General features: G+C 61.4%; 144 protein-coding genes, 3 pseudogenes and 1 riboswitch. Of the genes and pseudogenes, 76 read left to right on the forward strand and 71 right to left on the reverse strand.

What is annotated here, in order from left to right:
* Positions 1–304: 304 nt before the first annotated feature.
* Together CER19_RS08915 and CER19_RS08920 are read left to right on the forward strand one after the other, a co-directional pair.
* On the forward strand, positions 305–559 hold the full coding sequence (locus tag CER19_RS08915) for a hypothetical protein (RefSeq protein ID WP_116666152.1): 255 nt from the start codon (positions 305–307) through the stop codon (positions 557–559).
* A gap of 30 nt (positions 560–589) precedes the next feature.
* Positions 590–1,159, forward strand: coding sequence for a lipocalin family protein (locus CER19_RS08920; protein ID WP_116666153.1), 570 nt, complete (start codon positions 590–592; stop codon positions 1,157–1,159).
* A 126-nt stretch (positions 1,160–1,285) separates the two neighbouring features.
* Here the strand turns inward: CER19_RS08920 and CER19_RS08925 are convergent, their stop codons facing one another.
* Positions 1,286–2,650 carry a formimidoylglutamate deiminase gene (locus CER19_RS08925; RefSeq protein ID WP_116666154.1) on the reverse strand — a complete coding sequence of 455 codons (1,365 nt, stop codon included), beginning with the start codon at positions 2,648–2,650 and terminating at the stop codon, positions 1,286–1,288.
* Between the two features lie 147 nt (positions 2,651–2,797).
* Here CER19_RS08925 and hutC point away from each other — a divergent pair, with 147 nt between their 5' ends.
* The 22 genes and pseudogenes from hutC (at position 2,798) to CER19_RS09035 (ending at position 29,250) form a co-directional block, all read left to right on the forward strand.
* Positions 2,798–3,508 carry a histidine utilization repressor gene (hutC, locus tag CER19_RS08930; protein WP_224796965.1) on the forward strand — a complete coding sequence of 237 codons (711 nt, stop codon included), beginning with the start codon at positions 2,798–2,800 and terminating at the stop codon, positions 3,506–3,508.
* On the forward strand, positions 3,505–4,065 hold the full coding sequence (locus tag CER19_RS08935; protein WP_116666155.1) for a HutD family protein: 561 nt from the start codon (positions 3,505–3,507) through the stop codon (positions 4,063–4,065). Before hutC ends, CER19_RS08935 begins: the two co-directional genes overlap by 4 nt.
* Before the next feature lie 340 nt (positions 4,066–4,405).
* Complete coding sequence (gene hutU / locus CER19_RS08940) at positions 4,406–6,079, forward strand: urocanate hydratase (protein WP_116666156.1); 1,674 nt, start codon at positions 4,406–4,408, stop codon at positions 6,077–6,079.
* A gap of 130 nt (positions 6,080–6,209) precedes the next feature.
* The gene (locus CER19_RS08945) at positions 6,210–7,655 is read left to right on the forward strand and encodes a cytosine permease (RefSeq protein WP_116666157.1); all 1,446 of its coding nucleotides are present in this window, start codon (positions 6,210–6,212) and stop codon (positions 7,653–7,655) included.
* Positions 7,656–7,724: 69 nt separating this feature from the next.
* The gene (locus CER19_RS08950) at positions 7,725–8,690 is read left to right on the forward strand and encodes an ABC transporter substrate-binding protein (RefSeq protein ID WP_116666158.1); all 966 of its coding nucleotides are present in this window, start codon (positions 7,725–7,727) and stop codon (positions 8,688–8,690) included.
* Positions 8,691–8,761: 71 nt separating this feature from the next.
* The gene (locus tag CER19_RS08955; RefSeq protein WP_116666159.1) at positions 8,762–9,613 is read left to right on the forward strand and encodes a proline/glycine betaine ABC transporter permease; all 852 of its coding nucleotides are present in this window, start codon (positions 8,762–8,764) and stop codon (positions 9,611–9,613) included.
* Complete coding sequence (locus CER19_RS08960; protein WP_116666160.1) at positions 9,610–10,434, forward strand: glycine betaine/L-proline ABC transporter ATP-binding protein; 825 nt, start codon at positions 9,610–9,612, stop codon at positions 10,432–10,434. Before CER19_RS08955 ends, CER19_RS08960 begins: the two co-directional genes overlap by 4 nt.
* 121 nt (positions 10,435–10,555) lie before the next feature.
* Positions 10,556–12,064 (forward strand): histidine ammonia-lyase, encoded by a 1,509-nt coding sequence (hutH, locus tag CER19_RS08965; RefSeq protein ID WP_116666161.1) that lies wholly within the window; start codon positions 10,556–10,558, stop codon positions 12,062–12,064.
* A 26-nt stretch (positions 12,065–12,090) separates the two neighbouring features.
* Positions 12,091–13,629, forward strand: a complete 1,539-nt coding sequence (hutH, locus tag CER19_RS08970) for a histidine ammonia-lyase (RefSeq protein ID WP_116666162.1) — start codon at positions 12,091–12,093, stop codon at positions 13,627–13,629.
* A gap of 162 nt (positions 13,630–13,791) precedes the next feature.
* The gene (locus CER19_RS08975) at positions 13,792–15,201 is read left to right on the forward strand and encodes an amino acid permease (RefSeq protein WP_116666163.1); all 1,410 of its coding nucleotides are present in this window, start codon (positions 13,792–13,794) and stop codon (positions 15,199–15,201) included.
* Positions 15,202–15,216: 15 nt separating this feature from the next.
* The gene (gene hutI / locus CER19_RS08980) at positions 15,217–16,422 is read left to right on the forward strand and encodes an imidazolonepropionase (RefSeq protein WP_116666164.1); all 1,206 of its coding nucleotides are present in this window, start codon (positions 15,217–15,219) and stop codon (positions 16,420–16,422) included.
* A gap of 12 nt (positions 16,423–16,434) precedes the next feature.
* The gene (gene hutG / locus CER19_RS08985) at positions 16,435–17,235 is read left to right on the forward strand and encodes an N-formylglutamate deformylase (protein ID WP_116666165.1); all 801 of its coding nucleotides are present in this window, start codon (positions 16,435–16,437) and stop codon (positions 17,233–17,235) included.
* Between the two features lie 216 nt (positions 17,236–17,451).
* Positions 17,452–18,387: a choline ABC transporter substrate-binding protein gene (gene choX, locus CER19_RS08990; RefSeq protein ID WP_116666166.1), complete on the forward strand. Its 936-nt coding sequence runs from the start codon at positions 17,452–17,454 to the stop codon at positions 18,385–18,387.
* 35 nt (positions 18,388–18,422) lie between these two features.
* Positions 18,423–19,352 (forward strand): alpha/beta hydrolase, encoded by a 930-nt coding sequence (locus CER19_RS08995; protein ID WP_116666167.1) that lies wholly within the window; start codon positions 18,423–18,425, stop codon positions 19,350–19,352.
* Between the two features lie 103 nt (positions 19,353–19,455).
* The gene (pip, locus tag CER19_RS09000; RefSeq protein ID WP_034125552.1) at positions 19,456–20,427 is read left to right on the forward strand and encodes a prolyl aminopeptidase; all 972 of its coding nucleotides are present in this window, start codon (positions 19,456–19,458) and stop codon (positions 20,425–20,427) included.
* Positions 20,424–20,861, forward strand: coding sequence for a D-aminoacyl-tRNA deacylase (gene dtd / locus CER19_RS09005; protein ID WP_060764872.1), 438 nt, complete (start codon positions 20,424–20,426; stop codon positions 20,859–20,861). The genes pip and dtd overlap by 4 nt, the downstream gene beginning before the upstream one ends.
* 267 nt (positions 20,862–21,128) lie before the next feature.
* On the forward strand, positions 21,129–22,865 hold the full coding sequence (locus CER19_RS09010; protein ID WP_003187856.1) for a glucan biosynthesis protein G: 1,737 nt from the start codon (positions 21,129–21,131) through the stop codon (positions 22,863–22,865).
* Positions 22,858–25,436 (forward strand): annotated as a pseudogene (gene mdoH / locus CER19_RS09015) (glucans biosynthesis glucosyltransferase MdoH); the annotation flags it as partial. The gene CER19_RS09010 and the pseudogene mdoH, both read left to right, overlap by 8 nt.
* Before the next feature lie 179 nt (positions 25,437–25,615).
* The gene (locus CER19_RS09020) at positions 25,616–26,416 is read left to right on the forward strand and encodes a transporter substrate-binding domain-containing protein (RefSeq protein WP_116666168.1); all 801 of its coding nucleotides are present in this window, start codon (positions 25,616–25,618) and stop codon (positions 26,414–26,416) included.
* Between the two features lie 219 nt (positions 26,417–26,635).
* Positions 26,636–27,433 carry a transporter substrate-binding domain-containing protein gene (locus CER19_RS09025; RefSeq protein WP_116666254.1) on the forward strand — a complete coding sequence of 266 codons (798 nt, stop codon included), beginning with the start codon at positions 26,636–26,638 and terminating at the stop codon, positions 27,431–27,433.
* 130 nt (positions 27,434–27,563) lie between these two features.
* Positions 27,564–28,523: an amino acid ABC transporter permease gene (locus tag CER19_RS09030; protein WP_032893984.1), complete on the forward strand. Its 960-nt coding sequence runs from the start codon at positions 27,564–27,566 to the stop codon at positions 28,521–28,523.
* Positions 28,516–29,250, forward strand: a complete 735-nt coding sequence (locus tag CER19_RS09035; protein ID WP_116666169.1) for an amino acid ABC transporter ATP-binding protein — start codon at positions 28,516–28,518, stop codon at positions 29,248–29,250. Before CER19_RS09030 ends, CER19_RS09035 begins: the two co-directional genes overlap by 8 nt.
* A 113-nt stretch (positions 29,251–29,363) precedes the next feature.
* On the opposite strand, the gene CER19_RS09040 is transcribed toward CER19_RS09035, so the two are convergent.
* The 12 genes and pseudogenes from CER19_RS09040 to ubiE all read right to left on the reverse strand — a co-directional run bounded on the left by CER19_RS09040 (position 29,364) and on the right by ubiE (position 39,528).
* Positions 29,364–31,271 (reverse strand): methyl-accepting chemotaxis protein, encoded by a 1,908-nt coding sequence (locus CER19_RS09040; RefSeq protein ID WP_116666170.1) that lies wholly within the window; start codon positions 31,269–31,271, stop codon positions 29,364–29,366.
* A 135-nt stretch (positions 31,272–31,406) separates the two neighbouring features.
* Entirely contained in the window at positions 31,407–32,279 is an 873-nt protein-coding gene (locus CER19_RS29385) for a methyl-accepting chemotaxis protein (RefSeq protein WP_370694792.1), read from the reverse strand.
* Positions 32,265–33,323 (reverse strand): annotated as a pseudogene (locus CER19_RS29390) (methyl-accepting chemotaxis protein); the annotation flags it as partial. The gene CER19_RS29385 and the pseudogene CER19_RS29390, both read right to left, overlap by 15 nt.
* A gap of 226 nt (positions 33,324–33,549) precedes the next feature.
* On the reverse strand, positions 33,550–34,257 hold the full coding sequence (locus CER19_RS09050) for a 16S rRNA (uracil(1498)-N(3))-methyltransferase (protein WP_116666172.1): 708 nt from the start codon (positions 34,255–34,257) through the stop codon (positions 33,550–33,552).
* Complete coding sequence (gene tatC, locus CER19_RS09055; RefSeq protein WP_116666173.1) at positions 34,254–35,045, reverse strand: twin-arginine translocase subunit TatC; 792 nt, start codon at positions 35,043–35,045, stop codon at positions 34,254–34,256. The genes CER19_RS09050 and tatC overlap by 4 nt, the downstream gene beginning before the upstream one ends.
* On the reverse strand, positions 35,042–35,449 hold the full coding sequence (tatB, locus tag CER19_RS09060) for a Sec-independent protein translocase protein TatB (RefSeq protein ID WP_116666174.1): 408 nt from the start codon (positions 35,447–35,449) through the stop codon (positions 35,042–35,044). Before tatB ends, tatC begins: the two co-directional genes overlap by 4 nt.
* A gap of 10 nt (positions 35,450–35,459) precedes the next feature.
* Complete coding sequence (locus tag CER19_RS09065) at positions 35,460–35,738, reverse strand: twin-arginine translocase TatA/TatE family subunit (RefSeq protein ID WP_003187877.1); 279 nt, start codon at positions 35,736–35,738, stop codon at positions 35,460–35,462.
* 26 nt (positions 35,739–35,764) lie between these two features.
* The gene (locus tag CER19_RS09070) at positions 35,765–36,097 is read right to left on the reverse strand and encodes a phosphoribosyl-ATP diphosphatase (protein WP_003187881.1); all 333 of its coding nucleotides are present in this window, start codon (positions 36,095–36,097) and stop codon (positions 35,765–35,767) included.
* A 2-nt stretch (positions 36,098–36,099) separates the two neighbouring features.
* The gene (hisI, locus tag CER19_RS09075) at positions 36,100–36,492 is read right to left on the reverse strand and encodes a phosphoribosyl-AMP cyclohydrolase (protein WP_003187884.1); all 393 of its coding nucleotides are present in this window, start codon (positions 36,490–36,492) and stop codon (positions 36,100–36,102) included.
* A gap of 41 nt (positions 36,493–36,533) precedes the next feature.
* Positions 36,534–38,138, reverse strand: coding sequence for a ubiquinone biosynthesis regulatory protein kinase UbiB (gene ubiB / locus CER19_RS09080; protein ID WP_116666175.1), 1,605 nt, complete (start codon positions 38,136–38,138; stop codon positions 36,534–36,536).
* The gene (locus tag CER19_RS09085) at positions 38,135–38,758 is read right to left on the reverse strand and encodes an SCP2 domain-containing protein (protein WP_116666176.1); all 624 of its coding nucleotides are present in this window, start codon (positions 38,756–38,758) and stop codon (positions 38,135–38,137) included. The genes ubiB and CER19_RS09085 overlap by 4 nt, the downstream gene beginning before the upstream one ends.
* Complete coding sequence (gene ubiE / locus CER19_RS09090) at positions 38,758–39,528, reverse strand: bifunctional demethylmenaquinone methyltransferase/2-methoxy-6-polyprenyl-1,4-benzoquinol methylase UbiE (protein ID WP_003171186.1); 771 nt, start codon at positions 39,526–39,528, stop codon at positions 38,758–38,760. The genes CER19_RS09085 and ubiE overlap by 1 nt, the downstream gene beginning before the upstream one ends.
* Positions 39,529–39,673: 145 nt before the next feature.
* Between ubiE and CER19_RS09095 the strand changes: the two genes are divergently transcribed.
* The 3 genes from CER19_RS09095 (at position 39,674) to CER19_RS09105 (ending at position 41,426) form a co-directional block, all read left to right on the forward strand.
* On the forward strand, positions 39,674–39,949 hold the full coding sequence (locus CER19_RS09095; RefSeq protein WP_034125562.1) for a polyhydroxyalkanoic acid system family protein: 276 nt from the start codon (positions 39,674–39,676) through the stop codon (positions 39,947–39,949).
* Positions 39,950–40,052: 103 nt separating this feature from the next.
* Positions 40,053–40,475 carry a phasin family protein gene (locus CER19_RS09100; RefSeq protein WP_034125563.1) on the forward strand — a complete coding sequence of 141 codons (423 nt, stop codon included), beginning with the start codon at positions 40,053–40,055 and terminating at the stop codon, positions 40,473–40,475.
* Positions 40,476–40,487: 12 nt separating this feature from the next.
* Positions 40,488–41,426 (forward strand): phasin family protein, encoded by a 939-nt coding sequence (locus CER19_RS09105; RefSeq protein WP_116666177.1) that lies wholly within the window; start codon positions 40,488–40,490, stop codon positions 41,424–41,426.
* A gap of 94 nt (positions 41,427–41,520) precedes the next feature.
* Here CER19_RS09105 and CER19_RS09110 read toward each other — a convergent pair whose 3' ends face one another.
* The 6 genes from CER19_RS09110 to CER19_RS09135 form a co-directional block, all read right to left on the reverse strand.
* Complete coding sequence (locus CER19_RS09110; protein WP_116666178.1) at positions 41,521–42,036, reverse strand: fimbrial protein; 516 nt, start codon at positions 42,034–42,036, stop codon at positions 41,521–41,523.
* 17 nt (positions 42,037–42,053) lie between these two features.
* Entirely contained in the window at positions 42,054–43,010 is a 957-nt protein-coding gene (locus tag CER19_RS09115; protein ID WP_116666179.1) for a fimbrial protein, read from the reverse strand.
* Complete coding sequence (locus tag CER19_RS09120) at positions 43,010–45,598, reverse strand: fimbria/pilus outer membrane usher protein (RefSeq protein WP_116666180.1); 2,589 nt, start codon at positions 45,596–45,598, stop codon at positions 43,010–43,012. Before CER19_RS09120 ends, CER19_RS09115 begins: the two co-directional genes overlap by 1 nt.
* A gap of 145 nt (positions 45,599–45,743) precedes the next feature.
* Entirely contained in the window at positions 45,744–46,502 is a 759-nt protein-coding gene (locus tag CER19_RS09125; RefSeq protein WP_116666181.1) for a molecular chaperone, read from the reverse strand.
* A 6-nt stretch (positions 46,503–46,508) separates the two neighbouring features.
* Complete coding sequence (locus CER19_RS09130) at positions 46,509–47,282, reverse strand: molecular chaperone (RefSeq protein WP_116666182.1); 774 nt, start codon at positions 47,280–47,282, stop codon at positions 46,509–46,511.
* A gap of 54 nt (positions 47,283–47,336) precedes the next feature.
* Positions 47,337–47,915, reverse strand: a complete 579-nt coding sequence (locus tag CER19_RS09135) for a fimbrial protein (protein WP_116666183.1) — start codon at positions 47,913–47,915, stop codon at positions 47,337–47,339.
* 339 nt (positions 47,916–48,254) lie between these two features.
* On the opposite strand from CER19_RS09135, the gene CER19_RS09140 reads away from it, so the two are divergent.
* A complete protein-coding gene (locus CER19_RS09140) occupies positions 48,255–48,950 on the forward strand; it encodes a response regulator (RefSeq protein ID WP_371921540.1) in 696 nt (231 codons plus the stop codon).
* A gap of 7 nt (positions 48,951–48,957) precedes the next feature.
* Here the strand turns inward: CER19_RS09140 and CER19_RS09145 are convergent, their stop codons facing one another.
* From CER19_RS09145 to argS, 9 genes are all read right to left on the reverse strand, one after another.
* Positions 48,958–49,578, reverse strand: coding sequence for a TetR/AcrR family transcriptional regulator (locus CER19_RS09145; RefSeq protein ID WP_116666184.1), 621 nt, complete (start codon positions 49,576–49,578; stop codon positions 48,958–48,960).
* A 27-nt stretch (positions 49,579–49,605) separates the two neighbouring features.
* On the reverse strand, positions 49,606–51,288 hold the full coding sequence (gene phaC / locus CER19_RS09150; RefSeq protein WP_116666185.1) for a class II poly(R)-hydroxyalkanoic acid synthase: 1,683 nt from the start codon (positions 51,286–51,288) through the stop codon (positions 49,606–49,608).
* Positions 51,289–51,378: 90 nt separating this feature from the next.
* Positions 51,379–52,224, reverse strand: coding sequence for a poly(3-hydroxyalkanoate) depolymerase (phaZ, locus tag CER19_RS09155; RefSeq protein WP_116666186.1), 846 nt, complete (start codon positions 52,222–52,224; stop codon positions 51,379–51,381).
* Positions 52,225–52,389: 165 nt separating this feature from the next.
* Positions 52,390–54,069 (reverse strand): class II poly(R)-hydroxyalkanoic acid synthase, encoded by a 1,680-nt coding sequence (gene phaC / locus CER19_RS09160; protein WP_116666187.1) that lies wholly within the window; start codon positions 54,067–54,069, stop codon positions 52,390–52,392.
* A gap of 249 nt (positions 54,070–54,318) precedes the next feature.
* Positions 54,319–54,696, reverse strand: a complete 378-nt coding sequence (locus CER19_RS09165; protein WP_116666188.1) for a gamma-butyrobetaine hydroxylase-like domain-containing protein — start codon at positions 54,694–54,696, stop codon at positions 54,319–54,321.
* 160 nt (positions 54,697–54,856) lie between these two features.
* On the reverse strand, positions 54,857–56,194 hold the full coding sequence (gene hslU / locus CER19_RS09170) for an ATP-dependent protease ATPase subunit HslU (RefSeq protein WP_116666189.1): 1,338 nt from the start codon (positions 56,192–56,194) through the stop codon (positions 54,857–54,859).
* Positions 56,195–56,231: 37 nt separating this feature from the next.
* Positions 56,232–56,762, reverse strand: coding sequence for an ATP-dependent protease subunit HslV (hslV, locus tag CER19_RS09175; protein WP_003171209.1), 531 nt, complete (start codon positions 56,760–56,762; stop codon positions 56,232–56,234).
* A gap of 255 nt (positions 56,763–57,017) precedes the next feature.
* Positions 57,018–57,719 carry an SPOR domain-containing protein gene (locus CER19_RS09180; protein ID WP_003187899.1) on the reverse strand — a complete coding sequence of 234 codons (702 nt, stop codon included), beginning with the start codon at positions 57,717–57,719 and terminating at the stop codon, positions 57,018–57,020.
* Position 57,720: 1 nt separating this feature from the next.
* A complete protein-coding gene (gene argS / locus CER19_RS09185; protein ID WP_019817938.1) occupies positions 57,721–59,457 on the reverse strand; it encodes an arginine--tRNA ligase in 1,737 nt (578 codons plus the stop codon).
* Between argS and CER19_RS28575 the strand changes: the two genes are divergently transcribed.
* Positions 59,425–59,625 carry a hypothetical protein gene (locus CER19_RS28575; protein WP_133298323.1) on the forward strand — a complete coding sequence of 67 codons (201 nt, stop codon included), beginning with the start codon at positions 59,425–59,427 and terminating at the stop codon, positions 59,623–59,625. The two genes, argS and CER19_RS28575, sit on opposite strands and share 33 nt — an antisense overlap.
* Before the next feature lie 54 nt (positions 59,626–59,679).
* On the opposite strand, the gene CER19_RS09190 is transcribed toward CER19_RS28575, so the two are convergent.
* A complete protein-coding gene (locus tag CER19_RS09190) occupies positions 59,680–61,899 on the reverse strand; it encodes a primosomal protein N' (protein WP_116666190.1) in 2,220 nt (739 codons plus the stop codon).
* A 357-nt stretch (positions 61,900–62,256) separates the two neighbouring features.
* Here CER19_RS09190 and rpmE point away from each other — a divergent pair, with 357 nt between their 5' ends.
* The 3 genes from rpmE (at position 62,257) to CER19_RS09205 (ending at position 64,759) form a co-directional block, all read left to right on the forward strand.
* Positions 62,257–62,487, forward strand: a complete 231-nt coding sequence (gene rpmE, locus CER19_RS09195) for a 50S ribosomal protein L31 (RefSeq protein WP_014716575.1) — start codon at positions 62,257–62,259, stop codon at positions 62,485–62,487.
* Between the two features lie 14 nt (positions 62,488–62,501).
* Positions 62,502–63,308 carry a thermonuclease family protein gene (locus CER19_RS09200; RefSeq protein WP_116666191.1) on the forward strand — a complete coding sequence of 269 codons (807 nt, stop codon included), beginning with the start codon at positions 62,502–62,504 and terminating at the stop codon, positions 63,306–63,308.
* Between the two features lie 182 nt (positions 63,309–63,490).
* Positions 63,491–64,759: a malic enzyme-like NAD(P)-binding protein gene (locus CER19_RS09205; RefSeq protein ID WP_014716577.1), complete on the forward strand. Its 1,269-nt coding sequence runs from the start codon at positions 63,491–63,493 to the stop codon at positions 64,757–64,759.
* Positions 64,760–65,005: 246 nt separating this feature from the next.
* Here CER19_RS09205 and CER19_RS09210 read toward each other — a convergent pair whose 3' ends face one another.
* A complete protein-coding gene (locus CER19_RS09210; RefSeq protein WP_371921541.1) occupies positions 65,006–67,468 on the reverse strand; it encodes a penicillin-binding protein 1A in 2,463 nt (820 codons plus the stop codon).
* 233 nt (positions 67,469–67,701) lie between these two features.
* Between CER19_RS09210 and pilM the strand changes: the two genes are divergently transcribed.
* From pilM to hemE, 10 genes are all read left to right on the forward strand, one after another.
* Positions 67,702–68,358 carry a type IV pilus assembly protein PilM gene (pilM, locus tag CER19_RS09215; RefSeq protein ID WP_165861619.1) on the forward strand — a complete coding sequence of 219 codons (657 nt, stop codon included), beginning with the start codon at positions 67,702–67,704 and terminating at the stop codon, positions 68,356–68,358.
* Positions 68,355–68,906, forward strand: a complete 552-nt coding sequence (locus CER19_RS09220) for a PilN domain-containing protein (protein ID WP_073524717.1) — start codon at positions 68,355–68,357, stop codon at positions 68,904–68,906. The genes pilM and CER19_RS09220 overlap by 4 nt, the downstream gene beginning before the upstream one ends.
* On the forward strand, positions 68,903–69,874 hold the full coding sequence (locus tag CER19_RS09225) for a pilus assembly protein PilP (protein WP_116666194.1): 972 nt from the start codon (positions 68,903–68,905) through the stop codon (positions 69,872–69,874). The genes CER19_RS09220 and CER19_RS09225 overlap by 4 nt, the downstream gene beginning before the upstream one ends.
* A gap of 69 nt (positions 69,875–69,943) precedes the next feature.
* Positions 69,944–71,269: a type IV pilus secretin PilQ gene (locus CER19_RS09230; protein ID WP_116666195.1), complete on the forward strand. Its 1,326-nt coding sequence runs from the start codon at positions 69,944–69,946 to the stop codon at positions 71,267–71,269.
* A 4-nt stretch (positions 71,270–71,273) separates the two neighbouring features.
* The gene (gene aroK, locus CER19_RS09235; protein WP_003187914.1) at positions 71,274–71,792 is read left to right on the forward strand and encodes a shikimate kinase AroK; all 519 of its coding nucleotides are present in this window, start codon (positions 71,274–71,276) and stop codon (positions 71,790–71,792) included.
* Positions 71,793–71,918: 126 nt separating this feature from the next.
* Positions 71,919–73,019 (forward strand): 3-dehydroquinate synthase, encoded by a 1,101-nt coding sequence (gene aroB / locus CER19_RS09240; protein ID WP_069556714.1) that lies wholly within the window; start codon positions 71,919–71,921, stop codon positions 73,017–73,019.
* 9 nt (positions 73,020–73,028) lie between these two features.
* Positions 73,029–74,606 carry an SPOR domain-containing protein gene (locus CER19_RS09245; RefSeq protein ID WP_116666196.1) on the forward strand — a complete coding sequence of 526 codons (1,578 nt, stop codon included), beginning with the start codon at positions 73,029–73,031 and terminating at the stop codon, positions 74,604–74,606.
* Between the two features lie 352 nt (positions 74,607–74,958).
* A complete protein-coding gene (gene gltB, locus CER19_RS09255; protein ID WP_003187919.1) occupies positions 74,959–79,404 on the forward strand; it encodes a glutamate synthase large subunit in 4,446 nt (1,481 codons plus the stop codon).
* Positions 79,405–79,436: 32 nt separating this feature from the next.
* Positions 79,437–80,855, forward strand: a complete 1,419-nt coding sequence (locus CER19_RS09260) for an FAD-dependent oxidoreductase (RefSeq protein ID WP_003187920.1) — start codon at positions 79,437–79,439, stop codon at positions 80,853–80,855.
* Between the two features lie 238 nt (positions 80,856–81,093).
* Positions 81,094–82,161: a uroporphyrinogen decarboxylase gene (hemE, locus tag CER19_RS09265; protein ID WP_116666197.1), complete on the forward strand. Its 1,068-nt coding sequence runs from the start codon at positions 81,094–81,096 to the stop codon at positions 82,159–82,161.
* A gap of 115 nt (positions 82,162–82,276) precedes the next feature.
* Here hemE and CER19_RS09270 read toward each other — a convergent pair whose 3' ends face one another.
* The gene (locus CER19_RS09270; protein WP_116666198.1) at positions 82,277–83,551 is read right to left on the reverse strand and encodes an MFS transporter; all 1,275 of its coding nucleotides are present in this window, start codon (positions 83,549–83,551) and stop codon (positions 82,277–82,279) included.
* Positions 83,552–83,675: 124 nt separating this feature from the next.
* On the opposite strand from CER19_RS09270, the gene CER19_RS09275 reads away from it, so the two are divergent.
* Positions 83,676–84,569: a LysR family transcriptional regulator gene (locus tag CER19_RS09275; protein ID WP_116666199.1), complete on the forward strand. Its 894-nt coding sequence runs from the start codon at positions 83,676–83,678 to the stop codon at positions 84,567–84,569.
* Positions 84,570–84,656: 87 nt separating this feature from the next.
* On the forward strand, positions 84,657–85,043 hold the full coding sequence (locus tag CER19_RS09280; RefSeq protein ID WP_032893936.1) for a type II toxin-antitoxin system PemK/MazF family toxin: 387 nt from the start codon (positions 84,657–84,659) through the stop codon (positions 85,041–85,043).
* A 202-nt stretch (positions 85,044–85,245) separates the two neighbouring features.
* Here the strand turns inward: CER19_RS09280 and CER19_RS09285 are convergent, their stop codons facing one another.
* The 20 genes from CER19_RS09285 to CER19_RS09385 all read right to left on the reverse strand — a co-directional run bounded on the left by CER19_RS09285 (position 85,246) and on the right by CER19_RS09385 (position 102,723).
* A complete protein-coding gene (locus CER19_RS09285) occupies positions 85,246–85,641 on the reverse strand; it encodes a hypothetical protein (protein ID WP_032893934.1) in 396 nt (131 codons plus the stop codon).
* 26 nt (positions 85,642–85,667) lie between these two features.
* Positions 85,668–86,894 carry a beta-ketoacyl-ACP synthase gene (locus CER19_RS09290; protein ID WP_116666200.1) on the reverse strand — a complete coding sequence of 409 codons (1,227 nt, stop codon included), beginning with the start codon at positions 86,892–86,894 and terminating at the stop codon, positions 85,668–85,670.
* Complete coding sequence (gene fabG, locus CER19_RS09295; RefSeq protein WP_116666201.1) at positions 86,894–87,622, reverse strand: 3-oxoacyl-ACP reductase FabG; 729 nt, start codon at positions 87,620–87,622, stop codon at positions 86,894–86,896. Before fabG ends, CER19_RS09290 begins: the two co-directional genes overlap by 1 nt.
* Positions 87,619–88,080, reverse strand: a complete 462-nt coding sequence (locus CER19_RS09300; RefSeq protein ID WP_116666202.1) for a hotdog family protein — start codon at positions 88,078–88,080, stop codon at positions 87,619–87,621. The genes fabG and CER19_RS09300 overlap by 4 nt, the downstream gene beginning before the upstream one ends.
* A complete protein-coding gene (locus CER19_RS09305) occupies positions 88,077–89,243 on the reverse strand; it encodes a beta-ketoacyl-[acyl-carrier-protein] synthase family protein (RefSeq protein ID WP_116666203.1) in 1,167 nt (388 codons plus the stop codon). The genes CER19_RS09300 and CER19_RS09305 overlap by 4 nt, the downstream gene beginning before the upstream one ends.
* Positions 89,240–89,722, reverse strand: a complete 483-nt coding sequence (locus CER19_RS09310) for a hypothetical protein (protein WP_116666204.1) — start codon at positions 89,720–89,722, stop codon at positions 89,240–89,242. Before CER19_RS09310 ends, CER19_RS09305 begins: the two co-directional genes overlap by 4 nt.
* Complete coding sequence (locus CER19_RS09315) at positions 89,719–90,468, reverse strand: class I SAM-dependent methyltransferase (RefSeq protein ID WP_116666205.1); 750 nt, start codon at positions 90,466–90,468, stop codon at positions 89,719–89,721. The genes CER19_RS09310 and CER19_RS09315 overlap by 4 nt, the downstream gene beginning before the upstream one ends.
* Positions 90,465–91,712, reverse strand: coding sequence for an NAD(P)/FAD-dependent oxidoreductase (locus CER19_RS09320; RefSeq protein WP_116666206.1), 1,248 nt, complete (start codon positions 91,710–91,712; stop codon positions 90,465–90,467). The genes CER19_RS09315 and CER19_RS09320 overlap by 4 nt, the downstream gene beginning before the upstream one ends.
* Before the next feature lie 33 nt (positions 91,713–91,745).
* The gene (locus CER19_RS09325) at positions 91,746–94,076 is read right to left on the reverse strand and encodes an MMPL family transporter (protein WP_116666207.1); all 2,331 of its coding nucleotides are present in this window, start codon (positions 94,074–94,076) and stop codon (positions 91,746–91,748) included.
* Positions 94,048–94,731: an outer membrane lipoprotein carrier protein LolA gene (locus tag CER19_RS09330; protein ID WP_116666208.1), complete on the reverse strand. Its 684-nt coding sequence runs from the start codon at positions 94,729–94,731 to the stop codon at positions 94,048–94,050. Before CER19_RS09330 ends, CER19_RS09325 begins: the two co-directional genes overlap by 29 nt.
* Positions 94,728–95,153 (reverse strand): thioesterase family protein, encoded by a 426-nt coding sequence (locus CER19_RS09335; RefSeq protein WP_034125591.1) that lies wholly within the window; start codon positions 95,151–95,153, stop codon positions 94,728–94,730. The genes CER19_RS09330 and CER19_RS09335 overlap by 4 nt, the downstream gene beginning before the upstream one ends.
* Positions 95,146–96,687, reverse strand: a complete 1,542-nt coding sequence (hutH, locus tag CER19_RS09340) for a histidine ammonia-lyase (RefSeq protein WP_116666209.1) — start codon at positions 96,685–96,687, stop codon at positions 95,146–95,148. Before hutH (CER19_RS09340) ends, CER19_RS09335 begins: the two co-directional genes overlap by 8 nt.
* On the reverse strand, positions 96,671–97,606 hold the full coding sequence (locus CER19_RS09345; RefSeq protein WP_116666210.1) for a glycosyl transferase: 936 nt from the start codon (positions 97,604–97,606) through the stop codon (positions 96,671–96,673). The genes hutH (CER19_RS09340) and CER19_RS09345 overlap by 17 nt, the downstream gene beginning before the upstream one ends.
* Positions 97,603–98,337 (reverse strand): glycosyltransferase family 2 protein, encoded by a 735-nt coding sequence (locus CER19_RS09350; protein WP_116666211.1) that lies wholly within the window; start codon positions 98,335–98,337, stop codon positions 97,603–97,605. Before CER19_RS09350 ends, CER19_RS09345 begins: the two co-directional genes overlap by 4 nt.
* A gap of 161 nt (positions 98,338–98,498) precedes the next feature.
* Positions 98,499–100,169 (reverse strand): AMP-binding protein, encoded by a 1,671-nt coding sequence (locus tag CER19_RS09360; protein WP_116666213.1) that lies wholly within the window; start codon positions 100,167–100,169, stop codon positions 98,499–98,501.
* Positions 100,166–100,711, reverse strand: a complete 546-nt coding sequence (locus tag CER19_RS09365) for a membrane protein (RefSeq protein ID WP_003187947.1) — start codon at positions 100,709–100,711, stop codon at positions 100,166–100,168. Before CER19_RS09365 ends, CER19_RS09360 begins: the two co-directional genes overlap by 4 nt.
* The gene (locus tag CER19_RS09370; RefSeq protein ID WP_116666214.1) at positions 100,708–100,962 is read right to left on the reverse strand and encodes an acyl carrier protein; all 255 of its coding nucleotides are present in this window, start codon (positions 100,960–100,962) and stop codon (positions 100,708–100,710) included. Before CER19_RS09370 ends, CER19_RS09365 begins: the two co-directional genes overlap by 4 nt.
* A 9-nt stretch (positions 100,963–100,971) precedes the next feature.
* The gene (locus CER19_RS09375) at positions 100,972–101,241 is read right to left on the reverse strand and encodes a phosphopantetheine-binding protein (protein WP_014716603.1); all 270 of its coding nucleotides are present in this window, start codon (positions 101,239–101,241) and stop codon (positions 100,972–100,974) included.
* Positions 101,219–102,031: a 1-acyl-sn-glycerol-3-phosphate acyltransferase gene (locus CER19_RS09380; RefSeq protein ID WP_116666215.1), complete on the reverse strand. Its 813-nt coding sequence runs from the start codon at positions 102,029–102,031 to the stop codon at positions 101,219–101,221. Before CER19_RS09380 ends, CER19_RS09375 begins: the two co-directional genes overlap by 23 nt.
* A complete protein-coding gene (locus tag CER19_RS09385; RefSeq protein ID WP_116666216.1) occupies positions 102,007–102,723 on the reverse strand; it encodes a beta-ketoacyl synthase chain length factor in 717 nt (238 codons plus the stop codon). The genes CER19_RS09380 and CER19_RS09385 overlap by 25 nt, the downstream gene beginning before the upstream one ends.
* 316 nt (positions 102,724–103,039) lie before the next feature.
* Between CER19_RS09385 and CER19_RS09390 the strand changes: the two genes are divergently transcribed.
* The gene (locus CER19_RS09390; protein WP_020301660.1) at positions 103,040–103,810 is read left to right on the forward strand and encodes a ParA family protein; all 771 of its coding nucleotides are present in this window, start codon (positions 103,040–103,042) and stop codon (positions 103,808–103,810) included.
* A gap of 472 nt (positions 103,811–104,282) precedes the next feature.
* Complete coding sequence (locus CER19_RS09395) at positions 104,283–104,498, forward strand: DUF6124 family protein (protein WP_116666217.1); 216 nt, start codon at positions 104,283–104,285, stop codon at positions 104,496–104,498.
* Between the two features lie 130 nt (positions 104,499–104,628).
* Here the strand turns inward: CER19_RS09395 and trxC are convergent, their stop codons facing one another.
* On the reverse strand, positions 104,629–105,063 hold the full coding sequence (gene trxC / locus CER19_RS09400) for a thioredoxin TrxC (protein WP_032893915.1): 435 nt from the start codon (positions 105,061–105,063) through the stop codon (positions 104,629–104,631).
* An 81-nt stretch (positions 105,064–105,144) separates the two neighbouring features.
* On the opposite strand from trxC, the gene CER19_RS09405 reads away from it, so the two are divergent.
* A complete protein-coding gene (locus tag CER19_RS09405; protein ID WP_116666218.1) occupies positions 105,145–105,369 on the forward strand; it encodes a hypothetical protein in 225 nt (74 codons plus the stop codon).
* A 41-nt stretch (positions 105,370–105,410) separates the two neighbouring features.
* Here CER19_RS09405 and selO read toward each other — a convergent pair whose 3' ends face one another.
* From selO to CER19_RS29400, 5 genes and pseudogenes are all read right to left on the reverse strand, one after another.
* Positions 105,411–106,874, reverse strand: a complete 1,464-nt coding sequence (gene selO, locus CER19_RS09410; RefSeq protein WP_116666219.1) for a protein adenylyltransferase SelO — start codon at positions 106,872–106,874, stop codon at positions 105,411–105,413.
* Between the two features lie 48 nt (positions 106,875–106,922).
* Positions 106,923–110,306: a mechanosensitive channel MscK gene (gene mscK, locus CER19_RS09415; RefSeq protein WP_116666220.1), complete on the reverse strand. Its 3,384-nt coding sequence runs from the start codon at positions 110,304–110,306 to the stop codon at positions 106,923–106,925.
* Positions 110,307–110,355: 49 nt separating this feature from the next.
* On the reverse strand, positions 110,356–112,098 hold the full coding sequence (locus CER19_RS09420) for a potassium/proton antiporter (protein WP_044270843.1): 1,743 nt from the start codon (positions 112,096–112,098) through the stop codon (positions 110,356–110,358).
* A 241-nt stretch (positions 112,099–112,339) separates the two neighbouring features.
* Complete coding sequence (locus CER19_RS29395) at positions 112,340–113,212, reverse strand: methyl-accepting chemotaxis protein (protein WP_371921542.1); 873 nt, start codon at positions 113,210–113,212, stop codon at positions 112,340–112,342.
* A gap of 30 nt (positions 113,213–113,242) precedes the next feature.
* Positions 113,243–113,965 (reverse strand): annotated as a pseudogene (locus CER19_RS29400) (MCP four helix bundle domain-containing protein); the annotation flags it as partial.
* 276 nt (positions 113,966–114,241) lie between these two features.
* Between CER19_RS29400 and CER19_RS09430 the strand changes: the two are divergent.
* Positions 114,242–114,472: a hypothetical protein gene (locus CER19_RS09430; RefSeq protein WP_003187970.1), complete on the forward strand. Its 231-nt coding sequence runs from the start codon at positions 114,242–114,244 to the stop codon at positions 114,470–114,472.
* Positions 114,469–114,762, forward strand: a complete 294-nt coding sequence (locus CER19_RS09435) for a cell division protein ZapA (RefSeq protein ID WP_116666222.1) — start codon at positions 114,469–114,471, stop codon at positions 114,760–114,762. Before CER19_RS09430 ends, CER19_RS09435 begins: the two co-directional genes overlap by 4 nt.
* On the opposite strand, the gene CER19_RS09440 is transcribed toward CER19_RS09435, so the two are convergent.
* Positions 114,759–116,561, reverse strand: coding sequence for an acyl-CoA dehydrogenase (locus CER19_RS09440; protein ID WP_116666223.1), 1,803 nt, complete (start codon positions 116,559–116,561; stop codon positions 114,759–114,761). The genes CER19_RS09435 and CER19_RS09440 overlap by 4 nt on opposite strands.
* A gap of 227 nt (positions 116,562–116,788) precedes the next feature.
* A complete protein-coding gene (putA, locus tag CER19_RS09445; RefSeq protein ID WP_116666224.1) occupies positions 116,789–120,742 on the reverse strand; it encodes a trifunctional transcriptional regulator/proline dehydrogenase/L-glutamate gamma-semialdehyde dehydrogenase in 3,954 nt (1,317 codons plus the stop codon).
* 461 nt (positions 120,743–121,203) lie between these two features.
* Here putA and putP point away from each other — a divergent pair, with 461 nt between their 5' ends.
* The 4 genes from putP (at position 121,204) to CER19_RS09465 (ending at position 126,585) form a co-directional block, all read left to right on the forward strand.
* Complete coding sequence (gene putP / locus CER19_RS09450) at positions 121,204–122,688, forward strand: sodium/proline symporter PutP (RefSeq protein ID WP_116666225.1); 1,485 nt, start codon at positions 121,204–121,206, stop codon at positions 122,686–122,688.
* Between the two features lie 216 nt (positions 122,689–122,904).
* Positions 122,905–124,926, forward strand: coding sequence for a type VI secretion system tip protein TssI/VgrG (gene tssI / locus CER19_RS09455; protein ID WP_116666226.1), 2,022 nt, complete (start codon positions 122,905–122,907; stop codon positions 124,924–124,926).
* On the forward strand, positions 124,926–125,651 hold the full coding sequence (locus CER19_RS09460; RefSeq protein WP_116666227.1) for a DUF4123 domain-containing protein: 726 nt from the start codon (positions 124,926–124,928) through the stop codon (positions 125,649–125,651). Before tssI ends, CER19_RS09460 begins: the two co-directional genes overlap by 1 nt.
* A gap of 97 nt (positions 125,652–125,748) precedes the next feature.
* Entirely contained in the window at positions 125,749–126,585 is an 837-nt protein-coding gene (locus tag CER19_RS09465; RefSeq protein ID WP_032893901.1) for a 23S rRNA (adenine(2030)-N(6))-methyltransferase RlmJ, read from the forward strand.
* Between the two features lie 136 nt (positions 126,586–126,721).
* Here the strand turns inward: CER19_RS09465 and msrA are convergent, their stop codons facing one another.
* The 4 genes from msrA to aceE all read right to left on the reverse strand — a co-directional run bounded on the left by msrA (position 126,722) and on the right by aceE (position 134,850).
* On the reverse strand, positions 126,722–127,369 hold the full coding sequence (gene msrA / locus CER19_RS09470) for a peptide-methionine (S)-S-oxide reductase MsrA (RefSeq protein WP_034134734.1): 648 nt from the start codon (positions 127,367–127,369) through the stop codon (positions 126,722–126,724).
* 72 nt (positions 127,370–127,441) lie between these two features.
* Positions 127,442–130,135, reverse strand: coding sequence for a bifunctional diguanylate cyclase/phosphodiesterase (locus CER19_RS09475; protein WP_116666228.1), 2,694 nt, complete (start codon positions 130,133–130,135; stop codon positions 127,442–127,444).
* A 414-nt stretch (positions 130,136–130,549) separates the two neighbouring features.
* On the reverse strand, positions 130,550–132,193 hold the full coding sequence (aceF, locus tag CER19_RS09480; RefSeq protein WP_116666229.1) for a dihydrolipoyllysine-residue acetyltransferase: 1,644 nt from the start codon (positions 132,191–132,193) through the stop codon (positions 130,550–130,552).
* 11 nt (positions 132,194–132,204) lie between these two features.
* Positions 132,205–134,850: a pyruvate dehydrogenase (acetyl-transferring), homodimeric type gene (gene aceE / locus CER19_RS09485; RefSeq protein ID WP_116666230.1), complete on the reverse strand. Its 2,646-nt coding sequence runs from the start codon at positions 134,848–134,850 to the stop codon at positions 132,205–132,207.
* Between the two features lie 383 nt (positions 134,851–135,233).
* Between aceE and glnE the strand changes: the two genes are divergently transcribed.
* The 8 genes from glnE (at position 135,234) to CER19_RS09525 (ending at position 145,353) form a co-directional block, all read left to right on the forward strand.
* A complete protein-coding gene (glnE, locus tag CER19_RS09490; RefSeq protein ID WP_116666231.1) occupies positions 135,234–138,173 on the forward strand; it encodes a bifunctional [glutamate--ammonia ligase]-adenylyl-L-tyrosine phosphorylase/[glutamate--ammonia-ligase] adenylyltransferase in 2,940 nt (979 codons plus the stop codon).
* Between the two features lie 221 nt (positions 138,174–138,394).
* Positions 138,395–139,429 carry a lipopolysaccharide heptosyltransferase II gene (gene waaF / locus CER19_RS09495; protein WP_116666232.1) on the forward strand — a complete coding sequence of 345 codons (1,035 nt, stop codon included), beginning with the start codon at positions 138,395–138,397 and terminating at the stop codon, positions 139,427–139,429.
* Between the two features lies 1 nt (position 139,430).
* A complete protein-coding gene (gene waaC / locus CER19_RS09500) occupies positions 139,431–140,492 on the forward strand; it encodes a lipopolysaccharide heptosyltransferase I (protein WP_116666233.1) in 1,062 nt (353 codons plus the stop codon).
* A complete protein-coding gene (locus CER19_RS09505; protein WP_116666234.1) occupies positions 140,492–141,616 on the forward strand; it encodes a glycosyltransferase family 4 protein in 1,125 nt (374 codons plus the stop codon). The genes waaC and CER19_RS09505 overlap by 1 nt, the downstream gene beginning before the upstream one ends.
* The gene (rfaP, locus tag CER19_RS09510) at positions 141,613–142,419 is read left to right on the forward strand and encodes a lipopolysaccharide core heptose(I) kinase RfaP (RefSeq protein ID WP_116666235.1); all 807 of its coding nucleotides are present in this window, start codon (positions 141,613–141,615) and stop codon (positions 142,417–142,419) included. Before CER19_RS09505 ends, rfaP begins: the two co-directional genes overlap by 4 nt.
* Positions 142,419–143,153 carry a lipopolysaccharide kinase InaA family protein gene (locus CER19_RS09515; RefSeq protein WP_003187993.1) on the forward strand — a complete coding sequence of 245 codons (735 nt, stop codon included), beginning with the start codon at positions 142,419–142,421 and terminating at the stop codon, positions 143,151–143,153. Before rfaP ends, CER19_RS09515 begins: the two co-directional genes overlap by 1 nt.
* Positions 143,150–143,902: a lipopolysaccharide kinase InaA family protein gene (locus CER19_RS09520; protein WP_116666236.1), complete on the forward strand. Its 753-nt coding sequence runs from the start codon at positions 143,150–143,152 to the stop codon at positions 143,900–143,902. The genes CER19_RS09515 and CER19_RS09520 overlap by 4 nt, the downstream gene beginning before the upstream one ends.
* The gene (locus CER19_RS09525; protein ID WP_116666237.1) at positions 143,902–145,353 is read left to right on the forward strand and encodes a lipopolysaccharide kinase InaA family protein; all 1,452 of its coding nucleotides are present in this window, start codon (positions 143,902–143,904) and stop codon (positions 145,351–145,353) included. The genes CER19_RS09520 and CER19_RS09525 overlap by 1 nt, the downstream gene beginning before the upstream one ends.
* Before the next feature lie 150 nt (positions 145,354–145,503).
* Here CER19_RS09525 and CER19_RS09530 read toward each other — a convergent pair whose 3' ends face one another.
* Positions 145,504–147,591: a TonB-dependent receptor gene (locus tag CER19_RS09530; RefSeq protein WP_116666238.1), complete on the reverse strand. Its 2,088-nt coding sequence runs from the start codon at positions 147,589–147,591 to the stop codon at positions 145,504–145,506.
* 189 nt (positions 147,592–147,780) lie between these two features.
* Between CER19_RS09530 and CER19_RS09535 the strand changes: the two genes are divergently transcribed.
* From CER19_RS09535 to CER19_RS09565, 7 genes are all read left to right on the forward strand, one after another.
* The gene (locus CER19_RS09535) at positions 147,781–148,107 is read left to right on the forward strand and encodes a YceK/YidQ family lipoprotein (RefSeq protein ID WP_116666239.1); all 327 of its coding nucleotides are present in this window, start codon (positions 147,781–147,783) and stop codon (positions 148,105–148,107) included.
* Between the two features lie 56 nt (positions 148,108–148,163).
* The gene (locus CER19_RS09540) at positions 148,164–148,520 is read left to right on the forward strand and encodes a YceK/YidQ family lipoprotein (protein WP_116666240.1); all 357 of its coding nucleotides are present in this window, start codon (positions 148,164–148,166) and stop codon (positions 148,518–148,520) included.
* A gap of 135 nt (positions 148,521–148,655) precedes the next feature.
* Positions 148,656–150,413, forward strand: coding sequence for a carbamoyltransferase (locus CER19_RS09545; RefSeq protein ID WP_116666241.1), 1,758 nt, complete (start codon positions 148,656–148,658; stop codon positions 150,411–150,413).
* Positions 150,414–151,310 carry a GNAT family N-acetyltransferase gene (locus CER19_RS09550; protein WP_116666242.1) on the forward strand — a complete coding sequence of 299 codons (897 nt, stop codon included), beginning with the start codon at positions 150,414–150,416 and terminating at the stop codon, positions 151,308–151,310.
* The gene (locus tag CER19_RS09555; protein ID WP_116666243.1) at positions 151,307–152,713 is read left to right on the forward strand and encodes a PIG-L family deacetylase; all 1,407 of its coding nucleotides are present in this window, start codon (positions 151,307–151,309) and stop codon (positions 152,711–152,713) included. The genes CER19_RS09550 and CER19_RS09555 overlap by 4 nt, the downstream gene beginning before the upstream one ends.
* 85 nt (positions 152,714–152,798) lie before the next feature.
* Complete coding sequence (locus CER19_RS09560; protein WP_014716637.1) at positions 152,799–153,947, forward strand: glycosyltransferase family 4 protein; 1,149 nt, start codon at positions 152,799–152,801, stop codon at positions 153,945–153,947.
* Positions 153,944–154,825 carry a glycosyltransferase gene (locus CER19_RS09565; protein WP_116666244.1) on the forward strand — a complete coding sequence of 294 codons (882 nt, stop codon included), beginning with the start codon at positions 153,944–153,946 and terminating at the stop codon, positions 154,823–154,825. Before CER19_RS09560 ends, CER19_RS09565 begins: the two co-directional genes overlap by 4 nt.
* Positions 154,826–154,945: 120 nt before the next feature.
* On the opposite strand, the gene CER19_RS09570 is transcribed toward CER19_RS09565, so the two are convergent.
* Positions 154,946–156,787, reverse strand: coding sequence for a bifunctional O-antigen ligase/aminoglycoside phosphotransferase family protein (locus CER19_RS09570; RefSeq protein ID WP_116666245.1), 1,842 nt, complete (start codon positions 156,785–156,787; stop codon positions 154,946–154,948).
* Between the two features lie 158 nt (positions 156,788–156,945).
* On the opposite strand from CER19_RS09570, the gene msbA reads away from it, so the two are divergent.
* Positions 156,946–158,751 (forward strand): lipid A export permease/ATP-binding protein MsbA, encoded by a 1,806-nt coding sequence (msbA, locus tag CER19_RS09575; protein ID WP_116666246.1) that lies wholly within the window; start codon positions 156,946–156,948, stop codon positions 158,749–158,751.
* Positions 158,752–158,980: 229 nt separating this feature from the next.
* Complete coding sequence (hldE, locus tag CER19_RS09580) at positions 158,981–160,405, forward strand: bifunctional D-glycero-beta-D-manno-heptose-7-phosphate kinase/D-glycero-beta-D-manno-heptose 1-phosphate adenylyltransferase HldE (protein ID WP_116666257.1); 1,425 nt, start codon at positions 158,981–158,983, stop codon at positions 160,403–160,405.
* Positions 160,406–160,432: 27 nt separating this feature from the next.
* Here hldE and CER19_RS09585 read toward each other — a convergent pair whose 3' ends face one another.
* From CER19_RS09585 to CER19_RS09600, 4 genes are read right to left on the reverse strand one after another with little or no spacing between them, the layout of a single operon-like run.
* On the reverse strand, positions 160,433–161,392 hold the full coding sequence (locus CER19_RS09585) for a metal ABC transporter ATPase (protein WP_116666247.1): 960 nt from the start codon (positions 161,390–161,392) through the stop codon (positions 160,433–160,435).
* Positions 161,393–161,434: 42 nt separating this feature from the next.
* A complete protein-coding gene (locus CER19_RS09590; protein ID WP_014716642.1) occupies positions 161,435–162,247 on the reverse strand; it encodes an aldo/keto reductase in 813 nt (270 codons plus the stop codon).
* The gene (locus CER19_RS09595; protein ID WP_116666248.1) at positions 162,244–163,419 is read right to left on the reverse strand and encodes an FAD-binding oxidoreductase; all 1,176 of its coding nucleotides are present in this window, start codon (positions 163,417–163,419) and stop codon (positions 162,244–162,246) included. The genes CER19_RS09590 and CER19_RS09595 overlap by 4 nt, the downstream gene beginning before the upstream one ends.
* Before the next feature lie 55 nt (positions 163,420–163,474).
* Positions 163,475–163,810 (reverse strand): multidrug efflux SMR transporter, encoded by a 336-nt coding sequence (locus CER19_RS09600; protein WP_003188013.1) that lies wholly within the window; start codon positions 163,808–163,810, stop codon positions 163,475–163,477.
* A 201-nt stretch (positions 163,811–164,011) separates the two neighbouring features.
* On the opposite strand from CER19_RS09600, the gene CER19_RS09605 reads away from it, so the two are divergent.
* Both CER19_RS09605 and waaA read left to right on the forward strand, forming a co-directional pair.
* Positions 164,012–164,902 carry a LysR family transcriptional regulator gene (locus CER19_RS09605; protein ID WP_116666249.1) on the forward strand — a complete coding sequence of 297 codons (891 nt, stop codon included), beginning with the start codon at positions 164,012–164,014 and terminating at the stop codon, positions 164,900–164,902.
* A 23-nt stretch (positions 164,903–164,925) separates the two neighbouring features.
* The gene (gene waaA / locus CER19_RS09610; protein WP_116666250.1) at positions 164,926–166,203 is read left to right on the forward strand and encodes a lipid IV(A) 3-deoxy-D-manno-octulosonic acid transferase; all 1,278 of its coding nucleotides are present in this window, start codon (positions 164,926–164,928) and stop codon (positions 166,201–166,203) included.
* 136 nt (positions 166,204–166,339) lie between these two features.
* Here the strand turns inward: waaA and CER19_RS09615 are convergent, their stop codons facing one another.
* Positions 166,340–167,779 carry a TolC family outer membrane protein gene (locus tag CER19_RS09615; protein WP_116666251.1) on the reverse strand — a complete coding sequence of 480 codons (1,440 nt, stop codon included), beginning with the start codon at positions 167,777–167,779 and terminating at the stop codon, positions 166,340–166,342.
* A 196-nt stretch (positions 167,780–167,975) separates the two neighbouring features.
* Positions 167,976–168,081, forward strand: a riboswitch (TPP riboswitch).
* A 149-nt stretch (positions 168,082–168,230) separates the two neighbouring features.
* Between CER19_RS09615 and thiC the strand changes: the two genes are divergently transcribed.
* Entirely contained in the window at positions 168,231–170,120 is a 1,890-nt protein-coding gene (thiC, locus tag CER19_RS09620) for a phosphomethylpyrimidine synthase ThiC (protein ID WP_014716647.1), read from the forward strand.
* 183 nt (positions 170,121–170,303) lie between these two features.
* Here thiC and CER19_RS09625 read toward each other — a convergent pair whose 3' ends face one another.
* Positions 170,304–171,050: an RsiV family protein gene (locus tag CER19_RS09625; RefSeq protein WP_116666252.1), complete on the reverse strand. Its 747-nt coding sequence runs from the start codon at positions 171,048–171,050 to the stop codon at positions 170,304–170,306.
* Between the two features lie 193 nt (positions 171,051–171,243).
* Between CER19_RS09625 and CER19_RS09630 the strand changes: the two genes are divergently transcribed.
* The 3 genes from CER19_RS09630 (at position 171,244) to cpdA (ending at position 173,211) form a co-directional block, all read left to right on the forward strand.
* Positions 171,244–171,861, forward strand: coding sequence for an NUDIX domain-containing protein (locus CER19_RS09630; RefSeq protein ID WP_032893869.1), 618 nt, complete (start codon positions 171,244–171,246; stop codon positions 171,859–171,861).
* Positions 171,852–172,301 carry a DUF1249 domain-containing protein gene (locus CER19_RS09635; protein WP_073524857.1) on the forward strand — a complete coding sequence of 150 codons (450 nt, stop codon included), beginning with the start codon at positions 171,852–171,854 and terminating at the stop codon, positions 172,299–172,301. The genes CER19_RS09630 and CER19_RS09635 overlap by 10 nt, the downstream gene beginning before the upstream one ends.
* A 97-nt stretch (positions 172,302–172,398) precedes the next feature.
* Positions 172,399–173,211, forward strand: a complete 813-nt coding sequence (gene cpdA, locus CER19_RS09640) for a 3',5'-cyclic-AMP phosphodiesterase (RefSeq protein ID WP_116666253.1) — start codon at positions 172,399–172,401, stop codon at positions 173,209–173,211.
* The last annotated feature ends 122 nt before the right edge of the window (positions 173,212–173,333 follow it).

The following is a 173,333-nucleotide window of genomic DNA, read 5'->3' on the forward strand; positions in this document are numbered from 1 at the left end:
CGAAGGAAGAAGTTGAGCGCGTGACGGCCTATCACAAGAAGTAAGCCCGTGTGGCGAGGGAGCTTGCTCCCGTTGGGCTGCGAAGCGGCCCGAAAAAGCATGCGGGCGCTGCGCACCCGAACGGGAGCAAGCTCCCTCGCCACAGATGCATTCAAGATGTGAAGTTTTTGAAGTGAGCAAGCCCCGAAACGTTTCAGCGTTTTCGGGGCTTTTTTGTTTTCGCTCGTCGGGAACCAGACACCCCTTTTCCCTTCTAAGCTTCTGGCAGATACCCCAGCTGCTTTGTCTCTCCAGGAGCTTTTCCATGTCTATACGCCGTCTCGCCCTGCTGGCTTTTTGCGTGCTCTTAGCCGCTTGCAGCAAGGTCAACCAAGAAAACTACCAAAAGCTCTCAGCCGGCATGGCCAAGGCCGAGGTGGAGTCGTTGCTGGGTAAGCCAACCGATTGTTCCGGCGCACTGGGCATGTCCAGCTGCACCTGGGGCGATAAAAACAGCTTTATCAGCGTGCAGTACGCCGGTGACAAAGTTCTGATGTTTTCCGGGCAAGGCCTGAAGTAAACCGGGGCGCGAGCCTGCGGGAGAAGAAGAATGATGCGTTTTGTTTTGTTCCTTTGCGCCAGCCTGTTTTTGGCGGGCTGCGCCAGCCATTCTGGCGATGATCTGCAACCCAAGACTGCGAGCAACGTCAACCTCAAGCGTTACCAGGGCACCTGGTATGAGTTGGCCCGTTTGCCGATGTACTTCCAGCGCAACTGTGCGCAATCCGAAGCCCGCTATACCTTGCTGCCTGATGGTGACATGTCGGTGTTCAACCGCTGCCTGACGCCTGAGTGGAAGTGGCAAGAGGCCAAAGGCACGGCTACGCCGCAGGTGCCAGGCAAGACCGACAAGCTGTGGGTAGAATTCAATAACTGGTTTACATCACTGTTGCCGGGCGTTGCCAAGGGCGACTACTGGGTGCTGTATGTCAGCGATGACTACAAGACCGCCCTCGTCGGCAGCCCGAGCCGTCGCTATATGTGGATCCTGTCGCGCACGCCGACGGTGAGTGCCGATACCCGCGAAGACCTGCTGAGCCGGGCGCGACAGCAAGGCTATGACACCACGCGCTTGATCTGGCGTACGTCGGATAAGCAGATGGCGAAGACGTCCCAGTAATTCGCAGCACCATCAATCAAATGTGGGAGCTGGCTTGCCTGCGATAGCATCAACCCGGTGTAACTGATGCACCGAGGTGTCTGTATCGCAAGCAAGCCAGCTCCCACATTTGTTATGGGTTGGCCTTTAGTTCAGCAAGTCCTTCAGGACCTGGGTGAATGCCCGGCTGCTGTCTTCTTCGCCAGCATGATGCCCATCTCGCACCACCCATTTGCCATTGACCAGTACATCGCGCACTTGCCGATCACCACCGGCAAACAGCCAGCGGTTGAGGATTCCATCCTCACTGGCCGTCGCCAAGTACGGGTCGCTACCGTCCAGCACTATCCAGTCCGCGCGCTTGCCCAGTTGCAGTCGACCAATCGGCTGGCCCAGCGCTTGTGCGCCGCCGTCCAGCGCAGCATCGAACAGCGTGCGACCCACCATCGGTTGGTCACTGCGATACAACCGATTACGCCGTTGATCGCGCAGGCGCTGGCCGTATTCCAGCCAACGCAGTTCTTCCACCACGCTCAGTGACACATGGCTGTCGGAACCAATGCCCATGCGGCCGCCCTGGGCGAGGAAGTCCACCGCTGGAAAAATCCCATCGCCCAGGTTGGCCTCCGTGGTCAGGCACAAACCGGCAATTGCTCGGCTGTTGGCCATGCGTGTCACTTCGTCGGCATCGGCATGGGTGGCATGCACCAGGCACCAGCGATCATCCACTTCGACATTGTCATACAGCCACTGCAACGGGCGCTTGCCGCTCCAGGCCAGGCAGTCGTCGACTTCCTTTTGCTGTTCGGCGATGTGGATATGCACCGGGCAGCGCTTGTCACTGGCGGCCAGCACGGTATGGATTTGTTCGGGGGTTACGGCGCGCAGGGAGTGGAAGCACAGGCCCAGTTGCTGCGCCGGTTGTGCCGCCAGAATGGGCTGCAGGCGTGCTTGCAGGTCCAGGTAGTGTTCCGTGCTGTTGATAAACCGTCGCTGGCCTTCATTCGGCGCTTGGCCACCAAAGCCTGCGTGGGTGTAGAGCACCGGCAGCAAGGTCAGGCCGATCCCGCTGCTGGCGGCTGCCTGGCTGATCTGGCGGGACAGTTCCGTACGGTCGGCATAGGGCTGGCCGCTGAGATCGTGGTGCACGTAATGAAACTCGGCCACCGAGGTGTAGCCGGCCTTGAGCATTTCGATATACAGCTGGCGGGCGATGACCTGTAATTGCTCGGGGTTGATCTTGCCGACCATGCGGTACATCAAATCGCGCCAGGTCCAGAAGCTGTCATTGGGGTTGCCGGCCACTTCGGCCAAGCCCGCCATGGCGCGCTGGAAGGCATGGGAGTGCAGGTTCGGCATGCCCGCCAACACCGGGCCCCTGAGCCGTTCAGCACCTTCTGCACTGGCATTGGGCTCAACCTTTGTCAGCAGGCCATCGGCGCTGACTTCAAGACGTACATCGTTGGCCCATCCATTAGGCAGCAGTGCGCGTTCGGCAAAGAAAGCGGACATGATCAAGGCACCCCGGTCGTGTGTTTATTTGTATATACATATACAGACGTTTGCCTGCTCGGTAAACTCCGGCAATCTATGCATCTTTTTCCCCTGCAAGGATTCCCTGTGCCGACTCCGCCCGCCAACTCTTCGCTGGCTGCCCACATGGACGAAAGTCCGGCGCCCTTGTATGCCCGCGTCAAACAGATGATCAGCCAGCAGATCCTCAACGGCAACTGGCCGCCCCATTACCGCGTGCCGTCGGAAAGCGAGCTGGTCAGTCAGTTGGGCTTCAGCCGCATGACCATCAACCGCGCCCTGCGCGAGCTGACCGCCGAAGGCCTGCTAGTGCGTATGCAAGGCGTGGGGACCTTCGTGGCCGAGCCTAAGAGCCAGTCGGCACTGTTTGAAGTGCACAACATCGCCGATGAAATCGCCTCCCGCGGGCATCGGCACACCTGCCAGGTGATCACCCTGGGCGAAGAGGCCGCCGGTTCCGAGCGCGCCGTCGCCTTGGAAATGCGCGAAGGCGGGCGGGTGTTCCACTCGTTGATCGTGCATTACGAGAACGACATTCCTGTGCAAATAGAAGACCGATTCGTCAACGCCCTGGTCGCGCCGGAATACTTGCAACAGGACTTCACCCAGCAAACCCCGTATGCCTATTTGAACCAGGTCGCGCCGTTGACTGAGGGCGAGCATGTGGTTGAGGCGATCCTCGCCGATGCCGCCGAGTGCAAGTTGTTGCAGATCGAGCCGAGCGAGCCGTGCCTGTTGATTCGCCGACGCACCTGGTCGGGTCGCCAGCCGGTGACTGCGGCGCGGTTGATCCACCCCGGTTCCCGTCACAGCCTCGAAGGACGCTTCAGTAAATGAGTGAGATCAACGTCTGGCGTGCCGCCGACTACGTGCGCATGCCGTGGAAGAACGGCGGCGGCAGTACCGAAGAAATCAGTCGCGACGCGGGCACCGGCCTGGAGGGCTTTGGCTGGCGTTTGTCGATTGCCGATATCGCCGAGTCGGGTGGGTTTTCCACCTTCGCCGGTTACCAGCGCGTGATCACGGTGATCAAGGGCGCGGGCATGGTGTTGACCGTAGACGGCGAGGAACAGCGCGGCTTGTTACCGTTGCAACCGTTCGCGTTCCTGGGTGAAAGCCAGGTTTCGTGCCGCTTGATCACCGGGCCGATTCGCGACTTCAACCTGATCTACTCGCCACAGCGTTACCATGCACGCTTGCAGTGGGTGGATGGTGTGCAGCAGTTTTTCAGCTCCGCGCAGACGGTGCTGGTGTTCAGCGTGGCGGATGAAGTGAAGGTGCTGGGCGAGAAGCTCGGCCACCATGATTGCCTGCAAGTGGACGGTAACACGGGCCTGCTGGATATCTCTGTCACTGGCCGCTGCTGCATCATCGAACTGACCGCGCGCGGTTAAAAACTGTGGGAGCTGGCAAGCCAGCTCCCACATTTGTTTTTGCATTGTTCACAAAATCTGTTTCCACTCCGCGCACCAATTTGTTACCGAATGCCCCAGCGTGACGCAAAGCTTCGCTGCCGTGACAAATTCCCCTTGCTGCAAAAAGCCTCCGTAAGAAATTTCATCAAGCTTTGAAGCCTTGATTTACAAGGCTCGCACGCCCCGTGCAAAAAAATCCCAACCACTCCTGGCTAGAGTTGGCCGCTCGATTGCATATGCTTGTACATACAAGTAAATATGTGTGCGTAAGACTTCGCACCATCAGTGTCCGCGCATCGTTCGCCGAGGAGTCCTAGCTGTGACCAAGCCTACAAAATACCGTGACGTCGAAATCCGCGCCGCCCGCGGTAACAAGCTCACCGCCAAAAGCTGGCTGACCGAAGCGCCGCTGCGCATGCTGATGAACAACCTCGACCCGCAAGTGGCCGAGAACCCCAAAGAACTGGTGGTGTACGGCGGTATCGGCCGTGCGGCGCGCAACTGGGAGTGCTACGACCAGATCGTCGAGAGCCTCACCAATCTGAACGACGACGAAACCCTGCTGGTGCAATCCGGTAAACCGGTCGGCGTGTTCAAGACCCACAGCAACGCCCCGCGCGTGCTGATCGCCAACTCCAACCTGGTGCCGCACTGGGCCAGCTGGGAGCATTTCAACGAACTGGATGCCAAGGGCCTGGCCATGTACGGCCAGATGACCGCCGGCAGTTGGATCTACATCGGCAGCCAGGGCATCGTTCAAGGCACCTACGAAACCTTCGTGGAAGCCGGCCGCCAGCATTACAACAGCGACCTGACCGGTCGTTGGGTGCTCACCGCCGGTCTCGGCGGCATGGGCGGCGCCCAGCCATTGGCCGCAACCCTGGCCGGCGCCTGCTCGCTGAACATCGAGTGCCAGCAAGTCAGCATCGATTTCCGCCTGAACAGCCGTTACGTCGACGAGCAAGCCACCGACCTCGACGACGCCCTGGCGCGCATCGCCAAATACACCAAGGAAGGCAAGGCCATCTCCATCGCGCTGCTGGGCAACGCCGCAGAGATCCTGCCGGAACTGGTCAAGCGTGGCGTGCGCCCGGACATGGTCACCGACCAGACCAGCGCCCACGACCCACTCAACGGTTACCTCCCGGCCGGCTGGACCTGGGACGAATACCGCGCTCGCGCCAAGACCGAGCCGGCCGCCGTGATCAAGGCCGCCAAGCAGTCGATGGCCGTACACGTCAAAGCTATGCTCGAATTCCAGAAGCAAGGCATCCCGACCTTCGACTACGGCAACAACATCCGCCAGATGGCCCAGGAAGAGGGCGTGGAAAACGCGTTCGACTTCCCGGGTTTCGTACCGGCTTACATCCGCCCACTGTTCTGCCGTGGCATCGGCCCGTTCCGTTGGGCGGCGCTGTCCGGTGACCCGCAGGACATCTACAAGACCGACGCCAAAGTCAAAGAGCTGATCCCAGACGACGCCCACCTGCACAACTGGCTGGACATGGCCCGCGAGCGCATCAGCTTCCAGGGCCTACCGGCACGTATCTGCTGGGTCGGCCTGGGCCAGCGTGCCAAGTTGGGCCTGGCGTTCAACGAAATGGTACGCAGCGGCGAGCTGTCCGCGCCGGTCGTGATCGGCCGTGACCACCTGGACTCCGGCTCGGTCGCCAGCCCGAACCGCGAAACCGAAGCCATGCAGGACGGTTCCGACGCTGTGTCCGATTGGCCACTGCTCAACGCCTTGCTCAACACCGCGAGCGGCGCGACCTGGGTCTCGCTGCACCACGGTGGTGGGGTGGGCATGGGCTTCTCCCAGCACTCGGGGATGGTGATTGTTTGCGACGGTACTGACGAAGCGGCCGAGCGGATTGCCCGCGTGCTGCACAACGACCCGGCGACCGGGGTGATGCGCCATGCCGATGCGGGTTACCAGATTGCTATCGACTGCGCCAAGGAACAGGGCCTGAACCTCCCGATGATCACCGGCTGACGCACCCACTGTAGGAGCGAGCTTGCTCGCGAAGGTATTCCAGGCGCATCGCTGCGTTGAATGTACGTTTTTCGCGAGCAAGCTCGCTCCTACAGAAAAGCATCGAACAATCCATCAGAGGTTGAACAACATGGCTGCAAACGACACCACCCCGTTGATCGAGAAACGTTCGATCGACTACATCCCGGAAGCGGAAAGACATGGTCGTCTATTCAGCCAGTTCACCCTGTGGATGGGTGCCAACCTGCAGATCACTGCGATTGTCACCGGGGCGTTGGCCGTGGTGCTGGGCGGTGATGTGTTCTGGTCGTTGATCGGTTTGCTGGTCGGTCAACTGATCGGCGGCGGGGTCATGGCGCTGCATGCGGCGCAAGGGCCCAAGCTTGGCCTGCCGCAGATGATTTCCAGCCGGGTGCAGTTCGGCGTGTATGGCGCGGCCATTCCGATTGTGCTGGTGTGCTTGATGTACCTGGGTTTCACCGCCACCGGTACCGTGTTGTCGGGCCAGGCGCTGGGCCAGTTGTTCGGGGTCAGCGACAGCGTCGGCATCCTGATCTTCGCCAGTGTCATCGTGCTGGTCACGGTGCTGGGTTACCGGGTGATCCACTTCATCGGCCGGGTTGCCAGCCTGATTGGTGTGGTTGCCTTTGTGTATCTGTTCAGCCGTCTGATGAGCCAGACCGACGTCGGTGCGCTCTTGCAGATCCGCCACTTCAGCTGGAGCAGCTTCCTGCTGGCCGTGTCGCTGGCGGCCTCCTGGCAGATTGCGTTCGGCCCTTACGTGGCGGATTACTCGCGTTACCTGCCGAGCAAGACCTCATCGGTAAAAACCTTCCTCGCTGCTGGCGCAGGTTCGGTCATCGGTGCCCAGGTAGCGATGGTCCTCGGCGTGTTTGCTGCGGCCATGTCAAACGGGCAGTTTGCCGGCCACGAGGTGGCGTACATCGTTGGCTTGAGCGGCACGGGCGCCACCGCTGCGTTGCTGTATTTCAGCATCGCGTTCGGCAAGGTCACCATCTCGACGCTCAATTCCTACGGCAGCTTTATGTGCATCGCCACTATCGTCAGCGGCTTTCGTGGGCGTCTGGAGGTCACGCGCCTGCAGCGTCTGGTGTTCGTGCTGATGATCGTCGGCACGGCCACGCTGATCGCGTTGCTCGGCCAGCATTCGTTCCTCGGTGCATTTAAGTCGTTCATCTTGTTCCTGCTGGCGTTCTTTACGCCCTGGAGTGCGATCAACCTGGTGGATTACTACTGCATCACCCGCGAGCGTTATGACGTGCCAGCGCTGGCCGATCCGAACGGTCGCTACGGCCGCTGGAACCTGCTGGGCATCAGCGTCTATGTGTTCGGCGTGCTGGTGCAGTTGCCGTTCATCTCCACCAAGTTCTACACCGGCCCCCTGGTGGCCGCGCTTGGGGATGTAGATATCTCCTGGATCATCGGCCTGGTACTGCCGGCGGCCCTGTATTACGTGTGTGCGAAAAAATGGCACGGCACGGTACCCGATCACCTGATCCTGCCAAAAGAGCAGGGCGCTTTACCCACAACAAACGGGCTGGCTGCACAAGCCTGATGGGACGTGGACAGGGCAGGACGCCTACTGACTGCCGTAATCCATTTCATGATTGGGAGCGTCACAACAATGACTATGAATAAGACCTTGCTGGCTACTTTGTTCGCCGCTGGTGTGCTGGCAAGTGCCGGCGCCCAGGCGGCCGGTTGGTGTGAGTCGGGTAAACCGGTGAAATTCGCCGGCCTGAATTGGGAAAGCGGCATGTTGCTCACCGACATCCTGCAAACCGTCTTGGAAAAAGGCTACGACTGCAAAACCGACAGCTTGCCGGGTAACTCCATCACCATGGAAAACGCCCTGGGCAGTAACGACATCCAAGTGTTCGCCGAGGAGTGGGTAGGTCGCAGCGAGGTCTGGAACAAGGCCGAGAAGGCCGGCAAAGTCGTGGGCGTCGGGGCTCCGGTAGTCGGCGCGGTTGAAGGCTGGTACGTGCCGCGCTATGTGATCGAAGGCGACGCCAAGCGCAAACTCGAACCCAAGGCGCCGGACCTGAAAAGCATCGCCGACCTGGCCAAATACGCCTCGGTGTTCAAGGACCAGGAAGAGCCCTCCAAGGGCCGTTTCTACAACTGCCCGGCCGGCTGGACCTGCGAGCTGGACAACAGCGAAATGCTCAAGAGCTACGGCCTGGAAAGCACCTACACCAACTTCCGTCCGGGCACCGGCCCGGCGCTGGATGCGGCGGTGCTGTCGAGCTACAAGCGTGGCGAGCCGATTCTGTTCTACTACTGGTCACCGACGCCGCTGATGGGCCAGGTCGACCTGGTCAAGCTGGAAGAAAAGCCCGGCGTGGATAAAAGCGTGAGCATCAAGGTCGGCCTGTCCAAGACCTTCCACGAGCAAGCCCCGGAACTGGTGGCCGTGCTGGAAAAGGTCAACCTGCCCATCGACCTGTTGAACCAGAACCTGGGCCGCATGGCCAAGGAGCGGATCGAGTCGCCGAAACTGGCGAAAATTTTCCTCAAGGAACATCCTGAAGTCTGGCACGCCTGGGTGAGCGACGACGCAGCCAAGAAAATCGACGCGGCCTTGTAGGTCAAGTGTGCACGGCTACCCTCAAGGGTGGCCGGGCGGCTGGCCACAACCCACTGGATCGAGAGCACGATATGTTCCCTGAGAGTTTTACCTTTTCCATCGCCGACTGGGTCAACGGTTGGGTGGACGCACTGGTCACCAACTACGGCGATGTGTTCCGGCACATCTCCGATACGCTGCTGTGGGCCATCGTCAACCTGGAAGGCCTGCTGCGCGCAGCGCCCTGGTGGCTGATGCTGGCCATCGTTGGCGGTATTGCCTGGCACGCCACCCGCAAGGTGGTGGCCACCGCGGTGATTGTCGGTCTGCTGTTCCTGGTGGGCGCGGTTGGCCTGTGGGACAAGCTGATGCAAACCCTGGCATTGATGATGGTGGCCACGGTGATCTCGGTGTTGATCGGCATCCCCCTGGGCATCCTGTCGGCGCGCAGTAATCGCCTGCGTTCGGTGCTGATGCCGCTGCTGGACATCATGCAAACCATGCCCAGCTTCGTGTACCTGATCCCGGTGCTGATGCTGTTCGGCCTGGGCAAGGTCCCGGCGATTTTCGCCACGGTGATCTACGCCGCGCCGCCGCTGATTCGCCTGACAGACCTGGGCATTCGCCAGGTCGATGGCGAAGTCATGGAAGCCATCAACGCCTTCGGCGCCAACCGCTGGCAGCAACTGTTCGGCGTGCAATTGCCGCTGGCGCTGCCGAGCATCATGGCCGGAATCAACCAGACCACCATGATGGCGCTGTCGATGGTGGTGATCGCTTCGATGATCGGTGCCCGTGGCTTGGGTGAAGACGTGCTCGTCGGCATTCAGACCCTCAACGTTGGCCGTGGCCTTGAAGCCGGGCTGGCGATTGTGATTCTTGCAGTGGTCATCGACCGCATTACCCAGGCTTATGGCCGCCCACGGCATGAGGCGAGCAAATGACGACTGTCAGCAAAATCGAAGTCAAAAACGTCTTCAAGATTTTCGGCGCACGCGCCAAGGATGCGCTGGCCATGGTCGGCCAGGGCAAGACCAAGGACCAGGTTCTGGCCGAGACCGGTTGCGTGGTCGGCGTCAATGACCTGTCCCTGAGCATCGGCACCGGTGAGATCTTTGTGATCATGGGCTTGTCGGGTTCGGGCAAATCTACCCTGGTGCGCCACTTCAACCGCCTGATCGACCCCACCAGCGGCGCGATCCTGGTGGACGGTGAAGACATCCTGCAACTGGACATGGAAGCCCTGCGCCAATTCCGTCGGCACAAGATCAGCATGGTGTTCCAGAGCTTCGGCCTGCTGCCGCACAAGAGCGTGCTCGACAACGTTGCCTACGGTCTCAAAGTGCGCGGTGAAACCAAGCAGGTATGCGCTGAGCGCGCCCTGCACTGGATCGAAACCGTGGGGCTCAAGGGCTACGAAAGCAAATACCCACACCAGCTTTCCGGCGGTATGCGCCAGCGTGTGGGCCTGGCCCGCGCCTTGGCCGCAGACACCGACATCATCCTGATGGACGAAGCCTTCAGCGCCCTCGACCCGCTGATCCGCGCCGAAATGCAGGACCAGTTGCTCGAGCTGCAAAAGACCCTGCACAAGACCATCGTGTTTATCACCCATGACCTCGACGAAGCCGTGCGCATTGGTAATCGCATTGCGATCCTCAAGGACGGCAAGCTGATCCAGGTCGGCACGCCGCGGGAGATTTTGCATTCGCCGGCGGATGAGTATGTGGACCGGTTTGTTCAGCGGCGGGCGGCGGTGGTCTGACGGACGCCATCGCAGGCAAGCCAGCTCCCACATTTGATTGGGTTCACACAGTTCAAATGTGGGAGTCGGGCTTGCCCGCGATGAGGCCGCCAAAGGTTTAGAGAATATGAAGAGGTCAACGATGTCCCAGGCAACCAAAATCATCATCGCCGACGCCCCGATGCGCTGGCAGGACGTCGCCGCCGTTGCTCGCCACGGCGCAGTGCTCGAACTCTCGGGCCACGCCTGGGCGCGCATCGACAATGCCCAGGCCATCGTGCAGCGCATCGTCGCCAGCGGCGAGCGCGCCTATGGCGTGAACACCGGCCTGGGCGCGTTATGCAATGTGTCGCTTGAGGGCGAGCAACTGAGCCAACTGTCGCGCAATACGTTGCTCAGCCATGCCTGCGGCGTCGGCCCGGTGCTCAGCGACGAGCAGACCCGCGCGATCATGTGCGCGGCAATCATCAACTACAGCCACGGTAAATCCGGCCTGCACCCGCAGGTGGTGCACGCGTTGCTGGCGCTGCTCAATCACGGCATCACGCCGCAAGTGCCATCCCAGGGTTCGGTGGGGTATCTGACCCACATGGCCCATATCGGTGTGGCCCTGCTGGGCGTTGGCAATGTGAGCTACCGCGGCCAGATCTTCACGGCGCAACACGCGTTGCAGGCTGAAGGCTTGCAGCCGGTGGTGCTCGGCGCCAAAGACGGCCTGTGCCTGGTCAATGGCACGCCGTGCATGACCGGCCTGAGCTGCCTGACCCTGGCCGATGCGCATCACTTGCTGCAATGGGCCGACGTGATCGGTGCCATGAGTTTCGAAGCCCAGCGCGGCCAGATCGACGCCTTCGACGAAGAAATCATCGCCCTCAAGCCGCACCCGGGTATGCAGCAAGTGGGCAGCAACCTGCGTGCGTTGCTCGACGGCAGTGAGGTGATCGCCAGCAGTAAAGGTATCCGCACCCAGGACGCCTTGAGTATTCGCTCGATCCCGCAGATTCACGGCGCGGCCCGCGACCAGGTGGAACACGCCACGCGCCAGATCGAGACCGAACTCAACAGCGCCACCGACAACCCTTTGGTGCTCGGCACGCCGGTCAGCTACCGCGTGGTGTCCCAGGCCAACCCCCACGGCCAGTCCGTGGCGCTGGCGGCCGACATGCTCGCCATCGCCATGGCCGAAATCGGCTCGGTGGCCGAGCGCCGCCTGGACCGTCTGGTCAACCCGCATGTCAGCGGCCTGCCAGCCTTCCTGGTGAGCAACCCGGGCGTCAACTCCGGGATGATGATCGTGCAGTACGTCGCCGCGTCCTTGTGCGGGCAGAACCGCCAGTTGGCGCAACCCGCGGTGCTCGACAATTTCGTCACCTCGGGCCTGCAGGAAGACCACTTGAGCATGGGCACCAACGCCGCGCTCAAGCTGCACCAGGTGCTGGCCAACGTCACCCAGATTCTTGCTATCGGGTACCTGCTGGCGGCCCAGGTTTTCGAGTTTCTCAAGGACCGGCGTTTCGGCGCCGGTACCGCCCGCGCCTGGCGTTTGCGGCGCGAAGTGGCCCCCGCCTATGAGCAGGACCGTTGGCTGGCGCCGGATATTGCCGCCGCTGCCCAGCTGCTTAAAGACACTGCATTACCGAATTTGCACTGAACACCTAAGAACAATTCACAAGGAGTATGAATGTGACTGCGCTAAACCTGATTCCAGGCCAACTGAGCCTCGCCCAACTGCGTGCCATCTACCAGCAGCCAGTAACCCTCAGCCTGGATGACAGCGCCTCGGCCCAGATCGAAGCCAGCGTTGCCTGCGTGGAGCAGATTCTCGCCGAGAACCGCACCGCCTATGGCATCAACACCGGTTTTGGCCTGTTGGCCTCGACCCGCATCGCCAGCGAAGACCTGGAAAACCTCCAGCGCTCCCTGGTGTTGTCCCATGCTGCCGGCGTCGGTGAGCCGATCAGCGATGCGCTGGTGCGACTGGTCATGGTACTCAAGGTCAACAGCCTGAGCCGTGGTTTCTCCGGGATTCGTCGCCAGGTGATCGACGCGCTGATCGCGCTGATCAACGCCCAGGTGTATCCACACATTCCGCTCAAGGGCTCGGTGGGTGCATCCGGTGACTTGGCGCCGTTGGCGCATATGTCCCTGGTACTGCTTGGCGAAGGCAAGGCGCGTTACAAGGGCGAATGGCTGGACGCGACTGCGGCGCTGAAAGTCGCCGGCCTCACGCCGCTGACCCTGGCTGCCAAAGAAGGCTTGGCGCTGCTCAACGGCACCCAGGTATCCACCGCTTACGCATTGCGCGGCCTGTTCGAAGGTGAAGATCTGTTCGCTGGTGCGCTCACGTGCGGCGGCCTCACCGTAGAAGCCGTACTGGGTTCGCGCTCGCCGTTCGATGCGCGTATTCATGCCGCGCGTGGCCAGCGCGGGCAGATCGATGCGGCTGCGGCCTATCGTGACCTGCTGGGCGAAAGCAGCCAGGTCTCGCAGTCGCACCAGAACTGCGACAAGGTGCAAGACCCATACTCCCTGCGTTGCCAACCACAAGTCATGGGCGCCTGCCTGACCCAGTTCCGCCAGGCCGCCGAGGTGCTGGTGGTAGAAGCCAACGCCGTGTCGGATAACCCATTGGTATTTGCCGCCGAAGGCGACGTGATTTCCGGTGGCAACTTTCACGCCGAGCCAGTGGCCATGGCCGCCGACAACATGGCGCTGGCCATTGCTGAAATCGGCTCCCTGAGCGAGCGGCGCATCTCGTTGATGATGGACAAGCACATGTCGCAACTGCCGCCGTTTTTGGTGGGCAATGGCGGGGTGAACTCCGGCTTCATGATCGCCCAGGTGACCGCTGCCGCGCTCGCCAGCGAGAACAAGGCGCTGGCCCATCCCCATAGCGTCGACAGCTTGCCAACCTCGGCCAACCAGGAAGACCACGTGTCCATGGCCCCGGCTGCGGGCAAGCGTTTGTGGGAAATGGCCGAGAACACCCGGGGCATCCTCGCGGTGGAATGGCTCGCGGCGTGCCAGGGCCTGGACCTGCGCGACGGCCTGAAGACTTCGCCCAAGCTGGAAAAAGCCCGTGGCATCCTGCGTGACAAGGTGGCGTTCTATGACAAGGACCGCTTCTTCGCACCGGACATCAACGCCGCCAGCGAACTGCTCGCTACCCGCTGCCTGAATGAGCTGGTACCGGCTAAGTTGCTGCCGAGTCTCTAACATACCGCCGCCTTCACTGTAGGAGCGAGCTTGCTCGCGAAAATCGCCAACGATTACGCGGTAAACCTGACATCCATCAGCGCTCTCAGGTTTTTCGCGAGCAAGCTCGCTCCTACAGGTGAGGTCGCGTTTTTCTCAGGATAAGAATAATAGGGAAGAGAAATGCACCAGCCAGAAAAAGGTTTGAAACGCGGGCTCAACGCCCGACATATTCGCTTCATGGCCCTGGGTTCCGCGATCGGAACCGGGCTGTTTTATGGCTCTGCCTCCGCCATCCAAATGGCCGGCCCGGCTGTACTGCTGGCCTACCTGATCGGCGGCGCTGCCGTGTTCATGGTGATGCGCGCCCTCGGTGAGATGGCCGTGCACAACCCAGTGTCCGGCTCCTTCGGCCACTATGCCAGCACCTACCTGGGGCCCATGGCCGGGTTTATCCTCGGCTGGACCTACGCCTTTGAAATGATCATCGTCTGCCTCGCCGACGTCACCGCGTTCGGCATCTACATGGGCTTCTGGTTTCCCGAAGTGGCCCGTTGGGTCTGGGTGCTGGGTATCGTGTTCCTGATCGGCGGCCTGAACCTGTGCAACGTCAAAGTCTTTGGCGAGATGGAGTTCTGGCTGTCGTTGCTCAAGGTCGGTGCCATTGTGGCGATGATCCTCGGCGGTTTTGGCATCATGCTGTTCGGCATTCACTCGGCGGGCGAAACCCAGGCCAGCGGCCTGAGCAACCTGTGGGCCCACGGCGGCTTCATGCCCAACGGCATCGGTGGGCTGATCGCCTCGTTTGCAGTGGGGATGTTCGCCTTTGGCGGCATCGAAATCATCGGCATCACCGCCGGTGAAGCCAAGGACCCGCAGCGGGTGATCCCCAAGGCGATCAACGCGGTGCCGCTGCGTATCCTGCTGTTCTACGTGCTGACCCTGTTCGTGTTGATGGCGATCTACCCTTGGCCGCAGATCGGCAGTCAGGGCAGCCCGTTCGTGCAGATCTTCAGCAACCTGGGGATTGGCTCGGCGGCGACCATCCTCAATGTCGTGGTGATCTCCGCGGCGGTGTCGGCGATCAACAGCGACATCTTCGGCGCCGGGCGCATGATGTACGGCCTGGCTCAACAAGGGCAGGCGCCCAAGGGCTTCGCGCAATTGTCCAAACAAGGCGTGCCATGGATGACCGTGGTGGTCATGGGCGCCGCCTTGCTCGGCGGTGTGGTACTCAACTACCTGATCCCGGAAAACGTGTTCCTGCTGATCGCCTCGATTGCCACCTTCGCCACCGTGTGGGTATGGCTGATGATCCTGTTTACCCAGGTCGCCATGCGCCGCTCGATGACCAAGGCGCAGGTCGCCGAACTGAAATTCCCGGTGCCGTTCTGGCCCTATGCGCCGGCAGCGGCCATTGTGTTCATGCTGTTTGTGTTTGGTGTACTCGGTTACTTCCCGGATACCCAGGCGGCGTTGATGGTGGGCGCGGTGTGGATCGTGCTGCTGATCATCGCCTACTGGCTGTGGGTCAAGCCTGCCGCCGGGCAAACGGCCAAGGTCGATTACGACCCGGTTTTGTCTCATCGATAACTTAGGGAGGCGTTGATGAAAACGCTTTGGCAACACTGCCACGTCGCAACCATGGCCAATGGCAAGTACTCGATCATCGAGGATGCCGCCATGGTGACTGCCGGCTCGCTCATCGAGTGGGTCGGCCCCCGCAGCCAGGCGCCGACGGCGGATTACGCCCAGGTGCATGACCTGCAAGGCGCGTGGGTCACCCCCGGGCTGATCGATTGCCACACCCATACGGTATTTGGTGGCAACCGCAGCGGCGAGTTCGAGCAGCGCCTCGAAGGTGTCAGCTACGCCGAGATCGCGGCCAAGGGCGGCGGCATTGCCAGCACCGTGCGCGCAACCCGTGCGGCGAGCGAAGATGAGCTGTTCTTGAGCGCCGAAAAGCGCCTGCGCAGTTTGCTGCGTGACGGCGTGACCACGGTGGAGATCAAGTCCGGCTACGGCCTGGACCTGGCCAACGAACGCAAGATGTTGCGCGTGGCCCGGCGCCTGGGTGAAGCGCTGCCGGTCAGCGTGCGCGCCACCTGCCTGGCCGCCCACGCGTTGCCGCCAGAGTACAAGGACCGTGCCGACGACTACATCGAGCACATCTGCAGCCAGATGCTGCCGGCCCTGGCCGCCGAGGGGTTGGTGGATGCGGTCGACGCCTTCTGTGAATACCTGGCGTTTTCCCCGGAGCAGGTTGAGCGGGTATTCAAGGTCGCCCAGCAACTTGGCTTGCCGGTGAAGCTGCACGCCGAGCAACTCTCGTCGTTGCATGGCTCAAGCCTGGCGGCGCGCTACCACGCGTTGTCGGCCGACCACCTGGAATTCATGACCGAAGAAGACGCCATTGCCATGGCCGCTGCCGGCACCGTCGCCGTATTGCTGCCGGGCGCTTTTTACTTCCTGCGTGAAACTCAGTTGCCGCCGATGGAGGCCCTGCGCAAACACGGCGTGAAGATTGCCATCGCCAGCGACCTCAACCCCGGCACATCACCGGCGCTGTCGGTGCGGCTGATGCTGAACATGGCCTGCACCCTGTTCCGCATGACCCCGGAAGAAGCCCTGGCCGGCGCCACGCGACATGCGGCCACCGCGTTGGGCCTGGGCGATACCCATGGTTCCCTGGAAGTGGGCAAGGTCGCGGATTTTGTCGCCTGGCAGATCGACCGCCCCGCCGACCTGGCCTACTGGCTGGGTGGCGAACTGGATAAACGCGTCGTGCGCCACGGCGTCGACGTCACTGTTTGAGAGGATGCAGTTGTGGATAAGGTTCTGACATTCAAACAAGGCCGCGTACCGCTGCTGATCAGCATGCCCCATGCCGGCCTGCGCCTCACCCCTGCGGTCGAGGCCGGGTTGATCCCCGAGGCGCAAAGCCTGCCGGATACCGACTGGCATATCCCCCTGTTGTATGACTTTGCTGAAGAACTGGGCGCCAGCACCCTGGCTGCGGAGTACTCGCGGTTTGTCATCGACCTCAACCGGCCCTCCGACAACACGCCGCTGTATGCCGGCGCTACCACTGGCCTGTACCCCGAGACGCTGTTCGATGGCGTGCCGTTGTTCCGTGAAGGGCAAACGCCCTCCGAGGAGGAGCGGGCCAACTACCTGCAAAAAATCTGGGGGCCGTACCACCGCCAATTGCAAGAAGAACTGGCACGCCTCAAGGCCGAGTTCGGCTTTGCGTTGCTGTTCGATGCGCACTCGATCCGCTCGGTAATCGCGCACCTGTTCGACGGCAAATTGCCGGACTTCAACCTGGGTACTTTCAACGGCGCTGCATGCGACCCGCAGCTGGCCAGCCAACTGGAAGCGATTTGCGCCCAACACCCGCAGTACACCCATGTGTTGAATGGGCGCTTCAAAGGCGGCCATATCACCCGTCACTATGGCAACCCGGCGCAGGATATCCACGCGGTGCAGCTGGAGTTGTGCCAGAGCACCTATATGGAGGAGTTCGAGCCGTTCCGTTATCGCCCGGATTTGGCCGAGCCGACTCGGGTGGTGTTGAGGCAGTTGCTGGAAGGGCTGTTGGCCTGGGGACAAAAGCGCTACGGCTGAAGTCGCTATCGCAGGCAAGCCAGCTCCCACACTTGAATGGGTTTACAGATCAACATGTGGGAGCTGGCTTGCCTGCGATGACGGCCCAACAGTCGCCCCTGTGCAACTGCCGGTCGCCACAGGTCGAGTTCATCAGGGTTTTGCTGGGTAAGGTTGTGAGTAGGGCGCATCAGACGCCATCCCCACAATAAAAAACTGCCGAGTGAGACCACTTCCATGAAACGACTGTTGTTGACCCTCATGCTCAGTGGCTATGTGAGCAGCCATGCCATGGCCGCCGAACCGGCCTCCTGCAAAACCATCCGCATGGGCGTGGTCAGTTGGACCGATGTGGTTGCCACCTCTGGCATGGCGGACGTGCTGCTCAGTGGCCTGGGCTACGACAGCAAACAGACCAGCGCCGTGCAGCAGATCATCTTTGCCGGTATCCGTGACAAGCGCCTGGATATCTTCCTCGGTTACTGGAAACCGGCGATGGACAACAACATCGCCCCGTTCCTGGTGGCCGGGCAGGTCAAGGTGCTCGACACGCCGAGCCTGGCCGATGCCCAGGCCACCCTGGCGGTGCCGCAAAACGTGGCCGATGCCGGCTTGAAGACCTTTGCCGACATTGCCCGCTTCAAGGACAAACTCGGCGGCAAGATCTACGGTATCGAGCCGGGCAGCGGTGCCAATACCGATATCCAGAAGATGATCGACACCAACCGCTTTGGCCTGGGCGGCTTCAAGCTGGTCGCGTCCGGTGAAGCGGGGATGCTCGCTGCAGTGCAACGTGCAGTGAATCGCAAAGAGTTCGTGGTGTTCGTCGGCTGGACTCCGCACCCGATGAACCTGAACATGCAAATGGCCTACCTCACCGGCAGTGAAGATGTGTTCGGCCCCAACGAAGGTCGCGCCACGGTGTCTACGGTGACAGCGCCGGATTTTGCCGAGCGCTGCCCGAACGCCAACCGGCTGCTCACCAACCTGACCTTCACCGCCGCCCAGGAAAGCCAGTGGATGGTGCCGATCATGGCGCGCCAGTCGCCCCAGGAAGTGGCGAAAAAATGGCTGCGCGAGCATCCCGAGGATCTACAGCGCTGGTTGGCCGGGGTGGCAGCCTTTGATGGCAGCGATGGTGTTGCTGCCGTCCAGGCCAGCCTTAAACCCTAGAGACACCATCGGACCAGTGTGAATAAGGTGTGCACATGTACCCTATTTCTTCGCAGATGCGCGCCTTTGTTGCCAAGACCGAAGCTTTTACCAGCAATGACTTATCGCTGGCTGGCCTGCGCCAAACCTACAACCGCATGTGCCAGGCATTTACCCCGCCCGTACCCGCAGGGCTGCACATCGTAGATTTTTCTGTAGGAAGTGTCAGCGTGCGCAGCTATCGGCCCGAGGCGCCTGATCCAGCAGAAGGCTGGCCCTGCCTCCTCTATATGCACGGTGGCGGTTGGGTCGTCGGCGGGCTGGACTCCCACGATTTCATCTGCTTTGAACTGGCCGCCACGCTGCAAGTGTTGGTGATCGCCATCGACTACCGCTTGGCCCCTGAGCATCCTTACCCCGCGGCCTACAACGATTGCCGGGCGGTATGGCAGGCGATCCAGGCAGGCGAGGGGCTGCCTGCCATCAACCTCGAACGGCTGGTGGTGATGGGCGACAGCGCCGGTGGCAACCTGGCGGCGGCGTTGTGCCTGGGGCTGCGCGATGACCGGCAAGCAATGCCCCGCGCCCAGGTGCTGGTTTACCCAGGCTTGGGTGGCCCCGCCGACTTGCCCTCGCGGGCTGATTGCTGGGATGCACCGTTGCTCAGCCGTGCCGACACTGAGGACTACTTGGCGTTGTACCTGGGTGACACGCGCATACCCTCGCCCTACGCCATGCCACTGCTGGCCGAGGCGCTCGACGGGCTACCCAAGGCGCTGATCGCCGTAGCCCAGTTCGACCCGCTGCGCGATGACGGCCGGCTGTACGCCGAGCGCCTGCAAGCTGCAGGCGTGGAAACCGTGCTGTATCCCGGCAAAGGGCTGGTCCACGGTTGTTTGCGTGCACGCGGCCAGGTGCCGGAGGTGGATCGGCTGTATGACTATCTGCTCGGTTACCTGAGGCGCGAACTGCTGACACAGGTCTAAGTGCTCAAGGACATGCTCATTGCACAATTCGGGTTTATGATGCCAGACGGCAAAATAATAGACGTCCCCCCAGGGATGAACCCGACACCCTACGGAGCACGCAATGCAGACTTGGTACCCGCAGATCAAACCCTACGCCCGGCACGATCTGGCTGTCGATGACACCCACACCCTGTATGTCGATGAAAGTGGCTCCCCCGAAGGCTTGCCTGTCGTGTTCATCCATGGAGGCCCCGGCTCCGGTTGCGACGCCCAGAGCCGCTGCTACTTCGACCCGAACCTCTACCATATTGTCACCTTCGACCAGCGTGGCTGCGGCCGCTCCACGCCAAGGGCGAGCCTTGAGAACAACACCACCTGGGATCTGGTCGCCGACCTTGAGCGCATCCGCGAGCACCTGGGCATCGACAAGTGGGTGCTGTTCGGCGGCTCCTGGGGCTCGACCCTGGCCCTGGCCTACGCGCAAACCCACCCCGAGCGCGTGCATGGCCTGATCGTGCGCGGCATCTTCCTCGCCCGCCCCCAGGATATTCGTTGGTTCTACCAGGAGGGCGCGAGCCGCCTGTTCCCGGATTACTGGCAGGACTACGTGGCACCGATCCCGGTGGAAGAGCGCCACGACATGATCGCCGCCTACCACAAGCGCCTGACCGGCAACGACCAGATCGCCCAGATGCACGCGGCCAAAGCCTGGTCGGGCTGGGAAGGCCGTATGTTGGGCCTGTGCCCGAGCCCGCAGCATGTGGAGCGTTTTTCCGAGCCGCAGCGCGCATTGTCTATCGCACGTATCGAGTGCCATTACTTCACCAACAACTCTTTCCTGGAACCCAACCAGCTGATTCGCGATATGCACAAGATCGCCCATCTGCCTGGCGTCATCATCCATGGGCGCTACGATATGATCTGCACGTTGGATAACGCCTGGGAGCTGCACCAGGCCTGGCCCAACAGTGAATTGCAGGTGATCCGCGAAGCAGGGCATGCGGCATCTGAACCCGGTATCACCGACGCGCTGGTGCGTGCGACCGGCGAAATGGCCCGGCGCCTGCTCGACCTGCCGCCTGAAGAAGCATGAAGGGCCTGTTGCAGCGGGTGCGTGGCGCCCGGGTTGAGGTAGCAGGGGAGGTGGTAGGCTCGATTGACCAGGGTTTGCTGGTGCTGGTCGCCGTCGAGCCTTCAGATACGCCCGAGAGCGCCGACAAACTGTTGCACAAGCTGCTTAACTATCGGGTGTTCAGTGACGAGGAGGGCAAGATGAACCTGTCCCTCAAGGACATCGGCGGCGGTTTGCTGCTGGTGTCGCAGTTCACCCTGGCCGCGGATACCAAAAGCGGGCTGCGGCCCAGTTTCTCCACGGCGGCTCCTCCGGCTCTGGGAGCGGCGCTTTTTGAGCACTTGTTGTTACAAGCGCAACAATTGCATGGCAAGGTGGCGTCAGGGCGTTTTGGCGCCGATATGCAGGTGCACTTGGTCAATGATGGCCCTGTGACCTTCCTCTTACAGACATGAATGTATGAAAAGCGACGTTAATGCCTAAAAACGCAGGGTTTCGCTACAAATACTTCACTGTCCCTGATGCGTTGTCTCGCGGGCTACTAGATAATCGCGCGCTACGGGGATCAGCGTTGTTTGGTCCATTTTTGACTTAGGTAGAGCCTTGTCCGACAACCACGTGGGGAATCATTTTGCCCCAGAGGAGTCGGAACATTGCTCGCCAACCTGGCATATAGATAGCTGGCCGTTGGTTTTTTGATCTGTTTTCGGCGAGGGTTGCTCGTGATTGTTAGTCCCTGTAATGCACCAAAATTGTCTGCCAAACGGTTGCGAAACGCACTGGTGACGGGCTCTGCCCTGTTTTGCCTGTTCGGCGCGGGTCAACTGTGGGCGTTCAGTCTGGATGATGTGTCGGCCAAGGCGAAAGAGCTGGCCGGGCAGAAATACGAAGCTCCGCGCAGCAATTTGCCGAACGAATTCCGCGAAATGAAATTCGCTGACTACCAGAAGATTCGTTTCCGCAATGAAAAAGCCGAGTGGGCCGATCAGAACACCCCGTTCAAGCTGTCCTTCTATCACCAGGGGATGCATTTCGACACCCCGGTGAAAATCAACGAAGTCACCGCCGACAGCGTGCACGAAATCAAGTACGACCCGACGCGTTTCGATTTCGGCGACGTGAAATTTGATCCTAAAGCCACCGAACAGCTGGGTTACGCCGGTTTCCGTGTGCTTTTCCCGATCAACAAGGCCGACAAGCAAGACGAAATCATGACCATGCTCGGCGCCAGCTATTTCCGCGTCGTGGGCAAGGACCAGGTGTATGGCTTGTCTGCCCGTGGCATGGCGATCGACACCGCGTTGCCGTCTGGCGAAGAATTCCCGCGTTTCACCGAGTTCTGGATTGAGCGACCAAAGCCGGGTGACAAGCACCTGGTGATTTTTGCGCTGCTGGATTCGCCGCGCGCGACCGGCGCCTACCGCCTGATCCTGCGTCCTGGCACCGACACCGTAGTGGACGTCAAATCCCAGATGTTCCTGCGTGACAAGGTCAGCAAGCTGGGCGTTGCGCCGTTGACCTCGATGTTCCTGTTCGGCGCCAACCAGCCGTCCAAGGTCCTCAACTACCGTCGCGAGCTCCACGATTCCAGCGGCCTGTCGATTCACGCCGGCAATGGCGAGTGGATCTGGCGTCCTCTGAACAACCCTAAACACCTGTCGGTCAGCAACTTCAGCGTCGAGAACCCGCGTGGGTTCGGCCTGCTGCAGCGTGGTCGCAACTTCAGCCACTACGAAGACCTGGACGACAACTACGACAAGCGCCCAAGCGCGTGGATCGAACCTGAGGGCGATTGGGGCAAAGGCTCTGTCGACCTGGTCGAGATCCCGACCGCCGATGAGACCAACGACAACATCGTGGCCTTCTGGAGCCCGGCCGAGCTGCCGGAAGTCGGCAAGCCGCTGGACGTGGCCTACCGTCTGCACTGGACACTGGACGACGCGGCCTTCCATTCGCCGGACAGTGCCTGGGTCAAGCAGACCCTGCGCTCCACTGGTGACGTGAAGCAATCGAACCTGATCCGTCAGCCGGATGGCAGCGTGGCCTACCTGGTGGACTTCGAGGGCCCGTCCCTGAAGAAACTGCTGCCGGACGCCCCGGTACGTAGCCAGGTGAGCGTGGGTGATAACGCTGAACTGGTTGAAAACAGCGTGCGCTACAACGAACACACCAAAGGCTGGCGCCTGACCCTGCGTATGAAGATCAAGGACGCAAGCAAACCGACCGAAATGCGTGCGGCGCTGGTGCAGGATATCGTGCAGCCTGAGCCTGAGTCGGTTTCCAACCATGTGCTCAAGGCCGATAAAGTCTTGGCCAAGCAGCATGAGAAACAGGCCAAGAAAGACGCCAAGGACAAGGAAGCCAAACAGCCTGAGGCTGCCCCAGCCACACCGGAGCCGATCAAGACCGAGCAAGTCCTGACCGAAACCTGGAGCTATCAGTTGCCTGCCGATGAGTAATTCTCAAGTCAAGCCAGAGACTCTGTCCGAGTACCTGGCGCATCTACCCATGACGGCTGAGCAGCGCGCCGAGCTGGCGGGCTGCAAGTCCTTCAGCGAGTTGCACGAACGTCTGTCGTCCAAGACCTTCGATGCACCGACCGACGCTGCCCAAGCGTCGGTTGGCCGCCGCTTGACTCTCAACAGCGCCGAAGAGCTGCAAGACGCCGAGATGCTTGCGCTCGATGCCAGCGGTCGTGTGTGCCTCAAGGCCACGCCGCCGATCCGCCGGACCAAAGTGGTGCCCGAGCCTTGGCGTACCAACATCCTGGTGCGCGGTTGGCGCCGGATGACCGGCCGCACCAACCCGCCCAAGCCACCGAAAGACGAGCGGGTACTGCCGGCTGCGCGCTGGCGTACCGTGGGCTCGATCCGTCGTTACATCCTGCTGGTGCTGATGCTGGGCCAGACCATCGTGGCCGGCTGGTACATGAAAGGCATCATGCCGTACCAGGGCTGGTCGCTGGTGGACTTCGACGAGATCCGCAACCAGACCCTGCTGCAAACCGCTACCCAGGTACTGCCTTATGCGCTGCAAACCAGCATCCTGATTATGTTCGGGATTCTGTTCTGCTGGGTGTCGGCCGGTTTCTGGACTGCGCTCATGGGCTTCCTGGAGCTGCTGACCGGTCACGATAAATACCGTATCTCCGGCAAAAGTGCCGGTGACGAGCCGATTCCGAAAGATGCGCGCACCGCCCTGGTGATGCCGATCTGTAACGAAGACGTGCCGCGTGTATTCGCCGGTTTGCGTGCAACGTTCGAATCGGTGGCCGCGACCGGCGACCTGGATCGCTTCGATTTCTTCGTGCTCAGCGACAGTAACGACGCCGACATCTGCATCGCCGAACAGCAAGCCTGGCTCGACGTATGCCGCGAAGCCGGTGGCTTCGGCAAGATCTTCTATCGCCGTCGTCGCCGTCGCGTGAAGCGCAAGAGCGGCAACCTCGACGACTTCTGCCGTCGTTGGGGGGGTGACTACAAGTACATGGTCGTTCTCGACGCCGACAGTGTGATGAGCGGCGAGTGCCTGACCAGCCTTGTGCGCCTGATGGAAGCCACGCCGGATGCCGGGATTATCCAGACCGCGCCACGTGCGTCGGGCATGGACACCCTGTATGCGCGCATGCAGCAGTTCGCCACCCGCGTCTACGGCCCACTGTTTACCGCCGGCCTGCACTTCTGGCAGTTGGGTGAATCCCACTACTGGGGCCACAACGCCATTATCCGTATGAAGCCGTTTATCGAGCACTGCGCCTTGGCGCCGTTGCCAGGTAAAGGCGCGTTTGCCGGTGCGATTCTTTCCCACGACTTCGTTGAAGCCGCGCTGATGCGCCGTGCCGGCTGGGGCGTGTGGATTGCCTACGACCTGCCGGGCAGCTATGAAGAACTGCCGCCCAACCTGCTGGATGAACTCAAGCGTGACCGTCGCTGGTGCCACGGTAACCTGATGAACTTCCGCCTGTTCCTGGTTAAAGGCATGCACCCGGTGCACCGTGCGGTGTTCCTCACCGGCGTGATGTCCTACCTGTCGGCGCCGTTGTGGTTCTTCTTCCTGGTGCTGTCCACGGCGTTGCTGGCGGTGAACACGCTGATGGAGCCGCAGTACTTCATGGCCCCGCGCCAGTTGTACCCGCTGTGGCCACAATGGCACCCGGACAAGGCGGTGGCGCTGTTCTCCACCACCATCGTGCTGCTGTTCCTGCCTAAACTGCTCAGCATCATCTTGATCTGGGCCAAGGGCGCCAAAGAGTTCGGTGGCAAGTTCAAGGTGACCCTGTCGATGCTGCTGGAGATGTTGTTCTCCATGCTGTTGGCGCCGGTGCGGATGATCTTCCACACCCGCTTCGTGCTCGCCGCGTTCCTTGGCTGGGCCGCTACCTGGAACTCGCCGCAACGTGACGACGACTCCACACCATGGAGCGAAGCGGTCAAGCGCCACGGTCCGCAAACCGTGCTGGGCTTCCTGTGGGCGCTGCTGGTGGTGTGGTTGAACCCAAGCTTCCTGTGGTGGCTGGTGCCGATTGTCGGTTCGCTGATGCTGTCGATCCCGGTGTCGGTGATTTCCAGCCGGGTCAAGCTGGGCCTCAAGTCCCGTGATGAGAGCCTGTTCCTGATCCCTGAGGAATACAATCCGCCGCAAGCCTTGCTGTCGACCGAGAAGTACACCCACGAAAACCGTTGGCACGCGCTCAACGATGGCTTTGTGCGTTCGGTGGTCGACCCGCAGCAGAACGCCCTGGCCTGCGCCTTGGCGACTTCGCGGCACCGTGAGGCCGAGCCCATCGAGTACCTGCGCATGGAGCGTGTTCGCCACGCGTTGAAAGTCGGCCCGGCCGGCCTCAATAACAGCGAACGCCTGGCCTTGCTCAGCGACCCGGTGGCCCTGGCTCGCCTGCATGAGCAGGTGTGGAGCGAAGGTCATGCCGAGTGGCTCGGCGCTTGGCGTGCCTCGATCAAGGCAGATCCGCACGCGCCATTGCTGCCTCTGCAACCACAGTCGCCCCAGGCCCAGCCGGCCTGATTCAGGCACCCCCGAAGGCTCACTTCGGGGGTGTTTCAAACGTTGGTCCTACAGCGTTTTTAGCACCTTCCTTTTTATCACTAACTCCTTGTTATTTCGAAACAAAAGACCTTTGTTCGAAGCGTATTGCCGTGCCTGCAGCTGGGTTAGGATCGCCCCCCAAATTGGACTCGCTACGGGGGCATTCATGATCAAAAGGTATTGTTTGGCATTGCTGATGGGCTTTTTCCTGGGGGGACAGGCAGGCCTGCTTTACGCCGGCGCGCTGGACAATGCTGCGCGCCGTGGCGTGCTTAAGGTCGGCACCACCCCCAATAACGTGCCCTTCGAAATGCTCGATAAGCAGGGGCGCATCGTCGGCTTTGAAATTGACTTGCTCCACGCCATGAGCCGCGCACTGGGTGTAGAACTTGAATTGGTGGCGGTGCCCTACACGGAGTTGCTGCCGGGGCTGATGGCGAACAAGTTTGATCTGATTGGCAGCGGCATGACGGTCACTCAGGAGCGCAACCTCAAGCTCAACTTCAGTGACTCGTTTATCGTGGTGGGCCAGACCGTGCTACTGAATCCGCGCCTGGGCGGGAAAGTGTCCAGTATCGAAGAACTGGACGATCCCAGTTACCGCGTCGTTGCAACCCAAGGCACCACCGGCGAAGCCGCGGCACAGCGCTTTCTCCTATCAGCGCGGCTCAACAGTGTGGCCAACCCGGAAGAAGGCGTGCGGCAGGTCGTTGAAGGCAAGGCCGATGCTTTTATCCATGATGCGCCCTACAACCTGATCGCGATGAGTCGGCCGCAGAACAGTGCATTGTTGGTACTGGAGCAACCCTTCACCTTTGAGCCTTTGGCGTTCGGCCTGAAAAAAGGCGATTACGACAGCCTCAATTGGATCAACCATTTTCTCAACCAGATCGCCCAGGACGGCACCTACGATCGTCTGCATGACAAGTGGTTCAGGGATACGGCGTGGATAGCCGAGATCGACTGATCGTCATAACTGCTTACACATCAATCCCTAATCGAGAGGCCGCGCGCAAGCGTCTGCGCCTGTGCTTGGGAGGGTCGCTGTCAGTGTTTTCCGACACACGCCGATAACATTTACCGGTGAAACCTTTGTGGCGGACAACGAGTGGGTTAGGATCGCACCCCGAAATGGCGCAGCCCTCTTGTGCGCCCACCTTACAAGAATCGTTCAGGGGTCTTGATGATGAAAAAGTATCTTTCGATGCTGATGCTCGGCGTCACCGCGCTGGTCGCCGCCACCGCGGCCCAGGCCGGCGCCATTGATGAGGCAGTCAAGCGTGGCACGTTGAAGGTCGGCATGGACCCCACCTACATGCCGTTCGAAATGACCGACAAGCGCGGTGAAATCATCGGTTTCGAGGTCGACATCCTCAAGGCCATGGCCAAGTCCATGGGCGTCAAGCTGGAGCTGGTATCCACCGGTTACGACGGCATCATCCCGGCCTTCCTGACCGGCAAGTTCGACATGATCGGCAGCGGCATGACACTGACCCAGGAACGCAACCTGCGCCTGAATTTCAGCGAACCCTTCATCGTGGTCGGCCAGACGCTGTTGATCCGCAAGGATCTGGAAGGCACCATCAAGTCCTACAAAGACCTGAACGACGAGAAGTACCGCCTGACCTCCAAGCTCGGCACCACCGGTGAGATGGTTGCCAAGAAGCTGATCTCCAAGGCCAAGTACCACGGCTACGACAATGAGCAGGAAGGCGTGCTCGACGTAGTCAACGGCAAGGCTGACGCGTTCGTCTACGACGCACCGTACAACGTGGTGGCCGAGAAGAAAGTCGGGAACGGCAAGCTGGTGTTCCTGGAAGAACCCTTCACCTTTGAACCCCTGGCGTTCGGTTTGAAGAAAGGCGATTACGACAGCATCAACTTCATCAACAACTTCCTGCACCAGATCCGTAACGACGGCACCTACGATCGCATCCATGACAAGTGGTTCAAGAGCTCCGAGTGGCTCAAGGACATGGAATAAGGCCTGACACCGAGTTGCCTGTATCGCAGGCAAGCCAGCTCCCACATTTGAGTGTATTCACACATCAACCTGTGGGAGCGGGCTTGCCCGCGATGGCGGCCTATCAGGCGACACCTATGCGGAAAGTGAAATGAAACAGAAAAAAGCCCAATGGCCGTGGCACCTGCTGACGGTGGTCGTGCTGGTCGGCCTGGCGGGTGCCTTGTATTACGCCACGTCGTTGATGTCTTACGAATGGCGCTGGAACCGCGTCCCCCAATACTTCGCCTATCAAGCCGAGACCTCCCAGCGCGCCGCGGATATTTCCACCGTGGTCGAGTTGGTGCGCAAAGGCGATACGGCCGAAGTCACCCTGCGCAACGACGCCGGAGTGGAGCAAAAGCTCACAGTCGCCGATAACAGCCTGCAAGTGGCGCGCGGCGACGATGTGGCTGAAGGCGATGTGGTCGGCGTGACCCGGCAATGGGCATTGGGGCCGTTGATGTGGGGCTTGTGGACCACGCTGTGGCTGTCGGTGGTGTCCGGCATCCTGGGTTTGGCGATTGGCTTGGCGACCGGGCTGTGCCGGCTGTCGAAAAACCCCACCTTGCGTGATCTGTCGACAATCTACGTCGAGCTGGTGCGGGGCACGCCGCTGCTGGTGCAGATCTTCATTTTCTATTTCTTCATCGGCACGGTGCTCAACCTGTCCCGGGAGTTTGCCGGGATTGCCGCGCTGTCGTTGTTCACGGGTGCCTACGTGGCAGAAATCGTGCGCGCCGGCGTGCAGTCCATCACCCGTGGCCAGGACGAAGCGGCGCGCTCCCTGGGCTTGAGTGCCAGCCAGTCGATGCGTCACGTGGTACTGCCTCAGGCCTTCAAGCGCGTGCTGCCGCCCCTGGCCGGGCAATTTATCAGCCTGGTCAAGGACACCTCACTGGTGTCGGTGATCGCGATTACCGAGTTGCTCAAGAGCGGCCGCGAAGTGATCACCACCTCGTTCTCGCCGTTTGAAATTCTGTTTTGTGTGGCGGGCTTGTACCTGCTGATCAACCTGCCGCTGTCGAAGATGGCCAGCCGGCTTGAGCGGAGGCTCGCCCAAAGTGATTGAAGTGCGCGATCTGGTAAAAGTCTTCGATACCCGTGGGCAGGTGGTGCGCGCGGTGGATCATGTCACCACCCAAGTGGCCAAGGGCGAGGTGCTGGTGGTGATCGGCCCCTCGGGTTCCGGCAAGTCCACCTTCCTGCGCTGCCTTAACGGCTTGGAGGAGTTCGACTCGGGTTCGGTGAGCATCGACGGCCTGCAACTGGCCGACCCTAAAACCGACGTGAATGCCTACCGCCGTGAAGTCGGCATGGTGTTCCAGCACTTCAACCTGTTCCCCCACATGACCGTGCTGGAAAACCTGTGCCTGGCGCAAAAGGTCGTGCGCAAGCGTGGCAAGCAAGAGCGCGAGGCCAAGGCCCTGGCGCTGCTGGAAAAGGTCGGTATTGCGCAGAAGGCCCACGAGTTTCCATCGCGCCTGTCTGGCGGCCAGCAGCAGCGGGTCGCCATTGCCCGAGCCCTGGCCATGGAGCCCAAGGTGATGCTGTTTGACGAGCCCACCTCGGCCCTCGACCCGGAAATGGTCGGTGAAGTGCTCGACGTGATGAAGACCCTGGCCCTGGAAGGCATGACCATGGTTTGCGTCACCCACGAGATGGGCTTTGCGCGGGAAGTGGCAGACCGGGTGTTGTTTTTCGATCACGGCAAACTGCTGGAAGACGCCGCCCCGGCCGAGTTCTTCAATGCGCCAAAAGACCCGCGTGCCCAGGCCTTCCTGCGCCAGGTGCTATGACTGTAGGAGCGAGCTTGCTCGCGAAAAACGTCAACGATAACGCCGCGCACCCTGAATGAACGCGGCGGCCTTGGGTCTTTCGCGAGCAAGCTCGCTCCTACAGTGGTGGTGTTTCAGAGCTTGAACTTGTCGACCAGCGTCTGCAAATCCAGGCTCAACCGCGTCAACTGAACACTCGCCGCTGCCGTTTCTTCACTGGCGGCGGCGGTCTGTTCCGACACGTCCCGCACCTTCAACACACTGCGATTGATCTCCTCGGCCACAGCGCTTTGCTGTTCCGCTGCGGCGGCGATCTGCGGGTTCATTTCCTGGATGATCGATACCGTGCGGGCAATGGCGATCAGGGCGTCGCCGGCGTCGCGGGTCAGGGCGACGCTGTTGTCGGTCAGGTTACGGCTGCTGTCCATGATGTCCGCCACCTGTTGGGTGCCGTTATGCAGGCCGAGGATCAGCCCTTCGATCTCCTCGGCCGATTCCTGAGTGCGTTGGGCCAGGCTGCGCACTTCGTCGGCGACCACCGCAAAGCCTTGGCCGGCAGTGCCCGCACGTGCCGCTTCGATGGCGGCGTTCAGGGCCAGCAGGTTGGTCTGCTGAGAAACAGACTTGATCACGTCCAGCACACTGGCGATCTTCTGGCTCTCCTGTTGCAGCGCGAGCATCGCACGGCCCGACAGCGCCATTTCACTGGCCAGGTTGCCAATCTGCTCCACCGCCTGGGTGACCACCTGCTCACCGGCGCCGGCCTGCTGGTCGGCCTCATTGGCCGCTACCGAGGCGCGTTCGGCGTGGCGCGCCACTTCCTGGGCAGTGGCGAGCATTTCATTCATTGCCGTCGCCACCTGGTCGGTTTCATCTTTCTGCTCGTTGAGCCCGCTGCGGGTCTGCTCGGTGACGGTGGATAACTGCGTGGCCGCTCCGGCGATCTGCCGGGCGCTGTCACCGATACTGCTGATCAGGCTACGCAGGCTGCGGGTCATTTGCCCGATGCTTTGCTGCAATTGGCCGAGTTCGTCGCGACGGTCTACCGGCATGTCATGGCTGAGGTCGCCCTCGGCAACGCGATGGGCGGCGCCAAGGATTTCCCGCAGTGGCACCGCAATCTGTCGGGCGATCCACCAGGCGGCCAGCGCGCCCAATGCCAGGGCTGCCACCGTCACGCTGATCAGCAACGTACGGGTGTGGTCCGCCTCGCTGTTTCGCTTAGTGTTCTGGCTGTGGCTCAGCAGGTTACTGTTCTCGCGCAGGTCATTGAGTTCTTGTTCGAAGCGGTTTTGCACAGTCTCCACGTTGAGCTGGGCTTCCTTGAGCTTGATCAACTGCTCGCGATAGGTGGCCAGGTCGGCCTTGAGCAGGGCTGAATCCACTGGCAGCGCTGTGACAGCGCCCTGCGCGATCTCCAGAGCGTCAAGCGCCTTGCCGATGGCCTCTGCATACATTCCCAGCGATTGCGCGGCCCAGGCGGGGCTCTGGGCGCGATCTTCGGCAAGCTCCATGGCCTGACGTAGTTGCTCAATGGCATCAAGGGCCTTTTCGTCGTTCTGGTCAGGCAGGTCACTGGAAAATTGGGCGAGGGTATCGCTGGCTTGCAGGGCGATTTTTTTCAGCACCGGGCGGATGCGCTCGCGCTGTTCGATCAAGGGTGGAAGTTGCGTCAGCGCGGCTTTGAAGTTGCTTGCAAGACGTTTGGCTTCATCAAGTCGCTGCAGGTCAGCCGGGTCTTTCAGGCGGTTTGAAAGGTCGGCCAGGTGCTGGTCGATCCGCTCAATGCTCGCGGCCATTTTGCCTAGGCTATCGTTGTCTGTCAGGGTGCGGTACACGATGCGGTCGGCGCGCATGGCCTCGGCGTCGACGGCCAATTGACCCAGGGTCGTCAGGCTATTGGATCGGTAAAGCACGGCGTTCAAGGCTTGCCAGCCCGTAGCGGCGATCAGGAAACTGAGGATCAGCACTTGGCCAAAACCCAGGGCGAGCTTGAGGCGGACGCTGGCATTGACCAGCACGCGGGTCAGCCGAGAAAACATGGTGAACCTCCGAATCAGAGAAAGCATTTCGCAACACCTGAAACGCTAATTCGATTCGCGGCCGTGGAGGGCTGATAACTGCGTAGGAAATTTCACAAGTTGCGGCGGCTTTGGTAAGCCGCCGCGTAGGGTAATTCAGACCCGGAAGCGCCCCACCAGGGTCTGCAGGTAGATCCCCAGGCGCGCCAGTTCGGCACTGGATGATGCGGTTTCTTCGCTGGCCGACGAGGTTTGCTCAGAGATGTCGCGCACATTCAACACGCTGCGGTTGATCTCTTCAGCCACGGCGCTTTGTTGCTCGGCGGCGGTGGCGATCTGCGAGTTCATCGCCTGGATGGTCGAGACGGTGCGGGTGATATTGCCCAGCGCGTGGCCGGCGCGGCGCGTCAGCTCAACACTGCTCTCGGTCAGCCCGCGGCTGTTGTCCATGATGGTTGCCACCTGCTGGGTACCACTTTGCAGGCCGACGATCAGTTCTTCGATCTCTTCAGTGGACTTCTGCGTGCGTTGGGCCAGGCTGCGCACCTCGTCGGCCACCACGGCAAAGCCGCGCCCGGCCTCACCAGCACGCGCCGCCTCGATGGCGGCGTTAAGGGCCAGCAGGTTGGTTTGCTGGGCCACGGATTTGATCACGTCGAGCACACTGCCGATCTTGTCGCTTTCGCGCTTGAGTTCACCCATGGCCACCGTGGAATTACCCACCTCGGTGGCCAGGCGCTCGATCTGGGCGATGGCTTCACCCACCACCTGGTCGCCTTCACGGGCTTGCTGATCGGCTGCCACGGCGGCTTCCGAGGCCTCTTCGGCATTGCGCGCCACTTCTTGCACGGTGGCCGCCATCTCGTTCATGGCGGTGGCCACCTGGTCGGTCTCGACCTTCTGGCTGTTGACCCCGGCGCTGGTTTGTTCGGTCACGGCCGACAACTGCTCGGCGGCGCTGGCGATCTGGGTGACGCCGTCGCTGATCCCGCCGATCAACTCGCGCAGACCTACGGTCATGCTTTGCATGGCACGCTGCAATTGGCCCAGTTCGTCCTGGCGGCCCGATTCCAGGTTGTGGCTCAGGTCGCCGGAGGCCACGCGCTCGGCGACTTTGAGGGTCTGGTTCAGGGGGATGACGATCTGGCGGGTGATGGCCCAGGCTGCGAACAGGCCGAACGCCACCGCCAGTACAGTGGCAAGTAGCAATAAGTACTTGGCCTGGGCCACATCATGGTCGCGCACTGCGGTTTGCGAGGTGGTGAGCTTCTCGCTATGGCCCAATAGGATATCGCCCTGGGCGCTTATGATTTTGAGAGCTGCGGCACTGGCCACCTGAGAGTCTCGGTATTGACTGACGGCGGCGCGATAGGCTTGCAGTGAGACACCGGCCTCTTGCAGGTTGGCCTGGTATTGCGCCGGTAGCTGGCCTTGCAGTTCGGTGATTTTCTTCAGGCCATTGTCGATAGCGTCGAGGGCGGGTTGCTCGGCTTCGACCTTGCCGCTGTAGGTGTAACCGCGTACCTGGAAGCGTGCTTGCTGGATCAGCTTGCTCAGGTCAACCACGCTGTTGAACTGGGTGACGCTGTCGCCTTGCAGCAGGTTTTTTTCAATCTCGTTGGTTTTGGCCACGGCATTGTCGGCGGTGTCGCCGAGCTTGCTGCGAGCACCCTCACGCTTGAGGCCCGCCTGGACTATGGCAGCAAAGGCTTTTTTGTATTGGCTCAAAGCTTCCTGTTGCTGTTCGACGAGAGCCTTGTCATTGGGTTGTTCGATTAACTGCGCGGCAGTTTTAAGGCCGTCGTCCAGCTGAGTGATCAGGCTGGTGACTGCGTCGGTGCCTTGCTCGCCACGGCGCATATCGAAGTCCAGGCGGGCCAGGCGCAGGTCTTTGGTCAGGCCATTGAGGCTGGAAATGAAGCCCAGCTTGTCGCCGCGACTGATCACATCCCCCAGGCCGGCCCAGCCGGTAAAGGTGATCAACAGCGTCAGGAGCAACACCAGGCCAAAGCCGACGCTCAGCTTGCGGTTGACGCTTACATTCCCCAACTTCTCGGCTAACCAACGATACATGCTGCGAACTCCCCTGGAACAAGGCTTGGACTTATTCAAAGGCTATCGGCACGGGCGCGGGATTCTGTAGCTATGCACATCTAAACGCCGATGCTGTAAGAGCGAGCTTGCTCGCGAAAAACGCCCACGATAACGCGTGCTTCCTGAGTAAACGCGGCGCCTGTGAGTTTTTCGCGAGCAAGCTCGCTCCTACAGAAGGCGAGATGATCGCTTGATCTGCGGGGGGTTAGAACAGGCGTGCGAGCAGGGCCGTTACGGCGGTTTCGACGCGCAAAATACGCGCACCCACTTGCACCGGCTGCAAACCCGCCTTGGCCAGCAAGTCCACTTCATAGGGAATCCAGCCGCCTTCCGGGCCGATTGCCAGGGTCACCGGTTCCTCGAGGGCCCGGGGGCAGGCCGGGTAATCGCCCGGATGGCCGATCAGGCCCAAAGTGCCCGCCGCCATGGCCGGCAGACGATCTTCCACAAACGGCTTGAAGCGTTTCTCGATAATGATCTCGGGCAGCACCGTGTCCCGCGCTTGTTCCAGGCCGAGGATCAGTTGCTCGCGCACCGCTTCAGGCTCCAGGAACGGGGTTTGCCAGAAGCTTTTTTCCACCCGGTAGCTGTTGACCAGCACTACCTTGGGCACGCCCATGGCCGCCACCGTTTGCAGCACCCGGCGCAGCATCTTCGGGCGGGGCAGGGCCAGCAGCAAGGTCAGGGGTAGTTTGCTCGGTGGCGGTTGGTCGAAGCTCACTTGCAATTCGGCTTCAGCGGCCTCCAGGCGCAGCAGTTGGGCATTGCCCATCAGCCCGCCAATGCGGCCCACGCGCAGGGTGTCACCGACGGCGGCGCGGTGAACTTCCTGCATATGCACCAGGCGCCGATCACGCAGCACTACGCGGTCGGCCGCGATAAAGTCGGCCTCTTCGAGCAACAACAGGTTCACGACTGGGTCGCTGGCGGCTGGTCGTCGTCGGCAGGTGCGTCATCCGGGTGTTCGCCGCGCTTGCTGATCAAGCCGCTGAACAGGATGCCCACTTCGAACAGCATCCACATCGGCACCGCCAGCAAGGTCTGGGAGAAGATGTCCGGCGGCGTGAGGATCATGCCGACCACGAAGCAGCCGATGATCACGTACGGGCGGATCTTCTTCAGGTACTTGACGTCGACCACGCCGATCCACACCAGCAACACCACCGCCACCGGAATTTCGAACGCAACGCCGAAGGCGAAGAACAGCGTCATCACGAAATCGAGGTAGCTGGTGATATCGGTCATCATTTCCACGCCCGCCGGAGTAGCGGCGGCGAAGAACTTGAAGATCAGCGGGAACACCAGGAAGTAGGCGAAGGCCATGCCGGTGTAGAACAGCAGGATGCTCGACACCAGCAACGGCACGGCGATGCGCTTCTCGTGCTTGTACAGGCCTGGCGCGATAAAACCCCAGATCTGATGCAGGATCACCGGGATCGCCAGGAACAGCGAGACCATCATGGTCAGCTTCAAGGGCGTCAGGAACGGCGACGACACATCGGTGGCGATCATCGTCGCGCCGGCCGGCAGGTACTGGCGCAGGGGCGTCGAGACGAAGGTGTAGATCTGCTGGGTAAAGGCGAACAGCCCGGCAAAGATGATGAAGATCGCAGCCACGCAACGCAGCAGGCGGGTACGCAGCTCGGTGAGGTGCGAGACCAGCGGCATGTGCTGGTCGTTTTCCGGTTTATCAGCGCTCATGGGGCTCGCGGCGGCAATGTAGGGTCATGGGGGGCGGGCGACGCAACGGGCGTCGGCGCGGGCGTCGTTGGGGCGGGAGCTGCCGGTGCGGCGTCGGCCACAGAGGCTGGCGCGATGCTGTGCTCGGCCACCGGCGTTACCGGCTTGGCCGGCTCTTGCACCGGGGAAAGAATCTTGCGGGCTTCCTGCTCCAACGAGAGGATGTGCTCGTTGTGCAATTGCCGGCGGATTTCGTCGGCACCGATTTCCCGTTCAACTTCCTGTTTGATCGCGTTAAAACTGCGCTTGAGGCGCCCGATCCACAAGCCGGCGGTGCGTGCGGCACCGGGCAGGCGTTCCGGCCCCAGTACCAGCAGGGCCACCAGGCCGACGAGGAGCAGTTCAGAGAAGCTGATACCAAACATTAGTCAGTGCTCACGAGTCTTTGCGGGTCGGCTCTTGGACCTTTTCAGCCTGCACATCGAAGGTACGGCGCTCGGTGATCGGCTGGGTGGCCTGCGGGTGAACAGGCTGGGCCGGTGGCACCGGGTTGGCGCTTGGCTCGGCTGGCTTTTCATCATCGTTCATGGCTTTGCGAAAGCCCTTGATGGACTCGCCCACATCGGTGCCCAGGTTCTTGAGTTTCTTGGTGCCGAACACCAATACCACCACCACCAGAATGACGATCCAGTGTTTCCAGTCAAAAATGCCCATGCTTCAAATCCTCAAGTCTTAGTTATTCAGGCGGACGGGCGCGACGCCTTCTCGGCGTGCCCGGACAAGCCGAAGCGACGGTCCAGTTCATCCAGCACGGCCTGTGGGTGCTGCCCCAGTTGGGCGAGCATCACCAGGCTATGGAACCACAAGTCTGCGGTCTCATAGATTACATCGCTGTAATCACCGCTGATTTGCGCGTCCTTGGCCGCAATGATGGTCTCGACGGATTCTTCGCCGAGTTTTTCCAGAATCTTGTTCAGACCTTTGTGATACAGGCTGGCGACGTAGGAGCTGTCGGCATCCGCGCCTTTGCGGTCTTCCAGCACCTGGGCCACACGGTTCAGGGTATCGCTCATGTTCAGTGTCCTGCTGGGTAGATAGCGTGCGGGTCTTTGAGCACCGGCTCCACAACCTTCCACTCGCCATTCTCGAACACGCGATAGAAGCAACTGTGGCGGCCAGTGTGGCAGGCAATGCCGCCGATCTGTTCGACCTTGAGGATCACCACGTCGGCATCGCAGTCCAGGCGCAGCTCATGCAGGGTCTGCACGTGCCCCGATTCTTCGCCCTTGCGCCACAGTTTGCCACGCGAACGTGACCAGTAGATGGCGCGCTGCTCAGCGGCGGTGAGGCTCAGGGCCTCGCGGTTCATCCAGGCCATCATCAGCACGCGCCCGGTCTTGTAGTCCTGGGCAATGGCCGGCACCAGGCCGTCACTGTCCCACTTGATCTCATCCAGCCAGTCTTTCATGTTCGGCTCCGGCAATTTGCGACAGTGTATAACCGGATGGGCTATCGACGCACGATCAGATAAACACCCACGGCGACCATGATGCCCGCTGGCCAATGGCCCAGCTGGTTCAATGGCCCACCAATCGCCAGCATCACGCCGCCCACCAGGTGCGCCGCGCCGAGCAGGCGCAGGAACCAGTCGTCCTTGCGCTTGCGCCACGGTGGCTCAGGGTCCTTGGCGTGGGGCTGGGACATGCGCTCCAGCAGGTCGCGGGTCATGTTAGCCAGGTGCGGCAGCTGTTCGAACTGGCTGTGCAGGTTGCCCAGCATGGTTTTGGGGCTCATGCGCTCGCGCATCCAGCGTTCCAGGAAGGGTTGCGCGGTGTTCCACAAGTCGAGGTCCGGGTACAGCTGGCGGCCCAGGCCTTCGATGTTCAGCAGGGTCTTCTGCAACAATACCAACTGCGGCTGTACTTCCATATTGAAGCGCCGCGCGGTCTGGAACAGACGCATCAGTACCTGACCGAAGGAAATATCTTTTAACGGTTTTTCAAAGATCGGCTCGCAGACGGTACGGATAGCCGCCTCGAATTCGTTGAGCTTGGTTTCCGCCGGCACCCAACCCGAATCAATGTGCAACTGCGCCACTCGACGGTAGTCGCGCTTGAAGAAGGCAAACAGGTTGCGCGCCAGGTAATCCTGGTCTTCGGGGGTGAGGCTGCCGACGATGCCGCAGTCGATGGCGATGTACTGCGGGCTCCACGGGTTGACGGTGCTGACGAAGATGTTGCCCGGGTGCATGTCGGCGTGGAAGAAACTGTCGCGGAACACTTGGGTGAAGAAGATTTCCACACCGCGCTCGGCCAGCATCTTCATGTCGGTGCGTTGGTCGGCCAGGGTCGCAAGGTCGGTGACCTGCACGCCGTAGATGCGCTCCATCACCAACACTTTTGGCCGGCACCAGTCCCAATACACCTGCGGCACGTATAGCAGTTGCGAGCCTTCGAAGTTGCGTCGCAATTGGCTGGCATTGGCCGCTTCGCGCAGCAGGTCGAGCTCGTCGTAGATGGTTTTTTCGTAGTCGGCGACCACATCCACCGGGTGCAGCAGGCGCGCATCGGCAGAGAAGCGTTCGGCCGCGCGGGCGAGGATAAACAGCCACGCCAGGTCCTGGCCGATGATCGGCTTGAGGCCCGGGCGAATCACCTTTACCACCACCTCTTCGCCGGTCTTGAGCTGTGCGGCGTGGACCTGCGCGACAGAGGCAGAGGCCAGGGGCTCGACATCGAAGCGGCTGAACACCTCACTGATCTTCTGGCCCAGTTGTTCTTCGATCAGCGCCATCGACTGCTGCGAATCGAAAGGCGGCACACGGTCCTGCAGCAGCATCAGTTCGTCGGCGATGTCTTCAGGCAGCAGGTCGCGGCGGGTGGAGAGGATCTGCCCGAACTTGATAAAGATCGGCCCCAGATCCTGCAACGCCAAGCGCAGGCACGCGCCTCGGCTGAGCTCCAGCTGTTTGCGCGGCAACCAGCGCCACGGCAGCACATAACGCACCGCCAGCAGGAACCAGGGCAGGGGCAGGGCAAACAGCAGGTCATCGAGGCGGTAGCGGATTACGACGCGCTGGATACGAAACAAACGGCGGACGGCGAGCAGCTTCATGCGTTATCGCTTGGATCAAGGGAGCGGCTCAGGCGTTCGAAGCGGGCCTCGAGGCGTTCCAGGTCGATTTTGGCCTTGTCGAGCTCACGAAAGCGCGCTTGCGCTTCCCGTTGCCCGACCAGGGTGCGCGATTCTTCGCTCAGGTATTCGGCGAGGTTCTGGTTCAGGCTGGCGAACCCTTGCTGGTACCAGCGCGAGCGGCTGCGCAGGTGCCCGCTGAGCAACTGGGTGGCGACCGGGCCGATCCAGCGCGAGAGTTCGTATTCCCAATCCAGCTCCAGGTCCTGCAGCACGGCGGCCAGGTCCATCAGCACCGCGCTGTCGCCTTCCAGCTCCACCTCGGGGCTGTGGAGGATGGCGGTCTTGTTGCGGCTCAGTGCCAGGTGCAACAGGCTTGAGGCTGGCGCACGCAGAGTGCAATCGGCCTCAGCGGCCCATTGAGTGGCGAGCAGCAGGCCTTCATCGCTGGGCAGGATAAACAGCTGCAAGGCGGGGCTGCGGCAGTCGACGGCAATGACTTTGCCGGTCAGGTGCGCGAGCCGCGCCAGGGCGGTGCTGTCCAGGCGCAGTACACGGTTGAGGCCGTGCTCGACGCTGGCGAGAAGACCTTGCAGCAGCATCAGGGCTTGATGCCGCGGTGCAGGGCAACGATGCCGGATGTCATGTTGTGGTAGGTCACGCGGTCGAAACCGGCCTCCACCATCATCGACTTCAGGGTTTCCTGGTCCGGGTGCATGCGGATCGACTCGGCCAGGTAGCGGTAGCTCTCGGCGTCGTTGGTGATCAGCTTGCCCATCAACGGCATGAAGGCGAAGGAGTACGTGTCGTAGACCTTGGACATCAGCGCGTTGGTTGGCTTGGAGAACTCCAGCACCAGCAGGCGGCCACCCGGCTTGAGCACGCGCAGCATCGAGCGGATCGCGTCCTCCTTGTGAGTGACGTTGCGCAGACCGAAGGCGATGGTCACGCAGTCGAAATGGTTGTCGGGGAACGGCAGCTTCTCGGCGTCGGCCTGGACGAACTCGATATTGCCGGCCACACCTTTGTCGAGCAGGCGATCGCGGCCGACCTTGAGCATCGAACCGTTGATATCGGCCAAAACCACCTGACCGGTGGGGCCGACCAGTTTGGAGAACTTGGCGGCCAGGTCGCCCGTGCCCCCGGCGATGTCCAGCACCCGGTTGCCGGTGCGTACGCCCGACAACTCGATGGTGAAGCGCTTCCACAGGCGGTGCATGCCGCCGGAGAGCACGTCGTTCATCAGGTCGTACTTGGCCGCCACGGAGTGGAACACCTCAGCGACTTTTTCCGCTTTCTGGCTTTCCGGGACGTTCTTGAAGCCGAAGTGAGTGGTGGGTTCGGCATCGCTGCCTTTGCGCTGATCAGTCATATCGCTGTCACCAAAAGAGAATGCGGGACATGATAATCCCCAAGGCCTACTTTGTCTTGGCAAGGCTGCAGGTAAGATAGGCGCTCATCGAGACCTTTTGCCGCATGGCGGGTGTTCTGAGTCGTTATAAAGAGGAGTCATTGCAATGGCCCGTATTACCGTTGAGCGTGAACATACCCTGGGAAAAGAACAGGCGCGGGCCAAGGCTGAGCAATTGGCGCGCAAACTCGAGGATAAATATGGCGTGGAGTCTTCATGGGCTGGCGACACCCTGAAGCTCAAGCGCTCCGGGGTTAAAGGCACGGTGTTGGTGGCCGATGATTCGCTGCGCATTGATGTGGAACTTGGCCTGTTGATGTCGGCCATGAGTGGCACGATCAAGTCCGAAATCGAAAAAGCCCTGGATAAGGCCCTTGCCTGATACGGCTGGCTTAGGGTGCCGATTCTAATTTTAAACCCTACTTTGTGCCCAAGCCCTCAACTCTTGCGGGCCGTCCGCCACCCAATTCTGTGTGAGGTGCACCATGGCCAAAGTTATTTTGAAGAAAAAAATCGACGTTCAGACCACCCCCTTGAGTGAGGTTAAAAGCTATGCCCGCAAGATCTGGCTGGCGGGTCTTGGCGCCTACGCCAAGGTCGGCAGCGAGGGCGGCGAGTACTTCAAGGAACTCGTTAGAAGCGGCCAACGTGTTGAAAGTAAAGGTAAAAAAGTTGTAGTTGAACAACTTGATGCCGCCAACAGTCAGATTGACCAAGTAAAGAGTAACGTCTCCGGCGTCAAAGGCCTGGTTGAAGTTCAACTGGATAAAGTTGAAAAAGCTTTTGATACTCGTGTCGGCAGTGCCTTGAATCGGATCGGCATTGCGTCTAAACATGACGTGGAGACACTCTCTGCTAAGCTCGAAGAGCTGACGGCATTGCTCGAACGTGTCGCGCGTAAACACTAAGGAGACATCGGGATGGCTGTTAAAAAGACTACTCAGAAAGAAGGCAGCTCGTGGGTCGGGAAAGTTGAAGAATATTCCCGCAAAATCTGGCTCGCTGGTTTAGGCGTGTACTCGAAGATCGACAGTGACGGTAGCAAACTCTTCGAGACCCTGGTTAAAGACGGCGAGAAGGCCGAGAAGTTGACCAAGAGCACGGTTGGTAAAAAAGTCGACGCTGCCAAGGCGAGCGCGGGTTCCGCCAAGTCGAGCATTTCGGATACCTGGGGCAAGTTGGAAGAAACTTTCGATAAGCGCCTCAACAGTGCTATTTCGCGACTGGGCGTACCGAGCAAGGCGGAGTTGAAGGCGCTGCACAGCAAGGTCGATACCTTGACCAAGCAAATCGAAAAACTCACCGGCGCCAAAGCGGCTCCCGCCAAGACCGCCGCGGCAAAACCAGCGGCAAAACCAGCGGCCAAAACCGCAGCTGCAAAACCCGCAGCCAAAGCCGCTGCCAAGCCTCTGGTTAAAGCTGCCGCTAAACCGGCTGCAAAATCTGCGGCCAAGGCGCCAGCCAAAGCCGCGACGAAACCTGCAGCCAAGCCTGCGGCCAAAACAGCTGCGGCCAAACCGGCCAGCAAACCTGCCGCCAAGCCAGTGGCCGCGAAAGTAGCAGCGAAACCTGCGGCTAAACCGGCTGCTGCCAAGTCCGCTGCAAAACCTGCCGCAAAACCTGCCGCCAAACCCGCTGCGGCAAAATCCGCCGCCAAACCAGCAGCAGCGAAACCTGCGGCAAAACCTGCGGTGGCCAAAAAGCCTGCGGCGGCGAAAAAGCCAGCAGCGCCAAAGCCTGCCGTGGCGGCCAAGCCGGCTCCGACTGCTTCTGCAGCCAATTCGGTGTCCGCGCCGCCGCCCACCGCTGCTACCCCGACGGCAACGCCGGTAACCCCGACGTCATCCAGTCAGTCCTGATTTCTGCGGGACAGAAAAATGCCCGGCCTATAAAGGTCGGGCATTTTTTATGGTCCGCAACAATCAGGCGTCGCGAGGCGCTACACCCAGCCCATCAGTTATAAGTGATCGAAACGGTGACGGCACTGGCCAGCGTGCCGTGGGAAATCGCCTCGCCGGTTTTGTGGTAAGCCGCTTTGAGTGGAAGTACCGCCTTGCTGCTGCTCGTGGCAACCGTACGGCTACGCTGGGCCTCAGTACCGTTGGCGGGGATGATGCCTGCGCTGGCCAGCCAAAGAGCGGTGCCGCCCGAAGTTCCCGTATTGGCAAAGAGCTCTGCGTTGCCGGCGGAGGGTGTGCCAGCGAATTGGAAGATCACGTTCTTGACGTCAGAGTCGCAGTCGGCGGCAAGCTCGAAATCGTGTTCTCCTGCTGAGTCGGCACTATCGAAGTCCGACACTTTGACGGGCGGCAACGTGATGGTGCGGTTTACATCGCCGGCGATCAGGTTGCACGTGCCCGCGTTGACCACGCCTTGGAAGGTCAGGGTGCCGGTGGTAGCAGCGAAGGCGACAGGAGCGCCCAGGCTTGCAGTGATCGCCAATAGCAGGGGCAGTGTTGAGAGATGCATCGTTAATCCTCAGGGTTTCAGTTGTAGGTGATGTTGACGGTAGCGGTACTGATCAGCGTGCCTTGGCCGACCGTGCCGCTTTTGTGGTACGCAGCGCCGAGTGGCAATACCGCGCGATTGCCGGAAACAACCAGCGTGCGTTCGTTGTCGCTGCCATTGGCAGGAATGGTTCGGTTAGTGCCGTTGACCCGTGAGTACAACCACAGCGCTACGCCGCCGGCTGTGCCCGTGTTGGTAAAGAGCAGGTCGTTTTCGGGCGAAGGCGGGCCGGAAAAACGAAAGGTGACGTTGGCGGCGTCGCTGCAATTGGCTGTCAGCTCAAAGTTGCGCGCGCCGGCGTAGGGGCTGGCGTCGAAAGCGCTGACTTGCACGGGGTCGAGCGTGACGGTGCGGTTGACATCTCCGGCCGCGAGGTCGCAGGTGGCGACGGGGCTGACGAAGGTGATCGAATTGTTGAGATTGAGCTCGAAGCGGCCCAGGATCTGTCCGATTCGGGTCATCATCGTGTACCTGTAGAGGCTTCCCGCAGGCACGGTCCCCCCGGTCACCGGCCCGGTTTTGTAGAAGATTGCCTCGGCATTGGTGAAGATGGGTTGGGTTCCGCTGGGCAGGTGGGTAACGGCATTGTCAAGCGCGTAGAAGTTGGTGACTGGACGGGCATCGGTGATTTTTATACGCATGCCGATGCCCGCAGCCTCGGTCTGATAGATCAGGCTGGGCAATTGCTGCATGTAACTGCGTGAGGCAATTTGTATCAGCGTCAAGCTGCGGCAGTTCATGAAGCGGCCGGGAACCGCACCGCTGAACGCTTGCTGGGTGATGACGCTCCCCACGGGCAGGTCGGGCGCAACGGTGATAGTGCCCGGGAGGGAAAGGCCGTGGGCAGAGTTCATATAGCTATCGCACTCTGCTTGCGCGGCGAACGGCAGGCCGAGTACCAGCAACGTCGAGATGAATCTGATTGATGTCTTCATCATGCATTCCGAGCAGTCATGGAGTGTTTGTCGACAGGCGCTGCTTGCACGTCAATGGAGGCTTCGCTACGGCAGACGCCTGCGTTCAGATGGCGTACGCGGTTGGCCGCGTCTGGTTTGGGGCGCTTGCCCAGCGCGTAATGCAGCTTGCATAAGGTGTCAGGGTGCGAGCCCCATTTGACGGTCAGTTGCCCCCGTGTGTGCGCCACGCGGACAAACGCTTTGCCCCCCTGGCCAACGATGCCGACGCTCGCGCCGTCCTCGTCGAATACGTCCGCACCGAACGGCAGTGGGTTGCCATCCTCACGCAGCGCCGTGATCAGCACGGCTTGGCCACTGATGGTTTCGAACTGCAACTGCACCACTGAGCCGGCGCGGGGCGCGACGTTCTGGGCGGCGGTCTTGAGCTCTACATCGACGGACAGGTCCTTGGGGTCCAGCTCGACCACGTTCTGGCGGTAAGGTGTGAGATGGGGCACCACGGCATAACCGCTTTTGCCGATCTGAGCGCTGTGGTTGCTATTGATCCGTGCGCCGAGGGCGTCGGGTGCCTGAACGAGACCGATGGTGTCGCCCAGTTCCGGCGCAAAGGTCACGCCGCCACGATGGGCGACCACGCCGCCGGTCATGCCCACGGAGGTCGACTGGTAGGCGTTGCTCTGCCCGTAGCTTGCCGATAGCGCGCCCTGTGATGTCTGGTATTTCATATCGGCGCTGGTGGCGTAGCCGCTGCCTTGGGCGCGGCTGCTGCTGACGCCGTAACTCAACTCATTGCGCTCGCCGAGCGTGCCGCCCAGGCTTATACGCTCGCCGCCGCTCCGATCGCCTCGGTAGGCAGTGGTGGTCAAGGTCGGCGTACGTGCACCGCTGCCCAGGGGCAAGCTCACGGTGAAGTCCAACTGCTTGTCGACGCGCTCACTCAGCAAGTCACGGGTGCGCTGTGCACTGACGGTGTAGTGCAGCCCCTTCCATGCACCGCTGTAGCCGGCGGTGAATGTCAGGTTGCCATGGTTGCGGTTCCAATAGTTTTGCGAGGAACCGGTGAGGTATACCGAGCCGTCGCCCACGCTTTGATTGAGGCTGATGTCCATCCGGTCGCGCAGGCGCGACACACGGTCAAGCTTGAGCCCGTCCAGGGCGAGGTCGCGGATGTGCGCCGCATCGCTCACGCTCAAGAAGCCTTCGGTGGAATAGCGGTAGGCGCCCAGGGCGAAATGAGTACCGGTGGTGGCGAAATTCTTGCTGTAGCGCAGCTGTGCGCTTTGCCCATCGCGTGAGCCATGCCCAGGCAGATGGGCGTTGGACTGGGTCACGTCCAGCGACAGTGCACCGAACGGCGTGTTGAACGCAGCACCCAGTAACTGCGAGCGGTAGTCCTCGCCTATCACGGCGCCGGTATAACCGGTCAGCAAATTGCTCAGGCCGTGTTGGTAGGTGGCCTGCATCACTCTGGGCGGATGGTGCAGGCCGATTTCATCGAGCAGCCCGGCACTCAACGAGTAACGGCTGTAGCCGGGGCGCAGCAGGTGGGCGTTGGCGGCAAAGGGGACGATGAACTCGCGGGTACGGCCATCGGCTTCGGTCACAGTGACGTTCAGGTCGCCGCCGTAACCGGTGGGGAACAGGTCCTTGAGTACGAACGGGCCGGGCGCCACCGAAACTTCATCCAGCAGCACGCCGCGCTGGCGCACAGTGACCCGTGCGTTGGTCTCTGCAACGCCGCGCACCACCGGAGCAAAGCCGGTCAGCGAGTCGGGCAACATCCGGTCATCGCTGGACAGGCTGGCGCCGCGCAGGCGCACGCTGTCGAACAGCTCGCCGGGGGTATAGATTTCGCCAAGCATCAACTGGGACTTCAAGGCGCTCAAATCCCGCTGCACATACGTGGCGCTGCTTTGATAGTCCGACGCAGTATGGGTACGGCTGTAGCTGCCATTGTGGCGCCAGTGCCAGTCGCCCAGGTTGAGCCCGGTATTGAGGCCCAGGTAGCTGGAGCCCAGGGTGCGCCCGTTGGTCCGCGTGGTGAAGGTGTTGGCGTTGTAACGCACAAACGCGGCAGTCACGCCGCCATCCCAATGTTGCGGGTCAACATAGCCGCGTGGCTGGCGGGCCAGATAAATCTGCGGAATTTGCAGGTCCAGGCGACTTTCGCCCGAGTCGAACTGGCTGCTGGCGCCGGGCAGGTAGCTGGCGATGTCGGCACAGTTGGAAAGGGTGGCGGCCTCGATGCTATCGACGGTGATGCCAAACCTGAGCAATGCCAGGCGCTCCAGGCACAATTGCGCGGTGTCCTGGCCTGCGATTTTGGAGAAGGACAGGGTTTCACGCCCGATCCACTGGCCGTTCAGATGTACATCGGCGCGGTAACTGCCGGGCAGGATGATGTTGCCCTGGTTGAACTTGGTGATATCGACCTGCAGGCCCGTCTTGGCACCGGGAAAAAAGGCCGGGTTGAACTCCACTTGCTCGGCACTGTGGGCGCAGAGAGTATGAGTGCCGCAGATCAGCAGCAGGCTGTGCACGGTCAGCTTGAAGCGATGACGTGCCGGGGGGCCATATTTTACGCCGGCTGGCGTGTTGAAACTCATGTTCAGCGTTCTCGAAAAGCAGGTGTCAGCCAACTCTCGGCGTAGGGAATCCCTACCCGAATCCATGGGCATCGACATAAAGAAAGGGGAGCGTGGAAGGCGCCGCTCAGGGCGCGCTACGCTGGAAGGTCGGGTACCTTGGCGGTCATGGCGGGACCTTGGCGCTGTGGGCGACCTTCACGCCAAAGTCATCAAGCGTCTGGAACTCCACGGTGACGGCGGCATTGGCCGCAGACTTGAGCGTGGGCAGCTCAAAGCGAATGCGGCCACCGGGCAGTACCATGTTCTCGCTGCCTGAAGACGCGGGTTTGCGTGCGTGCCGTTGCCCGGAATCCAGCACGTCGACGGCTTCGAAGGTCACGTGATAGGGCGTTGGGTTGAACACTTCCAGGCCCTGGCCCTGGGCGCTCGACACGCGTCGCCATTGCAGTTTTCCGGGCGCGGCTTCGACCCCGTACGCAAGGTTTTGCGGGCGGTAGAACAGCTTGATCCGCGAGCGGAATGCCAACTGCAGTTGATTGCCCTGTTGCGCGCCCGGGGACTGTGAGGGCACCTCCAGCAGGTTGAACCAGAACAGGCTTTCCTGTGCCGTTGGCAAGGGTTCGCCGGTATAGGCCACGCGCACCACCTGTTGCTTGCCTGGTTCCATGCGAAAGATCGGCGGGGTCACCACAAAAGGAATGCCGCTCACGTCCGGCGTCGACTGTTCATCGCCATTGTCCAGCCAGGTCTGGACCAGTACCGGTGCCTGGTTCTTGCTTTCCAGCCTGACCGTGACCTCTTTGTCGTTTTGCGGATAAACCACACGCGTGCTGTTGATGATCACGCTCGCCTGTAGCGCCGTTGCGCCCAGCAGCGTGAAGGCCAGCAACGTGGTCTGCGCCACAACCGAAAGTGCATTCATGATGGTTTACCCCGTGCACGCGGGCAGCGCCGCCGAGTGCCTCACGCGGGCACCGAAGTCGCTGACACTGGTGAACTCAACCTTGGCCGGCGCACGCGGGCACTCACGCAGTAGTGGCAACGCAAAGCGTTTTACGTCACCGGCCGGCAGCATCAGGCTGTCGTTGGCGTTCTGATTCGGCGCTTTGGCAAAGCGCTGGCCGGCGCTGAGCAATTCGATGGAAGCGAGCGAGATGTGGTAAGGCGTCGGGTTGGTGGCTTGCAGGGCATAGCCGTGGTCCTGGGAGACCAGTTTCCATTGCAGTTTGGATGCTGCGCTTGCCACCGGATAGGGCAACGCTTGTGGGCGCACGAATACGCGCAAACGGGTGCGGAACGCCAATTCGATCTGGTTGTTTTCTTCACCTTTTGTGGCACTCGGCGGCACTTCCAGTACATTCAGCCAGAACAGGCTTTCGCGATCGGCAGGCAAAGGCTCACGCGAGTAGCGCAGACGTAGCGCCTGTTGCTGGTGCGGCTCAATACGAAAGATCGGAGGGGAAGTACTCAGCGGCGCTTTTGCGGTGGCAGCTGTCGAGTACCGGTCGCCATCGTCCAGCCAGGTTTGTACCAATGCCGGGCGGGTCCCTTTGTTTTCAAGGCGCACGATCACCTCCTGCCGTTCGGCAGGGTAGATCACCCGTGTGCCGTGGATAATGACGCCTGCGTCGGCGGTCAGCGTGCACAGCAGCATCGCACCAGACACACAGGCGGCAGATGTAAGACGGGCCTTGATGTTCATCGTCTGGTCTCTTCTACTCAGGGAGAAGCCTGCTTGCGCAGGCCCGCTCGCGCTTTACTCGGCGTACTCGATCATGAATCCGACGCGGGTATTGACCTTGCCTTCGGTAGCCGGGCCGCTGGCGTACAGCTGTGCAGCCAATGGGATGGTGGCCTGGTTATCGGCGATCACCACGCCTTCGGATTTCTCCGTGTACACATTGATGGGCGTGCCGCTACGGCTAGTGACTTCTACCTGTACGTTCTTGGCATTGGTGGTGTCGGACGGATCGTCATAGCCATCGATATTCAAGCGGCCTGTGGCCACGTCGATAGCCGGGCTGGTCGGGTCGAAGGCAACCATGGCGGTACGCCCGTTGGTGCAACTGCCCTCACCCGGTGCGCCGATGCGAATGGTGAAACCGGTCAGGTTGGCGCGGCTGCCCGCCGTAGCCAAGCGTGCAGCGGAGACTCCACCCAGGTTCACGTCCTTGACCACGGCGCCCGTGCCCGGTGCCGCGCCTTCGACGGTGCAGGTCACATCGGTCACCAGGCCACTGAAATTGATCACACCATCAGCAGCGTGCGCCGAGGGCGACACAGCGGCGCTCAAGGCCAGCGCGGTTGCAACGGAAGATAGAAAGTTGGCGTTCATTATGTTCCCGATCTTGGATTATTGAAGTTGCCCACCGCAGCTTCAGGCGCAATGCCCGTGGTTCTAGTCGAATTTCTTCGGCATGGCGGGTAGGCATAATTTGTATCTAAAAGTGAATTGGCTCTATAGCGAAGGATCGAATCTAAGTTCGTGATTGTTCGAAATCGTATTGTTTTATTTAATTTTTTTTAGAGGCTTATTTTTCTTGAGAAGTATCCCTCAGCTGTTTCTGTCGGAAGTTTCTGTAAGTTAATGTAGTCCTGTTATGTCCGCTTATTGAATCCTGCATCAGGCTGGGTTATAGCGAGCAGTACTGCATTGATTCATGCGGGGGCCGTTATGCCAATTTCATCAGCCGCGATCTTTACCGTCATGCTGCTCGATGACCATGAAATGGTTCGCCAAGGTATCGAGTTAAGTTTGAAAGCCGAAGCCGACATTGAAGTCGTCGGCTCCTATGGCACGGGCCGGCAACTACTGGAGGCGCTGGCCCTGAGGCCGGTAGACGTGGTGGTCATGGACTTTGTGCTGGCGCCCTCGGATATCGATGGCCTCAGCCTGCTCCAGTCGCTGGTCAGGCGTTTCCGGCAATGCCGGGCGTTAATCGTGTCTTCGGACTTTTCGCCCGCCACTGTCTCGCTGGCGCTCAAGGCCGGGTGTTGGGGAATTCTGGGCAAGACTCAGAACCTGACCGAGCTGGTCACGGCTATCCGAACCGTCGCTCAGGGACGGCTTTATGTGCAATCTTGTATGGTGGCGACATTGCAGGGTAGGCAGTCGGCATTCGATATCGGTACCCTGAAGTCGACAATCGATGTTTCAACAGCGCTGTCACTGAATACCGGCCTAACACCTAAAGAGCGGGAAGTATTACGTTGTTTTCTCGATGGCATGTCGGTCAATTCGATTGCGGCAAAGTTCTCCCGCAGTGCAAGTACTATCAGTACGCAGAAACAATCGGCTTATCGGAAGTTGGGCGTGCGCAATGACAGTGAACTTTTCAAATTCATTCAGCAGTTCGGCGGGCCTGAGTAAGCACCGGTTAAAGCGGATCATCCAGGTAGCGCAAGGCCCAGCGTTCGGTGGCCTGGCGTGCGGGTGACGCCAGATGTGGCGCGACCAGCATCATGACTTGGTACACCACCACTCGCACTTCGCCTTCACGGTCCAGTACGCGCTGGTAATCCAGGGAAAACAGCAGAGTCATGGTGATCTGTTCCACCAACTGTCCCAGTGCCTGGGTGTCACTGACCAGTTGCCCCTCGGCTTTCAACCGCGCTAACAATGAGGCCAGGGTGCGCTTGAGCGCCGTGAGCAGGTTGCGAATCCCCTTGGCCAGCTTCGGCAGGCGCCCGGCCAGGTTCGACAGGTCCTGGAACAGGAACCGGTAGTGGGCCATGCGCTCGACAATCAGGTGCAGGAACAGCCAGTAGTCCTCGGCCTTTAGTTGCGCATCGGCGGGAGGGTCCAGCAGTGGCGCCAACTCGCATTGAAAGCGCTCGAACAGCCCCAACACCAGCGGTTCCTTGCCGTGGAAGTGGTAATAGAGGTTGCCGGGGCTGATCCCCATTTCATTGGCCACCTCCATGGTCGATACGTTCGGTTCGCCCTTGTGGTTGAACAACTGCAAGGCACATTCAAGGATACGGTCGCGGGTCTTCATCCAGTCTTCTTAATGTGATCGTTGAGCTCAACGCACCCGCACATAAGTGCCTGGCGCTGCTTCCATCGGTGGGTAGTTCTGGTTGCCCAGGGCGGTAAGCGTTTCGCGTTGTACCCCGGAGCGTTGTTGTACCCATTCCAGCCACTGGGGCCACCAGCTGCCTTCGACATGCCGGGCGTCGTAGTACCAGGCACGCGGGTCACTGCTCAGCTTGAGGTTCTCGACGTAGTTGGCCTTGGGGTTGCCCGGCGGGTTGAGGATGCTCTGGATATGCCCGCTGTTGGACAGCACAAAGCGCCGCTCGCCACCCAGCAGTTGAGTGGAGCGGTATACCGCGTCCCACGGCGTGATGTGGTCGTTGATGCCGGCCACGCTGAAGCTGTCCACCGAGACCTTGCGCAAGTCGATGGGCGTGCCGCATACCTCCAGCCCACCGGGATGGCTCAGGGGGTTGTGCTTGAAGAAATCCAGCAGGTCGCCGTGCAAGGCGGCGGGCAGGCGCGTGTTGTCGTTGTTCCAGTACAGGATGTCGAACGCGGGCGGTTCCTTGCCCAGCAGGTAATTGTTGATCCAGTAATTCCAGATCAGGTCGTTGGGGCGCATCCAGGCAAACACCTTGGCCATGTCGCGGCCATCCAGCACACCTTGCTGGTAGGAGCGGCGCTTGGCGGCTTCCAGGGTTTGTTCATCGGCGAACAACGTCGCCGGGCTGTCGATCTGGCTGTCCAGCAGGCTCACCAGGTAACTGGCGCTGGAGATGCGCCGCAGCTGGCGCTTGGCTTGCAGGTGGCCTTGCAGGGCGGCGATGGTCAGGCCACCGGCGCAGGCGCCCATCAGGTTGACCTCGCGGGCGCCGGTGATGGCCCGGCAGACATTCAGTGCCTCCTCCAACGCCGCCACGTAGGTGGACAGGCCCCATTCCCGATGGCGCACGTCCGGGTTGCGCCAACTGATCATGAAGGTTTGCAGGCCATTTTTAAGGGCATATTGCACAAAGCTGTTGGCCGGGCTGAGGTCGAAGATGTAGTACTTGTTGATTTGCGGCGGCACCACCAGCAGCGGCTTGGCGTACTGTTTTTCGCTCATGGGCTTGTACTGGATCAGCTCCAGCAGTTCGTTGCGAAACACTACCGAACCGGGCGTGGTCGCCACCGTCTTGCCGACTTCGAAGGCGTGCTTGCTGACCTGGCGGGGCAAACCGTTGTTGTGCAGGAGGTCTTCGAACAGGTTACTCACGCCGCGCACCACGCTGTTGCCGCCGGAGTTGAGCAACTCCTTGATCGCCAGCGGGTTGAGCAGGGTGTTGGAAGGGGAGACGGCGTCGTTGAGCAGGGCGAAGGCGAACTGCGCGCGGGCGCGATCATCATCACTGAGGGTGCTGTCGTCGATCCACTGCCGTGTCTGTTTTTGCCAGCTCAGATAGGCTTGCAAGCTGCGCCGGTACAGCGGGTTGAGCTTCCAGGTGGGGTCGCTGAAGCGATGGTCCCTGGGGTTGGGTTCGTGCACGCTCTCACCCAGCAGCACGCGGCCCAGTTGGCCGCCCAGGGCCAGGGCGTGGCGGGCGGTGTGCACCGGGTTGCGCAGGCCGTGCGCGGCGACGGTACGCAGGGTCGACAGCAAGTCCCGGCCGCGCAGGCCGGTGATCGCATTTTGCGCGTTGATGAACGCAGCGGGGGTGGGCGCCGGGTTCGTCACGGGTCTTTCTCGCATGAGCCAACACTCCTTCGTCAAGTCATCAAGCAGGCACGCCAATCCAGAACCATAGTCGGTTCCTGGCAAGTTGCGCGGTGGTGTGGTCCTTCACACCGCCGGTCGCGGATGTATCACGGCGCGCAGGCGCTCCTCCTCCAGAAACTTCATGATGATCGGCGCTACGGCTTCGGCCCGAGTGATCAGGAACAGGTGGCCGTCATCGATGATGTGCAACTGTGCATTGGGGATGCGCCAGGCGAGCATGCGCATGTTGACCAGCGGGATCAGCGGGTCATCGTCCCCGGCCAGCACCAGGGTGGGCTGGCGGATCTTGTGCAGCCAATGAATGCTGGTCCAGCCAAGCCCCGCGAACAGCTGCCAGTAGTAGCCCAGCTTGCCGGCCGGGCGCATTTGGCTGGCGTGCGCGGCGGCCAGTTTGGAATCACGGCGGAACGAACCGCCATAAATCATGGGCGCAATGCGCACCACGTGGGACGGCTGGATATAACGCCTGGGGCTTGCCATCAGCCACAAGACCTTCGGTTTGCCCGGCACCATGAAGGCCCCGGCTGCGGTGGCCGCCAGGATCAATTTCTTGCAGCGCTCGGGGTAGTCATAGGCAAATTGCTGGGCCAGCGCTCCGCCCCAGGACACACCCACGGCGTTCACTTGGCCGTAGTCCAGGTAATCGAGCATGCGGGCGGTCAGCTTGGCCAGGCCGGGGAAACGATAGGGCCGGTTCGGCGTCGAGGAACCGCCCACGCCGGGCACGTCGAAGGCGATCACTTCCAGGTCCGGGTCCAGGGCCTGGACGAACGGAAACACCAGCTCAAGGTTGGCGCCGATGCCGTTGAAGATCAGCAGCGGGGTCAAGTGCGGCTTGCCCGGGCGTACCGCCGTGCGGATGGTTTGGCCATCCAGGTCGATGGTACGGAAGATGAACGGTTGCGCCATGCTCAAGCCCTGTGAAATGGTGCTATTGGTCTGTAGGAACTCGGTCAGTGTGGGAGCTGGCTTGCCTGCGATGGCATTCTTTCAGGCCGCGATTAGTTAGCAGGCCCATCGCTATCGCAGGCAAGCCAGCTCCCACATCTGATCTCATTTCAATCACAAGAATGCCTAGCGTTCATGTACATAGGTACCCGGCGCCGCTTCGGCGGCGGCATAGGTTTTATTACCTAATGTCGTCGGGGCTTTTTTCAGTTTCCCCGCCCGCCCCGCCTGCCACACCTGCCAATGCAGCCACCACGAGTCGGTGTGCTTGGTCGCATTTTCCTGCCATTCCAGCGCGTTGCCGGCCAAGCCCTCGCTGGTCTGGTAGCGCGCCTTGGGGTTGCCCGGCGGGTTGAGGATGCTCTGGATATGCCCACTGCTGGACAGCACAAACTCGACCTTGCCACCGAACAACTGCGCTGACTTGTAGCAGGACTGCCACGGCGTGATGTGGTCGTTGGTGCCGGCCAGGGAGTAGATATCAGCGGTGACCTGCTTGAGGTCGATGGGCGTGCCGCACACTTCCAGGGCGTTGGCGCGTACCAGTGGGTTGTTCTTGAACAGTTCGATCAGGTCGCCATGGAACGCGGCCGGCAAGCGTGTGGTGTCGTTGTTCCAGAACAGGATATCGAACACTGGCGGTTCGTTGCCCAGCAGGTAGTTGTTGACCCAATAGTTCCAGATCAGGTCGTTGGGGCGCATCCAGGCAAAGACCTTGGCCATGTCGCGGCCTTCCAGCACGCCGGCCTGATAGGAGTGCCGCTTGGCTGCTTCCAGGGTCTGCTCATCGACAAACAGCGCCACCTGGGTGTCCAGGGTGGTGTCCAGCACGCTCACCAGCAGGGTCAGGGCGTTGACCTTCTTCTCGCCCAGCGCCGCGTAGTGGCCCAGCAGTGCGGTGCAGGTGATGCCACCGGAGCAGGCGCCGAGCATATTCACGTCCTTGCTGCCGGTAATTGCCGTGACCACATCGACCGCTTCCTTGAGCGCCTCAATATAAGTGGACAGCCCCCACTCGCGCTGGGCCTTGGTGGGGTTGCGCCAACTGACGATAAACGTCTGCTGGCCATTACGCAGGCAGAACCGCGCCAGGCTCTTTTCCGGGCACAGGTCGAATACGTAGAATTTGTTGATCTGCGGCGGCACCACCAGCAGTGGGCGCTCGTGCACTTGCTCGGTGATGGGCTTGTACTGGATCAGCTCCAGCACATCGTTGCGAAACACCACCGCGCCTTCGCTGGTGCCCAGGGTCTTGCCGACCTCAAAAGCGCCCATGTTGACCTGGCTCGGCATACCGCCGTTGTGCACCATGTCCTTGGCCAGGTGGGACAAACCGTCGAGCAGGCTTTTACCGCCGGTTTCAAAGAAGCGTTTGACCGCCGCCGGGTTGGCCGCGCTGTTGGTGGGGGCCATGGCTTCGGTCATCAGGTTGATCACGAAGTGGCCGCGGCTGATGTCTTGTGCCGACAGGTTGCTGTCGTCGATCCAGTCGTGAAGTTCCTTGCGCCACGCCAGGTAAGTCTGCAAATAACGTTTGTAGAGCGGGTTCTGGCTCCAGGCCGGGTCGTTGAAGCGACGGTCATCGCCCTCGGGCACCAGTGCGGATTTGCCGAACATCACGTTCTTCAACTCAACGCCAAAGTGGGCGACGTGCTTGACGCTGTGCAGCGGCTGCTTGATGGCTTGGGTCAGCACCATCTTGGCCGAGGCCAATAAATCCTTTTTGCGTAACGCGATGATCGGGTTCAACCCCAGGGTGTTTTCCGAGGCCTGGCGTTTCAAGTCATCGTTATTCTTGTTACTCATCTACGACGCTCCATTGTCCGAAAGACGAGTACCGGCGATTGCTGCGCACCCAATTTCGATACACGACACCAGCCTGGTACTGCGACTCGGGTGACCGTTGATACCGCATCGTCAAATGCAGGGAACTTGCCAGTTCCATTGGTTACCCGAGTTTATTTTTTTTCGCAAGCGGGCCAATCGTTGGCCACGCGACAGAGCATTCAAGCAGATGAAATTAGAAAATGCGTTCTAAACAGCAAGAGCCCTGTGCTAGAGCATCAGCCGCACGACCGACTCACTCGGATCGCGGGTTTTCCCAGCGGCTTTGAGCTCGGCCAGGTAGTCCGCCCACAGAGCGTCCTGACGTACGGCCAACTGGTAGAGGTAGTCCCAGGTGAACAGTCCGCTGTCATGGCCGTCATCGAAGGTCAATTTCAGTGCGTACTGGCCGGCCGGTTCCAGCTTGATCAACCGGACGTTGAGCTTGCCGAATTGCAGGATGGGTTTGCCGTGGCCCTGGACCTCGGCGGAAGGCGAGTGCACCCGCAGGAATTCGGCGGGCAACTGGTAGGTTTCTTCCGGCCCGTAGGTCAGGCCGAGGGTGTTGGAGGTTTTGTGCAGGTTTACTGCGGTAGGAAATTTCGACATTGGAGATAACCCTGAAGGAGCCGGCCCAAAATGTGGGAGGGACCAATGTGGGAGCCGGGCTTGCCCGCGATGCAGGCACCTCGGTGTTTCAGCAACACTGAGGTGATGCTATCGCAGGCAAGCCAGCTCCCACACAAGCCACTCTCACATTGAGTGAGGCTTACAGGATATAACGAGACAGATCTTCGTTCTGTGCCAATTCGCCCAAGTGGCTGTTCACATACTCGGCATCGATCTTGATCGCTTCGCCATTCTGCGCACCGGCCATGTCGCCGGCGCTGAAGGATACTTCCTCAAGCAGGCGCTCAAGCAAGGTATGCAGGCGACGGGCACCGATATTTTCGGTCTTCTCGTTGACCTGCCAGGCAATCTCCGCCAGGCGCTTGATTCCGTCTGCCTGGAATTCGATACCCAGCCCTTCGGTTTTCAACAGCTCGCGGTACTGTTCGGTGAGCGAGGCATGCGGCTCGCTGAGGATGCGCTCGAAGTCGCCCGGCGTCAGCGCCTTGAGTTCCACCCGGATCGGCAAGCGGCCTTGCAGCTCGGGCACCAGGTCGCTGGGCTTGCTCAGGTGGAAGGCACCGGAGGCGATAAACAGGATGTGGTCAGTCTTGACCATGCCCAGCTTGGTGTTGACCGTGCAACCTTCGATCAGCGGCAGCAAATCGCGCTGCACGCCTTCGCGGGAGACATCCACGCCGCCGGAATTACCGCGCTTGGCGACCTTGTCGATCTCATCGATAAACACAATGCCATGTTGCTCGACCGCTTCCAGGGCCTTGGCCTTGAGTTCTTCCTCATTGACCAGGCGCCCGGCTTCTTCGTCGCGCACCAGCTTCAGCGCTTCTTTCACCTTGAGCTTGCGGCTTTTCTTCTTGCCCTTGCCCATGTTGGCGAACAGATTCTGCAACTGGCTGGTCATTTCTTCCATGCCGGGCGGGGCAGAAATATCCACGCCGGACACTTCGGCCACTTCGATCTCGATTTCCTTGTCATCCAGCTGGCCTTCACGCAGGCGCTTGCGGAACAGCTGGCGAGTATTGGAATCCGACGACGGTGCGGCGTCTTCGTTGAAACCCATGCGTGCCGGTGGCAGCAGGGCGTCGAGGATGCGCTCTTCAGCGGCGTCTTCGGCGCGATGGCTGACCTTGGTCACTTCCTGTTCGCGCAGCATCTTCAGGGCGGCGTCAGCCAGGTCACGAATGATCGACTCGACATCGCGGCCGACATAGCCGACTTCGGTGAACTTGGTCGCTTCGACCTTGATGAACGGAGCGTTCGCCAATTTGGCCAGGCGCCGGGCGATTTCGGTTTTACCGACACCGGTCGGGCCGATCATCAGGATGTTCTTGGGCGTTACTTCAACGCGCAGTTCTTCGGGCAGTTGCATCCGGCGCCAGCGGTTACGCAGCGCAATGGCAACGGCGCGCTTGGCATCGTCCTGGCCGATGATATGGCGGTTGAGTTCATGGACGATTTCGCGGGGAGTCATGGACATAGTGTTTGGCGGCCTCAAGCCTGAATAAGCCCAGGGCTTACTCGGCGAGGTCCTGCTCCTCAATGGTCTGGTTGTGGTTGGTGAACACGCAGATATCGCCAGCGATACCCAGGGCGGTCTCGACGATTTCCCGGGCCGACAGGTCGGTTTTCTTCAACAGCGCGCTGGCCGCAGCCTGGGCGTAGCCGCCACCGGAACCCATGGCGATCAGGCCATGCTCGGGTTCAACCACGTCGCCGTTGCCGGTGATGATCAGCGAAGCGTCTTTGTTCGCAACGGCGAGCATGGCCTCCAGGCGGCTGAGGGAGCGGTCGGTGCGCCATTCTTTGGCAAGTTCGACAGCGGCGCGCACCAGGTGGCCCTGGTGTTTCTCAAGCTGGCCTTCGAAACGCTCGAACAGGGTAAAGGCGTCGGCGGTTGCGCCTGCGAAGCCGGCAAGCACCTGGCCGTGGTACAGGCGGCGCACTTTCTTGGCGTTGCCTTTCATCACGGTGTTGCCCAGGGAAACCTGGCCGTCGCCGCCCATGACAACTTTGCCGTGGCGACGTACTGAAACGATGGTGGTCAAGGGGAGAGTCTCCACGCAGCGGGGCGAAAATGCCCTGATGAGAACTCATATGGGGGTGGCGGGGGGGATTTCAACCGTAGGACGGGTGCGCGGACGAGTGGTGTCTATGGGTTCAACACCCACTTGAGCACACTGTAAACCAAAGTGAGAGCTGGCTTGCCTGCGATAGCGGTGTGTCAGTCACTGAAACATGGACTGTTACACCGCTATCGCAGGCAAGCCAGCTCCCACATTGATACCGTGTTGGCTGCTGAGTCAGCGGCTCTGGCGTTGTTGTAACAACAGGTTGCTAAACCCGGCGCCGGCCAATTGCTTTTGCGCCACGGTCAGCTGTTCGCGGTTGCTGAACGGCCCCACCAATACGCGATACCAGGTCGCGTCCTTCACCGTGCCGGACTCAACCGATACCGATTGGCCCAACAGAATGATCTGTGCGCGTACACGGTCCGCATCCGCCTGTTTCGGGAACGAGCCCGCTTGCAGGAAGAACTTGGTCACCGGCGCGGCCTTGGTGGCTGCCACTGGCGGTGCTGGCGGCGGCGTGATGCCGGCCAGCGCGGCCTGGGCGCGCGCCGTGTCGATTTTCGCCGCTTCCGCTGGGGTTACCGGCGTGGTTGGCACCTGAGGCGTCGGCAAGGTTTTTTCCGGCACGGCGTCAGGCGGCACGATCACTTCCGATTCCGGCAGCAGCGTGTAGAAGTCGTACTTGGGCTTTACCGGTGCAGTCGGGCTCGGTGCGGTCTTGTTGGCTTCGGCGATTTTAGTGGCCTTTTGCTGCTCCTGTTTGACGCGCTTGACGTCATCGCCCTGGCCGGGCTCCAGCTTCATCAGAAACACGATAAATGCGCCGACCGTAAGGCCGATGGCCATCCACAACCAACCCGGAATCGGTTGCTTCGCCGGGGCCTGGTAGCGGCTGGCGCCGCGCTTGGGGGCAGGTTTTTTCTTGGCAGCCAACTTACATACGCTCCAGAGTTTCCAGGCCCAAGAGTTCCAGGCCTTGCTTGAGGGTGCGTCCAGCCAATGCGGCAAGGCGCAGGCGACTTTGTTTCTGGGCTTCGTCGTCGGCGGTCAGGATCGGGCAGTTCTCGTAGAAGCTGGAGAACAGGCCGGCCACTTCGTACAAATAGGTGCACAGGATGTGCGGCGTGCCTTTTTCGCCAACGCTGTTGAGCACTTCGCCAAATTGCGCGAGCTTGGCCGCCAGTTCCTGTTCGTGGGCGGCGTCCAGCGCGATCTGGCCTTCGACTTCGCTGAAGTCCTTGCCCAGCTTGCGGAATACCCCGGCCACGCGAGTGTAGGCGTACAGCAGGTACGGCGCGGTGTTGCCTTCGAAGTTGAGCATCAGGTCGAAGTTGAAGCTGTAGTCGCTGGTGCGGTGCTTGGACAGGTCGGCATATTTCACCGCGCCAATGCCCACCACACGGGCGATATTACGCAGGTCGGCCTCGGCCAGCTCCGGGTTCTTTTCCTTCACCAGGTTGTAGGCACGTTCCTGGGCTTCGGTCAGCAGGTCGATCAGCTTCACGGTGCCGCCGTCACGGGTCTTGAACGGGCGGCCATCGGCGCCGTTCATGGTGCCGAAGCCCATGTGTTCCATGTGCATCGGGTGGGTGACAAAACCGGCGCGGCGCGCCACTTCGAACACCTGCTGGAAGTGCAGGGCCTGGCGCTGGTCGACGAAGTACAGCGCACGGTCAGCCTTGAGCACGCCACTGCGGTAACGCACGGCGGCCAGGTCAGTGGTGGCGTAGAGGTAGCCGCCATCGGCCTTGACGATGATCACCGGCAGCGGCTCGCCGTCGGCGGTCTTGAATTCTTCGAGGAACACGCACTGGGCGCCGTTGCTTTCGACCAGCAGGCCCTTGGCCTTGAGGTCGTTGACCACGTTGATCAGGTCGTCGTTATAGGCGCTTTCGCCCATCACGTCGGCCATGGTCAGCTTCACGTTGAGCAGCTCGTAGATTTCCTGGCAATGGGACAGGGAAATTTCACGGAAGCGGTTCCACAGCGCCAGGCACTCTTCGTCGCCGGCTTGCAGCTTGACCACCAGGCCCCTTGCGCGGTCGGCGAACTCTTCAGACTCGTCAAACCGCTTTTTGGCGGCGCGGTAGAAGTTTTCCAGGTCGGCCAGCTCGTTGCTGGTGATCGGGTTTTCCTGCAGATAGGCCATCAGCATGCCGAACTGGGTACCCCAGTCGCCCACGTGGTTCTGGCGGATCACGGTGTCGCCGAGGAATTCCAGCACCCGTGCCACGCCGTCGCCAATGATGGTGGAGCGCAGGTGGCCCACGTGCATTTCCTTGGCCAGGTTCGGCGCCGACAGGTCAATGACCACGCGCTGGCTGTCGCCGGCCTTGCGTGCACCGATGCGGGCATCGGCCAGGGCGGCATCCAGGCGCGACGCCAGGGCCTGGGTGTTCTGGAAGAAGTTGATAAAGCCTGGGCCGGCGATTTCGGCCTTGGTGACACTGGCGTCAGCCGGCAGCGCGGCGATGATTTTTTCTGCCAGGTCACGTGGCTTCATGCCGGCCGGCTTGGACAGCATCATCGCGATGTTGCTGGCGAAGTCGCCATGGGTCTTGTCGCGGGTGTTCTCCACCTGGATCGCCGGCGACAGGCCTTCAGGCAACACACCTTCGTTGACGAGTTGGGTGAGGGCTTGTTGGATCAGCTGGCGAATGGTGTCTTTCATGGTGTTCTCTTTCGACCGCAAGCGGCGGCGCGCGATGCGCAGGTGGAAAAACTGGGCATTATCCGTGGCGAGGGCGGGCTTGCCAACCGTTCCGGACCTGTGGAGCATTTTGTAGGAGCGAGCTTGCTCGCGAAAATCGTCAACGATAACGCGGGCTTCCTGATTTAACGCGGTGTTCTTGAGTTTTTCGCGAGCAAGCTCGCTCCTACAGTGGTGGGTGGATCAATACAAATCTACCGGGTCTACATCCAACGACCATCGCACCTGCCGACCGCTGGGCAGTTGCTCCAGCTCAAGCATCCAGCGACTTAATAGCCGATGCAGTGGCGCGCGGGAAGTTGCCTGCAAGAGTAGCTGAGCGCGATAACGCCCGGCGCGCCGCTCCATGGGCGCAGGCACCGGGCCGAGTAACTCGATACCACTGAGGGCCAGTTCGCCCAATAAACGTTCGGCGGCGCTGCAGGCTTCATCAAGAAAACCTTCGGCCTGCCCGGGCTTGTGGGCCTCGGCACGCAACAGCGCCAGGTGTGCAAAAGGCGGCAGGCCAGCGGCGCGGCGTTCGCTCAAGGCCTGCTCGGCAAAAGCAAAGTAGCCTTGCTCCGTCAGTTGAATCAGCAGCGGGTGGTCGGCCAGGTGCGTCTGGATAATCACCCGGCCTGGCTCTTCGGCCCGCCCGGCGCGTCCTGCCACCTGCACGATCAACTGCGCCATGCGTTCGCTGGCGCGAAAATCCCCGGAGAACAGCCCGCCATCGGCATCCAGGATCGACACCAGGGTCACCCGTGGGAAGTGATGCCCTTTGGCGAGCATCTGCGTGCCGATCAGAATGCACGGTTGGCCTTTCTGAATGGTGGCAAACAACTGGTTCATTGCATCTTTGCGCGACGTGCTGTCGCGATCGACCCGCAGCACCGGGTAATCCGGGAACAGAATGCCCAGGCGCTCTTCGGCGCGCTCGGTGCCGGCCCCTACCGGGCGCAGGTCGACCTTGCCGCACTGCGGGCAATGGCGTGGCACCCGCTCTACATGGCCGCAGTGATGGCAACGCAATTCGCCGTAGCGCTGGTGCACGGTCATGCGCGCATCGCAGCGCTCGCATTCGGACATCCAGCCGCAGTCATGGCACAGCAGTGTCGGCGCAAAGCCGCGGCGGTTGAGGAACACCAATACTTGCTGGCCCGCGGCGAGGGTCTGGCCGATGGCCTGTTGCATCGGACCGGAAATGCCGCTGTCCAACGGGCGGCTTTTCACGTCCAGGCGCAGGAAGCGCGGTTGTTTGGCGCCGCCAGCACGCTCGTTCAGGCGCAGCAGCCCGTAACGGCCGGTGTAGGCGTTGTGCAGGCTTTCCAGGGAGGGCGTGGCCGAGCCCAGCACAATCGGGATGTCTTCCTGGCGTGCGCGCACCAGTGCCAGGTCGCGGGCGTGGTAACGCAGGCCTTCCTGCTGTTTATAGGAGCCGTCGTGCTCCTCGTCGATGATGATCAGCCCGGGGTTTTTCATCGGGGTGAACAGCGCCGAACGGGTGCCGATAATGATGTCGGCCTCGCCGTCCCGCGCTGCGAGCCACGACTCCAGGCGCTCACGGTCATTGACCGCGGAGTGCACCAGGGCGATGCGCGCGTTGAAGCGCTGCTCGAAACGCGCCAGAGTCTGCGGGCCCAGGTTGATCTCCGGAATCAGCACCAGTGCCTGCTTACCGGCCTGCAGGGTTTCGCGGATCAGTTGCAAATAGACTTCGGTCTTGCCGCTGCCGGTGACGCCGGCCAGCAGGAAGGCGTGGAAACTGTCGAAACCGGCGCGAATCGCCTCATACGCGGCGCGTTGCTCGGGGTTCAGCGGCAACTCCGGCTGGGCCAGCCAGTGTTCGTGGCGCGGGTCCGGGGCGTGCTTGCGGATTTCCACCTGCACCAAGCCCTTGGCCAGCAGCAGGTCGAGGCTGTCTTTGCTCAGCATCAGTTTGCTTAATAGCTGATGGGCCACGCCGTGGGGGTGCTGTGCCAAGGTGGCCAGGGCCTCACACTGGCGCGGGGCGCGGGCGATGCGCGGGTCATCGAGACGTGCGCCGGGCACCATCGACCAGAAACGCTCCTGGCGCGCTTCGGCCAGTTCGCCCTGGCGCAGCAGCACCGGCAGCGCCCAGCTGAAGGTATCCCCCAGGCTGTGTTGGTAATATTGCGCGGTCCACAGGCACAGCTTGAACAGCGCGGGCGGCAGCGGCGGCGTGGCGTCGAGCAGGGCAATTGCCGGCTTGAGCTTTTCGGCGGGCACTTCGCTGTGGGCGGTAACTTCCACCAGAATGCCGATCATTTCCCGGCGCCCGAACGGCACGCGCACGCGCATGCCCGGCTGCAACTGCGCACGCGACACGCCGGGCGGGGCCCGGTAATCGAACAGGCGGCGCAGGGGCGAGGGCAGGGCTAGGCGCAAAATGGCGTCGGGCACGCGAGGAGTCTCATCGATAAAGGCAAGCGGTGGCGCAGGGGCGCGAGCCTAGCAGACCAGGGGTGTCCCGTCTCCAGTACTGGGATCGGATCTCCAGAACGGCTCAGCCTCCTCTGGGAGCTGGCTTGCCTGCGAAAGCGCTAGTGCCGTAACAGATGCAGTGACTGACACAGCGCTTTCGCGGGTAAGCCCGGCTCCCACATGGACGGCATAGAGCCAGGAGTTTCTGATGAAAGGGAGTTTTCGGCCATTACCGCCGCTTGCGCGATTAAAAAGGTCTGGTAGAATCCGCGGCCTAATTACGTGCGGTATTCGACAATAGTGTCGAGTGGCGGCACGCTAGCCTGAGGAAGTGCCATGAAAGCCGATATCCATCCAGCGTACGAAACCATCCAAGTCACCTGCAGCTGCGGCAACAAGTTCGAAACTCGTTCGAACCTGTGCAAGCCACTGGGTACTGACGTATGCAACGAGTGCCACCCGTTCTACACCGGTAAGCAGAAAACTCTGGACACCGGCGGCCGCGTACAGCGCTTCGCAGATCGCTTTGGTGCTTTCGGCAAGAAGCCTGCTACTCCAGCAGAGTAAGGTTCAAGAGCCTTATGGGCTTTTACCTGCTGTTGAAAAAGGCGTCCCTTGTGGGCGCCTTTTTTGTGCCTGGGATTTGGCTGGCGACCGCTCAGGCCGATGCATTCTGCCCCTCGCCGGTAGCCATCGCCCGCGTTGAGGTGCAGCGTGTGGTGGATGGCGACACGGTGCGCCTCAAGGACGGTCGCAGCGTGCGCATGATCGGCCTCAACGCGCCGGAAACCGGCAAGAAGGGCCGCCCAGACGAGCCATTTGCCGTCGCCGCGCGCCAGCGTCTGCAGGCGTTGGTAAAGGCTAGCGATGGGCGTGTCGGCCTGGTGCCGGGGCGTGAAGGCAAAGATCATTACGGGCGCACCCTGGCTCACCTTTACGGCGCCAATGGCGAGAACCTGGAGGCGCAACTGCTGGCCGAGGGCTTGGGGTACCAAGTGGGCGTGGCGCCGAATGTTGACCTGGTTGCCTGCCAGCAGGCGGCCGAAAACAGCGCCCGCCATGCACGGCTTGGTCTGTGGCGCCAATCGCCGGTGCAAAGTGTGGCGAAGCTCAAGCGCTCCGGGTTTGCGCTGGTGACCGGCCAGGTCAGCAAGGTCGAGCGTAATCGCGGCGGAATCTGGATTGAACTGCAGGGTTCACTGGTATTACGCATTGCCCCTCAGCTGATCAGCCAGTTCGATACGGCCATGCTCGATGGTCTACAAGGCCGCACCCTTGAGGCGCGCGGTTGGGTGCAGGATCGTGCCCGCCGTGGCGGCCTGAAAAAAGGCCAAGCACGCTGGCTGTTGCCAATAACCGATCCCGGCATGCTGAAATCGGCGCTTTGAATAAAAAATTGTAGACATTTTTTATTTCGATTGTGAACAGTTGAGCCCTTGTATCCCGTGGCTCTTGGCCAAAAGTCGTAGCCCAGGGCCCTTGACACCTGTGACTGCCCAGTCTTGTAGGGACTTTACGACACGCGTATCCTCGGCGGTCCGTCGACCAACAGTAAAAGCGGAATGCCGATATGTCTGATTTGAAAACTGCCGCTCTCGAATACCATGCCAATCCTCGTCCAGGAAAGCTGAGTGTAGAGCTCACCAAAGCCACTGCCACTGCCCGCGACCTGTCGCTGGCCTACAGCCCTGGTGTTGCCGAACCCGTACGTGAAATCGCCCGTGACCCAGAGCTGGCGTACAAGTACACCGGCAAAGGCAACCTGGTTGCAGTGATTTCCGATGGCACCGCGATTCTTGGCCTGGGTAACCTCGGCCCATTGGCTTCCAAGCCAGTCATGGAAGGCAAGGGCGTGCTGTTCAAGCGCTTTGCCGGTATCGACGTTTTCGACATCGAAGTCGATTCCGAAAGCCCGCAGGCGTTCATCGACACCGTCAAGCGCATTTCCATCACATTCGGTGGCATCAACCTGGAAGACATCAAGGCGCCTGAGTGCTTCGAGATCGAAAAGGCCCTGATCGAGCAGTGCGACATTCCGGTATTCCACGATGACCAGCACGGCACCGCGATCGTTACCGCAGCCGGCATGATCAACGCCCTGGAAATTGCTGGCAAAACCCTGGGAGAGGCGAAGATCGTCTGCCTGGGCGCCGGTGCTGCGGCCATTTCCTGCATGAAGCTGATCATCAGCATGGGCGCTAAGCTGGAAAACATCTATATGGTCGACAGCAAGGGCGTGATCCAGTCCGAGCGTACCGATCTGAACCAGTACAAGGCGATGTTTGCCCATCCGTCCTCCAAGCGCACCCTGGCTGACGCCCTCGACGGTGCGGACGTGTTCGTTGGCCTGTCCGGCCCGAACCTGCTGAGCGCTGAAGGCCTCAAATCCATGGCGCCGAACCCTATCGTGTTCGCCTGCTCGAACCCGGATCCGGAAATCTCTCCTGAGCTGGCCCACGCCACTCGCAGCGACGTGATCATGGCCACCGGCCGTTCGGACTACCCGAACCAGGTCAACAACGTATTGGGCTTCCCGTTCATCTTCCGTGGTGCCCTGGACGTTCGCGCCAAGCGCATCAACGAAGAAATGAAAGTGGCTGCCGCCAACGCCCTGCGTGAACTGGCCAAGCTGCCGGTACCTCAGGACGTGTGCGACGCCTACGGTGGCGCCAAGCTGGAGTTCGGTCGTGAGTACATCATTCCAAAACCAATGGACAAGCGCCTGATCACCCTGATCTCCGATGCCGTGGCCAAGGCCGCTATCGAGACTGGCGTGGCTACCCTGCCGTATCCAAAGAACTACCCGCTGCAGAGCGTGGATGATGTGTTCAACGGCTAAGCCGTTATAGCGCACCAACAAAAAGCCCCGGCTGAGTGATCAGTCGGGGCTTTTTTGTGGCTGGCAATTCACGAGCGCCTGTGCAGGTCCACCCTATGTAGGAGCGAGCTTGCTCGCGAAAAAACGTCAACGATAACGCGTACTTCCTGAATGAACGCGGCGCCTGTGAATTTTTCGCGAGCAAGCTCGCTCCTACAAAAAGCCTTCACTGACTGGCATTAGGACTTGCTCCAGGCCGCAAAGCCGTCAGAACAGGTCGATCGGCGCGCCTTCATCCGCTGGTAGTGGGCTGCCCGGCACTGCGCCGTTGCCCAGTTCGTTGACCGACGGCGGTGTGTCTTCGCTCTTGAACAGCTCGAAGTACGCATTCGGCGTGCTCGGCGAGGCCGCACGGCCACTGATCGGGTCGATGCGCAGGCTGAGGATGCCTTCCGGCTCCGGCTGGGTGTGCAGCGGCTTGTCCTTGAGGGCGGCGCCCATGTAACTCATCCAGATCGGCAGGGCGACGGTGCCACCGAATTCACGGCGGCCCAGGCTTTCCGGTTGGTCATAGCCGGTCCACACGGTGGTCACGTAGTCGCCGTTGTAGCCAGAGAACCAGGCGTCCTTGGACTCGTTGGTGGTACCGGTCTTGCCAGCGATATCCGCACGGCCCAGGGCCAATGCGCGGCGGCCGGTGCCCTTCTTGATCACGTCTTGCAGGATGCTGTTGAGGATGTAGGTAGTACGGCCATCCACAATGCGCTCGGCAACCGCTGGCGCTTGCGGTTCGGCCGGTGCGCTGGCGTTTGCGGCCGACGGCGTGCCTGGCGTCGGCTCGATGGTAATACCGTCGTTAGCCGGGGCCGCGAGACCGTCGGTTGCGGCCACGCCATTGACCACATCACCCGGTACCCGTGGGGGGTTGGCAGTGAACAGGGTGTCGCCATTGCGGCTTTCGATCTTGTCGATCAGGTAAGGCGCGATCTTGTAGCCGCCGTTGGCAAAGGTGCTCCAGCCGGTGGCGATTTCCATCGGCGTGAGGGTTGCGGTGCCCAGGGCCAGGGACAGGTTCGGCGGCAGGTCCGACTTGGCGAAGCCAAAGCGCGTCATGTAGTCGATGGTCTTGCCTACGCCCATCGCCTGCAGCAGGCGGATCGACACCAGGTTGCGCGACTTGTACAGCGCCTCGCGGATGCGGATCGGGCCAAGGAACGTGTTGGTGTCATTCTTCGGACGCCAGACCTTGTCCAGGTATTCATCGACAAACACGATTGGCGCGTCGTTGACCAGGCTGGCGGCGGTGTAGCCGTTGTCCAGCGCGGCACTGTAGACAAACGGCTTGAAGCTGGAGCCCGGCTGGCGCTTGGCCTGGGTGGCGCGGTTATAGTTGCTCTGCTCAAAGGCAAAACCGCCGACCAGCGCGCGGATCGCACCGTTCTGCGGGTCCAGGGACACCAGGGCGCCCTGGGCGATCGGCACCTGGCTGAATTTGAGGCTGTCATCCTTCTGGCGTTGCACGCGGATCAAATCACCCACCTGGGCTACGTCGGATGGCTGCTTGGGCATCGGGCCCATGCTGTTGGTGTTCAGGAACGGGCGTGCCCACTTCATGCTGTCCCAAGCTACATGGGCTTCGCCAGAGCGGGTCAGCACTTGGATACCGTCTTTCGATACCTGGGTAACGATGGCCGGATCCAGGCCGCTGATCGAGCGCTGTTTGCCCAATTCGGTGGTCCAGGCACTCAGGGTCTTGCCCGGCAGGCGCGACTCGGGACCACGGTAGCCGTGACGCTGGTCATAAGTGATCAGGCCTTCATGTACCGAATGGTTGGCGATTTCCTGCAAGTTGCTCGGTACCGTCGTGGTCACTCGGAAACCTTCGGTGTAGGCCTCGCTGCCATAACGACCAACCATCTCGGCGCGGGCCATTTCAGCGATATAGGGCGCATTCACTTCCGGCGTCGGCACGTGATAGCTGGCGTTCAGCGGCTCGGCCACGGCGCTTTCATAAGCGGCCTGGTCGATCTTGCCCAGCTTGTACATGCGGCCCAGGATCCAGTCGCGGCGTTCTTTGCTGCGCGCCGGGTTGGCCAGCGGGTTGAAGCGCGAAGGTGCCTTGGGCAGGCCAGCAATCATGGCCATCTGCGCCAGGCTGGCGTCACGAATCGACTTGCCGTAGTAGACCTGGGACGCGGCCTCGATGCCGTAGGCGCGGTTGCCCAAGTAGATTTTGTTGACGTACAGCTCGAGGATTTCATCCTTGGTCAGCTGGCGTTCGATCTGCAGTGCCAGCAGGATTTCGGTGGCCTTGCGGGAAAAGCTGCGCTCGCTGGTGAGGAAGAAGTTCTTCGCCACCTGCATGGTGATGGTGCTGCCGCCCGATTGAATGTGTCCGCTTTTTACCAACTGCGTGGCTGCACGCACCAGGCTGCTGGGGTCTACGCCGTAGTGGTTGGCGAAATTATCGTCTTCGGCAGACAGCAAAGCGCTGATGAAATTGGGTGGAATGTCGGCGAAACGGATCGGTGTACGGCGCATTTCGCCGAACTCCGCGATCAACTTGTCATCGCTGCTGTAGACCCGCAAAGGAATCTGCAACTGGATACTTCTGAGGGCCTCTACGGAGGGCAAACCCGGACTAAGGTAGAGGTAGGCCCCGCTGAATACGAGCAGCAGCCCGCAGACGATGGCGACAATGGAGTACCCGAAAAACTTCAGCAGACGAATCAAGGCTTTTGGATTTCCAGAGAAAAGAAAGAGTTACGCGTCGGGGCATGCATGGCAAACGATGGATCGACCCGGGCAGCAGATAAAAAGCGGGAAAAAACGCTGGGCATTAAAGCATTTTTCGGCTTAGGGCGTCATTCGCGAGCCTTGAACAAGCCGACCGAATGCAAGGTGCCTGGCAGCAATCAGGCGAGATGACAGCCGGTATGACAGGGAAAGTTTTGGGGAGTTTTATGGGAAAGGGATTTTTCAGGCGAAAAGTCGACACGGTGTTGGGGGTCGATATCAATGACAGCGGCATCAAGCTGATCGAACTGGGCCGTTCATCCGGCGGTTTCAGCGTCCAGGGCTACGCCACACAAGTGCTGGCGCCCCACGCGATGGTCGACGGCACCCTGCTGGACCTTGAGGGTGTGGGCCGGGCGCTGCAACAGGCGCTCTCGCGCTTGGGTTCCTCGGCCCGGTACGCCGCCGTGGCGGTTGCAGGCCCTTCGGTGATTACCCGGTTGATCGAAATGGACGCGGGTCTGAGCGATGAGGAAATGGCCTGGAAGATCCAGATGGAAGCCGACCAGTTCATCCCTTATCCATTGGATGAAGTGGCCATCGACTTTCAGGTTCAAGGGCCATCGGCTCAAGGCCCACAGTGGGTGGAGGTGATGCTGGTGGCGTGCCTGCGCGAGCAGGTCGAAGCGCGCGAGGCGGTTTTGGCCCTGGCGGGGCTGGTGCCGCGGGGGGTCGATGTAGAAGGGTTTGCATTGCAGCGCGCTTGCCTTCAGGATTTTGCCAGCTTCACGCCGGGTCATAGAGTCGATGGTGCACAATGGGCCTTGGAGGCCCAAGGGATGGGAGTGGCTTGCGGGCTGGCCCTGAGGAGTTTCGCTGGATGACACGAATCAATCTTTTGCCTTGGCGCCAGGCCCTGGCGGAGCGCAGGCGCAAATACCTGTTGGTGCTATTGCTGGCGTTTGCCTGCGTGGCGCTCGCGGCACTGTGGTTGGCTGATCAAGTGATCGACCAGGCGATAGACCGGCAGGTAAGCCGCAACAGCCGCCTGGAAGAGCACATCGCCACCCAGGACTCGCGGATCAGGACCATTGACGATTTGCAGGAGCGAAGCCAGCAACTGGCCGAACGCATGAAGGTGGTTCAGGACCTGCACGATGCCCGCTCTTCCGGGGCCCGATTGTTCGAGCAATTGGCTCGCGCGGTGCCTGAAGGTGTCCATCTGCATGAGGTGGTTGCGAACGGCGACACCATCAGCATTCGCGGCACGGCTGAAAGCAACCAGGATATCGCCCGTTTGATGCAGCAGCTCAAGCCAACCCACGGTTCCAGTTCAACCCGTCTGCAGCGCGTGCAGGCCGAAGGTGCGCGCGGCGAAAGTGAATTTCAGCTGATGGTGCGCCAGGGAGAATCCAGCGAGGCGCAGCCGTGAGCCTGCCCAGGCTCGATTTTTCCACGCTCTCTTACAACGCTGCTAAATGGTCCCTGCCGGGCAAGGTGCTGCTTGGCTGTGCGCTGGCCGGCCTAGTGCTGGTGATAGGCGAGGTTTCGCATGGGGGGCCGCAGCGGGAGCAATTGCACGGGCTTGAGGCGCGGGAGCAGGCGCTGCAGCAGCAACTCACAGAAAAGACCGGCCTGGCCGCGAGCCTTGAGCTGCGCACCCGGCAGGTCCGGAGCATGGAAGGCCAGATTGCCAGCCTTCTAGGGCAATTACCCGGCGAGTCCGAGGTGCCTGCCGTGTTGGAAGACATCGCCCGGCTGGCGGCTGCCCATGGGGTGTGGGTCGAAGGCATCACCGTGCTGGATGAAGCGCCTCGGCAGCTTTATATCGAACAACCCATGCAGGTAAGCGCCTCCGGGGCTTACCACGACCTGGCGACGTTTGTCAGTGCCTTGGGTGGGTTGCCTCGGGTAGTCACCGTGCAGGACGTTACGCTTGGGCATCAGGGCGCCTTGTTACGTCTGAACATGCTCGCCAAGACCTATCGCAGCACCCTGCAAAACGGCAAGGCCCGTCAGGTGCTCGACCCAGGGCCGCTGTTTGTCTACGAGCCCTCGTCCTTGCGCGACCCGTTCACGCCGCCCGCCTTGCAGGCAGCCCACGTTCCGGGCCGCCCGGCCCTTGCCCCGGATTTCACCCGGCCACGGGGACTGTTGGAGGGTATGCGTCTCGAACAGTTCGAAATGGTCGGCACGTTGTCCCGTGGTGCGCAGGCCTTTGCCTTACTGCGGGCTGGGGCCAGGGTGTATCGGCTGGCGGTGGGTGATTATTTGGGGCCGGACCATGGCCAGGTCACGGCCATTCAAGACGCTGCTGTCGAGCTGGTCGAGCTGTTTCCCGATGGACAGGGTGCCTGGCTGGAGCGCCCGCGAACCCTTGTGCTGAACGTCAACTCATAACGGAATCAAACAATGAAAAGGACCTTCTTGTCCTTCGGTGTGGCGCTATGGATAGCGTTCACGGCACCGATGGCTGCTGCTGTGCCCAATCGCCTGGACCTGATCCAACTGCCGCCGCCCGACAGTGCCTTGTCGGTCAGCTATACAGGCGCCAAACTGACTCTGAACTTCCAGGACATCGACCTGCGCGCGGTATTGCAGCAAATCGCTGATGTCGCTGGGCTCAACCTGGTGACCAGCGATGAGGTGCAGGGCTCGATCACCTTGCGGCTCAAGGATGTGCCGTGGGACCAGGCGCTGGACCTGGTGTTGCAAACCAAGGGCTTGGACAAGCGAGTCAAGGCGGGTGTGTTGCTGGTGGCGCCCGCCGATGAATTGGCTGCCCGAGAGCTGTTGATGCTGGAGTCGCGCAAGCAGATGGCTGAGCTCGCGCCCTTGCGGCGGGAGCTGCTGCAGGTCAATTACGCCAAGGCCGCCGACCTGGCCAAGCTGTTTCAGTCGGTGACCGGCTTTGAGGGCGCCACCGATGAGCGCGGTTCGGTGGCGGTGGATGACCGCACCAACAACATCATCGCCTACCAGACTGGCGAGCGGCTCGAAGAGCTGCGGCGCATCGTGGCGCAGCTGGATATCCCGGTACGCCAGGTCATGATCGAGGCGCGGATTGTGGAGGCCAATGTCGACTACGACAAAAGCCTGGGCGTGCGCTGGGGTGGACGGCTTACCCGTGGCAACGGCGGCGTTGGCGGTATTGCCAAGCCGCAGGCAGACGGCGCCGAGCCGCCGCAAAACCCGCCCAGCTCACCCTTTGTCGACTTGGGGTCGCTGGCCGGAACCTCGGGCCTGGGGATCGCCTACATCACCGACAACCTGTTGCTGGACCTTGAGCTGACCGCCATGGAAAAAACTGGCAACGGCGAGATCGTCTCGCAGCCCAAGGTCGTCACCTCCGACAAAGAGACTGCACGCATCCTCAAGGGCACGGAGATTCCTTACCAGGAATCCACCTCCCAGGGTGCCACCTCGGTGTCGTTCAAAGAGGCTTCGCTGTCGCTTGAAGTCACGCCGCAAATCACCCCCGACGACCATGTGATCATGGCGGTCAAGGTCACCAAGGATGAGCCCGACTACCTGAACCGCCTCAATGACGTGCCGCCGATCAAGAAAAACGAGGTCAACGCCAAGGTTCTGGTCAGGGATGGCGAGACCATCGTCATTGGCGGGGTTTTCTCCAACACCCAAAGCAAAGTGGTAGATAAAGTGCCATTTTTGGGCGATGTGCCGTATCTTGGCCGCCTTTTCCGGCGCGATGTGCTGGCGGAGAAAAAATCCGAGCTGCTGGTATTCCTGACTCCGCGTATCATGAATAACCAGGCGATTGCTGTGAGTCGTTGATTCTGTGCGAAATTTGATTCTTGTAGGGCCGATGGGGGCTGGAAAAAGCACCATCGGCCGTTTGCTGGCCAAAGAGCTGCGCCTGCCGTTCAAAGATTCCGACAAGGAAATTGAATTGCGCACGGGTGCCAATATCCCATGGATCTTCGATAAAGAAGGCGAGCTGGGCTTCCGTGACCGCGAGCAGGCGATGATTGCCGAGCTGTGCGGTTGCGATGGCGTGGTATTAGCAACCGGTGGTGGCGCTGTCATGCGCGATGAAAACCGTCGGGCGCTGCATGCCGGTGGTCGGGTGGTGTATTTGCACGCGTCGGTCGAGCAGCAGGTGGGCCGTACCGCCCGTGATCGCAATCGCCCGTTGCTGCGCACCGCCGACCCGGCCAAAACCCTGCGGGACCTGCTGGCGCTGCGCGATCCGCTGTATCGGGAAATCGCCGATCTGGTGGTGGAAACCGATGAACGGCCACCTCGGATGGTCGTGCTCGACATCCTTGAGCGCCTGCAACGGTTGCCACCCCGTTAAAGCCTGGCCAGAAATGCGCTATTCTCGGCGGCGCGCCATCACCCTGTAAGGTATGGCGTAGAGCCACCAGGTGGTGTCGAGATATCGACAGTGCCGGTCGTCAATACATCTTCAACGCGGGGACACATGCAGACACTTAAGGTCGATCTAGGCGAGCGCAGCTACCCGATCCACATTGGCGCAGGTCTGTTGGACCAGCCCGAACTGCTTGCGCCGCATATTGCCGGCCGACAGGTGGCGATCATCTCCAACGAAACGGTCGCGCCGCTGTATCTTGAGCGTTTGAGCCGCAGCCTGGCGGCGTACTCGGTGATCTCCGTGGTGTTGCCTGACGGCGAAGCCCACAAAAACTGGGAAACCCTGCAACTGATCTTTGATGGCCTGCTGACCGCACGCCATGACCGTCGAACCACTGTGGTCGCCCTGGGCGGCGGGGTGATTGGCGACATGGCCGGTTTTGCCGCGGCCTGCTACCAGCGCGGCGTGGATTTCATCCAGGTGCCGACCACCTTGCTGTCCCAGGTCGATTCGTCGGTGGGCGGCAAGACCGGTATCAACCACCCGCTGGGCAAGAACATGGTCGGCGCGTTCTACCAGCCTCAGGCTGTGCTTATCGACACCGCTACCCTCAATACCTTGCCGCCGCGCGAGCTGTCGGCGGGCCTGGCGGAAGTCATCAAGTACGGCCTGATTTGCGATGAGCCGTTCCTGACCTGGCTGGAAGAACATATGGACGCCTTGCGCGGCCTCGACCAGGTGGCGCTTACCGAGGCGATTTCCCGCTCATGCGCGGCCAAGGCGCTGGTAGTCAATGCCGACGAGCGCGAGTCCGGTGTGCGGGCCACGCTGAACCTGGGCCACACCTTCGGCCATGCGATCGAAACGCACATGGGCTATGGTGTGTGGTTGCATGGGGAAGCCGTAGCGGCTGGCACGGTAATGGCATTGGACATGTCGCAGCGCTTGGGCTGGATCAGCGCCCAAGAGCGTGATCGCGGTATCCGCCTGTTCCAGCGCGCCGGTTTGCCGGTTGTTCCGCCCGCGGAGATGACCGAGGCGGATTTCCTTGAACATATGGCGATAGACAAGAAAGTGATCGACGGTCGACTTCGACTGGTACTGCTGCGCCACATGGGCGAAGCCGTGGTGACCGACGATTATCCAAAAGAGATTCTACAGGCCACGCTGGGAGCGGATTACCGCGCCCTGGCCCAGCTCAAAGGTTAATAAGACCCGATGACTAGTTTGCATGCCGACGAGGCGTTCCTCGGCCATTACCACTTGAGCCACGACCCCTTTGCTCCACGGGTGCCGGGTTTCAAATTCTTCCCCGCCCAGCGCAAGCCGGTACTAGGGCAGTTGCATCACCTCGCGCGCTACAGCCAGTTGCTGCTGGTGGTCACCGGCCCTCTGGGCAGCGGCAAGACCTTGCTGCGCCAGGCGCTGGTGGCCAGCACCAACAAGCAATCGGTGCAGAGCGTGGTGGTATCGGCCCGCGGTGCCGGTGATGCGGCCGGCGTACTGCGTCAGGTAGCGCAGGCGTTGGACGTCTCTAATGCTGAGCCGAACGCGATTCTCAAGCAGGTGGTGCAACTGGGCTTGACCGGCCAGGAAGTCTACCTGCTGGTAGACGATGCCGAGCAGCTCGACGAATCCGCCTTGGAAGCCCTGCTGGCGCTGGCGGCGGGTACGCCGGAAGGTCGCCCGCATGTGTTCCTGTTCGGTGAGTCGTCGCTGATCGCCGATCTGGAGCAGATCAGTGGTGAGCAGGAGCTGTTCCACGTCATCGAGTTGCAGCCGTACGAAGAGGAAGAAACCCGCGAATACCTGGCGCAACGTCTTGAAGGAGCCGGGGCGGGTATCGAACTTTTCACCGCTGCGCAGATCTCTGATATTCACGAAAGCTCCGATGGCTGGCCTGGAAACATCAACCAGGTTGCCCGCGATGCCATGATCGAAGCCATGATTGCCAGCCGCTCTGCGGTCAAGCGTCCAAAGATGGGGTTCACTATGCCTAAGAAGCACGTATTGGCTATTTCCGCCGTTGTCGTGGTCGCTGTTGCCGCCGCCTGGTTGATCCCGGGCCGCAACAAAGCACCGACAACCACCGGCGCGCCAACCGAACAGGCGCAGTTGCCACTGGGCAAGCCCACGCCAAACGTCGAGTTTGCCAACTCCGGCCAACCGACCAACCTGCCGATGGTCGGCCAACCTGTGATGCGCGGCCCGCTGGCCGAAGAAGCCGGTGGCATCTCCGAAGGCGACGACGGCGTGCCGGTGGAAGGCTCCAGCGCCACGCCGCCGACCGTGACCACCACCGCGCCACCTGCAGGCGTACCGGCCGGTGTGCCAGCGACGCCGGTTGCTCCGGTCGCCAAGCCAGCTCCGACTCCGGCGCCGACCGTTGCCACCGCCAAGCCTGCTCCGGTGACCAAGCCTGTCGCCCCGACGCCAGCCGCCAAACCAGCCCCGGCCGCCAAGCCTGCGGAAAAACCAGCCGCCACCGTTGCCAAGGCCGGCGCTGCTGGCAGCAGCTGGTACAGCAGCCAGCCTACCGGTAACTTTGTGGTGCAAATCCTCGGCACCAGCTCCGAAGCCAACGCCCAGGCGTTCGTCAAGGAGCAGGGCGGCCAGTACCGTTATTTCAAGAAAGTGCTCAACGGCAAGCCTCTCTACGTGATCACATACGGCAGCTTCCCAAGCCGCGCCGCAGCCGATTCTGCCATCAAAGCCTTGCCAGCGAAGGTTCAGGCTGGTAAACCTTGGCCTCGCACTGTTGCCAGCGTTCAACAAGAACTGGCAGCAACTCGCTGAAGATCCGGCGGCCTTACCCAGGCCGCCCTCCCGGCACCTCAAAAAAATCCGCAAGTGCGTGCAGTCTCCCGAGACCGCGCGCTTTGTGGTGTCTGCGTCACAGTGGCTTTTGAGTCGTAGCGGTCAGAATTAAAAAAGTTTTGACTAGCACAGCATGTCGCTTTAAACCTTTCATAAATGCGACATAGATTTTCGACATTTCGTCGCTAAATTTGTGAGCGTCTGTGTCGGTGTGTACAATGACCTCCCTTTTGCCCCCGCTAAGCCGGCGTACGTTCGGCGTGGAAGGTAACCGGTTGAATTGAAAAGAAATTTGCCTCGATATAAGAGGCAGCCTGGTGAGAAAGTGTCTATGAAAGCAGGTCTGTACCAACCCGATGAATTCAAGGATAACTGCGGTTTCGGCCTGATAGCCCACATGCAGGGCGAACCCAGTCATACCCTTTTGCAAACGGCCATCGAGGCCCTGACCTGCATGACCCACCGCGGTGGGATCAACGCCGACGGCAAGACCGGTGACGGCTGTGGCTTGCTGATTCAAAAGCCCGACCAGTTCCTGCGCGCTGTCGCCAAAGAGCAATTTGCGGTTGAACTGCCCAAGCAGTACGCCGTGGGTATGGTGTTTTTCAACCAGGACCCGGTAAAAGCCGAAGCCGCTCGCGAGAACATGAACCGCGAGATCGCCGCCGCCGGCCTGCAGATCGTCGGCTGGCGCAAAGTGCCCATCGACACCAGCGTACTCGGCCGCCTGGCCCTGGAGCGCCTGCCGCAGATCGAACAAGTGTTCATCGCAGGCGATGGCCTGAGCGACCAGGACATGGCGATCAAGCTGTTCACGTCCCGTCGTCGTTCGTCGGTGCTCAACGCCGCCGACACCGACCATTACATCTGCAGCTTTTCCCACAAGACCATCATTTATAAAGGCCTGATGATGCCGGCGGACCTCACCGCCTTCTATCCAGACCTGAGCGATGAGCGCCTGCAAACCGCAATCTGCGTGTTCCACCAGCGCTTCTCCACCAATACCCTGCCGAAATGGCCGCTGGCCCAGCCATTCCGCTTCCTCGCCCACAACGGCGAGATCAACACCATCACTGGCAACCGCAACTGGGCCCAGGCCCGTCGCACCAAGTTCGCCAACGACTTGATGGACCTGGAAGAGCTCGGCCCGCTGGTCAATCGTGTGGGTTCCGACTCTTCCAGCATGGACAACATGCTCGAACTGATGGTCACCGGCGGCATCGACCTGTTCCGTGGCGTGCGCATGATCATTCCGCCAGCGTGGCAGAACGTCGAAACCATGGACCCGGATCTGCGTGCGTTCTACGAGTACAACTCGATGCACATGGAACCGTGGGACGGCCCGGCCGGCGTGGTCATGACCGACGGCCGCTACGCGGTGTGCCTGCTCGACCGTAACGGCTTGCGCCCGGCGCGTTGGGTGACCACCACCAACGGTTTCATCACCCTCGCCTCGGAAATCGGCGTGTGGGACTACAAACCAGAAGATGTGATCGCCAAAGGCCGTGTCGGCCCTGGCCAGATCCTGGCCGTGGACACCGAGACCGGGCAGATCCTCGACACCGACGCCATCGACAACCGTTTGAAGTCGCGTCACCCGTACAAGCAATGGCTGCGCAAGAACGCCCTGCGTATCCAGGCGACCATGGAAGACAACGACCACGGTTCGGCTTTCTATGACGTCGACCAGCTCAAGCAGTACATGAAGATGTACCAGGTCACGTTCGAAGAGCGCGACCAAGTGCTGCGCCCGCTCGGTGAGCAAGGCTACGAGGCCGTCGGCTCCATGGGCGATGACACGCCAATGGCCGTGTTGTCCCAGCGCGTGCGCACGCCGTACGACTACTTCCGCCAGCAGTTCGCCCAGGTGACCAACCCACCGATCGACCCGCTGCGTGAAGCCATCGTGATGTCCCTGGAAGTGTGCCTCGGTGCCGAGCGCAACATTTTCCAGGAATCGCCTGAGCATGCGTCCCGCGTGATTCTTAGCTCGCCGGTCATTTCCCCGGCCAAATGGCGCTCGCTGATGACCCTGGAGCGTCCAGGCTTCGACCGTCAGATCATCGACCTGAACTACGACGAGAGCCTCGGCCTTGAAGCCGCGGTGCGTAACGTCGCTGACCAGGCTGAAGAAGCTGTGCGGGCCGGTCGTACCCAGATCGTCCTCACCGACCGCCACATTGCGCCTGGCAAGTTGCCGATCCACGCGTCCCTGGCGACCGGTGCGGTGCACCATCGCCTGACCGAAAAAGGCCTGCGCTGCGACTCCAACATCCTCGTGGAAACCGCCACTGCCCGAGACCCGCATCACTTTGCGGTGCTGATCGGTTTCGGCGCTTCGGCGGTGTACCCGTTCCTCGCGTATGAAGTGCTGGGTGACCTGATCCGTACCGGTGAAGTGCTGGGCGACCTCTATGAGGTGTTCAAGAACTACCGCAAGGGCATCACCAAGGGCCTGCTGAAGATCCTGTCGAAGATGGGTATCTCTACGGTCACCTCGTACCGTGGTGCTCAGTTGTTCGAAGCCATCGGCCTGTCCGAAGAAGTCTGCGAGCTGAGTTTCCGTGGCGTACCGAGCCGCATCAAGGGTGCGCGTTTCGTCGACATCGAAGCCGAGCAAAAAGCCCTGGCCTTGGAGGCCTGGAGCGCGCGCAAGCCGATCCAGCAAGGTGGCCTGCTCAAGTTCGTGCACGGTGGCGAATACCACGCGTACAACCCGGACGTGGTCAACACCCTGCAAGCCGCCGTGCAGCAGGGCGACTACGCGAAATTCAAGGAATACACGAGCCTGGTGGATAACCGCCCGGTGTCGATGATCCGCGACCTGTTCAAGGTGAAGACCCTGGACACGCCGATGGACATCAGCCAGGTCGAGCCGCTGGAGTCGATCCTCAAGCGCTTCGACTCTGCCGGTATTTCCCTGGGCGCCTTGTCGCCGGAAGCTCACGAAGCCCTGGCCGAAGCCATGAATCGCCTGGGTGCGCGTTCCAACTCCGGCGAAGGCGGTGAGGACCCAGCGCGCTACGGCACGCTCAAAAGCTCGAAGATCAAGCAGGTGGCCACCGGCCGTTTCGGTGTGACCCCGGAGTACCTGGTGAATGCCGAGGTGCTGCAGATCAAGGTGGCCCAAGGCGCCAAGCCGGGTGAGGGGGGGCAACTGCCAGGCGGCAAGGTCAACGGTTTGATCGCCAAGCTGCGTTACGCCGTACCGGGCGTGACCCTGATTTCGCCACCGCCGCACCATGACATCTACTCGATTGAAGACTTGTCGCAGCTGATCTTCGACCTCAAACAAGTCAACCCGCAGGCCCTGGTCTCGGTGAAACTGGTGGCAGAAGCCGGCGTCGGCACCATTGCCGCCGGTGTGGCCAAGGCCTATGCCGACCTGATCACCATCTCCGGCTACGATGGCGGCACCGGCGCTTCGCCGCTGACCTCGATCAAGTACGCTGGCGCACCCTGGGAACTCGGCCTGGCCGAAACCCACCAGACCCTGCGCGGCAACGACCTGCGCGGCAAGGTGCGAGTACAGACCGACGGCGGCCTGAAAACCGGCCTCGATGTGATCAAGGCCGCGATCCTCGGCGCCGAAAGCTTCGGCTTCGGCACTGCGCCCATGATCGCCCTGGGCTGCAAATACCTGCGTATCTGCCACCTGAACAACTGCGCTACCGGCGTAGCGACTCAGAACGAAAAACTGCGCAAGGATCACTACATCGGCACCGTCGACATGGTGGTGAATTTCTTCACCTACGTCGCCGAAGAAACCCGTGAGTGGCTGGCCAAGCTGGGCGTACGTTCGCTGGAAGAGCTGATCGGTCGCACCGACCTGTTGGACATCCTCGAAGGCCAGACCGCCAAGCAACAACATCTGGACCTCACGCCGCTGTTGGGCAGCGATCACATCCCGGCAGACAAGCCACAATTCTGCCAGGTGGACCGCAACCCACCGTTCGACAAAGGCCTGCTGGCCGAGAAAATGGTCGAAATGGCCGGCTCCTCGATCAACGACGCCAGCGGTGGCGAATTCGCGCTGGATATCTGCAACTGCGACCGTTCCATCGGCGCTCGCATCTCCGGCGAAATCGCGCGCAAGCACGGCAACCAGGGCATGGCGAAAGCGCCGATTACCTTCCGCTTCAAGGGCACTGCGGGCCAGAGCTTCGGCGTGTGGAACGCCGGTGGCCTGCACATGTACCTGGAAGGCGACGCCAACGACTACGTGGGCAAGGGCATGACCGGCGGCAAGCTGGTCATCGTTCCGCCGGCTGGCAGCGTGTACAAGACCCAGGACAGTGCCATCATCGGCAACACCTGCTTGTACGGCGCCACCGGTGGCAAGCTGTTTGCCGCAGGTACCGCCGGTGAGCGTTTCGCCGTGCGTAACTCCGGTGCCCACACCGTGGTGGAAGGCACGGGCGATCACTGCTGCGAGTACATGACCGGAGGCTTTGTCGCGGTACTGGGCAAGACCGGTTACAACTTCGGTTCGGGCATGACCGGCGGTTTCGCCTACGTGCTTGACCAGGACAACACCTTCGTCGACAAGGTCAACCACGAGTTGGTCGAGATCCAGCGCATCAGCGGCGAAGCCATGGAATCCTACCGGAACCACTTGCAGCACGTGCTGGACGAGTACGTCGAGGAAACCGGCAGCGAATGGGGTCGCAACCTCGCCGAAAACCTCGATGATTACCTGCGTCGTTTCTGGCTGGTCAAACCCAAGGCTGCCAACCTGAAATCGTTGCTTTCCAGCATCCGTGCCAACCCGCAGTGATATGCGCCTGAACAGTTTGATGAGGTTTTAACATGGCTGAACGTCTGAATAACGACTTCCAGTTCATCGATGTCGGGCGCAAAGATCCGAAGAAGAAACTGTTGCGTCAACGCAAGAAAGAGTTCGTGGAAATCTACGAACCCTTCAAACCCCAGCACTCAGCCGACCAGGCCCACCGCTGCCTGGGGTGCGGTAACCCGTATTGTGAATGGAAGTGCCCGGTGCACAACTTCATTCCCAACTGGCTCAAACTGGTGGCCGAGGGCAATATCCTCGCCGCCGCCGAGCTATCGCACCAGACCAACACCCTGCCGGAAGTCTGCGGCCGGGTGTGCCCGCAAGACCGCTTGTGTGAAGGTGCCTGCACCCTCAACGACGGTTTTGGCGCGGTAACCATCGGTTCGGTGGAGAAGTACATCACCGACACCGCGTTCGCCATGGGCTGGCGCCCGGACATGTCCAAGGTCAAGCCGACTGGCAAGCGGGTCGCGATCATCGGCGCGGGCCCGGCGGGCCTGGGGTGTGCCGACGTGTTGGTGCGTGGCGGCGTGACCCCGGTGGTGTTCGACAAGAACCCGGAAATCGGTGGCCTGCTGACCTTCGGTATCCCTGAATTCAAGCTGGAAAAAACCGTACTGAGCCACCGTCGTGAAGTGTTCACCGGCATGGGTATCGAGTTCCGCCTCAATACCGAGATCGGCAAAGACATCACCATGGAGCAACTGCTCGCCGAATACGATGCGGTGTTCATGGGCATGGGCACCTACACCTACATGAAGGGCGGCTTTGCCGGTGAGGACTTGCCGGGCGTGTATGACGCGCTCGACTTCCTGATCGCCAACGTCAACCGCAACCTGGGCTTTGAAAAGTCGCCGGAAGATTTCGTCGACATGAAGGGCAAGAAGGTCGTGGTACTGGGCGGTGGCGACACTGCGATGGACTGCAACCGTACCTCGATCCGCCAGGGCGCCAAGTCGGTGACCTGCGCGTATCGCCGTGACGAAGCCAACATGCCCGGCTCGCGCAAAGAGGTGAAGAACGCCAAGGAAGAAGGCGTGAAATTCCTCTACAACCGCCAGCCGATCGCCATCGTCGGTGAAGACCGTGTGGAAGGTGTGAAGGTGGTCGAGACCCGTCTTGGCGAACCGGATGCCCGTGGCCGTCGCAGCCCCGAGCCGATCCCGGGTTCCGAAGAGATCATCCCGGCCGACGCCGTGGTCATCGCCTTCGGCTTCCGCCCAAGCCCGGCACCATGGTTCGAGCAGTTCGAGATCCAGACCGACAGCCAGGGCCGCGTGGTAGCCCCGGAACAAGGCCAGTACAAGCACCAGACCAGCAACCCGAAGATCTTCGCCGGTGGCGACATGGTGCGCGGGTCTGACCTGGTAGTGACGGCGATCTTCGAAGGCCGCAATGCCGCCGAAGGCATCCTGGATTACCTTCAAGTTTGATTTGAAACACGGTCAACTGTGGGAGCTGGCTTGCCTGCGATAGCGATAGTGAATTCACCACCGCCATCGCAGGCAAGCCAGCTCCCACACAAACCCCATTCCAGATAGGGTTTGATGGTGTCTGTCATACCGCAAGACACCGCGACAAATTGACCCGATAGACAAAAGGCACGGTGCATTCCGTGCCTTTTGCGTCGCGCTCTGAGAAAATGCCCGCACTTTTTTTGCGGATGCCGACATGACTGCCCTCAAGAACGACCGTTTCCTTCGTGCCCTGCTCAAGCAACCCGTAGACGTCACCCCGGTGTGGATGATGCGTCAAGCCGGTCGCTACCTGCCGGAATACCGCGCCAGTCGCGCCAATGCCGGCGACTTCATGAGCCTGTGCATGAATCCTGCGTTCGCCTGCGAAGTCACGATGCAGCCGCTGGACCGCTATCCACAACTGGATGCGGCCATCCTCTTCTCCGATATCCTCACCATCCCCGACGCTATGGGCCAAGGCCTGTACTTCGAAACCGGCGAAGGCCCGCGCTTCAGGAAAGTCGTCAGCACCCTCGCTGATATCGAAGCCCTGCCGATCCCTGACCCACACAAAGACCTGGGCTACGTGATGGATGCTGTGAGCACCATCCGCCGCGAGCTCAACGGCCGCGTGCCGCTGATCGGCTTCTCCGGCAGTCCATGGACCCTGGCCACCTACATGGTCGAAGGCGGGTCGTCGAAAGACTTCCGCAAGACCAAGGCCATGCTCTACGACAACCCGCAAGCCATGCACCTGTTGCTGGACAAGCTGGCGCAGTCGGTGACCTCTTACCTCAACGGCCAGATCATGGCCGGTGCGCAAGCGGTGCAGATCTTCGATACCTGGGGCGGCAACCTGTCGGCGGCGGCGTACCAGGAATTTTCCCTGGCCTACATGCGCAAGATCGTCAGCGGCCTGATCCGCGAGCATGAAGGCCGTAAAGTGCCGGTGATCATGTTCACCAAGGGCGGCGGCCTGTGGGTGGAAAGCATCGCCGATGCTGGCGCCGATGCATTGGGCCTGGACTGGACCTGCGATATCGGCGAAGCCCGCCGTCGCGTCGGCAACCAGGTGGCGCTGCAAGGCAACATGGACCCGACCGTGCTGTACGCCAAGCCGGAAGCGATCCGTGCCGAAGTCGGGCGCATCCTGGCTAGCTACGGCAAAGGCAGTGGCCACGTGTTCAACCTTGGCCACGGTATCACCCCGGAAGTGAACCCGGAGCATGCCGGCGCGTTCCTGCGTGCAGTGCACGAACTGTCGGCGCAGTACCACGAGTAAAACGCAAAACAAAATGTGGGAGCTGGCTTGTCGGGTCGCCGCATCGCTGCGATAGCGGTGTTGAATTCACCGCCGCCATCGCAGGCAAGCCAGCTCCCACATAAAGCAAGTAGCCTCAGGTTTCCACATGCCCCAACGGCGGCAACTTCGCCAGCCTCAACGCCACCAGCAACGCGCCGATCAGTAGCGCGATAATGAACCCGCCAATCCCGTTCCACCCGGCAAAATGCCAGAAGAACCCTCCCGCCGTCCCGGCAATGCTCGACCCCACGTAGTAGCAGAACAAGTAGAGCGACGACGCCTGCCCCTTGGCTTTCACCGCACGGCGCCCGATCCAGCTGCTGGCCACTGAGTGGGCGCCGAAGAAGCCGAAGGTGAAGATCAGCATGCCCGGCACCACCAGCCACAACGGTGTGAACAGCGTCAGGGCCATGCCGGCGAGCATCAGCACGATGGTGGCCCACAGCACCCGACGGCGACCGAGGCGGTCTGCCAGGGAGCCGATCTTGGCCGAGCTGTAGATACCCGAGAGATACACCAGCGACAGCAGGCCCACCACCGCCTGGCTCAGTTCATAGGGTGAGGCCAGAAGGCGATAGCCGATGTAGTTGAACATCGTCACGAAGGCGCCCATCAGCAGGAAGGCTTCGAGAAACAGCCATGGCAGGCCGGCGTCCTTGAAGTGCATGACAAAGCCATCCACCAGGTTGCGCGGCTTGAGGCTGCTGGCGCGGAAGTTGCGCGATTCGGGGAGGATCTTCCAGAACACCGTGGCAGCGATCAACGCCAGGGCACCGATGATCAGCATTGCGGTGTGCCAGCTGACGAAGTCGATCAATACGCCGATGATCAGGCGCCCGCTCATGCCGCCAATCGCGTTGCCGCCGATGTATAGGCCCATGGCCAGGCCGATGTGCTGCGGGTGGATCTCTTCGCTGAGGTAGGTCATGGCCACGGCGGCCAGGCCGCTCAAGGACAGGCCCACCAGTGCGCGCATCAGCAGGATGCCCTCCCAGCTTGGCATCAATCCACTGGCGATGGTGGCCAGCGCCGCACAGAACAATGCGGCAACCATCACCGGCTTACGGCCCAACCTGTCGGATATCGGCCCGGTGATCAGCAGGCCGCAGGCGAGCATCGCGGTGGCGACGGACAGAATCAGGCTGCTTTGCGCCGCATTGATGGAAAATTCATGGGACAGCGCCGGCATCATCGGCTGCACGCAATACAACAGCGCAAAGGTGGCGAACCCGCCGGAGAACAGCGCCAGCACGGTGCGCATGAACATCGGCGTGTCTTTTTCGATGTACTCGTCATTAAGCTGCGCCACCACCTCATCGAGGGCTGAGGGCGGGGTGTGTTGGGCAAGTGGAGCAACAGCAGGATTCACGGGGGACCTCGGGGAGGAAAGTCTGCCAGGACTGACAATACGAAAAAGAATATAGCTGGCTAATGATTCTTTCCAATATATTGTTCGACCTGTTTGATAGGTTCTACGACCTAATGAGGTGTGCATGGAATTACGTCACCTGCGGTACTTCATCGCCGTCGCTGAAGAACTGCACTTTGGCCGCGCCGCGCAGGTGCTGGGCATCTCGCAGCCGCCCTTGAGCCAGCAGATCCAGGCACTGGAGCAAGAGGTGGGGGCGCGGTTATTTGAGCGTACCAATCGTCGGGTCGAGCTGAGCGAGGCCGGGCGCTTGTTCCTGCAAGAGGCACGGCTGGTGCTGGCCCAGGTCGACAAGGCAGCGGATGTGGCGCGCAGGGCACAGTTGGGCGAACTCGGCGAACTGAAGATCGGCTTCACATCTTCCGCGCCGTTCAATTCCAGTATTCCCCAGGCGATCTTTGCGTTTCGCCAGGCTTTCCCAGCAGTGCACCTCAACCTGCAAGAGATGAGCAGCACCCAGGTGGCCGAGTCGCTGATGGATGAGTCGATCCAGGTCGGGCTGATGCGGCCGTTGCCCTTGCCCGACTCACTGAGCGTGGTCGAGTTGATGCGCGAACCCTTGGTCGCGGTACTGAGCGCCGGCCACCCGTTGGCGCAAGGCAGCGAGCGCGGCTTGCACCTGGAGCAATTGGCCGAGGAGCCTTTTGTGTTCTTCCCGCGCAGTTACGGCAGCGGCTTGTACGCGCAGTTGCTCAACCTCGCTCGCGACGCCGGGTTCAGCCCGCACTTTGCCCAGGAAGCAGGGGAAGCAATGACCATCATTGGCCTGGTGGCGGCGGGGTTGGGGGTGTCGGTGCTGCCGGCGTCTTACCAGCGCATCCGCATTGATGGCGTGGTCTATCGCACCTTGCTCGACCCGCAGGCGGTGACGGCGGTGTGGCTGGTGCAGCGCAAGGGCGCGCAAACGCCGATGGCGAAGGGGTTTGTGGAGCTATTGACGCGTAGGGCGTCGGTGTAGGCCGGGTCACATATTAGGTAACGCAACCAGCTTAGTTATTTGCCAGAAATTTGCGCAAAATCGCTTTTTTCAGGCGAGTGGATATGGATGGCACTTCTCTATCAGCCCAAGGAGGGCAGCGTGTTGATTTGTGATTTTCGTGGCTATGAGGTTCCGGAAATTATCAAGATTCGACCCGTTATTGTGATACGCAAACACCGAACCAATAAGCTGCTCGTAACGGTGGTACCCCTGAGTACTACTGCTCCACAGCAGGTGTTGGAGCATCATTTGCAGCTTGATAGCCACCTTCACGGAGCGAACCCGATCTGCTGGGCTAAATGCGATATTGTCGCGACAGTCAGCTTGGGCCGATTAGACCGAATCAAAAGTAAAGATCGTCATGGCAAACGAACTTACAAAATCGCCGAACTTACCCATGACCAGTTTTCGGCGATAAAAGCGGCGGTGCGCAGTGCGCTTGGGTTGCGATAAAGCAGGATACGAATGGGCGGCGTTTTGCCACTGATTGCAGGTAACCCGTTTTCAGGCATACTGCCCGAGTTCCCGAAAGGGGCTTGTGCGACTCTGAGGATCCTGGGTAACCAGCCATCGCAGAGCCAGGCAGGAAGCGGCGATGACAAGCCAACCTGTTTGTGAAGAGGGCGCCGAAAGGCGCCCTTTGTCGTTTCTGGCCTTACTGCATTCCGGCCGAGCGCAACCCCGCCAGAATATCCCGATCCAGCATGCTCACCCAACGGTTGTAGTTGCGATGGATCTTACCGTCCTTGTAGCCCAGGTCGCGGCTGTCGCGGTAGGTGATGGCGTAGCTGTTGCGGGTGTAGCGGATGTCGATGGCGGCGTAGAACTGGCCGCGCACGGTGATCTCGGCCTGCACCAGTTGCGGGCTCAGGCGTTGTACCGTCCACTCGCGTTTTTGCAGGGCGGCGACGATCACTTGTTTCATTTTTTCTTCGCTGACCTGGCTTGTGGCCGGCAACTCATGCTGGGTGTTGAGCACCGGTTTGCTGGTGCAGCCAGCCGTGGTCAGCAGGGCCAGGGTGATCAGGGTAGCGCGTAGCAGGGAAGACATTCCGTTTTCTCCGGTCGATTAAAAAGTCAGGCCCAGCGGCGGAAGATCAACGAGGTGTTGACGCCGCCGAAGGCAAAGTTGTTGTTCATCACGTAGTCGTTGTGCATCTGGCGAAAGCCACCTTGCAGGTAGTCCAGCTCGCCGCATTGCGGGTCGACCGAATCCAGGTTGAAGGTGTGCACGTACTGGTCGCGGTTCATCATCTCGATGCTGAACCACGATTCCAACGCCCCGCACGCGCCCAGGGTGTGCCCCAGGAAACTTTTCTGCGAACTGATCGGCATACGGCTGCCAAACAGGCTGCTGGTGGCCAGGGTTTCAGCGATGTCGCCCTGATCGGTGGCCGTGCCGTGGCCGTTCACGTAGCCGATGGCGGACGGTTCAAGACCTGCGTCTTCCAGGGCCAGCTCCATGGCGCGGCGCATGGTTTTCTGTTCCGGGCGGGTGGTGTGCTGGCCGTCGGCGTTGCTGCCGAAGCCGACCAGCTCCGCATGAATATGCGCGCCTCGCGCGAGTGCGTGTTCCAACTCTTCGAGCACCAGCATGCCGCCGCCTTCACCGATCACCAGGCCATCGCGGCCGCTGTCGTAGGGGCGCGGGCTGGTTTGCGGCGCGTCGTTTTTCAGGCTGGTGGCGTACAGCGCATCAAACACCATGGCTTCGGTGGGGCACAGTTCTTCTGCGCCGCCCGCAAGCATCAACGGCAGGCGCCCGAACTTGATTGCCTCATAGGCGTAGCCGATGCCCTGGCTGCCGCTGGTGCAGGCGCTGGAGGTAGGAATCAGCCGGCCCGTGAGGCCAAAGAAGATGCTGATATTTGCCGCCGTGGTGTGGGGCATCATGCGCACATAGGAATTGGCATTGAGCCCCTCGGCCACCGAGTTGAGCAGCATATTGCCAAACGCCTTGATCTCATCGGTGCTGCCGGTGGACGAGCCGCAGGCCACGCCCATGCGCCCGTCCTTGATCGACTCGTCACCGAGCAAGCCGGCGTCCTGCAGGGCCTGCTCCGCTGCCCACACCGCCAGGCGCGAGACGCGGCCCATGCTGCGCAGTTGTTTGCGCGTCCAGTGAGCGGGCACGACGAAATCGTCGATAGGGCCGGCCAGGCGCGTGTTCAACTCGGTGAAACGGTCCCACTCATCCATGCGCCGGATGCCGCTGCGGTTGGCGCGAAAGTTCGCGGCGATGGTGTCCCAGTCGCTGCCCAGGGAGGTCACGCCGGCCATGCCGGTGACGACAACGCGCTTCATCAGCACAGGCCCCCGTTCACGGCCAGCACCTGGCGCGTGATATAGCCGGCTTCGGCGGACATCAGGAAGTTCACTGCGCCAGCGACTTCTTCCGGCGTGCCCATGCGTTGGGCCGGGATCATTTTCATCAGTTCTTCTACCGGCACGTTTTCATCCAGCATCGCGGTGTCGATCAGGCCCGGCGCCACGCAGTTGACGGTGATCTTGCGCTTGCCCAATTCAATGGCCAGCGCCTTGGCCGCGCCGATCAAGCCGGCTTTGGACGCGCTGTAGTTGACCTGGCCGCGGTTGCCGATCAACCCGGACACCGAGGTAATGCACACGATACGCCCGGCGGCGCGACGCCGAATCATCGGCATCATCACCGGGTGCAGCACGTTGTAGAAACCATCCAGGTTGGTGCGCATCACCACATCCCAATCGTCTTCCGACAGGGCAGGAAAGGCGCCGTCGCGGGTCAGGCCGGCATTGAGCACCACGCCGTAATAGGCACCATGTTGCTCCACGTCGGCTTCAAGAATGGCCTTGCAACTGGCGCGGTCGGACACGTCGAATTGCAGCACCCGCGCCTTGCGACCCATGGCCTCGATCTCGACCTGCACGGTGTCGGCTTCGGTGCGGCCGTTGCGGCAATGCAGCACGATGTCATGGCCGGCCTGGGCCAGGCGCAGGGCAATGGCGCGGCCGATGCCACGGCTGGAGCCGGTGACCAGTACGGATTCAGTCATGGCGTTTCGTCCTTCGATTCATCTAAATAGTTGGCCGCCTGGGGCGGTCGAAATACGTTCAAGCGCGCGCTGGCCTGGATGCCGTCGCCGGTGAGGTGGCATTCGAACACACCCATGCCGTTGTCGTCTTCCAGGGAGCGCAGGCCGTGGATGTTCAGTTCGGCACCGGCCGGGAAGTGCTCCACATTGCACTCGAACTTACGCGTGCCCAACAGGAAGCCCAGCTCCACGGCCTTGCCTTGCTGGCGTGCATGGCAACCGGCATAGGCGGCGACGCTTTGCGCCATCAGCTCGATGCCGACCCAGGCTGGCAGGCTGCCGTCATCACGGTTGAATAGGCCGCCGGGCTTGACGGTGACGCGGGTGTGGATCTGCTCTTCATCGAACGACAGCACCTGGTCGATCAGGATCATGTCGCCCGCGTGGGGCAGCAGTTCGGCGAGTGGCCAATCGATCATGGGGCCTCTGCGATTATCAGGCTGACATTGTTACCGCCGAAGGCAAACGAGTTGCTCATCAGGCAGGTTTTTTTCAAGCTGTCGCCGCTGCGCACCCATTGCAACCCGGGCAGCGCCGGGTCGGGATGGCCGTCCCATACGTGGGGTGGCAGCAGGCGATGGGTCAGGCTCAGCCAGCAGAACGCGGCTTCCAGGGCCCCGGCAGCGCCGAGGGTGTGGCCGGTCATGGGCTTGGTCGATGAGCAGGCGACGCCGCCGGGAAACAGGCTGGCGACCGCCAGGCTTTCCATGGCGTCGTTGTGTAGGGTCGCGGTGCCGTGCAGGTTCAGGTAGCCGATCTGCTCGGGCGAAAGCTTCGCGCAGGCTAAGGCCTTGCGCATGGCCAGCAACGCGCCCTTGCCACTGGGCTCGGGCGCGGAGATATGGTGCGCGTCGCAACTGGCGCCGCTGCCCAGCAAGGCGATGGGGGCCGACTCGCGGCTCATCAGGAACAGCACCGCCGCTTCACCGATATTGATGCCGTTGCGGTTCACCGAGAACGGATTACAGCGCTCGGCAGACACGGCTTCCAGCGCGGTAAACCCGTTCAGCGTCAGCTTGCACAGGCTGTCCACGCCGCCGCAGATCACCGCATCGCACACCCCCAGGTCCAACAGGCGCTGGGCACTCATCAATGCACGGGCGCTGGAGGTGCAGGCGGTGGAAATCACATAGGCCGGGCCGCTCACGTTCAACCAGTCAGCGAGGAAGTTGGCCGGAGCGCTGAGTTCCTGTTGCTGGTAGTCGTAGTCAGCGGGGAACTGCGTGTTCTGCAGGTAATGGGCAATGCCACGGCTGGCTTCGTCAATGCCCGAGGTGCTGGTGCCCAGCACAACCCCGACCCGGCCAGGGCCGTAGGTTTGAATGGTCTGACGAATCTCATCTTCAATCTGCAGCGCCGCTTCCAACAGCAATTGGTTATTGCGGCTGCTTTGCTGGGCCAGCTCAGGGGGCAGGCTCGCCAGTTCGCCGTGTACGGCGGCCACCGGCACTACGCGTTCCGGCACCCAGCCGCTTTCGGCACGCATGCCCGAACAGTCGCCGGCAAACAGGTTGCGGCTGACTTGCGCCTGGCCACGGCCAAGGGCGCAGATCACGCCAAGGGCATTGAGGTAGGCGGTCATCGGCTCACACCCAGCGGGGTGATGCGGTAACTCAGCGGCGGGGCGGCCATGTTCACGCTGAACACCTCCGAAGACTGGTAGACGATCTGCCAGTGGCCCGGCAGCGTGCGCGTCAGGTCCATGGCCTGGGCAGTGGGATACAACGCCGGTACGTCACCGGGCGCGGTCAGGGCAAACAGCAGCGCGGCAAATAGCGTGCGCGCCTGGGGGTTGGGCGGCAGCAAGCCGTCTGCTTGCCACTGCCCATCAAGCAGTTTTTGCCGGGCCAGGGGAATGCCCAGCGGGTCCATCATCGACCAGCGAATCGCGCGGCCTTCGCGCTGGATCACCAGCAGCCAGTCCTGGCTCTGGCCGTCCGCCAGGCGCTGCACATGCAATTGCATCGGCAAGGCCAGGGCCGGCATTTTTTCCGGCAGCGGCGCCTGGCTGGCGCAGGCGCCGAGCAGCAGCAGGCAACTTATCAACAGCAGGCGCATCATGGGGCCGCATTCTCCGCAGGTTTACGGGCCACGCAGTTGACCAGGGTTTCCTCGCGCTGGCCCACCGGCGGTGCCCTGCGCAGGCCCCAGCGTTCCCGCAGGCCGAAGTCACTGGAACGGCTCCACCACAAGTAAGGGTACGAAATGTTCTGTGCAGCGAACTCAAAGCCCTGCTCGCGTAGCATCTCCAAGTACTCTTCGGCGCTCTTTTGCACATGCATCGGGTGGCGGAACAGCCAGCGAATCACCCAGGTGTCGATGTAGGCTTCGGTGGATTCGGCGAACAGCAAATAGCCGCCCGGCTTGAGCACCCGATAGAACTCCTTGAGTGCGCGATGTTGCTCCACCAGATGATGGAAGGTCTGGTGGCAGAACAGGATATCGACGCTGGCATCCGCTAGGTTGAGGGTCGCGCAGTCGCTGCCGATCAACTCGACGTCCAGGCCCAGCCGCGCGGCTTCTTCACGGCTCAGTGCCAGGCTGTGAGGGTCGGCATCCAGGCCGATCAGGCGCGAAGGCGCAAACACCTGATGCAGCAACTGGAAGGATTTGCCCTGGCCGCAACCGGCATCCAGCAACACCGGCGCCACCGGCAGCGGCTCGCTGAACAGGCTGCGCAGGTCATTGATCGCCACGCGCAACACGTGATGCTGCCAGGTATGGCTGCGCAGGAACCAGAAACCGAACTTGGTCTCTTCGACGTAGTTTTGACTCAGGTAGTTTTTTTCAACGCCTGGGCTGCTCATACCGGCTCACTCGCACAAATTTCAGACAGCATCCGCAAGCGCCGCTTGGGCTCGCTGACAAACGGGTTGCGTTCATCCCAGGCGTAGCCGGCCAGGATCGAGCTGATCATGCGGCGAATCTCCGCGGAGCTGCCAGGATGGAAAATCACGTCCTGGAACGTGCCCGCATACCAGCCTTCGACGTAGCAACGGAAGGTATCGACACCGCGTTTGAGCGGTTCGGCGAACTCGGTTTGCCAGTCCACCGTTTCGCCGCTCAATTGGCGGTGCAGCACACCCGCGGCCATGCTTGCCGAACGCATGGCAATGGTCACGCCGGAGGAGAACACCGGGTCGAGGAATTCCGCCGCGTTGCCCAGCAGCGCAAAGCCTGGGCCGTGCAGGGTTTTGACGTTGGCCGCGTAGCCGCCGATGGTGCGCGCCGGGGTGTCCCAGACGGCATTTTGCAGCACGCCGGACAGGCTTGGGGTTTGCTCGATAAAGCTGCGCAGGCAGGCGTCGAGGTCGCTGTCGGCGCCCTCGAAATGCTCCTTGGCCGCGACCACGCCCACCGAGCAACGGCCGTTACTGAACGGGATGGTCCAGAACCAGATATCGCGCTGGGTCGGGTGAGTGGTCACCAGGATTTTGCTGCGGTCAAAGCCTGGGTGTTCGATACGGTCTTCGACGTGGGTGAACACGGCCTGGCGCAGCGGGAAATTCGACGGTGCTTCCAGGTCCAGCAGGCGTGGCAACACACGGCCATAGCCACTGGCATCGAGCACGAACCTGGCCTTGAGGTGGTACTCGCTGCCATTCTCGCGGCGCACATGCAAATACCGGCTCTCGGCAGAAAAATCCACGCCGACAATGGTTTGGCCATAGCGGATTTCCACGCCTTGCAGCGCCGCCTGGTCGGCCAGCAATTTGTCGAACTCGCCGCGCTGCACTTGGAAGGTGGTGGGCTTGCCGTTGCTGAAGGTATCGCTGAAATCAAAGGCACTGTAGCGCTCGCCCCAGGCGAAGGCCGCGCCGGTTTTTACCTGGAAGCCTGCCGCTTGCACAGCGTCGAGCATGCCGGCTTCTTCGATAAAGTCGATGCAGTGCGACAGCAGGCTTTCGCCAATCGAGAAACGCGGGAAATGCTCGCGCTCGATGATCAATACATCATGCCCTTTGCGCTTTAACAGCGCGGCCGCGATGGCACCGGAAGGCCCGGCACCGATCACCACCACCTGGCGACGTTCCATTTCAACTGTGGGCACGAGGGCTCCTTGCCGCATAGGCGCTAATCACATTCATAAGGCGTGTTTCTGCCGGCCGGCCCAGGGTGCCAGCATAAAGCTGAACGCCAGGCCCAGGCTGACCGACAAGCCGAAATTGCTCACGGCTGGTGTACTGGAGACCGCCAGCAGGCCGAACGACAACCAGGTCGTCAGCGCCGCCAGCAGTGTTCCCAACAGGCTGACGGCAGGGCCGCCGATCTGCTCGCGCATCAAAATCGCATAGTCAACGCTGATGGCCGTGACCAGCAACAGGCCAAACAGACTGAACAGGGTCAGAGGCTGGCCCAGCCAACCGAGGCTGGCCAGGCTGCACAACGCGGCCAGCAGCGGCAGGGCGACGATACGCAAGGCGCCGCCAACGCCGAAGGGCGCAATCAGCAATAGCACGATCAGCACGCAAGACAGCAACTTCAATTCGGCAGCGCTGATCTGCGTGTCGGCGAACACCCGGTTCAAGTCACCCAGGCGGTCCACCAACTGCACGCCGGGCAAGTCCTGCGCCTGCACCCGCAGCAACGCCGGGTTATTCAAGCCTTGCAGGCTGACCATGGCCGCCACGCCGCCGTCCACCGGGCCGAGCCACAGCGTGCGCCAGGGCTCGGCCAGCGGGCCTTGCAGTGCGGCGTCGATGTCTGCGGTGGGCAGCGCCTGCAACTGCGCCACTTCGGCTTGCAGGGCGCTGAGGGGCACGCCGAGGTCCAGTAGCGGTTGCCAGTGTGGCGCCAGGTTGTTCAGCGCCTCGCGCAGCTGTTGTTGCTCGCCAGGAAGGTTGACCAGTTGATTGAGCGCCAGGTAGCCCTGGAGCTTATCCATCTGCACCAACTGATCCAAGCGTTTGCCCAGGGCGGCCTGGCGTTCCAGCAACTGCTGCTGATTGTCCGCCCGCACCAGGAAAAACTGGCTGGTGGGCTGGAACCCGGTGATGCGTGCCACGGCCTGGGCTTCCTGCAGCAACTGCGGCGGCGCACCGATCCATTGGCGGATATCGTTTTTAGTGTTCAGTTGCCACAGGCCCGCGGCGCAGAAGAGCAGCACCCCCACCAGCAGCACCGATCCGGGCACGCGTTTGAGCAGTGCCGTGCGCAGCTGCCATAGGCTTTGGGCGACACGCAGCGGCCATTGCGCCGGGCGCAGTTCCACGCCCTTGAGCAGTGCGGGCAACAGGCACACGGCGCACAAATAGGCACCGACCAGGCCGGCAGCGGAGAACACCGCAATCTGGGTCAGCGCCGGGAACGGCGTCCAGGCCAGCGCCAGGTAGCCGATAGCACTGGTGGCCAGGCTCAGGCTCAGCCCCGGCAGGGTCAGGCGCAACGCCGGCCAACTGCGCCACGGCTGCAGGCTCCAGCTTTTGGACAGGTAATGCAGCGGGTAATCCACCGCCACGCCGATCAGGCTGGAACCCAGCACCAAGGTCATCACATGCATATGCCCAAACAGCGCCACGCACGCCACCGCGCTAAACAGCATGCCCACCAGCACCGGCACGAATGCCAGCAACACCCGCCAGCGCCGGAACGTCAGCAACAGCAATAACAGGATGCCCAGGGTGGCGCCGCCGCCGACCCAGGTCATTTCCCGAGTGGCCTGCTGTTGCCCGTTGGCCGCATAGAGCAAACCGCTGGCGGCGAGCAGTTGCGCGCCGTGTGCGCCGGCTTGCTCGCGGCTGGCCTTCAGCAAGTCCGCCACCTGCAGCGGCAGCTTCATGTCGAATGCGTTGCCGGTAGTGCGCGCCCGCAGTAGCACCCAACTCTTGCCGTCGGCATCGGCGATCAAGGCGCCGCTGCCGATATCCATTTGCACCGCGCCGTGTTGCGGTTGGCTGTTCTGGATGCGCCCGGTCAGGCCGAGCCAATCGTCCTGGCTTGGCACCAGGCTGAAACCGGTGAAGGGGTCGAACAGCGATTGCACGCGTTGCTGGATGAACGCCTCAGGCTGCTGGATCAGTTGTTCGCGGTCCTTGGCCGACAGCATCGACAGACGCCCACGCAGCAGTTGCTCGCGCAATGCTGGCAAGTCGGCTTGCAGGTTCCACTGCACCTTTTCAAACAGGCCGCTGGCCTGCCAGCGCTCACCCAGTTGCTGTGCCACGGCCACCGCTTGCTGGCGGTCGGCATGCCCCACCAGTACCAGCATTTCGCGGTTGAGCGGCTCCTGCATGCGCTGTTCGGCTTGCAGTTCCAAGGCGTCTGGCGTGCTGCCGGGCACCAGCTCCATCAGGTTGGCCGACAACGGCGCGCCGTCGCGCCACTGCCAGCCGGCCAGGGCCAGTACGGCCACCAGCAGGGTCAGGAACAGGCGCGGCAGCAGGCGTTCACTGGGCAAAGTCGTGTTGCTCCGCATCGCTCAACGGCTGGTCGGCGGTACTGTCCTGCATGCGCAACAGCGTGCTGTCGCCTTGGGTTTCCAGCAGTTCAATGGTGTGCACCAGCGCGCCGCCGTCGATATTGATCTGAGTGAACACTTGCTTGAGCAGCAGCGAACGCGGGGTCAGCGTCAGCTTCCACTGTTGGGCCTCGCCTTGCAGTTGCAGGTCGAAATCGCGCTGCAGGCCACTGCTGTCGCCCTGCAGTACTGCCAGGAACAAACGATTCTGTTCGGCGCCGGCGCTCTTGTTTGGCAGTAGTTGCCAGCCATTGGCGTCACGGCGGGCAATGCCCTGGGCTGTAATGCGGTAGTCCTGTTGCAGCGGAGTTTTCAACAGCCACAGCAGGCCGTGATCCTTGGCGAGCACGAAGGTGCCTTTGCTCACCAATGGCTGGGGCAGGGCGCGCAGGTGTTTTTCCTGGATGAAGTTGCCGTGGATCACGGAGGGTTTGGCAAGCTGATCGCTCAACTGCTGCAGGTCGAAGGCGTGGGCGCTGAAACTCAGCAACAACGCAGCCGCTGTAGGAGCGAGCTTGCTCGCGAAAAACCTGAGGGCCCCACGGGGTGTCAGGCGCCCCGCGTTATCGTTGGCGATCTTCGCGAGCAAGCTCGCTCCTACAGGGGGTCTCATTCCAGGGCTCTCTCTACGGCGTCGGTGAAGACTTTGGGCGAGGCCAGTTGCATCTCGCGGCTGGCGATTTGCACCGCTACTTGCACGGTGCTGGCGCGGGTCAAGCGCTCGCCGCTGGCCAGGTCGGTAATCAGGTAATTCACCTTCAAACGGTTTTCCCATTCCACTAGGCTGGCGCGCACATTGATGGTCTGGCCGAACGTCGCGCCGCGCACATAGCGTAGCTGCATGTCGATCACCGGCCATGCGTAGCCGGCTTCGAGCATCGCCGTGTAGTTATGGCCGATCTTGTCCAGCAACGCACAGCGGGCCACTTCCAGGTACTTCACGTAATGCCCGTGCCACACCACGTTCATGGTGTCGATGTCGAAAAACGGCACAAGGATTTCAGTGTCGCTGTGCAACACGCCGGGGCTACGCATGCAGCCTCCAGTGTTGCGTGGCGATGCGTTGCAGGCACAGGCGCAGTTCGCCTTCCAGGGCGCGGTCTTCGATGACCGGCGGGAAGTCCAGGGCCAATTCTGCGTGCATTGCGGCCAGCGCCGGTGGCAGCGCTCGGGCATCTTCTGCTTGGGCGCGCAGCCACACGCCCTGGTTGGCGGCGAGCAGGGTGGCGGCGGCTACTTGTTCGGTCAGCTCCAGTACGCGGATTGCATCGCGGGCGGCAATGGTGCCCATGCTCACCTTGTCCTGGTTATGGCACTCGGTGGAGCGCGAGAACACGCTGGCCGGCATGGTGTTTTTCAGCGCTTCGGCGGTCCAGGCGCTGGTGCCGATCTGCACGGCCTTGAAGCCATGGTTGATCATTGCACGGTCAGCCGGAGCGCCTGAGAGGTTGCTCGGCAGGCCATGGTTGTAACGCACGTCCACCAGCAGTGCGAGCTGGCGGTCGAGCAGGTCGGCAACGTTGGCGACCAGGATCTTGAGACTGTCCATGGCGAAGGCGATATGCCCGCCGTAGAAGTGCCCGCCATGCAGCACACGTTCTTCTTCGGCGTCGATGATCGGATTGTCATTGGCACTGTTCAGCTCGATCTCAATGAAGGACCGCAGCCAGTTCAGGCTGTCCGCCAATACGCCGAGCACATGGGGCGCGCAGCGCAGCGAATAACGGTCTTGCAGGCGATGCAGGGGCGCGGTGGGCGCGTCGATGGCCAGGTCTTTGCGCAGCCACGCGGCCACTTGCATCTGCCCAGGGTGTGGCTTGGCGGCGAACAGGCGCTCGTCGAAGTGTTCCGGGTTGCCTTGCAGGGCCACCACATTGAGCGCGGTGATGCGCGTGGCCAGTTGCAACAGATAGTCGGCGCGGGCAAAGGCCAGGCAGGCCAGGCCGGTCATCACCGCGGTGCCGTTCATCAGTGCCAGGGCTTCCTTGGGGCGCAGGACCAACGGCTCCCAGCCCAGCTCGCGGTGCACGTCGGCCGCCGGGCGGCGTTCGCCACGCAATAGCACCTCGCGCTCGCCGGACAAGGTCGCGGCCACGTAGGACAGGGGCGTCAGATCACCACTGGCACCCACCGAACCCTCTTCCGGGATCAGCGGCAGCACATCCTGTTCGAGGAAGGCATGCAGGCGTTCCAGCAGTTCCACACGCACCCCGGACACGCCATGGCACAGCGACTGCAAACGCGCCGCCAGTACGGCGCGAGTAGCCTGGGCATCAAGCAATTTGCCCAGGCCGCAACCGTGAAAGGTGTACAGATGGCGCGGCAAGGCTTCGACGTGTTCCAGCGGCACTGCCACTACGCAGGAGTCGCCGTACCCGGTGGTCACGCCGTAGATCACGCCTTCCTTGTCCAGCAGCGAGTCGAGGAACTGCGCGCCCTTGGCGATGCGCTGGCGGTACGCGGCGTCGTCCTGCAGGCGAGTGGGCACCTGGCGGTTGGCCAGGGCCAGCACGTCTTCGATGCGCAGGGGGCGTTCACCAAAGGTGATGGGCTCAAGAGGCGTCGTCATCGGTCTTCCAGAAAGGGTAAAAGTTGAACCATTGTTGGGGCGCTTGCAGGCAGAACTGGCCCAGGCGTGCGGCGTAGCGTGCGGTCCATTGGGCGATGACCTGCTCGCGGGTGCTGCGCTTCCATTCGATCAAGTCGGCAAAGGGCTCGATAGTCAGGCGATAGCGGCCCTGGTGCTTGAGGCACATCAGTAGATTGACCGGGCACTTGAGCAACCCTGCCAGCAGCCATGGGCCTTGGGGGAATGCCGCCGTATGACCGAGGAAATCCACGCGCACCGTGCGCCCGCCGTGCAGCGGGATGCGGTCGCCGGCAATCGCCAGCCACTCGCCATCGTCCAGGCGCTGGCTGAGCAGCAGCATGGTGGCCGGGTCGAGTTCGCTGACCTGGATCAGGCGCAAATGGGTCGCGCCGGCCTCGCCCAGCAGGCGGTTGAAACGCTCGGCGTGCTTGGTGTGCACCAGTACATTCATGGTGACTTGTTCACCGATCTCCGCCAGGGCGCGACACACTTCCAGGTTGCCCAGGTGCGCGCCCACCAGCATCTGCCCACGCTCGCCACGCAGTTGGCTACGTAACTGCGCCGGGTCGTTGATCTCGATTTGCTCCAGGCGCAGCTTGCCGTTCCATACGTCGAGCTTGTCCAGCAGCGAGTCGGCGAAGGCCATGAACTGGGCAAAGACTGTGCGGTGGGTCGGCAGCAAGTCATCGCGCCCGCTCCACTGCGCCAGCCGCTGCTGGTATTGCCAGGCGCTGTAGCGCGCGGTGCGGCCGAACAGGAAGAAGTAAAAGACGATGCTGTAGAGCAACGGGCTCAATAGGCGACGGCCGAGGACTTTCACCGCGACCGCCGTGAATTTCATCAGCCAGAAGCTGCCGCGTTCCTCGCGGTCGGCCCAATGCTTGGAGCTGTCGTTCATGCTTGCCACCGTCGCCACAGGATCATCGGCGCACGCACGAGCATGCCGAAGAACAACCGCGTGTGCATGGCGCTGATGCGCAGGTTGTCGCGCAACAAACGAAAGTGCGACAGGCCGTCGGCGGGGTAGTGCACCTGGGTGGGCAGCCAGCGCATAGGCTGGTTGCGCCAGGCCAGGCGCACCAGGATGTCCGAGTCGAAATCCATGTGCGTGCCGATGTAGGCCGAGTCCATCAGCGCCAGGGTCGGCGCCAGCGGGTACACGCGAAAGCCGCACATCGAGTCGCGAATCTCAAGCGACAGGGTGTTGATCCAGACCCACACGTGGGTCAGGTAACGTGCGTACAGGCGACCCTTGGGCACGCTGTCGTCGTATTCGGGGTAGCCGCAGATGACGGCGTCGGGGTGCTGGCGTGAGGTGTGGATAAAGGTCTCGACTTCGCGCAGGTCGTGCTGGCCATCGGCGTCCACTTGCAGGGCATGGGTATAGCCCAGGCGCGCTGCTTCGCGAAAACCGGCCATCACGGCGGCGCCCTTGCCCTGGTTGCTGGGCAGGGTCAGCAGGGTGACGTTGTCGGGGGTGGCCAATTGCGCCAACACCGCCGCGCAAGCCGGGCTGCGGCCGTCGTCGACCAGCAGGAACGGCAAGCCGCTGCCCAGCAGGCTGCGGACCACGGCGGGTACGGCGGCTTCGTGGTTGTACACCGGGATCAGGGCACAGGGGTTATGCATATTCAAAGCCTGCGCAAACCCTGTGGCGAGGGAGCTTGCTCCCGCTGGGCTGCGAAGCAGCCCCAATGCAGGCGACCGAGATCATCCTGGGAATGGGTGATGCCAGGGTTGGGAGCGCTTCGCACTCCAGCGGGAGCAAGCTCCCTCGCCACAAAAACGGCTTATGCATGGGCGGGCTCCAGCACTATTCGTCCGCTGGAACAGGCGGCAACGCCGTTGCGGTAGGTGAAATATAGCTTGCTGCGTTCCCGATCAAAGCGCAGGTGCAGTTCGATGTGATCGCCCGGGCGCACCAGTTGCTGGAACTTGAGCACTTCCATGCCGGCGAACCGGGTTGGCAGGTCGAGCAATTGCTGGCCCAGGTTGAACGCCCATTCCACCTGCACCACCCCTGGCAGTACCGGGGTGACCGGGAAGTGCCCGCTGAAATAGGCCAGGTCCGGTGGGATGCTCAGTTGCAAGGTCCATTCACCTTCGGTTTCGACTTGCGCCAACACCTCAGGCCCTTTCGGGCGAGGCGCCAGCAACAAGGCTTCGATATCGGCCTGGGGCAGCTTGCCCTGGCTGTTCAGCGGCAATTGGCGCAGCACACGCCAGCGGCGCGGCAAGGCCAGGGCTTCGCAATGTTGGCTCAAGTGCTGGCGCAGAGTTTGGGTGAGGGTGCGGCGCCCCTGGTTGCGCAGCGCATGCAGCCCCGCCTCGCTGAGCACCACCACGGCGCCCAGGGACGCGCGGTTTTCCTGCACCACGCCCAGGCGGGTGTCGGCGACCCATTCATGGGCGATCAGCGCCTGTTCCAGCATCGGCAGGGAGATGCGTTTTTCTTCCAGCTTGACGATACGGTCCAGGCGGCCCAGCAGTTCGAACCGGCCATCGGCATGGATGCGTGCGGCGTCGGCGGTTTGTTCGATATGCCCTTCAGGCAGGTACTTTGAGGCGATGCGTAAAGCGCCCTCGGCATCCTGGCTCAGTCGCACATCTGCAAACGGCTGCCAGGGTTGCGCGCCCTGGCGCCAGGCGATGCCGCCGGTTTCCGAGCTGCCGAGGATTTCTGTGGGCCATTGTTGCAAGCGGTCGTAGAGGCTGCCCGCGGCGTCAACAGGCAACGCGCCACCGGAGGAAAATACCCGTGCCACCTGGCTCAGTGCCGGCCAGTCGAGGTTGTCGCCCATGCGCTTGAGCAGCGCAGGGCTGGCCACCCAGGCAAATTGTGGGTGCTCCCGGCTGGCGCGCTGCATGTCCTCGGGGAACGCCAGTTGCTTGCGCACAAAGGTGCGGCCGGCACACAGCGGCCACAACACGCGAAACAGCAAGCCGTAGATGTGCTGGGTAGCGACGCTGCCGATGATGCAGGCTTTCTTGAGATCTTTGCCCCACAGGGCTTCCAGCGCCTCAACCTCATTGGCCAGCTGGCGCAGGGACTTGTCGATGCGCTTGGGCTCGCCGCTGGAGCCGGAGGTGCACAGGCTCAGTTGGCAGGTGTCCAGGTCGAGGGCGGCGGCGCTCAAGGGCGCTTGATACAGCGCGTCCAGGTCGCTGGCATCGATCAGCCAGGCATCCACGGCAGTGGCCCAGCGTTGGCGCGTCTGGGGTTGCAGGTCGGCGGGCAGCAGCACGCTCGCACCGGCGCGCCAGGCGCCCAGCAGTGCAATCGCCAGCAGGCCGGCGTCTTCCAAGTGCACGGCCAGGCGTCGGATGCCCCGGGCTTTCAGGCCTGCGGCGAGGCTCAGGGAGTGCTCGCACAGTTGCGCGTGATTCATGAGGGGCTCGGTGGTCACCCCGCGATCTTGCAGTGGCTCAAGCAGCAAGTGCTCAAGTTTCAACCCATTCATACGCGGCCTCGAACCCTTTGTCGTACCAGCCATTCCACGGCAAACAACAGGCCCATCAACCCGTAGGCGATCAGGCCGTTGTACAACGTCCACCAGCTCAGCGGCGCCCACAGGGTGAGCGCGGCGGCGAGCAGGCCATTACAGAGAAAAAACACACTCCACACCAGGGTGACCCGGCGGGTATACACCACCGCGTGGGGCGGCAGGTGGGGGTCGGTCATGCGCGCCAGGCGCTCGACCATCGGCGGGCCGTATTTCAGGCTCAGGCCAAACAGCGCCAGCATGAACCCGCTGACCAGGCTCGGGTACCAGCGCAGCCACTGCGGGTTATCGAACCAGGCCAGCGCCAGGCAAAACACGATCACCACCACCGCCATCCAACGGCTGCCCGGGCGCTGCGCAGCGGTGAGCGCGCGCAACAGCCACAAGCTGCCCAGCAGCAAGCCGAACTGCCAGGGTGCAAAGTGCTCGGTGCCGTAATACACCGCGAAGGGGTACAGCAGCCCCGCCAATAACAGGCCAAGGCCGATCAGCCGGCTCATGCGGCGGGCTGGACCAGACGGTACACCGCCTCTACCACGTCGTTCACCGTGCGCACTGCCTTGAACTCTTCGGCGGCGATCTTCTTGCCGGTCTGGCGCTTGATGTGGTCGATCAGGTCCACGGCGTCGATGCTGTCGATTTCCAGGTCCTGGTACAGGTTGGCGTCAAGGGTGATGCGTTCCGGGGGCAGTTCAAACAGTTCCACCAAGGCGTCGCGCAGGGTGTTGAAGATATCGTCACGAGTTTGCATGGTACGGTCTCAAGCTGCCTGTCGGGCCGTGACGAACGCCGCAAGGCTGGCCACGTTAGTGAAGTGATTGCGGGTGTCCTTGGCGTCGGCATCGATTTTGATGCCGTATTTTTTCTGGATCGCCAGGCCCAATTCCAGCGCATCGACCGAATCCAGGCCCAGGCCTTCGCCAAACAGCGTCTGCTCGCTGCCAATGTCGTCGACGCTGATGTCTTCCAGGCCCAGGGCCTCGATGATCAGCGTCTTTATGTCGTGCTCAAGGCGGTGTTGGTCGCTCATCTTCGGCGAGCTCCTTAATGAAATAGTGATGCAGGTGATCGTTGAGCTTGCGTGAAGCCTGGGGCGCGGCGCCGAGCGCGGCGAACGCCTGTGGTTCTATATCGGCGCCCACGCGCAAACTGAAGTGAAATCGACGGTGGGGAATGCGATACCAGGGTTCGGCCTTGGTCAGGGTGGTGGGGCTGACCTTGATCACCACCGGCGTGATGATTGTCGCACCCCGCAGCGCAATGGCCGCACCGCCGCGATGAAAGGCCGGCGCCGCGCCCGGCGGGGTGCGGGTGCCTTCGGGAAAGATGATCAGCGTCTGGCCGGCGCGCAGGGCATCGGCTGCGGCATCGAGCATATCGGCACTGCCGTCGTTGCTGATATAGCCGGCATCGCGTACCGGGCTGCGGGTGAACGGGTTCTGGAACAGGCTCTGCTTGACCACGCAGTTGGTCTGGCGCATCAGGCCGATCAGGAACACCACGTCGATCAGCGACGGATGGTTGGCGACGATCATCTGGCCAGGGCGGCCAAGCTTTTCGGCACCCTCGACGCTGTAGGTGAGAATGCCCAGGCCTTTCATCAGGCGAATGAAAAACCAGAACAGGCAACTGATGGTGTGGCGTGCGCGCCGTTGGTGCTGGGTGGCGTCGCCCGGCAGGCAACTGAGCAGTGGAAACACTAGCAAACGCAGGCACAGCCCGCCGATGCCAAACAGGCAAAAGCTGAGGGCCGTGGCAAACAGGCGCCAGTAGTAGGCCTGCCGTGGCTTGTGGGTCAGGGCTTGCGTTGCCAGTTCCATACTCGGTTCTTCCAGGCATGTTGGCAGGCGCCCTGTTCGGTCAGCAGGGTGCGCAGCAGGTTCAGGGCGTGGGGCCACTGGGTTTGAGTGAGTTGGACAGTGCCGGTGGTGAGTTCCAGTTGCCACTCGTCGCCCGGCGTGAGCAACAGGCCGAGGGCGTAGGGGAAGGGCACATCCGTAATCCAGCTGGCGTAGGCGTGGGGCGGTTGTTCTTCGGTGATCACCAGCAATACGGCGGCGCCTTCGTTGAGCAACGCGGCGGCTTCGAGCAGGCCGTGTTCGAGGCCATCGCCGGCGGCGGCGAGAGCGGTCATCTCGCTGGTTTCATTACGCAGGATCGACCACAGGCCAATCACCGCGTTATGCACCGACAGGCTGAACTGAGTGGGCGACAGCGGCTGCTCGTTGGCCAGGTCGCTGAGAATGTCCAGGGTGCGCGGGGTTTCGCCGTGGCGGGAAATAAACACCAGTGGCAGGTCTTCAAGGCCCTCGGCCAGCGGCCAGCCGACGCTGAACGCCATGCGCGCCAGCCGGCTCAGACGGCGGCGCTGCATGGCTGGCAAAAATGACACATCGGGGGACGCTTCGCTGACAGGCGGCAACACCGGGTCCCGGCACCAGGCGTACCAGTCGTCCGCACTCTCAAGGCCAGGAGCCCAGGCGCGCCATTGGGCGATGTTGAAGTTGATCACTGAGAAGTTATCCCGCCCCTGCGGGCTTCCATGTGCGGCCAATGGCCCCGGATTCCGGGACAGGGAGCAATGGCCGTATGGCGCGCATTATCCCGGTGCTGTGGGGTTCTAGCAAATAGTGGTGAAAATTTGTTCACTATTGATCACAAATAAGTTGGAAGAATTTACAGATTATCGGCGAGCGAAGGCCGGGCTCGATCGTTGCGCGGTTTCCATTCATTTGTGAGCCAGGCAGCGCGTTAGGATGAACGAGGTAGCTAACCGGCGCTTTTGCGCTCTACACTCGGGGGATTCATTGATACACGGAGGTTTTTCCATGCGGCGCGTGGTGTTCAATCAAAAAGGCGGCGTGGGCAAGTCCAGCATCGCCTGCAACCTGGCGGCGGTCAGCGCCAGCGAAGGTTATCGAACCCTGTTGGTGGACCTCGATGCACAGGCCAACTCAACCCAGTACCTCACCGGGCTGACGGGCGACGACATCCCCATGGGGATCGCGGATTTTTTCAAGCAGACGTTGTCTTCCGGGCCGTTTTCGAAGAAGAACAAGGTGGATATCTACGAAACGCCGTTCGACAACCTGCACGTGATCACCGCCACCGCCGAGCTGGCAGATCTGCAGCCCAAGCTCGAAGCCAAGCACAAGATCAACAAGCTGCGAAAGCTGCTGGATGAGTTGAGCGAGGATTACGACCGGATTTACCTGGATACGCCGCCAGCGCTGAATTTTTATGCGGTTTCGGCGCTGATTGCCGCTGATCGTGTGCTTATTCCATTCGATTGCGACAGCTTTTCGCGCCAGGCTTTGTATGGCCTGCTAGCAGAGATCGAAGAACTGAAGGACGACCATAACGAAGGCCTGGAAGTGGAAGGCATCGTGGTCAACCAGTTCCAGGCCCGGGCGAGCCTGCCGCAGCAGATTCTCGATGAGTTGATTGCCGAAGGGCTGCCGGTACTGCCGGTGTACCTGGCCAGCTCCGTGCGTATGCGCGAGTCGCACCAGGAGAGCAAGCCGCTGATTCATCTGGACCCACGGCATAAGCTGACGCAGCAGTTTGTGGAGCTGCATAACTTGCTGGAAAATGCCTGACCCCACAGGCAACACCGAACACTGTGGGAGCCGGGCTTGCCCGCGATGAGGGCGGCACATTGAGTCAATGTGTCGCCTGGAACACCGTTATCGCAGGCAAGCCAGCTCCCACAGTTTGGATTGCATTTCGGCAGGTGAGTTGGATTTGTCCCACAGGGTCTGTAGGAAGGGTCTGGCAATTGGGCTTGTGCCTTGTAACCTTGCCTACAGCTACGCCAGAATCCGCCGGCTTGTGCGTCTGGATGGGCGTCTCTAAGGTTTGCCGGTCGCTGAATGTTCAGTGATCGGGTTTAGTAGCCCGTGGTGAGACGTACGGCAAATCGTCATCAGGATCTTCCTGGATTTGATGGTGGCTGTACGGAGGGCGCTTTCAAGCGCGCCGGTTGCGTCTCCCCGGTCTACTAACCTGCGTACAGCTGCCACCCTCCGTTTAGTAGCGGTAGGTTGCGGCTCCTCTACTCGGAGACGATCCATGGTTAACCTTTATACCGTTACACCCAACCTCCCCACCGAAGCCCTCGTGCTCAACAGCTACGAAACCTTCTCCTCCGTGCGCACGCTATTACTCAACTTGTCCAACGACCTCACAGGCGAACATCGCGATGTGGCTCTGGCGATTCACCAATTAAGCGAACTGGGCGTCATGCTGGTCGGCCAGATGATGGACCGCGAAGCCCCCCTGACCTAAAGCTGAAATGCATTCAATGTGGGAGCTGGCTTGCCTGCGATAGCATCGCCTCGGTGTACCAGGCAGACCGAGTCGCCTGCATCGCAGGCAAGCCAGCTCCCACATTGACCGAGTTGATGGCGGGGGGTGTTTACACCCCCTGGCTACGCAACCAGCTCATCAGCTGCGGCAACGGAAACGCCCCGCTCTGGCGCGCCACTTCGCGACCGTTCTTGAACAGAATCAAACTGGGAATAGAACGAATCCCCAACTGCGCCGACAGCTGCTGATTAGCCTCACTGTCCAGCTTCGCCAGCCGGCACTTACCCTCTAGCTGCCCGGCAGCCTGCTCGAATACCGGCGCAAACGACTTGCACGGCCCGCACCAGTCGGCCCACACATCGACCAAAAGCGGCAGGTCGCCCTTGATCTGGCTGGCATAGTCGCCCTGTTTCAAATCAAAGGGTTTGTTCAGCAACACCGGCTGCTTGCAACGCCCGCACTTGGGCGCATCACCCAGGCGTTCGCCGGGGATGCGGTTGAGGCCGTTGCAATGTGGGCAGGGGATGACAAGAGGTTCGGACATCGGAGGCTCCTTGGAGGCGGCTATTGGCTTCAATCTGGTGTCGGCGACGCGGTTTATCAACACTCTAAAAAAGGACAAAGCATGAACGACGCTCTGAAACTGGCCATTGAACATTGGCCTTACGTTGCAACGCTGCTGCGCAAACCCCAAACCGAGGATGATTATGGCGTCCTGGTCGAGGCGATTGATGAGCTGCTCGATATCACAGGAGAAGATGAAGACCATCCAATGAGTGGGCTACTGGACATCATTTCTGACTGGGTGGAGGCCTATGATCTGGAGCATCAGCGTATGCCTCAGATCTGATGAGCCTACTCACCGCAGAATAATCCGACCGTCTTTAGGACTTACGACGAACAACTAATCTCCAAATGCTTGCCCCAATCCGGTGGCCGCTGCGCGTACTGCTCCATCCCCGCTTGTTCCTCAAACGGTTTGGAAAGCACCTTATGCAGCCGCCGCACTTCGCTGTAGTCGCCTGATTCGGCGGCGGCGATGGCGTTTTGGGCCAGGTAGTTGCGCAGGATGTACAGCGGGTTGACCGCGTGCATGCGCTCACGGCGCTGTTCCTGGGTGTCATCCCCGTCCCGCGCAACGCGGGCCTTGTACTGCTCGGCCCAGGCGTCGAACCCGGCCAGGTCGACAAAGTCGTCGCGCAAACGCGTCACGGCCAGCGCCGCGGACTCATCCCCCAGGCGGCGCAAGAACAGCGTGTAGTCCACGCCACTGTTCTGCATCAGCTTGAGCAAACCCTCCACCAGCGTCTGGTCATCCTCTTCGGCGGTCGTCAGCCCCAGGCGGCGGCGCATCAGGTCCAGGTAGTGCGCCTGGTACAGCGGCAGGGACAGGCCGAGGGCTTCTTTCAGTGCGTCAACGCTGATGAACGGCGTAAGCGCCTGGGCCAAGGCGCTGAGGTTCCACTGCCCGATCGGTACCTGGTTGCTGAAGGAGTAGCGCCCTTCATGGTCGGAATGGTTGCAGATGAAATGCGCGTCAAAATCATCGAGAAACGCGAAGGGCCCAAAGTCGAAGGTAATGCCCAGGATCGACATGTTGTCGGTGTTCATCACGCCGTGGCAAAAACCATAGGCCTGCCATTTGGCGATCATTTCGGCGTTGCGCTCGACGATTTCGCGGAACATCGCCAGGTAAGGCTCGGGTTGCTCGCGGCATTCGGGGTAGTGCAGGTTCAGCACGTGTTCGGCCAACTCGGCCTGCTGTTCGGGTTTCTTGGTGTAGTAGAAATATTCGAAGTGCCCAAAGCGGATGTGACTGTGGGCCAGGCGCAAAACCATGGCGCCGCGTTCCTGTTTCTCCCGCCATACTGGCGTGTTGGAGCCGATCACGCACAGGGCACGGCTGGTGGGGATGCCCAGCGCATGCAGGGCTTCGGAGGCGAGGAATTCACGAATCGAAGAGCGCAACACCGCGCGCCCGTCGCCCATGCGCGAGTAAGGCGTCATCCCAGCGCCCTTGAGGTGCAAATCCCAATGCTCGCCGGCCTCGTTATAGACCTCGCCCAGCAATAACCCGCGGCCATCGCCCAGTTGTGGCGTGTAGCCGCCGAACTGATGCCCGGAATACACCATTGCCCGCGGTTCTGCCTCGGCCCACAGCTTGTGGCCGCCGAACAGCTCGGCAAATACCGGCGTTTCGGCCACGGCCGGGTCGAGGTCAAGCAGGGCCATGGCAGCCTTGCTCGCGACGACCAGGCGCGGCTCGTCGAGGGGCTCGGGTAATACGTGGGTCGAGAATGCATCGCCCAGGCGTGCGAAGCGGTTGTCGAAGGTCAGTTCGTCGAGGGCTTTCACCGGCCATCTCCAGCAGAATGTCCGAGCATTCTGCTGGGGATAGGGCGTTTAGTCGAGTTTGCTGGGTGGTGGCTCCGGCGCATCCACCACTTTGCCAGCAGGAGGCTCGGGGGCGTCGGGCTTGTCGAGTGGCTCGGCGATGGTCTTGCGCTCGTCTTCGGCCGGCACCAATTTGTATTCCTGGCCGTGAAGATTCTTCAGGTAGATTTCCATCTGCCGGAACGAGATGTTGATGTGCTGTTTCTTGAATTCACGATTGATATAGCGGTTGACCTCGTCCAGCACCGGGTTACGGTCGCCCAGGTCGCGAACATGCATGCGCAGTTCGTGGTCGAGGGTGCTTTCGCCGAAGTTGAGGAAGTACACATGGGGTTCCGGCTCTTTGAGTACCCGTGGGTTTTCTCGCGCCGCCTTGAGTAGCAATTCCTTCACCAGGTCCAGGTCGGAGCCGTAGTCCACGCCCAGTTTCAGGGTGACACGGGTGATGGTGTCGGTCAGCGACCAGTTGATCAGTTGCCCGGTAATGAAGGTCTTGTTGGGGACGATGATGTCCTTGTTGTCGAAGTCGGTGATGGTGGTGGCGCGAATGCGGATCTTGCTCACCGTACCCGACAGGTTGCCAATGGTGATGGTGTCGCCAATGCGCACCGGGCGTTCGAACAAAATCATGATGCCGGAGATGAAGTTGGCAAAGATCTCCTGCATGCCGAAACCCAGGCCCACCGACAGCGCGGCAACCAGCCATTGCAGTTTGTCCCAGCTCACGCCGAGGGTGGAGAGCGTGGTGACAAAGCCCACGCCTGCAATGATGTAGGACAGCAAGGTGGTGGTGGCGTAGGCGCTGCCTTGGGCCAGGTCCAGCTTGGACAGTACCAAGACTTCCAGCAGGCCGGGCAGGTTGCGCGCCAGGGCGAAGGTGATGCCGATGATAATCGACGCGCCCAGCAGGTCGCCGATGCTGATGGGCACCATGCTGATATTCGCACCTGTGCCGCTGGTGTATTCGTACAGGGTGACGTTGTCCAGGTAGGAAAATACCGAGATCAGGTCCGACCACACCCAGTACAGCGCCGCGATAAAGCCGCCGAGCAGGGCCAGACGGATCAGTCGCATGGACTGTTCGTTGACCTGCTCGATGTCCAGGGTCGGCTCTTCGATCACCGCTTCGCCGTCACCGGCCTCCTTGGCTGCCTGGCGTTTGGCCAGGGCGCGGGCGTAGGCCAGGCGCCGTGCGGCAACACCCAGGCCGCGCACGAAGGTGGCTTCGATCACCAGCCAGAACATCAGCAGGTACAGGGTATTGATCAGCCGGTCGCTGAGTTTCAGCGCGGTGTAGTAATAGCCAAAGCACACGGCAATAAACAGCGCGATCGGCAGGGCGGTGAACACCACGCCGATAGCTTTGCGAAACAACGAGGCCTTTTCGTGGGTTGGGCTGTTCAGCAGCAGGCGGCCCAGCAGCCAAGCCATCAGCCCGTAGCAGGTCAGTACCACGGCGATACCCAGCACGTCGTCGGCCAGCGCCGCCGGTTGATGTTCGGCAATTGCGACCACGGCCACCAACGCCAGTACCACCAGCCCGAGCTTGCGTATCCAGCCTTGCAGGAATTCGACCTGGGGCCTTTCCCAGCGAAAGTGCAGCTCCGCCACGCCGCCCGGCGCGAGGATGCGGTAGGCGGTGTAGAACACCAGCCAGGCCTGGGCGATCTGCAACAAGGCCGCGCCCAGGTTGGCGTTTTGCCCGCGGGCGTCGATCTGCAACGCATAGCCGCACAGCGCCAGGCCCAAGGCCACGGGCATTGCCAGGAGGATGTTGATCAGGATGGCCTGCGGCGTATGCCACTGGCTGTCGCGCTTGAAGTGGCCGATGTCCTGGTGAACCTTTTTCAGGCGCACATACAGCGCATTGCGACGCCACAACAGCGCGCCGATCAGCAACAGCAGCGGCAGGAACAGCAGTGGGCGTTGGGTCAGGCCGTCATACAGCTCGCTGACGCTGGACGCCCAAGGCAGGGTGGTGACCTGCTTGCTCAAGTGCGCCGGTACGGTTTCCAGCCATTCGGTGTCCAGCGGCTTGTTGCTGGGGATCCAGAACATTTGCTCGTCGAGCGTGGCGCGCAGGGTGCTGGCGGTGCTGAGCAGTTGTTTCTGGTTCAGTTGCAGGGTGATGGACTCGTTGAGCAGTGCGCTCAGTTCGCGGCTCAGGCGTTCCAGCAGGTCGCTGCGGGTGATCGCCACTTCCAGCAAGGTGCGGCGCAGTTGCGGGGTGACCTCATCCGGGGGCTGGTTGGCCAGCAGGTTGTCCACATAGGTGCTGGGGGAGCTGATCAGCTCACGCTGTTGGTTGACCTCGAACTGGTACAGGCGAATGTTGGCGATGTCGTCGGCCAGGTCTTTGTCCACGGTGAGACGCGGCAGGGCCTGCTTTTGTTTATAGAGAATCTTGGACAGCAGCAGGCTGCCCTTGAGCACGTTGATCTGCTCGTCCAGGGCCGAATCGCTTTGGGTCACGGTGTCCAGTTGCTGCTTGGTCTGCAGGTTTTTCTGGGTCAGGTCGTTGAGGCGGTCGGTGCTTTTGAGCAGGTAGTCGGACAGCTTCAGGTTGTCTGCGCTCTCCTTGGCAAGGATGCTGCTGCCGCCGGCTTTCTGCGCCTCGATGGACTGTTGGGTCACCGTCTGCTGGGACTGGGCCAGGCGTTTCTGGTTGATCAGGGTTTGCAGGTCCTGGATTTCTTGCTCCAGGCGTGCGGTTTTTTCCTGGATCAGGTCGTGCTGGCTGTTGCCCAGGTCTTGCAGCTGGCTGTTGCCGGCCAATTCTTGGCGGCGCAGGGGAATCAAGGCATTCAGGGCCGCCAGTTCGGCGTTGAGCTGGTTGCGCTGGTCGCCGCTGAGGGGTTTGCCATTATCTTTGCCGAGCTTGAGCGTCGCGTTGATTTGCTGGATGCGCGTCTGGCTGCTGCTGATTTCGGTCTGGGCGCGCTCGGGGCGGGTCTGGGCGGCGATGGTCAGGCTGTTGGCGTCGGCCAGTTCTTTTTGCAGGTCGCCTTGCTGGGTGCTGCGTTGCACCAGCAATTGTTCGAGCTGAGGCACCGGCAGGCTGGCGTAGCGTTGGGCCACCGGGATGATTTTGGTGGCCTTGAGGCGCGCCAGCTCACGCTGGTTCTCATTGGTCTGGCGCGGGGCCTCTTCCAGCTGGCGCTTGAGGTCGGCCAGGCGCTGCTCGTAGTCCTGCTCATTGCCCAGGTAGGTCAGGGTCTGTTGCAGGGTCGCCTGCAGCGCCTTCATGTCGGCGTCAGGCAGCTTGCGGTCGGGCAGTTTATCCAGGCTTTGCTGGACGGCTTCGGCGCTGGGCGGGTCGGCGGCGTATACGCTGCCAACACAAAGGGTCAGGCCCAGCAGGGCAGTGGCGAGAAAAGTACGCAGGGTTGGCATAGAGACCGGTCTTGCAAAGTGAAGAATCGGGGCGTTGTTGTCCCGCAGTTTAGAGGAAGAGTCCGGGGCCCGGGCGACTTCCTTCGGGGAATCTGACGCCGACTTTGCCAATCTTGTTCCCGTCCATGACGGCGACGGTCCAGATGGTGTTGTTCCATTCCACCTGGTCGCCGACTACCGGTGCACCGCCGACCTTCTGGGTAATGAAGCGGCTCAATGGCATGTCCGGGTCGATACCTTCAAGCTTGAGCCCGTACAAGGCCGAAACCGCGCCCAGCTGGGCATCGCCTTCCAGTACGAAGTCGCCGAAGAAGCGCAAATCGAGGCCCCGTTGCGGTGCTTGGCTGAACAGTTTGCCCAGGGCCGGCAGGTTGTGTTCGTGGCCGATCACACAGAGCAAATCGCCGACTTCCAGCACCGTACTACCCGACGGATGGAGCAGTTGCTGGCCGCGAAACAGCGCCGCGATGCGCGTGCCTTCGGGCATTTTCAGCTCGCGCAGGGCCGCGCCGATGCACCATTTCTCTGCACCCAGGCGGTAGACGAACAACTCCCACTCGCTGGTGACGTGCACTTCCAGGGCCGCGCGGGAGATCGGCGCCGGGTCTGGCGGTACGGTGACTTTGAGCAACTTGGCCACCCACGGCAGGCTGGTGCCTTGCACCAACAGCGAGACCAACACGATAAAGAACGCCAGGTTGAAGTACAGCTGTGCATGGGGCAGGCCGGCCATCAGCGGGAACACCGCGAGGATGATCGGTACCGCGCCGCGCAGGCCGACCCAGGCGATAAAGGCCTTTTCGCGCCCGTGGAACGCCTTGAATGGCAGCAGGCCAACCATCACCGACAGTGGCCGGGCAAACAGGATCATCCACAGCGCCAAACCCAGGGCGGGCACGGCGATGGGCAGCAAATCGTGAGGCGTGACCAGCAGGCCCAGCACCAAAAACATGCCGATCTGCGCCAGCCAGGCCATGCCGTCGAGCATATGCAAAATGCCATGGCGGCTGCGCACCGGGCGGTTGCCGATCACCAGCCCGCACAGGTACACGGCCAGGAAGCCGCTGCCGTGCAGGGCGTTGGTCAGGGCAAACACAAACAGGCCACCCGCGATCACCAGGATCGGATACAGGCCGTTGGCCAGGTTGATGCGGTTGACCAGTTGCAACATCAGCCAGCCGCCACCCAGGCCTACCAGGCCACCGATACCGAATTCGCGGATCAGGTGCGTGAGCAGGCTCCAGTGCAGGCCGGTCTGGCCGCTGGCGAGCATGTCGATCAGGGTGACAGTGAGGAACACCGCCATCGGGTCGTTGCTGCCGGATTCGATTTCCAGGCTGGCGCTGACCCGCTCGTTGAGGCCCTTGCCGCCCAGCAGCGAGAACACTGCCGCGGCGTCCGTGGAGCCGACAATGGCGCCGATCAGCAAGCCTTGGATGATGTTGAGGTCGAACAGCCAGGCGGCGGCCATACCCGTGAGGCCGGTGGTAATCAACACCCCCACCGTGGCCAAGGACAGGGCCGGCCACAGCGCCACGCGAAAACTCGCCACCCGGGTACGCAAACCGCCGTCGAGCAGGATCACGGCGAGGGCGAGGTTGCCCACCAGGTAGGCGGTCGGGTAGTTATCGAAAATGATGCCACCGCCATCGACCCCGGCGGTCATGCCCACGGCCAGGATAATCACCAGGATGGGGATACCCAGGCGTGACGAAAGCGAACTCACCAGAATGCTCGCAGTCACCAGCAACGCGCCGATCAAGAACAGGCTGTTGATGGTCGTCGCATTCAAAGGCAGTACTCCAGTGCAGGGGAAGACAGGGCGCAAACTGACCATGCAGTCTGCGTGCCAGGGATTCTAACCTGTTGAATTGCTGCGCTGTCAAAAAGCTTTTGTGGCTGCACATCGCTCAAATGTGGGAGCTGGCTTGCTGGCGATTGCGGTGTGCCAGGCGCCATGGGCGTTGGCTGACAGATTGCTATCGCAGGCAAGCCAGCTCCCACAGGGTATGCGGTGTGAGCAAAGGCTTATTTCAGAGGCGGAACCTTCCGACCATCCCATTCAAGTCCACCGCCAATCGCGACAACTCACCGCTCGCCGCACTGGTCTGGCTTGCACCCGTGGCCGATTGCACCGACAGGTCACGGATATTCACCAGGTTGCGGTCCACTTCCCGCGCCACCTGGGCCTGTTCTTCCGCCGCGCTGGCGATCACCAGGTTGCGCTCGTTGATCTCCACAATCGCGGTGTTGATGGTGTCCAGCGACAGGCCCGCGCCTCGGGCGATGTTGAGTGTCGATTCGGCGCGCTCAGTGCTGTTGCGCATCGAATCTACCGCGTGTTCAGTGCCTGTCTGGATGCTGCCAATCATGCGCTCGATTTCGCTGGTGGACTGCTGGGTGCGATGGGCCAACGCGCGCACCTCATCGGCCACCACGGCGAAACCACGCCCGGCTTCCCCGGCTCGGGCTGCTTCGATCGCGGCGTTCAGGGCCAGCAGGTTGGTCTGGTCAGCCAGGCCACGGATCACGTCCAGCACTTTGCCGATATCCCTAGATTCATTGGCCAGGTCGCCGATCAGAGAGGCGGTGGCTTGCACGTCGGCGCTCCTGCGTTCGATGGCGCTGACGGTTTCCTGCACCAGGTCACGGCCGTCACCGGCAGAGGTGGTGGCGTTGCGCGAGGCTTCGGAGGTGCTCACCGCATTGCGTGCGACTTCTTCCACCGCGCTGGTCATCTCGTTGACGGCAGTGGCGGCCTGTTCGATTTCATTGTTCTGCTGGGTCAGGCCACGGGCGCTTTCGTCGGTGACCGCATTGAGCTCTTCAGCGGCAGACGCCAGCTGGGTGGCGGAGCCGGCGATACGTTGCAGGGTGTCGCGCAGTTTGTGTTGCATCTTGGCCATGGCCGCGAGCAGGCGCCCGGCTTCGTCGTTGCCGTCCACGGTGATCGGGCGCGTCAGATTGCCTTCGGCCACTTCTTCGGCGGCTTCTAGCGCCTGGGCAATGGGCAGGGTGATGCTGCGGGTCAGCAACCAGGCGAACAGCAAGGTCAGTGCCGTGGCAACCACCAGCAGGCCTACCACCAGGTCAAAGGCCATGTCGTATTGGTCTTTGGCGCGCTGGTTGGTGGCGTTGGCGTCGTCGTTATTGATATCCAGCAAGCGGGTCAAGACCGCATTGACCTGCTCGGAGTTTTCCAGCAACTCGGTGTTGAGCAGGCTGCGCAGTTCGTTGACCTGATCGGCGCGAGACAGGCTCTTCATGCGCTCTTCAATCTGGCGATACTGGCCCAGCAAGCGCACGTACTCGTTGTAGGCGTTGCGCTCTTCGGTGCTGGTGATCAGTTTTTCGTAGATGTCCTGGGCTGTGCGAATCTGCTGATTGCGCAGTTCAAAGGCTTCCAGGGTCTTTTGCTGTACGTCCGGCTCGCGGTTGGTCAGCAAGCGGTACGACAGCACGCGCAGGCGCAGGGTCAGTTGGGTGAATTCATCCAGGGCGCGAATGCTGGGCACGCTGGCCGAGGTGATGTCTTCGGTGGCTGCACGAATTTTGCTCATCTGGTTCAGGGCGAACACACCGAGCAACAACATCAAGGCGCCAATAAACGCGAAGCCAAGGAAGGCCCTCGGGGCGATATTCATATTACGAAGAGACATGCTGGAGTCCTGGGGGAGGCGCTATCCATGCGGCCATGAGACGAGGTGTGCCTGCGTTATCGGCCATGCGACTAAAGTCTTAAGACGCTGCGCGCTTTTGTCGCATCTGACGAAGGGTTGGGGGGATTGGAGGAACCAGATCGGGTAATTGCAGTCACTAAGGCTCGAAAGTGCGGCCCGGCCCCGATAAATCGGGCTGCACGCCGGGGATATCCCTGGCATCCGAGGTGAATTTTCTTTATCGTCACCGCCCTTTTAAAAGCCCGGGAAATCAAAATGTTAGAAGCATCTCTCAGCCAATTGGAACAACTGGTCAGCGACCTGGTACAGCAGAATCAAGAGCTGCTGGGCAGCAACGAATCCCTCAAGGCCGAGCTGGCCCGCGCCAAGGATGAAAACGACAGCCTGCAACTGAACCTGATGGAGCAGGAAGAAAAGCACGGCGCCACCGCCGCCCGCATCCAGGCGCTGGTTGAGCGTGTGAGTGCAGGGCCTGTCAGCGCATGAGTGAGGGCATAAAGGTCGTTTCGATTCTCGGAGAGGATTACTCGATCAAGGCACCGGCCGGCGAAGATCAGACCCTGATGCATGCCGTGACCATGTTCAAGGCCTCCCTGGCCGTGACCAAGAAAAAGTACCCGACCCTGATCGGTGACAAGCTACTGGTATTGGCCGCGCTGAACCTGTGCGCCGAGCAGATTGAAATGCAACAGGCTCACCAGCAGGAACTCGACCGTTACCAAGAGCAAGTCAGCGCCACGGTCGATGTGATTTCCAAGGTGATCGGTCAGCCTTAGAACCACTCGTCTTGCATGCCCAGGCACGTATCGTCGCGTGCCTCCAGAATCGCCAGTTCATGATGGCAGCTCGGTACTTCCCAGGTCAGGAAGTACCGGGCGGCCTGGAGCTTGCCCTTGTAAAAGGCCGCGTCAGCCGCTTCACCCTTGGCCAGCCCTTCTTCGGCGCGGATCGCCTGTTCCAGCCAGCGCCAGCCAATCACCGTGTGCCCGAACACTTTCAAGTACAGCGCCGAGTTCGCCAGGCTGCTGTTGACCTTGCCTTGGGCGAGATCAGTCAGCAGGCCAATCGTGACGCTTTGCAGCCGGTTTACCAGTTGCTCCAGGGGCTCTCGCAGTGCCGTGAGTGAGGGGTGCTTTTGCGCCCGGGCTCCGGTTTCGGCGATCAGGCGAATCAACTGCTTTAAGCCGGCGCCGCCGTTCTGCGCCAATTTGCGCCCGAGCAGGTCCAGGGACTGGATGCCGTGGGTGCCTTCATGGATGGGGTTCAGGCGGTTGTCGCGGTAGTACTGCTCCACCGGGTATTCGCGGGTGTAGCCGTGGCCGCCGAGAATCTGGATCGCCAGCTCGTTGGCCTTGAGGCAGAACTCCGACGGCCAGGATTTGACGATGGGCGTGAGCAGGTCGAGCAGTTCGTGGGCTTGCTTGCGCTCGGTGTCGGTTGCCAGGGTGGTGGTGTCGTCGAATAGCCGCGCCGCGTAGAGGCCGAGGTCAAAGGCGCCTTCCACATAAGCTTTCTGGGTCAGCAGCATGCGCTTGATGTCGGCGTGCTGGATGATCGCCACCGGTGCGGTGCTCGGGTCTTTGCTATCGGGCAGGCGCCCCTGGGGCCGTTCGCGGGCGTAGTCCAGAGAATAAAGGTAGCCGGCGTAACCGAGCATCACCGCGCCCATGCCCACGCCGATGCGTGCCTCGTTCATCATCTGGAACATGCAGCTCAAGCCCTGGTGCGGCTTGCCCACCAGGTAGCCGACACAGTTGCCGTTATCACCGAAGTTAAGCGCTGTGGATGTGGTGCCGCGCCAGCCCATTTTGGGGAACACCCCCGCCAGCAGCACATCGTTGCGAGCGCCCAGGCTGCCGTCCTCGTTGACTAGGAACTTAGGCACGATAAACAGCGAAATGCCCTTCACGCCTGCGGGAGCGTCCGGCAATTTGGCCAGCACCATATGCACGATGTTTTCCGACAGCGAATGGTCGCCACCGGAGATAAAGATCTTGTTGCCCTTGAGCCGATAACTGCCGTCAGCCGCTGGTTCTGCACGGGTACGAATGTCCGACAGGGAAGAACCGGCATGAGGCTCGGTCAGGGCCATGGTGCCGAAGAAGCGCCCGTCGATCATTGGCTGCAGGAAGCGTTGTTTCTGCTCCTCGGTGCCGAAGCTTTCGATCAGGTTGGCGGCGCCCATGGTCAGGAACGGGTAGGACGTCGAGGCGGCGTTGGCCGATTGGAAGTGCGCGAAACAGGCCTGTGACAACAGGGTCGGCAGTTGCATGCCGCCTGCTTCAAAGCTGCGTGCTGCGTTGAGGAAGCCGGCTTCAAGGAAGGCGTCCACCGCCGGTTTGACCTCCGGGATCAGGATCGCCTGGCCGTTTTCATAGCGTGGCTCGTTTTCGTCGTTCTTGCGGTTGTGAGGGGCGAAGTACTTTTCTGCGATATTGCGCGCCGTGCTGATCGCGGCATCGAAGGTTTCGCGGTTGTGTTCGGCAAACCGCTCACGCTGGGTCAGGCCCTCGGCATCAAGGACTTCGTACAGCTCGAAAGCCAGATTGCGGGAACTGAGCAGCGTCTCGGACATGGCGGCGTACCTTTGAAGGAGTTGGCCTGAGTCTAAGTGCGCGAATGGAGGGTGGGTAGCAAGATTGATCTAAGTGATACAGGGGCAGAACGAGATAAGGGCGTTACGACGCGGTCAATGTGGGAGCGGGCTTGCTCGCGAAGGCGGTAGATCAGTCAGTACATCTAAACCTGACACTCCGCATTCGCGAGCAAGCCCGCTCCCACACCTTTACTGCACTGTGTCAGTTAGCCGATGGTCATCAGGCTGGCGTTACCACCCGCCGCAGCGGTGTTTACGCTCAACGCACGCTCGATCACCAGACGCTCCAGCGCAATCGCCGTTTCGCCTTGTGACAGGCCATGCACCCCAACAATCGCCCCACCGCGCTGTGCCACTTGCTGGCACACCGCACGCAGTTGGTCGGAATCACCATGGTGCAGCACGGCGTCAAACACCACGTCGTCCTTGGTCCAGTCGGCCACGCGCTTGATCTTCGCCTGAATCTCTTTTGGCAGGCGTGGGAACAAGGCCTTGGTCAGCTCGGTTTCCGGCCATACCGCCGAACCACCGACAGCCAATACCGCCGCCAGTTGGGTCAGCAGGTCGCCTTCCACTTCGGCCAGGCACAGTACGTGCTCGCGCGGCAGGATGGCGTAGCTGTTGCGCTCGCCGGTCGGGCCGGCCAATTGGCGAGTGATACCGCTTTGAGACTGGGCGGCGAACTGCGTGCACAGGGCACTCAGCTCACTGAATTTATGGCTGTCGGCCCAGGTTTTCAGAGCGGTCAGCGATTGGCTCATGGCATCACGCAGGCGCACATCCGGCGCGGCCAACTTGTCGCCCCGTACGAAGGATTGCTCGATCGCATCGGTAGGACGAGTCGACAGCAAACGATACAGGTACAGCGGGCCACCGGCTTTCGGACCAGTACCCGACAGGCCTTCGCCGCCAAACGGTTGCACACCGACCACGGCGCCAACAATGTTGCGGTTGACGTAGACGTTACCGGCATTGACGTTGTCGATCACCTTGGCGATGGTCTCGTCGATGCGGGTGTGCACGCCCAAGGTCAGGCCGTAGCCGGAAGCGTTGATCTGGCCGATAAGCTGGTCGATCTCTTTACGCTTGTAGCGCACCACGTGCAGCACCGGGCCGAAGATCTCGCGTTGCAGCTCGTCGAAGCTTTCCAACTCGATCAGGGTCGGCATCACGAAGGTGCCGCGCTTGATCTCTTCACCGTCGGCAATCGCCACCTGGTAAACGTTGCGGCCTTTGTCGCGCATGGCCTGGATGTGTTTCTCGATACCGGCCTTGGCTTCGGCGTCGATCACCGGGCCGATGTCGACCGACAGGCGTTCCGGGTTGCCCAGGCGGCATTCAGCCATGGCGCCCTTGAGCATTTCGACCACACGGTCTGCCGAATCTTCCTGCAGGCACAGCACGCGCAGGGCCGAGCAACGTTGGCCGGCGCTGTCGAAGGCCGACGACACGACGTCGATCACCACTTGTTCGGTCAGCGCCGAGGAGTCCACGATCATCGCGTTCTGGCCACCGGTTTCGGCGATCAGCGGAATCGGGCGACCCTGGGCATCCAGGCGACCGGCGACATTGCGTTGCAGCAGGCGCGCCACTTCGGTGGAGCCGGTGAACATCACGCCTTTGACGCGATCATCACCCACCAGGCGGGCACCGACGCTTTCGCCCTGGCCTGGCAGCAATTGCAGCACACCTTCCGGAATGCCAGCTTCAAGCAGGATGCGTACGGCTTGGGCAGCCACCAGCGGCGTCTGCTCGGCAGGCTTGGCCAGCACCGGGTTACCGGCAGCCAGCGCTGCAGCTACCTGGCCGCTGAAGATGGCGAGCGGAAAGTTCCACGGGCTGATGCACACCACTGGGCCCAATGGGCGGTGGGCGTCATTGGTGAAGTCGTTGCGCGCCTGCACTGCGTAGTAGCGCAGGAAGTCCACGGCTTCACGCACTTCGGCGATGGCGTTGGCGAAGGTCTTGCCGGCTTCGCGGGCCAGCAGGCCCATCAGCGGCTGGATCTCGCCTTCCATCAGGTCGGCGGCGCGCTCCAAGATGGCAGCGCGTTCGGCGGGCGGGGTGGCCTGCCAGATCGGCGCGGCGCTGATGGCGCACTGGATGGCGTTGTCGACGTCTTCGACGGTGGCTTCCTGTACCTGGCCGACCACGTCACGCAGGTCGGAAGGGTTCAGCACCGGTTGTGCCGCTTCATTGCTGGCGGCGCAACCGAGCATCGGCGCGGCCTTCCAGTTGTTGTGAGCGGTGGCGAGCAGGGCGCAGGACAGCGAGGCCAGGCGATGTTCGTTGGCCAGGTCAATACCGGCCGAGTTGGCGCGGTCGCTGCCGTACAGGTCACGCGGCAAAGGGATGCGCGGGTGCGGCAGGCCGAAACCGCCTTCCTGGGTTGCCATTTGCTCGATGCTGGCCACCGGGTCGGCTACCAATTCCTGGATCGAGATGGACTGGTCAGCGATACGGTTGACGAACGAGGTATTGGCGCCGTTTTCCAGCAGGCGGCGCACCAGGTAGGCCAGCAGTGTTTCGTGAGTACCCACCGGCGCGTACACACGGCACGGACGGTTCAGCTTGCCTTCGGAAACCTTGCCTACAACCTGTTCGTACAGCGGTTCACCCATGCCGTGCAGGCATTGGAACTCGTACTGGCCGGGGTAATAGTTCTGACCGGCGATGTGGTAGATAGCCGACAGGGTGTGGGCGTTGTGCGTGGCGAACTGCGGGTAGATGACTTCCGGCACCGACAGCAGTTTGCGTGCACAGGCAATGTAGGAAACATCGGTGTACACCTTGCGGGTGTACACCGGATAGCCTTCCAGGCCTTCGACCTGGGCGCGCTTGATTTCGCTGTCCCAGTACGCGCCTTTTACCAGGCGGATCATCAGGCGATGGCGGCTGCGGCGGGCCAGGTCGATGACGTAGTCGATCACATACGGGCAACGCTTCTGGTACGCCTGGATCACAAAGCCGATGCCGTTCCAGCCAGTCAATTGCGGCTCGAAGCACAGGCGCTCGAGCAGGTCCAGCGACAGCTCCAGGCGGTCGGCTTCTTCGGCGTCGATGTTCAGGCCGATGTCGTACTGCTTGGCCAGCAAGGTCAGCGACAGCAGGCGCGGGTACAACTCGTCCATCACGCGCTCGTACTGCGCACGGCTGTAGCGCGGGTGCAGGGCGGAGAGCTTGATGGAGATGCCCGGGCCTTCATAGATCCCACGGCCATGGGAGGCTTTGCCGATGGAATGAATGGCTTGTTCGTACGAGGCCAGGTACTTCTGGGCGTCGTGTTCGGTGAGTGCGGCTTCACCGAGCATGTCGTAGGAATAGCGGAAGCCCTTGGCTTCGAATTTGCTCGCATTGGCCAGGGCTTCGGCGATGGTTTCGCCGGTGACGAACTGCTCGCCCATCAGGCGCATGGCCATGTCGACGCCCTTGCGGATCATCGGCTCGCCGCTCTTGCCGATGATGCGGCTCAGGGACGAGGTCAGGCCTGCTTCGTTGTGGGTGGCGACCAGCTTGCCAGTCAGCAGTAGGCCCCAGGTAGCGGCGTTGACGAACAGCGATGGGCTGTTGCCCAGGTGCGGCTGCCAGTTGCCGGTGCTGATCTTGTCGCGGATCAGCGCATCGCGGGTGCCTTTGTCCGGGATACGCAGCAGCGCTTCGGCCAGGCACATCAGCGCCACGCCTTCCTGGGACGACAGGGAGAATTCTTGCAACAGGCCCTGAACAATACCGGCACGGCCGCCGGCACTCTTCTGATTGCGCAGTTTTTCGGCAATGCTCGCGGCCAGCTTGTTGGTGGCTTCGGCCATCGGTGCCGGCAGGCGCGCCTGTTCGATCAGCATCGGCACCACTTCCGGCTCCGGGCGGCGGTAAGCGGCGGTAATCGAAGCGCGCAGCACCGATTGTGGCAGGATGCTCTCGGCGAACTCAAGGAAGCACTGGTGGGCGTGGTCGGCCTGGACCTCGCCGGCATCATCGGCCTCCTTGCTGCTCAAGCCATTGAGCTCGGACAGGGTTGCACCACCCTCGAGTTTCTCCAGGTAATTGAAAATCGCCTGCTTGATCAGCCAGTGCGGCGTGCGATCAATGGAGGTCGCGGCGGCCTTCAGGCGTTCGCGGGTCGGGTCGTCGAGTTTGACCCCAAGGGTGGTCGTTGCCATTTTTTTATCCTCATGGGTGCCACTACCGAGTGGCATCTGCTGGCGGCAAGATTAGCTTTGCCCATCCTGAGGTGCAACCGGGTGCAACCCTTTTGTTGGTTAAATGTTCGACGCTTGATCGGAAAAAATTAAACTCACGACGGAATCCGCTTCACGCTGGTGCATTTGCTTCTGAGATCGGCTGTTCTTGCTCCGAAAAGGAGCAAAAAAAGCGCGTTTGTCCTAAAACACACTTGGGTGCAACTTAATCGGCAGAAACTGGTTGCACCTTATTTGCTTTGTTGAATAGCATTCGCGCACCAAGGTGCAACCAACCCTCAGGGTGGGTTCATCGGCTGGCGGCTTTCCTGGGGAAACGCCAGTCATAAATGCGCGGCATGCAGGTTCGTCTATCCGGTTATCCACGGGTGGCCGTCCCCATGACCGTCGCTACATAAAAACAAAGCCAGGGCGTCACTCCTATGAGCGTTAGTAATCCAACCTTGATCACGTTCGTGATCTACATCGCAGCAATGGTGCTGATCGGCCTGATGGCCTATCGCTCCACCAACAACCTTTCCGATTACATCCTGGGCGGCCGCAGCCTCGGTAGCGTGGTGACAGCCTTGTCCGCCGGTGCCTCCGACATGAGCGGCTGGCTGTTGATGGGCTTGCCGGGCGCGATCTACATGTCCGGTCTGTCGGAAAGCTGGATTGCCATCGGTCTGATCGTCGGTGCTTACCTCAACTGGTTGTTCGTGGCCGGCCGCCTGCGCGTGCAGACCGAACACAACGGCGACGCCCTGACCCTGCCGGATTACTTCTCCAGCCGCTTCGAAGATAAAAGCGGCCTGCTGCGGATCATCTCCGCCGTGGTGATCCTGGTGTTCTTCACCATCTACTGCGCCTCCGGCATCGTCGCCGGCGCCCGCCTGTTCGAAAGCACCTTCGGCATGTCCTACGAGACCGCGCTGTGGGCCGGTGCTGCGGCGACTATTGCCTACACCTTCATCGGTGGTTTCCTGGCAGTCAGCTGGACCGACACCGTACAAGCCACGCTGATGATCTTCGCGCTGATCCTCACGCCGATCATCGTGCTGCTGGCTACCGGCGGCGTAGACACCACCTTCCTGGCCATTGAAGCCAAGGATCCGACCAGCTTCGACATGCTGAAAAACACCACCTTCATCGGCATCATCTCGCTGATGGGCTGGGGCCTGGGCTACTTCGGCCAGCCGCACATCCTGGCGCGTTTCATGGCAGCCGATTCGGTGAAGTCGATTGCCAACGCACGTCGCATCTCCATGACCTGGATGATCCTGTGCCTGGGCGGTACCGTGGCAGTGGGCTTCTTCGGCATCGCCTACTTCTCGGCGCATCCTGAGGTGGCAGGCCCGGTAACTGAAAACCCAGAGCGTGTGTTTATCGAACTGGCCAAAATCCTGTTCAACCCATGGGTTGCCGGTGTGTTGCTGTCGGCCATTCTGGCGGCTGTGATGAGCACCCTGAGCTGCCAACTGCTGGTGTGCTCCAGCGCCCTGACCGAAGACTTCTACAAGGCGTTCCTGCGTAAAGGCGCTTCCCAGCTTGAGCTGGTATGGGTCGGTCGCATCATGGTGCTGGTAGTGGCCTTGATCGCGATCGCCATGGCCGCCAACCCGGAAAACCGCGTACTGGGCCTGGTCAGCTACGCCTGGGCCGGTTTCGGCGCGGCATTCGGCCCTGTGGTATTGATCTCGGTAATCTGGAAACACATGACCCGCAACGGCGCACTGGCCGGCATCCTGGTCGGCGCGATCACCGTAATCGTGTGGAAACACTTCGAATTGCTGGGCCTGTACGAAATCATCCCAGGCTTCATCTTCGCCAGCCTGGCGATCTACTTCGTGAGCAAGATGGGCGCACCGACGGTGGGTATGGTCGAGCGTTTTGATGCTGCGGAAAAAGATTACAACCTGAACAAGTAATTCGCTGGGCGTTTAACGCCTGCTGAGCGAACAAGAAAGGCCCACGTCCCAAGGACGCTGGGCCTTTTTTATATGGGCTTATTGATGCAATTGCCGTTGATGCCTGTGGATTCCAGTGGTGCTCACGTAGGACCTTACTTATTTGCCAACGCAGCGCTCGGCCAGGCGAACGGCTGGTGCAGAATCGGCCGCTCACCCTTCGCAGAGAAACACCGGATGTTCGCTCCTGCCAACCAACCTGCATTTACCCTGGCCCTGGATGGGGCGCCCAGTGACTTCAAGGTGTTCGCATTCAACGGCACTGAGGCCATCAGCCAGCCTTACCGGTTTGAACTTGAGCTGGTCTGCGAGCAGCCGGATATCGACCTGGAGGGCTTGCTGCATCGCCAGGTGTACTTGGGCTTCGATGAGCAGGGGCATGGCGTTCATGGCCTGGTGTATCGGGTTGCCCAGGGCGACTCGGGCCGGCGCTTGACGCGCTACCAGCTCAGCCTTGCGCCGCATCTGGCGTACCTGGCGCACAGCAGTCACCAGCGTATTTTCCAGCATAAGACGGTGCCGCAGATTGTTGCCCAGGTGCTGGCCGCGCAGGGGATTCACAGTGACCGCTTCGAGTTCCGGTTGAGCGGTGATTACCCTGAGCGTGAATATTGCGTGCAGTTCGGCGAGAGCGACCTGGCGTTCATCCAGCGCCTGTGTGCCGAGCTGGGGATTCATTATCATTTCCAGCATTCCCCAGAAGGGCACCTGCTGGTGTTTGGTGATGATCAGACCGTGTTTGCCCAGATGGATCAGCCCACGCCTTACCGGCCGGGTTCGGGAATGGTTGCCGATACCCCTGGGATCAAGCGCTTCACCTTGCAATTGGCGACCCGGACCACGGCGTTGAATCTTCGCGATTACGACTTTCGCAAACCCCATGTCGAGCTGGAAAGCGCAGCCGTCGATGAGTCTTTGCCCAAGCTTGAAACGCAGCACTACCCCGGCAATTTTTCTGACCGAGCCCATGGCAGGTACCTCGCCCAGCGTGGCTTGGAGCGGCACCGCAGCGACTACCGCAGTGCCCATGGCCAGGGCGATGAGCCGGCATTGGCCAGTGGCCGGTTTTTGCAGTTGCGTGAGCACCCCCGCGAGGACTGGAATGATTTGTGGCTGGTGACGCAGGTGCGCCATGAAGGCAAACAGCCCCAGGTGCTGGAAGAGGTGGTCACCGAGGAGGAAGGTGGGGAGCTGCGCCAGGGGTATCGCAACACATTTGTCGCCGCGCCATGGGATGCGGTGTTTCGTCCGCCTTTGCCGGAGCCGCCGCGCCCGACGGTGTCGGGGTATCAAAGCGCGGTGGTCACCGGCCCGGTTGACAGTGAGGTCCACTGTGACGAGTACGGCCGGGTCAAGGTGCAACTGGCCTGGGATCGTGTCGGTGAGCACAACGACCATTCCAGTTGCTGGCTGCGGGTCGCCAGTGGCTGGGCCCATGACCGTTATGGCGTGGTGCTGATCCCCCGGGTCGGTATGGAAGTGCTGGTGGGGTTCGTCAATGGCGACATGGACATGCCGCTGGTGGTGGGGTGCCTGCCCAACGCTGCCACACCTGTGCCCCTCGACCTGCCCGCGGACAAGACCCGCAGTCTCTGGCGTAGCCAGAGCAGCCCTGGCGGTGGCGGCTACAACGAACTGCGTATCGAGGACCGCAAGGGCGCCGAAGAAATCTACCTGCGCGCCCAGCGGGACTGGACCCAGCATGTGCTGCATGACCAACAGGTACAGGTCGACAACCGGCGTCGCGTGCAGGTGGGCGGCGAGTCGCGCCATGAGTTGCTGGGCGAAGAGCAGCGCATCACCCAGGGCAACCGTTTAACGCAGCTCAAGCAGGATGACCATCTGGTGGTTGGCGGTTCGCAGCACATGCGTGCCGGGCAGACCATTGCGCTGGGGGCCGGGCAAAACATCATCATTGATGCGGGTGCCAGCGTGACGATCCAGGCGGGCGGGCAGTCGATCACGTTATCAGCGGGCGGGATCTTCAGCAGCGTGCCGATTCAGCTCGGCAGCGCGCCTGCCCCGACACCGGCGCCGTTGATGCCTGGATTGAACGAGACTTTATTGGCGGTGGTGCCCGCGCCGTTAAGCCGTGCGCAAGTGGTCAGCCTGAAACGCAGCGCGCCGTTCTGCGAAGAATGTGAGCGCTGCAAGAACGGCCAGTGTGACATCGACGCCCATGCACGGAGTGCGTCCTGATGCCCGCGCTCTTGACGCCCAATGCCTGGCTGGCGCAATACCCGCTGCAGCCTGATGAACAGCTGTACGCCGTGCTGGGCAATGCCAGCGACGCCAAGCCGCTCGCCGTGTGGCAAGCCACGGCTGTCGCAAAGATGCCACGACCGATCTGGGCGGGCACGGCTTACGCTGACTGGGATGAGGTCATGCCCTACGTTGGCGTCGTTGAGCCGAGCAGTGCCTTTCTCGATTGGATAGCCACCACCCAAGCGCCGGATTGGGGCTGGCTGGCGGTCTCTTCCAGCCCGCTGGACGTGGTGATCGCGCATTTGAAGGGCTTGACCCAGGTGTACCTGCCGGAAAGCCAGCCGGTGTTTTTGCGTTTCTGGGACGGCGCGCACCTTTTGCCGATCCTGCAGTTGTTAGGCGACGAGGCTGCGCACGTGCTGCCGGTGTTCCAGCGCTACTTGATCAACGGCCAGCCGCTGTCGGTGGCCCCCAAATCAGTCACCGCGGCCCCCACCAGCCCCTGGTGGCAGGTGCCGGCATCGTTGCTGACGCCTATGGCGCAGCAGTCACCACAGGTGCTGGTCGACAACCTGCTGCAATGGCTCCAGGAGCAGCGCCCTGACCTCTACACTGCGTTTGCGCCAGCCACCTTGCAGCACAAGGTCGCCTACTTCGCACGCAGGCCGCAAATCAGCCATGGCGCATTGGCTGATTACCTTGCCTCGCAACTCAGTTGAGCCCCTGGCGATAGCGTGACATCCGTGCCGCCTGCCGTGCGGCCCTGCACCTTTGCGTCGGTAGAAGGTAAACTTCGCCTCCTGCGCAGGAGCAACCATGAATTATCGTCACGCCTTTCACGCCGGCAACCATGCCGATGTCTTCAAACACCTGACCTTGACCCGTCTCATCGCCCTGATGTCGCGCAAGGAACAGCCGTTCGCCTACCTCGACACTCACGCAGGCATTGGCTTGTACGACTTGCAGGGCGACCAGGCCAACCGCACCGGTGAATACCTGGAAGGCATCGCCCGCCTGTGGGGCGCAAGCGACCTGCCGCCGCTTACCGCCGACTACATGCGCGTGCTGCACGAGATGAACCCGGATGGCCAGTTGCGCTACTACCCGGGCTCGCCGGAACTGGCGCGCCGTCTCACGCGGCCCCAGGACCGTGTGCTGCTCAACGAGAAGCACCCCGAAGATGGCGTGCTGCTCAAGGACAACATGAAAGGTGATCGCCGCGTCAAAGTGCACCTGGGCGAAGGCTGGCATGTGCCACGGGCCTTGTTGCCGGTGCCGGAAAAGCGCGCGCTGATGCTGATCGACCCGCCGTTTGAAAAGCTCGACGAAATGCAGCGTTGCGCCGCGTCCCTCAAGGAGGCCGTTAGCCGTATGCGCCAGACGGTGGCGGCGATTTGGTACCCGGTGAAAGACCAGCGCATGTTGCGCCGTTTCTACCAGGACCTGGCCGGTACCGGTGCGCCGAAATTGCTGCGTGTGGAGTTGCTGGTGCATCCGCTGGACACGCCCAATACCCTCACCGGCTCGGGCCTGGCGATTGCCAACCCGCCGTGGGGGTTGGAAGAAGAACTGCGTGAGTTGCTGCCATGGTTGTCCAAGCAACTGGGCCAGACCCAAGGTGGCTGGCAGATGGATTGGCTCATCGCCGAATAACCGATCTCAATCCAAACGCAGGACCCAATGTGGGAGCGGGCTTGCTCGCGAAAACGGTATATCAGTCAGCAAATTCAGTGACTGACACTCCGCTTTCGCGAGCAAGTCCGCTCCCACATTTTATTTGTATTGCTCCCTAGATCGGGCAGGTCACGCCAGTGCCGCCGATCCCACAGTAACCCTGCGGATTCTTCGCCAGGTACTGCTGGTGATACGCCTCGGCGAAGTACACCGTCGGGGCTTCTTCGATTTCCGTGGTGATCTCACCCAGGCCGGCCTTGCTCAGCTCTTGTTGATAAGCCTGGGCACTAGCCTTGGCCGCCGCCAGTTGCTCAGGTGTGGTGGCGTAGATCACCGAACGGTACTGGCTGCCGATGTCGTTGCCCTGGCGCATGCCCTGGGTCGGGTTGTGCAGTTCCCAGAACATCTTCAGCAGGTCTTCGTATTTCACCTTGGCCTGGTCATACACCACCAGCACCACTTCGCTATGGCCGGTCAGGCCCGAGCAGACTTCTTCATAAGTCGGGTTAGGCGTGAAGCCGCCGGCGTAGCCGACCACGGTGCTGACCACGCCGTCGCGCTGCCAGAACTTGCGTTCTGCGCCCCAGAAGCAGCCCAGGCCGAAGATCGCAAAGCCGACATCATCCAGGAACGGGCCCAGCAGTGGGTTGCCGTTGACGAAGTGCGTTTCAGGCAACTTCATTGGGGTTTCACGACCAGGCAACGCTTGTTCTTGGGTAGGCAGCACGTTTTTGTTCACCAGAATTTCCGAGCGCAAGACCATGATCAGTCCTCTCGTCAGGTTGAGTAACAGTAAATTGTCAGACAGCCAGTGTGCCCGAGTGTTACAGCGCTGTCAGGCGATTGGCCCGCGCGGGTAGCGTTTAAGCCTCTGCATCAGCTCGGCACCGGGGATCGGGCGGTCGAACAGGTAGCCCTGGCCCACGTCGCAACGATGCCGGCGCAGGAACGCCAACTGCTCAGCGGTCTCGATGCCTTCGGCCACGACCTTGAGTTTGAGGTTGTGGGCCATGGCGATCACCGCCGAGGTGATTTCCATGTCGTCCTGGTTGTCCGGGATTTCGTGGATAAAGCTGCGATCAATCTTAATGATGTCGATGGGGAATTTTTTCAAGTAGCTCAGCGACGAGTAACCGGTGCCGAAGTCGTCCATCGCCAGGGTCAGGCCGAAGCTCTTGAGCTGGTCCAGTTGCAGACGCGTATCTTCAGTGGCTTCCAGCAGCAAGCCTTCGGTCAACTCCAGCTCCAGCAGGTTGGCCGGCAGCTGCTCCTCCTTGAGGATGGTGGCAATCGAGGACACCAGGTCCGGGTCGGAGAATTGCTTGGGCGACAGGTTGATGGCCACCTGCAAGTTACCCAGGCCTGCGGCCGTCAATTGCCGGCTCATGCGGCAGGCCTGGCGCGCGATCCATTTGCCGATGGGGATGATCAGCCCGGTTTCTTCAGCCACGCTGATGAACTGGTCGGGGCGGATCATGCCCTTTTCCGGGTGGTTCCAGCGCAACAGCGCTTCCATGCCCAGCAGGCGACCGCTGCGCAGGCACAGCTTGGGCTGGTAGAACACGTCCAGCTCGTTCTGGGTCAGGGCACGGCGCAGGTTGTTTTCTACAAACAGCTTGTAGCTGGCCTCGGCATTCAGGGCTTCGGTAAACACTTGTACCTGGTGCTTACCGTTGGCCTTGGCCTTGTGCAGGGCCAGCCCGGCGTTGCGCATCAGGGTTTGTGGGTCGCGACCATGCAGCGGCGCGCAGGCCAGGCCCACGGAACCGGTGACGCTGATCAGCTGGTTGTCGACGAACATCGGCTTGTCGAGGGTGGTCAGCAACTGGCTGGCCACCTGCTGGCCGGTCTCAAGGTCGGCGTCGTCCAACAGCACCGCGAATTCGTTACTGGCAAAGCGTGCGAGGCTGCCGCCGCTGCTCAAGCTGTTGCGCAGGCGGCGTGCCAGGCTGATCAGCAACTTGTCGCCGGTCTGGTGGCCGAGGCTGTCGTTGATGCGCTTGAAGTTGTCGATATCCACCAACAGCAGGCTGATCGGGCTGTCGCTGTCGCGGGCAAAGCGCTCGTCGAGGTTGCGAATGAACGCCGGGCGATTGCCCAGGTTGGTCAGGTTGTCGGTGTAGGCCAGGCGTTCGATGCGCTGCTGCGCCAGCTTGGTCTGGGTGATGTCTTCGTAGATGCCGATGTAGTGGGTCAACTCGCGGTTGTCGCCATACACCTTGGAAATCGACAGCTGGCCCCAGTAGGGTTCCAGGTTTTTGCGGCGGCTCTTGAACTCACCTTGCCAGCTGTTGCTTTTGGCCAGGGCCGAAGGCGCGTCGAAGAGCAATTCGCTGAGGTTCTCCAGGGCCGGCAGTTGGGCCAGGCGATGGCCGTGGACTTCTTCGGCGCTGTACTGGGTAATCGCGGTGAAGCTGGGGTTGACGTACTCCACCACGCCGTCGCAATTGACCAGCAGAAATGCGTTTGCGCTTTGTTCCACCGCCCGCTGGAACAGATGCAGGGCACTGGTGGCGGTACGGCGGTTGTGGTTGTTGATGACCTGGGCGAACTGGTCTGCCAGCTCGCCGGCGAACGCGATCTCATCGGACTGCCAGGCGCGCGGGCTGCCACCTTGCTCCAGGCACAGCACGCCGACCACCTGGCCGTCGACACGGATGCTGGCGTCGAGCATCGCGTGGATGTCCTTGGCGCGCAGGCTTTCGGCCATTTCCCGGGTGCGTGGGTCGCGCAGGGCGTGGGTGGCATCGATCGCACGGCTGGAGTGCAGGGCTTCCAGGTAATCCGGGAAGCCGCTGGCATCAATGGCTTCAGGCAGATGGTGTTGTTGATCGGCGCGGTGGTAGGCGGAGATCGGTACCAGATGATGGCCTTCGAGGTTCCAGATGCTGGCGCAGTCGATCTGGTAAATGTCGCAGGCGCTGCGCGTGATCAGTTCAGCCGCTTCTTGCAGGGAGTTGGGCGTGGTGTAGCGTTGGCGCGCCAGCAGCAGGATCAATTCCTGCTGGGCACGTACCCGCTCCAGGTGTTGCAACTGTTCTTGCTGCGCTCGCTGGTTGAGCTCCAGGGCGATTTGCAGGCGGCTGTTCTGGTTTTCCAGGTCGGCGGTCGGGGCGGGCGCGCTGGTCTCGCTGAACAGCCCCTCGACCACCATCAGGTAGCCGCGCACCAGGTGGCGGTTGTGTTGTTTGTAGGCCTCGCCCATTTCCAGCACGCTCAGCGGGCCGTCATGGGTGTGCAGGGTATAGCGCACCAGATAATGGGGGCTGTGGGCCAGTTGTTGCTGGATCGCATCGTGCAACTGGTAGCGCGCCTGGGGTTCCATCAGGCTGGCGTAGGGCGTGCCGATCAAGGCGCAGAGTTCAACCGCCGGCAGGCCGAACTGGCGTTCGCAATTGGGATCGAGGTAGAGCAGGGCCCAGCTTGCCTCATTAAGCCGCTCGAAACGCAACATACCGAGGCGCGAAGGCACCGGTAATTGCGTCACTACCTCGGCCGCCATACGGGCGACATCGGGTTGGCTTTTCATGGGGAAACTCGCTTGGGAAAATGCGCACTGCGCTGGGCTCACGCCCTCTTGACTGTCGACTGCGGCAAGGTTGCATCATGCAGCACGCAGTGACAAGAGAGGATGAAGGCTAAGTGCTATAGCCTGTTATCGGCCGCGCGAGGGATTTCTGTAATTGGGGTGATCGGTGGTGCGTTGACGCAGGTACGGTCGCGTGTGGCGAGCAAGCTTGCTTGCGCTGGGCTGCGTAGCGGCCCCAAAAACTTGGGAGCGCTTCGCGCCCCAGCGGGAGCAAGCACCCTCGCCACAGCAAGCTCGCTCCTACAGAAAAAACAGGCAAAAAAAGCCCCGCCAAGTGGCGGGGGTGAGGGACGAGCGTGGCGCTCGGAAATCGGTGTGGCAAGGGCCTTCCCGGTAACAGGAAAGCCCTGTGACTTACAGCAGGATGGTGCGGATGTCGTTCAGCAGCTGGCTGAGGCGCTGGGTGAAGCGCGCAGCCGCGGCGCCGTTGATCACGCGGTGATCGTAGGACAGCGACAGTGGCAGCATCAGCTTGGGTTGGAACGCTTTGCCGTCCCACACAGGCTGGATGGTGGCCTTGGACACACCCAGGATCGCCACTTCTGGCGCGTTGACGATTGGCGTGAAGCCAGTGCCGCCAATGTGGCCGAGGCTGGAGATGGTGAAGCAGGCGCCCTGCATGTCGTCCGGGGTGAGCTTCTTGTCGCGGGCCTTGGCAGCCAGCGCAGCCGCTTCGCCAGCCAGTTGCAGCAGGCTCTTCTGATCGACGTTCTTGATGACCGGTACCAGCAGGCCATCCGGAGTGTCGACGGCAAAGCCGATGTTGACGTACTTCTTGCGAATGATCGCCTTGCCGCTTGGCGCCAGCGAGCTGTTGAAGTCCGGCAGTTCCTTGAGCAGGTGCGCGCAGGCCTTGAGCAGCAGTGGCAGTACGGTCAGCTTCACGCCGGCCTTCTCGGCCACGGCTTTCTGCGCAACGCGGAACGCTTCCAGGTCGGTGATATCGGCCTGGTCGAATTGAGTCACGTGCGGGATGTTCAGCCAGCTGGCGTGCAGGCCTGCCGCGCCGATTTGCATCAGGCGGGTCATCGGCACTTCTTCGATTTCGCCGAAACGGCTGAAATCCACGGTACGGATCGGCGGAATGCCCGAACCACCGGTAGCGCCGCCGGCAGCCGGAGCTTCCTTGGCTTTTTGCATCATGGCTTTGACGTAGACCTGCACGTCTTCCTTCAGCACACGACCGTGAGGGCCGCTGGCTGCAACAGCGCTCAGCTCGACGCCGAATTCACGGGCCAGCTGACGCACGGCTGGGCCGGCGTGCACCTTGGCACCGCTTGGCGCAGGTGCGGCAGCCGCAGGGGCCGGTGTGGCCTCGGCTTTTGCAGCAGGTGCTGGGGCAGCAGCGGCCGGAGCGGCTTCAGCCTTGGCAGCCGGAGCAGCCGCCGGTGCTGGAGCGGCTGCTGGGGCAGCCCCTTGTACTTTCAGCTTGAGGATGAAGTCACCAGTGCCGACTTCGTCTTCCAGCTTGACCGCGATGCTTTCCACTACGCCGGCAGCCGGCGATGGGATCTCCATGGAGGCCTTGTCGGACTCCAGGGTGATCAGCGACTGGTCGGCTTCGACGGTGTCGCCGACCTTGACCAGCAGCTCGATGATCTTGGCCTTGCCCGACGAGCCGATGTCCGGGACGTGAATGTCCTGGACGGTGGCGGCGGCAGGTGCAGCAGCCGGTGCAGCAGCCTCGGCAGCGGCAGGCTTTTCAGCAGCAGGTGCGGGGGCAGCGGCGGCCGGGGCGGCGGCCGCAGGGGCTGCATCAGCAGCGCCTTCGATTTCCAGCTCCAGCAGTTCGTCGCCTTCTTTCAGGCGGTCGCCCAGCTTCACTTTCAGGCTCTTGACCACGCCGGCCTTGGGAGCAGGGATTTCCATGCTCGCCTTGTCCGACTCCAGGGTCAGGATGCTCTGGTCGGCTTCGACGGTGTCGCCGACCTTCACAAACAGCTCGATTACTTCACCTTCACCGCTGCCGATGTCAGGTACGCGAATGAGTTCGCTCACAAAAAATCTCCTCAGCAGTCCAGTGGGTTGCGTTTTTCCGGGTTGATCCCGAACTTGACGATAGCGTCAGCCACCACCTTGGGTTCGATCTCACCACGGTCAGCCAAGGCTTCCAGGGCTGCCAACACCACGAAGTGACGGTCGACTTCGAAGAAGTGACGCAGCTTCTTGCGGCTGTCACTGCGGCCGAAACCATCGGTGCCCAGGACTTTGAATTCCTTGGACGGGACCCACTGGCGAATTTGTTCAGCAAACAGTTTCATGTAGTCGGTAGAGGCAATGACTGGACCTTTACGGCCGGCCAGGCACTCTTCAACGTAGCTCTTGGCTGGCTTCTGGCCAGGGTGCAGGCGGTTGCTGCGTTCCACGGCCAGGCCGTCGCGGCGCAGTTCGTTGAAGCTGGTAACGCTCCATACGTCGGCACCTACGTTGAACTCGTCACGCAGGATCTTCGCCGCTTCACGCACTTCACGCAGGATGGTGCCGGAGCCCATCAGCTGTACGTGGTGCGCCGCTTCCTTGGTGTCTTCTTCGAGCAGGTACATGCCCTTGATGATGCCTTCCTCTACACCGGCCGGCATGGCTGGCTGCTGGTAGGACTCGTTCATCACGGTGATGTAGTAGAAAACGTCCTGCTGCTCTTCGGTCATCTTCTTCATGCCGTCCTGGATGATCACCGCCAGCTCATAGCCGTAGGTTGGATCAAAGGTGCGGCAGTTCGGGATGGTGGCAGCCAGGATGTGGCTGTGACCGTCTTCGTGTTGCAGGCCTTCGCCGTTCAGCGTGGTACGGCCGGCGGTGCCGCCGATCAGGAAGCCACGGGTGCGGCTGTCGCCAGCGGCCCAGGCCAGGTCGCCGATACGCTGGAAGCCGAACATCGAGTAGAAAATGTAGAACGGCAGCATTGGCTGGTTGTGGCTGGAGTACGAAGTACCGGCAGCGATGAAGGAGCTCATGGCGCCTGCTTCGTTGATGCCTTCTTCGAGGATCTGGCCCTTCTTGTCTTCCTTGTAGAACATCACCTGGTCTTTATCGACTGGCTCGTAGAGCTGGCCGACGGAGGAGTAGATGCCCAACTGACGGAACATGCCTTCCATACCGAAGGTACGGGCTTCGTCCGGGATGATCGGGACGATGCGCGGGCCGATTTCCTTGTCCTTGACCAGCTGCGCAAGAATACGCACGAAGGCCATGGTGGTGGAGATTTCACGGTCGCCCGAGCCGTCAAGGATAGCCTTGAGGGTGCTCAGGTCTGGCGTCGGTACGCTGAAGCTGTTGGCGCGGCGCTGTGGCACGAAACCGCCCAGTGCACTGCGACGCTCGCTCAGGTAGCGGGCTTCGGCGCTGTTTGGCTCTGGCTTGAAGAACGGCAGGTTCTCCAGCTCTTCGTCCTTGACCGGAATGTCGAAGCGGTCGCGGAACAACTTCAGGCTGTCGACATCGACTTTCTTGGTGTTGTGCGCGGTGTTCTTCGCTTCGCCGGCACCGGTGCCATAACCCTTGATGGTCTTGGCCAGGATGACGGTGGGTTGTTCTTTGTGGTTGACCGCTTCGTGGTACGCCGCGTAGACCTTGTACGGGTCGTGGCCGCCACGGTTGAGCTTCCAGATCTCGTCGTCGGACAGGTCGGCAACCATCGCCTTGAGTTCAGGCGTGTTGAAGAAGTGCTCGCGAACGAACGCGCCGTCTTTGGCTTTGTAGTTCTGGTACTCGCCGTCGATGACTTCGTCCATGCGACGTTGCAGGATACCGTCGACGTCCTTGGCCAGCAGTGGGTCCCAGAAACGGCCCCAGATGACTTTGGTCACGTTCCACTGAGCGCCGCGGAACACACCTTCGAGTTCCTGGATGATCTTGCCATTGCCGCGAACCGGGCCGTCGAGGCGCTGCAGGTTGCAGTTGATGACGAAGATCAGGTTGTCGAGCTTCTCGCGGCCGGCCAGGGAGATGGCGCCCAGGGATTCCGGCTCGTCGCACTCGCCGTCGCCCAGGAAGCACCAGACTTTCTGCTTGCCTTCAGGGATGAAACCACGGGCTTCCAGGTACTTCATGAAGCGTGCCTGGTAGATCGCCTGGATCGGGCCCAGACCCATGGAAACGGTCGGGAACTGCCAGAAGTCAGGCATCAGCCAAGGGTGCGGGTAGGACGACAGGCCCTGACCGTCGACTTCCTGGCGGAAGTTGTTCATTTGTTCTTCGCTGATGCGACCTTCCATGAACGCACGGGCGTAGACGCCTGGCGAGGTGTGGCCCTGGAAGTAGATCAGGTCGCCGCCGTGTTCGTCGGTCGGGGCCTGGAAGAAGTAGTTGAAGCCGATGTCATACAGGGTTGCGCTGGAAGCGAAGCTGGAGATGTGACCGCCCAGGTCCGAATCTTTCAAGTTCGTGCGCATTACCATCGCCATGGCGTTCCAACGTACCAGCGAGCGAATGCGGCGTTCCATGAACAGGTCGCCAGGCATGCGTGCTTCGTGGGTAACGGGGATGGTGTTGCGGTATGGCGTAGTGATGGCGTATGGCAGTTGCGAGCCGCTGCGGGTCGCGAGTTCGCCCATACGGGTCATCAGGTAGTGAGCACGGTCTTCGCCTTCTTTGTCGAGAACCGATTCCAGGGCGTCCAGCCATTCCTGGGTTTCGACGGGATCGAGGTCTTGCATGGCTTGCTCCAGGGCGGAAAGGCTACCAGAATCGGTTGCCTGAAGTTTGCGACTGGCCTTGTGGGCAGACGACATAAATTCTTGGATGGCCGAAGGTTGCTTCGGCGTCCTGTAGTTTTACTACAAATCGTCGGCCATTTCAGCCTTTCGAATGTATATACGAGTAGTAAAACTACACAAGACTGAGCGTATGGCTCGGTCTTGCTGGTGAGCATAATCGTTATTGTTGGTCTATTGCGAACAAGAAAAGGTGAAACTTTGATGTTGCCTGCCAAGATTAATTTAATTTCAGCTATTTATAACCTTTGTTCGACAGTCCTTCACCGAGCATGGCTCTTGCCTTCACAACTACACGCCATTTACACGCCGATCAAGGATAGACCATGAGCCTTCCAACGCTGGCCGCACTGCCGGCCATTCTGTTGCCTTACGCCCACCGGGCCGAGCAGTCATTTCGTGACGCGGTGGCCGCGCTGGACGACGATCATGGCCTTTCTGCGTGGACGCCGCAACGGTGGGCGGACTTCGCCCGCGTGTGCGCTGCCAGTGATTTCGTCATTGAACAGAGTGTTCGTGACCCTTTGATGTTGCTGGAGCTGGTGGCTTGGGGCGAGCTGGACCGCGGTTTTGCGCCCGGCGAGCTATGCAGCCAGATAGCCGGTGCCGTGCAACAGGCCGAAACAGAAGATGAGCTGGGCCGTGTGCTGCGCCGCCAACGCACGCGCCAGCAGGTGCGCATCATCTGGCGCGACCTCACACGCCAGGCCGACCTGGTGCAAACCTGTCGCGATCTGTCCGACATGGCCGACGCCTGCATCGACCAGGCCTATCAATGGCTGTACCAGCGCCACTGCGCCCAGTTCGGCACGCCGACCGGCGCACGCAGCGGCGAGGCACAGCACATGGTCATCCTCGGCATGGGCAAGCTCGGAGCGGTGGAGCTGAACCTGTCGTCGGATATCGACTTGATTTTCGCGTATCCCGAAGGCGGTGAAACGGTGGGCGTGAAGCGCGCCCTGGATAATCAGGAGTTCTTTATTCGCCTGGGTCAAAAACTGATCAAGGCCCTGGACCCGATGACCGTCGACGGTTTTGTCTTCCGTGTCGACATGCGCCTGCGCCCCTACGGTTCGGCCGGCGCCCTGGTGCTGAGCTTCAACGCGCTGGAGCAGTACTATCAGGACCAGGGCCGGGACTGGGAGCGCTACGCCATGATCAAGGCGCGGGTGGTGGCCGGCGACCAGGTGGCTGGCGCGCAACTGCTCGACATGCTGCGCCCGTTTGTCTATCGCCGTTATCTGGACTTCTCGGCCATTGAAGCGCTGCGCACCATGAAGCAACTGATCCAGCAGGAAGTGCGGCGCAAGGGCATGGCCGACAATATCAAGCTGGGCGCGGGCGGCATTCGTGAGGTGGAATTTATCGCCCAGGCATTCCAGCTGATCCATGGCGGCCGCGACCTCAGCCTGCAGCAACGCCCGCTGTTGAACGTGCTGGGCACGCTGGAAGGCCAGGGTTATTTGCCTGCGGCGGTGATCAGCGAGCTGCGCAGTGGTTACGAGTTCCTGCGCTACACCGAACATGCGATCCAGGCGATTGCCGACCGTCAGACGCAAATGCTGCCGGACAGCCCCGAAGACCAGGCGCGCATTGCCTTTATGTTGGGCTTTGGTGACTGGGCGGCGTTCCATGAGCGCCTGATGTACTGGCGTGGTCGCGTGGACTGGCACTTTCGCCAAGTGATTGCCGATCCTGATGAAGAAGAGGGCGAAGAAAGCGAATTAGTGGTCGGTGGTGAATGGTTGCCACTGTGGGAGGAATCCCAGGATGACGACGCTGCGTGCCGCCAACTGAGTGAAGGCGGTTTCACCGATGCCCCCAAGGCCCTCAAGGCCTTGGCCAGCCTGCGTGCCAGCCCGCAGTTGCGCGCCATGCAGCGCCTGGGGCGTGAGCGCCTGGATGCGTTTATCCCACGCCTGCTGGCCCAGGCCGTTGAACATGCCAACCCGGACCTGGTGCTGGAGCGTGTGTTGCCGCTGGTGGAAGCCGTGGCCCGGCGTTCGGCCTACCTGGTGTTGCTGACCGAGAACCCCGACGCCCTGCGTCGCCTGCTGACATTGTGCGCGGCCAGCCCGTGGATCGCCGAACAGATCACCCGTTTCCCGCTGTTGCTGGATGAGTTGCTCAACGAAGGCCGCTTGTTCAAGCCGCCGCTGGCGCCGGAACTGGCCGCGGAGTTGCGCGAGCGCCTCACGCGCATTCCCGAAGATGACCTTGAGCAACAAATGGAAGCCTTGCGCCATTTCAAACTGGCGCACCGCCTGCGGGTGGCCGCTTCCGAAATCGCTGGCAGCCTGCCGTTGATGAAAGTCAGCGACTACCTCACCTGGCTGGCCGAAGCCATTCTTGAACAAGTGCTGGCCCTGGCCTGGCGCCAGACGGTCGCCCGTCACGGCTCGCCGCAGCGACTGGACGGCACCCTGTGCGATCCTGGGTTCATCATTGTCGGTTATGGGAAAGTCGGCGGCATCGAACTGGGGCATGGTTCGGACCTGGACCTGGTGTTTATCCATGACGGCGACCCCCAGGCCGAGACGGACGGTGCCAAGCCGATCGATGGCGCGCAGTTCTTTACACGCCTGGGCCAGCGCATCATTCACCTGCTGACCACCCAGACCAACTCCGGCCAGCTGTATGAAGTGGACATGCGCCTGCGACCTTCCGGCGCATCCGGCTTGTTGGTGAGTTCTCTGGGTGCGTTTGATCGCTATCAACAAAATGAAGCCTGGACCTGGGAACATCAGGCCCTGATCCGCGCGCGGGTGCTGGTGGGCAGCCAGGATGTGGGCCAGGCGTTCGAGCAGGTACGGGCTAACGTGTTGGGGCGTGAACGGGACTTGGAGAAGCTGCGCCAGGAGGTCAGCGAGATGCGTGCCAAGATGCGTGACAACCTGGGCACCAAGGCCACGACGGCCGGCAGGGGCGCCAATGCCTTCGAGGCCACGGCGCTGTTCGACCTCAAGCAGGACGCCGGAGGTATCGTCGATATTGAATTTATGGTGCAATACGCGGCTTTGGCGTGGTCTGCGCAACATCCATCGTTGCTGCGCTACACCGACAATATCCGCATTCTGGAGGGCCTGGAGCAGGTCGGGCTGATGCCCGCCGCCGATGCCCATTTGCTGCGTGAGGTGTACAAGGCCTACCGCTCAGCCGCGCACCGCCAGGCTTTGCAGAACGAGGCCGGTACGGTAGCCGGGGATCAGTTCGCCGACGAGCGGCGACAGGTGATGCGAATCTGGCAAGCGCTGGGCTTAAATTGAAACTCGACTGATTGGCGACGCCAATTTTTATATGGGATGCGGATTAATGTGGGAGCCGGGCTTGCCCGCGATGCAGGCGCCTCGGTTTATCAGTGATACCGAGGTGATGCAATCGCAGGCAAGCCAGCGCCCACATAAAGATGCTCCCTGGCGCACCGCGATCTACAGTCATTATCGAGGCGGGGGGGGATAGGCCTCCCCGCATCGTTTGTGGAAACTACATGAATATTCTGATCGTTGGGCCCAGTTGGGTCGGTGACATGGTGATGGCACAGACACTGTTTCAGTGCCTGCGCCTGCGCTATCCAGACTGCCAGATCGACGTGCTCGCCCCTGAGTGGAGCCGGCCGATCCTTGAGCGCATGCCCGAGGTGCGCAAGGCCTTGAGCTTTCCGCTCGGCCACGGCGCCCTGGAGCTGGCGCCCCGCCGACGCATCGGCAAGTCCATGGCCGGCCAGTACGACCAAGCAATCTTGCTGCCTAACTCGCTGAAGTCGGCGCTGGTGCCGTACTTTGCCGGTATCCCCAAGCGCACCGGCTGGCGCGGCGAGTTTCGCTATGTGCTGCTCAATGACGTGCGCACCCTGGATAAAGCCCGTTACCCGTTGATGATCGAACGCTTTATGGCTTTGGCCCACGAGCCGGGCGCTGAACTGCCCAAGCCGTACCCGCGCCCCAGCTTGCAGATCGACCCGGTGACCCGCGACGCGGCACTGGCCAAGTTCGGCCTGACCCTGGATCGGCCCGTATTGGCCTTGTGCCCGGGCGCCGAATTTGGCGAGTCCAAGCGCTGGCCGTCGGAGCATTACGCCAAAGTCGCCGAGACGAAGATCCGCGAAGGCTGGCAGGTGTGGTTGTTCGGCTCCAAGAACGATCATTCGGTGGGTGAAGACATTCGTCAGCGCCTGATCCCCGGTCTGCGTGAAGAGGCGGTGAACCTCAGTGGCGACACGTCCCTGGCCGAGGCCATCGACCTGTTGTCGTGCGCTGACTCGGTGGTGTCCAACGATTCCGGCCTGATGCATGTGGCGGCGGCGCTGAACCGTCCGCTGGTGGCCGTGTACGGCTCCACATCCCCAGGCTTCACTCCGCCGTTGGCCGACAAGGTCGAAGTGGTACGCCTGGGCCTGGATTGCAGCCCGTGCTTTGACCGTACCTGCCGTTTCGGTCACTACAATTGCCTGCGCCAGTTGCTGCCCCAGCCGGTAACCGATGCCCTGCAGCGTTTGCAGGGCGACGTGGTCGAGGTTCATTGAGTTGCGGGTTCTGGTAATCAAGACCTCATCCCTGGGCGACGTGATCCATGCCTTGCCGGCTCTCACTGACGCAGCGCGGGCAGTTCCCGGCATTCGGTTCGACTGGGTGGTGGAAGAAGGCTTTGCCGAAATCCCCACCTGGCACCCGGCGGTCGACAAGGTGATCCCGGTGGCGATTCGCCGCTGGCGCAAGAACCTCTGGCAAACCGTCAAGAGCGGTGAATGGCGGCGCTTCAAGCAGGCGGTACAGTCGACCCAATATGACCTGGTGATCGACGCCCAGGGCTTGCTCAAAAGCGCCTGGCTGACCCGTTATGTGCGGGCGCCCATCGCCGGCTTCGACAAAGATTCTGCGCGTGAACCTCTGGCTGCGCGCTTTTACTCCCGGCGCCTGGCCGTGGCCCGTGGGCAGCATGCGGTGGAGCGCTTGCGCCAGCTGTTCGCCGTGGCCCTGGGCTACGACCTGCCCCAACGCCTGGGCGACTACGGCCTGAGCGTCGAAAAACTGCTCGGCCTGCCGCCGAAAAAACCATTCGTATTGCTGCTGCACGGCACCACTTGGGACACCAAGCACTGGCCCGAAGCCTATTGGCGCGAGCTGGCCGAACGCATGGGCCGCCTGGGCGTGGACGTAAAGCTGCCGTGGGGTAACGCTGCCGAAAAGGCGCGGGCCGAACGCCTGGCCCTGGGCCTGCCCAACGCCGAAGTGTTGCCCAAGCTCAACCTGGCGGGCGTGGCCCGTGTCTTGGCGAGCGCCCGTGCCTGCGTGGCCGTCGACACTGGCCTTGGCCACTTGGCGGCGGCACTGGATGTGCCGACCATTTCCCTGTTCGGCCCCACCAACCCAGGCCTTACCGGCGCCTACGGCAAAGGCCAGATTCACTTGGCCAGCGACTGGCCGTGTGCGCCTTGCCTGCAAAAACAGTGCACCTATCAACCCACTGCCGACGACCTGCGGCGGTTCGACATCGCGCGCGAGTCGCCCCTGTGCTTCACGCGCTTGAACCCTGAGCGTGTCGCAAGCCGGCTGAGCACGTTGTTACTGGCCGAGGAGCAGCACTGATGCAACTGGCTTTTGTTCTGTACAAGTACTTTCCTTTCGGTGGCCTGCAGCGCGACTTCATGCGCATCGCCCTGGAATGCCAGCAGCGCGGCCATAGCATTCGGGTGTACACCCTGATCTGGGAAGGTGATATCCCGCCAGGCTTTGAGGTGCTGGTGGCGCCGGTCAAGGCCTTGGTCAACCACCGCCGCAACGAAAAGCTCTACGCCTGGATCCAGGCCGACCTGGCAAAGCGCCCGGTGGACCGCGTGGTGGGGTTCAACAAGATGCCGGGGCTGGACCTGTACTTTGCCGCCGATGGTGTGTTCGAGGACAAGGCCCAGACCCTGCGCAACCCGATGTATCGCTGGTTCGGGCGCTATAAGCACTTTGCCGAATACGAGCGCGCCGTGTTCGATAAAAACGCCAAGACGCAAATCATGGTGTTGTCCGAGCATCAGCAGCAGCTGTTTACCCAGTATTACGGCCCCCAGGCCGAGCGTTTTCACCTGTTGCCACCGGGTATTGCCCGCGACCGCCGCGCCCCGCCGAACGCCGCCGAGATCCGCGCCGAGTTCCGCGCTGAATTCGGCTTGGCCGAGGATGATCTGCTGTTGGTGCAGATCGGTTCGGGGTTCAAGACCAAGGGCGTCGACCGCAGCCTCAAGGCGCTGGCCGCCCTGCCTTCGCGGCTGAAGAAACGCACCCGGCTATTTGTAATCGGCCAGGACGACCCCAAAGTATTCCAATTGCAGAGCGCGGCGCTGGGCTTGGGCGACCAGGTGCAGTTCTTCAAGGGCCGCAATGATATTCCGCGTTTCCTGCTGGGGGCGGACCTGTTGATTCACCCTGCGTACAACGAGGCGGCCGGCATGGTGCTGGTCGAAGCGGTGGTCGCCGGCCTCCCGGTACTGGTGAGCCAGGTGTGCGGCTATGCGTTCTACATCGACAAGGCCCAGAGCGGCCGGGTGTTGGACGAGCCGTTCGAGCAAACCCAGCTCAACCAGTATTTGGTCGATATGCTCGACGACCCACAAGCGCGTGCGACCTGGAGTCGCAATGGTCTGGCCTTCGCCGAGACGGCCGACCTCTTTAGCATGCCGCAGTACGCTGCGGACCTGATTCTGGCGGAGCCAAACCGATGAAGTTGATTCTAGCCGAACCCTTCAAGACCCTCTGGGCCGGGCGCGATGCGTTCGCCGAGGTCGAGAAGCTGGAAGGCCAGGTATTCCGCGAGCTGGCCGCTCGCCGTACGTTGCGTACGGTGGTCGAGGGCCAGCCTTATTTTGTGAAGATCCACCGTGGGATCGGCTGGGGCGAAATCCTCAAGAACCTGGTCACCGCCAAATTACCGGTGTTGGGCGCGGGCCAGGAGTGGGTGGCGATCCAGCGCTTGCAAGCGCTTGGCGTACCGACCAGGACCGCCGTGGCGTTCGGTGAAAAAGGCAGCAACCCGGCCGACCAGCACTCGTTCATCATCACCCAGGAACTGACCCCCATCATCAGCCTGGAAGACCTGACCCTGGACTGGGTCAAGCAACCGCCCGTGCCGGCCATCAAGCATGCCTTGACCCTTGAGCTGGCGCGCACCGTCGGCGCGATGCACCGGGGCGGCGTCAACCACCGTGACTGCTACCTCTGCCATTTCCTGCTGCACACCGACCGGCCCATCAGCGTCGACAACCTCAAGCTGTCGGTGATCGACCTGCACCGCGCCCAGGTGCGTGCGACGATCCCTGTGCGCTGGCGCAATAAAGACCTGGCCGGCCTGTATTACTCCGCGCTGGAGATCGGCTTGACCCAGCGCGACAAGCTGCGTTTTCTCAAGGCCTACTTCCAGCAGCCGCTGCGCCAAATCCTGGCGGAGCAAACCGCGCTGTTGTCTGCGCTGGAACGCATGGCAGCAAAGCTGTATGCGCGTAAACAACGATACGGGGATGCGATCTGATGGCGGGTTGGAATCTGGAACCTGCCTACGCCGCCCTGGCGGATGACTTTGGAAGCCTGGACGCGGTGTTCGCCCTGCAAGGCGAGCGGCTGACCCGCGACCCGTTGTCGGAGGTGATCCGGGTGGAGCGTGGTGGGGTCAATTATTACGTCAAACGCTATGTAGGTGCCGGCAAGGGCCTGCGTCGTTACCTGGGCAGGCCGCGGGTGAAGTCCGAATGGCAGAACCTCAAGCGCTTCGCCAAGTGGGGCATCCCCACCGCCGACGTGGTGGCCTGGGGCCTGGACCGCAAGGGCCTGGCCTATAACCGTGGCGCCATGATCACCCGTGAACTGCCCAAGACCGAAGATCTGTCAGTGTTGGCCGAGCGTCACGATGAGCGCCTCAAAGACCCTCGGTGGGTCGATGGCATCAGCCGCCAGCTCGCCGAATACACGCGCACCATGCACGATCACCGCTTCACCCATAACGACTTGAAGTGGCGCAACCTGCTGGTGGACGACCAGCGCACCCTGTACCTGATCGACTGCCCCAACGGTGATTTCTGGCGCGGTTTCTGGCTCAAGTACCGCATCACCAAGGACCTGGCTTGCCTGGACAAAGTCGCCAAGTATCACTTGTCGGCCACCCAGCGCCTGCGCTTCTACCTGCAATATCGCCAGCGCGCGCACCTGACCGCGTCGGACAAACAGCGAATTCGCCATGTGGTGAAGTTTTTCGAGGGACGCGAATGAGTGACTTCCTGGCGGCCGAAGACCGCGCTCTGCTTGAGCGCAACGGCCTGGCGACCTTCGACGCCCTGTGGGCCAAGCAACTGGATGCGGTGGACGAGCCGAACACCAGCGGCGACGGTTGGAGCAGCGTGTATCGCCTGGAGCTTGAGGGGCAGGGTTACTACCTCAAGCGCCAGAGCAACTACCTCACGCGCACCTTGCACCGCCCGTTTGGCGAGCCGAGTTTTGCCCGCGAGTTTCGCAACATCAGCCTGTATCGAAAGCTGGGAATTCCGGCCTTGCAAGCGGCGTTCTTCGGTGAGCGCAAGGTCAAGGGCGAGCGCCGGGCGATGCTGCTCACCCGTGCGCTGGATGGCTGGAATGACCTGGATTCGTTGCTGGAGCAGTGGGCGCAATTGAGCGCAGCCCAGCACGGTGCGATCCTGTTGGCGTGCGGCAAGTTGGCGCGTCATCTGCACAGCGTCGGGCAGGTGCATGGCTGTTTTTACCCCAAGCATATTTTCCTGCAGCCTGCCGGTGAGGGTTACGCCGCGCAGTTGATCGACCTGGAGAAAACCCGCCCGCTGTTGTTTGGCTGGCGTGACCGGGTCAAGGACCTGGAACCTTTGCTGCGCCGCGCGCCGCAATGGTCGGATGCGCAGGTGCGCCAACTGCTGGCGGCGTACCTTGAACAGCCCGAGGACAGTGCCCTGGTGTCCACTTGGCACCAGCGCCTGACCGCGCGCCGCAGCCACAAGGAGAACCGCTGATGCGTTTATCCAAGCTGAAAACGGCTGGGCGTACCCCCAGCCTGCCACTGACCCTCGACCTGGCGGATGCCGCCGGCCCTGGGCAATTGCAATTGCTGAGCCTGCTGCGGGTGTTGCCTGGGCAGCGCTACGTGGGGGCCGCCGTGTGGCGTGGTCGCCCGGTGTTGGCCAAGTTGTTGGTGGGCAGCAAGGCGGCGCGGCATTTTCAGCGTGAGCTCACGGGTGTGCGTCTGTTGGCTGAGCAAGGCCTGACCACGCCGTTGCTGCTGGCCGATGGCTTGCAGGACGGCGAGGGTGGCTGGCTGCTGTTTGAATTTATCGAGGGTGCCCAAAGCCTGTCCGACGCTTGGCTTGCCGTCGAAAACCTGCCGCCGTTGGCGGACGAACAAACCGCCGTGCTCGCCGAAGCGCTGGGCGCGATTGCCCAGATGCATGCCAAGGGCCTGTGGCAAGAAGACCTGCACCTGGACAACTTGCTGCGCAAGGACGGCAAGCTGTATTTGATTGATGGCGCCGGCATTCGTGTCGAAGAGGCGGGCAAGCCGCTGTCGCGCAATCGCGTGCTGGAGAACCTCGGTGTGTTCTTCGCCCAACTGCCGAAAAACCTCGAGCCCTTTACCGAAGAGTTGCTGGTGTATTACTTGCTGGCCAACGGCGAACACGCCTTGCCAATGCAAGCCCTGGAAAAGCAGGTGCGTAAAGTCAGCGCCTGGCGTTTGAGAGACTACCTGGACAAGACCGGCCGCGAATGCACGCTGTTCAGTGTGGTGCGCGGCGCTTTTGGCTTGCGTGCGATCCGCCGCGAAGAAGAAGCCGCGATGGTGCCGGTGCTTGAGCAAGCCGATGCGTTGCTCGACCAGGGGCACCTGTACAAGACCGGTGGCGCGGCGAGCGTGGCCAAGGTCGACGTGGCTGGCCGGCCGCTGGTGATCAAACGCTACAACATCAAGGGCTTTGCCCATTGGCTCAAGCGCTTCTGGCGCCCAAGCCGCGCCTGGCACTCCTGGCGCGAAGGCAACCGCCTGGCCTTCCTGGGCTTCGCCACGCCCAAGCCGCTGGCGGTGCTGGAGAAACGGTTTCTGTGGTTGCGCAGCCGTGCTTACCTGGTCACCGAATACCTGCCTGGGCCAGACATCATCGAGCGCTTTGCGCCGTATGTGGAGAGCGGCGAGGCGCCCGAGCGCGAATTGCAGGCACTGGACCAGTTGTTTGCCGACTTGATCCGCGAGCGCATCAGCCATGGGGATTTCAAGGGCCATAACCTGTTCTGGAATGACGGGCGCTGGGCGATGATTGACCTGGATGCCATGTGCCAGCACGGTTCTGTTGCCAGTTTTGCGCCGGCATACGCCAAGGATCGGGCGCGGTTTATGCGCAATTGGCCCCAAGACAGTGCGCTGTATCGGGTGATTGATCAGCGGTTGCCCAAAGAGATCAGTGTCGTCAGTTGAAGCGGGCCCTGTGGGAGCGGGCTTGCTCGCGAAAGCGGCGGGTCAGTCAGCATTAGTGTTTGCTGGGCTGACGCCTTCGCGAGCAAGCCCGCTCCCACATTTGATCTTCATTGTTTTGCATTGTGTTCGCTTAACTGATCGGTATTGGGGTCAGAACTGATACTGCGCCCCGGCCCCCGCATACCACGAGCGCCCCGGCGCCGCTTCGTAATAGCGGCCATTGCCATCCCCCACGATCACCGACCCTACATACTGACGGCCCAGCAGGTTATCCAGGCGCAAGGTCTGGTGAAAGGTCCAGTGCTCTACCTTCTGCTCAAACCGTGCGCGCCAGTTGAAGACGCTGTAGGCCGGTGCGGCGTGTTGTTGGTTGGTGTCTTCTACGTAGACCTTGCTGCGGTACATGCCTTCGATGGCGGTGCTGACCCAGTCCCGTGGTTTCCAGTTCAGTTCTGCGAACAGGGTGGTTTGTGGCACGCCGGGGAGGTAGTTGCCTTTGTCGATGGTGTTGGCGCCGCTGGCAAAGTCGCTGTCGTAGGTTGCGTGCAGGCGGGTGTAGGCGAGGCTGGTGCTCCAGTGGTCGCTCAGTTGGCTTTCAACACCCAGTTCGAAGCCGCGGCGCAATGTGCGACCGGCGTTCTGGTAGCTGGTACGGCCACCGATGGATTGCTGCACTACCAGTTCGTCCTCGGTGGTGATCTGGAAAACGGCGGCGTTGATCCGCGTGTTGTTCAGTTGCGCTTTCACACCCATTTCATATTGCGTACTTTCAGACGGCTTCAAGCCGAAGTTGAAGCCCTCGGTGTTGCCCGGTGCATAGGCCAGCTCGGCCTGAGTCGGGGTTTCAAAGCCTTTGCCTGCGCTGATGTAGCCGTGCAGGTCGGGTGTGAACGCGTACATCACGCTCATCGACGGTGTGTTTTTCTGGTAGGTCTTGTTGCCGCTGGCGTCGCCATTGCTCAGGAACTGATCGTCAACGTCCATGTGCATGGTGCTGTGTCGGATACCGGCTTGCAGGGTCCAGCGGTCGAGGGCCCAGTTGGCTTGGATATACGGGTCGAGGCTGCGAGCTGTGTCGATTTCGTCGCGGCGTAGTTGGCCTTTCACGCCGAGGGTGTTGCCGCTGTAGTTCTGATAGCCATGGCGGCTGTCTTCGCTTTGGTCGAAATCCAGGCCGGTAATGATCATCAGCTCGCCAGGCGCGCTTTCGATGGGCTGCATCCAGCGCACGCTGCCGCCGTAGAACTTACGGTCAAATTGCACCACGCCACCGCCGCGTTCGTTGGCGGGCGTGCCCTTGGGGATCGACAGGTACTGGATCACACTGCGTCGCCCGGTGTAGGCATTGACCTGCAAGGTCGCAGCGCCGAAATACCGCTCGTAATTCATCCCCAATTGCTGGTGATCGATACTTTTACGCGTGTTGTAGTTCAGCGCATTGGCGCTTACCGAGCGCGGGTCTGCCTTGTACGCTGCCCAGGTCTGCCCCAGTGGATCCTGCGTACCGTTCTGCTCCAGGCTGCTATAGATCAGCGCCAGCTTGCTGTCGTCATCGGGCTCGACATTGAGCTTGGCGAAGGTCTGGTCGCGCCGCGCGCTGCTGTGATCGCGGTAGCCGTTGGTGTCCATGCGCGAGGCGTCGAGCACAAACCCCGCGCCATTCGCCGCGCCCTCGGCGCTGAGGTGGTTCTTGTTCAGGCCGTCGCTGCCCACCAGGGTTTCGGCGCCGATACGCGGCGGGCCTTCGCCGTCGCGGGAGAACATCTGGATCACGCCCCCGGCATTGCTGCCATACAGCGTCGCCGCCGGGCCGCGCAGCACTTCGATGCGCTCGGCGGTGTCGAGGTTGAAGGTGGCGGCCTGACCCTGACCATCCGGGGTACTGGCGGGAATGCCATCGGCGATCAGCTTGATGCCGCGCACGCCGAATGCTGAACGGGCGCCGAAACCTCGGGAAGAAATTTGCAGGTCCTGCGCATAGTTCTGGCGGTTCTGCACCACCAGGCCGGGCACGCGGGACAGGGCTTCAGAGGCGTTGATGCCGAGTTGGCCGTCGCTGATCTGTTCGCGGTTGATGCCGTCCACGGAATAGGGCAAATCGAACGTTGGGCTAGCGCTGCGCGAACCGCTGACGACGGTGGGGGCGAGGGTCAGTGGCGAATCATCGCCCTGCACTGTGCTGCTCAAGGCCAGCAGGCCAGGCAGCAAGAGGGAAAAGCGAGCGTGCGTTTTTTTCATGAGGCAGCCAGAGTCTCGGGCACGCATAGCGAAGGCGCGCAAAAAGTGCGCAAGTTTAAACAGTCAGGTAAGTTTTACCATTTCGGATTTTTCCCACGCAATGTGGCGGTGCTTCTCGGATGAATGAGCCAGTCTCTCGGTGCTAGCGTGGCTGACCGTTTGCGAGGCTAGGATATGACAAGAAAAATAATGACTGCACTGGGTATAAGTGTCGCTGCGCTGTTATTAAGCGGCTGTGGAACCGTTAATAGCGTCATGCGCAAAGAGGGCGACACGGCGCGTGAGCTCAGGCTCGTAAAAACCTATTGCCAATCCATTCCCCGCGCTTACAGCGGCGTGGCCTTTGATTTCTGCATGCTGCACGCGGCCCCGGACCCCACCGGGTTCCTCATACCGTTCGTGCTCGTAGATATTGCGGTGTCCGCGGTTGCCGATACGGTGGTTTTGCCCTATACGATTTATCGACAATCGGCCGACGGTAATATCAGCATATATTGGCGTCCAGGCCGTTCATGAGCCTATGGGTATAAAGGCACCTGTCCAGCCCATCTACTGGACGAAAGGAGTTGTCCGTGAGTCGTGGTTTCAAAGTCCTGCTGGTTTCAACCTTGTTATTGGTCTCCGGTTGCGGAACGATCAATACCGTCTTCCGTCCGGATGCCGTGGCCAGCCAGAACCTCAAGGAGTCGCGCAGCCACTGCGAAAACGTGCCGCGTATCTACAGTGGGGTGATCTACGGCTTTTGTACCCTCAATGGCGAGCCCGCACCGGATAAAAGCCTGAAGGACCAAAGCCTGTTGGATCGCCAAGGCAATGGCTTCCCGATCATCGCGATTGAATTTGTCGCCTCTGGTGTCATGGATACCCTGATGCTGCCTTATACGATCTACCGCCAGAACAAGGACGGCAGCATCGAGATCTTCCGCTAGCCCTTCTCGCCGCTAACAGCTTCCCTCTGCTTTTAAGCTATAATCCCGCCCTTTAGCTGTTTCCCGCCCGGGCGGGAAGCACACTTTTTTCAGGCGCGATGCGCCTGCATGCAGACTAAAAGAGGCTAGACCCCAGTGGCATTGACGATTCTTGGCCTGTCCGGCGCCCTTAGCCATGATCCTTCCGCAGCCCTGTATATCGACGGCAAGCTGATTGCAGCCGCCGAAGAAGAGCGCTTCGTACGCGACAAACATGCAAAGAACCGCATGCCCTACGAGTCGGCGAAGTTCTGCCTGGAACAGGCCGGCATCAAGCCTTCGGACGTTGATGTGGTGGCGATCCCATTCGCCCCGATCAGCCTGTTCGGCGAGGCACGCTGGCACTACGCCAAGCGCTACTGGTACGCCCCGGACCGCGCCCTCGACGCGATCCTGATGGGTAACCGTCGCTACAAGCGCTATCGCAACAAGATTGTCTGGTGCCTGGAGCAACTGGGCTTCGATCCGAAGAAAATCAAGATCGAACCGGTTGAACACCACCTGGCCCACGCTTCCAGCGCCTACCACTGCTCGGGTTTCCAGGAAAAAACCGCGATCCTGGGCATCGACGGCAAAGGTGAGTACGCCACCACGTTCTTCGGCTACGGCGAAAACGGCAAGATCCACAAGATCAAGGAATTCTACGACCCGGACTCTCTCGGCGGCCTGTACGGTGCGATCACCGAGTTCCTCGGTTTCGAGATGCTCGACGGTGAGTTCAAGGTCATGGGCATGGCGCCGTACGGCGATGCCAGCAAATACGACTTCTCGCGCCTGGCCTCCTTTGAAAACGGCGAGCTGGTGATCAACACCGACTACGCCAACGTCATCGGCCTGCGTCGCTACAAAGAGAAGGGCAAGGGGTTCTACTTCTCGCCAAAACTGATCGAGTGGCTGGGGCCGAAACGTGAAGGCGACATCGCCGACGAGCCGTACATCCACTACGCGGCCAGCATGCAGGCGCTGTTCGAGAAACTGGCCTTGCAGATGATCGACCATTACCTGGGCGACATCCTCAAGGACACCGGCAAGCTGGCCTTCGCCGGCGGCTGTGCGCTGAACGTCAAGCTGAACCAGAAAATCATTGCCCGTGACGACGTAAAAGAACTGTTCGTACAGCCGGCTTCCGGCGATGCCGGCACCGCCGTCGGTGCGGCGGCCTATGTGTCCCATGCCCGCGGCGTACCGGTCGAGAAGATGGAACACGTCTACCTCGGCCCGTCCTACAGCAACGAAGACGTGATTGCCGCGTGCGCCAAGCACGAGAGCAAGCCGAACTGGCGCAAGATCGAGAACATGCCTAAGCGTATTGCCCAGATCATGGTCGACGGCAATCCGGTAGCCTGGTTCCAGGGCCGCATGGAGTTTGGCCCGCGTGCCTTGGGCGGTCGTTCGATCATCGGTTGCCCAAGTGCGACCGGCGTGGCGGATCGCATCAACCACCAGATCAAGTTCCGCGAGCGCTGGAGGCCTTTCTGCCCGTCGATGCTCGACACCGTGGCCCCACAGATGATCAAGGTCGATCACCCGGCGCCGTTCATGACCTTCACCTTTGAAGTCGCCGAAGAGTGGAAGACCCGCGTACCGGAAGTGGTGCACGAAGACGGTACTTCCCGCGCCCAGGTGCTCAAGCGCGAATACAACCCGCGCTACTACGACATGATGAAAGAGCTGGAAGTGCTGACCGGTAACGGCGTGTCCCTGAACACCTCGCTCAACCGTCGTGGCGAAGCGATGATTTGCTCGCCGACCGACGCGCTGAACATGTTCTTCGGCTCGGACCTGCAGTACCTGATCATGGAAGACATCCTGGTGGTCAAGGACGGCGTAGACCCTTATGACGCCGTGGTTTAAATGCTGAACCGCTTCCAGGGCTGGCGTGAACGTGGCTGGACGCCTGTCGAGGCCGAGGTTTACGCCCAGGCCTGGCAGCGTTACGGCGGCAGTGTGGCGACCCATCCCCAGGTGATCGAGCGATTGGCCGGGCTGGCGCAGATACCTGTGCGCTACCTGGGCTGGGAGCAAGGTGGTGAACTCAAGGGGGCGATCGCCACCTGGGGGCGCGACCTGGCGCTGTCCAAGGACGTGCTCAAGCGCAGCGGCAAGAAAGGCCTGTTTGACCTGGGCAACGCCGAGATCATTCTGCCGATTGCTGCCGATGCGCAGGTACCGTTGCGGCATCGTGCGCGCTACCTGTCGACGCTCAATCAAGGGCGCGTCAGCACCCTCAAGCCCCAGGCCGAGCAGTTGGCCATGGCGCGCACGCCCGAAGACCTGTCGAAGAAGTTTCGCTATAACCAGCGGCGTGAACTGCGCCTGTTGGAAGAGGCGGGCGGCGTGGTACGGGCGGTCAGTGAGTTTTCCAGCGTAGAACTGGCGGCGATTTATTGCGACCTGTTCCAGCGCCGTTGGGGCTTCCCGGCGGCGGGCGCGGCGCGTCTGGCCGAGGTGCTGGAGTTGCTCAAGGAATTCCTGTTCGGCTCGGTGCTGTTTCTGAACGACGCGCCGATTGCAGTGCAATTGGTGTATCAGGTGCAGTCCAATGAGTGGTTCAGCGCCGAGTATGTCAACGGCGGCGTAGACCCTGAAACCCGTGCATTCAGCCCCGGCAGCGTGCTGAGTTTTCTCAATACCCAAAGTGCCTGGGAACAGGCGCGGGCGGCGAACAAGTCGCTGCGCTTCTCCTTCGGGCGTTCCGACCGCGAATACAAGGAGCGCTGGTGCAACCCGGTGCCGGTGTTCAGCGTATGAGCCGCAAACAGCAACTGCTCAAGCGCCATCGGCGTAACAAGCGTATTGCGCTATTGATCGGCGTGCTGGTGTTGGTCGCCACCGGCGTACTGGTCGCCTGGTGGTTGCCGCTGATCCTTGCGGTGCTGCTGTGGGCCGCCCATGAAGCCTGGTTTGCCGATCACCTGTTTTACTCGGCCAAAGACAGCTATGAGTACGCATTCCCGGCCGGCAGCGAACAGCCCGGCTTGCGCCTGGAGGCGGGCCGGCTGCTGCTGGATGCGCCGTTGGCGGCGGATGAAACCCTGATCGTCGGTATTGAATTGAAAAGTACCTGGCTGGGGCGTTTCTTCGACCCTGCTGTGGACCTGTTGGGCCTGCAAAGCCCGGACCGGCAAGCCTTCGAGCGCGGCGTCGCTGGGCGGCGTTATCTGAACCTGACCGGCGCCGCCGAAGCCTTGGCCGCGGGCAAGCTCGAATTGCGCGGGCGCTTTTGCCGGATCAAGGGGCAGCCGACGCTGTGGCGCTTTCGCCAGCCGGACTATCGCCAGCAACGTGTGATGGTAATCGCGCCCCATGCCGACGATGCTGAACTGGCTGCGTTCAGCCTTTACAGCCAGGCGACTGAAAGTTGGATCGTCACGCTGACGGCTGGTGAAATCGAGGCCGAGCATTATCAGCACATGGGCCTGCCCAAGGCTGAAGCAGCACGCCTCAAGGGCCGTTTGCGGGCCTGGGACAGCGTCGCCGTGCCCCGCTGGGCGGGCGTGCCCGAGGCGCAGTGCGTGCAGTTGGGGTACTTCTGCATGCAGTTGCAAGCGATGCAGGCCGCGCCAGGTCAGCCTCAAGCCTCCCGCGAAGCCGACTTGGCCGATACGCGGCTGTTTCGCCAGTTCAATGGTTTTGCCTTGCCTGGCGATGCTGATGGTGCACCGACCTGGCATAACCTGATCGCCGACCTGCGGGCGCTGCTGCTCAAGGCGCGGCCCCAGGTCATCGTCTTGCCCACGCCGTTGCTGGACCCTCACGCCGACCATATCTGCGCCCACGCAGCAGTGCTGGAGGCCTTGCAGGGGCTGGAGTGGCAGCCCGACACATTGCTCGGCTACGCCAATCACCTGCATGATAACGACCGTTGGCCCATGGGCGATTCCGGCGCTGGCGTGGCGCTGCCGCCACGTTTCGATGGCGCTGTGGAGCTGGTGCCGTGCAGTTTCGCCCTCGCCTTGAGCCAGCAGCAGGACAAGGCCATGGCCCTGGGCATGATGCACGACCTGCAGCCGCCAGCGCCGTTCAAGCGTCGAGTGCGCAGGTGGTTGCAGCAACTGCTGGCGGGCCGTAGTCCATCGCCCTACGGCGAGAACGAATTCTTCCGCAAGGCCGTGCGCCGTCACGAGCTGTTGTGGGTCCTGAAGCAGGACTGAGAGCCGATTGAAGGCAGGCTGTTATGCGCCTGTCGCCCTTTTTACCGGGCTGCGTGCCCGTAGCCAGATTGCTGCATGGAGAGTTATGAAGCCTCGTTTCAAGGTTTTGCAGTTACAGCCGGACTACAACGTCAAGACCCATGACTTCGCGGACTTGGGTGAGCAAATCGTCAAATCCCTGCCGGCTGAGCGCTTCGAGGTGACCTCCGGATTTCTCAGTGGGCGCCCGCTGCCCGGCCAGCCCCTGAGCGTGGCCGAGCACTCCCATTATTTCGAGCTGCCGGAGAAGTCCCTCAAGGGCATTCGCTTTGGCGCCATGTGGCAGATCTACAAGTACTGCCGCGAGCAGAAGTTCGACGTGGTCATCTGTAACCGCTTCAAGTCAGTGAACATGATGCTGTCGCTCAACCGCTGGTTGAAGATCCCGCTGTGCATCGGCATCTCCCACGGCTTTGGCGAGTACGCCCGTGGTTACCGTCGGCGTCAGACCCAGCGCTGGGTCAGCCCGGCGTGGCGCTTTGTCGGTGTGTCCGAAGCGGTCAAGGACTACCTGGTAGACCTCAACTGCGGGTTCACCCGTGAGAACACCACCTACGTCACCAACGCTATCGACATTCCCCAGGCAGAGGCTTTGCAGCTGTCTCGTGAGGACGCGCGCAAGGCCCTGGGCCTGCCCATGGATGCACGGATGATCGGCGCGCTGGGCCGCCTCGTGCCGATCAAGGGTCATACCCATCTGCTGCAAGCCTTTGCCACACTCAAGGACAAATACCCTGAAGCGCAGGTGGGGATTATTGGTTCCGGCCGTGCCGAAGCCGACCTGCGTGCCGACATCGAGCGCCTGGGCCTGACCGGCCGTGCGCACTTGCTGGGCTTTCGCGAGGACGGCATGAAGTACGTGCGCGGCTTTGATATCTGGACCATGCCGTCGCTGTTCGAAGGCCTGGGCCTGGCCTTGCTGGAAGGCATGAGCGGCCACCTGCCGGTGATCGCCTCAAACGGCCCGGCGATGCTGCCGCTGGTGCAGGGCGCGGGCGGCTTGTCCCACGACCCGGGCAATGTCGAACAACTGGCTGCAGCCCTGGATACTTACCTGGCTTTGAGCGATGAACAATTGCGTGCCAAGGGCGAGGAGGTGTTCCGCTATCTGGAGGCCAACCACACCCTCGACGAGTTCAAGCACAAGTACCTGACCCTGATTGAAACCGGTTTGCGTGAAGTAGGTAGAGCATGAATCAGCAACAACCCCTGGTCTCGGTGATCATCGCTTCCTACAACCATGGCCAGTACATCGAGCAAAGCATTCTTAGCGTGTTGGGGCAGACCTACCCCAATATCGAGCTGTTGGTGGTCGACGACGGCTCCAAGGATGACAGCGTCGAACGCATCCGGCGCTTGCAGGCCGAGCACGGCTTTGATTTCCAGGTGCAGCAGAACCAAGGGCTCAGCGCTACCTTGAACGGTGCGATTGCTCGCGCCAAGGGCAGCCTGATCGCACCGTTCGGCTCGGATGACATCATGTTGCCGGACCGTATTGCCACCCAGGTGGCGTATATGGACGGCAAGCCGAAGGTGGGCATGTGTGCCGGCAATATCGAACTGATCGACGGCGACGGCAACCTGCACCCGGAGAAGAAACAGCGTCGCGACGTGCCATTTCGCCGTCTGGATTTCGACGACCTATTCCTGGACCGCAAGCCGTTTCCACCGGCGCCGACCATGCTGATACGTCGCGAAGTGCTGGAGGAGGTCGGTGGTTTCGACCCACAGATTCCCCTGGAAGACTTGCTGATCCAACTGAAGATCACGGCGGCGGGCTACACCATCGATGCCCTTGACGTGGTGATGGCCAAGTATCGCCAGCACGCTAACAACACGTACAAGAACCACCGCTACATGATCCAGAACATCCTCAAGACCTACGCCAAGTTCAGCGAACACCCGGCCTATGACACGGTTCGCTACAACTTCCTGAACTCGATGTTCCTCAAGACCGCCGACCGCGACCGCCCGTTGGCGCGGGAGATTCTCAAGCAGATCCCTTTGAAGTTCTGGGGGCGCAAGACCTTGCGGGGGCTGGTGCGGTTGTATCTGGCACCACTCAAAAACTGAACCGCCACCGCACCCTGTAGGAGCGAGCTTGCTCGCGAAAAACGTCAACGATAACGCGTGCTTCCTGAATAAACGCGGTGCCGGTGAGTTTCTCGCGAGCAAGCTCGCTCCTACAGGTGTTTACAGGCTTTGGACCTGCTCGCGGATTTTCGCGGTGGCGGCTGGGCTTGCCACCGAGGCGTAACCTTTGACCAGTTGTTCGAAGTGCGTTTCGAACAGCCAGTTGCGGTCCTGGGGATAACGCTGCATGTGGCGCAGGTTACGTTGGCGCAGGGCGTGACGCAGTGAAGACGGGTAGACGCGCAGGTCGGCCACGTCGATCAGGGCGAACTCACCGTCGTCCATCAACAACACGTTACCCAGATGCAGCGAGCGGAAGTACACGCCGCGCTCGTGCAGTTGCGCCATGAACCGGCCAAAGCGCTCCACCAGTGACTCACGCAGGCTGCTGTCCAGGCTTTGCAACGCTTGGCGCAACGTCAGGCCGGGCAACGGCGTGTAGCGCACTGCGCTGCTGGCGTCGCCCAGGCGGTAGAGCCCGAGGATGTGCGGCGTAGGAATGCCCAAGGTGCGCAGTTGCTCGCTGTTGCTGGCAAATCGCTCGGAGTACGGGTTGAAGCTGCCGGAGGTGTACCAGCGGCGTGGGCGGAACAGTTTGAGGAAACTGCCGTCCTCCAGGCGCAGGACTTTGGGCCCCAGGCCATCGGCTTCAATCACGTGGGCGTTACTGCACAGCTGTTCAAACGCGGCGGGCTTGAGGTTCTGCACCTTCATGCGCAACAGGCTGCGGTGGCGCTGGGCGAGGCTCAGGCCGGTGATAATTGCCAACGGAATCCACAGCAGGAACCAGTGTTCCTTGGGGCGCGACAATATGCCGCCGCCTTCGGTCAGGCCTGCTCCGATGCCATAGGCCAGCAGGGACGATGCCAGGATGAACAGCGGCTGGGCGCGTTGCTGCAGGCCTTTATACAGGCCCCAGCCGAGCATAAAGGCCCAGGGGATAAAACCAATGATGCCGACGTAATAGAGCACGCCGAGGGCGAAGCTGTGAGGCTCGCGCAGTTGATAACCATCCGCCAAGGTCAGGAACAACTCGGAGTCGTAACTATGGCCGATCCACGGGTGCTCGGCGATAAGTTGCAAGGACATGCTCCACAGTTCCAAGCGGAACGAGCTGCCACGCATAATGATTGATTCAGGATAGAACAGCATCAGCCCGACGATGCCCAAGGCGGTGCCGGTGAGCAGTAGCATTGAGCGTCGATTGCGGCTGACAAAGCTCATCCAAAGTATGGCCAGCGTCAGCGCCACCAGCGGCGTGCGTGAGCCGGTCGCCAGCACCGCAGCGGTCATGATTGCCAGTGCCGGGACGCTGAACCACAGTACGTTGAGGCGCTGAGTGGTCATGCACACGTACAGCCAGTACACCGTGAAAAAGCCAAACAGGTGCGAGCTGAGCAGCGGGTTGTCGAGGGCGCCCAGACCACCAATCATGCGCATGCCAGGTTGATAGCCTTTGGCGAACGCCACCAGGTTACCCAGGCTCACCACCAGCGCAATCACCGCCGCGCTGAAGAAGATCGGTTTGAACAATTCATTGCGGTAATGCAGCAGCAGCCCGCAGCCGCCAAACAGCATGAAGGTATTCAATGGCCGTTTGAACAGGTCGGTATCAGAACTGGGCGCGGGGCTCCAGAGCAGACTGGTCAACGCCCAGGCGGAGAACGCCAGGAACGCGATCGCCAGGGGCTCGCGCAGCAGGTCCTTGAACTCCCGAGGGCGCATGCACAACAGAAACAAGGTCGGTACGCTGAACAGGATGTAGACAATTCGGTGCAGTACATTGCGATTGCCGACAAAGAACAGTGCACTCAGGAGCAGCAACAAGCCAACAGGCAAAATCCATAGGACCAGGAAGTCGAAAACGCGATTTGAGCCATAGGTAAGGCGCTTGGAGTGCATACAGTAAAGCCATTCCAGAAAGAGAAAGCCGACCATCTTAAGCTAGTGGCTATGTAATGTCGCCGGTAGGATCCAACCGGGCCGCGGCTTACGCCGGGTGCAAGTACAACAGAGAAGCTGTGCTAAAGTCAGCCTCCTTTTTCAAAACGCCGCGTGATATGACCGACTCCAGTCCGAGCGCAAGCCCTTCGAGCTTGAAAATATACTTCCGCCTGCTCAGTTACGTTAAGCCCTATATGGGCTTGTTCGCGTTGAGTATCCTTGGATTTCTGATTTTCGCGTCGACCCAACCGATGCTGGGTTACATCCTCAAGTACTTTGTCGACGGCCTTTCCAATCCGGAAGCTGTGCTGTTTCCGACCGTGCCCTTTTTGCGCGACCTGCAATTGCTGCAGGCGGTGCCGCTGCTGATCATCCTGATCGCGGCCTGGCAGGGCCTGGGTTCGTTCCTGGGCAACTACCTGTTGGCCAAGGTTTCCCTGGGTCTGGTCCACGACTTGCGGGTGCAGCTGTTCAACAACCTGCTGACGCTGCCCAACCGCTACTTCGATAACCACAACTCCGGGCATCTGATTTCCCGCATCACCTTCAACGTGACCATGGTCACGGGTGCCGCGACCGATGCCATCAAGGTGGTGATTCGCGAAGGCATGACGGTGATCTTCCTGTTCGCCTCTTTGCTGTACATGAACTGGCGCCTCACGTTGGTGATGATCGCGATCCTGCCGTTGATTGCCGTGATGGTCAGTACCGCCAGCAAGAAATTTCGCAAGCAGAGCAAGAAGATCCAGGTGGCCATGGGCGACGTGACCCATGTGGCCTCGGAGACCATCCAGGGCTACCGCGTGGTGCGCAGTTTCGGCGGCGAAGTCTACGAACAGAAGCGCTTCTTCAAGGCCAGCCAGAGCAACACCAACAAGCAACTGCGCATGACCCGCACCGGGGCGATCTACACCCCGGCGCTGCAATTGGTGATCTACTCCGCCATGGCCGTGCTGATGTTCCTGGTCCTGTATCTGCGTGGCGATGCCTCGGCGGGTGACATGGTTGCCTACATCACCCTGGCTGGCTTGTTGCCAAAGCCGATCCGTCAACTCTCGGAGGTCAGTTCGACCATCCAGAAGGGTGTGGCAGGCGCGGAAAGCATCTTTGAACAGCTGGACGAAGACGTTGAGGTCGACCACGGCACCATCGAGCGCGACAAGGTCAATGGCCGCCTGGAAGTGCGCAATCTGAACTTCACCTACCCAGGCACCGAACGCCACGTGCTCAAGGACATCAGCTTCACCGCCGAGCCTGGGCAAATGATCGCCCTGGTGGGCCGTTCAGGCAGTGGCAAGTCGACCCTGGCCAGCCTGATCCCGCGTTTCTACCACCATGAAAGCGGTGAAATTCTGCTTGATGGCATCGAGATCGAAGACTACAAGCTGCTCAACCTGCGCAAGCACATTGCCCAGGTCACCCAGCATGTGACCCTGTTCAGCGACACCGTGACCAACAACATCGCCTACGGCGACCTGGCCGGTGCGCCTCGTGCCGACGTTGAGGCGGCGGCGGCAGATGCCAACGCCAAGGACTTCATCGATCAGTTGCCCAAGGGCTTCGATACCCAGGTGGGTGAGAACGGTGTGCTGTTGTCCGGCGGCCAGCGCCAGCGCTTGGCGATTGCCCGTGCATTGCTCAAGAACGCGCCGTTGCTGATCCTCGACGAGGCCACCTCCGCTCTCGACACCGAGTCCGAGCGGCATATTCAGGCGGCACTCGATAAGGTCATGCAAGGCCGCACGACTCTGGTGATCGCACACCGCTTGTCCACCATCGAGAAGGCTGACCTGATCCTGGTGATGGACGACGGGCGGATTGTCGAGCGTGGTACCCATGGCGAGTTGTTGGCGCAGAACGGTTACTACGCCCGCCTGCATGCCATGGGCCTGGATGCACCGGTGCAGGCTGATATCACCTGATCCAACCGGCATCACGGGGCAAATGAAATGTAGGAGCGAGCTCGCTCGCGAAAAACTTCAACGATGACCCGCACTTCCTGAATAAATGCGGCGCCTGTGAGTTTTTCGCGAGCAAGCTCGCTCCTACAGAGAGCAAATCCCCTCCCACATTTGCCCTGCGGTGGTCGCAAGCCATCGCAAACCCTGTGCTAATATCGCGCCCCTGTTCATTTTGTATGTGGGTTGCTCCATGAAGTTGTCCATGCCGCGATTCAATCAAGCCGCTGTCTTGGTGGTCGGCGATGTCATGCTCGACCGTTACTGGCATGGTGGTACCTCACGGATTTCCCCTGAGGCTCCGGTACCGGTCGTCAAGGTCGAGCAAATCGAAGACCGCCCAGGTGGCGCTGCCAACGTCGCGCTCAATATTGCCGCCCTCGGCGCCCCGGCCTCCCTGGTGGGGGTGACCGGCGACGACGAAGCGGCCGAAAGTCTGGCCAACAGCCTGCAGGGCGCCGGCGTGCGTGCGCTGTTCCAGCGCATCGCCCATCAGCCGACCATCGTCAAGCTGCGGGTCATGAGCCGTCACCAGCAGTTGCTGCGTATCGATTTCGAAGAGCCCTTCGCCACCGACGCCCTGGCCCTCGGCGACCAGGTCGACGCGCTGCTCGACGGTATCAAGGTGCTGGTGTTGTCCGATTACGGCAAAGGCGCCTTGCAGAATCACCAGGTGTTGATCCAGGCCGCCAAGGCCCGCAACATTCCGGTGCTGGCCGATCCCAAGGGCAAGGACTTCTCGGTTTACCGAGGCGCCAGCCTGCTGACGCCAAACCTCAGCGAGTTCGAGACCATCGTCGGCGGCTGTGCCGATGAGCACGAGTTGGTGAGCAAGGGCGCGGCGCTAATGGCGGATCTCGACCTGGGCGCCTTGCTGGTGACCCGTGGCGAGCACGGCATGACCCTGCTGCGTCCGGGCCATCCGGCCATGCATCTGCCGGCGCGTGCCCGTGAAGTATTTGACGTCACCGGCGCCGGTGACACGGTGATTTCTACCCTGGCAGCCTCCATTGCCGCCGGTGAGGAGCTGCCCCATGCCGTGGCGCTGGCCAACCTGGCGGCGGGCATTGTGGTAGGCAAGCTGGGTACCGCCGCCATCAGCGCACCTGAGTTGCGCCGTGCGATCCAGCGTTCCGAAGGCTCGGAGCGCGGTGTGCTGGGCCTGGAGCAGTTGCTGCTGGCAATTGACGATGCTCGAGCTCACAACGAAAGCATTGTGTTCACCAACGGCTGCTTTGACATCCTGCACGCCGGGCACGTGACGTACCTGGAACAGGCAAGCGCCCAAGGCGATCGCTTGATCGTTGCGGTCAACGATGACGCTTCGGTCAGCCGCTTGAAAGGTCCTGGCCGCCCGATCAACAGTGTTGACCGGCGCATGGCGGTCCTCGCGGGTCTGGGCGCGGTGGACTGGGTGATCAGCTTCTCTGAAGGCACCCCGGAAAACCTGCTGGCCCAGGTCAAGCCCGACGTGCTGGTCAAGGGCGGTGACTACACCGTCGACCAGGTGGTCGGTGCGGACATCGTCAGCGCCTACGGCGGCACGGTCAAAGTGCTGGGGTTGGTTGAAAACAGCTCCACCACCGCGATTGTCGAGAAGATCCGCAACAACGAGTGATACCCCGTGGGGCGAGCCTGCTCGCCCCTAGCTTTTCTTCGGCACCATCTTGCGCAGCATCTGCCGCGCCTTGCCGGTCAAGCGCTTGAGCTTGGAGTCCTTTTCCGGTTCTGCCAGGCCCTGCTGCCTGAGCCAATCCTTCCAGCGAATCCGCTCATCGCGCACCAGCCAGCCCTCTTGCTGGGCAAAACTTTCCGCCAGATACAGGCCGCGCGTGCTGGCCGGGTACAGCTGGTCTTTCTTGACCGTGTACAGCTCTGCAAGCGGCTCTCCGTCTTTGAGCGGCATCAAGTACAGGTCCGGACGCTGACGATCCAGGCGTGCCACCAGTTGGTCGCCCTCCAATCGCTCATCCACATGAAACAAACTGAGGGACTTGGCCTCCTTCGGCACTTCCAGGCGCAGGTCATAAATCAATTGCAGGGAGGCGGTCGGCAGGTGCACGTAGGCCCGTGGGCGCTCGATCAGTTGCATGGTGGCGCAGCGCACCGGGCGTGCGGCCCCAGACAAAGGGCTCAGGCGAAACGGCAGGGCCTCGCGGTAATGCAAAGCGGCGGAGTAGGGTGCCGGCAGCCAGGTGTCGTTGAAGCGCCCGCCGAGCCAGCCTTCGGGGGTTTCAAGCAGGCACTCTTCGGCAATTTCCTGGATGGCGGTGTGCAGCGGCAGGTTCAGTTCATGGGCCGGGACGTAGCCGGCGATCAGCTTGAGCACCACGTCGCCACGGTCCTGGCGGCGTTGGCGCACCAGCACCCAGTAGTCCTTGTTTTGCCAATGCAGGGTCAGGCGCACCGAGACGCCGAGGTTCGCCAGTTCCAGGGCGAAGCGTTCGGCATCTGGCACCTCGACCGGCTTGCGCCGTTGCAGGGTCTGGGCGAAGTTGAGCGGCATGCCGACGCTCTGGTAGCTCAGGCCTTCGGGGGTGGCTTCGACGTGCAGCGGCAGTGTCTTGAAGTTGCTGGGGTTCTTTCTTATGAGCGTACGCGGCATGTCGGCTCCTTCTTGCGACGGGGGTCGGCCGCGTGGGCGGCATCAGAGTTGACGAATGACCCGGGCAGCAGTTGCTACGTTATGGGCCAGGTGCAGCGGATTAATGGTCCCGACAATAGCACTGGCGACGCCCGTTTGCGCGAACAACAAAGTGAAACTGGCCTGAATTGGATCCATTCCCGGTTCCAGGCATACATGGCCGCTGGCCAGGGCCTTTTTCACCAGGATGCCCTTGCCGTGGGCGGCCGCATAGTCGATCACGGCCTTCTCAGCCTGTTCGTTGAGGTTGTAGGTGACCATCGCGCAGTCGCCCTGTTCCAGCGCTTTCACGCCGCCCTCGACGGTTTTGCCGGAGAAGCCGAAGCCGCGAATCTTGCCGTCTTTCTTCAACTGCGCCAGGGTCTGGTAAACCTCGCAATCGTTGAGGATATGCAAGTCGTTGCCATCGGAATGCACCAGCACCAGGTCGATAAAATCCGTTTCAAGTCGTTTCAGGCTGCGTTCGATCGACATTCGCGTATGGGCGGCGCTGAAATCGTGATGGGACACGCCATTGGCAAACTCTTCGCCAACCTTGCTGACGATGACCCAGTCCTTGCGCTGGTCACGCAGCAGCGGCCCCAGCCGCTCTTCGCTCATGCCATAGGCCGGCGCGGTGTCGATCAGGTTGATGCCCAGCTCGCGGGCCTGGCGCAACAGCATGCGGGCCTCGTCGTCGCCAGGGATCTGAAAGCCATTGGGGTATTTCACTCCTTGGTCGCGGCCCAACTTGACGGTGCCCAGGCCCAGGGGCGACACCAGCAGGCCGGTGCTGCCCAGGGGGCGATGCAGGTCGTGCAGGGTTGGCAGGCTCATGGCAACAGTTGCTCCCAGACGGGTTGGCCGATTGCCGGTGCTGGCAGCTCGGGCAGCGGGGTATTGGCGCCTGGGCGGATGCCGTCGCGCTCCAGAGCGTGGAGTACGCGGTCGGCGAAGTCCGGCGCCAAGGCCAGTTTGGTGGGCCAGCCGACCAGCAGGCGGCCGTCTTCGGCAAGGAACGCGTTATCGGGACGGCTCAGCCCCGATTGCAGCGGCTCGGCGCGATCCACCCGCAGCGTGGCCCACTGGGTCTGGCTCATGTCGATCCAGGGCAGCAGTTGCGCCAGCTCTTTCTGCGCGGTGGCGATCTGTTCTTGCGGCGTACGTGCCACGCCGTCAGCCTCGGCGATATCGCCGCCCATGTACCACACCCAGTTGCCATCCGCGGCCGGGTGGGTGGTCACGGTGAGGCGCGGCTTGGTGCCGCCGCCCAGGCAGTGGGCGTACAGCGGCTTGAGGCCGGGGCCTTTGGCGATGATCATGTGCAGCGGGCGTTTTTGCATGGCCGGCTGGCTATGGCCCAGGGAGGCAAGCAAGTCTGCCGTGCCGCCGCCAGCGCTCAGGACTATGCGCTGGGCGCGGATCTCACGGCCATCGACCTTCAAGCCCACCAGGGTGTCACCCTCTAGCAACGGTTCGATGTGCACACCTGCGAGCAGACTGTCACCGGCCAGTTGCGCCAGGCGATTGATCAGGCTGGGCACGTCCACCACCAGCTCGGCCAGGCGGTAGACCTTGCCTTTGAAGCGACGGTCCTGCAGCGCCAGGGGCAGTTCGTCGCCCTTGACCTGATCGACGCGGCCACGCACGGCCTTGCTGGCGAAAAAGCTGGTGAGGTTGCCGGCAATCGTGCCGGGCGACCACAAGTAATGCGCCTGGGACAGCACGCGCACACCGGACAGGTCCAGCTCGCCGTTGCCGGCCAGGGCTTCACGCCAGCGGCGCGGCATGTCGGCAATGGCTTCGGAGGCGCCGGTGAGGGCGCCATGCAGGGCGTATTTCGCTCCGCCGTGAATGATCCCCTGGGACTTCAGGCTTTGCCCGCCGCCCAGGGTGGCGCTTTCCACCAGAACCGTGGAAAACCCCTGGCCGCGCAGGCGCGCATTGAGCCAGAGGCCGGCAACCCCGGCGCCGACAATCAGAACGTCGGTGGAAATAACGGATGGCATCGGCGACCTCAGTGTTCAAGACAAGAGGCGCAGTATACAGGCTGTTGAGTGGCGGTCAGTGCCCGGCGGTTTTCGAGAACAGCTGAATCACCACCACGCCCAGCACAATCAGGCCCATCCCCAGCATCGCCGGCACATCCAGCTTCTGCCCGTAGATGAACAGCGCCGCGATGCTGACCATGACAATGCCCATCCCGGCCCATACCGCGTACGCCACGCCGACCGGCACGGTGCGCACCACTAGAGTCAGCATCCAGAACGCCACGCCGTAACCGACGATCACCAACAACAACGGAATAGGGGTGCTCCAGCCTTTGATGGCTTTCATGGAAACGGTGGCGATCACTTCCGAGCAGATGGCGATGGCCAAGTAGTAGTAGGCGGCATTCATGGGCAAGTCCTCGGTGTGGTTTCAATAACTGTAGGAGCGAGCTTGCTCGCGAAAATCGTCAACGATAACCCGCGCTTTCTGAATAAACGCGGCGCCTGTGAGTTTTTCGCGAGCAAGCTCGCTCCTACAGTGGTCGGCATTTTAGCTGTCTGCCAGATGGGGTAAAGTCATTACCTATCTGGAATTGAGATGGGTTGAGCCATGAGCGTGCAATGGGATCTGGAGCAGATGCGCCTGTTTGTCAGCGTCGCCGAGCAGCGCTCGTTTTCCGCTGTGGCGCGCGGGCAACGCAAGGCGCAATCGGCGGTCAGCAATGCCATTGCCCTGCTGGAGGCGGACTTGGGCGTTGTGCTGTTCGAACGTAGCAGCGGCCGGCAACCGCGCCTGACTGAGGCCGGCAGTGTGTTGCTGGAGGAAGCGCGTGAGGTGCTGCGCCAGTGTGAGCGCCTCACGGGCCGGGCCTTATCGTTGACCCGCGGCGAGGAAGCCTGCCTGCGACTGGCCCAGGATGAGGCGATGTTGTTCCAGCCTGTGCTCGACAGCCTGGAGGCGCTGGCCGTGCACTACCCGCTGCTGGAGGTGCAGTTGTCCAGCGCAGCCCAGGGCGATGTGGCGCGCAAGCTGGTGGAGCGCAAGGCGGACCTGGGGCTGCTGTTCTATCACGACCAGATTCCCGAAGCCCTGGAGCGACGGGTGGTGGGCAGTGTGGAAATGGTCACGGTGTGCGGAGTCAATCACCCGTTGGCCAAGGAGCAGTACGTGACGTGCCAACACCTGGCCCAGTTTCGGCAGTTGCTGATGTCGACCCAGACCAGCGTCTACCCCGGCAGCGAGGCGGCCAGCCCCCTGGTGTGGCGCGCCGACAGCTTCTACGTATTGGCCGAATGGCTGATGAGTGGCCTGGGCTGGGCCTGGCTGCCGCGGCATATCGTGCAATACCCGACCTATCAGCAACAGATGGTCGAATTGACCAGCGAATGGACCCCGCCCGCCCTGGTGGTGGAACTGGTGTGGCGCCGCGACGAGCACCTTGGGCCCGCCGCGCGCTTCTTGGCCAAACGTTTTGCCGAGTGCTTGCAGGCGATCGACTGAAAAAGCCGATAAACTCCGCCGCCATGAATAGAACTCTCTACAGCTGTCTGTTTTACCTGGCGCTGCCGTTGGTGGCTTTACGCTTGTGGTTGCGTGCGCGCAAAGCGCCGGCCTATGCCAAGCGGGTGGGCGAGCGGTTTTCCTATGGCTTGCCGGTGATGCGGCCCGGCGGGATCTGGGTGCACGCGGTGTCGGTCGGCGAAAGCATTGCCGCCGCCCCGATGGTTCGCGGCTTGTTGGAGCGTTATCCACAGCTGCCGATTACCGTCACCTGTATGACGCCCACCGGTTCCGAGCGGATCCAGGCGTTGTTCGCCAACGAACCGCGCATCCAGCATTGCTACTTGCCGTACGACTTGCCGTGCGCTGCCAAGCGTTTTTTGAACCGCGTGCAGCCCACGCTGGCCGTGATCATGGAAACCGAGCTGTGGCCCAACCATATCCATGCCTGCGCCCAGCGCGGTATCCCGGTGGCGCTGGCCAATGCACGGTTGTCGGCGCGTTCGGCCAAGGGGTACGCGCGATTTGCCAAGCTGACGGCGCCGATGCTGGCAGAAATGAGCTTGTTCGCCGTACAGACCGAGACCGAGGCCGAACGCTTGCGCAGCCTGGGTGCACGTCCTGAAACCGTGGAAGTGACCGGCTCGATCAAGTTCGACCTGAGCATCGACCCCCAGTTGACGGCCCGCGCCGCTGCCCTGCGTGAGCAATGGGGCGCCAGCGAGCGTCCGGTCTGGATCGCCGCCAGTACCCACGAAGGTGAAGACGACGTGGTGCTGGCAGCTCATCGCCAGTTGCTGGCGAACTATCCCAATGCACTGCTGATTCTGGTGCCCCGTCATCAGGAGCGCTTTGGCCCGACGTTTGAGCGCTGTGTGCAGCAAGGGTTTGCCACCGTGCGTCGCTCCAGTGGTGAGCCGGTCACCGAGCAAACCTCGGTGCTGCTTGGCGACACCATGGGCGAATTGCTGTTTCTTTACGCCCTGGCCGACAGTGCGTTCGTCGGCGGCAGCCTGGTGCCGACCGGAGGGCACAACCCGCTGGAACCTGCGGCGTTGGGCAAACCGGTGATCATGGGCCCGCATGTCTTCAACTTCCTCGACATCACCGCGATGATGCGCGACGCCGGGGCGTTGCGAGAGGTGGACGATGCCGATGGGCTGGCCGAGGCGGTGCGACAGTTGTTCGAATTGCCCCAGGACGCACGCAAGATGGCGCAGGCGGGGCTCAAGGTGATGCAGGCCAACCAGGGCGCGTTAAAGCGTTTACTGGATGGCTTGGACAGACTGATCAAACACTGACAACACCCACCCAATGTAGGAGCGAGCTTGCTCGCGAAAAACGTCAACGATAACGCGTGTTTGCTGAATGAACGCGGCGCCTGTAAGTTTTTCGCGAGCAAGCTCGCTCCTAAAGAGGCAAGCCAGCTCCCACATTTTAATAGCCGGGGCGGGCCTTGAGCTGTTCGGCAGCGGCTTTGGCCAGGTCCGGCGGCAGGAAGTCTTTGTCCGGGTTGTAGTCGGCCTTGAGATAGCGCGCCAGGTCTTGCAGATCCCCTGGGTTGAGCGTGCCCGCCGCCTGCTTCAAGCGCAGGTTGTCGAGGATGTAATCGTAGCGGCTGTTGTTGTAGTTGCGCACCGACGCGTACAGCTGGCGCTGTGAATCCAGTACGTCGACGATGTTGCGCGTGCCCACCTGATAGCCGATTTCCGTGGCTTCCACCGCGCTCTGGTTGGAGATGATCGACTGGCGACGCGCTTGCACCTGCTCTACATCGGTGTTGACTGCGCGGTGCAGATTGCGGGTGTTTTCCACCACCTGACGGCGCAGGCCTTCGCGCTGTTGCTCGGTCTGGTCGAGGCGCGAATAGGATTCGCGCACTTGCGAGCTGGTAAGGCCGCCGCTGTAGATCGGGATGTTCAACCGCAGGCCGACGGTGCGTTGCGACACATCGCCGCCGTACGGGATAGGCAACTGATTCGGGTTGCTGAAGCCCAGGGCGTCGTTGTCGCCTTTTTCGTATTGCGCAACCGCATCGAGCGTCGGCAAGTGGCCGGCTTTGCGCTGCCTGAGGGTTTCTTCGGCGGCGGTTACCGCGTAATTGCTGGCGAGCAGGTTGAGGTTCTGGCGCCCGGCAGTTTCGACCCAGGCCTTGGCGTCGTTCGGCGCCGGCGGCAGCACCGGCAGCGTGTGGACGATGCCCTGGATCGAATTGTATTGGCGGTTGGTCAGGGTGATCAGCGCTTCGAAAGCGTCGTCCACCTGACGCTGGGCCAGGATGCGGTTGGCCCGGGCAGTGTCGTAGCTGGCCTGGGATTGCAGCACATCGGTCTTGTCCGACAGGCCCACATCGAAGCGTTCGTTGGACTGGTCGAGCTGGCGCTTGAAGGCATTTTCTTCGGCTTTGGTCGACGCCAGGTTGTCCTGGGCGCGCAGCACGGCGAAGTAGCTTTCGGCACTTTGCAAAATCAGGTTCTGCTCGGAGGCCGACAGTTGCAGTGAGGCTTGCTCGTTGACCGCTTGGGCGGCTTGCAGCTGGAACCAGCGGTCGGCGCGAAACAGCGGCTGGCTCAGGGTGGCGCGCCAGGAGTGGGCGTCACGGTTGGCCGTGGCGGCCGGTTGGTCGATCTGGGTGCGCACGTTGTTGCTGTCGGCCCCGGCCGACAGATTCGGCAGCAAGCCTGCGCGAGCCTGGGGCACCACTTCTTTTTGCGCGCCGTACTGGGCACGGGCAGCGGCCAGGTCGGCGTTGTTGTTCGCCGCTTCCTGATAGACGCTGACCAGGTCGGTATTGGCGGATAAGGGCGCTTCAGCTGCCCAGACCAGTCCGTTGGTCGCACAAGACACGGCAACAGCCAGTGAGAATTTGCGCAGCATGAGGCGATCCCTAGTATGAATATTACGGTGATAATTCAGCGCCCAAGGCTAAGGCTGGCCATGCCTGGCGTCAAGCCTTGAGGCCGTGCCCGAGTGTAGTGGCCGTACCTTCACACAACAATCCCACGATCACGCCATTCATCACGCTGAATGCACCGCTATTGGCAATTTGCCCATGCCATGGTCTAGACTGGCCGCGTTCTTGTCGGGGTGCCTTGTTGGAAGGCTGAGATCGGTAAATACCGGATCCCGTTGAACCTGATCAGGTTAGCGCCTGCGTAGGGAACAAGATTTCTCGTCACCCGGCGAGTCTTCTTGTGCTTCGTCCGGGATGTTGTTCGACAATCGAACAGCCCTCGTGCGCCAAGCACAGCACTGCTTCCAGTGCGTCCGTCCGTCACAGGTTCGCTCCGACAAAAATCCACCGCCTGGATAAGTTGGAGAGCCTGTGATGAGTACAAAACTAAAAAATACCGTGCACCTGAGTGAATCGGCCAAGGTCGACTCCGGCTCCGTGCAGCCGTTTACCCGCTCGCAAAAAATCTACGTGCAGGGCTCCCGCCCGGATATTCGCGTGCCGATGCGTGAAATCAGCCTGGACGTCACGCCCACCGATTTCGGCGGTGAAATCAACGCGCCGGTTACCGTCTACGATACCTCCGGCCCCTACACCGACCCGAATGTGATTATCGACGTGCGCAAAGGCCTGGCCGACGTGCGCTCGCCGTGGATCGAAGTACGCGACGACACCGAGCGCCTGCCCGGTCTCACCTCGCACTTCGGCCAGCAACGCTTGAGCGACGCCGAACTGACTGCCCTGCGTTTTGCCCATGTAAAGAACCCGCGCCGCGCCAAGGCGGGTGCCAACGTCACGCAAATGCACTACGCGCGCAAAGGCATCATCACGGCCGAGATGGAATACGTTGCCATCCGCGAAAACATGAAGCTTGAAGAGGCCCGCGCCAGTGGCCTGCTTGATCAACAGCACGCCGGTCACAGCTTCGGCGCCAGCGTGCCGAAAATCATCACGCCTGAATTCGTGCGCGAAGAAATCGCCCGGGGCCGCGCGATCATCCCGGCCAACATCAACCACACCGAGCTAGAGCCGATGATCATCGGCCGTAACTTCCTGGTGAAGATCAACGGCAACATTGGCAACAGCGCCCTGGGTTCGTCCATCGAAGAGGAAGTGGCGAAACTCACCTGGGGTATCCGCTGGGGCTCGGACACCGTGATGGACCTGTCCACCGGCAAGCACATCCACGAAACCCGCGAGTGGATCATCCGCAACTCGCCAGTGCCAATCGGTACTGTGCCGATCTACCAGGCCCTGGAAAAAGTCGGTGGCGCAGCCGAAGACCTGACCTGGGAGCTGTTCCGCGACACCTTGATCGAACAGGCCGAGCAGGGCGTCGACTACTTCACCATTCACGCTGGGGTATTGCTGCGTTATGTGCCGCTGACTGCCAAGCGCGTGACTGGCATCGTCTCCCGTGGCGGTTCGATCATGGCCAAGTGGTGCCTGGCCCACCACAAAGAGAACTTCACCTACACGCATTTCGACGAAATCTGCGAAATCATGAAGGCCTATGACGTCAGCTTCTCCCTTGGCGATGGCTTGCGCCCGGGTTCGATTGCCGATGCCAACGACGCCGCGCAGTTCGGCGAACTGGAAACCCTTGGCGAACTGACCAAGACCGCCTGGAAGCACGACGTGCAAACCATGATCGAAGGCCCTGGCCATGTGCCGATGCAACTGATCAAGGAGAACATGGACAAGCAACTGGAATGCTGCGACGAGGCGCCGTTCTACACCCTAGGCCCGCTGACCACCGACATTGCACCGGGCTACGACCACATCACCTCAGGCATTGGCGCGGCGATGATCGGCTGGTTCGGTTGCGCCATGCTCTGCTACGTTACGCCCAAGGAACACTTGGGTCTGCCGAACAAGGACGACGTGAAGACCGGGATCATTACCTACAAGATCGCGGCCCACGCTGCCGACCTCGCCAAAGGCCACCCCGGCGCGCAGATTCGCGATAACGCCCTGAGCAAGGCGCGCTTCGAATTCCGCTGGGAAGACCAGTTCAACCTCGGCCTGGACCCGGATACCGCACGTTCGTACCACGATGAAACCTTGCCGAAGGATTCGGCCAAGGTCGCGCATTTCTGCTCGATGTGCGGGCCTAAGTTCTGCTCGATGAAAATCACCCAGGAAGTGCGTGAGTACGCGGCCAACCAGCGCATCGATGCGGTGGATGTGGACGTGGCCAAGGGCTTGGCCGAGCAGGCTGAGCGGTTCAAGCAGGAGGGCAGCCAGCTCTACAAGAAGGTCTGATCCTTAGGCGGCGGTGTCTGCACCGCCGTCATCGCGGGCAAGCCCGGCTCCCACAGTTGGCCGAGTGGTACACAGATTTTGTGTTCACAAACAGGTCCCCTGTGGGAGTCGGGCTTGCCCGCGATAGCGATCCGACAAACACCCAATCTCCCTCTGCAATAACACCCTTGAACCGTCAACCGATCAACGGCGTGCGGGCACCAGTTCAGGCTTGATCACGCCGGTGAGGCGCGTATAGGGGAGGGTGATTTCGATCAGCCCCTGTGCGTAAGGGGCAATGGTGCTGACGTTGTACTTGAGCACCACACCGCCGCTGGTCAAGGCCACGTTCGGGGTTTTCTGGAACGGCCAGCTCTTCACGAACTCCGGATCGCGATCCATCTTGGTGCTGATCAACCAGCTATTGTGGGCAACTTTCGCGGTATTCCAGAAGGCCTGCTCCTGGCCGGGCAGCAGCATGTCGGCCAGGGTCAGTTCCTTATGCAGAATCCGTGAATAGTTGATAAACCCGCGGCCTGGCTCGCCGTGTGCGGCGCCGGTGTCCAAGTAGCTGGACACTTCAACGATCACCAGTCCGTCATGCTGGTCACGTACCTTGGCTTGCAAGTACATGCCGTGGCGGTCAGGCGACTCACGCAGGAAGGTGTTCCGGTAGGCGTTCAGGCTCGCCGGTACGCTGGCGCCAGGCGTGGTGCGGGTCATTTGCAGCAAGCGCTGTTCCACCAGGCTGTCGAGTTGTGGCTCGGCGGGGAAATGCACGGTGTCGATGTTCACCAGCGGGCAGGCCGGGCTGTCACAGCCGGGCTTGATCTGCTCCGACTTGTCGGTGGTAACGTCCAGCGGTTTGAGATAAGCGGGTTGGAACAGGCTCTGGCAAGCACCCAGGGTCAAGGCAATACAGGCCACGGAGGCGATTTTTAAAAGCGACATGTGTGTCCTTCGTAAATCGATGGAAAGCGAGAAGAGTAGCGCTTGGACTGCCAACGTGGCCGCCAGTTCGCCACTAAACTGATTGCAGTGAGTTTGACGCCCGCCGCCTCTCTCGGCAACCGCAAAGGGGCTGCATCAACGGGCGTCGGCGCGTTAGGATGGCGCCCATTGCACGAGCTTAACGAGGGACACCATGACGGACATCGCGAAGTCGACGCCGAACAAAATCGAGATTGTTCAGCGTGACAATGCCTATAAAGGCTTCTACAAGCTCGATCGCGTGCAACTGCGCCACGAGAAATTCGACGGTGGCATGAGCCGGGTGATCAACCGCGAAGTGTTCGTGCGTCATGACGCCGTGTGCGTGCTGCCCTACGACCCGCTGCGCGATGAGGTGGTGCTGATCGAACAGTTCCGCGTCGGCGCCATGGGCCGCGCCGATAACCCCTGGCTGGTGGAGATGGTCGCCGGCCTGATTGACAAGGATGAGCAACCCGAGGAGGTTGCACACCGCGAGGCCGAGGAGGAAGCTGGGCTGACGTTCTCCGCGTTGTGGCCGATCACCAAGTATTTCCCGTCGCCGGGCGGCAGTACCGAATTTGTCCACCTGTACCTGGGCCGTTGCGACAGCTCGGGCGCGGGTGGCGTCCATGGATTGGAAGAAGAGGCAGAAGATATCCGCGTCACCGCCTGGGCATTCGAAGATGCATTGCAGGCGGTGCGCGACGGCAAAATTTCCAACGCAGCCAGCATTATCGCCCTGCAATGGCTTGCGCTTAATCGCGCGGAAGTGAGGGGGTTATGGCAGTAAAGGCACGGGAACGTTATCGAGTTGACCTGATCGGGCTGCAAGCGGCCTGCGAGGCCAATTATGCGCGGCTGATGCGCCTGCTCCCGGACATGCGTCACACCCCCCAGGCGCGGCGAATCGCCGTGACCCATGGCGACCAGATGCTTGGCGTGCTGACCCTGGAAGTCATTCTCACCTGCCCATATACCACCACACTGCGGGTACGCCAGGAACACAGCCTGCCGTGGTTGCCGGTGCCGCAACTGGAAGTACAGGTGTACCACGACGCCCGTATGGCCGAAGTGATCAGCGCCGAGCATGCGCGACGCTTTCGCAGCATCTATCCTTACCCGAATGTGTTCATGCACCAGCCCGATGAGAAAGCACAGCTCAATGTGTTCCTCGGTGAATGGCTCAGCCACTGCCTCGCCTTGGGCCATGAATTTGAAGTGGTGCGGTAGAGGTGAACTGTGCCTGCTTCCTTAGGTTTCCTCTTTGTGTCCTGCCCCAGCATAATCGCGCAAAATGTCCATGCCTGTAGTTGCCAGGGAGAGCGCCTTGCCGAGCGTATCCGCCGTGAATCCTGATGCCGTGTTGCTGGTGCAGTTGTCCGACAGCCATCTGTTTGCCGACGCTGACGCCACGCTGCTGGGCATGAACACCCGTGAAAGCCTGCAGCGGGTGGTCGAGCTGGTGCGCGCGCAACAGCCGGCCATCGACCTGATACTGGCGACCGGCGACTTGTCTCAGGACGGCACGCTGGCGTCCTATCAGCAGTTTCGCGATTTGACCGCTCCCCTTGGCGCCCCGGCGCGCTGGATTCCCGGCAACCACGACGAACCGCAGGTTATGGCCCAGGCTGCCATGCACAGTGATTTGCTCGAACCGGTGGTGGATATCGGCAACTGGCGTATCACCCTGCTGGATTCGGCGGTACCCGGGGCGGTGCCGGGGGACTTGCAAGACGAGCAACTGCAACGGCTGGCGCGGGCCTTGAGCGAAGCGCCGGACCGCCATCACCTGGTGTGTTTCCACCATCATCCGGTGCCCATCGGCTGTGCGTGGATGGAGCCGATCGGCCTGCGCAACCCCGAGGCGCTGTTTGCCGTGCTTGAGCGCTTCCCGCAGACCAAGGCATTGCTCTGGGGGCATGTGCATCAGGAGATCGACGGCGAGCGCAACGGTGTGCGACTGCTGGCTTCGCCGTCCACCTGTATCCAGTTCGCGCCGGGAAGTGAGGATTTCCAGGTCAGCGAGCAGGCGCCGGGGTATCGCTGGTTGCGCTTGCATGGCGACGGACGGTTGGAGACGGGGGTGGAGCGGGTCAAAGGCTTCGCTTTTACGGTCGATTACGGCAGCAACGGCTATTAAGGCCTGCAAACACTGATCAAAAGGTGGGAGATTCTATGGTTGGGGGGAAGCCCCAAAAAACGCTTTTGATTGGTACTCGCTTTGATTTTTCATGAGCGAAAAGGCGATACGCGCTAACTTGC

This window comes from Pseudomonas sp. GL93 (genome assembly GCF_003408955.1).
GTDB classification, from domain to species: Bacteria; Pseudomonadota; Gammaproteobacteria; order Pseudomonadales; family Pseudomonadaceae; genus Aquipseudomonas; species Aquipseudomonas paracarnis.

Excerpts from the sequence above, each read along its gene's own strand:
- hisI (WP_003187884.1), bottom strand. The coding sequence starts at position 36,492 with ATGAAAGACTGGCTGGATGAGATCAAGTGGGACAGTGACGGCCTGGTG.
- CER19_RS09125 (WP_116666181.1), bottom strand. The coding sequence starts at position 46,502 with ATGAATGCACTTTCGGTTGTGGCGCAGACCACGTTGCTGGCCTTCACG.
- CER19_RS09550 (WP_116666242.1), top strand. The coding sequence starts at position 150,414 with ATGCTGAACCGCTTCCAGGGCTGGCGTGAACGTGGCTGGACGCCTGTC.
- thiC (WP_014716647.1), top strand. The coding sequence starts at position 168,231 with ATGAGTACAAAACTAAAAAATACCGTGCACCTGAGTGAATCGGCCAAG.
- putP (WP_116666225.1), top strand. The coding sequence starts at position 121,204 with ATGAGCGTTAGTAATCCAACCTTGATCACGTTCGTGATCTACATCGCA.
- CER19_RS09370 (WP_116666214.1), bottom strand. The coding sequence starts at position 100,962 with ATGCAAACTCGTGACGATATCTTCAACACCCTGCGCGACGCCTTGGTG.
- CER19_RS09330 (WP_116666208.1), bottom strand. The coding sequence starts at position 94,731 with ATGAGACCCCCTGTAGGAGCGAGCTTGCTCGCGAAGATCGCCAACGAT.
- hutC (WP_224796965.1), top strand. The coding sequence starts at position 2,798 with ATGGACGAAAGTCCGGCGCCCTTGTATGCCCGCGTCAAACAGATGATC.
- putA (WP_116666224.1), bottom strand. The coding sequence starts at position 120,742 with ATGGCAACGACCACCCTTGGGGTCAAACTCGACGACCCGACCCGCGAA.
- CER19_RS09115 (WP_116666179.1), bottom strand. The coding sequence starts at position 43,010 with ATGAAGACATCAATCAGATTCATCTCGACGTTGCTGGTACTCGGCCTG.
- hutI (WP_116666164.1), top strand. The coding sequence starts at position 15,217 with ATGAAAACGCTTTGGCAACACTGCCACGTCGCAACCATGGCCAATGGC.
- CER19_RS09570 (WP_116666245.1), bottom strand. The coding sequence starts at position 156,787 with ATGCACTCCAAGCGCCTTACCTATGGCTCAAATCGCGTTTTCGACTTC.
- CER19_RS09520 (WP_116666236.1), top strand. The coding sequence starts at position 143,150 with ATGAGTGACTTCCTGGCGGCCGAAGACCGCGCTCTGCTTGAGCGCAAC.
- CER19_RS09335 (WP_034125591.1), bottom strand. The coding sequence starts at position 95,153 with ATGCGTAGCCCCGGCGTGTTGCACAGCGACACTGAAATCCTTGTGCCG.
- rpmE (WP_014716575.1), top strand. The coding sequence starts at position 62,257 with ATGAAAGCCGATATCCATCCAGCGTACGAAACCATCCAAGTCACCTGC.
- CER19_RS09405 (WP_116666218.1), top strand. The coding sequence starts at position 105,145 with ATGAACGACGCTCTGAAACTGGCCATTGAACATTGGCCTTACGTTGCA.
- CER19_RS09110 (WP_116666178.1), bottom strand. The coding sequence starts at position 42,036 with ATGCATCTCTCAACACTGCCCCTGCTATTGGCGATCACTGCAAGCCTG.
- CER19_RS09585 (WP_116666247.1), bottom strand. The coding sequence starts at position 161,392 with ATGCCGCGTACGCTCATAAGAAAGAACCCCAGCAACTTCAAGACACTG.
- dtd (WP_060764872.1), top strand. The coding sequence starts at position 20,424 with ATGAAGGGCCTGTTGCAGCGGGTGCGTGGCGCCCGGGTTGAGGTAGCA.
- hutH (WP_116666162.1), top strand. The coding sequence starts at position 12,091 with ATGAATGTGACTGCGCTAAACCTGATTCCAGGCCAACTGAGCCTCGCC.
- CER19_RS09525 (WP_116666237.1), top strand. The coding sequence starts at position 143,902 with ATGCGTTTATCCAAGCTGAAAACGGCTGGGCGTACCCCCAGCCTGCCA.
- CER19_RS08925 (WP_116666154.1), bottom strand. The coding sequence starts at position 2,650 with ATGTCCGCTTTCTTTGCCGAACGCGCACTGCTGCCTAATGGATGGGCC.
- gltB (WP_003187919.1), top strand. The coding sequence starts at position 74,959 with ATGAAAGCAGGTCTGTACCAACCCGATGAATTCAAGGATAACTGCGGT.
- choX (WP_116666166.1), top strand. The coding sequence starts at position 17,452 with ATGAAACGACTGTTGTTGACCCTCATGCTCAGTGGCTATGTGAGCAGC.
- CER19_RS09630 (WP_032893869.1), top strand. The coding sequence starts at position 171,244 with ATGACGGACATCGCGAAGTCGACGCCGAACAAAATCGAGATTGTTCAG.
- msrA (WP_034134734.1), bottom strand. The coding sequence starts at position 127,369 with ATGGTCTTGCGCTCGGAAATTCTGGTGAACAAAAACGTGCTGCCTACC.
- argS (WP_019817938.1), bottom strand. The coding sequence starts at position 59,457 with ATGAAAGACACCATTCGCCAGCTGATCCAACAAGCCCTCACCCAACTC.
- CER19_RS09290 (WP_116666200.1), bottom strand. The coding sequence starts at position 86,894 with ATGAAGCGCGTTGTCGTCACCGGCATGGCCGGCGTGACCTCCCTGGGC.
- CER19_RS09025 (WP_116666254.1), top strand. The coding sequence starts at position 26,636 with ATGAAAAAGTATCTTTCGATGCTGATGCTCGGCGTCACCGCGCTGGTC.
- CER19_RS09085 (WP_116666176.1), bottom strand. The coding sequence starts at position 38,758 with ATGCTGCTGCAAGGTCTTCTCGCCAGCGTCGAGCACGGCCTCAACCGT.
- CER19_RS09600 (WP_003188013.1), bottom strand. The coding sequence starts at position 163,810 with ATGAATGCCGCCTACTACTACTTGGCCATCGCCATCTGCTCGGAAGTG.
- CER19_RS09360 (WP_116666213.1), bottom strand. The coding sequence starts at position 100,169 with ATGAATGGGTTGAAACTTGAGCACTTGCTGCTTGAGCCACTGCAAGAT.
- hutH (WP_116666161.1), top strand. The coding sequence starts at position 10,556 with ATGTCCCAGGCAACCAAAATCATCATCGCCGACGCCCCGATGCGCTGG.
- CER19_RS09040 (WP_116666170.1), bottom strand. The coding sequence starts at position 31,271 with ATGTTTTCTCGGCTGACCCGCGTGCTGGTCAATGCCAGCGTCCGCCTC.
- CER19_RS29385 (WP_370694792.1), bottom strand. The coding sequence starts at position 32,279 with ATGCAAAGCATGACCGTAGGTCTGCGCGAGTTGATCGGCGGGATCAGC.
- CER19_RS09440 (WP_116666223.1), bottom strand. The coding sequence starts at position 116,561 with ATGTCCGAGACGCTGCTCAGTTCCCGCAATCTGGCTTTCGAGCTGTAC.
- CER19_RS09120 (WP_116666180.1), bottom strand. The coding sequence starts at position 45,598 with ATGAGTTTCAACACGCCAGCCGGCGTAAAATATGGCCCCCCGGCACGT.
- CER19_RS09065 (WP_003187877.1), bottom strand. The coding sequence starts at position 35,738 with ATGGGCATTTTTGACTGGAAACACTGGATCGTCATTCTGGTGGTGGTG.
- CER19_RS09105 (WP_116666177.1), top strand. The coding sequence starts at position 40,488 with ATGGCTGTTAAAAAGACTACTCAGAAAGAAGGCAGCTCGTGGGTCGGG.
- CER19_RS09230 (WP_116666195.1), top strand. The coding sequence starts at position 69,944 with ATGGCTGCTGCTGTGCCCAATCGCCTGGACCTGATCCAACTGCCGCCG.
- CER19_RS09130 (WP_116666182.1), bottom strand. The coding sequence starts at position 47,282 with ATGAACATCAAGGCCCGTCTTACATCTGCCGCCTGTGTGTCTGGTGCG.
- tatB (WP_116666174.1), bottom strand. The coding sequence starts at position 35,449 with ATGTTTGGTATCAGCTTCTCTGAACTGCTCCTCGTCGGCCTGGTGGCC.
- CER19_RS09070 (WP_003187881.1), bottom strand. The coding sequence starts at position 36,097 with ATGAGCGATACCCTGAACCGTGTGGCCCAGGTGCTGGAAGACCGCAAA.
- CER19_RS09030 (WP_032893984.1), top strand. The coding sequence starts at position 27,564 with ATGAAACAGAAAAAAGCCCAATGGCCGTGGCACCTGCTGACGGTGGTC.
- hslU (WP_116666189.1), bottom strand. The coding sequence starts at position 56,194 with ATGTCCATGACTCCCCGCGAAATCGTCCATGAACTCAACCGCCATATC.
- waaF (WP_116666232.1), top strand. The coding sequence starts at position 138,395 with ATGAATATTCTGATCGTTGGGCCCAGTTGGGTCGGTGACATGGTGATG.
- CER19_RS09350 (WP_116666211.1), bottom strand. The coding sequence starts at position 98,337 with ATGCATAACCCCTGTGCCCTGATCCCGGTGTACAACCACGAAGCCGCC.
- CER19_RS09375 (WP_014716603.1), bottom strand. The coding sequence starts at position 101,241 with ATGAGCGACCAACACCGCCTTGAGCACGACATAAAGACGCTGATCATC.
- aceE (WP_116666230.1), bottom strand. The coding sequence starts at position 134,850 with ATGCAAGACCTCGATCCCGTCGAAACCCAGGAATGGCTGGACGCCCTG.
- CER19_RS09465 (WP_032893901.1), top strand. The coding sequence starts at position 125,749 with ATGAATTATCGTCACGCCTTTCACGCCGGCAACCATGCCGATGTCTTC.
- fabG (WP_116666201.1), bottom strand. The coding sequence starts at position 87,622 with ATGACTGAATCCGTACTGGTCACCGGCTCCAGCCGTGGCATCGGCCGC.
- mscK (WP_116666220.1), bottom strand. The coding sequence starts at position 110,306 with ATGCCAACCCTGCGTACTTTTCTCGCCACTGCCCTGCTGGGCCTGACC.
- CER19_RS09345 (WP_116666210.1), bottom strand. The coding sequence starts at position 97,606 with ATGAACGACAGCTCCAAGCATTGGGCCGACCGCGAGGAACGCGGCAGC.
- CER19_RS09165 (WP_116666188.1), bottom strand. The coding sequence starts at position 54,696 with ATGTCGAAATTTCCTACCGCAGTAAACCTGCACAAAACCTCCAACACC.
- CER19_RS09605 (WP_116666249.1), top strand. The coding sequence starts at position 164,012 with ATGAGCGTGCAATGGGATCTGGAGCAGATGCGCCTGTTTGTCAGCGTC.
- tatC (WP_116666173.1), bottom strand. The coding sequence starts at position 35,045 with ATGAGCGCTGATAAACCGGAAAACGACCAGCACATGCCGCTGGTCTCG.
- CER19_RS09245 (WP_116666196.1), top strand. The coding sequence starts at position 73,029 with ATGACTAGTTTGCATGCCGACGAGGCGTTCCTCGGCCATTACCACTTG.
- CER19_RS09140 (WP_371921540.1), top strand. The coding sequence starts at position 48,255 with ATGCCAATTTCATCAGCCGCGATCTTTACCGTCATGCTGCTCGATGAC.
- CER19_RS09305 (WP_116666203.1), bottom strand. The coding sequence starts at position 89,243 with ATGACCGCCTACCTCAATGCCCTTGGCGTGATCTGCGCCCTTGGCCGT.
- CER19_RS09390 (WP_020301660.1), top strand. The coding sequence starts at position 103,040 with ATGCGGCGCGTGGTGTTCAATCAAAAAGGCGGCGTGGGCAAGTCCAGC.
- CER19_RS09220 (WP_073524717.1), top strand. The coding sequence starts at position 68,355 with ATGACACGAATCAATCTTTTGCCTTGGCGCCAGGCCCTGGCGGAGCGC.
- CER19_RS08915 (WP_116666152.1), top strand. The coding sequence starts at position 305 with ATGTCTATACGCCGTCTCGCCCTGCTGGCTTTTTGCGTGCTCTTAGCC.
- trxC (WP_032893915.1), bottom strand. The coding sequence starts at position 105,063 with ATGTCCGAACCTCTTGTCATCCCCTGCCCACATTGCAACGGCCTCAAC.
- CER19_RS09635 (WP_073524857.1), top strand. The coding sequence starts at position 171,852 with ATGGCAGTAAAGGCACGGGAACGTTATCGAGTTGACCTGATCGGGCTG.
- CER19_RS09365 (WP_003187947.1), bottom strand. The coding sequence starts at position 100,711 with ATGAGCCGGCTGATCGGCCTTGGCCTGTTATTGGCGGGGCTGCTGTAC.
- hutH (WP_116666209.1), bottom strand. The coding sequence starts at position 96,687 with ATGACGACGCCTCTTGAGCCCATCACCTTTGGTGAACGCCCCCTGCGC.
- CER19_RS09505 (WP_116666234.1), top strand. The coding sequence starts at position 140,492 with ATGCAACTGGCTTTTGTTCTGTACAAGTACTTTCCTTTCGGTGGCCTG.
- msbA (WP_116666246.1), top strand. The coding sequence starts at position 156,946 with ATGACCGACTCCAGTCCGAGCGCAAGCCCTTCGAGCTTGAAAATATAC.
- CER19_RS08920 (WP_116666153.1), top strand. The coding sequence starts at position 590 with ATGATGCGTTTTGTTTTGTTCCTTTGCGCCAGCCTGTTTTTGGCGGGC.
- CER19_RS09310 (WP_116666204.1), bottom strand. The coding sequence starts at position 89,722 with ATGATGCGCCTGCTGTTGATAAGTTGCCTGCTGCTGCTCGGCGCCTGC.
- CER19_RS09200 (WP_116666191.1), top strand. The coding sequence starts at position 62,502 with ATGGGCTTTTACCTGCTGTTGAAAAAGGCGTCCCTTGTGGGCGCCTTT.
- CER19_RS09325 (WP_116666207.1), bottom strand. The coding sequence starts at position 94,076 with ATGCGGAGCAACACGACTTTGCCCAGTGAACGCCTGCTGCCGCGCCTG.
- CER19_RS09590 (WP_014716642.1), bottom strand. The coding sequence starts at position 162,247 with ATGAGCCTGCCAACCCTGCACGACCTGCATCGCCCCCTGGGCAGCACC.
- CER19_RS09615 (WP_116666251.1), bottom strand. The coding sequence starts at position 167,779 with ATGCTGCGCAAATTCTCACTGGCTGTTGCCGTGTCTTGTGCGACCAAC.
- CER19_RS09515 (WP_003187993.1), top strand. The coding sequence starts at position 142,419 with ATGGCGGGTTGGAATCTGGAACCTGCCTACGCCGCCCTGGCGGATGAC.
- CER19_RS09555 (WP_116666243.1), top strand. The coding sequence starts at position 151,307 with ATGAGCCGCAAACAGCAACTGCTCAAGCGCCATCGGCGTAACAAGCGT.
- hemE (WP_116666197.1), top strand. The coding sequence starts at position 81,094 with ATGACTGCCCTCAAGAACGACCGTTTCCTTCGTGCCCTGCTCAAGCAA.
- CER19_RS09275 (WP_116666199.1), top strand. The coding sequence starts at position 83,676 with ATGGAATTACGTCACCTGCGGTACTTCATCGCCGTCGCTGAAGAACTG.
- CER19_RS09560 (WP_014716637.1), top strand. The coding sequence starts at position 152,799 with ATGAAGCCTCGTTTCAAGGTTTTGCAGTTACAGCCGGACTACAACGTC.
- CER19_RS29395 (WP_371921542.1), bottom strand. The coding sequence starts at position 113,212 with ATGGCCAAGATGCAACACAAACTGCGCGACACCCTGCAACGTATCGCC.
- CER19_RS09380 (WP_116666215.1), bottom strand. The coding sequence starts at position 102,031 with ATGGAACTGGCAACGCAAGCCCTGACCCACAAGCCACGGCAGGCCTAC.
- ubiB (WP_116666175.1), bottom strand. The coding sequence starts at position 38,138 with ATGAAGCTGCTCGCCGTCCGCCGTTTGTTTCGTATCCAGCGCGTCGTA.
- CER19_RS09135 (WP_116666183.1), bottom strand. The coding sequence starts at position 47,915 with ATGAACGCCAACTTTCTATCTTCCGTTGCAACCGCGCTGGCCTTGAGC.
- CER19_RS09205 (WP_014716577.1), top strand. The coding sequence starts at position 63,491 with ATGTCTGATTTGAAAACTGCCGCTCTCGAATACCATGCCAATCCTCGT.
- phaC (WP_116666185.1), bottom strand. The coding sequence starts at position 51,288 with ATGCGAGAAAGACCCGTGACGAACCCGGCGCCCACCCCCGCTGCGTTC.
- CER19_RS08950 (WP_116666158.1), top strand. The coding sequence starts at position 7,725 with ATGACTATGAATAAGACCTTGCTGGCTACTTTGTTCGCCGCTGGTGTG.
- rfaP (WP_116666235.1), top strand. The coding sequence starts at position 141,613 with ATGAAGTTGATTCTAGCCGAACCCTTCAAGACCCTCTGGGCCGGGCGC.
- CER19_RS08955 (WP_116666159.1), top strand. The coding sequence starts at position 8,762 with ATGTTCCCTGAGAGTTTTACCTTTTCCATCGCCGACTGGGTCAACGGT.
- CER19_RS09260 (WP_003187920.1), top strand. The coding sequence starts at position 79,437 with ATGGCTGAACGTCTGAATAACGACTTCCAGTTCATCGATGTCGGGCGC.
- pilM (WP_165861619.1), top strand. The coding sequence starts at position 67,702 with ATGGGAAAGGGATTTTTCAGGCGAAAAGTCGACACGGTGTTGGGGGTC.
- CER19_RS08945 (WP_116666157.1), top strand. The coding sequence starts at position 6,210 with ATGGCTGCAAACGACACCACCCCGTTGATCGAGAAACGTTCGATCGAC.
- CER19_RS09100 (WP_034125563.1), top strand. The coding sequence starts at position 40,053 with ATGGCCAAAGTTATTTTGAAGAAAAAAATCGACGTTCAGACCACCCCC.
- CER19_RS09300 (WP_116666202.1), bottom strand. The coding sequence starts at position 88,080 with ATGATCGATTGGCCACTCGCCGAACTGCTGCCCCACGCGGGCGACATG.
- CER19_RS09095 (WP_034125562.1), top strand. The coding sequence starts at position 39,674 with ATGGCCCGTATTACCGTTGAGCGTGAACATACCCTGGGAAAAGAACAG.
- phaZ (WP_116666186.1), bottom strand. The coding sequence starts at position 52,224 with ATGGCGCAACCGTTCATCTTCCGTACCATCGACCTGGATGGCCAAACC.
- CER19_RS08960 (WP_116666160.1), top strand. The coding sequence starts at position 9,610 with ATGACGACTGTCAGCAAAATCGAAGTCAAAAACGTCTTCAAGATTTTC.
- ubiE (WP_003171186.1), bottom strand. The coding sequence starts at position 39,528 with ATGACTGATCAGCGCAAAGGCAGCGATGCCGAACCCACCACTCACTTC.
- pip (WP_034125552.1), top strand. The coding sequence starts at position 19,456 with ATGCAGACTTGGTACCCGCAGATCAAACCCTACGCCCGGCACGATCTG.
- CER19_RS09435 (WP_116666222.1), top strand. The coding sequence starts at position 114,469 with ATGAGTGAGGGCATAAAGGTCGTTTCGATTCTCGGAGAGGATTACTCG.
- CER19_RS09535 (WP_116666239.1), top strand. The coding sequence starts at position 147,781 with ATGACTGCACTGGGTATAAGTGTCGCTGCGCTGTTATTAAGCGGCTGT.
- waaA (WP_116666250.1), top strand. The coding sequence starts at position 164,926 with ATGAATAGAACTCTCTACAGCTGTCTGTTTTACCTGGCGCTGCCGTTG.
- aroB (WP_069556714.1), top strand. The coding sequence starts at position 71,919 with ATGCAGACACTTAAGGTCGATCTAGGCGAGCGCAGCTACCCGATCCAC.
- CER19_RS09280 (WP_032893936.1), top strand. The coding sequence starts at position 84,657 with ATGGCACTTCTCTATCAGCCCAAGGAGGGCAGCGTGTTGATTTGTGAT.
- CER19_RS09530 (WP_116666238.1), bottom strand. The coding sequence starts at position 147,591 with ATGAAAAAAACGCACGCTCGCTTTTCCCTCTTGCTGCCTGGCCTGCTG.
- CER19_RS09460 (WP_116666227.1), top strand. The coding sequence starts at position 124,926 with ATGCCCGCGCTCTTGACGCCCAATGCCTGGCTGGCGCAATACCCGCTG.
- CER19_RS09145 (WP_116666184.1), bottom strand. The coding sequence starts at position 49,578 with ATGAAGACCCGCGACCGTATCCTTGAATGTGCCTTGCAGTTGTTCAAC.
- CER19_RS09565 (WP_116666244.1), top strand. The coding sequence starts at position 153,944 with ATGAATCAGCAACAACCCCTGGTCTCGGTGATCATCGCTTCCTACAAC.
- CER19_RS08935 (WP_116666155.1), top strand. The coding sequence starts at position 3,505 with ATGAGTGAGATCAACGTCTGGCGTGCCGCCGACTACGTGCGCATGCCG.
- hldE (WP_116666257.1), top strand. The coding sequence starts at position 158,981 with ATGAAGTTGTCCATGCCGCGATTCAATCAAGCCGCTGTCTTGGTGGTC.
- CER19_RS09595 (WP_116666248.1), bottom strand. The coding sequence starts at position 163,419 with ATGCCATCCGTTATTTCCACCGACGTTCTGATTGTCGGCGCCGGGGTT.
- phaC (WP_116666187.1), bottom strand. The coding sequence starts at position 54,069 with ATGAGTAACAAGAATAACGATGACTTGAAACGCCAGGCCTCGGAAAAC.
- CER19_RS09475 (WP_116666228.1), bottom strand. The coding sequence starts at position 130,135 with ATGAAAAGCCAACCCGATGTCGCCCGTATGGCGGCCGAGGTAGTGACG.
- CER19_RS08975 (WP_116666163.1), top strand. The coding sequence starts at position 13,792 with ATGCACCAGCCAGAAAAAGGTTTGAAACGCGGGCTCAACGCCCGACAT.
- CER19_RS09430 (WP_003187970.1), top strand. The coding sequence starts at position 114,242 with ATGTTAGAAGCATCTCTCAGCCAATTGGAACAACTGGTCAGCGACCTG.
- CER19_RS09315 (WP_116666205.1), bottom strand. The coding sequence starts at position 90,468 with ATGAGCAGCCCAGGCGTTGAAAAAAACTACCTGAGTCAAAACTACGTC.
- glnE (WP_116666231.1), top strand. The coding sequence starts at position 135,234 with ATGAGCCTTCCAACGCTGGCCGCACTGCCGGCCATTCTGTTGCCTTAC.
- CER19_RS09625 (WP_116666252.1), bottom strand. The coding sequence starts at position 171,050 with ATGTCGCTTTTAAAAATCGCCTCCGTGGCCTGTATTGCCTTGACCCTG.
- CER19_RS08995 (WP_116666167.1), top strand. The coding sequence starts at position 18,423 with ATGTACCCTATTTCTTCGCAGATGCGCGCCTTTGTTGCCAAGACCGAA.
- CER19_RS09285 (WP_032893934.1), bottom strand. The coding sequence starts at position 85,641 with ATGTCTTCCCTGCTACGCGCTACCCTGATCACCCTGGCCCTGCTGACC.
- CER19_RS09395 (WP_116666217.1), top strand. The coding sequence starts at position 104,283 with ATGGTTAACCTTTATACCGTTACACCCAACCTCCCCACCGAAGCCCTC.
- tssI (WP_116666226.1), top strand. The coding sequence starts at position 122,905 with ATGTTCGCTCCTGCCAACCAACCTGCATTTACCCTGGCCCTGGATGGG.
- CER19_RS09020 (WP_116666168.1), top strand. The coding sequence starts at position 25,616 with ATGATCAAAAGGTATTGTTTGGCATTGCTGATGGGCTTTTTCCTGGGG.